The organism is Micromonospora sp. NPDC002389 (assembly GCF_040296095.1).
Classification (GTDB): Bacteria; Actinomycetota; Actinomycetes; order Mycobacteriales; family Micromonosporaceae; genus Micromonospora.
This window is the reverse complement of the sequence record NZ_JBEOWP010000002.1, coordinates 171,033-401,718: the sequence shown is the minus strand read 5'-3', so window position 1 is coordinate 401,718 and position 230,686 is coordinate 171,033. Positions and strand designations below refer to the sequence as shown.

Here is a 230,686-nt window from a genome sequence, read left to right as displayed (position 1 = left end):
CAGCCGTTCGGTGGCCTGCTGCACCCGCGCCTCGGTGACCGGGTCGAGCCGGGCGGTGGCCTCGTCGAGGATCACCACGTGCGGGTCGCGGACCAGGATGCGGGCGAACGCGACGAGCTGCTCCTGCCCGGCGGAGAGCACGTGTCCGCCCTCACCGAGCCGGGTCTCCAGCCCGGCGGGCAGTTCGGCGATCCACCCGGCCAGGCCCAGCTCGTGCAGGGCCCGCGCGGCGGCGTCGAGCAGCTCGGGGTCGAACAAGGCGACGTTCTCGGCGAGCGTGCCGGCGAGGATCTCGGTGCGTTGCGGCACCACGGCGATCCACCGGCGCAGCAGGTCGACGTCGAGGTCGAGCACGTCGCGCCCGCCGAGCAGCACCGTTCCGGGTGGTACGTCCACCGCCCGGGTGAGCAGCTTGGCCAGCGTCGACTTGCCCGAGCCGGTCCGTCCCACCAGCGCGTACGAGCGGCCTCGGGCGAAGGTCAGGTCGACCTCGCGCAACGCCGGGCCCCGGTCGGCGTCGGCGGCCGGATAGTGGAAGGTCAGATCGCGGATGACCAGGTCACCGTCGACCGGGGCGGCGCCGCCGACGGGTTCCTGCGCGGCGGCCTGGAGCAGTCGTACCCGGCCCCACGCGCCGAGGGCGTACTGCACCTCGGGCACCATCCGGCTGACATGCTCGACGGTCATCCCCAGCGAGAGGGCGAGCAGCCAGATCGCGGTCAGTCGGGCGGAGTCGACCCGACCGGTGGTCAGCGCCCACACCCCACCGAGCACGACCAGCGCGACACCGACCCGGGTCACCCCGGCGGCCACGGTGTTGACCTGTGCGGACAACCGCCACACCCGCCAGCCGCGCCGCAGCACCTCGGCCGCTCGGGCGGCGTACAGCCGCAGCACGTACGGGCGGGCCAGGCTGGTGCGTACGTCGTCCTGGCCGTGGATGGACTCCTCCATCACCGCCGCCAGGTCCGACCAGGCCGCCTCCTCGTGCATCCGGGCCGGGGCGATCCGGCTCGCCGGACGGCGCATGGTGACCGCGAGCAGGACGCAGAGCAGCAGCATGCCGATCCCGGCCGGCCACCAGACGGTGATCGCGACCAGCGTGGAGAGCAGTCCCACCGCCAGCGACTGGGCCAGGCGCACCCCGGGACCGCGTACGCCGGAGGCGACGTCGTACACGTCGCCGTCGATGCGGTCGAGCATCTCGCCGACCGGCGTGGTCTCCAGGGCGGGAATCGGCTGGCCCATCGCCACCCGGCACAGCCGGCGTCGCAGGTCGGCGGCCCAGTCGGCGGTCACCCCGGCCATCACCAGGCTGACCACCAGATCGCTGGCGACCATCACGACCAGGGCCACCGCGAGCAGCACGAAGAACCCGAAGGAGCGGTTCACCAGCACCGGACCGGCGAGCGCGGCGGTGCCCGCCTGCCCGATCCCGCCGAGCACGATCAGGACCACCACCAGGGTCATCCGGCGGGACGAGGTGACCCACAGATCACGGAGCAGGCGCATGGGTCGGTTCCTCCGGTTTGGTGGCGGAGGTTCCAGCCTGCGTCGCGCGCCCGCGCAGCTCAACGCATTTTCGCCGGGGGCAGACCCGGGTGGCGGCGACAGGCCGAGGCTCAGAAGAGCACGGTGGCGAGGGTGCCGACGGGCCGGAATCCGCAGCGTTCGTAGACCCGCCGGGCGGGCAGGTTGAAGTCGTTGACGTACAGGCTGACGGTCGGCGCGACCCGGGCCAGCGCGTCGCGGACCACCGCCGCCATCGCCGCCGTGGCGATTCCCCGGCCCCGCCACTCCGGCGCCACCCAGACCCCCTGGACCTGCGCGGTGCGCCGGGTGACGACCGCGAGTTCGGCCTTGAAGACCACCCGGCCGTCGACGAAGCGGGCGTACGCCCGGCCGGAGCGGATCATCTCGGTGACCCGACGGCGGTACCCGCGCCCACCGTCCTCGGCCAGCGGCGAGACGCCCACCTCCTCGGTGTACATCGCCACCGCGGCCGGGAAGAGCAGGTCGATCTCGCTGCCGCGGACCAGGCGTAGCTGCGGATCGGCGCGGACCTCGGGCATCGCCTCGGTGGCCAGCAGCGGCTGGTTGGGACGGACGTCGCGGGCCGGCCCCCAGGTGCCGGCGAGCTGGTCCCACAGTTCGAGGACCGCGTCGGCGCGCCCGACGATCGAGGAGCAGAGCCGCTCCTCGCCCGCGAGCAGCTCGGCGAAGGCGGCCACGGCCTGCGACGAGGCGAGGACCGGGGTGAGGTTGCCGCCGAGCCAGCAGACCGATTCGAGATGGCGGCGGGAGCCGTAGCCGAGTACCCGGCCCTCGGCCCGCCACCACGCCAGTCCGCGCGCGGCGACCCGCTCCGCGACCTGCGCGCTCGCGTACGGGTCGGAGTCGAGCAACCGTTCGACCGCGCGACGTTCCGACTCCCCCAGTTGCCGCACCGGCGCCGTCAACACGCTTACAGCCTGCCAGATGCGTCCGGAGCGCGGTGGCGGACAGTGACCGGTGCTCGACGGCTGGACAACCCGCTACCGGACGGCGTGTCGCAAAACTCCCCACCGCTCCTCGGACGACTTGTCGCCGATGTGTTTCCGATATATCGTCAACGTATCAGCGACAGTTCTACGAAGGAGACAGTCTGATGAGGTTCCACCGACGGGCGCACGCCCTGCACGAGGCCCGGATGCGCGGATTCGGCTTCCCGCCCTTCCCGCCCGGTCCGCCCTTCCCGCACGGCGGGCACGGTCACGGCCGGGGCGGACGCGGACGGGGTCGGGGACGCCGCCCGAACGTCCGTGGCGCGGTGCTCGCGCTGCTCACCGAGCGGCCGATGCACGGCTACGAGATGATCCAGGAGATCGACTCCCGCACCGGGGGCGGCTGGCGACCCAGCCCCGGCTCGATCTACCCGACGCTCCAACTCCTGGAGGACGAGGGAGTCATCGTCGCCACCGAGGAGTCCGGCGGCGGCCGCAAGCGGTTCACCCTCACCGAACAGGGTCGACCCGAGGCCGAGACGGCGGCCCAGACGCCCCCCTGGGCGGAGGTCGCCGAGGACACGATCAACAGTTGGCACGACATCCGGGACGCTGGCGCGCAGGCCATGAACGCGCTGCGCCAGGTCATGGCGACCGGTACGGACGACCAGCGCGAGCGAGCAGCCCAGGTGCTCGACGAGACCCGCCGCAAGCTGTACGCCATCCTCGCCGAATCCGAGTGACCCCCTCGCCCGACGCGGATCCACCGCCCCCTCGCCCGACGCGGATCCACCGCCTCGTCGGCCGCCGCGGTCCCCGACCTCGTCGGCCGCGGCGGTCCCCGACCTCGTCGCTTTCCCGCACTGGGGCCCGGGAGGCTCCCTCCCGGGCGGATCCACCGCCCGTCCGCTGGCGTGAGGCGGCCGGCGACGTGGTCGGTCTCGTGTTGCAGGGCGCGTGCTCCCCGCCCTCATCGCTCGCCCACACCGACGCCCCCGGGAGGCTCCCCTCTCGGCCCCACCGCCCATCGTCCGCCCCGTCGGGCTTTCTCTCAGCCCCACCACCCATCGTCCGCCCCGTCGGGCTTCCTCTCAGCCCCACCACCCATCGTCCGCCCCGTCGGGCTCTCTCTCGGCCCCACCGCCCGCCGGTCGCCCGGGAGGCTCCCCTCTCGGCCCCACCGACGAGCAGCACCGGCACACCCCGGGCCCGCCACCCGCTCCTGGCCTCGGGGCCCCTCCCAAGATCTTGCTCGATCCAGGATCGAGTGGTCTCGTCGTGCCTGTGAAGCCACTCGATCCAGGATCGAGCGCGACCTTGGGTGGCATCACGGCATGGCGACGCGGCATGGCGACGCGGCATGGCGACGCGGCATGGCGACGCGGCATGGCGACGCGGCATGGCGACGCGGCGACACGTGCCGCGTCGCGACGTGCGGCAACGTGTCGGGCGATTCGGCGCACAGTTCGCCGGACGCGCCGAGGGCGGCCACCCTGGTTGTGGGTGACCGCCCTCGTGCCAGCGTTCTCGGATGCCTGTGCGAATGCGCCGGGCAGCCCGACGGCGCCGCGAGTCAGCGCCCTGCTCGCCGAACGCAGCCCCGAGATGGTCGGGGTTTCCACCGTCGCGCACGCCCGAAGGTGCCGCAGGTCAGCGGACGCCCGCCGCTGCCGCGAGTCAGCACACGCCGACGCTGCCGAGAGTCGGTGCCCGCTGACGGTGCCGTGGGTCGGCGCACCAAGCCAAGATCGCGCTCGATCCCGGATCGAGTGGCTTCAGCGGCGCGACGAGACCACTCGATCCCGGACCGAGCGTGATCTTGGCCTGGGGCACGGGGGCGGGTGGCGCGACATGCGGCAATGCAGCCCCTGGGCGGTGGTGGGGCACGTGCCGGACGCACCGAGGGGCGGCCACCCGAAGGTGGCCGCCCCTCGGTGTCGCTATGGGTCAGTGCACGCTGACGGTGGCGCCGGGCAACAGGCCGCGCAGTTCCTCGGGCAGCTCGGCACCCATCTCGTCGGCCAGCCGTAGGGCCTCCTCGATCAGGGTCTCCACGATCTGCCCCTCGGGCACGGTCTTGATGACCTGGCCCTTGACGAAGATCTGCCCCTTGCCGTTGCCGGAGGCGACACCCAGGTCGGCCTCGCGGGCCTCACCGGGGCCGTTCACCACGCACCCCATCACGGCGACCCGCAGCGGCACCGGCAGGCCCTCCAGCCCGGCGGTGACCTCCTCGGCCAGCTTGTAGACGTCCACCTGGGCCCGGCCGCAGGACGGGCAGGAGACGATCTCCAGGCCGCGCTCACGCAACCCCAGCGACTCCAGGATCTGCGCGCCGACCTTGATCTCCTCGACCGGCGGCGCGGAGAGCGACACCCGGATGGTGTCGCCGATCCCCTCGGCCAGCAGCGCCCCGAAGGCGACCGCCGACTTGATGGTGCCCTGGAACGCCGGACCGGCCTCGGTCACGCCCAGGTGCAGCGGGTAGTCGCACTGCTCGGCGAGCTGCCGGTAGGCCCGGATCATCACCACCGGGTCGTTGTGCTTGACCGAGATCTTGATGTCCCGGAAGCCGTGCTCCTCGAACAGCGAGCACTCCCAGAGCGCCGACTCGACGAGCGCCTCCGCGGTGGCCTTGCCGTACTTGGTCAGCAGACGCTTGTCCAACGAGCCGGCGTTGACGCCGATCCGGATGGGCGTACCGGCAGCGGAGGCCGCTGCGGCGATCTCGGCGACCTTGTCGTCGAACTGCCGGATGTTGCCCGGGTTCACCCGCACCGCCGCGCACCCGGCGTCGATCGCGGCGAAGACGTACTTCGGCTGGAAGTGGATGTCGGCGATCACCGGGATCTGCGACTTGCGCGCGATCGCCGGCAACGCCTCCACGTCGTCCTGGCTGGGCACCGCCACCCGGACGATCTGGCAGCCGGAGGCGGTCAGCTCGGCGATCTGCTGGAGGGTCGCGTTGACGTCGGAGGTGAGCGTGGTGGTCATCGACTGCACGGAGACCGGTGCCCCACCACCGACCGGCACCGAGCCGACCATGATCTGACGGCTCGCCCGTCGGGGCGCGAGCGGTGGCGGCGGCACGGCGGGCATACCGAGACTGACAGCGGTCACTTCAAGCACTCACCTTGAGAAGATCGAGATCGGGTTGACGACGTCCGCAGTGATCGTGAGCAGCGTGAACGCGCCACCGATCAGGATCACCGCGTACGTGACGGGCATCAGTTTGAAGTAGTCGACGCGGCCCGGGTCGGGCTTGCGCAGCAGCGCGTACACCCAGGAACGGACGCGTTCGAACCAGGCGATGGCGATGTGCCCACCGTCCAGCGGCAGCAGCGGCAACAGGTTGAACACCCCGATGAAGAAGTTCAACGAGATGAACAGCATGATGAACAGTTCCCAGGCGTCGTTGGCCACCGCCTCGCCACCGAGGATGCTGGCGCCGACCACGCTGATCGGGGTGTCCATGTCCCGCTCGCCGCCGGTGATGGCGGTCCACAGGGCGGGGATCTTCTCTGGGAGCCGCTGCAACGCCTGCGCGGTGGCGACCGCCATGTCACCGATGAAGGTGCTGGTCGCACCGATCGCGTCGATCGGGCCGTGGGAGACCAGGCCGGGAGTCGAGACGACCAGGCCCACACCGAGCGCGGAGACCTCGGTGACCGGCCCGTTCGGGTCGTCGATCGGCGGGCGCTTGGTGGTGGCCAGGGTGGTCTCGGCGGTGCCGGGCTGACCGTCGCGGACGTACCCGAGGGTGGCGGTGCTCCCCGGAGTGGTGGTGCGCAGGGTGGTCAGCAGGTCGCCGTAGCTGTTGATCGGGGTGCCGTTGATCGAGGTGATCCGGTCGCCGTTCTGCAATCCACCCGCACCGGCCGGGCTCGGCGCGTCACCGGGTTCGCAGACCCGGTAGGTGGTGTCCGGCAGGACGCACTCCTGGATCGCGATCACCGCCGGCTCGGCGCGGATCTGCTCCTCGGTGCTCGGGAAGTTGGGGTTGGGCAGGCCGAACGTCATCGCCGCCAGCCAGGCCGCGAAGATCGCCAACCCGAAGTGGGTGATCGAGCCGGCGGACATCACGATCGTGCGCTTCCACACCGGGTAGCGCCACATCACGCGCTTCTCGTCACCGGGCTCGACGTCGTCGTCCTGCGGCGTCATGCCGACGATCTTGCAGAAGCCGCCGAGCGGAATGCCCTTGAGGCCGTACTCGGTCTCGCCCCTCTTGAAGGAGAAGATGGTGGGGCCGAAACCGACGAAGTAGCGGGTGACCTTCATCCCGAAGGCCTTGGCGGTGATCATGTGGCCCGCCTCGTGCAGGCTCACCGAGATGAGGATGCCGAGGGCGAACAGCACCACCCCGAACGCGAACGACATCAAGCTCCTTCCACCGCAGCAGCGATGATCTCCTGCGCGTGCCCGCGCGCCCACGACTCGGCTTCGAGTACGTCCTCGACGGTACCCGGTTCGTCGAAATCGGGAGCGTCCTCCAACACCCGCTGTAGCGTGTCCACGATGCCGAGGAACGGCAGTCGCCCGGCGACGAACGCCGCGACGCACTCCTCGTTGGCCGCGTTGTAGATCGCCGGCCGGCAGCGCCCCGTCTCGCCGGCCGCCTTGGCCAGCGCCACCGCCGGGAACGCCTCGTCGTCCAGCGGCGTGAACTCCCAGGTGTGCGCCGTGGTCCAGTCGACGGCTGCGGCGGCGTCGGCCACCCGATCCGGCCAGCCCAGACCCAGCGCGATCGGCAGCCGCATGTCCGGCGGACTGGCCTGGGCCAACGTCGAGCCGTCCACGAACTCGACCATCGAGTGGATCACCGACTGCGGGTGCACCATCACGGTGATGTCGGCATACGGCACGTCGAACAGCTCGTGCGCCTCGATCACCTCCAGCGCCTTGTTGACCATGGTCGCCGAGTTGATCGTGACCACCGGCCCCATGTTCCAGGTCGGGTGCGCGAGCGCCTGCTCCGGCGTCACCGCCGTCAACTCGTCGCGCCGCTTCCCCCGGAACGGCCCGCCACTGGCCGTGACCACCAGCCGCCGCACCTCACCCCGACTGCCACCGCGCAGACACTGCGCCAGCGCCGAGTGCTCCGAGTCCACCGGCACGATCTGCTCCGGCCGCGTCACCGCCGCCTTGACCAACGAGCCGCCGGCGACCAGGGACTCCTTGTTCGCCAGCGCGAGCGTACGCCCGGCGCGCAGCGCGGCCAGCGTCGGCGCGAGCCCCAGCGACCCCACCACCCCGTTGAGCACGACGTCGCACGGCCACTGCGCCAACTCACTCATCGCGTCCGGCCCGGCCACGATCTTGGGAAGCTTGAAGTCGCCGCTGGCCCAGCCCCGTCGACTCGCCTCGGCATAGAACGCGAGCTGAAGATCCTGCGCGGCGGACGCCTTCGCCACCCCGACCGCCTCGACACCGAGTTCGAGAGCCTGCGCGGCGAGCAGCGCGACGTTGCCGCCACCGGCACCGAGCGCCACCACCCGGAACCGGTCAGGATTTCGCCGCACGATGTCGATGGCCTGGGTACCGATCGACCCGGTACAACCCAACAGCACAAGATCGCGGGGGGAGGTCACGTCGCCATTGTTCACCACGCCGCCTTGGTGCAAGGAAGGGCACCTTATTAACGCCTCCGGTAGAGCAGGGGTCCCTTGTTAACACGTGCGCCGGAGGAACACCTCCCGCCGCTCGACCCGGCCGGACCACCGCAGCCCGCACCGCACGCCAACACACAGGCCCGCCATCGCAGCCCGCACCGCACGCCATCGCACAGGCCCGCCATCGCAGCCCGCACCGCACGCCATCGCACAGGCCCGCCATCGCAGCCCGCACCGCACGCGATCGCACGATCTGTCCGACCGCCGACGATCCGCCGGCGCTCGACCGTCCGACGCCCGAACCGCCCGCCGGGCGTGTTGTGGGCGCGCTGCCTGCCGGCGTGCCGACGACGAGGAAACTCGTCCGCGAAGGGGCGGTGGGTAGATCTGTTGTCGCTGGGACGACAACAGATCTACCCACCTCACCCCCGACCGCCTCGGGCGAGCCCGGCGATCAGAGGTCCAGCGCTCACGAAGCCGTGGTGGCACGCGATCATGGAGTTGTCGGCGACGCTTCGCGCCGAATTACAGCTTCTATGGCGTGCTCAACTCCATGATCGACCCAGGTGGTGGCGGGGTGCCGCAACCGGCGGCACGATCGCGCTCGATGCAGGATCGAGGGCTTCCCGTGCACCCAGATACCACGCGATCCGGGATCGAGCGTGATCATGGGCGGGTCCGTGGCGGGTGCGGTGCGTGGAGCGGGTTCGCGCCGGGACCGGAGCTGGCCGCTTTGGGGGGCTCCGCGGGTGTTCGGCGAAGTGTGGTCGGCGGTCGGCTCAGCGGCCGAGTTCGGTCCGGGGCCGGCTAGGAGCCGGGTGCGGTCGACGACTCGGATCGGGAAGATCAAGGAGCCGTGCGGTTCCGGTGCGGACCCGTCGAGGACGGCACCGGAACCGTTCATGTCGGGCGCGTCCGGGGCGGCACCGGAACCGGCGCACGTCGAGCGCGTCCGGGGCGGCACCGGAACCGGTGCACGTCGAGGTCGGCAACGGAACCGTTCACGTCGACCAGGCAGTAGTCGCGCCGTCCAGGCCCTCGGCGATGGCGCTCAGGCGTGGGTGTCGAAGCGGCCCGCGCGGGTGGCGGCGACGAACCGGGTCCAGCTCGTCGCGTCGAAGGCCAGCTCCGCGCCCTGCCGGTCCTTGCTGTCGCGTACGCAGACGCTGTCGCGTACGCCGACCGCGTCAGCGAACCCCGCCACCTCGACGCATTCGCCGCTGCCACCGGACCGGGACGACGTGCGCCACACTCCGTCACGTTTCATGGTTCATCTCCTTCGCAATCGCCGTGATCAGCTCACGGGAGTCATCGACGCCGAGTGTCCGCTCGCCGAGCGAACGCCAGGCGTCCTCGTAGGTCTGAATCTCGTGCGGCTTGTCGAGGTAGACCGCCCCGCACGGACCGTCCATGTAGACGGTGGTCGGCTCCGGCTCCCGCACGTCGGTCGGAAAGTCGAGCACCGTGAAGGTGCCCGCAAATGCCAAGCGGAAAAGCCCGGCCCGCAGCGGCAACACCCGAATGGTGATGTTGTGCTGCCCACCGGCCACCACCAGAGCGTCAAGCTGCCGGGCCATCGCGGCCGGGTCACGCAGCGGCCGACGGAGCACCGCCTCGTTGAGAATCACGTCGTAGTACGGCGCCCGAGGCACCGCCCGCGCCAGCAGCCGCTGCCGACGCAGCCGGACGTCTACCCTGGCCTGCCGTTCCGCCTCGCTCAGATCAGGGTGGTCGAAGGTGATCAGCTCGCGCGTGTACTCGACGGTCTGCAACAGGCCAGGCACCAGGTTCGCCTCGTACTTCCGGATCCTGGTCGCGGCGGCTTCCAGGCCGACGTACACCTTGAACCAGTCTTCGATCGCCTTGCCGTAGCTGTGCCACCAACCGTGCGCCTTGGTCTCCCTGGCCAGGGCCCGCATGGTCTGGATGGTCTCCGGCGTCGCGCCGTACAACCGGCACATGGCCTCCACGTCGTTCGGGTGCATCGGGACCTGACCGGTCTCGTACCGCCAGACGCGCGGCGCCGACCACTCCAGTTCCTTGGCCGCCGCGACCGCCGTCACGTGCGCGCTTTCCCGAAGCTCTCTCAAATACCTACCGAGTTGCCTACGCGGGACGGTGCTTCCCGGGTCGTCCACGTCATCTCCCTCGCTGTTGTCGCGTAAGGCACCTCATCCCTTGGGCCGCATTCTCCCGCAGATGATTGCGCGTAGCCAATAGCGAAATGACGATCGTAGATAACCGGTCGAACCCCCTTTCGCCGGTCACGACCGGGGCGGACGCCTTCCCCAAAACCTCATCCCGGCGTCCGCCCCGGCACGTCACCAATCAGCAGAGGGAGGACCGGCCCGTGGATTCGATCGACGAAAGCCTCGGCGAGATCCCGCTCCCGCCGTACGTCACCGCCGAGGACGTCACCTTCGCGCTCCGAGCCGTCCGGGTGCACGCCGCCGAGCAACAACCCGACGGACCGCGCTGCCGCAACGACCGGGCACCACATCCGTGCCGGCTACACCGCTGGGGCCGCCGGGTGCTCGCCGAGCGCGGCCTCACCGACCACGACATCCAGACGATGCTCGCCGAGCAGGAGACGTCACGCCCATGATCTACAAAACCGGAGAGCGACCGCTCCCCCAACAGGTCCGCGCGGCCACCTTCGACACCCGTCGACGCGGCCTCGACCCCGCCCAGGTGTACGCCTACCTCGACCGACTCGCCGACGAGATGGAGCGCCTACGCCGCGAACTCACCACCGCCACCACCGAAGCCGAACGCATCCGCCAGGCACTACGCCAATGGCAGTCCCGACAGAGCATCGGCCACCACACGGACACCACTCACCACCGGAAGACACGATGAGCGCACCATTCTGGATCATCCACCTGCCCACCAGGCTGACCACCCTGGACGATGCCACCGCCCTCGCGGTCGCCCTCCGCGACTCCCTCGGTCACCTCACCACCATCGACTTCGGCGAGACGACGCTGAGCGAAGAGGACGTCCAGTTCCTCCGCCACCGAGTCTGGTGCGACACCCCACTCGACAACGGCGTCCGCTGCCACCGCCCTACCGAACACCGGGGTCAGTGTGGAGGCTTCCACGACGCCGCTTAGCCGTAGCGGCCATTGCGGCAAGCAGCGCGCTGAACACGGTCGGGACGCTCAGCGCGCGCCGCTTGCACACGGACTAGCTGCTTTCACCGACGAGGCTGCAACAGCGCTTTCATGGCACTGCGGTACACCAACGACTGCGCCCCGGACTCGTTCCGCAGATCGTGCAGACCACTCTGGGTGAATCCTTCATCGTAAGAAGCCACCATGTCGAAGAGAGAAGCCTGTCCCTTCAACTCATACGCAGCCCAGCTAGAGCTACCTTCGGGTGCCGCCACGGTCGTCCTGTCGAAGTGAAGCGCAACCTGCAGAGCTGCGGCTGACGCGGGAGCTACCCCGCCATCCTGACCTGCCGGTGTATCAATCACCGCACGAACCGCATCGATTGTGGAAACCACCATGGGCGCCCCCACCGAATCGGCATCGACCAACCGCTCCCGCCACTTCAGGGCATGCGACCTTACCTGCCGGATCAGTTTCTCGGATTGTGGAAATCCCGCCAACTCACGCCACCTCGACTCGACACCCTGAGTGATATCGAACTTATCGGTGTTCCCGAGACCATACATGCGTCCAAAGAAGATCGTGATGACCGAAGCCACCCTATTGGCAATCGCTGCCGAAAGAGCACTGCCCGGATGCGCAGATGACCCACCATCCACCAATTCCATCCCCCCGATCAGTGCGCCCCGGCGATCGACGCGACGCCGCGCAAGCGCGACCTGGTACCGAACAACCAACTCACCCAGCTGCCAAGACGACCATTCACCACACTGGGCGCATCCATGCATTCCAATTCGCGTCAGGTCCCTGGCGGCAACGCTGACGGCAACCGGGGCGCACCGCCACGCACGTTCTAAACACGAAGTAGCGAATCCAGTACAGTTGCGAACCTTCAGGCTTTACAACGATTCAGCAGGCGACCAACAGCCAGTGCAATCCTGCGTGAGTCGAGTAAAGGGCGTCGAGAGTTGACCCAGGAGGCCAGATCAAGCGTTCACCATTTGGTCTGGATTCAGTCGGCCGAATTGCCCAATACTTGAAGTGCCCCAAAGATCGCCCACCCCACAGCCTGCACGTTCTCACTGTAGAAGCCATATCTATTATGAAACGCCTCCTCTGATGAGCGATTCAGAAAGGCAAACGCCAAAGCGCCACACAATGCTCGAAGGTCGGGGTAGCTTAGCGTTACATCAATGCTATCTCGCGACCGAAAGTCCACTTCCCGACCCCTCAGCTCGAGGAGCCCCGCCGAGGCATCTCCGGCCACGACGGCAACCACCTTCGAGGAGTGACTGCCGCCATAGAGATCGACAAGAACCCTTCTAACCAGCTCGAATTGAGTAGAGGTGAGCGTGAGAATATAGCCGCCGCCCGAACTCCTGAAGCCAACTCTTCGATACATGCAACCTCAGCCCAATCGATTGAAGATACTGTTGAAATCGTCTAGCGATTGGTGATAGGCGTGGACCATGTAAGAGTTTTGGACAATGGTCACACCTCTGCCATTGGAGTCCAATCTAGTTTCATCGCGCCTGGCTGTTGTTCCTGGCTTTCTCCGGTCGACATGCGTCATACCTAGACCGCGCTGACCGGTAAGGTAATTGGCCAAGCCGTCTACATTATCACCGATTCCATTGATGGTGTGATCCGCCGCATCGCTGGCCGAGTTGCAGCTCGGACACATGCGCTGGAGATTGTAGTCAACGCCATCGGCAATGTCGTTCCCGTAAGTATCCTGAATTCTTGCATGCGCCGCGTCGTCAAGGCCCCCGCAGTTGTGGACGAGGACCGGGGTGTCACCGGCCACCACATAGTACGTGTGGGTGTTGGCGACGGTGAGGTTGTGGACGGCGGCGCGGGCGACGGTCCAGCGGTCGACGGCGGTGATCTGGACGTGGGTGCCTGCGCTGGTCTGCAGCCACTGGCCCGGTTGGAGGCCGGTGGCGTCGATCCACTCGTTCAACTCTGGCACCCAGAACGGGTGCCCGTCGGTGGCGGTTACGTCGGCGCTTTCCGAGCCCTGATCACCGTCGGTGTCGATGGTGACCTTCACCAGTCGCTTGACGCCGTCGCCAGTGATACTGGCGGTAACTGTGTCCACTTCGGTACGACCGGTCTCCGGGTCGGTCACGACAACCTCGTCGCCCGGCTTCACGTCTTCGATCGGCTTGTTCGACCCATCGGCCATGAGGATCTTGGTACCCGGGACAAAGCTGTTGTCCAGGCACGATTCCTTCGCGGCTCCGCCGCCACCGCTGCTGCCGCTGGTGCCGCCGTTGCTGCGGTTCGATCCGCCCGACGAGCCGCCCGGCTTCGAGTCACCCTTGCCGCCGCCGCTGGCACCCTTGCCGCCGGCACCGCCGGAGGCTGCGGACGAGCCCTTCGGGTTCGACTTGGCCTGGGCTTGCTTCTGTGCCGGGTTACCCGTCTTCTTCGCCGACTGGGTTGCCTTGTTGCTTGTCGAGTTGACCTTGTCAGCGGCCTTCTTCTTGGCTGCCTGGGCGGCCTTCTTCGCCCGTTCGATGGCCAGCTTCTTCGCCTGCAACGCGGCGGCTTCCGCCGCCCGCGCCGCGGCCAGCACGATCTCCGCGGCCCGCTTCGCGGCCTGCCATGCCTGGATCGCGGCGATCGTTCGGTCGATCGCCCGGATCACTGCCGGGATCTTGCCCAGTTTCGCCCATGGGATCGCCCCGATGATCAGGCTGCCGCACGCCCACATGTCACCGCCGAAGCAGTTCATGGCGTCGTTGATGCCGATGAACTCCTTGAGGATGTACCAGGCCGAGTCGAGGACCACCGACATCAGCGACCGGCCCATGTTGGCCTGCGCCTGGGAGATCATCGCCGCCGACAGTCCCGCACCGGCCAGGGCCGCCGCCGTCTCCGACGCGGTCAACGCCACCGACAGGCCGGACGGGTCCGAGTGGGTCACCGGGTTGTTGTGGGCGTACGTGTAGCCGTTGTTCTGGACCGGGTCGGTCAGGTCCAGGACCGGGTCGGCGGAGATGAACCGGCCCACCTCAGGGTCGTACAGACGCGCGCCCAGCGGCACGAAGCCGGACGAGTCGTCGCGTACCGCGCCGAGGAAGCCTCTGTTGGTGTGCATGTTCGCGCCCACGGACGCGGTACCCCGTTGGTTGCCGAACGGGTCCTGCTTCCGGATCCGGGTCGTCATGCCGTCGGCGAGCACCACCTCGGCCAACGGGCTGCCCTGGTGGTCACCGGCCAGGGCCGTCAGCACCTGGGTGACGGTGCCGTGCACCTGACGGGCCACCGCACCACCCGGGGTGGAGTAGGTGCGCTGGACGTCGATCGGCATGCCGCCCGGCTGCACGGTCAGCTGCGCCTCGCCCAGGTTGAGCGTGGCCTGCTGGCCCTGCACGGTCAGCAGGCGGGTACCGCCTGGGCCGTAGATGTGGCGGGTCTCGTCCTGCGCGTTCCACTGCTGGGCCGCCGACCCGCCGGCGCAGGTGGCCAGCACGATCGGCGTACCGTTCGCCGTGGCGCCTCCCTGCGCGGCGAGGCACAGGCCGGACGCGACGTGCTTCAGCTGCCCGGTTGACATCCGCTCCAGGCGCTGGTTGGTCGTGCCGTCGCACCGCTGCAACCGCAGGGCCGAGCCCGCGGTGTTGGCGGCCGGCTGGACGCACCAGTCGTCGTAGCCGGACAGGGTGCCCAGGTTGGCGTTGTTCTGACCCGGGGCCGGGAGGAAACTCCACCGCTGGGCCTGGGTGTTGTTGCAGGTGTAGAGCTGGATCGGCCGGTTCGGCTCCGAGGTGCCAGAACTCAGGTCGATGCACTTGGCGGCCAGGCCGACGTACGGGCTGCGGCCCTTGCTGCCCGAGCCGGTGATCCGCTCGATCTGGCCGTCGTAGGTCCAGGTCAGTTCCTGCTGGTCGCCGTTGCTGGTGGAGGTGACCGACTTGGTCTCGCCGGTCAGCTCGTACAGCCGGGCGGCCTCGGAAACGATCGCCGCGCCCTGCGGGGTGGTGTACGTCTTGGTGACGGCGGACAGGGTGCGCGGCTGGGCCCCGCCCTCCCGGCCGTAGCCGTAGGTGGTCTCCAGCGGGGCGGCGGAGGTGCGGCCGGTCAGGTCCCGCTCGACCAGCTCGGTGCGGTTGCCCAGCAGGTCGTATTCGTACTCCTGCCAGTAGCCGGTGCTGTCGACACCGACCGCCGCGTTGGGCGCGGTCGCGGTGCCGGGGCCGGCGGCGCAGGAGGTCTGACTGTTCGACGTCCAGGCGTTACGGAGTTGGCCGAGCGGGTCGTAGGTGAAGCACTGGCGCTCCGCGATCGGGGTCGCGTGCTCGCGGATCGAGGTGACGTTGCCGGCGTCGTCGTAACCGTAGGAGCGGTTGGAGACCAGGTGGTTGCCGGTGACCTCGCGGAAGACCTGCTGCCGGGTGAGGGCGCCGCTGGCGTCGTCGTAGTCGGCCATCGTCCACACCCGGTACGGCTGGGTGCCCAGCGTGGAGCGCAGCACCTGCCCGTACGGTGAGTAGATCGTCTCCGAGCCGTACCAGTCCTTGCCGGAGACGGACAGCGGCAGGCCGTCGGCGGTGTAGCGGACCAGCAGCTTCTCGCTGGGCAGCGGGCCGACCGCCGGCATGGTGCTCGACTCGGGCAGACCGGTGTCGGTGTACGTGTAGTCGTAGCGGTACTGCTGGTTCAGGCCCCAGGTGGTGGCGATGGACTGCGGCAGCGTCAGCGTGGTCGAGGTCGGCTGGTAGTCCTGGGTGTAGCCGCCGATCGACTGGGTGTACGGCAGGCCGTCGGTGTACCGGGTCGACGTCGCGGGCAGGCCCTTGCCGCCGGCCACCGTGTCGTAGGTGAACTGGGAGAGCAGCGTGCCGCCGCTGCCACCGAGGCGTTGCTGGGTGGGGCGGGACAGCTCGTCGTACCCGTTCCACACCGTCACGCCTCGGGCGTTGGTCGTGGTGAGCGGCCGGTCCCGGTGGTCGTAGGTCATGGTGGTGAGGCCGGTGTCCGGGTCGGTGGTCCGGGTGAGCCGGCCGCGCTGGTCGTACGTCCAGGTCCACGGCAGCGGGTTGGCGGAGTGGTTCGCCTTCACCAGTTGGCCGCGCGAGTCGTACTCGTAGCGCATCGAGGTGAAGTCGGTCCGGGCCGTGTCGCGGAAGGTGTCGACCCGGGTGGTACGGCCGAGCCCGTCGGTGAAGAGGCGGTACGACGCGGCCCCGGCGGGGTTGATCACGGTGGAGTGGTCGAGGCCGTAGCTGTACTTGGTGGCGCGGGTCTCGTCTTCGTTCCCGTTGAGCAGCGGGATTTCCTTGACCACCCGGCCGAGGCCGTCGTAGGTGTAGCGGGTGGCGTTGGGCATGACCGTGTCCGACAGCGGCGTGAAGAGCTGGCCGATCGGCGAGCCCTCGGCGAAGTAGGCGTTGTTGGTCTGCCAGACCTCGCCGGCCGAGTTGTAGAGCGTGTCCGTGACCAGCCGTCCGCCGTTGGTCGCCTGCACCTGGGACTGCCGTTCGCGGCCCAGTCCGTCGTAGATGGTGACCGAGGTCTGGATGCGGTCCTCGTGGCCACGGGCGAAGGTGGTGACGTACGGGGGCCGGCGGATGCTCTCGCCCGGGTTCTCCGGGTCGGGGACGATCTGCGGCAGGGCGTACTCGGCGCGGAAGTCCGGCACCGACGAGGTCGACGGGGTACGCCCGGCGCCCCACGCCTTGACCAGACGGCCCAGGCCGTCGTACTCGGCGTGGCTGACGCGGTCGTTCGGGTCGGTGGTCTTGAGCGTGACGCCCCGGCCCGGGTCCAGTTCACGGGTCTGCTTGTGCCCGAGGGAGTTCTCCTCGGTGACCGAGTACGCCTGCCCGCTGTCGGGGGTGTAGGTGATCTGGGAGACCTTGCCGTCCGGGTCGGTGCGGGTCCGCACCCGACCGACGGCGTCGAAGCTGGTGGTGCCGTCGTTCTGGAAACCGGAGCCGTCGGCCCTCAGCGACCAGGTCTGGGTGGCCAGACCGCGACTGCTCGCCGGGAGCGCCGCACCGTAGGCGGTGCCGTCGTAGGCGACCCGGCCGGCGGAGGCCAGCGAGGTCAGGTCGTCGAACGTGGCGGCGGCGCAGGTCGTGGCGCTGCTGCGGATCTGCCGGGTCAGGCCGATGACGTGCTTAGCGGTGTGGTGCGCGTACTCGACGAGGGTGCAGGACTCGTCGCCGGTGCGACCGGTGTCGCCGAGGGACTCGATCCGCTCCGGGAGGCCGTAGGTGCTCTCGTAGGTGGTCCTGGTCTCGACGGTCCGCAGGGTGCGGGTGTCGTCGCCGGTGCCGGACGACCGGGCCACCGCCTTCTGCCGGGTGTCGGTGACCCGCCACGCCTTGAGCGGGCTGAGGCCGTCGTCGCGGGGGCGGGAGGCGAGTTCGGTCGCCGTCGGGTAGGTGACGCTGCGGGTGAGCCAGTTGGCGTCGGCGTCACCGGCGCTGGCGTAGGTCAGCTCCTCGGCGACCCGGCCGGCGAAGGGCTCCCGGTCCTTGGCGATCTCCTCGCCGTTGCCCAGATTGTCCTTGACGGACACGGTGTCACCCATACCCCGGAAGTAGCGGGTGACGGACTTGGTCCGCTCGCTGCCCAGCTCCGCGACGGGCGGGCCGGTAAGCACGGTGACCTGCTCGAAGCCGGCGAACTGGGAGTAGGTGCGGCTGGACTTCTTGGTGAACTCCGCCTCGGCCAGCTTCCAGCCGGCGTTCGCGTACTGGTAGGTGGTGACGGTGGAACCGGCGGCGCCGTCGATGGCGGGCAGCTCCTCGACGGACTCCACCACGTACTTGTGGAACCAGTCGATCTCGTCGTCGTTGGCCGGGTCCGGGTGCCAGAAGTTGGGGTAGCAGAGCCGGGTGTTCGACCTCAGGCCCGCGGTGTCGGTCTTGCCGGGCAGGCCGGTGCCGTCCGCGCAGGCGCCCGTCGGCTTCTTGTACGTCACGACGGTCTCGCCGCCGTACTCGTTGACGACCCGGGCGATGCGCAGCCGGGAGAAGCCGGGCCGGTTGTCCTTGCGGACCCGGTTGGGCATGTCCTCGGAATTGTGCACGAACCGCACCGGGTTGAGCCGGACCGCGTCGCCGCCGACGCCGTACCCGGTGCGCTCGATCGACTCCAGCCACAGCGCGGTGTTCGTCCCGGTCCACTCCACCGGGAAGGACTGCGTGAGCTGGTACTCGTCCACCTTCTGCAGGGCGGTCGAGCCGCTGCGACGCTGCGCGAAAGTGGTGATCTTGTCGAGCCGCTTACGGGTGAAGAAGGAGGGAGAGGCGTTCCAGCACTTCTTGCCCGCGACGCAGTTCAGGTCGGCCGGGGTGTCGTACCAGATGCGGTAGTCGTGCGGGATCTGGCTGTTGAAGTTCGACTCGGAACAGGTCTGGGAACCCTGGTTGTAGCAGCGTTCCGCGACGTCGAACGTGACACGGGCCAACGGCGGGGTCGCGAAGACGTTGTTGTTGGTGTTGCGCTGGCCGTAGTCGATGTTCAGCAGGTAGCCACCGCGGTCGTACTCGACGGGCTTGGTGAAGTTGAAGTTCTGCGCGTAGCGGTTCCTCTCCTTCTTCCACCAGAGGGTCATCACGTTGCCGTGGATGTCCTCGACGTAGTCCAGCGACCACCGCCACCCCTGCTCACAGGCCGAGCCGGCCCAGTTCCCCGCCTTGTAGCAGTCCTCACCGGCGTGGTTGCCGTAGACCGGCACGGCGAGGACCGAGTTGGTGACCGGCGCTCCGGTGGTCCAGCCGGGCAGGCGGTGCAGACCGAAGTGGTACTTGGTGCCGTCCCTGGTGGTGACGACCCAGTACTCGCCGTCCTCGTCGCCGTTGTCGAGGTTCGCGTTCCTGCGCAACTCCACCTTGGAGCCGTCGCCGTTGGCGGTGGTCCACGTCTCGGCCGACTGGTTCCAGACCAGCTCGGTGGTCATGCCGCCGAGGGAGAGCGTCGCGTTCTTGGAGCCCCAGCAGAGGTCGGCGGTCCGGTGGGTGGCGTTGTTGGAGCCGGCCTTCTTGGAGTCCTGACGGCAGTTGACGTAGGTCCGGGTGATCGAGCCGGCGGCGTAGTCCCAGCCGTCGCCGATCCAGGACGCCTGGTTGTTGGTCGCCGAGGTACGCCCGTCCACCGACTGCGACGAGTACGACAAGGCGACCTTCGGCGTCGGACCACCGGCCGTCTCGGGCACCTGGACCTGGTACGAGTAGGTGAACGCGCCGGAGGACGAACCCGCCGCCCACGAGCCGGAGAAGAGCAGCGGGGTGGCGGTGAAGTCACCGGCCGCCGAGGCGCCGGTGTCGAGCACGCCGACGACGCTGCTGCCTGACGCGGCGGTCTGGGCGCCGATCGCCGATCGACCCGCCACCGGCGTGGCGTCACCGAGCAGCGCGCCGACCGGCAGGCTGCTGGTGACCATCCGGCGGGCGGGAGCGCCCTCCTCGACCCCGGCGACCCGTGCGCTGCGGGCGGAGGAGCCGGCAACCGGGACCAGCTCCACCTCGCTGGAGACGGTCTGACCTGCGGTGCTCGCGGGGTCCGCCGTTCCTCGGGCGGCGTCGTCGGGGGCGCAGTCGCCACCGTCGGGGTCGTCGAAGACGCAGTCGGGCAGCAGCATGACGCCGAACCGGTCGGCGGCCTGCGGGCCGTAGAAGTCGGCGAAGGGCGTGTAGTCGACGGTGAGGGCGACCTCGGCCTCCGGGTCGGCGGTGGCCGGCGGGGTGATCTTCATGATCAGGCCGGACACCCCGGCGTCGTGGGACGCCTCGGGTGCGGCCAGGTCGACGGCCCAGGTGCCGGCGAGGGCAGCGGGATCGCCGCCGTCCGGCACACCGAGCGCGACCGGCAGGTCGTCGACCGGCAGCGTCTCACCCGGCGTCACCCCGGTCAGGTCGACGGTGCCGCTGCCCTCTTCCCATGCCTCGACGGCCGTGGGCTCGTAGAGCTCCGACGGTTCCGGCTCGTCGGTGAGCAGGTTCGTCACCGCCTCCTCGTCGGGCGAGACCTGATCGACCTCCGGAATCTCCGGCAGCTCGATGGCGCCACGGCTCATACCCGGTCCGGGCTTCGCGAAGGCGGGCGCGGGCAGTGTCGTCACCGCCATGGTCATGGTGAGCGCCAGGACGAAGGTCGTACGGGCGGGACGACCCCACCGCCGAGCCAGCAAACCGGTACCACGCATGCGCGTCGACTCCCACCCAGGCGTCAAGACGAAAGAGGACGGTGCGGAAACCGCACCGGGCACATGCCAGGTGCGGCCCGTGCGTGAGCACCTTCCGTCAGAGCGCTGAGTAGCTCAAGGTCACCTAAAGTGATCAACATCGAATTGGAGTGATCCCCGTCACGCCGCCATTGCCGCAGTGGATCTCCGATCACCCCGAAGATCATCTAACCGCACAAATCCGCCATGTCCGACAGGCCGGACCCGCAAAACCAGACACAAGATCAAATTCCGGCGTTACGGAACATATTCAAGGAGTGAAGATCACGGATTGATAACGTTGACGGGATAGACGGGACGTACCGGTGGCGTGCGATCGTGTGCCCGCATTTCTGCCCCACGGCCCGCCGACAGGGGCGGTTCTGCGCACCGTCTTCCTGTCCGCCCGGCCCCACGGGAGTAGACCGCCGTGACTGTGCCTCGCCTGCTCAGCCCACTCGTGCGTACGCGCACCCGGCTGTTGTGCACCATGGGCCTTCTGCTGGCCGCCGTCGTCGCGGCGACGCTGCCGTGGTGGCCCGGATTCGACGGACCCGACTCCCGGCCGGCCACCGCCACCCCGGCCGTTCCGGTGTCGACTCCCCCGCGCGACGAGGCCACCGCGATGGCCGAGGCGCTGCGCACCGGCCAGGAGGTGCTGGTGGAGACCGCCACCACGCCCACCTCGCTGACCTGGGCACTGCCGAGCGGTCGCTGGCGCTCCACGTCCCACGCGGTCCCACAGCGCGCCAAGGACGCCACCGGGCAGTGGGCACCGATCGACACCGCGCTCACCCGCACCGGTGCCGCCCCCGACGGCCTCGGTATCCGCCCGGTCAACGCCGCGGTGCCGGTACGGTTCGCCGGCGGCAGCGAGCCGAACAGCCCCGAGCCGAGCCCCTCCCGCCATGCGCTGCGGCTGGTCGCGAACACGCGGACCGAACCGGCCGACACGCCGCTGGCCGAAGTGGAGATCGACGGCCACACGGTCACCTACCTGTGGCCCGGTGCGCTGCCGGAGCCGGTGCTCGACGGTCCGCGTGCCCTCTATCCCGAGGTCCGGCCCGGCGTGGACCTGCTCCTGGTCGCCCGCGACGACGGCGGCTTCGGCCAACTGCTGATCGTCAAGACCCGGGCGAACAGCACGATCGACGCCGTCCGATCCCTCGTCTACGGCCTTGAGTCCCCGACCGCGACCTTCCACCACGACCGGGAGACCGGCGGCGTCCGAATCCTCGACTCCGTCGACGGGGCGGAGATCGGCTCGATCCCCACCCCCTTCGCCTGGGACTCCGCCGGCCAGGAACCCGAAGCGCCCCCGGCCGCACCCCGCACCGCCGTGGACACCGACGCCGACGTGCTGAACCTCTCCGGTCTCAGCGGCGTCGAGCCGGGCGCCCGCCACGCGCCGATGCCCACCCGCCTCGACGGCGACGGCTCGGGGCAGGTACGCCTGCACCTCGACGCCGCCGCCAGCGGACTGCTCGACGACGCCGACGCGATCTTCCCGATCTTCCTCGACCCCACCCTGAACACCACCACGCAGGCCTGGGCCACCGTCTACAAGCAGCACCCGAGCACCAACACCTGGAACGGCACCAACTTCAACTCCGGCAGCACGGACGCACGGGTCGGTCACGAGCGGAACACGCCGCTGACGGCTCGTTCCTTCTGGCGGATGGGCTTCAAGAGCACCCTGAAGGGCCCGGACATCGACACCGCCACATTCCGGGTGCTCAACGTCCACTCCTGGAACTGCACGCCCCGCCAGATGGAGCTGTGGCACACTGCGGCGATCTCGTCCGGCACCACCTGGAAGAAGCAGCCGACCTGGCGCTCGGTCCAGGACCGGAAGTCCTTCGCCTACGGCTACGACGGCAGCTGCGACAACGACTACGCCCGCTTCAACGTCCTCGCCGCCGCCCGGTCGGCCGCCAACAGCAGCGACTCCACCCTCACCCTGGGCATGCAGGCGACCAGCGAGACCGACACGCTGACCTGGCGCCGGTTCCGGGTCAGCACCGCCCAACTGACGGTCGAGTACAACTCGCCGCCCAAGGAGCCGACCGGCGGCAGGAGCACCCCCGGCGGCAACTGCGTGCCCGGCCCCGGCAGCGGCGTCACGGTCGCGAGGACCAACCTGGAGCTGTACGCGAAGGCCACCGACCCCGACAACAACCTCAAGGCGCTGCGGTTCCGCTTCTGGAAGACCGGCTCGACGGTGCCCGCCGGCACCCTGGTCACCGCCACCAGCAGCGGTGAGGCACGGCTGACCATCCCGTCCAGCAGCCTGGAGGACAAGGCCACCTACTCCTGGGACGTCCAGGCCGAGGACCAGGTGGGCGCCACGTCGACGTACTTCCCGCCCGGCAGCGAACCCTGCCGGCTGAACGTCGACGCGTCCGCGCCGCCCGCCCCGACGGTGACCAGTGACGTGTGGCTGGAGGGCAGCCACGACGGCGACACCTGGGCGACGGTGAAGTTCGGCGGGACCGGCCCGATCACCTTCACCGCCACCGGCGCGGTCCGGTTCACCTATGCCTTCGAGTCCATCGGCAGCACGTCCGTGAACGCCACCAACGGCACCGTCACCGTGCCCGACCTCAGACCACGGCACGCCGGTCCCACCACCCTGCAGGTGTACGCCTACGACGCGGTCGGCAACCGCAGCGTCCGCACCGACTACACCTTCTTCGTGCCACCACGGGACGAGGCCGACGGTCCCGCCGACATCACCGGTGACGGACGACCCGACCTGCTCATCATCAACGGCGACGGAAACCTGCGCACCTACGTCGGCGACGAGGGCGGTGAGCTGTACGACCACCTCGCCGCCTCCTACAACGACAAGGGCGAGCAGAACCCACCCGGGCACTGGTACAACCCCGCCACCGGCCAGGCCGCACTGATCACCAAGCACTCCGACGCGTACCCGGGAGACGGGCTCACCGACCTGTTCGCCCGTACCCCCGACGGCGGGTTCTGGCTCTACCCCGGTGACGGATACGGCAGCTTCAACGTGGACAAGCGGCTGCGGATCCTGCTGCCGGCCAACGTGCCGGCCCCGTCGACCTGGACCCAGATCAAGGCGCTCGGCGACATCACCGGTGACGGCAAGCCCGACCTGGCGCTGCGCTCCGGGACCCAGTTCTGGGTGCTCTCCGGCTACACCGGGGCGAGCTTCCAGGAGGCGACGCTGATGGAGGGCACCGCCTGGGCCCGTCGGGAGATCCTGAACATCACCGACTTCGACCGGGACGGCACGCCTGACCTGCTCTGGCGCAACCTGGACGCCGGCACGCTCTATGTCCGCCACGGACGGCCCGGGTCGGGCCCGAACAGCGTCAACCTGGACTCGCTCAAGCAGGCGGCCAACTCCCGCGACGGCGACGTGCGGATCGGCACGGGTTGGACCGAGACGACGTACAACGCGGTCGTCGGCATCCCCGACGTCAGCGGCGACGGGATCCCGGACCTCTGGGTGCGGGCCGGTGTGGACGGGAAGATCCAACTGCATCGACCGTCCCTCACCAACATCGACGCGTCGGTGCAGGTCGTGCTCGCCCCGAACTACAACTCGTTCCGAGCCTTCGGCTGACCTGTCACACCCGCGGAGCCCGGAGCCCGGGCGGGGAAGCAGCCTCGCCTCGGCGAAGGGCTTCGCGGGACAGGAAGTCGGCGCGTCGGATCACGTCCGGCAGGCGGTAGCGCGGGCTCAGCGTCAGCGTCAGCGCGGTCACCCGGTCCAGGTCGGTGCGGTGACCCACGGAGACGAAGACCGGCTTGACGTCGGTCTGCGTGCGCAGGGCGTGGCCGAGCACGTCGTCGCCGTCGGAGAGCACCGACCGGTCGCCCCGACGCGGCCCGGGTGCGGCGTACGTACCGACGAACGGGGTCTTGGCCACGCCGAAGGTGGGCAGGCCGGTCACCACGCCCAGGTGGCAGGCCAGCCCGAACCGCCGTGGATGGGCGATGCCGTACCCGTCGCAGACCACGGTGTCGGGGCGGCGGCTGAGCCTGCCCAGCGTGGTGAGCAGGATCGGGACCTCGCGGAAGGCCAGCAGCCCGGGGACGTACGGGAACGTCACCTCGCCGGGTACGACGACGGTCTCCACCTCGACGCCGGTGGTCAGGTCGACGAGCACGGCGGCGGCGGCGGTGACCCGGGTGGAGGTCTTGTCGTAGGAGACGTCGACGCCGGCCACCAGCGTCGGCGGGGTCGCCGGGCCGCCGGTCAGGTCGAGGTGCTGCCGCAGTTCCTGCTGGACGCGCTCGGCCTCGGCCACGGTACGCGCCTCGACGAAGGTCAGAGCCGGATCGGAGGGCATGTCAGGCGGGCCGGTGCGGGGAGAGGATCGCCATGATCCGCAATCGTAACGGCGGCCGGCGACCGGGCAACGCGATCGCCCCGGCCGGCGCTGGCGGCACCGGCCGGGGCGATCGTCGGTCAGGTCACTGCCACAGGGCGTTGGCGACCTGCGGGTAGAGGCCCTCGGGGTGGGCCCGGAACAGCGGTTCGGTGCCGAACAGGGTCACGTTCGCGCCCTTGGCCACGCCGCTGACCACCACCGCGTGACCGGCGGCGGCCTCCTGTCCACCCCAGTGTCCGGCGAGGAAGAAGCCCTCGGCGGCCAGGCGCTGGTCGACGCGTACGCCGTCGCCGACCCGGGTGAAGTACTGCGGCGCGTCGACGAACGCGGTCGGCAGCGCGTTACCGGTGATCGGCGAGGCCGGATCGTTGCGCACCGCGACGATGCCGTTGGCGTCGCTGCGGCCCGCCGCGATCGTCACGTCGAGCAGCCCGGCGCGGTCGTTGAACAGCTTGCCGCTGCTGCCCCGGCCCACCACGGTCCCGCCGTCGCCCAGCCACCGGGTGAACTCCGCACTGCGGGTGGCGTCCAGGCTGAGCGGGTTGAACGAGGTGGTGGAGACGAACAGCGCGTCGAAGTCGGCGAAGGAGAGCGCCCCGCTGTTGAACGCGGTGTGCGTCACCGAGATCGGCGCGAAGCCCATCTGCCGCAGGGCGTGGATCTCACCGGCGTTGGCCGCGACCCCGAGCCGGACCCGGGACACCGGCGTGGCGGTACGCGCCTGCGGCGGCGTGATCTTCGTGAACTCGACGCCGTACGCCTCGGCGATCGGACCGACCACGGCGGCACCGGCCGACACCACGAACGTCCCGTCGGGGGTCCGTCCCAGCGTCACGCCGTCGTCGAGGAGCCGGTTGACCGCCTGGATGCCGGCGACCGAGTCGACGACCAGCCCGTACTGGCTACGGTTGCCGGGTGCGACGGAACCCGTGGCACGGGCCTCGGTCACCGGACGCAGCACCTTGTCGTCGAGCGTGACGTTCCGGGTCACCCGCTGCACGGTCGCGCCCCAGAGGTGACCGTGGCTCCAGGCCGAGATGTCGTACATCGCGTTGAAGTCCTGGGTCACGTCCCGCCCGACGTCGAGCAGCGCGCTGACCAGGCCACGCTTGGCCTGACGCATGTCGACGACGTACGCGCCGGCCTCGTGGCGCGTGCCGTCGAGGGTGAACGGACGCCAGGCGCGGTGCACGACGACGTCGTTGTCGAGCATGAACTGCACCAGCCGGGCCGCCGCGGTCTCACTGCGCTGACCGGTACCGGCCGGGATGACGTACGCGCGGGGGAAGCTCTGCGGGTGCGTCTTGGCGTTGTCCCCCCGGGCCAGCGAGAGGGCGAGCGGGTCGTCGATGGGCCGGGTCGGCTCCCCGGCGGCACCGCGCCGGAACCATTCGAGCTGGTTGTCCAGCAGCGCCGCCCGGTTCTCGGTGGCGTACCGGAGGTTCCCCTCGATCGACGCCCGGGCCACGGCGGTGTTGATCCGGGTGCGCTCGTGCCGCTCCGCCTCGGTCAGGTTGCCGCGCGGGTTGAGCGGCACCTCGATGGTGTGCCCGATGGTGCCGTGGTACATCGAGTACATCGGCGTGAAGATCGGCGGCCAGTCGTCCCAGCCCTGTGCCCGGTCCCGGAACGGGATGTCGGTACGCCGACCGCCGCTGCCGTCCGCGCACGAGGCGCGGGTCTCGCCGGTGGCGAGGACGGCCTGCTCCATGGCCAGCGCGTTGCGCAGCGCGTGCGTGATGTAGAGGTCGTACTCGTAGTTGTCGCCGTGCGGGCCGGTGGTCGGCTCGATCAGCGTGCACGAGACGTACCCGTGGATGTCCACCATGGTGAGCGGGCTGTAGCGGACGAGTTGCGCGCGCACGGCGCGGACCTCGGGCTGCGACGCCGTGATGAAGTCGCGGTTCATGTCGAAGCCGTTGGCGTTGGCCCGGGTCGCCGCGACCCGGCCGTCCGGGTTGCTGGTGACCACGAAGGCGATCACGTGGCGGTCGAGCATCCCGACGACCTCGGGGTCGGTGGAGAAGGCCAGCTCCTGGAGGACCTGGAGGCTGGCGTCGGTGCCCTCCCACTCGTTGCCGTGGATGTTGTTGTTGACGAACAGCGGGGTCCGCCAGGTGTCGTAGCCGCCGGCCGCCATCGTGGCCCGCGCCGCGACCGGGTCGCTGAACCGCAGGTCGGAGAGCTTCTGCCAGGACGTCCAGGCAGCGTCGGACATCGGCGAGGTGGCCACCACCAGGTGCAGGTCACGGCCGAGCACGGACTGCCCGATGACCTCCACGCTGATCCGGTCGCTGCGCTGCAGGCCGCGCAGCGCGGCCGGGATGTCGTGGTACGGGATGAGGTTGAGCGGGATGGACGCGTCGGTCAGCTCCACCGGCACGTCCTGGATCACGTCGTTCCGTGGTTTGCCGGGCAGCTTCGCCGACGGGGCCGGCTGGGCGGGTTGCCGGCCGGGGGCGTCGGCGGAGCGTCCCCGCTGCTGCGGCGACCCGACGGTGAACGGCAGGTCGGTGTCGGACTGACCGCGGGGCGACTGGACCGACGCGCCCGTGGGGTCAGGGGCGGCCGGAGCCGCCACGGCGGCGGGGGCCGGTCCGAAGAGGAGCACTGCGGCGAGCAGTGCCATGAGTGGTCGTCGAACAGCCACGCAGGTACCTCGTCTCGAGGAAGGTGGGGTGCCGGGAACTCGTGATCGCCGACACCGTGATGATTGGCTGTTCTACCAGCGGCGACAGTCCACGTCGATAGCGTGCGACGGCCGGGAGCGCTCCCCCGCCAATTCTTCCCGGCAACCCGGGCCAAATCGGTTAAGCAGTGGTCACGTCCGGGTTTCTCGGCCGGTCTCGACCCGGGTCAGCGGGACCCGGGAGCGGTCCGCACGAACGTCTCCACCTCGGTGCCGCCATACCAGTCGGTGCGCCGGCCCAGGTGGGTCATGTCCAGCCGGCGGCAGACCGCCGTGGACCGCTCGTTGCCCGGCAGCACCACGGCGTACACCCGCTCGGTACCGGTGGCGAACTCGCGGGCCAGCACCGCCCGCGCCGCCTCGGTGGCGTAGCCGTGCCCCCAGGAGTCGGGGTGCAGGTGCCAGCCCACCTCGATGTCGTCGGTCGGCGTCATGCCGTCGGCCCCGGGCAACGGCTTGAGCAGTACGCTGCCGGCCACCACCCCGGTCCGGCGGACCTCGATCGCCCAGAGGCCGTACCGGCCGGCGTACGGGGCGTACCGCTCCCGCCAGGCGGCCAGCCGGGGGGCCGCCTGGTCGGGCTCGGTCAGTCGTCCCGCTCCCCCACCCAGCCAGCGCATCACGTCCTCCCGGGAGTAGAGGTCGTAGAGCCGGCGCAGGTCGTCCGGCGTGTCCCGCCACTCGCGCAGCAGCAGCCGCTCGGTCACGTCCACAGTCATGGTCGCCGATCGTAACGGCGACGACCACCGCGCGTTGGGTGTGCTGCCGGCGACACCAGGCGTGGGCGGAGCCGCGAGGGGGAAGAGAAGCGGGATGGGCGGTGCGTGGCGACGAACCAGACGGATCACCCGGGCCGCCTTCCGCCCGGTACGCGGACGAGACCTGTCCCTGCACGCCGCCGCGATCACCTTCTACGGGGGCATCGCGGTGGTGCCGGTGGCGCTGCTGGCGATCTGGCTCACCGCGCTGCTCGCCGGAGGCGACCGGGTACGCCGGCTCACCGCGTACGCCGTGGAGACCCTGCCGGACGCCATCGGCGCGCCCCACGCGGTGGCCGCCCTGGTCGACGCCGGGGTGGGTCTGACGCCCTGGCTGGCGCTGGCCGCGCTGCTGCCCGCGTCGCTCTACGGCGAGGGGCTGCGCCGGGCGTTCGTCTCGGTCGCCGCGCCCCGCTCCGACGAGCACCTGGTCGGCTGGCGGGGTCGGGTGCTGCTGCTGCCGCTGCTCGCGCCGGCCCCGGCCCTGCTGCTGTCGATCCTGCTGGCGCTGCCCACCACGACCGAGCTGGTCCGGCGGGGCGGCTGGGCCGGCGTGCTCGGCGTGGTGCTGTCCTTCCTGGCGGTGTGGCTGGTGCTCACTCCGGTGTTGATGTGGGTCTTCCGGGTGGTCGGCCCGGCGTCGCCGGACTGGCTCTCCACGCTGGCGGTCGGATCGTTCACCGCCGCCAACCTCTCCGGCTTCCTGCACGGTTTCGTGCTGTTCGCCTCGCTCCCGCTCGACCTGGGCCTGCCCTTCGGCGGTCTGGTCGAGGTCGGTGCGGCCGTGGCTGTGCTGCTCTGGCTCTATCTCTTCCACGTGATCGTGCTGGCCGGCTACTCCGCCACCCTGGCGCTGGCCGACTGGCGTACCCGCCGTGCCGCCCGCGACGGGTCGCCGGCCTGAGCATGATCAACTCGGTCCCGGAGCAGGTGCGGACGGGTTAGGGTGCGGGGATGAGGGGTGAGGTTCCAGGGCGCGCGGACGTGGTCATCATCGGATCCGGACACAACGGGCTGGTCTCCGCCATCCTGCTGTCCCGAGCCGGCCTGGACGTGCTGGTGCTGGAGGCCGCCGACGTGATCGGCGGTGCCACCCGCACCGAGAACCCCTTCCCCAAGGTGCCCGGGCTGCGCCACTCCACCGGCTCGTACCTGCTCGGGCTGATGCCCCCGGAACTGCTGGCGGCGCTCGACGTCCGCATTCCGGTGCGACGCCGGGACCCGCACTACTTCCTGCCCACCCCCGGCGGCGTCGGATCGCCGTACCTCCTCTTCGGCACCGACGCCGCGGCCACCCGGGCCCAGCTCGCCGAGTTCTTCTCCCCCGCCGACGTGGCCGCCGACGACGCGTTGCAGGCCGAGCTGGCCGCCCTGCGCACGGACCTCGCCCCCGCCTGGCTGGCCGAGCCGCTGCCCGCCGAGGAGACCGCCGACCGCTACGTGCGGCCCGAGCTGCGGCAGGTCTTCGTCGACCTGGTACGCGGCTCGGTCGCCGACTACCTCGCCCGCTTCGACTTCCACTCCGAGCTGCTGGCCAGCATGTACGCGGTCACCGACGGCCTGTCCGGGCTCAACGCCGGCCCGGACGACCCCGGCACCGGGCACAATTTCCTGGTGCACAACATGTGCCGGCTGCCCGGGTCGGACGGCACCTGGATGATCGCCGAAGGCGGGATGGGGACCGTGTCGCGTACCTTCGCCGACGCGGCACGCGCCTCCGGCGCCCGGATCGTCACCGGCACCCCGGTCACCGCGATCACACTCGACGGCGGGGCCGCCTCCGGTGTCGTCCTCGCCGACGGACGGCAGGTCGACGCCGAGGTGGTGCTGGGCGCCTGCGACCCGTACCGGCTGATGGCGCTGCTGCCCGACGGCGCGTTGCCGACCGAACTCGGCGAGCGGATGACGGCGGTCCGGCGTACCGGCACCACGCTCAAGCTCAACCTGGCACTTCGCGACCTGCCCCGCTTCTCCTGCCTGCCGCCGGACGCGCCCAGCCCGTTCGGGTCCACCATCCACCTGCTGCCCGGGTCGGCGTCACTGGCCGGTGGCGGCGGCGAGTCGCCGATGGCGGCGCTGCGCGCCATGTGGGCCGACGTGCAGGCCGGGCGGCTGCCGCAGGAGCCGACGATCGAGTGGTATCTGCACACCACCGTCGACCCGTCGCTGGCCGACCCGGACGGGCACCACTCGTCGGCGTTGTTCGTCCAGTCCGTGCCATACGAGCTGGCGGGCACCACCTGGGACGCGGCGCTGCCCGGATACGTCGCCCGGCTGGTGGAGATCTGCGAACGGTACGCCCCCGGCACCGGTGACCTGATCGCCGACGCGGTGCCGCTGCCACCGCCCGGCATCGAGGCGCACTTCGGCATCACCGGCGGGCACATCCACCACGTCGACAACACCGTCTCGTTCACCGACCGGATGCCGTACGCCACCGGTGTCGACGGGGTGTACGCGGGCAGCGCGGGCTGCCATCCTGCGGGCAGCGTGATCGGCGCCGCCGGACACAACGCCGCCCAACGCATCCTCGCCGACCTGGGCCGCTGAGCGCGATCCGGCGCAAGAATGGGTGCGGTGTAGGTATGCGGCGTAAGGAAGGGTGCGGTGTAAGGAAGGGCCCCCTATTAACGCCTGGTGTATAGGAGGGGTCCCCTCCTAACACCTGCACACATTCACACCCGCGCACCTGCACGGCTCAGTCGGCCGGGCGCAGGGCGCGGTAGGCCGCCCACGGGACGGTGGGACGCGGCCAGCCTCGCCGGTCCAGGTAGCGACGGGTCGCGGCCCGGGTGGTACGCACCGTACGCAGCGAATCCGTCATCCGGGCTTTGTGCCGGGCCGCCGGCTCGACCAGCTTCTGCGGATGCAGCGTCCAGCCGTCGGCGCTGCGGACCAGTTCACCGCGCACGTTGGCGTTGTGCAGGTTCCACAACTGCGCGTCGTGCCGGTGCACCAGCAGGGTCGCCGCACCCTCGACCGGGTCCACCCCGTCCGGCACCACCACCCGGTAGCCGTCCGCGCCGGCAGTCGCGGTGGTACGCACCAGCAGCGGTGCGCCGGCGGCGTCCCGAGCCGCCAGCACCACACTCGGGTACGCCGCCAGCACCTCCGCGCCGATCAGCGACCTGTCCTCGGCCGACGCCTCACCCGCTTCCCTGGTGGCCGGTAGCGGGCGGGTGGTCACCTCGGTCGGGGTGACGGTGATCAGCAGCCGCATGAAGTAGAAGTCGGTGAACATGGTCGCCGGCCAGTCGAGGTACTTGCGGCAGTTCGGCTGACGCTGGAACATCCGGGTCCAGAAGTCGGCCAGGTCACCGGTCGGATCGGTGTGCACCTCGTCGGGGCAGTGCGCCGTGCCGCGTACCAGGATCTGCTCCGGCTGTGTCAGCCCACTGGCCGTCGGGTCGGAGAAGAGCAGCGCCACCCGGCCGTCGCGGCGCACGTTGAACGCCTTCTGCGGGTAACCCAACGAGGTGGTGAGCATGATCGTGCCGTCCTGGCGGAGCAGCCCGGACGTCGGCCAGGCGACCGGTGTGCCGTCCTTGGTGAGCGTCGCCAGCTCACAGGTGCGGTACGCGGAGATCGTTGAGCCGAGCGCTGATTCGGGCACGATGACGCCAGGGGACGATTGCATGCCCGGAATCGTAGTCAGCGTCGCAATTCGACGGTTACGGCACCCATCGCACCTCGGCTGCTCGCCTGGGATGTTAGAAAGGGTCCCCTGCTATACGCGAGGCGTTAGCAGGGGATCCTTCCTTACATCAGTCAGCTCGCGGGCTGCGGGCTCTCCGGAGCCTCCTCGCCGACCCGGTGGGCGCGGACCTTGTGCCCGACGCTGGTCAGGCAGCGGCCGCTGGGCAGGTCGAAACGCCACCCGTGCAGTTGGCAGGTGAGCTGGTCGCCCTCGACGATGCCGAACCGGCTCAGGTCCGCCTTCAGGTGCGGGCAGCGCCGCTGCACCACCCAGTCGCCCAGGGTGATGTCCTCGGCGTCCACCGCCCGCTCGTGCTCGTCGTACCAGCCTTCGGCGTACTGGAGGCGCTCGGTGGAGAGGCACTTGAAGAAGGCGTACACGAACTCGTTGTACTGGCCGATCCGGGCAGCCGAGAAACGGCAGGAGAGGAAGAGCGAGTTGACCCAGTCCACCTCACCGATGTGCAGCAGGTGCTCGACCAGCGCCCGCTCGGTGCGGAACCGGTAGCGCACCTTCTCGTCCGCGTACGGCCGGACCTGCTTGCCGGGGAAGTCGACCACGATCGACTCGATGCTCTCGCCGTCGTAGCCCACCAGGTCGAAGCGGACCGGGCCGCCGACACCCTTGGCGAGATAGATCGACTCGTCCAGCAACGGCTCGATCCGCCGCTTCATCTCCTTGAGCACGTCCACCTCGGGGTGCCGCCAGGACGCCTTCTCCGCCTCGATCACCGGCCGCTTGCGCTCGCGCATCTCCTCCAGGTGAGCGGCCTTGTTGGCGAAGAACTCCTCGATCGGCACGGGGTGGGTGGTGGTCGCCCCCTCGGTGGTCACCTCGGAGACGCTGCCGGGCAGCAGCACGATGCCGTTGGTGCCGCCGACCTTGGCGTACTCGCTCAGGAAGACCGACTGGTCGGGGAAGATGTTGCCCTCGTCACCGAAGATGTCGTTGAACTGCCACAGCTCGTCGTCGAGGAAGCACGGCGGGCCGGCGATCGGGAAGACGTGGTCGGCCTTGAGGTCGTCGATGTAGCGCCAGGTGCGGTCGAACTGCCGGTCCCGCTTCTGCTTGCCGAACGCGGCCTTCGCCGACTGCGGCAGCTCGTACACCATCGGGTACCAGATCGCGCCGGAGAACTGGAGCAGGTGCGCGTGCACGTGACCCAGCTCGGCGAAGGTGGTCAGGTCGGTGGGACGGGCGTCGTTCTGGTTCAGCAGCCGGACACCGTCGTACTCCACCCAGAGCGAGGAGTCACCGATCGGACCGTCGGTCGGGCTGGTCAGCGCCTGGATCATGATCTTCAGGCCACCGTCCAGCTCGTACACCTCCTCGTTGCGGGTCTTCAGGAACTTCGTGAAGCCCAGCGCCCGGAACTCGTCCTCCATCTCGGAGGTGGGGAACTCCGGCAGCAGCACGGTGGCCTTCTTCGACACGTACCGCTTGAGGTGGGCCGCGTCGAAGTGGTCCCGGTGCAGGTGCGAGACGTACAGGTAGTCGACGTCGCCGAGGGTCTCCCAGTCGAGCAACGAGTTGTCCGGGAAGGGGAACCAGGAGGCGAAGTAGGCCGGGTTGACCCACGGGTCGCACAGGATGCTGCCCGCAGCCGTGTCGATCCGCATGCTCGCGTGCCCGGTACCGGTCACTCGCACCGCAGTTCCCCCTCAAAAAGACAATCAAGGTGTACGTCAGAACGCTACCGGAGGCAGTCTGGTCTGCGCCCCGCGACGCCGCCATAGTCGCCCGCCCCACCCGGCCGGGCCGAAGGTCCCGAGGTCGGCACAGCCGGCGTCGGCCCCGCGTATCCGCCCCACCGCAGGTCCCCTCCCGGGTGGCGTGCCAGACTAACCGGAGATCCGAACGCGAGGAAGGACCGACAGTGGCGGGAAGCGAGCCGGTAACGTCGCCAGACCAGCACAAGCCCGGGCACCGCAAGGCCGGGCGGATCGGCGCGGTCCTCACCGCGTTCGCGATGCTGGCCATGCTCTGCGGCAACCACGAGGGCAGGGTCGAGGACCTCTGGCTGGTCGGGGTCGCCGCGCTCCTGCTGCTCATCGTGATCGGCGACGCGGTGCTGCGGCGCAACGGCCTGCGCTCCTGAGCCGAGCGGACGACACGACGTACGACGAGGGCCCGTCCCGGAAGGGGCGGGCCCTCGTCGCGCCGTCGCGCAGGGCGGCTCTCGTCGTGGTGGCTCAGCGGCCGAAGAGGATGTCCTGCACGTTCTTCAGCGCGGCGTCGACCTCGGCCTCGAAGTAGCCGCCCTGCACCAGCCCGAACCGGAGCGTGTCCAGGTCCTTCGGGTTGACCGGCATCGGGTTCCGGCCGGCCATCCCACCGAGCAGGGTGTCGAAGAACCGGTCTACCTGGTCGGGGTCGTACCCGCTGCCGAAGCGACGCACCTGGAAGCTGCGCCGGATCTCGTCCACCCGGTAGAGGTCGCTGCCGGGCGGCCCGGCCATCGGCGGGCCGGCCATGGCCGGCGGGCCACCCAGCGAGGGCACGCCCATCGACGGACCGCCGATCGCCTGTTGCGGCAGTCCAGGCGGGCTCCCCTGCGGGCCGCGCCGCTGCTCACGGTCCGGCATCCGGATCTCCGCGGTCATGTCGGTCCGGCCGTGGCGTCCCGCCTCGAAGCCGTCGAACCGCTGCTCGTCCGGCGGACCGTAGCCACCCCGACCCTCCGGCGGGCCGTACCCGCCCGGACCGTCCGGCGGACCGTAGTCCGGCGAGCCGTACCCACTCGGGCCGTCCTGCGGACCGTAGCCACCCCGGCCCTCCGGCGGGCCGTACCCACCCGGGCCGTCCTGCGAGCCGTACCCGCCCCGACCCTCCGGCGGACCGTACCCGCCCGGACCGTCCTGCGAGCCGTAGCCGCCGGGACCGGCGGGCAGGCCGCGCGGCGGCGGACCGCCGTGACCCATCTGTGCGCCGGGCGGCCCCATCTGGCCACCGGGCCCCATCGGACCGCCACCGCGCGGCCCGTCGTACCCGCCGCGCGGGGAGTCGTACCCGCCGGCGAAGGCTCCCGTCGGTTCGTCGTAGCGGCCGTAGGGGCCTGCCTGTGCCGGCATCGACCGGGGCGGCATCGGCGGCTGCGGCACCGGGGCCATGCCCCGCTCGTCGCGTACCGGCGGACCCATGCGGTCCGGGGGTCCCATCCGGTCCGGCGGACCCATGCGATCGGGCGGGCCCATCCGGTCCGGGGGCGCCATCCGGTCCGACGAGCCCATCCCGGAGTCGCTGGCCCGGACGCCACCCGTACCGCCGCGCTCCTCCAACTCGGCCAGCTGCCGCTCGACCCGGTCGAGGTGCAGGTCGACCTGCCACTCGTCGTAGCCGTTGAAGCGGACCCGGAAGACGACGTCGTGGACCTCCTGCGAGACCACCGGGGCGCCGACGGGCTGACCCGCGAGAGTCGCCTCGACCCGGTCCAGGAAAGCGTCCACCTCGTCAACCTTGTAGCCCCGGCGGAGCGCCTTACGCCGGAAACGCTGACCCTGACTCGCCACTATGTCTCCTGGTCTCGTTCGCCACGCCCGGTCACGCTGACATCTCCCCGGCCGGGTCGGTGCCCCTGTCCTCCGCGGCGGCCAGCTGCCCACACGCCCCGTCGATCTCGCGACCTCGGGTGTCCCGCACCGTGGTGGACACCCCGGCGTCGCGCAACCGCCGGACGAACTCCCGCTCGACCGGCTTCGGGCTGGCGTCCCAGCGGCTGCCCGGAGTCGGGTTGAGCGGAATCAGGTTCACGTGGGCCAGCTTGCCGGCCAGCAGCCGCCCGAGCAGATCCGCTCGCCACGGCTGGTCGTTCACGTCCTTGATCATCGCGTATTCGATCGACACGCGACGCCCTGTCCGGGCCGCGTAGGCCCAGGCCGCGGCCAGCACCTCGGACACCTTCCAGCGCTGGTTGACCGGCACGAGTTCGTCGCGCAGCTCATCATCGGGCGCGTGCAGCGACAACGCAAGAGTCACCGACAGGTCTTCGCTGGCCAGCCGGTTGATGGCGGGCACCAGGCCGACCGTGGAGACGGTGATGTGGCGCTGCGACAGACCCAGACCCTCGGGGGCCGGCGTGACCAGCCGACGGATCGCCGCGACCACCCGGTTGTAGTTCGCCAGCGGCTCCCCCATGCCCATGAAGACCACGTGCGAGAGCCTCGGCGGCGACCCGGCGACCGCGCCGGAGGCGGCCACCCCGGCCAGGTAGACCGCCTGGTCGACGATCTCGGCGGTCGACAGGTTGCGGGTCAGCCCGGCCTGGCCGGTGGCGCAGAACGGGCAGGCCATGCCACATCCGGCCTGGCTGGAGATGCAGACGGTGACCCGGTCCGGGTACCCCATCAGCACGCTCTCCACCATCGAGCCGTCGTGCAACCGCCAGAGCGCCTTCCGGGTCGCCCCGTCGTCGCAGGCCAGCTCGCGTACCGGGTTGAGCAGCCGGGGCAGTAGCCGGTCGGCCAGCCGGTCACGGGACGCCGCCGGCAGGTCGGTCATCAGCGCCGGGTCACGCACCAGGCGACCGAAGTAGTGGGTGGAGATCTGGCGGGCTCGGAAAGCCGGCTCGCCCAGCTCCGTCACCAACTCCTTGCGACCGTTCAGGTCGAGGTCGGCGAGGTGTTGCGGTGGCATCGCCGCCCGACGCGCGCCGGGCGCGTCCGGGTCGACCGGGATCAGGGGCAGACTCGTCATGGCCCGTCCAGTCTGGCACGCCCGCCGAGGAACGCACCCGTCCGGAGGCGGCGCATCCCCTCCGACCCCCTGCGCGACCCGGGCACGCCGGCGTGGTCCATGCCTCAGTTCACCGCCGGCACGAAGACCACCAGCAGCAGGTACGCGGTCGGCACCGCGAACAGGACCGAGTCGAGCCGGTCCATCAGACCGCCGTGCCCGGGCAGCAGGTTGCTCATGTCCTTCACGCCCAGGTCCCGCTTGATCATGGACTCGGCGAGGTCACCGATGACCGCCGCCGCCGAGATCGCCATCCCGAACACGGCACCCCACCAGGGGGCCACGTCGAACAGCAGCCAGAGCAGCACGGCGCTGCCCAGCGCCGCGGCGCCCAGCGAGCCGACCAGACCCTCCCAGGACTTCTTCGGGCTGATCGTCGGCGCCATCGGGTGTTTGCCGAAGTTGGCGCCGGCCGCGTACCCGCCGGTGTCGGAGAGCACCACCGCTACCAGGGTCACCAGCACCCGCAGCGGGCCGTCACCGGGCGAGGAGGCGAGCAGTGCGGCGAAGCCGCCGAGGAAGGGCACGTACACCGCGATGAGGGTGGCTGCGGTCATGTCCCGCCGGAGGCCGGCGACGCCGTCACCGAGCCGCCAGACCAGGGTGCCCGCGAGGGTGACCAGCAGGCCGAGCAGGAGCGCGTCCAGGCCGGCGAACCAGCCCAGGGTGACGGTGAGCACGCCACCGGAGATCAGCGGGACCAGCGGGACCCGGGCACCGCCACGGCGTACCGCCCGGGACATCTCCCAGATGCCCACGCCGTAGGCCGCCGCGATCAGCAACAGGAACGCCGGGGTGTACAGGAACAGCGGCAGCAGGACGGCGGCGCCGAGGCAGGCCCCGACGGCGATGGCGGCCGGCAGGTTCCGGCCGGCGCGGCTCGGCGTCGGCTGGCTCGCCGGACGACCGGCACCGGCCCGCCGTCGTCCACGGTGGCGTCGGGCCTGGGCCGGGTCGGCGTCGGGCTCGGGGGCGTCGTCCGCCGGCACCGGAGCGAGCTGCGTGGTCGGGGCGTCGTCGTGGTCCCGGCCGTCGTCGGGGCGTACCGGTGCGAACTGCGCCGTCGGCGCGTCCTCGTGCTCCAGGTCGCGGCGTCCGCCCTCGGTGCGTCGCGGAGCAGCGTCGGGGGCGTCACGCGGCTGGTCCCGGTCGTCGTACGGACCGGCCGAGTCGTCGTACCGCCCGGGGCCGTCACGGTCGTCGAACGGGTCGGGTCGGGAGCCGAAGCCGGTTCCGGCCGGGTCGCCCCGGTCCTCCACGGGCCGGGCGTACGGGTTGTCGGCCGGCGGACGCGGGCGGGTACGCGGCTCGGCGGAGAGTTCAGCGCCGGGGCGCGGGCCGCGCGACCACGGGCCGGGTTCGAGGTCCGGGTCGGGCCAGGGCAACGAGGTCGGCCGATCCGGGCGGTCCCAGCCGCGGGCCTCGGCGCCACCGTAGGGGTCGAGGTGGGACATCACGCACCGGACGACAGCGGTACGAGATCAACCACTTGACGCACAGCCACTACCATCCCCTACCCGCGCGAGGCGCTCCGTCTGATTCGCCGGCCGGTAAGCCGGTTGATCTCCACCGTTCACCCCCGGGTCGCCGGGAATCGTGCCGAGCCTACTGCACCGGGAGGCTCCGCAGGACGCACCAGTACCCACCGCCCGCCTCGCCGATCATGGGCTTGCCGTACCGGCCGGAGAGCCGGAGGACGACAACGTCATGATCGACGAGCCGGGCGTACGAGGCGAGGGTGGCGGCGGATCAGACCTCCAGCAGCTCGGCTTCCTTGTGCTTGACCAACTCGTCGACGTGCGCCACGTAGCGCTGGGTCACGTCGTCCAGTTCCTTCTCCGCGCGACGGCCCTCGTCCTCGCCGACCTCGCCGTCCTTGACGAGCCGGTCCAGCTCTTCCTTGCCCTTGCGACGGATGTTGCGGATGGCGATCTTCGCCTCCTCGCCCTTGTTCCGGGCGACCTTGATCATGTCGCGGCGGCGCTCCTCGGTCATCTGCGGGAGTAGGATGCGCAGCTGGTTACCCTCGTTGTTCGGGTTCACCCCGAGGTCCGAGTCGCGGATCGCCTTCTCCATGGCGTTGATCTGCGAGTTGTCGTACGGCTTGATGATGGCCATGCGCGGCTCGGGGACGCCCACGGACGCCATCTGGGTCAGCGGCGTGGGGCTGCCGTAGTAGTCGATGATGATCTTGGAGAACATGGCCGGAGTGGCGCGACCGGTGCGGATGGCACCGAACTCCTCCTTGGCGTGCTCGACCGCACGCTCCATCTTCTCCTCGGCCTCGAGGAGGGTGTCGTCGATCACCGCTCTCCTCGCCTCCTTCTTGTGCTCGTCGTGGGCTTGTCGGGTCACCGGGACGGACCGCCGAGGTCACCGTCGACGGTCAGCTCAGGTGGTGATCAGCGTGCCGATCTTGTCGCCGCCCACCGCGCGGACGATGGTGTCGTCGCCCTGCGCGCCGAAGACCAGCATCGGTAGTCCGTTCTCCATGCAGAGGCTGAAGGCGGCCGCGTCGGCGACCCGCAGGTTGCGGCGCAGCACCTCGGAGAAGGTGATCGAGTCGAACTTGCTGGCGGTCGGGTCGATGCGGGGGTCGGCGCTGTAGACGCCGTCCACACCGTTCTTGCTCATCAGCACCACGTCCGCGTGGATCTCCAGCGCACGCTGGGCGGCCGTCGTGTCGGTGGAGAAGTACGGCATACCCGCGCCGGCGCCGAAGATGACCACTCGGCCCTTCTCCAGGTGCCGGATCGCCCGCAACGGGATGTACGGCTCCGCCACCTGGGCCATCGTGATCGCGCTCTGTACGCGGGTCTCGATGCCCTCCTTTTCCAGGAAGTCCTGCAGGGCGAGGCAGTTCATCACGGTGCCGAGCATGCCCATGTAGTCGGCCCGGGCCCGGTCCATGCCACGCTTCTGCAACTCCGCGCCGCGGAAGAAGTTGCCGCCGCCGACCACCACCGAGACCTGCACACCGCGGCGGACCACGGTGGCGATCTGCCGGGCGATGGCCTGGACCACGTCCGGGTCCACGCCGATCTCGCCGCCGCCGAACACCTCGCCGGAGAGCTTCAGCACCACCCGGCGGGCCCGGCCGGGCGGTGGTGCCGTCGGGTCGTCCACCGCCAGCGTCGGGTCACTCACAACCTGCGTCATCCGCCCGTCCTTCCCCCACTGCCGCGCCCGGGTGCGCACATCTGCCGTTGCCGACCTTATGGGACGAGGAGACCGCGGTGTGTGTCGCGTACACCGGCGGCCTCCTCGTCGTGTCGTTGCCCAGCACGGGCGCGTACGCCCGGCCGAAGGTCAGGACTGGCCGACCTCGAACCGCACGAAGCGGGTGATCTCGATGCCGGCCTCGGCCAGCACCTGCTTCACCGACTTCTTGTTGTCGGTGACCGACGACTGCTCCAGCAGCACGAAGTCCTTGAAGAAGGAGTTGACCCGACCCTCGACGATCTTCGGCAGAGCGGCCTCGGGCTTGTTCTCCTCGCGGGCGGTCTGCTCGGCGATCCGCCGCTCGGACTCGACGATCTCAGCCGGCACCTCGTCCCGGGTGAGGTACTTCGGACGCATCGCGGCGATCTGCATGGCCGCGCCACGGGCGTCGGCGTCGCCGGCCTCGTCGGCCTTGCCGGCGTACTGCACCAGCACGCCCACCGCCGGGGGCAGGTCCTGGGCCTTGCGGTGCAGGTAGACCGCGACCGTGCCGTCCAGCTTGGCGAAGCGGTTCAGCACCAGCTTCTCGCCGATCTTGGCGGACTGCTCCTGGACCACGTCGGCGACCGGACGGCCGTCGATCTCGCTGGCCAGCAGTTCCTCGGCGTTGCTCGCGCCCGAACGCTCACCGTGCTCGACCAACTGCTGGGCGAGCGCGATGAAGGCGTCGTTCTTGGCGACGAAGTCGGTCTCGCAGTTGAGCTCCAGCAGCGCCTGACCGGAGTGGGCGACGAGGCCGTTCGCGGCCGTCCGACCGGCCCGCTTGCCGACGTCCTTGGCGCCCTTGACGCGCAGGATCTCGACGGCCTTGTCGAAGTCGCCCTCGGCCTCGGTCAGGGCCTTCTTGCTGTCCATCATGCCGGCGCCGGTCAGGTCGCGGAGCTTCTTGACGTCCGCCGCGGTGATCTGGGACATGGCTCTCTCTTCGGTGTTGGGACTGCGGGTGAAATGGACTGAGGTGACGATTACCCGGTTCCGAGAGGTTCGTGCCCGGTCTGCCCGCCGCCGGCCACCGCCGTCAGGGACGGACGGTGGCCGGCGGCGGTGCGGTCACTGACCGGCGACGGCGGCCGGCTGCTCGGCGGGCTGCTGCGGCTCGTCGGCCTTCTGCGGCTCGGCGGACTGCTGCGGCTCGGCAGCCGCCTGCGGCTCGTCGGCCTTCTTCGGCTCCTCGAGCAGCTCGCGCTCCCACTCGGCCAGCGGCTCGTCGGTGGCCACACCGGCCTCCGGCTTCTCGTCGCCGCCCCGGCGACGGCCGGAGCGGGCGATCAGGCCGTCGGCGACGGCGGCGGCGACGACCTTGGTCAGCAGCTCGGCCGAGCGGATCGCGTCGTCGTTGCCCGGGATCGGGAAGTCGACCTCGTCCGGGTCGCAGTTGGTGTCGAGCACGGCGATCACCGGGATGCCCAGCTTGCGGGCCTCGTCGACGGCGATGTGCTCCTTCTTGGTGTCGACCACCCAGACCGCGGCCGGAAGCTTCTGCATGTCCCGCAGACCACCCAGGGTGCGGGACAGCTTGATCTTCTCGCGGGAGAGCTGCAGGGTCTCCTTCTTGGTGTAACCGGCGGCGGTGCCGCTGAGGTCACCGAGGGCCTCCAGCTCCTTCATCCGCTGCAGCCGCTTGTACACCGTCTGGAAGTTGGTCAGCATGCCACCGAGCCAGCGGTGGTTGACGTACGGCTGACCGACCCGCGTCGCCTGCTCGGAGATCGCCTCCTGGGCCTGCTTCTTGGTGCCGACGAAGAGGATGCTGCCACCCTCCGCCACCGTGTTGCGCACGAACTCGTACGCCTTCTCGATGTAGTCGAGAGTCTGGCGGAGGTCGATGATGTAGATGCCGTTACGCTCGGTGAAGATGAAGCGCTTCATCTTCGGGTTCCAGCGCCGGGTCTGGTGCCCGAAGTGAACACCACTCTCCAGCAGCTGACGCATGGTCACGACGGCCATGGTTGGTTACTCCTTGCGGTCCCTGGTTGTCCCGCCCGACCGGCGGTCGGGCGTCCTGGCGCCCGGTCGCCGGCCATGACGGGCCCGACAGGGTCGGGACCAGGGAGGCCGTCGCCCCACGACGATTCGTGGAGAGGGCACGCGAGGTCGACCGCGCGAGGCGGTCGCCAGTCGCCCAGTGTACGCGCCCTCCCCACCCCGCCACGCCCGGGTGTAAGGAAGGGCCCCCTACTAACGCCTGCGGTATAGAAAGGGTCCCCTCCTAACATCCGGGGGACGCCGACATCCGCCCGCCGCCGCGACGACGCGGGCGGGCGCCGGCGGCGGTTCAGCCGGCGGCCAGCGCGGCGGTGAGGAAGAGCGCCAGGCCGACGGTCAGGTACGCGGTGGGCGGCCGCAGCCAGCCTCGTGCCCCGTCGGTGAGCGAGAAGCCGGTGGTCCGCAGCCCGTACAGGCCGGCCGCGAAGATCGGCAGACCGATCATCAGGAGCATGCCGGTCAGCACGTCGGCGGCGGAGACCGGATCCGCGGTGACGCCGTGCAGCAGCACCAGCAGCGCGGGCACCTCGAAGATCGCGACCAGCACGGCGAACAGCACCGCGAGCACCGGACGACGCGACCGGTATACACCGTCACCGGCCGGCAGCCCCGGCTGCGTCGCCAGCGCCTGGTAGCCGGCGGTCGCGGCGTCGAGCGGGTACGCGGACCCCGCACCGCCGGCCGGCAAGGCAGTGCCCGCACCGCCGGCGGAGAAGCCGGTGCCCGCACCGCCGGCCGGCAAGCCGGTACCGGCGACACCGGACTGGTGTACGGCACCCGTGCCCGCCGCCGACGGCTCGGTGTCGCTGCCGGCCTGGTAATCGGTGCCGCCGCCGGCCGGATAGGAGTGGTCGGTGGTCGGCAGCTCCGTTCGAGGTGCCACCGGCGGCATAGGGCCGGTCGGCATCTCCAACGGGTTCGGCGTCTCCGTCGACCGCTTGGCCTCGACGATCGGGTACCCGCCCAGCGGGGCCGGCCGGGTCGGATCGATCACCGGCAGTGCTCCGCCGGAGGTCGGTGCCGCTTCCCGGGCGGCCCGACGACCGGGACGGTCGGTGGGCAGCTCACCGGAGATCTCCGGATCGATGGCAGCGTCCGGCCGCCGGAAGCGCGACGCCCGGTAGCGCTCGGTCTCGGCCGGGGCGTCGCCGAGCGGATCAGGGGTGCCGAAGCGCCGTGGCGAGCCGTACCGGTCGTCGTCGTCCGCCCGCTGCTCGGGAGCGGTCAGGGGATCATCGTCGCGGTACCGCGCCTCCGAGGTACTGCGCCAATCCGGGTCGCCGTAGCCGCGGTCGCGTTCACCCGGGTACCAGCGCGACTCCTGGTCATCGGCAAAGCTGCGTCTTCCGTCCACGTCGGCACCGTATGCGACGGGCAGGGCGTACGCCATTCCCGTCCCGCGCCTGGCCAGAGGCCCTGTTCCCTTTCGACCAGGTACGCAGAGTAACGGCCGGATTCGTGGATTAGCGCACGCCTAGCACACGAAAGGCATGATCGTCTGTTCGTCCACAGCCCCTGCGGTTGTCCACAGGTCGCGTCGACGGGGTCGCCCCGGCACCACGTACGGGCGCAGGGTGCCGGCATGACCAAGCGGAACCAGGCGGTCGGCGGCTACGGGGAACGGTGCGCCGTCCGACACCTGATCGAGACGGGCCTGCGGCCGGTGGAGCGGAACTGGCGCTGCCCCTCCGGAGAGATCGACATCATCGCCTGGGACGGGCCGGTGCTCGCCTTCTGCGAGGTGAAGACGCGTCGCACCACCCGCTTCGGCAGTCCCGCCGAGGCCGTCGTGGCGCGGAAGGCGCGCCGCCTGCGCCGGCTCGCCGCCGCCTGGCTCGCGAGCACCGGCACCACCGCCGACGAGATCCGCTTCGACGTCCTGTCGGTCCTGCTGCCCGCAGCCGGCCGGGCCCGGGTCGAACACCTCAAGGGTGCCTTCTGATGCCCCGCGACGCCGGACGAAGCGCGCCGCCACCGACCGGCTGCGGGACACACCCGCCGAGCGGCGGTCGAGCACGCCCGTCGAGCGGCATCGAGGTACGCCCGCCGACCGGCGGGGTCGTGTCGCCGTACGAGTGTCCGGTGGGTCCGCGATGAGCTATGCCCGGGTGCTCTGCGTCGGCCTCGTCGGGGTGGAGGGACACCTGGTGGAGGTGGAGGCGGATCTCGCACCGGGCCTGCCCGGAGTGGTCATCTCCGGGTTGCCCGACACGGCGCTGCACGAGGCCCGCGACCGGGTCCGCGCCGCCGTGGTGAACTCCGGCCAGCGCTGGCCCAACCGACGGATCACCCTCAACCTGCTGCCGGCCACCCTGCCCAAGTTCGGGTCGACGTTCGACCTGGCGATCGCGGTGGCGCTGCTCGGCGGCTCGGGCGAACTGCCGCTGCTGCCGCTGGACGGCGTGGCGATCCTCGGCGAGCTGGGTCTCGACGGCGCGGTGCGCCCGGTCCGGGGCGTCCTGCCGATGGTGGCCGCGGCGGCTCGGGCCGGCATCGACCGGGTGATCGTGCCGGTGGGCAACGCCGCCGAGGCCGCCGTCGTGCCCGGCCTCCGGGTACGAGGCGTGGACAGCCTGCACCGGCTGGTCTGCTTCGTCCGCGACGGCCGACCGCTGATCGAACCGCCGGTCGACGACGCGCCGGAGGCGGTCACCGGACCGGATCTCGCCGACGTCGCCGGGCAGGGGCTCGGCCGACGGGCGCTGGAGGTCGCCGCCGCCGGTGGACACCATCTGGCGTTGATCGGGCCGCCCGGCGCCGGCAAGACCATGCTGGCCGAACGCCTGCCGTCGATCCTGCCGACGCTGGACGACGCCGCGGCGCTGGAGGTGACCGCGTTGCACTCGGTCGCGGGCCTGCTGCCGGCCGGCGGTCGACTGATCCGACGGCCACCGTTCCAGGCCCCGCACCACACCGCCACCGTGCCCTCCATCGTCGGCGGCGGCGCGGGACTGGCCCGGCCGGGCGCGATCTCTCTCGCACACCGTGGAGTGCTCTTTCTCGACGAGGCCCCCGAGTTCAGCAAGCCGGCCCTGGAGGCGCTGCGCCAGCCGTTGGAGCACGGTCGGGTGCTGCTGACCCGCAGCCGGGGCGGCGCCGAGTACCCGGCCCGGGCCCAACTGGTGCTGGCCGCCAATCCGTGCCCGTGTGCGAACCCGGCGGGCGACGACCGGTGCGAGTGCGCTCCGGCGGCCCGCCGCCGCTACCTCGCCCGGCTCTCCGGTCCGCTGCTCGACCGGATCGACCTCCAGGTCCGCCTGCAACCGATGCGGGCGGCCGAGCTGATGGAACCGGCGGCGCACGAGTCCTCGGCGGTCGTCGCCGTGCGGGTCGCCGCCGCACGGGAGGCCGCCGCCGAGCGGTGGGCGACGCTGGGACGCCGGCTCAACTCCGAGATACCCGGGCCGGATCTGCGCCGGGCACCGTGGCGGCTACCCAACCCGGTCACCGCCGATCTGCGGGCCCGGCTGGACTCCGGGTCGCTGTCCGCCCGGGGCTTCGACCGTGTCATCCGCCTGGCCTGGACGATCGCCGACCTGGACGGACGGACCCAGCCGGACAAGAAGGACATCGCCGAGGCCATCACACTCAGGACGGGAGAGGGTACGTGAGCACGCACGAGGAGTCGCGGCTGGCGCGGGTGGCGCTGACCTGGCTGGCCGAGCCGGGCACCCGCTCGGTCTACCGGTTGGTCGCCGAGATCGGGCCGGTGGCCGCACTGGACCTGCTGCTCGACGGCGGGGCGCCGCAGGAGGACCTGCGCAATACCGTGGCCGCGCGAACCCGGGCCGGTGATCCCCGGGCGGTCGCCGCCGAGGCGCTACGCCGCACCGACCGGCTCGGTGCCCGTCTCGTCACGCCCGACGACGACGAGTGGCCGACGACGGTCGAGCAGTTGCGCCACCTCCGGCTCGACCTGCCCGGCAAGCAGCGTCGGGTCGACATCGAGACCGATCCCCCGCTCTGCTTCTGGGTACGCGGCGCGTGGCGGCTGGACGAGACGCTGGAGCGGTCGGTGGCGGTGGTGGGGGCGCGGGCGGCCACGCCGTACGGCATGCACGTCGCCACCGACCTGGCCTACGGGCTGGCCGACCGGGAGTGGACGGTCGTCTCCGGCGGCGCGTTCGGCATCGACGCCGCCGCACACCGGGGCGCCCTGAACGCCGGTGGGATGACCGTCGCAGTGCTCGCGTGTGGAGTGGACCGGCCGTACCCGCTGGGCAACACCGCGCTGTTCGACCGGATCGCCGAGACCGGCCTGTTGGTGAGCGAGTGGCCGCCGGGTGCCGAGCCGTTGCGTCCACGCTTCCTCATCCGTAACCGGGTGATCGCGGCGGCCACCAGGGGCACCGTGCTGGTGGAGGCGGCGGCGCGCAGCGGCGCGACCCAGACCACCCGACGCGCGCTCGCCCTGAACAAGCGCGCGATGGTGGTGCCCGGTCCGGTCACCTCGGCGATGTCGGTCGGTGCGCACGAGATCCTGCGGGAGAATCCGGCGGCGCGGCTGGTGACCGGGTTGGCCCAGGTGTTGGAGGAGGTGGGCCCGATCGGTGAGCTGGCGCCGTTGCCGCGTGGTCCGGAGCACCCCGCCGACCTGCTCGACGACGACGCGAGGTCGATCCTGGAGTCGCTGCCCCGACGCGGCACCCTCGGCGTGGACGACATCGCGGCGAGGGCCGGCCTGGTCGTCCGCACGGTGCTGCGCACGCTGCCGATGCTCGAGGAACTGTCCCTCGTGGTGCAACGTGAGGACGGGTACGCCCTGGCCGACCCGGCGGGTCATCCGCCCCGGTCCCCGTGAACCCGACGCGGGCGTCGCCACCCGGCAAGCGCGTCCGCACCATGCAAGCGGGTCCGGCCGGGCCGCGTGGTCGCGGGTGGCGCCGAGCGGCCGTAGGCTGGCAGCCGTGCGGGGTACGGACGGACAGGGCCGGGACGTCCGCGGCACCCGGGCGGTGCACGCGGCGCTGCCGGAGCCGCTGCGCGACGCGGTGGACGACTTCGCCCGCCACCTCGCCTCGGTCCGCAACCGGTCGGCCCACACCGTACGCGCCTACGTCGCGGATCTGGTGTCCCTGATGGAGCATGCGCGACGGATGGGCTGCACCCGGGTCGCCGAGTTGACCCTCGACACGGTCCGTAGCTGGCTGGCCCGGCAACGCACGACGGGCGCGGCCCGCACCTCCATGGCCCGGCGGGCGGCGGCGGCGCGGACCTTCAGCGCCTGGGCCCACCGGGAGGGGCTGCTGCCCACCGACGTGGCCGCCACCCTGGCCAGTCCCCGCGCGCAGCGGACCCTGCCCACGGTGCTCCGTGCCGACCAGGCCGCCCAGCTCGTCGAGGCACCGACCCGCGTCACCGCCCCCGCCCGCGTCACCGACCGCAGCACCGGCACCGGCACCGGCACCGCGCCGGAGACCGCCGACACCGATGCCGCGCCGGAGGCCGCCCGCCCCGGCACCGCGCCGGAGACCGCCGACACCGATGCCGCGCCGGAGGCCGCCGACACCGACGTCGGGCGGACTGATCGGGGACACCGCGCACCCGTCGACGGCCACGGGGAGCCGGATCGGGCCGCCGAGGCGGTGCTACTGCGGGACCGGGTGCTGCTCGAACTGCTCTACGGCACGGGGGTACGGATCAGCGAGGCGTGCGGGCTCGACGTGGCCGACGTCGACCACGCCCGACGCGTGGTGCGGGTCCACGGCAAGGGTGGTCGGGAACGGAGCGTGCCGTACGGGCTGCCTGCTCAGCGTGCCCTCGACGACTGGCTGCGGCGGGGGCGGCCGGTGCTGGCGGTCCCGGATTCCCGCGACGCGCTCCTGCTCGGCGCTCGGGGTGGTCGCCTGAACCCGACGACCGCCCGCCGGATCGTCGCCGGGTACGCCGAGGCGGCCGACCTGCCCCGGACGAGCCCGCACGCGCTGCGCCACTCGGCCGCCACCCACCTGCTCGAAGGTGGCGCGGACCTGCGAGCGGTGCAGGAGTTGCTGGGGCACTCGTCGCTGGCCAGCACTCAGGTCTACACCCACGTCTCGGTGGAGCGGCTGCGCGCCGCGTACCGGCAGGCCCATCCCCGCGCCTGACCGGAGCGGGCCGGGCGACGCCGGTCAGCGGTTACGATCATCGGGTGAGCGTCCCGCCGCCGCCCGAGCCGATCGCGGGTGCCCGTCTGCTCTTCTCCCTCGATCCGGCGACCAGTCACCTCAACCACGGCTCGTTCGGGGCGGTGCCGATCGTCGCGCAACGGGCCCAGCAGCGCCTGCGCGACGAGATGGAGTCGGATCCGCTGCGTTTCTTCGTGCAGGGACTGGCCGACCGGATCGCGCACACCCGCCGGCACCTGGCCGGTTTTCTGGGCGCGGACCCGGACGGCACCGCGCTGACCCCGAACGCCACCACCGGCGTGGCGGTGGTGCTCCAGTCGCTCGGGCTGCGCGAAGGCGACGAGGTGGTCACCACCGACCACGGCTATGGCGCGGTCACCCTGTCGGTGCAGCGGGAATGCCGCCGGAGCGGGGTGACCCACCGCGTGCTGCGGGTGCCGCTGACCGCCACCGACGAGGAGATCCTGCAGGTCGTCCGGTCCGGGCTGCGTCCGGGGCGTACCCGGCTGCTGGTGGTGGACCAGGTCACCTCGGCCACCGCCCGGCTGTTCCCGGTCGCCGCGATCGTCGGGATCGCCCGGGAGCAGGGCGTGCCGGTGCTGGTCGACGCCGCGCACGCACCGGGCATGCTGGCCGCGTCGGTGCAGAGCATCGGCGCCGACTTCTGGGTCGGCAACCTGCACAAGTGGGGGTACGCGCCACGCGGCACCGCCGTGCTCGTGGTGTCACCGGCGTGGCGGGAGCGGATCGAGCCGCTGGTGGTCTCCTGGGAGCAGGAGTCGGGCTTCCCCGGCCGGTTGGAGTGGCAGGGGACGGCGGACTACACCGCCTGGCTCAGCGCACCGGCCGGTCTCTACACGCTGCGCAACCTGGGCGTGGACCGGGTACGCGCGCACAACGCCGCACTGGCCGCGTATGGGCAACGGGTGGTCGGGGACGCGCTGGCGGTGCCGCCCGCCGAGCTGCTCGACCCCGGCGGACCGACCGTCGCCATGCGGATCGTCCCGTTGCCGGCGGGCCTCGCCACGACCCTCGACGCGGCGCGGGCGTTGCAGGCCCGGATCTTCGAGCGACTCGCCACCCAGGTGGCCGTCATGACCTTCGGCGGACGGGGGCTGCTGCGGCTGTGCGGGCAGGTGTACAACTCGCCGGACGAGTACGAGCGGCTCGCCGTCCGGCTGCCCACCCTGCTCGCCCAACGCTGAGCGCAGCCGTCGCCCCGCCGTCCCGGCTCGTCGGGGAGCGGGACCCGACGCCTGACGGGTCCGGGTCGAGCGGCAGCAGGCGGGATCGACCGAGACCGAGCAGCGCAAGCGGGTCGAGGTAGTCGTCGCCCCGGCGTAGCCCCCAGTGCAGGCACGCCGTCTCGGGGCAGCCGGCGTGGCCGGGCAGCAGGGTGCCCAGCGCGGTTCCCGCCGACACCGACGTGCCGACCGTGACATCCGCCCGGACCGGCTCGTAGGTGGTGCGCAGGCCGTCCGGGTGCGCCACGGAGAGCACCGGGCGGCCGGCGACCATGCCGGCGAACAGGACCGTGCCGGTGCCGGCGGCCCGGATCGTCGCACCGGCCGGGGCGAGCAGGTCGACCCCGCGATGACCGGGCAACCACGGTCGGGGCGGCGGATCGAACCGACGCACCGGGTGCGGCCGACCGTCGACCGGCCACCTGAACCGCCCGGCCTCCACCAACCGTTCCGGAGCAGCCCGGAGCGGCACGACCGGAAGCGAAACGGCTGGTGCGGGCGATGCGGCAGCCGCAGACGGCAGGTCCGGAACTGGCGCGCCAACAGGCGGGACGGCCGCGAGCCCGGTCCGCACCGGAGCGGCACGCGGCATGACCGCGACCGCTGGCGATGCCAGGACCGGCAGCAGCGCGACGACACCGGCGAGCAGGACACCCCGCCTGCCGCCGCGCCGGGCCGCCGAGCGCGGGCGTGCCGCACCGGCCGGTCGCACGACGGGACACCGCCACGCAAGGGGACGCGGAGTGACCGTCGGCCGCACAAGCGCGGCAAGAGATGGCACAACCTCGCCACCCCGCGCCGACACCCGCCCGCCCGAACCAGCCACCGAGCCGGACCGCACCGAGCCGGACCGCACCGAGGCGAACCACGCCGAGGCACGCGGCACCAAGGCGGACCACACCAGGGCAGACCGCGCAGGGACAGGCGACGCCGAAGCGGAAGGGACGAGTCTGATCAGTGACCGGATGGGCATGTCGGCGATCCTGACCGGACGGTCGCCGGCCGGCTGCCCCGCGCGCCTCGCCTGTGGACAGCGGGACGTCCTGTGGACAACCCACGCCGGAGGAGCTGATCTGCTATGGCAGCGGGCCTAGGCTCGACGGGATGACGCGCGACTGGTACGCCTGGCACGACCAGTACACCGACCCCGCCTCGCCGCTGTCTCGGCGGCTGGCGGAGGTGCGTACCCGCATCGGCGCCGCGCTGGGCGCGGCACGGCCCGGACCACTGCGGGCGGTCAGTCTCTGTGCCGGTCAGGGACGTGACCTGATTCCGGTGCTGGCGACGCACCCGCGTGGCGGCGACGTGACCGCCCGGCTGGTGGAGCTCGATCCGCGCAACGTCGAGGTGGCGCGTGCGGCGGTGGCACGGGCCGGGTTGCCCGGGGTCGAGGTGGTGCCCGGGGACGCGGCGCGCACCGACGCGTACGCCGGACTGGTCCCGGCCGACCTGGTGCTGGTCTGCGGCGTCTTCGGCAACATCACCGAGGCGGACATCCGGGCCACGGTGGGCCACTGCGCGTCGCTCTGCGCCACCGGCGGCACGGTCTTCTGGACCCGGCACCGGGGGGCGCCGGATCTGGTGCCGGCGATCTGCGACTGGTTCGCCGAGGAGGGCTTCGCCCCGGTGGCGGTCAGCTCTCCGGCGGACGGGGTGGGGGTGGGCGTGCACCGGTTCCTCGGTACGCCCCGACCGCTGCCGAGCGGGGTGACGATGTTCGAGTTCACCGGGCGGCCGACCGACGAGGTCGACCGCTGACCGGACACGGTGGACGGATCGCGGCGGTGGGGGTCACCGGCGATGCCCGTCCGGGCAGGGACGTGCGGGCGGGGACGTGCGGGCGGGGACGTGCGGGCGGGGACGTGCGGGTCAGCCGCCGAAGCCGGAGTCGGCGGGGAGGGAGATGTCCGGCTTCTCCAGCTCCTCGACGTTGACGTCCTTGAACGTCATCACTCGAACGTTCTTCACGAACCGGGCGGGACGATACATGTCCCACACCCACGCGTCGTGCATCTCGACCTCGAAGTAGACCTCGCCGTCGGAGTTACGCACGTGCAGGTCGACCTGGTTCGCCAGGTAGAACCGGCGCTCCGTCTCCACCACGTAGGAGAACTGACGGACGATGTCGCGGTACTCCCGGTAGAGCTGGAGCTCCATCTCGGTCTCGTACTTCTCGAGATCTTCCGCGCTCATCGCACTCCGCCTTCCATGACCACATCTTCCCCCACCGACGCCGGAGGCCGAGGCTGCTCGCCCAACGCCACGCCGACGGTACCCCCTACGGCGGCTGAGCGCTCCATCGGCTCGTCCGGGCTTGCACCCAGCGGCCGCCGGGAGCGTGGCGGCCGACCGTCCCGCCCCGAGACGGCGGCCACGTTGACGTACGAGAACCGGTGCTGCGGGCACGGCCCACGCTCGCGCAACGCCGCGCTGTGCTCCGCGGTGACGTACCCCTTGTGCTCGGCGAAGCCGTAGCCGGGATGCACCCCGTCCAGCTCCACCATGATCCGGTCCCGGGTGACCTTGGCCAGCACGCTCGCCGCCGCCACACAGGCGGCCACCCGGTCGCCCTTCCAGACCGCCAGACCGGGCACGCCCAGACCGTCCACGCCGAACCCGTCGGTCAGCACGTACTCCGGGCGCACCGTGAGCGAGGCGAGCGCCCGACGCATGGCGGCCAGGTTGCACACGTGCAGCCCCCGGGCGTCGACCTCCTCGGCCGGGACGACCACCACCGCGTACGCCAGGGCACGCGCGACGACCTCGTCGTACACCCGCTCCCGGCTGGCCGGGGTGAGCAGCTTGGAGTCGGCCAGCCCGTCGATCTCGCCGCGTCGCCCCTCGGGCAGGATCGCGGCGGCGGCCACCAGCGGCCCGGCGCAGGCGCCTCGGCCGGCCTCGTCGGCACCGGCGACGTGCCGGAAGCCCCGTCGTTGCAGGGCGCGTTCCAGCGCGTAGAGACCGGCGTCTCGGCGCACCACGGTGCGGGGCGGGGTCAGCATGCCGCACCCGAGGCCCCGGCCGGGCCGTCGGCGAGCACCCGGGCCAGCACCTGCGGCAGGTCCTGCGGGTAGTACCGCTCGTCGGTGCCGGCCAACTCCGCCGTCGACCACCACCGGTGGCCGTCCACGCTGCCCCGCTCGATGTCGTTGAAGCCTGCCGTGTCGACCTCGTGCGCCGTCACCCGGACGAGGAAGAACTGCTGCTCCTGCCGATACCACACCCCGTCGAAGGGGAACTCGATCAGGTCGGCGTGCACCGGCTCGCCGATCTCGGCCACGGACAGCCGCAACCCGGTCTCCTCGGCCAACTCACGGGCGGCGCCCTCGGCGTACGTCTCCCCGGGGTCGAGGCCACCACCGGCGGTGAACCACCAGCGGCCGTGCTCCGGTCGGGCCGGGTCGACACCACGGAAGAGCAGCAACCTGCCCGCCGCGTCGACCAGGAGCACGCGGGCCGCGCGCCTCGGGGTGTAGACCGTCACGGCAATAGCCTGCCAGACCCCGCCGACAACTCCCACGCCACCCGTTGCCGGGCGCCCGGGGTCAGGGTTGCGGGATCGACTCGAACTGCTCGGGCACGGTCAGCAGGGTGGCCCGATCGACCGGCCAGAAGATCGTGAAGGCCCGACCCACCACGTCCGGCTCGGGGATGGTGGCCGTGTCGATGTTCTGCCCGGACTGCTGGTAGTGCTCCAGCGAGTCGCCGGAGGCCGACCGGTGGTCGCCCATCACCCAGAGCCGTCCCGGCGGCACCTGCACGTCGAACTCCTGGTCCGCCGGCTTGTCGCGCCGTCCGTCGAAGGAGAAGATGTACGGCTCGTCCAGCGGCGTACCGTTGATCACCAGCCGGTCCTGGTCGTCGCAGCAGACGATCCGGTCGCCGCCGACGCCGATCACGCGCTTGATGAAGTCCTCCCCCGCCGGGTTGCCACTCCACTCCACCGGCGCCTTGAAGACGATGACCTCGCCCCGGTGCGGTGACCGGAAGTTGTACACCAGCTTGTTGACCAGCACCCGATCGTCGATCTTGAGAGTGTTCTCCATCGACGGCGAGGGGATGAAGAAGGTCTGCAGTACGAAGGCTCGCACCAGTACCGCGACCACGATCGCCACCCCCAGAAGGATGGGCAGTTCCTTCCAGAACGAGTGGCGCGACTTGTCGGTCTGCTCGTCAATCACGGAAGGAGCCTACGTTGCCGGGTCGAGGACCACCGTCCGGAACGCGCGAGAACGGTCAGCGTGGCCGCGATCGGGAGGATCAGGACGACGTCCCCCACCGGCGTGGGTCGGACCGGCGGCGCGGCACCGTCGGCACCGTCGGCTGGGGCGACGCTGGCGAACGTCTCCGGGATCGGCAGCGAGTGCCAGCGGTCCGACGGCCAGACCACCGCGAACGCCCGGCCCACCACGTTGTCGATCGGCACCGGGCCCTGGCAGCGGGCGTCCTGCGAGACCAGGCGATGGTCACCCAGCACGAAGATCTGCCCGGGCGGTACGACGATCTCCTCGAACCGGCGGGAACGGCACTCCTCCGGATTCGGCGGCAGGTCCAGCGGAGAGTCCCGCAGCACGTAGGCCGACTCGTCCAGCGGGGTGCCGTTGACCAGCACCCGACCCTGGTCGTCGCAGCAGCTCACCCGGTCGCCGGGCAGCCCGATGACGCGCTTGATGAAGTCCTTCTCGCCGGGCCGGCCGACGCCGACCAGGTCACCGATGGTGCGGCCGAGCTTGTCGGCGAAGCCGGTGGGCGGCTGCGTGTCGACCTGTGGCACCCACTCCTCGGTGCCGCGGAAGACGACCACCTCGCCGCGTTCCGGGTCGCGCATGGTGTAGACGACCTTGTTGACCAGCACCCGGTCATTGACCAGCAGCGTGTCCTCCATCGACCCGGAGGGGATGAAGAACGCCTGGAGCAGGAAGGTGCGGATCAGCACCGCGAGGCAGAACGCGACGACGAGCAGCAGCGGCAGCTCCTGCCAGAGCGGCATCTGCGGTTTGGTGCGACGGGTGCGTCGCCGCCACGGATCGACCGCGCCGCTGTCGTCAAGCGCCTGCACCACGCCCACTCCCCGGTCCGCAGAAACGACTACCGCCCGGAAGTCTCGTCGAGACCTCCCGGGCGGCAGTGGGGTCCATCCGCCTGTCCGGCGGATCACCGCCCCGCTGCGCCCGTACCGACCAGGGTAGTGCGGTCTGGCCGGTACGGCATACGCGCAGCTCGGGCGGCGTGGCGGAGCGCGATGTCAGCTCGGCTGCTTCTCGCGCAGCTCCTTGATCTTGGCCTTCTTGCCCCGCAGCTCCCGCAGGTAGTAGAGCTTGGCGCGGCGGACGTCACCACGGACCACGACCTCGATCCGGTCGATCGCCGGGCTGTTGATCGGGTAGGTCCGCTCGACACCCACACCGAAGCTGAGCTTGCGGACGGTGAACGTCTCGCGCAGCCCGTCGCCCTGGCGGCGGATGACGACGCCCTGGAAGATCTGGACCCGGGACCGGTTGCCCTCGACGACGCGGGCGTGCACCTTGACGGTGTCACCGGCACGGAAGTCGGGGAGGTCGGTGCGCTTCGACTGGGCGTCAAGGGCGTCCAGGATGTTCATCGTGGTGTCCTCGTGAGGCTCACGGCGCACCGTCACTCGGCGCGCGGATGGGTGATACTGATCTCCGGATGGTGGCCGGCCGGAACCGACCCCGGTCGGGGATCCTCGCAGCCGCCCACGGCGTAGGCGTCTGCGGCAACCCCCCTACTTTGCCACATCGGCCCCGGGCACCTGAAATCCGGCCCGGTCCAGCGCCGCCACGTCCCGCTTGTCGAGGCTGTTCGGGTCGATCGCGGCGAGCATGTCCGGACGACGTCGACCGGTCCGCGCCAGCGCCTCGTCCCGACGCCAGCGGGCGATCCTGCCGTGGTCGCCGGAGCGGAGGACCGCCGGCACCTCCAGCTCCCGCCAGGTCGCCGGTTTGGTGTACATCGGCGCCTCGAGCAGCCCGTGCGCGTGCGACTCGTCGTCGAGCGAGCCGGCGTTGCCGAGCACGCCGGGCAGCAGGCGGGTCACCGCCTCCAGGATCACCAGCACCGCGACCTCGCCACCGAAGAGCACGTAGTCGCCGAGGCTGACCTCGGTGACCGGCATCCGGGTCGCGGCATGGTCGAGTACCCGCTGGTCGATGCCCTCGTACCGGCCGCAGGCGAACAGCAGGTGCGGCTCGGTGGCCAGTTCGTGCGCCAACGCCTGGGTGAACGGCACACCGGCCGGGGACGGCACCAGCAGGCGGGGCGGCGTCGACTCCGGCGGGGCCAGCGCGTCCAGCGCCGCACCCCAGGGCTCGGGTCGCATCACCATGCCGGGCCCGCCGCCGTACGGGGTGTCGTCGACGGTGCGGTGCACGTCGTGCGTCCACGTCCGCAGGTCGTGTACGGCCAGCCGCAGCGTGCCGTTGGACCGGGCCCGGCCGACCAGCGACAGGTCCAGCGGGGCGAAGTACTCCGGGAAGATCGACACGATGTCGACGCGCATCAGGGGTGCTCCCGGGTCTACAGGTCGAGCAGGCCGCCGGGCGGGTCGACCACGACACGACCACCGGCGAGATCGACCTCGGGGACGATCTCCTTGACGAACGGGATCAGCGCGGTGCGCCCCTCGGGGCGACGCAGCACCAGCAGGTCGGAGGCGGGCGCGTGGTCGATCCGGGCCACCTCGCCGAGGCGCTCGCCGTCGGGCGTGACCACGGCCAAGCCCACGAGCTGGTGGTCGAGGAACTCCTCCGGGTCCTCCGGCGGGGCGACGTCGGCGCTGTCCACCCCGACCAGGGTGCCGCGCAACGCCTCCGCGACGTCACGGTCCAGCACTCCCTCGAAGGCGACCAGCATCCGCCCCTGGTGCCAGCGGGCCGACTCCACGATCAGCTCGGCGGGCACCTCGAACGGCACTCCGGGATCGGCGGGCGCAGCGCCTCGACCGTTCGCGGCGTTCGCCCCCGGCATGGTGGTCAACACCATCCCGGGGGCGAACCGCGTCTCGGGCTCGTCCGTCCGCACCTCCACGGTGACCTCACCACGGATGCCGTGCGGCTTGCCGATCCTGCCGACGATGAGCAGCATCAGTACGAGTCGACGATGTCGACGCGCACGCCGCGCCCACCGATGGAGCCGATCACCTGGCGCAGCGCCTTGGCGGTCCGGCCGGACCGCCCGATCACGGTGCCCAGGTCCTCGGGGTGCACGCGGACTTCGAGCCGCTTACCCCGACGGGAGTCGACCATCCGGACGCGCACGTCCTCGGGGTGGTCGACGATGCCCTTGACCAGGTGCTCCAACGCCGGCCGCAGTGCCATGTCAGGCCTGCTCGCCGGACTCGGCGGCGGCCGGCTCCTCGGCCTTCGGGGCCTCGGCCTCGGCGGCCTTGGCAGCCTTCTTCGCCGGCTTGGCCGGCGCCTCGGCCAGGCCGGCGGCGGCCTTCGCCTCGGCCTCGTACGCCGCCTTGCGGTCGGCCCGCTCAGGGGCAACCTTCAGCGGCGGCGGGGCCGGCAGGCCCTTGTACTTCTGCCAGTCACCGGTCAGCTCCAGCAGCCGCTGCACCGCCTCGCTCGGCTGGGCGCCGACGGACAGCCAGTACTGGACCCGCTCCGACTTGACCTCGATCACCGAAGGGTCTTCCTTCGGCTGGTAGATCCCGACGAACTCGATCGCCCGGCCGTCGCGCTTGGTGCGCGAGTCGGCGACGACGATGCGGTACTGCGGGTTGCGGATCTTGCCCATCCGCAGGAGCCGGATCTTTACGGCCACGGTTGTTTCGCTCCTGTTGCGATATCACCGGCCCGGTATGGGCGGTGTGCATGGGTGAACGCCGACCGGCACAGTGGGGTTGGGCCGGAGACCGCTCGGGTGGACTGGCGACGCGCCCGGGTTAGAGGGCGCCGGACACGCGCCGGATACCAGCCAGCCATTCTGCCAGATCGGTCCCGGATCCCTCACACCGGACCTGCCCCCGACACCGACCACCACTCGAACGTGATCCGGATCACACCCGGACGGCGGTCAGCGGGCCGGCGGACGGTCCCAGCCGGACGGCAACTCCGGCGGGACGGTCCACTCCGCTGGCGGGACGAAGTCGCACCAGGTGCCGTCGAACGGGAATCCGCCCGCCTCGGCGGTCCGGATGGCCCGCTTGCCCTCGGCCCGGACCGCCGCCTCGTCCGACACCCAGTAGTGCTCCGGGAAGGCGAGCCGCTCGGTGAACTCGTCCTCGTCCTTCCACTCCCAGCTCAGGTCGGGGCGCACCACCACGTCGAGGTCCTGGTCCACGATGTCGACGCCGGCCAGGTCGCCGTCGTCCCAGCGGATCCCGGGCTCCTCCAGGTTCACGTACCAGTGGGCGAAGCACCCCTGCGCGTCCTGGAACCACCAGACCGAGTGGGCGGCGCCCGTCGGCAGGAACTTCAGCAGCGGTGGTCCCATCCACCGGCCGGCCGACAGCCGGTACGTCGACACGATCCACTCGGCGAACGGGACGCCCCGCATGCCCACGCCGGCCTCGGTGACCTCGCCGGCCACCGCCGTGTCCCGCGCCAGCCAGAGGAGCAGCCCGCGCTCGTCGTCACTGACCACGCGCATCGGGCGCACCCACCCGATCCGGCCCCGCCGGACGTTGCGGTGCACGATCAGGCGGCCCGGCTGGAATCTCACCGTCGTGACCGGTGCCTCAGTACGCGCGGGCCAGGATGGCGACCAGGTCGGGCTCGTCCTCGGTGTCCGGCACCGAGCCGTCGGCGCGGACCAGGCAGCGGACGGTCACGCCCTGCGCGTTGGCCTTCGCCTCGCCCGCCACGCCGACCGCCGACCACGGCACCCGGGCCCAGCCGGTGCCCGCCGCCTCCAGCGCCTCGTCCAGGGTCGCCACCTCGACCGTGCGTGACTGGCGGAAGGCCAGCGCCTGGTCGTGCAGGGACTGCTGGTCGGCCTCCAGGGCGGCGAGTACCGCACCGACCACGTCGGCGACGGGCGTCGGCGCCTTCGAACCGTCGGTACGCCGCACCACGACCGCGTTCCCGGCGGCCAGGTCGCGCGGGCCGACCTCGACGCGTACCGGGTAGCCGCGCAGCTCGGCGTCGACGGCCCGGCGGCCGAACGGGGTGTCGGTGCGGTCGTCGAGCGTGACCCGGACACCGGCGTCGCGCAGCGCGTCGCGGAGCTTGGTCGCCGCCGCGCCGACGCCGTCACCGTCCTTGACCACCATCACGTACGCCTGCACCGGCGCCAGCTTCGGCGGCACCCGCAGTCCGTTGTCGTCGCCGTGGCACATGATCAGGCCGCCGAGCATCCGGGTGGAGGTGCCCCAGGAGGTGGTCCAGGCGTGTTCCCGGCCGCCCTCGGCGGAGGAGTAGCTGATGTCGAACGCCTTGGCGAAGTTCTGCCCGAGTTCGTGGCTGGTGCCGAGCTGGAGCGCCTTGCCGTCGCCCATCATGCCTTCGCAGGTGTACGTGGCGGTGGCCCCGGCGAAGCGCTCGCGGGCCGTCTTGAGCCCGACCACCACCGGGATGCCGAGGACGTTCACCATCAGGTCCTCGTACGCCTCGTGCAGGATCTGGCGGGCGTACGCGCGGGCGTCGGCGCGGGTGGCGTGTGCGGTGTGTCCCTCCTGCCAGAGGAACTCGCTGGTGCGCAGGAAGACCCGGGGCCGCAACTCCCACCGGACCACGTTGGCCCACTGGTTGAGCAGCAGCGGCAGGTCCCGGTACGAGTCGATCCACTTGGCCATGAACTCGCCGATCACCGTCTCGCTGGTGGGGCGCACCACGACCGGCTCGGCCAACTGCTTGCCGCCACCGTGGGTGACCACCGCCAGCTCCGGCGAGAAACCCTCGACGTGCTCGGCCTCACGCTTGAGGTAGCTCTCCGGGATGAACAGCGGGAAGTACGCGTTCTCCGCCCCGGCCGCCTTGATCCGGTCGTCCATCTCGGCCTGCATCCGCTCCCAGATGGCATAGCCGGCCGGTCGGATCACCATGGTCCCTCGCACCGGCCCGTTGTCGGCCAGCTTCGCCTTTGCGATGAGGTCCTGGTACCAGCGGGGAAAGTCCTCCGCCCGGGGAGTCAGCACACGCGCCATGACCGCACATCCTATGCGCCCCTCTCGTCCCCTCCCCCGCTCCCACCCCACCATCCCGAGTTGATCAAGAGGTTCGGGTCGCCGTCGGGCGCGGATCCCGACCCGAACTCCTTGATCGACCGCGTCGGGGAAGGGCGGTGACCGTCGGGGAGGGGGTCAGCGGAGGATGTGGCCGCGCAGGATCAGGCGGGTCGAGGTGCGGAGGGCGTTCAGGTCTCGGCGGGGGTCTTCCGGATAGACGGAGAGGTCGGCCAGACCGCCCTCGACCAGGCCGGGGAAGCCCAGCCAGGCGCGGGCGCCCCAGGAGGCGGCGGCGAGCACGTCCGTGCGGGACATGCCGGCCTGCTCGTGCAGCAGCAGCATCTCCTCGACGGCGAGGCCGTGGTCGATGCCGCCGCCCGCGTCGGTGCCCACGTAGATCGGCACTCCGGCCTCGTACGCGGCGCGCACCACCTGCGGGAAGCGGTCACGCAGGGCGATCATGTGGTCGGCGTACCCGGGGAACTTGGGTCGGGCCTGGTCGGCGATGCCGCCGAAGGTCCGAATGTTGATCATGGTGGGGATCAGCGCGGTGCCCTGCCGGGCCATCAGGTCGATCAGGTCGAGGCTCAGCCCGGTGCCGTGCTCCACCGAGTCCACCCCGGCCCGCACCATGATCTCCACGGCGGACTCGCTGAAGGTGTGCACGGCGGCGCGTACCCCGGCGGCGTGCGCGGCGGCCACCGCAGCGGTCATCGTCGCCGCGTCCCAGGCCGGGGCCAGGTCGCCGACGCCCCGGTCGATCCAGTCGCCGACCAGCTTGACCCAGCCGTTGCCGGCGGCGGCCTGCGTCGCCACGGCGGCGGCCACCTCGGCCGCGTCGACCTCCATCCCGATGTCCCGCAGGTACCGCTTGGGCGGCGCGACGTGCCGACCGGCGCGGGCCAGTCGCGGCAGGTCGGGCTCGTCCTCCAGCTCCGGGTACGGGAAGGGCGAACCGGCGTCGCGGATCGCGAGGACACCGGCGTCCCGGTCGGTACGGGCCAACGCGCGGGCGTGGTCGAGCGAGGCGATCGGCGTACCGCCCCGGGCGATGCCGATGTGGCAGTGCGCGTCGACCAGCCCGGGCAGTACGAAACCGCCGTCGACCACCGTCTCGGCGTCGGGCACCGGATCGAAGGTGACCCGGTCGCCGACCAGCCACAGGTCGCGTACCTCGTCGTCGGGCAGGAGCACACCACGCACGTGCAGAGCCATGTGACAGTCCTACCCGATCACCGCGTGCTCGCGGCCGTCAGGGCAGGTGGGAAGCGTGGGGAATTGTTTCTCCCGAACGATGATCGGCACGGAAGAGGCTTTCTTGCGGTCACGTCCATCGGTAATCTTTGCCTCGCCGCATACGGGTGGGCCGTTCTTCGACGGTAGGAGTCGCGAAATGATCGAGGCCATCGTTTCCGCCGCACTACTCAAGATCGCAGAAGGGTCCGGAGCAGCGATCGTCGACGCCATTCGACAACGATTCCTTCGCCGGAACGAGCCGGACGAGGTCATCGGGGCCCTGGAGCGGACCGCGCACCGGGTTCCGTCCGACGAGGACACCGCGCGACTGGTCGAGGTGCTCTCGGCGTACGCGGCCGAGGATCCCCGACTCCTGGAGGCACTCCGGCAGGTGTCGGTGTCGACCGGCGCGGTCAACTCGGTCACCTCCAGCACGGTGGGCAAGCTGATCCAGGCCCAGCACGTCGGCGACGTCACCATGTGATCAGCGGGCCCGAGCCGGAAGCCTCCGATCGACGCCAGGAATCCGTTGCCGGAAAGGGCGCAGGTATGGTCCCCGCTGACGAGAACACGCCGCGCAACGTCGCCAAGGAACTCACCGCCAACCAGGTACTCCAGGTGGGGACGTCCGGGGCGATCTACGTCCAACAATCGCGGTCGACGGTGTGGTCGGCGGAAATTCCACGCATGCTTCCGGGTGGAATCGGAAGAATCGTCGGCCGGCATCATCTCCTCCAGGCGATGGACGAGGCCATGAGCGAACCCGGGTCCCGGTCCTGCATGCTCTGGGGGCTGGCCGGCTCGGGAAAGACCACCCTCGCCCTGGCCTGGGCGAGCTCGCGCATCGACAACTATCCCGACGGTCAGTTCTTCGTCGACATGCGGGCGTACTCCGGCACGCCACGGGTCGAGGCCCGGGACGCGGTCCGCACGTTCCTGGCCACGCTCGGGATCACCCGGGGCGACCTGCCGGACAACGAGGACGAGTGGGGCAGCGTGTTCCGGTCCGCCACCGCCGGCCGGCGGTGCCTCGTCATCGTCGACAACGTGGGCTCCTACGACCAGGTGCGCGACCTGGTGCCCGGGTACGGGTCGGGGCTGGTGGTCACCAGCCGCCGCGCCATCCCGGAGATGAGCGTCCGGCACGAGGCCAAGGTGCTCAAGCTTCCGCTGCTGACCACGGACGAGGGGGTCGAGCTCCTCGCCGAACGAGTCGGGTTCGTCCGGGTCGAGCGGGGCGACCGCAGCGCCCGACGCATCGTCGAACTCCTGGAGGGACACCCGTTGGCGCTCGCCATCGTCTCGGCCAAGCTCGCCATCCACAGCAGTTGGACGGTACGCGACGCGATGCTGGGCATCGAGTCGGACCGCAACCCGCTGCGCTTCCTCGACGGGGCCGGGCTGGGCATCGAGGTGGGACGGGTGATCTCCTGGTCGGTCGAGGACCTGGACGCGCCGGCCAAGCGCGCCCTCTACGTCGCGTCGATGCTGCCGAGCACCGACTGCTCGTTGTCGGTGCTCTCGTTGATCCTCGACCTGCCCCGGCGCGACTGCGACCGTCTGCTCCAGTCCCTCTGCCTGGCCTCCCTGGTCGACGAGATCGGGGTGGGGCGGTACCGCATGCACGACATCATCAAGGCGTACCTGACCGAGACGCGCGCCCTGGTGATGAACGACGAGGAGCAGCAGGCGTACGCGCACCGGGTCCGCGTCGTCCACCTGGCGCTCAGCCACGCCGCCGACCGGGCCATCGACCCCAACCGGCACCCGTCGCCGCTGGACCGGGAGACGGCCGACCTGGCCGACGCCGCCCCCTTCGACGTAGCCGAGGCCCTGGCCTGGTTCGAGTCGCTGACGCCGTCGCTGACCTTCCTCATCGAGGAGGCGATGGCCGCCGGGGACTTCACGTTCGTCACCCGTTTCGCCCGCTCGGTGAACACGTTCCTGTACTGGCGGCAGGACGTGACCAGGACACTGGCCGTCCAGGAGGCGGCGGTCGCCGCGTCGGTCGCCGGGGACCCGGCGATGGAGGCGTTGTCCCGGCGGGCTCTCGGCCGGGCCCTCGCCGACGTCGGGCGGCTGGACGCCGCGAAGGCGGAGTTGCGGGCCTCGATGGCGCTGGACGCCGCGCAGCACGACGACAGCGGGGTGGCCTCCGCCCAACACGCCATGGCCGAACTCGCGCTGCGCTCCGGCGAGTACGTCGAGGCGTTGCGGTGGGGCCTGCGTGCGGCCCGGGAGTCGCGCCGGACGGGCAAGCCGGTACGCGAGGCGCGCGGTCTGTACGACGCCGCCCGCGCGCTCACCGAGACGGGCCACCACTGGTGGGCACACGCCCTCGGGGTGCGCAGCCTGTCGATCTGCGAGGACGCGCAGAACGCCTACGGCCGGGCCCTGGCGCTGCGTCTGCTCGGCGACGTCAGTCTGCGCTCCGGCGACCTGGAGCAGGCGTGCACCTGGTGGGAGCGGGCGTGGCGGGTGGAGGACTCGCTCGGCAACGCACGGTCGGTGCGGACGATCCTCGGACAGTTGGAGAACGCCTACACCGAGCTGGGTGACGAGGGCGCCGGCGACGAGGTCCGCCGTGCCCTGGCACGTCTGGAACGCCATCCCGACCTGATCCGGTCGACGCTCACGGTCGGGACGACCGCGCCGTGAGCGCCAGGTACTCGCCGATCGTGTCGGCCGACGAGCTGGCGAGCCCGCAGGCGTACCGCCAGTTGCGCCGGCCGGAGGCCGCCGAGGAATTCCGCCGCGACGTCGAGGCGCTCGTCGGGCAGGCGTGTCGGAGCGAGGAGGACGGCGTACGGCTCGCCGCGGCGTTCGTCGCCCTGAGTCGCGACCTGCGCGGTGAGGGCGCGCTCAGCTTCGCCGGTCTGCTGCCCACGTCCCGCTTCGAGGCGGCCCGCACCGCGTACGACGCGGAGATGAGCGCCAAGGGCAGCCGGGGCACCCTGCACAACTACCTGAACGCGAGTCACTCGCCGCTGCTGCTCGACGATCCGCACTTCCGGGAGACGTTCGCCCACCCGCTGCTGGTCGCGCTCGTCGCCCACGCCCTCGGCGGGCCGGTGAAGATCGTGGACCTGCGGGCCAAGGACACCCAGCCGGTCGACGTGGTCGCCCGGGACAACACCCTGCACATCGACAACAACCCGTTCATGGACGAGTTCAAGGTGATCGTGACCTGGACGCTGGGCACGGAACGTGGCCCCGCCGGGCAGGGACTCACCTACCTGCCCCGGACGAACCGGCTCTTCCGGCAGTGCTTCGTCGACGCGGACGGCGACGCGTCCAGTGACGAGGACGGTTGCATCTTCCCGACCCAGACCCGGGTCGACGAGGCGCTGGCCGCCCAGGCACGCTTCTTCGACGACCGGCAGCCACGCATCGTCCACCTCGAAGACCTGACCGCCCCCTGTCACACGATCTTCGCCGCGAGTCGGGTGGTCCATCACCGTTACCGGACCTCGACCGGCGCGCCGCGCAGCGCGATCATGGCGTCCTTCCACCGGGTCGACGACGGCACCGACCAGCTCGGCGTACCGGACCTGACCGGCTCGGACCTCGACCGGTTCCTGCTGGCGGGAGCCGCCGGGCCGAGCTTCCTGGACCTGCTTCGGGGCGAGGTCACCCGCATCGTCGACGCGCTACGGCAGTCGCTCGCCCGCCCCGGCCTGGTGGTCGACACCGACCGTCATCTCCTGGCCGGTGAGGCACTGCGTACCTGGTACGACCGCCAGAGCGCGGGAGTCACGCTGAACCGGCTCCGCGAGGCCGACCTGGCCGGCGACGCCGCCGAACCCGCCGCCGAGCGCCTGGTCCGGCGGATGCGGTACGACCTCCAGGGTCCCCTGAACATGCCGTTGTACGCGGACATGAGCGAGGAGGTCCGCAAGCGCGCCCGGATCGTCATCCGGGAGATGGCACCGGAGCAGATCCTCGACTGTCTGACCCGGTTACGGGGCGACTGGATGCGGCAGGGTTCACCCGTACCCGACCCGGGATCGCACGACGAGGCGGTGGCGGAGTTGTGCCGCTGTCTCGGCGTCCTCGAAACGGCGATACCGCGTGCCGCTCCGTCCGGGCGCGTCCATCCGGCCTGGGGGCCGACCGACGGGCGCCGGGTGACCGACTCGCTGCACCGCTTCGTGCTGGACCTCGAACGCACCGCGCGGCGGGTCGACGACCCGGACTCGCTGGTCACCGCCAGCGGATTCGGTGCGCTCAGCGCCGCGCTCGCCGCTGACCTGCTCGTGCTCGACGACGACACGCGTCAGGTAACGGCACGGCTGTTCGCGCGGTACGCCGCGCTGGTGGCACCGGAGTTCCTGAATCAGCGCGCCGAGGCCGGACCGGCCGGCCGGGACGCCGATGCGACCAGACCGACAGCTCGGCGCGCCGACGCGACCGGACCGACCGGTCGGGACGCCGATGCGGCCTGACCGGCGGCGACTCGACGGCTACCTGCGGCACGTCAACGAGGAGATGCAGACCGCCAAACTGGCCTCCGAGGTGTGGCTGCGCAGCGCCCCGGGTCATGTCGTCGCCGAGAACGACCGCTTCGTACGGTCGCTCGTCCGCGGTGCTCTGGCGCGCGGTGACCCGGGTCCGGATCATCTCGGCCCGCTCCTGGACGACCCGGCGGCGCTGCGGGAGCACTACTGGCAGCGGGTCACCCGGGCCAAGCCGATGGCGGTGCACTTCGGGGCGGCGGACCACGACGCGTTGGACGACTACTTCACCGTCTCCACCGAGCGCAGCACCTCCGCTGCCACGGCCCGGGCCCGCGACACGATCGCGGCCGACTCCCCCGCCGGTCACCTGCTCCGGAGCATCGACCGTCTGACCGCATCGGGCACGTCACCGGCCGAGTCGTGCCGGCAGGTGCTGCACCTGCTCTCGACGCACTGGCGGGATCTCGTCACGCAGTGCCGGGGCCCCGAGGGCGGGCACCCCGAGGTCGGCGCCGTCCTGGCGGCGTTCCACGAGGCGCTCGCCTCCGGCCGCCTCGGACGGCGTCCGCCGCAGCCCGTCCCCGGCACTCCGCCACCTGCCGAGCCGACCGACACCCACCACCCCGACGCCCGCGACACCGACGCCTGCCTCACCGACGCCGACGCCCGCCTCACCGAGGCCGAGGTCCGGGATCTGGCCCGCCTCTGCATGCTGGGTCGGCTCTGCTTCTCCGACGAGGAACTGCGCCTGGCACAGCGGCTGGCCCGCCGGCCCCGCCTCCAATACGCGCTGCTCGCCACGCACCTGCGTCTCGTCGCCGAATCGTCGGCGACAGCGGCCCGGCTGGCCGCCGACTGGGGGACGACGCGTGTCCTGCTGCCCTTCACCGAGGCGTACGTCAACCGGACCGGCTACCGGTCCCCGGTGATCGACCTGTCGCCCAACCCGAAGCTGGTCACCGTGCTGTGCCACAACGTCCTGCCCGCCGTGGCGGGCGAACTCCTGCGCCGACCGGCCGACGAGGACGCCCTGGACGCCGGTGTGCTGACCAGCGGCGTCGAGGCGGCGATCCGGCGCGGCGTGTTCAGCACCACGGCGGGCCTGTTCCACGGGACCGCTCCCCCGGACACCGTGGCGCTGTCCGGGTTCAGCAGGCGCGTCTGCCCTGCCGCCACGCCGTTCGCACGGCACTGTCTGCGGTGGCTGCCGTTCTACTTCGACCGGTGGCCGGGCACCTCGCCCCCGCCGGACCGCACTAGGGCTTGTCCCGCTTACCCAGCTTGTTGAAGTCGATCTTCGGCAGCTTGAAGCCCGGCGGCAGACCCTGGCCGGCGGCCAGGTCGTCCGGGTTCATCCCCGGCGGGAGCTGCGGCATGCCGCCCGGGAAGCCACCGGGCATCCCGGCACCGGTGCGCGGCCGGTTGCCACCCTTGGTGCCCTTGCGCTTGTTCTTCGGGCTCTTGGTCGCCTTGCGTCGGCCGCCGCCGGGCAAGCCCATCATGCCGCCCATCTGCTTCATCATCTTCTGCGCGTCGGTGAAGCGGTTGAGCAGCTGGTTGACGTCCATCACGGTGACACCGGAACCGTTGGCGATCCGGGCCCGCCGGGAGCCGTTGATGATCTTCGGGTTGGTGCGCTCCGCCGGGGTCATCGACCGGATGATGGCGGTGATCCGGTCGAAGTGCTTGTCGTCCAGCTCGGCGAGCTGGTCCTTGACCTGCCCCATGCCCGGCATCATGGCCAGCACGTTGGCGATCGGGCCCATCCGGCGTACCGCGATGAGCTGGTCGAGGAAGTCCTCCAGGGTGAACTGCTCGCCGCCCATCAGCTTGGCGGTCATCTTCTCCTTCTGATCGGTGTCGAAGGCCGCCTCGGCCTGCTCGATCAGAGTGAGAACGTCGCCCATGCCGAGGATCCGGCTGGCCATCCGGTCGGGGTGGAAGACGTCGAAGTCCTCCAGCTTCTCGCCCGTGGAGGCGAAGAGGATCGGCTGCCCGGTCACCTCGCGGACCGACAGCGCGGCACCGCCGCGCGCGTCGCCGTCGAGCTTGGACAGCACCACGCCGGTGATGCCGACGCCGTCGCGGAACGCCTCGGCGGTCCGCACCGCGTCCTGACCGACCATCGCGTCGATGACGAAGATGACCTCGTCCGGCTCGACCGCGTCCCGGATGTCCGCGGCCTGCTGCATCATCTCCGCGTCGATACCGAGCCGACCGGCGGTGTCGACGATGACCACGTCCCGGGCCGACCGCCGGGCGTGCTCGATGGATGCCTTCGCCACCTGCACCGGGTCACCGACGCCGTTGCCGGGCTCCGGGGCGTACACCTCGACACCGGCCCGGCCACCGAGCACCTGGAGCTGCCCGACGGCGTTGGGGCGCTGGAGGTCGGCGGCGACCAGCAGCGGCTGGTGCCCCTGGGTCCGCAGCCAGCGGGCCAGCTTGCCGGCGAGGGTGGTCTTGCCGGAACCCTGGAGGCCGGCGAGCATGATCACCGTCGGCGGCTGCTTGGCGAACTGGAGCCGACGCCCCTCGCCGCCGAGGACCGCGACCAGTTCCTCGTTGACGATCTTGATGATCTGCTGCGCCGGGTTGAGCGCCTGGGAGACCTCCGCCCCCCGGGCCCGCTCCTTGATGTTCGCGATGAAGCCCTTGACCACCGGCAGGGCGACGTCGGCCTCCAGCATCGCGAGACGGATCTCGCGCGCGGTCGCGTCGATGTCGGCGTCGGTGAGGCGTCCCTTGCCGCGGAGCTTGGTGAAGATCCCGGAGAGGCGGTCACTCAAGGTGTCAAACACACGAACATCCCGTTTGTCAGTGGTTCCGGCGAGCACGAGTGGGGCCGAATGAGCGCTCCGACCACCGTTAGCGTATCCGGCCGCCGGAACCCCCGCTCCACGCCGCCTTGGATGTTAGGAGGGGACCCCTCCTATACACGAGGCGTTAGTAGGGGGCCCTTCCTTACACCGCCGCGAGCACGGCGCTTCCAAGGCGGTCGCGCTCGGCGTCGGAGGGCCACGAGCCGACGAGATAGAAGACGTCCACCACGTCCCCGCCTAGGGTGGCGATCCGGGCCGCCCGGACCTGCGCACCGGCCGCGTCCAGCGCGGAGGTCACCCGATAGAGCAGGCCCGCCGCGTCGGCGGCACGCAACTCCAGCAGCACGGCGTCGGTGGCCGCGTCCCGGTGCCAGACCACCCGGGGCTCGGCCCCGGTGCCCCGTCCGGCCCGTCCGCGCAGGCGCTGCGTCACCGACACGTCGCCGCCGACCGCCCGGCGCAGGTCCGCGGTGAGCGCGACCGGATCCGGCGCCAACCCGTACCGGGGCTGCACCCGGCACTCCACCAGGGCTCGGCCGTCCACCGTTGACGCGTCGGCGGCGAGCACCTCCAGCCGGTGCAGCGCCAGGCAACCGGCCACCGTCGCGAGCAGGCCCCGCCGGTCCGCCGCGGCCACCGCCACCTGGTCCCCGGTCAGGTGTACGACCGGCAGCGGCCCCGCCACCAGCGCCGGATCGGGTGCAGGTGGCGGCGGCACGGTGCCGGTGTGGAGCGTGGTGCGTACCCGGGCCACCAACTCGGCGACCAGTCGCCCCTTCCAGTCCGACCAGGCACCCGGTCCGGTGGCGGCGGCGTCCGCGCGGACCAGCGCGTACAGCAGGTCGAGGGTGGTCACGTCGCCGACCGCCTCGGCCACCCGGGAGATGGTCACCGGGTCGGCGAGGTCCCGCCGGGTGGCCACCTCGGGCAGCACCAGGTGCAGCCGGACCAGCGTGCCGATCAGTGCCGCCTCCGGCTCGGGCAGGCCGATCCGGGTGGCCATCGCCTCGGCGATCGGCGCGCCCACGGTCGAGTGATCTGCGAAGGTGCCGGCGGGCTCGTGCCTGCCGGGCCGCCCGGCGGCACCTTCGCCCGGCAGGCCCTTGCCGATGTCGTGCAGGAACGCGCCGAGCAGCAGCAGGTCCGGCCGGTCCACGTCCCGGGTGTGCCGGCTGGCCTCGTACGCGGTCTGCACCAGGTGCCGGTCCAGGGTGAAGCGGTGCACCGGGTTGTGCTGGGGCAGGCTGCGCAGCCGGGTCCACTCCGGCAGCCAGCCGTCGATCAGGCCGTACCGGTCGCAGGTCTCCCAGGCCGGCAGCAGGCCCGCGCCCGCACCCAGCAGCGTGGTCAGCGCGGCCCGCGCCTCGACCGGCCAGGGCGTCGGCAACGGCGGGCAGTACGCGGCCAGCCACTCGCAGGTGGCCCGGGCGATCGGCAGCCCGGTGACCGCCGCCGCGGCGGCCACCCGCAGCGAGAGACTGGCGTCGGGGCGGGCGCCGATGGCGGTGCGGGCCAGCACCAGTTCCCCGTCGTGCTCGACCACGTCGCGGGCGACCGGACGGCGTACCGGGCGACCGTCGGCACCCCGACGGCGGCCGGAACGCAGCCGGTCGGCGGCGCGGAACGCGTCGTCGAGAGCGTGGCTGACGGTGCGCGCGTCGCCGGCCACCCGGCGCAGCAGGGCGTCACCGTCGCCCTCCTCGGCCTGCGCCCGCCGGTCCGGCGCGGGATCGGGCGGACCCGGGTGCGCCGCACCTCCGGGCGGAGTCGGGCGCGCCTCGCTCTCGGCCGGCCCCTGCCGGAGTCCGAGTAGCGCGGCCACCCCGGCGCGTTCCTGGGCGAGCAGCCGGTCGACCCGCCGACCGAGCTGGTGGTGCAGGGCGTCGCGGGTGTCCAGCAGACGCAGGTGCGCGGCGTGGACGGCGGGCCGTAGCGCGTCGGTGATGCCGGCGAGCGCGATGGCCTTGAGGATGCCGACGTCCCGCAGGCCGCCGGCCGCCTCCTTGAGGTCGCCTTCGAGCAGGAACGCCAGCTCGCCGTGGGCCTGCCAGCGGGTCGCCGCGCTCTGGCGCAGCGGAGCCAGTTGGCGTACGGCGGTGCGCCGCCAGTGGTCGACCGCGCTGCTGACCAGCGTGTCGGCGAGTTCCGGGTCACCGGCGACCAGGCGGGCGTCGAGCAGGCCCAGGGCCACCTTCACGTCGTCCTGGGCGACCGACAGCGCCTCGGCCACGGTGCGGACCGAGTGGTCCAGCCGCAGCCCGGCGTCCCAGATCGGATACCAGAGCGAGGCGGCCAGTTCGTCGACGCCGGGCACCCCGGCGTGCACCAGCACCAGGTCGAGGTCGCCGTGCGGGGCGCACTGCCGTCGGCCCAGTCCGCCGACCGCGAGCAGCGCGACGCCCGGCCGGTCCGGCAGCAGCCGGGCCAGCCAGGCGTCGTACGCGTCGGCCCGGGCCCGGCGCGCGGCGGCGCCGATCCCGGCCGGTACGCCGACGACCTCGTCGACCGGAGGTGTCGTTCCGCCGTCACTCTCCACGGCCGCCCTCCCGGTCAACGAGGTCATCGACGGTGTCCTACAGGGCGTCCAGGCCGCGCTCACCGGTGCGGACCCGGACGACCTCCTCGACTCCGGTCACCCAGACCTTGCCGTCACCGATCTTGCCCGTCCGGGCGGCACCGACCACCGCGTCGACGATCTTGTCGACGTCGATCTCGTCGGTCAGCACCTCGACCCGGATCTTGGGCAGGAACTCGACCGTGTACTCGGCACCCCGGTAGACCTCGGTGTGGCCCTTCTGCCGTCCGTAGCCCTGGACCTCGCTCACGGTCAACCCGGCCACGCCCAGCGTGTGCAGGGCTTCCTTGACGGCGTCCAACTGGTGCGGCTTGATGACCGCGGTCACCAGCTTCATGTCCAACCCCTCCATTCCGAGAACGTTAGCCGGCGACCTTTTCGCTTACCGCTTCGGTGGGCTCACTCTTCGGCTTCGCCGAGGGGGTGAGGCCCGCGGCGGCGAACGCTCCGCCACCGCCACCGCCGGTGGAGCTGAACTCGTACGCGCTCTCCGCGTGCTCGGCGTTGTCGATACCCTCGACCTCGGCCTCGGGGCTGAGCCGGAAGCCGATGGTCTTCTCGATCGCGAAGCCGATGATGTAGGCGACCACGAACGAGTACGCCAGCACCGCGACCACACCGATCGTCTGCAGGCCGAGCAGCTTGATGCCGCCGCCGTAGAGCAGACCGGCGTTGCCCTCGCCGGCCAGCACCTCGATGGCCAGGAAGCCGATGAGCAGCGAGCCGATGATGCCGCCGACCATGTGCACGGCCACCACGTCGAGCGAGTCGTCGTACTTGAGCTTGTACTTCAGGCCCACGGCGAGCGCGCAGACCGCACCGGCGATGAGGCCGAGGGCGATCGCGCCCAGCGGCTCCAGGAACGCACAGGCCGGGGTGATGCCGACCAGGCCGGCGATCGCACCGGAGGCCGCGCCGAGCGTGGTCGGCTTGCCGTCGCGGAGCCACTCCACCACGATCCAGCCGAGCACCGCCGCAGCGGTGGCGACCTGCGTGTTGATCAGCGAGACGGCGGCGGCGCCGTCGGCGGCACCCGCCGAGCCGGCGTTGAAGCCGAACCAGCCGAACCAGAGCAGCGCCGCACCGAGCAGCACCATCGGCAGGTTGTGCGGCTTGAACTTGTCCTTGGGCCAGCCGACCCGTCGGCCGAGCACCAGCGCCAGGGCCAGGGCCGCAGCACCGGCGTTGATGTGCACCGCGGTGCCACCGGCGAAGTCGAGCACGCCCAGCTCGCCGATCCAGCCGCCGCCCCACACCCAGTGCGCGACCGGGAAGTAGACCAGGGTGGCCCACAGGCCGGCGAAGAGCAGCCACGGGCCGAACTTGGCCCGGTCGGCGATCGCGCCGCTGATCAGCGCGACGGTGATCACCGCGAACATCAACTGGAAACCGGCGAACAGAAGGTCGGGAATACCGCCCTCGGTGCCGCTCTCCAACATGCCGCGAAGGCCGACGAAGGAGAGATCTCCAGTGATCCCGCCAATGTCCTCGCCGAATGCGATGCTGTAGCCGTAGAACACCCACAACAGGCTGACCAGGCCGATCGCCCCGAAGCTCATCATCATCATGTTGAGCACGGACTTGGATCGCGTCATGCCGCCGTAGAACAGCGCCAGGCCGGGCGTCATGAGCAACACCAGGGCGGCAGAAGTCAAAATCCAGGCGGTGGCACCAGAATCTAGCTCCGGCACGCTGCCTCCTCTCGGGTTGTATTCCCTCCCTCCCGGCATCGCGCAGCATCGCCCGTACGCCGGTTGCGCGGAAGCCTGATTGTCGGCTGTTTCACCCAGGGTCCCCGAGTGGTTTCCGAACCGTGACGGCTTGTTTCGTACGTGTGAAGAACGTCGGACGCCTCGGTGACACGGCGGGGGGCGGGTCAGCCGTCCGGCGTACCCCGTTCCCCCGATGGATCAGCGCAGGGCGTACTCGAGGGCGTGCCGTTCGTAGTCGAGCAGCCGCAGGTCCCGCATCGGCCGGCGCAGGTGGCCCTTGTGCACGATCCGCACGAAGGCGGGCTCCCCGGCGGCGGCCATCCGGCGGATGCCCTCCACGTGGTCCACGATCCGCTTGCGGATGGTCCGGATCAGCCGGTGCCGGTCACGCGGGATCAACCCGTACGCGTCGGCGAACAGCCGCAGCCGACGCGGCCGGTCCGGGTGTTTCCAGCCGAGCGTGATCGAGTCCCGGTCGGAGAAGATCGGCACCCAGGTCCAGGCCGCGTACGCCACGTCGTAGATCCGCGCGCCGGGCGAGGCGAGGTCGAAGTCGATCAGCCCGAGGGTGCCGTCCGGCCGCCAGATCACGTTGTGCGGGGCGGCGTCGTGGTGGCAGATGACCTCGGTGTCCGGCGGGGGCGGGCCGAACGAGCGCCACACCGCCTGCGGCGGCGGGGCGAAGCCGTACTGCGCGTCGTGGAACATCCGCAGCATGGTGGCGACGGTGACCAGCGCCTCGTCGGTGACCCAGTGCGGGGCCAGCGGGTACTCCCCGCACTCCCCCTCCAGGTACGACAGGACCTCGCGGTTGCGCTCGTCCATGCCGAGGGCGCGGGGCGCGCCGGTGAACCCGACGTACTCCAGGTGACGCAGCAGGGCGTGCACGGCCGGTGTCCACGGCCCGGCGTTGCGCCGGACGGTGTCGCCCACCCGCACCACGGTGCTCACGTTCCCGCCGTGCAGCGGGATCTCCTGCGAAGTCACGTACGGTCTCCCGAGGCGCTGCGACGGGTGGCTCGGGTCGCGCCAGCCCGCGTACGCGCGATCGTCTCTGGTCACCCGAGGTTACGCGGTCGGACCGGAGGATTCGGCACCCAGCAACGCGTCGACGAACTGCGCCGGGTCGAACGGCGCCAGGTCGTCCGGTCCCTCGCCGAGCCCGACCAGCTTGACCGGGATGCCGAGCTTGCGCTGTACCGCGATCACGATGCCGCCCTTGGCGGTGCCGTCGAGCTTGGTCAGCACGACGCCGGTGACGTTGACCACCTCGGTGAAGACGCGGGCCTGCTCCAGGCCGTTCTGGCCGGTGGTGGCGTCGAGCACCAGCAGTGTCTCGTCGATCGGCCCGTGCTTCTCCACCACCCGCTTGACCTTGCCCAGCTCGTCCATCAGGCCGACCTTGTTCTGGAGGCGACCGGCGGTGTCCACCAGCACGGTGTCCACGCCGGTGTCGATGCCGCGCTTGACGGCGTCGAAGGCGACGCTGGCCGGGTCGGCCCCCTCCGGGCCGCGTACGGTCTCCGCACCGACCCGACCGGCCCAGGTCTCCAACTGGTCGGCGGCGGCGGCCCGGAACGTGTCGGCCGCGCCGAGCAGCACGGTGCGCCCGTCCGCGATCAGCACCCGAGCGATCTTGCCGCAGGTGGTGGTCTTGCCCGCGCCGTTGACGCCGACCACGAGCAGCACCGCCGGCACGCCGTCGGCGGGCGTGGTGTGCAGGGACCGGTCCAGCGCCGGGTCGAGCGCGTTGACCAGCTCGGTGGCGAGCAGGGTCCGCAGCTCGGCGACCGACCGGGTGCCCAGCACCCGGGTCCGCTCCCGCAGCCGGTCGACGATCTCCCGGGTGGCGTCGACGCCCACGTCGGCGGTGATCAGGCTGTCCTCGATCTCCTCCCAGACGTCCTCGTCCAGCCGGTCACGGCTGAGCAGGCCGAGCAGGCCCTTGCCGAAGACGTTCTGCGAGCGCGACAGCCGGGAGCGCAGCCGGACCAGCCGCCCGGCGGTCGGCTCGGGCACCTCGACGGTCGGCGGCGCCTCGATGACCGGCGGCTCCACCAGGACACCGGTGGACAGATCGGACTCCGGGGCCTCGACCGGCGGTCCGGCCAGGTCCTCCTCGGCCCGGGTGTCGACCTCCGTACGCGGCAGCGGCGGCTCCGGCCGTCGGCGCAGCCGCGGCACGACCAGCCCGACTCCGGCGAGGATCAGCACGCCGAGCAGGGCGAGTGCGACGAGGAGGTAATCCATCATGCCGAAATCCTGTCAGATGCTCGCGACGGCGTCTCATCCACCGCTCCCCCCGGTCGTCCACCTCAGGAGCGGTAGGCTCGCCCAGCCAGTCATGCCACGGCTGCCGGCGGGGTAATAAGAAGAGGTTCCCCCCTCACCTCGGAGGTTCCCCATGCCCACTGCCCGACTGCTCATCGGTCCGCTACTCCGGCGGGTCGTCGGCACCCGGGCGACCGTGTGGGTCGAGACCACGGCCCCCGCGACGGTCACCGTCCGCACGGCGGGCGGCGCCGCCGGCACGGCCGACACCTTCTCCGCGTACGAGCACCACTACGCGTTGGTGGTCGTGGAGGGGCTCACCCCGGACAGCGCCACCACCTACGAGGTGCTGATCGACGACGTGGTGGCCTGGCCGGCGCCGGAGAGCCGCTTCCCGCCCAGCGTGATCCGCACCCGCGCGGAGGACGACCGGGACCAGCCGGTGCGGCTGCTCTTCGGGTCCTGCCGGGAGACCACCCAGCACGCCACCACCCGTAAGCTCCCGCCGGACGCGCTGGACGCGTACACCCGGCGGGTGCTGGACGACCCCGATCCGGCGGCCCTGCCCGACCTGGTGGTGCTCCTCGGCGACCAGGTCTACGCCGACGAGACCTCGCCCACCATCAAGCGGCTGCTGCGGCGTCGGCGTCGGCGTCCCAAGGACGCCCCCAGCGACCAGGTGGTCAGCTTCGACGAGTACACCAAGCTCTATCTGGAGTCGTGGAGCGACCCGGAGATCCGCTGGCTCTTCTCCACCGTGCCGAGCGTGATGATCTTCGACGACCACGAGATCATCGACGACTGGAACACCTCGGCGTCCTGGCGGGCGGACATGCGCGAGCAGCCCTGGTGGGCCGAGCGGATCACCAGCGGACTGGCGTCGTACTGGGTCTACCAGCACCTGGGCAACCTGTCCCCGGACGAGATCGACGCCGACCCGGTCTACGCCAAGGTCCGCGCGTCCGAGGACGCCACCGAGGTGCTACGCGAGTTCGGCGCGCGGGTCGACACCGAGGCCGACCTGTCGCACGACACCGAGCGCTGGAGCGCCGTGCAGTACCAGTGGAGCTACGCGCTCGACCTGGGCCGGACCCGGCTGGTGATGCTGGACAGCCGGTGCAGCCGGGTGCTGGTGCCCGGCCGCCGGACGATGCTGCCGGCCGCCGAGTGGGCCTGGTTCGTCGACCAGGCGCACGGCAGCTACGACCACCTGGTCGTCGGCACCTCGCTGCCCTGGCTGCTGCCGCCCGGCATCCACCACGTCGAGGCGTGGAACGAGAAGCTGGCCGACTCGTCCCGCCCGTGGGTCGCCGGGCTGGCCGAGAAGTTGCGCCGCGCGCTCGACCTGGAGCACTGGGGCGCGTTCCGGCGCTCCTTCGAGGGCCTCGCCGAGCTGTTCGCCCGCCTCGGCACCGGCACACCGAGCGGGCCCGACGAGCGCAAGGGCGCCGGGCCGGCGTACCCGCCTCCGGCGTCGATCAGCGTCCTCTCCGGCGACGTGCACCACTCGTACGTGGCCCGGGTCCGGTTCGCCGACCCGGACGTCCGCACGCCCGTCCACCAGCTCACCTGCTCGCCGATCCACAACCAGGTGCCGGCCGGGATGCGACCGGTGATGCGGATGGGCTGGGCACGCGGTCCGGCCGGAGCGGCCCGCGCCCTGGCCCGTACGGCCGGGGTACGCCGCTCCTTCATCAAGTGGCGCAAGCTGGCCGGGCCGTACTTCGGCAACGCGGTGTCGACGCTGACCAACGCCGGCCGTGGGTCGGAAGTGGTGATCGAGGGCACCAGCAGCGACGGCACCCTGCGCGAGGTGGCTCGGCAGCGGCTCACCCCGTGAAAGGAAGGGCCCCCTGTTAACGCCTGCGGTAGAGAAAGGGCCCCCTCTTAACAACGGGTCACGGCGCGGCACAGTGCGGGAAGGCGGACGGCGTCACCGGCGAGTGACCACCGAACCGGCTCAGGCCGCCAACGCCGCTCGCAGGTAGCGCAGGTCCGCCGGGCCGCTCCAGCGGTGCGCCGACAGTCCCGCCACCCGGGCGCCGCTGATCGCCCGGTCCTCGTCGTCGACGAAGAGCACCCGGCCGGGCGCGGTCTCCAGGGCCTCGCAGGCGGCCTGGAAGTACTCGCGGGCGGGCTTGTGCACCCCGACCACCGAGGAGTTGACCACCACGTCCAGCTCGCCGACGAGCCCCAACGTCGCCAGGTCCTCGTCGAGCAGGTCGGTGGCGTTGGTGGCGAGCCCGACGCGGATGCCCCGGCCCCGCATCTCGCGGACGAAGTCGAGCACCGCCGGCTCGACCTCGCCCCGGTAGCGCTGCCACTGCTCGACGGCGGCCCGGGCCCGCTGCGGGCCACCGGCCGAGTCGGCCAGCGCTTCGGACACGCTCGACACCCACTCGGCGTGGCCGACCCGGCCGGTCAGCACCGGTTGCAGCAGCTCCCAGTGCTCGGCGATCTCGCCGAGCACCCCCTCGGTGAGGCCGTACTCACGCTCCACCCCGGCGGCCACCGCCGGATCGAAGCGCCGCAGTACGCCGTCGAAGTCCAGTAGGAGCGCCGTCGCGCGTTCCCGAGCCACTACCCGTTCTCCTCGCCGCGGCCGTGCCGCTCGTCGTCGGTGTCGGCCCGGTTGAGCCGCTGACTGATCACCTGGGTGACCCCGCCACGCATGGTCACGCCGTACAACGCGTCGGCGATCTCCATGGTCCGTTTCTGGTGCGTGATGACGATGAGCTGGCTCTTCTCCCGCAACTGGGCCATCAGCGTGATCAGCCGACCCAGGTTGACGTCGTCCAGCGCCGCCTCGACCTCGTCCATGATGTAGAACGGGCTGGGCCGGGCGCGGAAGATCGCCACCAGCATCGCCACCGCGGTCAGCGACCGCTCGCCGCCGGAGAGCAGCGAGAGCCGCTTGATCTTCTTACCGGGCGGGCGGGCCTCGACCTCCACGCCGGTGGTCAGCATGTCGTCCGGCTCGGTGAGGATCAGCCGGCCCTCACCACCGGGGAACAGCACCTCGAAGACCTGCTCGAACTCGCGCGCGGTGTCGGCGAAGGCGCTGGCGAAGACCTCCAGGATGCGGTCGTCCACGTCCTTGACCACGGTGAGCAGGTCACGCCGGGTCGCCTTGAGGTCCTCCAGTTGCTCGGAGAGGAACTTGAACCGCTCCTCCAGCGCGGCGAACTCCTCCAGCGCGAGCGGGTTGACCTTGCCGAGCAGGGTCAGTTCCCGCTCCGCCTTGGCGGCGCGCTTCTCCTGCACCGGTCGCTCGTACCGCACCGGCTCGGGCACCGGCAGGCCGTCCCGTTCGGCGGCGGCCACCTCGGCCTCGGTCGGCGGCACCGGCTGGCCCGGGCCGTACTCGGCGATCAGCGTCTCCACGGTCAGGCCGAAGTCCTCGGCCGCCTTGGCCTCCAACTGCTCGATGCGCAGCCGCTGCTCGGCCCGCGCCACCTCGTCCCGGTGCACCTGGCTGGTCAGCCGGTCCAGTTCACCGCCGAGCCGTTTCGCGGCGGCCCGCACCTCCTGGAGTTCCGCCTCGCGGGTGGCCCGTTCCCGCGCCACCGCGTCGCGGTGCTCCTCGGCCCGGGCGATGCTGGTGGTCAGCCGGGTCAGTGCCGCCCGGGCGCCGCCGGCCACCGCCCGGGCGATGCCCGCGCCCCGGGTACGCGCGGCCCGCCGCGCCGCCGCCCGCTCCCGCGCGGACCGTTCGGCGGCGGCCTGCCGGCGCAGCGAGTCGGCCCGCCCGGCGATGGAAGCCACCCGCTCCTCGGCGGTACGCACCGCGAGCCGGACCTCCATCTCGTTCTGCCGGGCCTGCGGCACCATCGCGGCGAGCTGGTCACGTTCCTCGGTGGACGGTTCGGCGTCGATCGGGGTCGCCTCGGCCAGCCGCAGCCGCTCCTCCAGCTCGGCCAGGGCGGTCAGGTCCCGTTCCCGGGCCGCCTCGGCACGCGACCGGGACTCGCCGAGCCGGTCGGTCTCCGCCTTCGCCGACCGGGCGGCGGCGCCCAGTTCGGCCAGGCGGCGGGCGGCGGCGTTGCGGTGGCTCTCCGCCTCCCGCTTGGCGGCGGCGGCGTGCTGCACCACCTCCTTGGCGGCGGCCACCTCGGCCCGCGCCTGCACGAGTTGCTCGCGCAGGTCGGCACTGCTCCGTTCGGCGGTGAGCCGGTTGGCCCGGGCCTCCTCGACCGCCGCCTGCACCTCGATGTAGCTGGGGGCCTTCGCCGAGCCACCGGCCGCCGCGTACGCCCCGACGACGTCGCCCTCCCGGGTGACCGCGCGCAGCTCGGGGTTGACGGTGACCACCTCGGCCGCGGCGGACAGATCGTCGACCAGCACCACGTCGCGTAGCGCCCGGTGCACCGCCGGACGGATCTGGGCGTCGCAGTCCACCAGGTCGGGAGCCCAGTGCGCACGGTCGGGCAGCTTGGGACGCAGCGCGTCGGCCGAACCGGACATCCCCGGCCCGGCCGGGCTGCCGACGAGCAGGCCGGCCCGCCCGGCGTCGGAGATCTTCAGCAGGCGCATCGCCTCGACCGCCTCGTCCACCCCGCTGACCGCGACCGCGTCGGCGAGCCCGCCGAGCGCGGCGGCCAGCGCGGCCTCGTGGCCGGGGGCGACCGTGAGCAGGCCGGCGAGACCGCCCAGCAGACCGGGCACCTGGTCGGCGCGGGCCAGCAGCGCGCCGGCGCCGTCCTTGCGACGCAGGCCCAGGGCGAGCGCCTCCTCCCGCGCCTTCCAGGTGGCGGCGTCCTTCTCCGCCGCCCGCTCGGCGTCGGTGAGCGACCGGACGGTGGCCTGTGCCTTCTCCTGGGCGCCGACCGCCTCGGCGTGCCGGGTGTCCAGGTCGGCGTTGTCGCGGTCCGCCTCGGTGGACTGCTCGGCGACCGCGTCCAGGTCGGCCTGCGCCCGCTCGGCACGGGCCAACGCGTCGGTGTGCGCGGCGGCGAGTCGTTCGATCTCCTCACCGGCGCTGGTGGTCCGGGCGCGGGCGGAGTTCACCTGCCCGGTGAGCCGGGCCAGCCCCTCCCGCCGGTCGGCGATCGCCTTCGCCGCGGCGACCAGTTCCCGCTCCGCCGCGGCGAGCTGGCGTTCCAGCTCCTGGCGGTGCTCGACCGCCTCGGCGAGCCGGATCTGGTCGTCGGTGAGCGCCGCGCGCAGCTCCTCCTCCTGCTCGCGGACCCGCTCGGCCTCGGCCTCCAACTGCTCCGGGTCGCGGCCGGGACGCTCGTCGTCGGGGGTCGCGCTGAGGTGCCGCAGCCGTTCCAGCGCGAGTTGCTCGATCGAGCGGAACCGCTCCTGGAGGGCGGAGAGCTTGTACCAGGTGTCCTGCGCGGCGGCCAGCAGCGGCGCGTCGGAGGCCAGCGCCTCCTCCAACTCGCCGAGGCGGAACTGCACCTCGGCGTGCTCGGCCTCCACCTGCTCGCGTCGCTGGCGCAGCGCCGTCTCGTCGGCGATCTCCTTGTTCAACGTGGTGCGCAGGGTGGCCAGGTCGTCGGCGAGCAGCCGCAGCCGCGCGTCCCGCAGGTTGGCCTGGATCACGGCGGCCCGGCGGGCCACCTCGGCCTGCCGGCCGAGCGGCTTGAGCTGGCGGCGCAGTTCGGCGGTGAGGTCGGTGAGCCGATTGAGGTTGGTCTGCATCGCGTCGAGCTTGCGCAGCGCCTTTTCCTTGCGCTTGCGATGCTTGAGGACGCCGGCCGCCTCCTCGATGAACGCCCGCCGGTCCTCCGGCTTGGCGTGCAGCATGCCGTCGAGCCGGCCCTGGCCGACGATGATGTGCATCTCCCGGCCGATGCCGGAGTCGGAGAGCAGCTCCTGGATGTCGAGCAGCCGGCAGGAGTCGCCGTTGATCTCGTACTCGCTCTCGCCGGAGCGGAACATCCGGCGGGTGATGGAGACCTCGGTGTACTCGATCGGCAGGGCGCCGTCGGTGTTGTCGATGGTCAGCGTCACCTCGGCCCGGCCGAGCGGGGCCCGACCGGCGGTGCCGGCGAAGATGACGTCCTCCATCTTGCCGCCCCGCAGGGCCTTCGCGCCCTGTTCACCGAGCACCCAGGCGATGGCGTCGACGACGTTGGACTTGCCGGAGCCGTTGGGGCCCACCACGCAGGTGATCCCCGGCTCCAGCTTCAGCGTCGTCGCGGAGGCGAAGGATTTGAAGCCCTTCACCGTCAGGCTCTTGAGATGCACGTCCCGATCCTCGTCCGGTGGCCGCCGTACCGTCGCCCGGCTGCGCGGACCCTGGTAAACCCGCAGAGTAACCCGGCAGCGGGTGGCCCACCCCACGCGACCCGCCTCTGCCGGCGTCCGGGGCCGGGCAGAGATGCGCGCCGGCACACATCGTGTCGGCGCGCTGCTGTGCGGTGGTGCTATTCGGTTGTGGCGACCAGGTGGGTCAGGTCAGTGCCGGCTCGGCCAGACGGAGCAGATCGTCCGCCTCCGCCGCGGCCGCCGCGAGCCGATCGTTCTCGGCACGCAGACGGGTGACCTCGAACTCCAGTGACTGAACCCTGGAACGCAGTCGGGTGACCTCGTCGAGCAGGCGCCGGTCGGGCGCCGCACCTACGTGGCCATAGAGGGCCTTCGCCATTTTGACTCCTTGATATGCGCTGCCGGAGAGGCCGGCCAACGCGCGCCCTGGTGTACGCGACTACCACTCCCACGAATTCTGGGCATGGCCGGGCGCGACTGGCGACACATACATATTGAGCCGGGAGCCCCTGATTCGTCAAGTTCTCGCAGGCCGTAGATCATCTCGACGTCGGCCCGACCGGTCACCGGCGGCTGCCACGAGGCGCGGACACGCTCTGTCCGGACGCCTCGACTCTACGCGCCGGTTCGGTCGATTACCTCACCCGGATGTACAGGGTCCCCTTAACTCTTCCTTAGCCGGATTGCTGCCCCCAGGGGCGACACGTAGCGTCACCTCGGCCCGTACCCGACCCGTGGAGGCGACAGGCGTGCACGGCTGGAACAACCCGCGCGACCCGGAGGGCGACCCTCGTCGACCGGATTCCCCGACCGAGGACCCGGCCTGGTTGACCGACCGTCCCGCACCGAGGTCGGCCTACCTCTTCGGTGACGAACCGGGGAGTTCGACCGACCGGTGGTACGACGACCAGCCGACCGAGCAGTGGCAACCGGACGCCGCGTACTCCGGCCGGTCGGAGGACACCGACCGGCGGTCCGGTCAGCACCACCACGCCGTCGAGCCGGAGACCGGGTACTACGAGCCGACCGGCCGTGGCTGGACGCCGGACGGACCCGGCGGGCGGGACATCCCCGGATGGCCCGCACCGGCCGATCCCGACCGGCCCGCTCGGCACGCCGCACCCGAGGCCGACCACCACGGCGCCGACTGGGACACCCGGCGGTACGACGCTCCGGCCGGGCCCGCGTCGGGCTTCCCGGCCCCGGACCGCTACGACGGGTACGCCCCGACCGCCGGCCACGGCCGGTACGACGCCACCGGTGACCAGGGCAGGTACGGGGCGACGGCCGACCAGGGCCGCTACGACGTGACCGTCGAAGGCCGGTACGGCCCGGTCGGCGACCGGTACGACTCGGCCGTCGAGGGCGGGTACGGGGCGGCTGCCGGCCCGTACGGTGGCACCGCCGACCACGGCCGGTACGGCCCGCCGGCGGAGCAGGGGGGCACCGCCGACCAGCCGGACGAGCCGGCCGCCCCCGACGATCGCGCAGAGCGACGCACGTGGCGGCGCCCGCTGGTGCTGGGCGGTGCCGCCGCAGCGGCCACCCTCGTGGTGAGCATCGGCGTGGCCGCCCTCGCGCTGCCCGGCGACGACAAGCCGACCGACCGCACCGCCGCCGACATCCCCGCCGCCACCGCGCCGGCCCTGGCGGACGAGACGCCGGACCTGGCGCTCGACCCGACCGACTCCCCGAGTCCCAGCCCGAGCCCGAGCGTCTCGCCGAGCAGCGCGTCACCGTCGCCGTCGCCGAGCCGGGCCAGCAGCAGTCCCACTCCGGCGGCGGCGCGCACCACCGCGCCCTCGCGGCAGAACGCCGACCGGCAGGGCAGCCCCAACCGCGCCAGCACGCCCAGCGCCACCCCCTCCTCGGGTGCCACCTCGCAGGCGGCGGAGGTCGTCCGGCTGGTCAACGTCGAGCGGGCCAAGGAGGGCTGCGGCTCGCTCAGCATCGACGACAAGCTGATGACCGCCGCCCAGCGGCACAGCCAGGACCAGGCCGACACGCAGAACATGTCACACACCGGCAGCGACGGCAGCAGTCCCGGGGACCGGATCGACCGGGTCGGCTACACCTGGCGTACCTACGGCGAGAACGTGGCATGGAACCAGCGCACCCCGGCTGCGGTGATGGACGCCTGGATGAACAGCGAGGGTCACCGGGCGAACATCCTCAACTGCGCGTTCACCGAGATCGGCGTCGGGGTGGCCAGCGGCAACGGGCCGTACTGGACGCAGGTCTTCGCCGCCCCACGCTGAGGCCGCGACGCCGGTCCCGGCCGGACTGCGAGTCCTGATCGGGTCTGTCCTCGTTTGACCGGGTGAGGTACGCGTCGGCGTACCTCACCCGGGCGGTCTGACGCCGCCCCGCGACGTGCGGAGACGGCGATGCGGATCGGGGTGGGCCGGACGCGGTGGGTACGCCGGGTGCTACCGGCCGGACTGGCGCTCACGGTGCTCGCCGCCACGGTCGCCTGCCGACCTCCGCGCCCGCCGCCCGGCGCGCCCACGAGCTGGCCGGCGGCCTCGGCGCGCCACTGGCAGTGGCAGTGGCAACTGCACGGCGAGCTGGACCCGGCGGTCCCGGCGAACGTGTTCGTGCTCGACCCGGTCCGCACCACCGCCGCGCAGACCGCCACGCTCCGTGCCCGCGACACCCGACTGGTCTGCCAGGTGTACGTCGGGTCGGTGCACCCCGACGATCCGGACGCCGGCCGGTACCCGGCCGAGGTACGCGGTGCCACGTCCACCGGCACCGACCGCACCTGGCTGGACGTACGCCGGTGGGACGTGCTGCGTCCGGTGCTGGCCGACCGGTTCCGGCTGTGCCGCGGCAAGGGCTTCGGCGCGGTGCTGCTGGCCGACGCCGACGGGTACGCCCAGCGCTCCGGGTTCCCGCTGGACTTCGACCACCAGCTCCGGTTCAACCGTCAGGTGGCGGCGCTGGCCCGCACCCTCGACCTCTCCCCCGGCCTGCTCGATGCTCTGCCGCAGGTCGCCGCGCTCGCGCCCGACCTCGACTTCGCGGTCGACGAGGAGTGCGTACGGCTGGCGCGATGCGAGAAGCTGCTGCCCTTCGTCGACGCCGGCAAGCCGGTCTTCCACGTCGAGTACACCGGCGACACGGCGGACTTCTGCGTCACCAGCGTCGGCTACGGCTTCGCCTCCATCCGCAAGAACCGCGCCCTGGACGCCTGGCGGCTGCCCTGCCCGGCACCGTGAACCGGACCCGCGCACCGACCGGGCCGCGCCGACTCGTGGTCAGCCGCGCAGCGAGCCCCGGGGGCGCGGCTGGCAGCGGGGGCAACTGTACGAGGAGCGGTTCATGAACGCCTCTCGCCGGATCGGCGCACCGCACCGGTGACAGGGCTCCCCCTCCCGGCCGTACGCGTTCAACGACCGGTCGAAGTAGCCGCTCTCGCCGTTGACGTTGACGTAGAGCGCGTCGAAGCTGGTGCCACCTGCGGTGATCGCCTCGGCGAGCACGTCCCGGACGTGGCCGAGCAGTCGCCGGGCGGCCGGACCGGTCAGCGCGTCGGTCGGCCGAACCCCGTGCAGGCCCGCGCGCCACAGTGCCTCGTCGGCATAGATGTTGCCCACGCCGGAGATCAGCGTCTGGTCCAGCAGCGCGCGCTTGACCTCGGTACGCCGTCGCCGCAGCGCGGCCACGAACTCGTCGTCGGAGAACTCCGGGTCCATCGGGTCCCGGGCGATGTGCGCGATCTCGACCGGCAGCCCGGCACCGCCCTCGCTCACCGAGAGCCCGCCGAACGTCCGCTGGTCGACGAAGCGCAGCTCCGGTCCGTCGTCGGTGAACCGGAACCGCACCCGCAGGTGCGCCTCGTCGGGGGTGCCCGCCGGTTGCAGCAACAACTGCCCGGACATCCCGAGATGCCCGATCACGGCGTCGCCGCTGTCCAGCGGGAGCCACAGGTACTTGCCCCGCCGCCGTACGTCGAGCACGGTCCGACCGGCCAGCACGTCGGCGAAGTGGACGCCGCCCGGCTGGTGCCGCCGTACCGCCCGGGGGTGCCGTACCTCGACCACGTCGATCCGGCGGCCGGTGACCCAGCGGGCCAGGCCCTGCCGGACCGTCTCCACCTCGGGCAGCTCAGGCACGGTGCGCCTGGACCTCGCCGACGGTCTCGGCCCGCCCGTCGACGGTCACCGCGTCCTGCTCGGCGGCCGGGTCGGTGATCTCCTCGGTCGGGCTCGGTTCAGCCTCGTCCGGGCTCGACTCCGCCTCGGCGTCGGCGGTCAACATCCGCCAGGCGGACTCGGCCGCCCGCTGCTCGGCTTCCTTCTTGCTGCGCCCGTCGGCGCCGCCGTACCGGTTCCCGGCCACCACCACCCAGGCGGTGAAGGTCTTGAGATGGTCCGGGCCGGTGCCTTCGATCCGGTATTCCGGGACCCCGAGCCCGAGCGCGGCGGTCAACTCCTGGAGGCTCGTCTTCCAGTCCAGCGCGGCACCGCGTCCGGCCGACTCGGCCATCAGCGGGTCGAACAGCCGGTGGATCACGATCGCGGCGGTGTCCAGCCCGTACTGGAGGTAGATCGCACCGAGCAGCGCCTCCAGGGTGTCGGCGAGGATGCTCGCCTTGTCCCGCCCGCCGGTGGTCTCCTCGCCCTTGCCCAGCAGCAGGTACGGGCCGAGGCCTTCCGGGCCCAGGCCACGGGCCACCTCGGCGAGGGCGCGCATGTTCACCACGCTGGCCCGCAACTTGGCCAACTGCCCCTCGGGCAGGTCCGGATGGTTGTGGAAGAGCGCGGTGGTGATCACCACGCCGAGCACCGAGTCGCCGAGGAACTCCAGCCGCTCGTTGGTGGGCAGACCGCCGTTCTCGTATGCGTACGAGCGGTGGGTGAGTGCGCGCTCCAGCAGGTCCGGGTCCAGCGTCACGCCGAAGGCGGCTTCCAGGTGGCCGACGGAGGGCCTCCGCCGCTTGTCGTTGCTCATGATGTGCGTACCTCGGTGTCGGTGGTGCGGTCGGTGCGGTGGCCGGCGAGCAGCGCGGCGACCCGGTCGGTGGCGTCGCGTCGCCAGAGGTGGGCGGCCAGGGCGATGCCGGAGGAGATGTCGTCGGGGCGGGCGGCACCGTGACAGACGACCACCGTCCCACCCACGCCGAGCAGGGCGGCCGCCCGGGGCGCACCCCCGCCGGGCGGCGGTCCGCCGGCCATCGCGTACGCGCCCTCGATGGCCTTGAGCAGCACGTTACCGGTGAACCCGTCGGTGACCACCACATCGGCACGCGTGCCGACGCAGACGTCGTACCCCTCCACCATGCCCACGTAGCGGGCGTCGGCGGGCAGGGTCACGGTGCTGAGCACGGGATCGGTGAGTCGGCGGGCGCGGTCGCCCTTGCCCGCCTCGGTGCCCACCGAGAGCAGGCCCACCCGGGGTGCGACGACACCATGGGCGGCACCGGCGTACGCGGCGCCGAGCACGGCGTGCCGGGCCAGCGTGGCCGGGCTGGGTTCCAGCGAACCGCCGACGTCGAGCAGCACCACCGGTCCGGAGACGGCGGGCAGCACGGCGGCGAGCGCCGGGCGTCGGACCTCGGGCCAGCGGCCCAGCCCGAGTGCGGCGGCGGCCACGGTCGCGCCGGTGGACCCGGCGGAGACCAGCGCGTCGGCCTGGCCGGCGTGCACGGCCGCGACGGCCGCGCGGACGGTGGAGTCGGTGCGCGCGGTGACCAGTTCGTCGGCCATGTCGACGGCGGTCCGCGCGGGTCGAACGGTGACCCGGGCGCGTTCGGCCGGGTCGAGGGCATGGATCAGCGCGCCGGCCACCTCGGTCGGGCCGACGAGCAGCAGATGCAGGTGGGGGTCGGCGCGCACCGCCCGCAGAGCGCCGTCCACCACGACGGCGGGAGCGTCGTCCCCGCCGAGGAGGTCAACGGCGATCCGTGCGGTGCCCGGCTCCGTCGCGACGCCGGCCGGTGAGAGCCGGCCGGCGTCGGCGGGAGTGCCGGGCGATCGCCGGGGTGTGCGCGTCGCCCGACCCGTGGTCGGAGACGTCACTCGGCGTCCGGGTCAGACCTCGAGGACCTGGCGGCCGTTGTAGGTGCCGCAGACGGAGCAGGCGGCGTGCGGCAGCTTGGCGGACTTGCACTGCGGGCAGGCCACGGTCGCGACCGCCGCGGCCTTCCAGTTCGCCCGGCGGGACCGGGTGTTGCTGCGCGACATCTTGCGCTTGGGGACGGCCACGGTTCTTACTCCTCTGTACGGGTCAGTTGCGACAGGCCCGCCCAACGCGGGTCGATCTGCTGGTGGCTGTGATCGGCCGGCAGATCGTCCAGGTGTACCCCACATTCGGGGCACAGGCCCGGGCAGTCCTGGCGGCAGAGCGGGTTGGTCGGCAGTGCGAGCACCACCGCGTCCCGCACCGCCGGTTCCAGGTCGATCAGGTCTCCCTGCATCCGGCCGACCTCGTCATCCTCGGTGGTGACGTCCGTGGTGCTGTTCTCGTACGCGTACAGCTCCTGGATCGTCACCGACACCGAGTCGTTGATCTCGCGCAGGCAGCGACCGCACTCGCCCCGGACCTGACCGCTGACGGTCCCCGAGACGAGCACGCCCTCGGACACCGACTCCATCCGCAGATCGAGGTCGAGGTCCGCGCCCTCCGGCACGCTGATCAACTCCACGCCGAGGTCCGCCGGTGCCGGGACCACCCGTTTGACGGTACGCAACGCACCAGGCCGGCGCGGTAGCTCCCTCGTGTCGAGGACCAGCGGCGACCTGGGGTCGAGTGAAGTGGGTGAGTTCTTGGGCATAGTCAGACTCCGGCCGGTGAGAGGCCGACAAACGAGGTTACCTGCACCGGCGGCCCACCGTCGAACCGGGGCCGGCCTGGGCTACCCCGGCGTCGGCAGGGATGCCAGCGGCGGCACCTGCCGGGACGGACGGCCACCGGGCCGCGTCGGCGGCAGGCTCGGCGGCGGTACGCCCGCACCGGCGGGTACCGACCGTGGGGTCAGAAGGGCAGCGGGCGCTCCGCCTCGTCACCGCCGAAGGTGCCGATCTCACGCAGCGCGTGCATCTTGTCCCGGCCGCGTTCGATGGAGGCCAGCGCCCGGGTGAGGAACTGCTCGAAGTTGGCCAGCGCGGTGTCGACGTAGTCGTCGACCTCCTCGCGCAGGCGCTGCGCCTCGGCACGCGCCTCGGCGATGATCCGGGCGCCCTCGTGCTCGGCGGAGACCGTGATCTCGTTCACCGAGACCAGGCGGGCGTGTTCCGCCTCACCCTCGCTGATGATCCGGTCCGCCTCCCGCTTGCCCGCCTCCATGATCTTGTCCCGCTCCTCCAGCAGGGCGACGGCGCGGCGCAGGTCGGCGGGCAGCTCGGCGCGCAGTTCGTCCAGGGCCGCGATCATCTCGCCCCGATCGACCATGCAGTTGTTGCGCGACATGGGCACGGAGCGCGCCTGCTCCACCATGGCGATCATTTCGTCGATGCGGTCGAGCGGGTCCACCGGTACCTCACTCCTGTCGTTCGTCGGGCCGACCTACATCATGCGGGCTGCGGCCAAGTTCCCGCTTCATCCAATGATGTCGTCCCGACACCCGCGCGACACCCCACCCCTCCCCCGGCGCGTCGCGCCCGGCCCCCTTCGCGGCACCTGCGGCAGGGGTGCCGCCGGACACCGACGGCGGCCGGGGTCGCGGCGCGTACCGCGTCAGGACGGCGGGGTCAGGCGGGCCTTCAGCGCCTCGCGGACCAGGTCGGGGACGTGCGGGCTGACGTCGCCGCCCCACTTGGCCACGTCCTTGACCAGGCTGGAGGAGAGGAAGGAATAGAGCGGGTTGGTCGGCATGAACAACGTCTCGACCCCGGCGAGGCCGATGTTCATCTGGGCCATCTGCAACTCGTAGTCGAAGTCGCTGACCGCCCGGATGCCCTTGATCAACACCGTCGCCTGCTGGGCCCGGCAGAAGTCCACCAGCAGCCCGCGGAACGACTCCACGCGGACGTTGTCGTAGGAGGCGGTCACCTCGCGGAGCATCTCGATCCGCTCCTCGACAGTGAACACGCCCGTTTTCGACTGGTTGATGAGCACACCGACGATCACCTCGTCGAACAGTCGGCTGGCCCGACCGATGATGTCGAGGTGACCGTTGGTGACCGGGTCGAACGAGCCGGGACACACCGCACGTCTCATGATCGGCGACCGTACCAAAGGGTGGTCTCGCCGTACCGGCGACTGCGCAGGCCAGTGACGCCTTCCACCCACTCGACCGGGTTGCCGCGACTGGAGCGCTCGACCACGAGCAAGGCGTCCGGCGCGAGCCAGCCGCCGTCGACCAACCCGGCGAGCATCGCGGTGACGCCGTCGTCCGGCAGCGCGTACGGCGGGTCGGCGAAGACCACGTCGTACGGGTCGCCCTCCGGCCCGCCGGCCAGCACGGTGGCGACCTTGCCGGTGACCAGTCGCGCCGCGGGCCCGGCGCGCAGCACCGCGATGTTCTCCCGGATCACCCGCGCGGCACGCGCGTCGGATTCGACCAGCAACACGTGTGCGGCCCCCCGGGACAGCGCCTCCAGGCCGACCGCGCCCGATCCGGCGTACAGGTCGGCGAAGCGCGCCCCCTCCAGGTCGACCTCCGCCTGCACCGCGCTGAACAACGCCTCGCGGACCCGGTCCGAGGTGGGTCGGGTGCCGGCACCCGGCGGCGCGGCGATCCGCCGGCCACCGAGGCTCCCGGCCACGATCCGGGTCACCCTTCGCTCCTGCTCATGCCCCTGACGCTACGCGAGGACACGATGACCATCGCGACGAGTACGCGGCCCCGGGCGCCCGCCGACTGTCCGATCCGGACGCGAACAGCCCTCGATCCATCACCCGCCGTATATCAATGATCTCGCATTCATAACATCATCCTTAGCCCCCGCTGAGGACTGTCCCGTTCCACACGATCTCGCTAGGGTCTGCCCCGATGCCGGCCACATATCATCGCCGGCCATCGACACGGGTGGCATCTTCCTCCGGCGCGGCAGCCTCCGCCGGCGCCGTCCGTCCACCTGTGCCGACCCCGACGCTTCTTCACCCCGGGAGTACGCGTGATCCGACCCAAGCTGTCGCTCCGGCGACCGCTGGCTGTCCTGGCAGCCGCCCTCATCGGCATGACCGGAGCAGCGGCTGTGGCCACCCCGGCCGCCGCCCACCACACCACCATCACCGCCACCGCCGTCTGCGACCAGCTCAGTGGCGAGCGGGTGATCACGTGGAAGGTGGTCAACAGCGAGCGCAGGACCGCCGCCACCATCAAGAAGGTGACGGCCGAGCCGTCGACGAAGGTCCAGGTGCTCGTGCCGGGCGCCGAGGCCGTCGACCTCCAGGGCGTCGCGATCCCGCGCGGCGGCTTCGTCGAGGCCGTGCAGCGGGTGCCGGGCGACACCGCGACCGCCAAGCTCATCGTCGAGGGCCGCTGGGACAACCGGCGCGAGAAGACCAACGAGGGCAGCATCAACCTGGCCGCCGACGCTGCGTGCGCCCCCGCGCCGAAGTGTGTCGACGCCAGCGACGCCAAGTACAGCCACACGTTCGACGGCCCGAAGGGCACCGCGACCGTGAAGCTGGAGGGCGACCTGCCGCTCTGCGGTGACGCGAAGCAGTACTTCACGCTGGTGTCGTACTTCGCGCCGCGCCCGCAGTTCGCCACCCCGCAGTACGTCTACGGCACGCCGGCCAGCGACTTCCTCGGCGGCACGCAGACCGAGATCGCGTTGAACGTCGGTGTCCCGGACTGCCACACCCAGGTCGACCTGATCTGGGGCGGCGTGGACGAGGTCATCGACCCGCTGGTCGAGAACGGCAAGCGCTACGGCGACAAGAAGCTCGGCGAGAAGGGTGCGCCCGGCAACCGCTCGTCCGGCCCGCAGGGCTGGTACAACGGCGGCAGCAAGAACTGCACCACCCCGGCCTCCACCTTCGCCTCGTCCTGCGACGGCACGGTGGCCGTCTCGCTGAGCAACGACGGCTCGCTCTCCCGGTACGCCGTGGAGTTCGAGGTGCGCGGCGAGAACGGCTGGTCCAAGAAGGTCACCGTCGAGCCGGGCAAGGCCGACAACGAGACCGTGGTGCCCGCCGAGAACGCCGGCAAGATCGAGGTGCTCGTCGACGGCAAGGTGATCGAGGGCGGCACCTACACGTGGCAGCGCCCCGAGGACTGCCCGCTGCCGACCGTCACCACCGACGCCGACTGCGAGACCTTCGCGCTGACCGCCTCGAACCCGGAGGGTGGCGTACCGGTCAAGGTGGAGTTCACCTACGGCGACAAGACCGAGACCCGGACCGTCGCGCCGGGAACCTCGGAGAAGGTCACCTTCAAGGCCGGTGACGAGGAGACCGCGCTGGTCGTCCTGCCCGAGCTCGACCTGGAGCTCGAGGTCGTCTACGCCCCCGAGGACTGCGGCGGTGGCGGTGGCGGCGAGGAGCCCCCGGGCCTGCCGGTGACCGGCGCGGCGGCCGGCGGCATCGCCGCGGGCGCGATCGCCCTGCTGGCGGTCGGCGCGGTGCTGTTCGTGATGGCCCGGCGGCGTCGGATCCACTTCACCGCCTGAGCCGAGCTGAGGGGTCCCTCCCGCGACTGAGGCGGGACCCCGGCAAAGCCTGAGTCCGAGGGCGCGTCGACCACCCGGTCGGCGCGCCCTCGGCGTCGGCGCCCCCTCGGCGTCGGCACCCCCTCGGCGTCGGCACCCCCTCGGCGTCGGCGCCCCCGTCCGGTTTCGGCACACCTCGCGGCCCATGGTCGTGCTCGATCCGGGATCGAGTGCCTTCGCAGACGCACCGAGGCCACTCGATCCCGGATCGAGCGTGATCAACGCGGGCACTCAGCGCAGACACTCAGCGCAGGTGCTCAACGCGGGCACTCGACGCAGGCACTCAGCGCGGGCACTCAGCGCGGGCACTCAGCGCGGGCACTCAGCGCGGGCACTCAGCGCGGGCACTCAGCCCTTTTCGAGGTACTCGGCGCGGTCCGCGTCGACCAGGGCGGCGACCGACGCGGCCAGGGCAGGGTGCCGAGCCAGGTCGGGGTCCTCCTCGACCATCTCGATCGCCTCCGCCCGCGCGTCACGGATCAGGTCCGCGTCGCGCAGCAGAGACAGCAGCCGCAGGTGCGAGCGGCGGCCGGACTGCGTCGCGCCCAGCACGTCGCCCTCCCGCCGCTGCTCCAGGTCGAGCTCGGCGAGCTTGAAACCGTCGGTGGTGGAGGCGACCGCGTCCAACCGCTCCCGAGCGCTGCTGCCCTCGGTCGCCTCGCTGACCAGAAGGCAGAGCCCGGGTGCGCTGCCCCGGCCCACCCGCCCCCGAAGCTGGTGCAACTGGGAGACGCCGAACCGGTCGGCGTCCAGCACCACCATCATCGTCGCGTTGGGCACGTTCACCCCGACCTCGACCACGGTCGTGGCCACCAGGACGTCCAGCTCCCCGTCGGCGAAGGACCGCATCACCGCGTCCTTCTCGTCGGCGGGCAACCGGCCGTGCAGGATGCCGATGCGTACCCCGTGCAGTGGTCCCTCGGCCAGCAGCGGGGCGACCTCGGTCACCGCCAGCGGCGGACGGCGACCGTTGTCGTCCAGCTCCGGCGGCTCCTCGTCGCCGGACTTGGCGTCGGCCTCCCCGATCCGGGGACACACCACGTACGCCTGATGCCCCTTGCCGACCTCCTCGCGCAGCCGACGCCAGGCCCGGTCGAGGAAGGCGGGCTTCTCGGCGGCCGGCACCACGTGCGAGGCGATCGGCGACCGGCCCTGCGGTAGCTGGGACAGCGTGGAGATCTCCAGGTCGCCGTAGACCGTCATGGCCACCGTCCGGGGGATCGGCGTGGCGGTCATCACCAGCACGTGCGGCGGCTGGTCGGCCTTGGCCCGCAGCGCGTCCCGCTGTTCGACGCCGAACCGGTGCTGCTCGTCGACCACCACCAGGCCCAGGTCGGCGAAGTCGACGCCCTCGTAAAGCAGGGCGTGGGTGCCGAGCACGATGCCCGCCGCACCACTGGCCACCTCGGCGAGCGCCCGCCGCCGGGCCGCCGCGCCCAGCGAGCCGGTGACCAGCTCCACCCGGGTGGCCTGCTCGGCGGCACCGAGCTGACCCGCCTGCCCCAGCGGGCCGAGCAGGTCGAGCATGCCCCGGTGGTGCTGGGCGGCGAGCACCTCCGTCGGGGCCAGCAGCGCGGCCTGCCCACCGGCGTCCACCACCTGGAGCATGGCCCGCAGCGCCACCACCGTCTTGCCGGAGCCGACCTCGCCCTGCAACAGGCGGTGCATCGGATGGGCGGTGGCCAGGTCCGCCGCGATCTCCACGCCGACGTCGCGCTGGCCGCCGGTGAGCTCGTACGGCAACCGGGCGTCGAACGCGTCGAGCAGCCCGCCCTGCCGTGCCGGGCGGGCCCGGGCCGGCCAGGCGGCGGCCTGCTGCTTGCGACGGACCAGGGTCAACTGCACGGCGAACGCCTCGTCCCACTTCAACCGGCGCCGGGCGCGGTACAGGTCCTCGCGGCTGGACGGCCGGTGGATCTCGCGCAGGGCGATGTCGAGGCCGATCAGGTTGCGGGTGGCCCGCACGGTGGCGGGCAACGGGTCCTCCGGCGGCTCCACCGTGTCCAGCACCACCCGTACGCAGCGGGCGATCACCCAGGTCGGTACGGCGGCAGCCGCCGGGTAGACCGGGATCAGCGCACCGGCGAACTCCTCCACCTGCTCGTTGGCGGCGGCCTCCCCGTCGGTCTGGTCGCCGAGCAGCACGTACTCGGGTCCGTTGAGCTGCCGCTTGCCACGGAACTCGGTGACCTTGCCGGCGAACATGCCCCACCGGCCGGGGCGCAGCTCCCGCTCCCGCCATGCCTGGTTGCCGAAGAAGGTGAGGGTGAGCGTGCCGCCGGAACCGTCGCCGACGGTCACCTCCAGCAGGTTGCCCCGGCGCTGACGCATCGGGCGTACCGCGGTGCGCTGCACCTGGGCCAGCACGGTGACCTGCTCCCCGACGTCGAGCGCGCGGATGTCGGTGTGCTCGCCGCGCTCGTCGTACCGGCGCGGGAAGTGGTAGAGCAGGTCACCGGCGGTGTGCAGGTCGAGGTGACCGGCGAGCGCCTTGGCGGTCCGGTCACCGACGAGCTTCTTGAGCGGCGTGTCCACGGTGGACGCATCCGAGGTCATTCGACACCTACCAGCAGGGGATAATGCGGCTGTCCGCCCGGATACGTGTGCACCTCCACGAAGGGCCACCGGCCGACGATGTGCGTACGCACCGCCTCGGCCAGCCCGTCCGGCGCGTCCGCGCCGACGAGCAGGGTGACCAGTTCGCCGCCGCCGCCCAGCATCCGGTCGACCAGGGCGACGCTGGTCTGCACCAGATCGGTGCCGATCAGGTGCACCTCCCCCTCGACCAGGGCGAGTACGTCACCGGCACGGCAGGGACCGGCGACGGTGAGCGCGTCCCGGCCGGCCTGGCACACCTCCGCGTGCCGGCAGGCCCCGGCGGCCTCGGCCATCGCGATCACGTCGTCCTCGAAGCGCCGGCCCGGGTCACGGACGGCGAGCGCGGCGAGCGCCTGCACCGGTGACCGGGTGGGCACCACACTGACCTTCACGCCCGACCGGTGTGCCTCCACCGCGACCTGGTTCGCCACCGCCTGCGCCTTCGGGTCGTTGGGCAGCACCACGACCCGAGCCGCCCCGGTCGCGCGGACCGCGTCGAGCAGTTCGCCGGTGGACGGGTTGCCGGGCACCACCACCGCGCCCTCACCGGCCAGCAGCTCGGCGATGCCGGGCCCGGTGACCACCACCACGGCCCCCCGACCGTCGGGCACCGGACCCGGCGCGGCTACCCGGACCGCGTCGGGCGCCGGGACCGGTTCGGAGGCCAGGGTCGCGTCGGGCGCCACGCCGGGGGCCGGGGGCACGCCGGGGGCCGAGGCTGCGCCGGGGGCCGGAGTCGTGCCGGGCGTCGGAGTCGTGCCAGAGGCCGGGGTCGAGGCCGGGGTCGCGCCGGAGGCCGGAGTCGCGCCGGGCGTCGGGGCCGGGGCGAAGGTGTTGTCGAGGGCTGAGGCGGTGTCGGAGGCCGGGGTCGCCTCGGGGGCACGCTGGTCGGCGAAGCGGGTCACCGAGATCTGGTACGGGCGGCCGGCCACCACACCCGCCTCGATCGCCGCCCCGATGTCGTCGACGTGCACGTGCACCTGCCAGGTCCCGCCGGTCGGGCTGCCGTCACCGACCACCACCAGGGAGTCGCCGAGCGCGTCCAACTCGTCGCGCATCTTCCGCACCGCCTCGGGCTCGGCGTCGAGGAGGAACTGCACCTCGTAGGCGTACCCGGCGGACGTGGTCTCCCGCGCGGCGGCCAGTGGCACCGGCCGGGGAGTCGGCGTGCAGGTCACCGGGTTCTCCCCGGTGACCACCTCGACCAGCGCGTCCAGCAGCAGGCAGAACCCCCGCCCACCGGCGTCGACCACACCGGCCCGGGCCAGCGCCGGCAGTTGCTCGGGCGTACGCGCCAGGGCCGTCGCCGCGCCGGACGCGGCGGCCCGCGTCACCGTGGGCAGCGCGCCGTCGGCGACCCGTGCGGCCGCGTCGGCGGCGGCCGACGCCACCGTCAGCAGGGTGCCCTCCTCCGGCCGGGCCACCGCCGCGTACGCCGCGTCGCTCGCCACGCGCAGGGCGGCGGCCAGATCCCGTCCGCGCACCTCGGGGACGGGGCCCAGCGCGTCGGCGAGGCCGCGCAGGATCTGCGACAGGATCACGCCGGAGTTGCCCCGGGCCCCGAGCAGCGCGCCCCGGGCCAGCAGCCGCAGGGCGTGCCCGTGCGCGGTCGAGGTGCCGTCCGCCCCGGTGTCGAGATCCATCGCCAGGGCCTGCTGGGCCGAGGTGAGGGTGAGGACCAGGTTGGTGCCGGTGTCGCCGTCGGGCACCGGATAGACGTTGAGGTCGTCGATCTCCCGCTGGTGCCGCTTGAGCGTGGCCAGCCCGCTGGCACACCAGCGGCGCACGGCGGCGGCATCGAGGGTGTCCAGCACGGTGGAAGCCTACTGGCGTAGGGTGACAGTCGCCGGGCGTGTCACGTCGCGGCCGGATCCACGTGCCACTCGGCCCATGCCACTTGGCCGGACCCGTGTGTCGCTCGGCCGGATCCGCCGGGCGGCTGGGCTCCCGGTGGGGCCGGTCCTGGTGCCGGAGGGTGGCCGCCGAGGCCGGGCCGGGGCCGATTGGGCAGCCGGTTCAACCATCGGGTACCCTGGCCAGGTTGCCCGGGCAGCACCTGCCGGCGACCTCATGAACGTTTCAAACCCAGGAGTATCCCGTGGCTAGCGTGTGCGACGTCTGTGGCAAGGGACCGGGCTTCGGCCACAACGTGTCCCACTCGCACCGGCGGACCAACCGCCGCTGGAACCCGAACATCCAGTCGGTGCGTACCCCCGCCGGTGGCGGCACGACCAAGAAGCTGAAGGTCTGCACGTCCTGCATCAAGGCGGGCAAGGTCGCCCGCGCCTGACGCGGGATCACACTGTCGTTCGATGCCGGTGGGCCGATGGCCCACCGGCATCGTCGTGTCCGCGCCCGGGAGGTCCGCACCGCCGGCACGGCCGGCACCGACTCGCGCCGGCACCGCAGCGGCGGCATCGACGTCGCGCCGGCACTGATGTTAGGAAGGGTCCCCTGCTATACACCAGGCGTTAGCAGGGGACCCCTCCTTACATCTCAGAACATCTCAGAGCGTGCGGCCGAACGACAGGCAGCCGGGCTCGGCGGCGTAGAAGCCGAAGTTGGGGATCCGCTCGTAGCCGGCACCGGTGTACATCGCGATCGCCTCGGGCTGCCGGTCGCCGCACTCCAGGATGAGCCGCTTGCGGCCGTGCTCGCGGGCCGAGCGCTCGATGGCCGCGAGCACCGTCCGGGCCACCCCTCGGCCACGGGCCTGCGGCGCGGTGTACATCCGCTTCAGCTCGGCGGTGTCGCCCTGGTCGCCGTGACTGCGCCAGCCGCCGCAGCCGACCGGCTGCCCGTCCAGGTGAGCGACCAGGAACGCCCCGGCCGGGGGTGCGAACTCGTCGGCGTCGACCGGGGTCTCGTCGCCGCTGCCGCCGTAGCGGGCGCCCAGATCGGCCAGCGCGGCGATGATCAACCGCTGCGCGACCGGGGAGTCGAAGGGCACCACGTGGATCTCGATCTGCTGCACAGGTAAAGGGTACGACCCAACCTGCCCCTTACCGGGCGGGGTCACCGGAAGTGATCCCAGCCGCCCGGACCGTCGAACGGTCGCCCGTCCACGGTCACCCCGGAGCCCTCCCCGACCCGGCCGACCACCCGCCAGTCGGCGGGCAGAGCCGCCGTCGGCGGGAAGGTCGCCACCAGGGCGTGATCGTCGCCACCGGCCAGCAACCAGGAGTACGGGTCGACGCCGAGCGCCTGCGCGGCGTCCCGCATCTGCGGCGGCACCTCGAAGGCGTCCCGGGTGAGGTCGACGGTCACCCCGCTGGCTTTCGCCACGTGCCCGAGGTCGGCGAGCAGCCCGTCGGAGACGTCGATCATCGCGGTGGCACCGAGCCGGGCGGCCTGCGGCCCGGCCGGATAGGGCACCTCCGGCCGCCGGTACGCCTCGACGAGCAGCCGGGGCGTCCGGAATCCTCGGGAGAGCACGGTGAACCCGGCCGCCGCGTACCCGGTGCGACCGGCCAGGGCGACGAGGTCCCCGGGTCGCGCACCGCTCCGGGTCACCGGGGCACGACCGCCCAGGTCACCCAGGGCGGTGACCGCGATGGTCAGGGTGGGGCTGGCCGACATGTCCCCGCCCACCACGCTGGCGCCCACCTCGGCCGCCTCGGCACCGAGCCCGTCGGCGAGCTGTTCCACCCAGTCGGTGGCCGCGTCGGCGGGCACGCAGAGCGCCACCAGCAGCGCGGTCGGGTCGGCGCCCATCGCCACCACGTCCGCGAGGTTCGCCGCCGCCGCCCGGCGCCCGATGTCGTACGCGCCGGACCAGTCCCGGCGGAAGTGTCGCCCCTCCACCAGTACGTCCGTCGAGGCGACCACCCGGGCGTCGGGCGCGGCGACGACGGCCGCGTCGTCACCGGGGCCGAGCAGCACCGTGGAGCCGTACGACAGGCGGGAGGTCACCCGGTCGATCAGCCCGAACTCGCCGACACCCGCCACGCTCACGCCGCCGCTCCGTCACGCCCCGTGCCGACGGGGGACGTCGTCGCGTTGAGCCGCTCAGCTCGCTCGCTCACTGCTTCTCCTTGGCCACCGATAGGGATCACCCCTGGTCCGTAAGGTACTTTCTCCCTTCGGGCCGCTTGACGGCGGCGACGGAGGGAGGTCGAGCGTGGTACAGGCGTACATCCTCATCCAGACAGAGGTCGGTCGGGCACGTGACGTGGCCGGTCTCATCGCGGATCTCGCCGGTGTGGTCCGGGTCGACGCCGTCACCGGGCCGTACGACGTGGTCGTGCTCACCGAGGCCAACACCGTCGATGAGCTGGGCAAGCTCATCGTCAGCAACGTGCAGATGGTGCCCGGTATCACCCGCACCCTGACCTGTTCGGTGGTGCGACTGTAAGTGGACGAGACCACCGAGAAGCCGGCCGACGGGGACCGCTCCGAGGGCGCGAAGGCGCCCGACCGCACGAACCGCTCCGCCGCGCTGATCGCCACCGCCGTGGCGCTGCCGGTGGCGCTGCTGGTGGGCGCGGTCGCCTGGGCCAATCTCCCGTCGAGCGAGCCGGCCGCCGCACCCACGGCGTCACCGAGCACGGCCGCTCCCCGGTCCACCACCCCGGTCGAGATGGCGGCTCCGGAGCTGGCCGAACGACCGACCGTGGTCTGTCGTGCCCTGTTGTCACAGTTGCCGGAGACGGTCCGCGAACTGCCGCAACGGCCGGTCTCGGCCGGTCCCGAGCAGAACGCCGCGTACGGCGATCCGGCGTTGACGGTGGCCTGCGGTGCCGACCGGCCCGCCCTGGCCCGCGACGCGCACCTCTACCTGGTCAACTCGGTCTGCTGGTTTGCGGTGGAGGGGCCGGACGCGACGGAGCTGACCACGGTCGACCGGGAGACGGAGGTGACCCTACGGGTGCCGCACTTCTACGGCGAGGCGTTGCAGTGGGCCGCCCCGATCTCCGCGACCATCGTCGAGTCGATCCCGTCGGGCGACTCGAAGCCCACCGGCTGCACCGCCTGACCCACCTGCCGACGGCGGGCCGCCCCGAGGGCGGCCCGCCTCGTCGGTGGGGACTCAGTACTGCCCAGGTCCGCGGGTGAGCGCGGTGCGGATCAGCCGGTCGACGAGCTTCGGGTACTCCAGGCCGGCCGCCGCCCACATCCGGGGGAACATCGACGTCGGCGTGAAGCCGGGCATCGTGTTGATCTCGTTGAGATAGACGTCCAGCTCCGGGGTGACGAAGAAGTCGGCCCGGGCCAGGCCGGCGCAGTCCAGGGCGGTGAAGGCCCGGACGGCGTAGTCGCGTACCTGCCGGGTGACCCGGTCGGGCAGGTCGGCGGGAAGGTCGTACTCGCAGGCGGACGCCGCGTCGATGTACTTGGCCTCGAAGTCGTAGAACTCGTAGTCGCCGACCACCCGCACCTCGGCGAGCACGGACGCCTCGGGCGTCCCGCCGGCCTCGCCCTCCAGCACGCCGCACTCGATCTCGCGACCGACGATGGCGCCCTCGACCAGCACCTTGCTGTCGATCTCCCGAGCGAAGGCGATCGCCGCCTCCAGGTCCGCCCAGTCGCTGACCTTGCTGACGCCGAACGAGGACCCGGCCCGGGAGGGCTTGACGAAGACCGGCAGGCCGAGCCGCTCCTTGTCCGCCTCGCTGAGCGTCATCCCGCTGCGCAGCACTGCGGACGGGACGACCGGGATGCCCTCGGCGGCGCAGAGCTTCTTGGTGAACTCCTTGTCCATCGCGGCGGCCGAGGCGAACACCTTCGCCCCGACGTACGGGATGCCGGCCATCTCCAGCATGCCCTGGATGGTGCCGTCCTCGCCGTAGGAGCCGTGCAGGACCGGGAAGACCACGTCCACATCGGCCAGTGCGCGGGGGCCGTCGGCCGGGTCGAGCACCAGCAGACCACTGCCGGTCGGGTCGGCGCGCAGCACGACGTCCACACCGGACGCTGCGGTGATCTCCGGCAGTTGACGCGCGCTGATCGCCAGTTGGGCGGGGTCGCCGTTGGTCAGCACCCACTGCCCGGCCCGGGTGATGCCCACCGGCACCACCTCGAACTCGTCGGGGTCCAGCGCGGCGAGCACGCTCCCGGCACTGACGCAGGAGATGCCGTGCTCCGGACTGCGGCCGCCGAAGACGATCGCCACGCGGGTCTTGCCTGGGGTGGTCACTGCGGTCACCTTTCCGGGACGCACTGCTGGCGCTCTCCCGGATGACCTTACTGTGCGTGGCGGGGCCGGGTGGCCGATACCCTGCGGGAACACGGGATGACAGCATTCGGTCAACGCGTTACATACGGTGCGTTACCGCGCGAGATCAGCCGACCAGTTCCCGCTCGCCGAACGCGTGCCGCCGACCGATGGCGATCACCTTGACCCGCTGTCGGCCCGCGCGCACCATGCCCAGGGCCATGAACGCGCCGGCGATCCGGTCCGCCGCCTCCCGGCTGCTCGCGCCGACGACCTGACGTCGGCGCTCCGGGGCGACCCGCTCGTTGCGACCGTCCATCTCGTACGGACGGACGTCGGTCAGGACTACCAGGAAACGTGTCATCGCCGGCCGCCGAGGCGCTCGGCGCACACCCGCTGACCAGTTAGCACGTCGATTCCCTTCCGGTGGCCGACAACTGGCGCGGCACGCGGCGGTCGGGTACGGGGGAATAACCCGACCGCCGCGCGCCCCATCCCCTCCGGTCGCTCACCACCACCGTCGCCACGACAACCGGCGGTGAGGACGCGCTAACAGACTGACAGGTCCATGGGCATGAATGCAACTCTCACCGACGTTCTCTCATGTACAGAGTCCCAAATACGTGCGACCATCGATGCATGGCACCGAAGACCGCTCGCGCTCGCCGGTTGGGCCTCGCGCTGCGCCACCACCGGGAAGCCGCCGGCCTCACCTTGGAGGCCGCGGCCGACGAGATCAACAGCACCCGTAGCACGCTCTCCCGCTACGAGAACGCGCAGACACTGGTCAACCCCGCCACCGTGCGGGCGCTGCTCACGCTCTACGGCGTCAAGGCCGAGGACGTAGCCGCGGCCGTCGCGCTGGCCAAGGACGCGCGTAAGCCCGGCTGGTGGGTCTCGTACTCGTACCTGCTGGACCGGCGCACCATCGACTTCATCGCGTTGGAGGCCGAGGCCACCGGCATCGCCAACTTCGAGCCGTCGGTGATGCCGGGTCTGTTGCAGACCGCCGACTACATCCGCGCGGTGATGCGGGGCGGACCGCACACGCTCAGCGACAACGACGTCGAGGAGCGGGTCCATTTGCGGCTCGACCGGCAACAGCAGGTCTTCGAGCAGGACCCGCCGATCTTCGACGCGATCCTCGACGAGGCGGCGCTGCTGCGTCCCGTCGGCGACGAGTCGGCCATGCAGGGGCAGCTCAACCATCTGCTCAAGATGAGCGATCTGCCGAACATCACCGTGCAGGTGATCCCGCTGGTCGCCGGTTACCACCGGGGGACCCGAGGTTCGCTGCACATCCTCGAGTTCGCCGACCCGGAGGACCCGATCATCGCCTCGGTGGAGACCGTCGCCGGCCAGATGATCCTGGATCGGCCCGGTGACCTGCGCACCTGCACCAAGATCATGGAACACCTGCGGACTGTCGCACTCAGCCCGACGGACAGCCGTGACCTCCTGCTGAAAACCCTGAAGGGACGGTAAGAGAATGACACCGACGACCAACACCGTGGTGGCCGTGGCCGGGTGGCGCAAGAGCAGCCACAGCGGCGACGAGGGAGCCTGCGTGGAGGTGGCGGTCGTTCCCGGGACGGTGGCCGTACGCGACTCCAAGGACCCGGACGGCCCGCTGCTGCACTTCCCGCCGACCGCCTGGACCGCCTTCGCCCAGTCGCCCCCGACCCACTGAACCGGGTCCGCACCCTCTGAGCCGTACCACCACACCCAGGACCGCTGACCGGGCCGGTAAGGGCACCGCCGGCCCGGTCAGCCCCGGCTCGGGTGCCGACGCGCTTCCCCACCGGTGCTACCTTCACGGCCGACGTTGCCGCCCAGCAGCCGGGGGTCCGTGTGGAGAGAAGGTACGGCGTCCTGACCGCCGTCGTCGTGGCGACGGCCAGTCTCGCCATCATCGGTTCCCTCGCCGGCTACTACCTGGCCGATCCACGGTCGCCCTCCGTCGAGGCCGGGTCGGACCAGAGCCCGGAGAACGCGACGGACCGCAGCGGCACCCCCGCCCGGGACGCGGACGACGCCTCGCCGCCCCCGGCGGGCACCGACCGGCAGACGTACCGGCTCGACCGCCAGATCTACCAGCAGTCGTCGTTCAGCCTCACGCTGACCGGTGCCGAGACCTCCGCCGGCACGCTGCGGCTCACCTTCCGCTACCGCAACGACTCGCTGCTGCCGTGGCCGTTGAGCTGCCCGAGCCGCGAGGACGACCTGAACTCCTCCGCGTTGACCCTCGCCGACGGCCGCACCGTACGCCCCACCGACACCTGGTGTGCCGCCGAACGGGCCGGCGAGACGGTCACCGTCGCCCCAGGACAGTCGACCGACACGTGGGGCGTCTTCCCGGTGTCCCCGTCCCCCACCGAGCCCTTCTCTCTGAGCTGGTACGACTTCCCGGCCATCGAGGACGTCCGACTGGGCTGACCGGCGGCCGGAATCAGTCGCCCACCTGCGGCCGAGGTCAGTCGCCGACCAGCGGCAGTGGTGCCGGCAGGTCCCGGGCCGCCTCCAGCGCGGCGAGCGCGACGCCCCGCGCACCGGCCATGTCGCGCTCCGGCACCAACGCGAACGTGGCCAGAGCGGCCTGCTCCGTGCGGAGCGCGGTGTGCTCGCGTACCGCCGTGAGGAACCAGTCGCGGAACTCCGGGACCGTCTCCACCACGCCACCACCGACGAAGTACGCGTGCGGATCGGTGAAGTTCGCCGCGATGGTGAACAGCGCGCCGAGCGCCCGCGCCTGCTGCGCGAAGATCTCCCGGGCCATCTCGTCGCCGCGCTCGCCGTACCCGCGTACCAGCTTGGCCGCCCGAGCCGGTGACTCGTCGGCCAGCGGGTGCCCCGGAAAGCGCGTCAGCCAGTACGGCAACAGGTTGCGACCGATCGCGGTCAGCGAGGCCACGCTCTCCACGTCACCGGCGAAACCGCAGGCGCAGGTCGGCACCGGCTGCTCCGGGGCCAGCACGGTGGTCAGCGGGATCTGCACGTGCCCCAGCTCACCGGCCATGCCGGCCGCGCCGGACACCACCCGGCCGTTCTCCACCACGCCGCCGCCCAGCCCGGTGCCGACGATCGCCGACACCGACGACCGCCGCATCGCGTCGGCACCGAAGTGCACGTGGTGGGCGTAGAGCGCGGCGGCGTTGCCGTCGTTGTGATAGACCACCGGCAGCCCGAGTCGGCGCTCCAACGCGCCCCGCACGTCGTACCCGCGCCAGGCCGGCTGGGAGAAGTTCGTCGAGCCCTTCGACGAGATCACCCCGGTGGCGCTGGCCGGGCCCGGTGTGTCCAGCCCGACCGCCCGGACCGACTCGCGAGGCACCCCGGTCCGGGTCAGCACGCCGTCGAAGGCCCGTGCCATCGCCGCCACCGCCGCCTCCGGCCCGGCCTGCACCTCGCTGGGCGTCTCCACCAGCTCGTCCACCAGGAACCGCCCGTCGAGGGTCAGGACCGTGGTGTTGTTGCTCGTTCCTCCGTTGTCGATCCCGACGACCACCGGCACCGCTGCGCCACTCACCCGAAACCCGCCTCCCGCCGTCCGAACCTGACGCGAGGTTAGTTCTCGGTCCGCCGGCCCGCCATGCTTGCCGGGCCGTTCCCGTCCCGGTGTCCGGCACGGACCGGCTGGCAGGCGGTCATCGCGGTTGCCCCCAGATCGGCGTCGCGGAGCACCTCCGGCACCAGACCGACCCCGGTCAGCACCGCCCACAGCTCGTCCACCTGGTCCTCGCCCACCTCCACCACCAGGTGCCCGCCGGGGGCGAGCCAGCGCGACGCGGTGGTGGCGACCCGGCGCAGCACCGCCAAGCCGTCCGGGCCGCCGTCCAGCGCCACCGGCGCCTCGTACCGACGGGACTCGGGCGGCAGCAACGGCAGCGCCGCCGTCGGCACGTACGGGGCGTTCGCCACCACCAGGTCCAGGGCACCCCGACAGGCGGCCGGCAGCGGCGTGAACAGGTCACCGCAGAGCACCGGCACCGCCAGGTCGGCCAGGTTCCGTCGGGCGCAGGCCACCGCCGCCGGATCCAGGTCGACCGCGGCCACCAGCCGGGGCGCGGTGAGCCGACCGGCCAGCGCCCGGGTCACCGCACCGGAACCGCAGCACAGCTCCACCACGGCCGCACCCGGTCCGGTCACCGCCACGGCGGCCGAGACCAGCAGCGCGGTACGCGACCGGGGCACGAAGACCCCCGGCCGTACGCCGATCCGCTCGCCGCAGAACTCCGCCCAGCCGAGCACGTACTCCAACGGTTCGCCGGCGACCCGCCGGTCGACCAGCCCGACCAACGTCTCCGGGCTGTCGGCCCCCTCGACCAGCAGCCGACTCTCGTCCTCGGCCCAGACACAACCGGCCTCCCGCAGCCGGCGCGCCAGGGCGTCGATCTCGGCCGGGGAGACGGGCTCCATCAGGCTGCCGCGTCCAACGCGGCCGTGACGTCGGCGACCAGGTCGACGGTGTCCTCCACCCCGCAGGAGAGCCGGACGAAGCCGGGTGCGGTGTCGTCGCCCCACTGCGCGCGCCGGTCGGCGGTGGTGTGCAGGCCGCCGAACGAGGTCGCCGCCCCGACCAGCCGGGCCGCGTCGAGGAACCGGGCGACCCGGTCGGCGTCGGCCAGGTCGAAGGAGAGCACCCCCGGCATCCGCCGCAGTTGCCGCGACGCCACCGGGTACGCCGGGTCGTCCGGCAGTCCCGGCCAGCGCACCCCCGACACGTCGGGGCGGGCCGCGAGCAGTCGGGCCAGCGCCTGGGCGTTCGCCGTCTGCCGGGCCAGCCGCAGGTCGAGCGTGGCCAGCGAGCGATGGGCCAGCCAGGCGTCGAACGCCCCGGGCACCGAACCGGTGACCGTCCGCCAGGCGGTGGCCTGCTCCAGCAACGGCGTCGACCGGGTCGCGAGGTAGCCGAGCAGCAGGTCGGAGTGCCCGGTCAACGCCTTGGTGCCGGAGGCCACCACCAGGTCCGCGCCGAGGTCGAGCGGACGCTGACCGAGCGGCGTGGCGGTGGTGTTGTCCACCGCCAGCAGGGCACCGGCCGCGTGCACCCGCTCGGCCAGGACGGGCAGGTCCACCACGTCGAGTCCCGGGTTGGCCGGCGTCTCCACCAGCACCAGGCGTACCCCGGTGAAGTCCGGGTAGGGCCCGGCGGTCGGCGCGAACAGCACCCGGACCCCGTTGCCGGCCAGCGTGTCGGTGGCGAACGCGCGCACCGGGAAGTAGCCGTCGGCGGGCAGCACCACGGTGTCACCGGCCCGCAGCACCGCCAGCAGCAGGCCGGTGATCGCCGCCTGGCCACTGGCGAAGACCCGGCAGTCGCCGCCCTCCAACTCGCCGATCGCCGCCTCCAGCAGGCGACGGGTCGGGTTGTCCGGCCGCCCGTAGCCGTTCGGCGCCGCCGCCGGTCCCTGCCGAGGATCCAGGTGGTACGGCGCGGCGAAGACCGGACCGGGCAGGAAGGGCGCGCCGGGCGTCGGCTCGGGCAGACCCGCGTGTACGCACCGGGTGCCGTCACCGGCCGACCCGAACGTCCGGTCGTCCTGCTCGGGGGAAGGGGAAGGCATCTCGTCCACGCGGCTCACTCCGGCTTGGTGGTGCGGCTCATAAGTGCCCGGACGGCGCGCCGCGGGTCGACGCCCTCGTGGCAGACCAGCTCGACCTGCTCGGTGATCGGCATCTCCACACCGTGCGCGCGGGCCAGGTCCCGGATCGCCAGGGCGCTCTTCACACCCTCGGCGGTCTGCCGGGTGGCCACCCGCGCCTCCTCCAGCGTCGCGCCCCGACCCAGGTGCTCGCCGAAGGTGCGGTTGCGGGCCGACGGCGACGAGCAGGAGGCGACCAGGTCACCCATGCCGGCCAGGCCGGCGAAGGTGAGCGGGTCGGCACCGAGGGCCACCCCGAGCCGGGCCGTCTCGGCCAGTCCCCGGGTGACCAGCATCGCCCGTGTGTTGTGACCGAACCCCATGGCGGTGGCGATGCCGTACGCCAGGGCGATCACGTTCTTCACCGCCCCGCCCAGCTCGCAGCCGATCACGTCGTCGTTGGTGTACGGCCGGAAGTACGGCGTGGTGATCGAGTGCTGCACCTGCGCGGCACGGTCGGCGTCGGTGCCGGCGACCACGGTGGCGGCCGGCTGTTCGGCCGCGATCTCCGGGGCCAGGTTGGGCCCGGAGACCACCACCACGCGGTCCGCCGCCACCCCGGCGGTCTCCACGATGACCTCGCTCATCCGCTTGGTGGTGCCGAGTTCGATGCCCTTCATCAGCGAGACCAGGGTGGCGTCGGGGTGCAGGTGACCGACCCACTCGGCGAGGTTGCCGCGCAGCGTCTGCGACGGCACCGCCAGCACCACCATCTCGGCGCCCTCGATCGCCTCGGCGGCGTCACCGGTGCCGGTGACCCGCTGCGGCAGCACCACTCCCGGCAGGTACTCCGGATTGCACCGCTCGTCCCGGAGGACGTCGGCGATGGACTGCCGCCGCGCCCAGATCGTGACGTCCCGTCCGGAGTCACCGAGGATCTTGGCGAACGCGGTCCCCCACGACCCGGCCCCCAGCACCGCCACATGTCCGCTCATGCCGACACTCCGCTTCGCTGCGTGCCGCCACGAGACACCACCGCACTGCGCTGACGATTCACTCGCTGACGCTCGCTCATGCCGACACTCCGCTTCGCTGCGTGCCGCCACGAGACTCACGTTCGCTCATGACGTCGCCTCGGGGCGGTCGGCGTTGGCGTTGGTGCGGGAGGTGCGCTGCCACAGCGGCGGAGGTGTGCCGCCCCGGATCTCGGCGAGCAGGTCCCGCACCCGCAGCATGATCACGTCGGTCATCTCCTCCAGCACCGCCCGGCTCGGCGCGGCTCCGGCCCAGCGGCTCAGGTCGACCGGCGGACCGGCCACCACGCTGACCGGGATTCGGGGGCGCGGGTTGAGCCGGGCACGGCGCGGGTCGAAGATCTGCTCCGGGCCCCACATCGCCACCGGCACGACCGGGGCACCGGTGGTCAGCGCCAGCCGGGCCGCGCCGGTCTTGCCCTTCATCGGCCACAGGTCCGGCTCCCGGCTGGTGGTGCCCTCCGGATAGATGATCACCGCCGCGCCCTCGTTCAGCGCCTTGACCAGGGCTTCCAGCGACTTGGCCGCGTCGACCGAGCCGCGCTCCACCGGGATCTGGCGGCACCGTTGCAGGATCCAGCCGACCACCGGGACCTTGAACACGCTCGCCTTGCCGAGGAACTGCGGCCACCGGCCGGCGTCGTAGACGAAGTGCGCCGACACCAGCGGATCGGCGTGCGAGATGTGGTTCGCCACGATGATCACCGGACCGTCCTGCGGCAGGTGCTCCATGCCCCGCCAGGTACGCCGGGTCCAGACGGTCACCACCGGCTTGACCAGCACCACGGCGAACCTCCGCCAGAACCCCAGCCTGCGCCGACCCACCGTGCCTCCTCGTGCCCACCCCGACCCGCCCACCGGAGAGATCCGGTGACGCCCGCAGCCGAAATCATGCCTGTTCGCCCCTGGTACGGCCAGTGAGGGTACCGCCGCCGGGCTGGCAGGATGACAGGTGTGAGTCAGCCCTGGAGCGTGGTGGTGCCGGTCAAACGCCTGGTCGCCGCCAAGTCGCGGCTGCGTGGCGGGCTGCCCGGCGTACCCCACGAGGAGCTGGCACTGGCGCTCGTGGCCGACACCCTCGACGCGGTGCGGGCCTGTCCCGAGGTGGTCGAGGTGCTCGTGGTCACCGACGACGCCCGGGTCCGGGCCGAGGCCCTCGCGGCCGGGGCGCGGGTGCTGGCCGACGTCGCGGACGCCGGACTCAACGGCGCGTTCCGGCACGGTGCGGCACAGGTGTCCGGTCCGGTGGCCGGGATCACCGCCGACCTTCCGGCGCTGCGTCCGGTCGAGTTGGCGGCGGCGCTGCGCGCGGCGCGGGACGCCCCGCCCGGCGTCCGCTGCTTCGTGGCCGACGCGCCGGGTACCGGCACCGTGCTGCTGACCGCGCCGGCCGGCGTGCCCCTCGGGCCGTGTTTCGGGCCCGGTTCGGCTGCGGCGCACGCGGCGAGCGGCGCCCGGCCGCTGGCCGGCGACTGGCCCAGCCTGCGCCGAGACGTGGACATTCCGGACGACCTGGCCGCCGCCGCCCGGCTCGGGCTCGGGCCGCGCACCGCACGACTGGCCGCCGGCTGCCTCACCGGCTGAGCCACCCCTGCGGTGTACGGTGCTGGACATGCAGGGCACGGTGGCGACCTTCGACGCGGCGACCCGCAGCGGGCTGCTGCTGCTCGATGACGGCACCGAGCTGTCCTTCCCGGCCCGCGCCTTCGACGCCTCCGGGCTGCGGCTGCTCCGGCTCGGCCAGCGGGTCCGCGTCGAGACCGACGCCGCCGGGGACGTGATCCGCGTGACCCTGCCGACGATGTCCTGACCTACCCAGCGGAAGTTCATTTTGCGTTAACCCGAGTCGGGTGATTATGAGCAGGTGAGCACCCCTCGCGAACGCAACGCCAGTCCCGCCGGCACCGACGACGACACCAGCCGCGACGCAGGTCGCTCCCGGGGATCAGACGGGCGCTTCCGCCGTACCCGGCCGACGAACGACCTGAACGGCACCGACCCGGCCGCCGCCTCCACCGGGCTGGAGGAGGTTATCGACCCGGTGTCCGGGCCGGCTGCCACGGCACCGTCCGGCGACGAGCCGCCGCCGGTCCGGCCGCTGCCGGAGGACCGGTTCCTCAACCGGGAGCTGTCCTGGCTCGACTTCAACGCCCGGGTCCTGGCGCTGGCCGAGGACCCGCACACCCCGCTGCTGGAGCGGGCGAAGTTCCTGGCCATCTTCGCCAGCAACCTCGACGAGTTCTACATGGTGCGGGTGGCCGGGCTCAAGCGCCGGCTCTCCGCCGGCCTGCCGGTGCGCGGCGGCGACGGCATGCCGCTGCGTACCCAGTTGGCGCTCGTCGCCGAGAAGGCCGCCACCCTGGTCACCCGGCACGCCACCTGCTTCGTCGACGACGTGCTGCCCAAGCTCGCCGACGAGGACATCCGGATCCTGCGCTGGTCCGACCTGGGTGACGCCGAGCGGGACCGGCTGCGCGCCTACTTCCGGGAGCAGATCTTCCCGGTGCTCACCCCGCTCGCGGTCGACCCGGCCCACCCGTTCCCGTACATCTCCGGTCGGTCGTTGAACCTGGCCGTGTCGGTGCGCGACCCGGACGGCGGGCCCGAGTTGTTCGCCCGGGTGAAGGTGCCCAACAACGTGCCCCGGTTCGTCCGCGTCGACCGGGACCAGCCCGGGGTGCGGATGGTGCCGGTCGAGGACGTCATCTCGGTGCACCTCGGCCAGCTCTTCTCCGGCATGCAGGTGGTGGAGTGCCACCTGTTCCGGGTCACCCGCAACGCCGAGGTGGAGGTGGACGAGGACCGCGACGAGGACCTGCTCCAGGCGCTGGAACGGGAACTGGCCCGACGCCGCTTCGGCCCGCCGGTGCGGCTGGAGGTGGCCGCCTCCATCTCCGACCACATGCTGGAACTGCTCGTCCGCGAACTGGACATGGACGCTCAGGACGTACTGCGGGTCCGGGGCCTGCTCGACCTCTCGGCGCTCTGGCAGTTGTACGGCGAGGCCGACCGGCCCGACCTCAAGGACCCGCCGTTCGTGCCGGCCACCCATCCCCGGCTCGCCGAGGGCGAGGTGCCGCGCAGCGTCTTCGCCACCCTGCGCGACGGGGACGTGCTGGTGCACCACCCGTACCACTCGTTCGCCACCAGCGTGCAGCGCTTCGTGGAGCAGGCCGCCGCCGATCCGCACGTGCTGGCCATCAAGCAGACGCTCTACCGCACCAGCGGCGACTCGCCGATCGTGGACGCGCTGGTCGACGCCGCCGAAGCGGGCAAGCAGGTGGTGGTGCTGGTGGAGTTGAAGGCGCGGTTCGACGAGGTGGCCAACATCGGATGGGCGCGGACCCTGGAACGGGCCGGCTGTCACGTGGTCTACGGCCTGGTCGGGCTCAAGACACACTGCAAGACGGCGTTGGTGGTACGTCAGGAGGGCAACCAGATCCGGCGCTACTGCCACATCGGCACCGGCAACTACCACCCGAAGACGGCCCGGCTCTACGAGGACTTCGGCATGCTCACCGCCGACCCGGAGATCGGGGCCGACCTGACCGACCTGTTCAACGTGCTGACCGGTTACAGCCGGCAGACCGCGTACCGGCGGCTGCTGGTGGCGCCGCAGGGCATCCGCAGCGGCCTGATCGAACGCATCGAACGGGAGATCGCCCACGTCCGGCTGGGCATGCCGGGACTCGTGCAGTTCAAGGTGAACGCGCTGGTCGACGAGGAGATCACCGACGCGTTGTACCGGGCCTCCCAGGCCGGTGTCCACGTCGACCTCATCATCCGGGGCATGTGCACGTTGCGTCCCGGCGTACCGGGGCTGTCGGAGAACATCCGGGTCCGCTCGATCCTCGGCCGGTTCCTGGAACACTCCCGCGTCTTCCGGTTCGGCAACAACGGCGACGCCGAGTTCTGGATCGGCTCCGCCGACCTGATGCATCGCAACCTGGACCGGCGGGTCGAGGCGCTGGTCCAGGTCAGCGACCCGGTGGCCCGGGCCGAACTGGACCAGGTGCTCGGTGCCGCGATGAGCCCCGACATCGACGCGTTCGAGTTGGCCGCCGACGGGAGCTGGACCCGGCGTAACGGCACGACCGACGCGCCCCCGGCCCACCTGCAGGGGATGCTGCTGCGTCGGGTCGGCAGCACCGCCGGGTGAGCGACGGCGGCATAGGCTGAGCGGATGATCGAGGAGGAACGGCGACGGACCGGATGACCGACGTGATCGAGATCCGGGCGGCCGGCGGCGTGGTGTGGCGGCCCGGACCGTACGACGACGTCCAGGTCTGTCTGGTGCACCGCCCCCGGTACGGCGACTGGACCCTGCCCAAGGGCAAGCTGGAGCCGGGCGAGCATCCGTTGGCGGCAGCCGTCCGGGAGGTCGCCGAGGAGGCCGACGCGCGGGCCGCGCCCGAGGTGCGCCTGCCCTCGGTGCGGTACCGCAGCGAGGGCAGTCTCAAGGAGGTCGACTACTGGTCGATGCGGGCGATGGGCACCGGCGGCTTCCAGCCGGGCACCGAGGTCGACGCGGTGCGCTGGCTCGACGTGGACGACGCGGTGGCGCTGGTCAGCTACCCGCACGACGCGGAGATCCTGGCCGCGTTCGCCGCCCTGCCCCGGGTCACCGCCACCATGGTGCTGGTCCGGCACGGCCACGCCGGCAAGCGGTTGACCTGGTCCGGCCCGGACACGGCCCGGCCGTTGGACGACCGGGGCTGGTCGCAGGCGCGGGCGTTGGCGCCGCTGATCGCGCTGACCCGGCCGAGCCGGCTGTTGTCGGCGTCACCGCGCCGCTGCGTACAGACCCTGGACCCGGCCGCCGAGACGCTGGACCTGCCGATCGAGATCAGCGGCGACCTGGACGAGCCCCTCGCCGGCCAGCAGCCCGACGAACGGGTCCTCGCCGCGGCGGCGCGGATGGCCGCGCTGGCCGCCTCCGGCGCGCGTACGGCGGTGTGCAGCCAGGGCAAGGTGATCCCGGGCGCGCTGGAACGCCTCGCCGGGCAGGACGGCGACTACGACACCGACAAGGGCACGGGCTGGCTGCTCGCCTTCACCAACGACCGCCTCGTCGCCGCCGACCGACTCTGATCCGACGTCAGCCGGCACCGCCGGGCAGGGTGAGGGTGACCGCGACCGGCAGGTGGTCGCTGGCGGTGCCGGGGGTCGCGACGGCGTCGGAGGCGACCAGGTCGGGTGAGACGAAGACGTGGTCGATCTGCTCACGCGGGTCGTCGGCCGGGCTGGTCGGCACCGGGCGGGCGGCGGCGAACGCGTCGACCAGACCGGCACCGGTGAGCGCGGTGAAGGCCGGGTCGCCCGGCTCGGTGTTGAAGTCACCGGCGACCACCAGCGGCAGGCCGTCGGCGTACTCGGTGGCGAACTCGGCGACGGCACGGGCCTGCACCACCGGATCCGCGCCGGGCGGTGGTTGCAGGTGCGTGCTCACCACGGCCAGGCGTACGCCGTCGCTGAAGTCCACGGTGACGCCGAGCGCCTGCGCGCCGGTGGGTGCGCCCACGGCGGGCAGCACCCGGGTCCGGGCCCGGTCCACCGGCCACCGGCTGAGCACCGCGTCGCCCCACAGCGCGTCGGCGGCCGGCGCGAAGACGTAGGGCAGGCCCAGCCGGTCGGAGAGCAGGTGCAGGGTGTCGTGGCCGCCGTTGAGCAGCCAGCCCCGGTCCACCTCGCTGAGCACCACCACGTCGGCGTCCCGGACCGCCCGTTCCAGGGCGGGCAGGTCGAACCGGCCGTCCATGCCGAAGCCCATCCGGATGTTGTAGGCCACCACCCGTACCTGCTCCGGCGGACCCGGCCGGTTGGTCGCCACCGGCCACGGCTCGTGCACCACTGCGGCGACGACGGCGGTCAGCGCGGCGAGCACGGCGATCGGCACCCTGGGCAGCCGGGCGAACGTAGTGGCCCCCGGGACGGCCGGAGCAGCCGCTGGAGCGCCGAACTCCTCGGTGGCCAGTGCGGTGGCCGGACGAGGCCGAAGACGGCCCTCCAGCGCGATCAGGCCGGTCAGCGCAGCCACCAGGGCCGGCAGCCACCCGTTGGGATAGCCGAGGTCGTAGGCGGCGTAGTAGAGCACCGAGACGACCGCGAAGACGAGCATGCCGCCCACCGCCGCGTACCCCCGACGGGTCGCGGCCCGTGCCGACGGCACGGCGGCCCCGTCGGCCGACGCCAGGCAGCCGCCCAGACCGGCCGCGCTGAGCAGCACCGCGACGGTCAGCATCGCCGGCGGGCCGTACCCGAACAGCAGGGCACCGGCCAGCAGCAGCCCCGGCCACACCAGTCGGGTACGCGGCCGGGGCGGAGTCAGTGCGGCGAGCAGGAACACCGCCAGCACCACGCCGAGCGGCGCGAACGCGAACAGCGGGGTCGAGGCGGTGCCCGCCGCGCCGAACCAGTAGGACGTCGCGGTGCTCACCACCGCCGGCGACAACGCCACCATGCCGCCCAGCAACAACGCCGGCCCGACGAGCAACCACGCCCGACCGTGCGGCACCGGCGTGGACGCACCGGGACGGCGGGCGAGCAGGACCTCACCGGCGAGCAGCGCCACCACCATCACACCGCCGGCCACCCACGCCGCCCAACTCCCCCGCCAGACCAGGTCGTACGTGCCGACCAGCACGTGCCCGAGCGCCGCGGCGGCCAGTCCGAGCGCCAGTCCGGGTACGGTGCGCTCGCCCCGGGCCGCGGTCGCGGCGAGCCACACCAGACCGGCGAGCAGGCCGGCGCTGGCGAGCCAGAGCTGCGCGTCGCCGCCGGGGCCGGCGGTGAGGGCGAGCCGGGCGACGCCCAGCAGCGCCACGGCCACCACGCCGACCACGCGGCCGCCGACCAGCCGGACGAGCGGCGGCGCGGCGAGCGCCAGCACGAACCAGCCGAGGGCGAACGCCCCGAGCAGTTCGGCCGGGGTCGACGCGGCCTGCCCGAAGATGGTGATGACCGACGGCAGGAACACCCGCAGCACGTCGGTCAGGACGACGAGACCGAGGGCCAGGGTGGCGGTACCGAGATGACGGTGACGCGGCACGGTTCCTCTTTCGCCGAGGGGTGGTCCGGCGATTCTGGGCGTCGTGCCCCGCCCCGTCAACGCCTCGCGGGTGCGGACCTTCGGCGGCGGACCCGACGGACATGGCGAGGGCGCCCGCCGTGCGGCGGACGCCCTCGTCGTACGACCGGCTCAGCGCCGGGTCGCGCTCTTCCTGGCCGGCGCCTTCTTCGCCGGTGCCTTCTTGGCCGTCGCGGTCTTCTTGGCCGCGGTGGCCTTGGACGCCGTGGCGGTCTTCTTCGCCGGGGCGGCCTTCTTCGTGGCGGTCGTCTTCTTGGCGGTCGTCTTCTTGGCCGCGGCGGTGGTCTTGGTCGCCTTGGCCGCGGTCGTCTTCTTCGCCGCCGCCGTGGTCTTCGTGGCGGTCGTCTTCTTTGCCGCGGTGGCCTTCGCCGTGGTCGTCTTCTTGGCAGCGGTCGCCTTCGCACCCGTCGCCTTCGCACCGGTCGCCTTCGCACCGGTGGTCTTGGCGGTGGCCGCGGCGGTCTTCTTCGCCGCCGCCGTGGCCTTCGGCACCTTGCCGTTGGCCACCATCTCCTTGAACCCAGCGCCCGGACGGAAGGTCGGCACCGAGGTCTTCTTGACCTTCACCGCCTCCCCGGTACGCGGGTTGCGGGCTGTTCGCGCGCCCCGTACGCGCTTCTCGAACGCTCCGAATCCGGTGATCGCCACCTTCTCGCCCTTGGTGACCGCCGCCTGGACCTCAGCGAGGACCGCGTCGAGCGCGGCCGTCGCCGTTTTCCGGTCCCCCAGGCGAACGGCGAGCGCCTCGATGAGCTCGGCCTTGTTCACTACTTCCTCCTGATTGTGCAACTGACTCGACGCGAGCCATTCTGCGCGCACGGTATGCCCTGTGCTGCCCGGACACAAACATTCGGTGGAAAAAAGCCCTTGTGTCGTAACGGATTCGCCCCCACCGGTGGCACCGGTGGGGGCGAAATCGGCGACGAAGCCGGGTGAACGGGCTAGGCGACGCGGGGCAGGAAGGGCGACCGAGTGCCCTCGAAGGCACTGATCTGCGCCTCGTGACGAAGGGTGAGTCCAATGTCGTCCAAGCCCTCCATCAGCCGCCAACGGCTGAAGTCGTCGAGGGGGAACGACCACGTGGAACCGCCCGCCTGGACCTGCCGGGCGGTGAGGTCGACGGTGATCGCGGCCTTCGGGTCGGACTCGACCAGGGCCCAGATCTCCTCGACGGCTTTCAATTCCAGCTCGACCGGGAGCAGACCCTCCTTGAGGGCGTTGCCGCGGAAGATGTCACCGAAGCGCGGCGAGATCACCGCCTGGAAGCCGAAGTCGCGCAACGCCCACACGGCGTGCTCCCGCGACGACCCGGTACCGAACTCCGGACCGGCCACCAGAATCGAGGCACCCGAATATGATTCATCGTTGAGTACGAATCCCGGGTCCTCCCGCCACGCGCTGAACAGCCCGTCGGCGAATCCGGTACGGGTCACCCGCTTGAGGTACACGGCCGGGATGATCTGATCCGTGTCCACGTCGGACCGACGCAGCGGCACGGCGGTGCCGGTGTGCACGGTGAACTTGTCCATCTGTCGCAGCCCTTCTCTACAGGTCGGCGGGGGCGGCCAGCCGACCGGCCACGGCGGTGGCGGCGGCGACCGGCGGGCTCACCAGGTGGGTACGCCCACCCCGGCCCTGCCGGCCCTCGAAGTTCCGGTTCGAGGTGGAGGCGGAACGCTGCCCCGGGGAGAGCGTGTCCGGGTTCATGCCCAGGCACATCGAGCAGCCGGCGAAGCGCCACTCGGCACCCGCGTCGGTGAAGACCTTGTCCAGCCCCTCGGACTCGGCGGCCTCGCGTACCGCGGCGGAGCCCGGCACGACCAGCATGCGTACGCCGTCGGCGACCTGGTGGCCGCGCAGCACGTCGGCGGCGGCCCGCAGGTCCTCCAGCCGGCCGTTGGTGCAGGATCCGACGAAGACCACGTCGACCGAGAGGTCCCGCAGCGGGGTGCCGGGTCGCAGGTCCATGTACTCCAGGGCCCGACGGGCGGCGGCCCGCTCCGGCTCGGTGCCGAAGTCGTCCGGGTTCGGCACCGCCGCGCCCAGCGGTGCGCCCTGGCCCGGGTTGGTGCCCCAGGTGACGAACGGGGTGATCTCGGCGGCGTCCAGCGTCACCTCGGCGTCGAACGTCGCGCCCTCGTCGGTGGGCAGCGTCCGCCAGTACGCGACCGCGGCGTCCCAGTCCGCGCCGGCCGGTGCGTTCGGCCGCCCCTTGAGGTACGCGAAGGTGGTCTCGTCCGGCGCGATCATGCCGGCCTTGGCGCCCCACTCGATGGACATGTTGGCGATGGTCATCCGGCCTTCCATGGAGAGCGCCCGGATCGCCTCGCCCCGGTACTCCACGATGTGTCCGCGCCCGCCGCCGGTGCCCACCTTCGTGATGAGCGCGAGGACCAGGTCCTTGGCGGTGACGCCGGGACCGAGCCGGCCGTTGACGGTCACCGCCATCGTCTTGGGCCGCGCCTGCGGCAGCGTCTGGGTGGCCAGTACGTGCTCGACCTCACTGGTGCCGATGCCGAACGCCAGCGCACCGAACGCGCCGTGGGTGGCGGTGTGCGAGTCGCCACAGACGATCGTCATGCCGGGCTGGGTGAGCCCGAGCTGCGGCCCGATGACGTGCACGATGCCCTGGTTCTCGTCGCCCAGCGGGTGCAGCTTCACGCCGAACTCGGCGCAGTTGCGGCGCAGCGTCTCGATCTGCGTACGGGAGGTGGGGTCGGCGATGGTGAGCAGGTCACCACGGCGCTGCTGGAACGAGGGATCGGCGTACCCGGTCGGGGTGTTGTGATCCTCGGTCGCGAGCGTGAGGTCGGTACGGCGCACCTGGCGACCGGCGAGCCGCAGCCCGTCGAAGGCCTGCGGGCTGGTCACCTCGTGCAGCAGGTGCAGGTCGATGAAGAGCAGATCGGGCTCACCATCGGCGGACCGGACGACGTGCGCGTCCCAGACCTTCTCGGCCAGGGTCCTCGGCTCAGGAGTGACTCCCACCATCTGGACATCCTAAATTCTGGGAGGTAAATTTCGGCTTGTGGGACACAGTATGAGCGGTGTCGGCGTTCTCGACAAGGCGGTGGTCATCCTGGCCGCCTGTGTCGACGGCGCCAGCCTGGCCGAACTCGTTGAACGCACCAAGCTGCCCCGGGCCACCGCGCACCGGCTGGCACAGGCGCTGGAGATCCACCGGATGCTGGTCCGGGACACCCAGGGCCGTTGGCGTCCCGGTCCACGTCTGGGCGAACTGGCGAACGCCGCACCGGACGTGCTGCTGACCGCCGCCGAGCCGCTGCTGGCCGCCCTGCGCGACGCCACCGGCGAGAGCGCGCAGCTCTACCTGCGCCGGGCGGACGAACGGATCTGCGTGGCCGCCGCCGAACGCGCCAGCGGCCTGCGGGACACCGTCCCGGTGGGTTCGGTGCTGCCGATGGTGGCCGGTTCGGCGGCGCAGATCCTGCTCGCCTGGGAGCCGCCCGAGGCGGTGATGCCGCTGCTGCCCCGGTCCAAGTTCACCGGCCGCACCCTCGCCGAGGTACGCCGCCGAGGCTGGGCGCAGAGCGTCGCCGAACGCGAGGCCGGTGTGGCGAGCGTCTCCGCACCGATCCGGGACCGCACCGGCCGGGTCATCGCCGCGATCAGCATCTCCGGCCCCATCGAACGGCTCGGCCGCCGCCCCGGCGAACGTCACGCCATGGCCGTCGTCCGCGCCGGCCAACGCCTCTCCGGCCTCTGACCCCACCCTCCCCCACGCCTTCCCCTTCCACCCCTCCCGCCCTGCTGTTCGCGGATGATCAAGAAGTTTTGGCCACCGGCAGAGCCCGAGCCCGACGCAAACTCCTTGGTCAACTCGCCCGAGAGTGGGCTGACGCGGGAGTGGGGGCGGGTTACGGGGGGTGGGATGGGAGAAGCCCGCCTCGCGGGGCGAGACGGGCTTCGGTGTGGTAGCCCCGACCGGATTCGAACCGGCGCTACCGCCTTGAGAGGGCGGCGTCCTGGGCCGCTAGACGACGGGGCCAAGACTTTCCTGGTTCACCACCCCTGCGGGCGGTGCGGCAGTAGTCTAGCGGCGTCCTTCGCAGCGGCGGAATCTGGGGTGGGACGGTGCCGTCCGGCGAGGTCGGGGGCCGTTTCACCCGATCGGGTGAGGCGCGACGCCCGGCCGGCGGCAAGCCGGGGCCGGAGGTCGGGCGGCAAGAGGTGAGCGCCGGGCGGCAGGAGGCGCGACACCCGGCCGGCGGCAGCCGGGCCGGAGGGTCGGGCGGCAGGAGGCCGGGCGGTCGAGCGCGCATCGACTGCCGCAACTCGGCTCCCGCACCACAGCGAAACGGCCCGACCCACTGAGCGGGACGAGCCGTCACCTGAATCTGTAGCCCCGACCGGATTCGAACCGGCGCTACCGCCTTGAGAGGGCGGCGTCCTGGGCCGCTAGACGACGGGGCCAGAACACATTGCGACACCACCGCGCGGTGGTGTCGCCAAACTCTACCAGAACTCGCGACCGAAGCCCCTTGCAGAGCATCGGTGCTGAACTCCACCAGAATCCAGCGGCCTCGATTCTTGCGAATCTCGGCTGCGCTGGGGTACCAGGACTCGAACCTAGACTAACTGAACCAGAATCAGTTGGGCTGCCAATTACCCCATACCCCATCGGCCCCTTGCGGTGCCGGGGGCAAACTCTACCCTCCCGGCACCGACGGGCCAAATCGACTTCCCCAAACCGCCCTTGAGCTGCGTAAACGGCGGTCAGGTCGCGGACACGACAGGGTTGGCCAACTCGCCGATCCCCTCGATCCGGACGGCCACCGTATCCCCGTCCGTGAGCGGGCTAACCCCCGCCGGAGTGCCGGTCAGGACGATGTCGCCGGGAAGCAGCGTCATCACGTGCGAGACGTACGACACCAGGGCCGGCACGTCGAAGACCATGTCCCGGGTACGGCCGAGTTGGCGGACCTCCATCTCCTCCGGGTCGCGTCCCACCTCGCAGCGGATCTCCAGGTCGGTGACGTCCAGACCGGTGGTGATCCACGGACCGATCGGGCAGAACGAGTCGAACCCCTTGGCCCGGGTCCACTGGCTGTCGGAGCGCTGGAGGTCCCGGGCGGTGACGTCGTTGGCGCAGGTGTAGCCGAAGATCGCCCGTTCGGCAGCGGCCCGGTCGGCGCGGCGGGCGCCCGGGGCACCGATGACCACGGCCAACTCCGCCTCGTGCTCCACCTGCTTGCTGAACTCGGGCAGGCGGATCGCGTCCCGGGGGCCGATGACGGAGGTGGAGGGCTTGAGGAAGAGCAGCGGCTCCTTCGGTACCTCGTTGCCGTGCTCGGCGGCGTGCTCGGCGTAGTTGCGGCCGACACAGACCACCTTGCTGGGCAGGATCGGCGAGAGCAGGCGGACGTCGGACAGCGCCCACCGGACACCGCTGAACGTGATCTGGCCGAACGGGTGTCCGGTGATCTCGGCGACGGTCAGCCCCTGCGGGCCCGCCTCCGGCTCCCCCTCGACGACACCGAACGACATTCCCTTGGCATGAGCGAAACGAGCGATACGCACCAGGCCAATCTAGTCCGGTCGGCGACCGGACCGACCAGCGCAATCTCGTCCGATCGCAGACCGGACCGCCCAGGCCGATCCCGTCCGGTCGCAGACCGGACCGGCCAGCGCAATCTAGTCCGGCCGCGCGACCGGACCGCCCAGGCCAATGCAGTCCGGCCGGATCGACGGTGGCGCAGCTTACCCGCGACGATCAGCGGACGCGCCGGATTCGTCGCTTCGTACCCGCACGACGTGCGCGCGCGCCTAGCGTCGGCTGCGGAGGTTCGTTCGTATGCCTGCATCGACACGACACCACAGGAAGCTCGCGGCGATCGTGCACTGCGTCGGTCTGCTCACGGCGCTGCCGGTCCTGCCGGCGGCCACCGCCCCGGACGCACCGGCACCCGGTCGGCCGCACGCGGCAGCCGCCACGCCCGAGCCCACCATGCCGTCGGCCCCGCCGGCGGTGCCCACGCCGACCCGGGTCGCCTCGCCGGCGGCCAGGCCGGAGGTCAGCGTGGCGGTGAGACCGCAGAACACCGCCGCGCCCGGCTACCGCATCGAGGTCCGCAACCGGGGCGACGCGCCGGTCTCCACCACGGTGCGCCAGGAGCTGCCGCAGGGTGCCACGGCGACGACGATCAGCGGTGGTGGCCGGGAGGTACGCCCCGACGGGTCGGCGGCGACCGAGGTGACCTGGCGTCTGAGCCTGCCGCCGCGCAGCACCAGGACGTTGGACACCACGTTGACCGCCGCCTCCGCGCAGCAACCGCTGACCACGCCCGCCTGCGCCTACGGCACCGACGACCAGCAGCCGTACGACTGCGCGTCGGCCACCTGGACGTCCCCGGCGGCACCGGCGGCCGGTGCGGCGGAGTCGGGCTGGCGGCACCAGGCGCCCGCGCTGCTGGCCGGTGCGATCGCGGTGCTGGTGCTCGGCGTGATCGGCTTCGTCACCTGGCGTCGACGCAGGCGGCCGGTCGCCGCCGCGCTGGCCTCGGAGGGACGGGGGACGGTGTACCCGCGCCCGGCCACGCCCCGACCCCCGGTCCGTCGCCGTACGCCGCCGGTCTGGCTGGTGGTGCCGGTGGCCGCGACGGTGCTCATCGTCACGATCGGCGTGGCGGCGTGGACCGCCACCCGGCGGGTCGCCGCGATCGACACCGACAGCCAGCCGACCAGCGGCGCCTGGAAGGGCACCGGGATCAGCGGTGGGATAGGCGTGCCGCTGACCGAGGACGCGTTCGAGTTCACCGTCTATCGGATGGCCTGTGAGCCGGGCCGGGGCGCCCGCCAGTGCCAGGCGACCGTGGGGGTGCGCAACGTCACCCCGGAGCACCAGAGCTGGCACGGCAAGTTGCAGCGGGCGTACCTGGCGGACGGCAACTGGGTCACCACCGACGAGCAGGCCACCCGGCGGGCCAACCGGGGGCGGGACGTCTTCGCCGAGCCGATGGCGGCGGGCAGTCGTACGGTGCTGCCGCTGGTCTTCACGGTCAACGGCGCGGAGCCGCCCCGGCACCTGGAGTTGCGCAGCGGAGTCTTCTCCGCCGGCGTGCGGGTGGACGTGCCCTGACCGGCGGGCGGGCGGCGGTCGTACCCTGGGACGATGACCGCCGCCCTCGCCCCTGCCGTGCTCGACGCGGCCGACTGGCAGGCGCGCCGCCGCGCCCACGAGGAGCGGGTGGACGGCTGGCTCAGCGGGCACCTGGAGCGCCGCAGACGGGGCGAGAAGCATCCGGTGGAGGACTTCCTCTTCACCTACTACTCGTGCCGGCCGGCGCAGTTGCGCCGATGGCATCCGGGTGCGGGGGTGCTGTTGCGCGAGGCGGACGCGGTCGACTTCGGTCCGGACTACCGGCTGGTCGACGGTGGGGTCGTCCTCGACACCGGGGCGGTCCTGGCCCGTCGTGGCGAGTCGGTGCGCTGGATCGGATCCCTGCTGGCGGCGACCTCGGGACGCCCCGCCCACCTGGGCTGTTTCGGGATGCACGAGTGGGCGATGGTCTACCGGCAGAACCAGGACGAGGTCCGGCACCGCGCCTGGCCGCTGCGGCTGAGCCCGGAGCGCACCGCCGAGGTCGTCGAGGAGCGCGGCGTACGGTGCAGCCACTTCGACGCGTACCGGTTCTTCACCGAGCCGGCCCGCCCGCTCAACGTGCTCCGGCCGACCCGGGACACGCAGCACGAGCACGAGCAGCCGGGCTGCCTGCACGCCAACATGGACCTGTACAAGTGGGCGTACAAACTCTCCCCGCTGGTGCCGTCGGAGCTGGTCGCCGACGCCTTCGCGCTGGCCCGGGAGATCCGCACGCTGGACATGCGGGCCTCGCCGTACGACCTGGCGGCGCTCGGCTACCCGCCGGTGCGGGTGGAGACCCCGGAGGGGCGGGCCGCGTACGCAGGGGCGCAGCGGGAGTTCGCCGAGCGGGCCGGGGTGCTGCGCGATCGGCTGCTGGCGGCGATCCCCGCCTGACACCGGCCGGGGCCACCTCCGACGGACGCGGCCCCGCACGGATGCTCAGGAGGCCGTGCAGCTCACCGTCGGGACGGTGGGGGTGCCGCCGGTGCTGGCCAGGAAGCCGAACGTGGTCTGGGCACCGGAGGCCAGCGCGCCGTTCCAGGCGGCATTACGGGCAGTGACCGTCGTTCCGCTCTGGACCACCTCGGCACCCCACGCCTGGGTGATCCGTTGACCGACGGCGGTGTCGAATCGCACCGTCCAACCGGCGATCGCGGCCGACCCTCCATTACGGACGGTCACCTCTCCTTGGAATCCGCCCTGCCACTGTCCGGCCACCCGGTAGCTCGCCACGCAGCCGCCCGACGGCGGCGTGGGCGTCGCGGTGGGCGTGGGCGTCGCGGTGGGCGTGGGCGTCGCGGTGGGCGTGGGCGTCGCGGTGGGCGTGGGCGTGGGCGTGGGTACGCCGGTCAGCGCCGCCACCAGCGCGGGGTACCAGCGATCGGCGATCTTCTGGTCGCCCGCGGCGTTCGGGTGCACCCCGTCGTACGTGTCGGTGGTGGTGCTGAAGCCGGTCCACTGGTCCACCACCACGATCGGCGACTGGGCGGTGGTCTTGCCCGCCGCCCACCCGTCGACGGCGTTGTTGAGGGCGACGACCCGCTGGCCGCACTCGGGGCAACTGCTCGGCGCCATCGGAATGATCTTCGCGACCAGGACGCGCATAGCGGGGTTGGCGGCCCGCATCTGGTCCACCAACCGGCCGTACGCGGCCAGGATCGTGGTCGGAGCGAGGTTGCTCCACACGTCGTTGGTGCCGAAGTGCATGAGGACGACGTCCGGGCGGGTGGCCGACAGCCAGCCCGGCAGCAGGTTCTGGTTGGCCACGTTGGTCACCAGGTACCCGCCGTGCCCCTCGTTGTCGCCGTCGTACGGCTGGCCGCAGCCCTGCGGCCCGAGGGTGCCGACGAAGTCGACGGCGGTGTGCCCGGCGGACTGGAGGCGGTTCCAGAGCACCGCCCGCCAGCAGCCCGGCGAGCCGGTGATGGAGTCACCGAGCGGCATCACGCGTACTGGGTCGGCAGCGGCGACGGCAGGTGCCGGTCGATTGTCGGCGGAGGGGGCGGCCGGTGCGGCGGCGGAGGGACGGGCCGCGACCGAGCCGGCGGCGAGGGCGAGGACGACCGCCGCGACGGCGGCGGTGGAGGCGGTCAGCAGGGACCTTCGGAGCATAGTGGAGGGACTCCCGTCACGTGTGGTGGCTACGGTGTGACCGGCCCTGGCGCTCCCGCCGACAGTCAACCAGACGCAACGACGTTCATCAATCGATAGCCGCAACCACCGCCCCGCGCCGCGCTACTCGCCGTCCGCCCGGCGGTCGCGTTTGCGCTGCGAGCGGCGCTTCTTCTCGGCGAGCCGACGCTCCTTGGCGGCCCGCGACGGGCGGGTCGGCCGACGCGGCGGGGGTGGCGGCGCGACCGCCTCGCGCAGCAGTGCGGCGAGCCGCTCCCGGGCCGCCTCGCGGTTGGCGAGTTGCGCCCGGTGCTCACTGGCGGCGATGGTCAGCACGCCGTCGACCAGCCGGCCGGCGAGCCGCTCCAGCGCCCGCGCCCGCAGCGAATCCGGCAGGCTGGGCGACCCGGCCAGATCGAAACTCAGCTCGACCCGGGAGTCGGTGGTGTTGACCCCCTGACCGCCGGGCCCGGACGACCGGGAGAATCGCTCCCGCAGCTCGGCGGCGGGGACACTCCACCGGTCGGTCACCCGCAGTCCGTCGTCCACGCACCGAGGCTAACGTGCCGGCGGCTACTTCGGAGCACTGCTCGGATTCGACTCCGGCACGGTCGACTCGTCGCCACCGACCGCCGCGTACGCGACTGCCCCGACCAGCAACAGGGCGATCACCCCGACCTTCGTGGTGACCACCTTGATCAGTAGCCAGGCAGCGCGACGCGCGCCGGGCACGGTCTTCTTCGCCGCCTGATAGTCGTTCCAGCCGCGCCGGGCCCGCGCGTACGACGACCCGACACCACTTCCGATGATGAGGCCCACCAGCAGGAGGACCGCGATGAGAGGACGCTCCACCCACGCCAGTATCCATACTCAGCGTAATATTTCCATTCTCCGATCACTGACCGCCAGAAACCCGACAGACCGCGCATCTGTCCGTAATTGGACAGTGACCGTACGTGACATCAGCCGCCCTTGCCGATGATCGTGTCGGCGGTCTGCTGCACCTGCTCGATCGGGATGGCGAACCCGATGCCGATCGAGCCGTTGCCGTCGATGGTGGCGATCGCGGTGTTCACCCCGACCACCTCGCCCCGGGCGTTGACCAGCGGCCCCCCGGAGTTGCCCGGGTTGATCGAGGCGTCGGTCTGCACCGCCCGGTGCCGGTTGTCGCCGAGGCGGACCTGGCGGTCCAGCGCACTGACGATCCCCGCGGTGACCGTGCCCGGCAACCCCAGCGGCGAACCGACCGCCAGCACCGGCTCGCCCACCCGGGTCGATCCCGGCTTGGCCAACGGCAACGCCGTCAGCCCGGCGGACGACGGCACCCGGAGTACGGCGAGATCGCTGCCCGGTTCCCGGCCCACCACCTCCGCCGCGAGCCGCCGGCCGTCCGGCAGTTCGACGGTCACCGCACCGCGTCCCTTGGCCAGGATGTGGTCGTTGGTGATGATGTGCTGCTCGGTGTCGACGGCGAACCCGGAGCCCGTCGCCGAGGCGCCGCCCCCGTCGCCCACCAGCACCGACACCACTCCGGGCACGGTCTTCTCGGCCGCGGTGACCAGCTCGGCCGGCACCGGGGCGGCGGACGCCGCAGCCGGACCCGGCGCACCGTCACGACCGGCCACCCAGCCCCCGGCCAACGCCCCCGATCCGGTGGACAGCGTCACCACCGCCAGCCCCGCCAGCAGCCGGCGGCGCCAACTCCACGCCGCCCGGTCACCGCTCGTTTCGTCCGGTCCGCCCCGCCCGTCCGGGCCGAGGTCCGGCGAGACGAACCAGGGCCCGCGTGGCTCACCCAGTCCGGTCTGCACTGCCATTCGTACGCTCCTCACGTGTGGCGGGCCCGGGTCGGTCCGGTCGGGTCGCCGGGGCGGATCAGGGCAGGCGGGAGAACCACCGCATCGAGCCGTACGCCGCACCCATCGCGAACACCAGTCCGAGCCCGATGAACCGGGACGAGACGTCCTGCCGTACCTTGCGCCAGCCCACCGAGCTGCCGATGTCGTCGTAGACGGCCCGTAGCTCGTCGCTCGTCGCGGCCTCGTGGAAGACGCCGCCGGTCTGCTCGGCGACGGCCTGCAACGTCTCCCCGTCCACCGGCACCTGGATCGGCCGACCGCCCCGGTCCACGAAGCCACTCAGCGTGCCGAACGAGATCGTGTGCACCGGCACCTCGACCGCGACGGCGTCGGCGGCGGCCTCCATCGGGTCCATGCCCGAGGTGTTCGCCCCATCGGAGAGCAGGATGATCCGGGCCGGTGGCGGCTGGGTCGCGGCGGCCTCGTCCAACGCCTTCACCGCCCCCAGCGAGGTGCTGATCGCCTCGCCGATCGCGGTGCCCTGCACGCCGGTCACCCCCTCGGCGAGACGCTCGATGCCGTCGTGCAGGGCCTCCCGGTCGGTGCTCGGCGGCACCAGCACCGCCGCGCTGCCGGCGAAGGCGACCAGCCCGACGTTGAACTCGTCCGGCAGACCGTCGACGAACCGCCGGGCGGCGCTCTTGGCGGCGGTGAGCCGGTCCGGGTCCACGTCGCTGGCGAGCATCGAGGTGGACACGTCCACCGCCACCATCACGGTGGCCCGTTCCCGGGGCACCCGCACCTCGGCGGTGGGTCGGGCGAAACCCACCACCAGCAGCGCCAACATGGCCAGGAAGAGGCCGGCCGGTAGGTGCCGACGCCAGGTCGGTCGCCGGGGCGCGACCCGGTCGAGCAGCCGCAGGTTGGTGAAGCGGACCGCGTACCGGCTGCGCCGCCGGTGCGCCACCAGATAGGCGAGCGCCAGGGCCAGCACGCCGAGCAGGAGCCAGAGCCGCACCGGTGACTGCCAGATCATGCCGCACCTCCCCGGTTCGGTCCGGCTCCGGCGGCGGCCAGCCGCCGTTGCGCGTGGACGTGCCGCACGACGTCGGCCGCCCAGTCCCGGTCGGTGCGCAGGCTCAGGTGGGTCGCGCCGGACCGGCGCACCGCGTCGCGGACCTGGTCGCGCTGGGCGGCGGCGGCGGCCGCGTACCGCTCGCGCAGCCGCCGGTCGCCGGTCCACACCTCGCGCCGCTCGCCGGTCTCCGGGTCGGCCAGGGTGATCAGGCCGACGTCCGGCAGTTCCAGCTCACGAGGGTCGGTGATCTCCACTGCCAGCACCTGGTGCCGCACGGCCAGCCGTCGCAGCGGGCGTTCCCAGGTGGCCGGCAGCCGGGGATCGTCGGGCAGACCGTCGAGGAAGTCGGAGACCACCACCACCAGGCCGCGTCGGTGGGCCACCCGGTGCACCGCCGCCACCGCGTCGGAGAGGTCGGCCGTGCCGGGCGACGGCCCGCCGGGCCCGTCGTGGCCGCTCACCCTGGGTTCGGCCAGCAGCCCGCGCAGCAGTCCGAGCAGATGGGTACGCCCACCGCGCGGCGGCAGCCGACGCAGCCCGGAGGTGGTGAGCACCTGGGCGCCGAGCCGGTTGCCCGGACCGGTGGTGAGGAAGCCGACCGTGGCGACCGCGGCCACCGCCAGCTCCCGCTTGTCCAGCTCGGCGGTGCCGTACTCCATGCTGGGGCTGGCGTCCACCAGCAGCCAGGTGGTCAGTTCCCGGTCGGCGTCCACCTGCCGGACGTGCGGCACGGTGGTCCGGGCGGTCACCGCCCAGTCCATCCGGCGTACCTCGTCCTCGCCGGGCCGATACTCCCGGCTGCCGGCGGGTTCGCTGCCCGGACCGGGTAGCAGGCCCCGGTGCTCGCCGTGCAGCATGCCGTCGAGGCGGCGGGTGACGGTCAGTTCCAGCCGACGCAGCCGCTGGTCCGGAGTGAGGTCGGCGAGCACCGGATCGGCCGGTACGGGCACCGGGGCGGATCGGCGGGCCATCAGGCGGCGGCCAGGTCAGGGGCGTACTCGGGCTGGCCGGTGGCCGCCACCCGGGGCGGCGGGACCACCTCCACCAGGCGGCGCACGACGGCCTCGGCGGTCACCCCGTCGGCGACCGCGTCGAAGGAGAGCACCAGCCGGTGCGACAGCACGTCGCCCGCGAGTTCCCGGACGTCCTCGGGCAGCACGTACTCCCGGCCGCGCAGCAGCGCCTGCGCCCGCGCGGCGGCGACCAGGCCGAGGGTGGCGCGCGGGCTGGCGCCGTACGCCAGCAGCGGGGCGATCTCCGGCAGCCCGAACCGGACCGGATCCCGGGTGGCGAGGATGAGCCGGACCACGTACTCGGCGATCGCGTGGTGCACGAAGACCTGCGTGGCCTGCCGCTGGAAGGCGCGCAGGCGATCCGCGTCGAGCACCGGACGGGCCCGTGGTCGGTCGGCGCTCATCCGGTAGAGGATGGCCAGTTCGTCGGCGCCGTCCGGGTAGTCGACCAGGATCTTCATCAGGAAGCGGTCGCGCTGCGCCTCGGGGAGCTGGTAGACCCCCTCCGACTCGATCGGGTTCTGGGTGGCCAGCACGAGGAACGGGTCCGGCACCCGGTAGCTTCGCCCGCCGATCGAGACCTGACGTTCGGCCATCGCCTCCAGCAGCGCGGACTGCACCTTTGCCGGAGCCCGGTTGATCTCGTCGGCGAGCACCAGGTTGGCCATGATGGGCCCGAGTTCGACGTCGAAGCTCTCCTTCGACGCCCGATAGATGCGGGTGCCGACGATGTCCGAGGGAACGAGGTCGGGGGTGAACTGGATCCGGGAGAAGGTGCCGCCGACGACCGTGGCGAGGGTCTGCGCGGCGAGCGTCTTGGCCACCCCCGGCACGCCCTCCAGGAGGCAGTGACCGTCGGCGACCAGGGCGATGAGCAGGCGCTCGACGAGCCGATCCTGCCCGACGATCACGCGTTTGACCTCGAAGAGCGTCTGGTCCAGCTCAGCGGTGGTCGCGTCCGGATCGACCGGGCTGGGCAGGCTGGCCATGGTGTCCGAGATGTCCGTCACGGTGCTTGCTTCCCGAGGCGCACCTCGGGCAAACGTCGGAATTACCGGCCGTGCACGGCCCAGACGGGTCGGCCGTCGTCGTTACGACGTGGACCGTCGCGGACGCCGCGAAAGGTGCCGGTCGGCTCGTCCGGGGCCGAACCAGGACGAGCGGTCCGGCGGCACGACAGCGGCCCCCGCCCATCCGGCGGGGGCCGCTGTCAGGGCACCGTTCAGCGTTGCACGAAGAGGTGGAACGGCAGGTCGGCGGCGACACCGGCGGAGTCGCGCGTCTGGATGAACACCCCGTTCGGGGTGAGCAGCCGGGGTGCCACCGAGACCTCCCCGCCGGGCGGGACACAGCACGAGTCGGGCCGGCCGATCGTCGCCACGTAGATGCCCGTGGTGGCGTTGCCGCCGAACTGCACCTCGTACTGGCCGACGCCGTACTTGATGACGACCCCGTCGCCGCGGGCCTTGGTGCCGTTGGCGTTGACCGCCGTCGCCCACCCGGAGGTGCTGGCGACGCCGACCTCGCCCTTGGCGAGCAGGGCCCGCGCGCTGTTCAGCGAGGCGGTGGTGACCGCCGGCTGCTGCGCGGTGGCGCGGGCGGTGGGCTGGTTGCCCACGACGGTGGGCTTCGCCGCGGCGATGCCACCGCCAGCGAGGGCGAGGGCGAGGGCCGCGATCGACACCGCAGCCGCCTTACGTCGGAAAAATCTGGTCATGACAGGTCTCCCTTGGTGACCGTGGGGATACGCCGACCCGCGACACGCGGGGCGGATACTGGCTTTTGCCTGGTCGGGCCGCAATGACCTCCGAACGCTGGATGCGTCATTTTTCTTCGCTCCCACAAACGGCTGCACTCGATGGCCCACATACGCTCTGAGCTGGGAATATCTCCCCGATCGCAACCACCCGACCAGCAGGAACGTAGCACCGGAAAATACCGTCGGTCAATAACCCTTCACACCCCTGAAGCAATGTCGGAACATCGCCCCTAATTGTGAGAGACACATTCGCGAATGAGGCGTGAAAACCGTTCATCCAATCGTGGCCGCCGATTGTGCAGCGGTGGATCTCCGTCGGTCGCCGGTCGCCGGTCGCCGGCTACCCTGCCTGCTGTGGCGATCACCCTCGGCCGGCCGTCGACGCTGTCCGGACGCACCGTGCTCTGCTGGCTCGCCGTCGCCCCCGGGGCGGCATGGGCGGTCGTCCGGCTGGCCGGCCTGGACCGGGGGCCGTTGGTGCAGGCGCTGGCCTTCACGCCGTACGCGCTGCTCGGCAGCCTGATCCCGGTGGTGCTCGCGGTCGCCCTGCGACGCCGCTGGCCGGCGGTGGTCGCGGCGGTGACCACGGCAGCGCTGCTCGCGGCGGTCGTACCCCGCGCGCTGCCCTCGCCGCAGCCGACCGTCGACGGGCCGGAACTGCGCGTGCTCACCGCCAACCTGCTGGCCGGTGCCGCCGACCCACGGACGGTGATCGCGCTGGTCCGCGAGGCGCGGGTGGACGTGCTGGTGGTGCAGGAGTTCACCCCGGCGGCCCAGGTTGAACTGGACCGGCTGGGCCTGGCCGACCTGCTCCCCCATCGGCAGCTCAACCCGATGGACGGCACGCCGGGCTCCGGGCTCTACGCCCGCCACCCGATCGGCGACGGTGGCGTCCGCCAGCTTCGTGGCGGCTGGAGCTTCACCCAGGCGTACGCGACGGTGACGGTGCCCGGGGCTCCGGCCGTCCGCGTCGAGTCGGTCCACCCGGCGGCCCCGTACGCGGTGGACCAGGTGCCCGGCTGGCGCGCGGACCTGGCGGCCCAACCGGCGGCCACCCCGGACGGGCCGCTGAGCATCCTCGCCGGTGACTTCAACGCCACCCTCGACCACGGCCCACTGCGCGCCCTGCTACGCACCGGGTACGCCGACGCCGCCGCCTCGGTCGGCGCCGGGCTGACCGGCACCTGGGGGCCGTACGACGGTGACCCCATCCCGCCGGTCGTGATCGACCACGTGCTGGTCGACCGCCGGATCGCGGTACGCGCCGTGACGGTGCACCCGCTACCCGGCAGCGACCACCGGATGGTCCTCGCCGACCTCCACCTACCCTCCGCCGCCGGCTAGGGCGCTGCGGTGTAAGGAGCTGCGGCGAAGGGAGGGGACCCTTTCTATACACCAGGCGATAGCAGGGGACCCTTCCTAACACCCAACGGCACCCGGCCGTGCCCGGCGTGTGCCGGGGTGCGGCCGGCGCGCGTGCCGGGGTGCGGCCAGCGCGTGTGCCGGGGTGCGGCCAGCGCGTGTGCCGGGGTGCAGCCGGGTGCGGTGCTACACGCGGGCGCGGTCGAGGCCGTACGTCAGCGCGTCGACCAGGGCGTGCCAGCTCGCCTCGACCACATTGGGGTGCACGCCGACGGTGGTCCAGCCGCCGCCTCGACCGTCAGCGGTCTCGACCAGCACCCGGGTGACCGCGCCGGTGCCGTGGCTGCCCTCCAGGATGCGGACCTTATAGTCGGCCAGCTCGAAGTTGCGCAGCTCGGGGTAGTGCCGGCCGAGGCCGACGCGCAGCGCCTCGTCGAGCGCGTTGACCGGGCCGTTGCCCTCGGCCGTGGCGATCACCCGCTCACCGCGTACCCGGATCTTGACGGTCGCCTCGGAGACCACCGCGCCATCTTCGCGGTGCTCGACCAGCACCCGGTACGACTCCAGCGCGAACGGCCGCGCCGGTGCCGCGTCCGGCAGTTCGGAGCGGACCAGCAGCTCGAACGAGGCGTCGGCGGCCTCGAACGACCAGCCACCGGCCTCCAGTTCCTTGACCCGGTTGGTGACCCGGGACAGCGTCTCCGGATGGCCGGCCAGATCCAGCCCCAGCTCACGACTCTTGAGCTCGATGCTGGCCCGGCCGGCCATCTCGGTGACCAGGATCCGCATGTCGTTGCCCACCACCTCGGGTTCGACGTGGTTGTAGAGCAGCGGATCCACCTTGATCGCACTCGCGTGCAGCCCCGCCTTGTGGGCGAAGGCGGCGGCCCCGGCGTACGCCTGGTGGGTGTCGGGGGCGATGTTGGCGATCTCGGCGATGGCGTGGGAGACCCGCACCATCTGCTCCAGGCAGCCCTTCGGTAGGACCGGCAGCCCGAGCTTGAGCTGGAGGTTCGCCGCGACGGCGAAGATGTCGGCGTTGCCCGGCCGCTCGCCGTACCCGTTGGCGGTGCCCTGCACGTGCCGGACGCCCGCCTCCACGGCGGCGAGGGTGTTGGCGACCGCGCATCCGGTGTCGTTCTGCGCGTGCATGCCGAGCACCTCGGGCGCGACCCCGATCCGGTCGGTGAGGTCGGAGATGGCCGCGGTGACCCAGGAGGGCAGCATCCCGCCGTTGGTGTCGCAGAGCACGAACCGCTCCGCCCCGGCCGCCAGCGCCGTCTCCACCACCGACGCGGTGTACGCCGGGTCGTGGCGGTAGCCGTCGTAGAAGTGCTCGCCGTCGACGAAGACCCGCCGCCCCTCGGCGACCAGGTGGGTCACCGTGTCGTGGATCATCGCCAGGTTCTCCTTGGCGGTGGTGCGCAGCGCCCGCTCGACGTGCCGCAGGTCGGCCTTGGCCACCAGGGCGATCGCCGGGGTCTGCGCGTCGAGCAGGCCGCGCACCTGCGGGTCGGCGGCGGCGACCGCGCCGGCCCGGCGGGTGGCGCCGAAGGCGACCAGTACCGCGTGTTTCAGGTCGAGCTCGGTACGCGCCCGGCGGAAGAACTCGGTGTCCTTGGGCACCGCACCCGGCCACCCGCCCTCGATGAAGCCGACGCCGAACTCGTCGAGCAGGCGGGCCACCGCGAGCTTGTCGACCACCGAGTAGCTGACCCCCTCGCGCTGGGCACCGTCGCGCAGGGTCGTGTCGTAGACCTGGAACGTCATGGGGAGGATCCCTTCCTACAGGCACCGGCCGACGCAACAAAAAGACCCCCCGCGGATGCGGGAGGTCTGCGCGCTCGGCAGAGGGAAAGCCGGCGCGCTAGTTGCCAATAATGAGGGCGGTGCTGGTCACGGTGGGTACTCTGCCACTCTCGGACAGCCCGTGGGAGAAACAATCCACATGTCGGGACGGGACATCGAGGCGGATTCCCCGCAGTGGGTGTAGAAGACGTCACGCCGGGTACGTGTCTTCGGGACAGCGAACCCCTTCCTCCGAGACGACTGATCGCAGTCGGGGCAGGAGAGATCCCCATGGACAGGCTCAACCCGGACAGCACGCACGCCACGCCCGGCCCGACGCTGCACGGCGGCCAGCCCGACCCGACGCTGCGCGCGGTGTCGAGCGAGGACGTCACCATCCAGGGCGACCAGGGCACGGTGCCCGGTGGCGCCCCCGCCGGAGCCTTCGACCCGTGGAGTTACCGGGACGAGGCCGGAGTGGCCGGCGCCAACCTGGTCGGCTACAAGGTCGAGGCCACCGACGGGTCGATCGGCAAGATCGACAGCAACAGCCAGGAGGTCAACGCGAGCTACCTGGTCGTCGACACCGGGCCGTGGATCTTCGGCAAGAAGGTCATGCTGCCCGCCGGCACCGTCAACCACGTCGACCACGAGGAGCAGAAGATCTACGTCGACCGCGAGAAGGACCAGATCAAGGCCGCTCCGGAGTACGACGAGACCGCCACCGACCCGGCGTACCGGGACAAGCTCGGCGGCTACTACAACGACACGTACGCGGCCACTCCGCCCGGCTCGCTGCGCTGACGACTCCCCTGTGTGGGCGTACGGCCTGACGGCCGGTGGGCATCCGCCCGCCGGCCGTCTACCGTGACAGGGGTGGACGCCATCGAGGTCAACCGCAGGATCCCGTTCACCACGACGTTCAACTTCCGGGACGTCGGCGGCTACCGGGGGCACGACGGCCGGACCGTACGCACCGGCCGGCTCTACCGCTCCGACTCACTGCACCGGATCGGCGACGGCGACCGGGACGCCTTTGCGGCGCTCGGTGTCCGCACCGTCATCGACCTGCGTCGGCCACACGAGGTCGAGCGGGACGGCCGGGTCCCCGAGTTCGACGGGCTGACCTACCGCAACATCCATCCCGAGCACGCGGAGTGGGCCGGGCTGTACGACTCGCACACCGACCTGGCCCGCTACCTCGCCGACCGGTACGCCGACCTGGCCCGCACCGGCACGGCCGGGCTGGCCGAGGCGATCGGCCTGATCGCCGACGCTGCCAACAGCCCGGTGGTGGTGCACTGCGTGGCCGGCAAGGACCGCACCGGGATCGTCTGCGGGCTGACCCTCGCCGTGCTCGGCGTCGACGACGAGGAGATCGCGTCGGACTACGCGTTGAGCACCGAGGCCTCGCAACGGTTCAGCGAGTGGATCGCCGCCACCCTGCCCGACGCCGCGCCGCTGCCGGCGCCGTTCCTGTCCTCGCCGGCCGAGACGATGCTGCTGTTCCTCACCGAGATCCGGGCGGGCCACGGCTCGGTCGAGGACTACCTGCGACACGCCGGAGTCACCGACGAACAGCTCACCGCGCTGCGCACCCACCTGCTCGCCTGAGCGAACGCACCCCGACGCCGCTGCCGCGCGCACGCCGCTGCCGCGCGCACGCCGCTGCCGCGCGCATGGCGCTGCACCGTCCGGATGTTAGGAAGGGTCCCCTGCTATGCCGTAGGCGTTAGCAGGGGACCCCTCCTTGCATCTCAGAGCACCTCAGAACGGCTCAGAGCACGCGGTGGACCCAGCCGGCCGGGTCGGTGCCCTTGCCCCGCTGGATGTCGACGAGCTGCTGACGCAGGCCCATGGTCACCGTGCCCGGCTCGCCGCCGCCGACGGCGAACTCCCCCTCGGGGAAGCGCACCACGCCAATCGGCGTGATCACCGCCGCCGTGCCGCAGGCGAAGACCTCACGCAGCCGGCCGCTGGCGGCGTCGGTCCGCCACTCGTCGAAGGTCACCGGACGCTCCTCGACCCGGTGTCCGGCCGCCTCGGCCAGCATGATCACCGACTCCCGGGTGATGCCGGGCAGGATGGTGCCGGTCAGCGGCGGGGTGGCCACCGAGCCGTCGTCGTAGACGAAGAAGACGTTCATGCCGCCCAACTCGTCGACGTACTTGCGCTCCACCGCGTCCAGGAAGACCACCTGGTCGCAGCCGTGCTCGATGGCCTGCGCCTGGGCGGCCAGCGAAGCAGCGTAGTTGCCGCCGCACTTGGCCGCGCCGGTGCCACCGGGCCCGGCCCGGGTGTAGTCGGGCGAGACCCAGACCGTCACCGGCTTGACGCCGCCGGAGAAGTACGCCCCCACCGGCGAGGCGATCACCGAGTAGAGGTACTCGTTGGCCGGCCGGACACCGAGGAAGACCTCGCTGGCGAACATGAACGGCCGCAGATAGAGGCTGCCGTCCTCGCCCTCCGGGATCCACTCGCGGTCGATCTCGATCAGCCGGTGCAGCGAGTCGACGAAGGTCTCCTCGGGCAGCGTCGGCATCGCCATCCGGGTCGCCGAGATGTTGAACCGGGCCGCGTTGGCGTACGGGCGGAACATGGTCACCCCGCCGTCCGCGGCGCGGTACGCCTTCATCCCCTCGAAGATCTCCTGCGCGTAGTGCAGCACCGCGCTGGCGGGATCCATCGGGATCGGCGCGCGCGCCTCGACCCGGGCGTCGTACCAGCCCTTGCCCTCGGCGTAACGGACGGTGATCATGTGGTCGGTGAAGACCCGACCGAATCCGGGGTTGGCCAGCAGCGCGGCCCGATCGGCGGCGGATACCGGCGCGGGATTCGGACGGATCTCGAAGTCGAGCTTGTCACCACCGCTCATTGCGCTGACCTCCCTGGGGGTACGACGACATGCGCCGACCGCATGCCGGAAACTTTTGTGCCAGAAACTTACCCCGAACGGTCGTTCAGCGGGTAGGTCGACCGGCGGGTAGAAGCCGACAACCGGTATGGAGCCCACGGAACGTGCTGATCGACGCGGGGTCGTGCCGAGGCCCGGGAGTTCACCCGGCGCGCACCTCGAACCCTCGTCACCGGGATCACCGGCGACGCAGCGGCAACCTCAGGCGGATACCTGCGCGGCGATCCGGTCGCCTACCTCGGCCGTACGCAGGGTTACGTCCGGGCCACGGGCGGCCAGCTCCGCGCTGACCGCGGCGGTGATCCGGGCGGCGGCGTCGGCGTGCCCGAGCTGGTCGAGCAGCAGGGCGCCGGAGAGCACGGCGGCGACCGGGTCGGCCACGCCACGTCCGGCGATGTCCGGCGCGGAGCCGTGCACCGGCTCGAACATCGACGGGTACGTCCCGTCCGGGTTGATGCTGCCGCTGGCGGCCAGGCCGATCCCGCCGGTGACCGCGGCGGCGATGTCGGTGAGGATGTCACCGAAGAGATTGTCGGTGACCACCACGTCGTACCGCTGCGGCTGGGTGACCAGGAACATCGCGGCGGCGTCGACGTGCTGGTACTCGGTGGTGACGTCCGGGTGCTCGGCGGCCACCGCCTCGAAGGTGCGGGCCCACAACGAGCCTGCGTGGGTGAGCACGTTGGTCTTGTGTACCAGCGTCACCTTGCGCCGCTCGCGCCGACGGGCGCGGGCGAAGGCGTCCCGGACCACCCGCTCCACCCCGTGCCGGGTGTTCAGGCTCTCCTCGGTGGCGATCTCCGCCGGGGTGCCCCGGTGCAACGCGCCGCCGGCACCGGCGTAGAGACCCTCGGTGCCCTCGCGGACGACGACCAGGTCCACCTCACCGGACTTGACGGTGGCCAGCGGGCTGGCCACGCCGGGCCAGAGGCGCGACGGGCGGAGGTTGACGTACTGGTCGAAGGCGAACCGCAGCTTGAGCAGCAGGCCCCGCTCCAGCACGCCGGGCGGGACGGTCGGGTCGCCGACCGCGCCGAGCAGGATCGCGTCGTGCTCGGCCAGCTCGGCCAACACCGAGTCGGGCAGCACCTCGCCGGTGCGGTGGTAACGTGCCGCGCCGAGGTCGTACTCGGTCGCCTCGACGCCCGGCAGCACCGCGTCGATGACCTTGCGGGCCTCCGCGACCACCTCGGGTCCGATCCCGTCCCCGGCCACCACCGCGATCCGTGCCACCGTCAGCTCCTTCGCTCGTATCGGGTCGACCGTACGCTGCCGTCCCGCCTCCCGGTACGAGTGTTCCACTTTTCGGGAAATCACCGGCCCTCGGGAATCACCGACGCACAGCACCTTCCCAGGAGGCATTCATGGGGCGGTCATGTCCGCTGCCTACGGTGATCTCCAACGGGCCACCCGGCCCGGACGGTCGGCGTAACGGCGCGGCGGACGTCGAGGAGGGGGCGGACACGATGTGGACCGACGAGCAGCCACGGACCCGCTGGATCGACCCGGCGGTCTTTCGCTACCGCCGGCCCGACCTGCGGCTGGGCACCCGCGACCCCAAGCCGGACCGCACCGGCACGGTGGCCGGTGACCGGATCGCCGTCACGCACACCGTCCGCACCTCGACCGCGGAGTACCGCCTGCTGCTGAACGCCCCCGAGTGGCTCGGCCGCCGGGGCGTCGGCGAGGCACTGCGGGACGCCGTCGCCGAACTGCGGGCCATCGACCTGACCTACAGCCCGCACCGACCGGAGAGCCTGGTGTCCCGGCTGCGTCGGGGCGAGATCAGCGCCGAGTCGTACCCGCCGCTGGCGGAGCTGGTCGACCGGTGCGCCGCCATGCGGGCGGCCACGGACGGCTGGTTCGACGCCTGGGCGGTGCCCGGCGGGTTCGACCCGGGCGGCCTGCTCGGTGGATGGGCGGTCGAGCGGGCCGCGGCCCGGCTGCGCGCCGCCGGCATCCACGACTACGCCGTGCTCGCCGGCGCCGACCTGGTGGTACGCGGAAACGCCGCACACGGTGGGCCATGGCGGATCGCGGTGCACCACCCGACCGACCGTCGCCGGGCACCGCTGGTGCTGGAGATGACGGCGGGCGCGATCGGCACGTCCGGGGTGACCGGACGGCAGGGCCATGTGGTGGATCCGCACACCGGTGAGCCCGCCGACGAACTCATCGCTGCCACGGTGGTCGGCCCCGACCTGACGGTGGCCGACGCGTACGCCACCGCCCTGTACGCCGCCGGGCCGGCCGGACTCGCCTGGTTCCGGTCCGATTCGGACTACCGCGCGCTGTTCGCCACCCGGCGCTGACTCGGGAGGCGTGCACATCGGCACGAGGTGGGAGTGTCGAGTGTGGGCGACGGCAACGATCGGCCTCCACGGCCGCGGCAACGACCGTGGAGGCCGGTCGGCGACGAATGCGCATGGCTCGCGCAATCGAGGGGTGCGGGCCGGTCGGCCGGACGTCGACCTCGCCACCCGAAGACGGGCCGCTGCCACGAACTCGGCCGGTAACCGCACCCGTACGCTATCGAATTGACGTGATTCGCGGCAAGGGCTCCACAGGGGAGCTTCTGGAACGATTCCATCGGCGCGCTAACGCTCTCGCAACCGGGCCGTTTTCGACAAGGTGCACACCGGATGGCACGCTGTCCGCCGTGAGTTTCGATCTGAGCGTGTGGGCCCTGCCGGACGGGGCGACGCCCGAGGACGTACGAGCCGCGGTGCAGCAGTGCCGGAACGGCCGGCACGGCGAACGCCAACCGGACCCACGGGTGGTGGCCTTCTACCGGGCGATCACCGCCAGCTACCCCGACCGGCCGAACGGCTCCCGGACGCCCTGGGCGGTGATGCCGCTGCACGCGGCGGCCGACCACGTGGAGATGAACCTGGATCCGGGCTGTCCCGACCAGGTACTGCTGGACATCGAGCGATTCGCCGGCGAGTACCGGCTGATGCTGTTCGACGCGCAGGACGGCTCGGTCTATCCGCCGCCGGCCGTCCGACTGCCCGGCTGACCACTCCGCCCGGCCGCGCACCGACACCCCGGTCGGTTCCGCGCGACGGACGGCGACACGACGAGGGGCCCGGCCGTCGGCCGGGCCCCTGTCGGTCGTGTGTGGACTACTCGTCGCGCAGGTCCGCCGCGCTGGCCGCGGTCGCGCCGATCGAGTCGGCGGCCGAGGTGAGCAGCTCGGCACCGAGCGCCTGGTCGACGGTGAGGGTCATCAGCGTCTCACCACCGGCCTCCCGGCGGGCCACCTGCATCGCGGCGATGTTGATGCCGGCCTCGCCGAGCAGGGTGCCGACGGTGCCGACCACGCCCGGGCGGTCGGCGTACCGGAGGAACAGCAGGATGCCCTCCGCACCGATCTCCACGTCGAAGCCGTCCACCTCGGTCAGCTTGATGATGTCCCGGGTGCCCGCGTGGGTCACCGTGCCGGAGACGCTGACCGTACGGCCGTCGGGCAGCGCGCCGCGAACGGTGACCAGGACCGGGTACTCGACGGTGTCGGTCTGGGTGGTCAGCGACACCTCCACACCGCGCTGGGCGGCCAGGTGCGGCGCGTTGACGTAGGTGACCTGCTCCTCCACCACGGAGCTGAACAGCCCCTTGGTGGCGGCGAGCTTGAGCACCGTGACGTCGTGGTCGACGATCTCGCCGCGTACCTCGACGGTGACGCTGGCGGCGATCCCACCGGCGACGGCGGTGAACGCCCGGCCGAGCTTCTCGGCCAGCGGCAGCAGCGGGCGTACGTCCTCGGCGACCACGCCGCCGGCCTGCACGTTGACCGCGTCCGGCACGAACTCGCCCTGCAGGGCCAGCTTGACGCTCTTGGCCACGGCCAGACCGGCCTTGTCCTGCGCCTCGGCGGTGGAGGCACCCAGGTGCGGGGTGGCCACCACGTTGTCGAGGGCGAACAGCGGCGAGGAGGTGCACGGCTCCTTGGCGTACACGTCCACACCGGCGCCCGCGACGCGGCCTTCGGCCAGCGCGTCGGCCAGCGCCTGCTCGTCGACCAGGCCACCCCGGGCGGCGTTGACGATCCGCACGCCCGGCTTGACGATGGACAGCTCCTTCTCACCGATCAGGCCCACGGTCTCCGGGGTCTTCGGCAGGTGGATGGAGATGAAGTCGCTCTCCCGCAGCAACTCCTCCAGCCCGACCAGGCGTACGCCGAGCTGCGCGGCGCGAGCCGGCTGGATGTACGGGTCGTACGCGATCAGCCGGGTGCCGAAGGCCGCGATGCGCTGCGCGAACAGCACGCCGATGCGGCCCAGGCCCACCACGCCGACGGTCTTGCCCTGCATCTCGACGCCGGTGTACTTGGACCGCTTCCACTCCCCCGCCTTGAGCGCGGCACTGGCGCTGGCGGTGTTCCGCGCGACGGCGAGCAGCAGCGCGACGGCCTGCTCGGCGGCGGAGACGATGTTGGAGGTGGGGGCGTTGACGACCATGACGCCCCGCGCGGTGGCGGCGGGCACCTCGACGTTGTCCAGACCCACTCCGGCCCGGGCCACGACCTTGAGCCGCGGAGCGGCGGCGATCGCCTCGGCGTCGATCTGGGTGGCACTGCGGACGATGACGGCGTGGGCCTCGGAGAGCGCCGAGAGCAGGGCCGGGCGGTCGGTGCCGTCGACGTGCCGGACGTCGAAGTCGTGGGCGAGCACCTCGATGGCGGCGGGGGCGAGTTCTTCGGCGATCAGTACGACAGGAGTCATTGGTCCTCGTAGATGTCGTCAGAGCGGTCGGCCGGTGCGGGGACGCTGCGCTGCGCCCGGCGCGGGCGGGGCCATGGCCGTCAGGTGCCGCCTGGAGCACCTACCGCGATCGTAGGGGGCGGCCAGCCCGGCGCGCCCCGGACCACGGGGTGAGTGCCCTCACAAACCGGACGTGACGTGCGTGTTAACGATCGTTAGCCACCCCGGTGAACAGCACGGCACCCGGTCCCGACGTCGGGGAGAACGTCGGGACCGGGTGCCGTCGGTGAGAGTGCTCTCAGGTGGCCGAGATCTCAGGCCGTCTCGGTGATCGGCCGGTCGACCCAGCTCATCATGCCGCGCAGCTTGGCGCCGGTCTCCTCGATCGGGTGCGCCGCGCCCTCCGCCTGCCACTTGCTGAAGTTGGGGCGGCCGGCCTCGTCCTCGGCGACCCACTCGCGGGCGAACTCGCCGTTCTGGATCTCACTGAGGATCTTGCGCATCTCCTCCTTGACCCGGCCGTCGATGACCCGCGGGCCCCGGGACAGGTCGCCGTACTCGGCGGTGTCGGAGACGCTGTACCGCATCCGGGCGATACCGCCCTCGTACATCAGGTCGACGATGAGCTTCAGCTCGTGCAGGCACTCGAAGTAGGCCACCTCGGGGGCGTACCCGGCCTCGGTGAGCACCTCGAAACCGGTCTGCACCAGCGCCGCGGCACCGCCGCAGAGCACCGCCTGCTCGCCGAAGAGGTCGGTCTCGGTCTCCTCCTTGAAGGAGGTCTTGATCGCGCCCGCCCGGGTGCCACCGATGCCCTTGGCGTACGACAGGGCCAGCGCGAGCGCGCTGCCGCTGGCGTCCTGCTCGACGGCGACCAGGCAGGGCACGCCCTTGCCGTCGGCGTACTGCCGGCGGACCAGGTGACCGGGGCCCTTCGGGGCGACCATCGCCACGTCCACCTCGGCCGGCGGCGTGATCAGGCCGTACCGGATGTTGAAGCCGTGCCCGAAGAACAGCGCCTTGCCGGCCCTGAGGTTCGGCGCGATCGACTCGGCGTAGACGTGCCGCTGCGCGGTGTCCGGCGCCAGCACCATGATCACGTCGGCCTCGGCCGCCGCCTCGGCCGGGGTGAGCACCCGCAGGCCCTGCTCCTCCGCCTTGGCCCGGCTCTTCGAACCCTCCGGCAGACCGATCACCACGTCGACACCCGAGTCGCGCAGCGACAACGCGTGGGCGTGGCCCTGGCTGCCGTACCCGATGACGGCGACCTTCTTCGACTGGATCAGGCCCAGGTCGGCGTCGTCGTCGTAGTACACCTCAACGCTCATGACTTCCCTTTCGTACGGCGGCCGCAGTGGCCCGTCGTGGCTTCGTGGTTGCCGCGGCTCAAGGAGCCGGGCCGGCGGTTCGGTTCGGACGGCCCGCGCGACGGGCCGGCGGTCTCGGGTCAGGCGGCCCGTAGGGCGGGGCCGGCGGTGATGGCGCGCGAGCCGCGGCCGATCGCCACCAGGCCGGACTGCACCATCTCCTTGATCCCGAAGGGTTCGAGATCGCGCAGCAGCGCGTCGAGCTTGTCAGGGGTGCCGGTGGCCTCGACGGTGAGCGTGTCCGAGGCCACGTCGACCACCCGCGCCCGGAACAGGTTGACCGTCTCCAGGACCTGGGCGCGGGCGTTGCGGTCGGCACGCACCTTCACCAGCAGCAGCTCGCGCGCCACCGAGGTCGACGGGTCCAGCTCGACGATCTTGAGCACGTTGACCAGCTTGTTGAGCTGCTTGGTGACCTGCTCCAGCGGCGACGACTCGGCGTTGACCACGATGGTGATCCGGGAGACGTCCGGGTTCTCGGTCTCACCGACGGCGAGGCTGTCGATGTTGAACCCGCGACGGGAGAACAGCCCGGAGACCCGGGCCAGCACGCCCGGCTTGTTCTCCACCAACACGGAGAGAGTGTGCATGGTCATGCCACGACCTCGCTGCGCTCGGTCGCGCCATGACGCGACAGTGGGCTGAGCCCGATGATTCGTTCGCTACGCTCACTCATTTAAATATCGTCCTCGTCGAAGGTCGGGCGGACGCCACGGGCGAACATGATCTCGTCGTTGCTGGTGCCGGCAGGGACCATCGGCCACACCATGGCGTCCTTGCCGACCACGAAGTCGATCACCACGGGCGCGTCGTTGATGGCCATCGCGGCCTCGATGGTCTTGTCGACGTCCTCGGCGTTCTCGCAGCGCAGCCCGATGCAGCCCAGCGCCTCGGCGAGCTTGACGAAGTCGGGGATGCGGTGCTTGTGGGTGCCGAGGTCGGTGTTGGAGTACCGCTCGCCGTAGAACAGCGTCTGCCACTGGCGGACCATGCCGAGGTTGCCGTTGTTGATCACGGCGATCTTGACCGGGATGCCCTCCAGGGCGCAGGTGGCCAGTTCCTGGTTGGTCATCTGGAAGCAGCCGTCGCCGTCGATCGCCCAGACCACCGTGTCCGGCATGCCGACCTTGGCGCCCATCGCCGCCGGCACCGCGTACCCCATGGTGCCGAGGCCGCCGGAGTTCAGCCAGGTCTGCGGCTTCTCGTACGAGATGAACTGGGAGGCCCACATCTGGTGCTGGCCCACCCCGGCGACGTAGATCGCGTCCGGCCCGACGATCTCCCCCAGCCGCTTGATCACGTACTGCGGGGAGAGGGTGCCGTCGCTGGGCTCCTCGTAGCCCAGCGGGTACCGCTCACGCAGGTCGTCGAGCTGCGCCCACCAGTCGGTGATGTCGGTGCCACGGCCCGCCGCACGCTCGGCGTTGACCGCCGCCAGCAGCTCGTCGATCACGTGTCGGGCGTCACCGACGATCGGCACGTCCGCGTGCCGGTTCTTGCCGATCTCGGCCGGGTCGATGTCGGCGTGCACCACGGCGGCGTCCGGTGCGAACGAGTCCAGCTTGCCGGTGACCCGGTCGTCGAACCGGGCGCCCAGCGCCACGATCAGGTCTGCCTTCTGCAGGCCGTAGACGGCGGCGACGGTGCCGTGCATGCCGGGCATGCCCAGGTGCTGCCGGTGCGAGTCGGGGAAGGCGCCCAGCGCCATCAGCGTGGTGATCACCGGGATGCCGGTCAGCTCGGCCAGCTTGCGCAGGCCCTCGGTGGCACCGGCCTTGAGCACACCGCCGCCGACGTAGAGCACCGGGCGACGGGCGTTGCTCATCAGCCGGGCCGCCTCCCGGATCTGCTTGCCGTGCGGGTGCAGGGTGGGGCGGTAGCCGGGCAGGTCCAGGGTGGGTGGCCAGGCGAAGGTCGTCGGCGCCTGGAGCACGTCCTTGGGGATGTCCACCAGCACCGGGCCCGGTCGGCCGGTCGAGGCCAGGTGGAACGCCTCGGCCAGCACCCGCGGGATCTCGGTGGCGTTCTGCACCAGGAAGTTGTGCTTGGTCACCGGCAGCGTGATGCCCTGGATGTCCGCCTCCTGGAAGGCGTCCGTGCCGATCGAGGGCCGCGCCACCTGGCCGGTGATCGCCACCAGCGGCACCGAGTCCATGTACGCGTCGGCGATCGGGGTGACCAGGTTCGTCGCGCCCGGCCCGGAGGTCGCGATGCACACGCCGACCCGGCCGGTGGCCTGCGCGTAACCGGTGGCCGCGTGTCCGGCGCCCTGCTCGTGCCGGACCAGGATGTGCCGGACGGTCGAGTCGTAGAGCGGGTCGTACGCCGGAAGGATCGCGCCACCCGGGATACCGAAGACGACGTCGACGCCGAGCGCCTCGAGGGAACGCACCAGCGAACCGGCGCCCGAGACCTGGGACTGGGCCTGGGTGGGGCGTACCGCCGGGGTGGGGGTGGCGGCGCGGGCGGCGTCGGTGGTCTCGGCGGCGCTACGGGCCCGCCGGGCGGAGTGGGCGAGGGTCTCTGGCGTGGGTCTCGTCATGGCGGTTTGCCTTCGGCTGGAGTGGGTGGGGCTGCTCACGGGTGGACGCGGTGATCCGGCGGCGTCCGATGGGTTCGACGGCAAGAAAAAAGCCCACGTGCCAGATGCACGGGGCCAGCGCACTCTCAGTCAGGGAGAGTGCGCTCAGGTAAGTACTCGCAGCGACCGGTTCGACGACATGGGCCAAGCCTGACGCATCTCACGCGATGAGTCAACTGATCCCACATATTGGTTCACGGATCTCGGCGCGTTCCGTCCGGCACGCCGCTCACACCGGGCCCGACGTGCTCGGACGCACCCTCGACCGCACGCGGAAGGGGCGGCTGGAAGGGGCGCGCGGGCGTCCCGTCCACCGGTACCGGGCGGGCCGGGCGGGCACCCGGCGACGTCGCCGCCTCCAGCATCGCCTCCAGGTGCTCGGCCGGTACGCCCCAACCGAACAGCGCGCCCTGACCGAACCGGCAGCCGGCCGCGACCACCGCGGCCAGTTCCGTGGGGTTGGTCACGCCCTCGGCGACGACCTCGAGCCCGAGCTGATGGCCCAGCCGCATCACGATGTCGACCATCGGCGCGAAGGCCGGGCCGTCCTGCCCCACCGGCCGGACCGGCTCGTGCTCGGCGACCAGACTGTGGTCGATCTTGAGAATGTCGATCGGGAGCCGACGCAACTGCCCCAGCGACGAGTAGCCGGCCCCGAAGTCGTCCAGCGCGATCCGCACACCGGTCAGGCGCAGCGCGGTCAGCCGCCGGATCAGCTCGTCCAGGTCGGTGGCGACCGCGTGTTCGGTGACCTCCAGCACCAACCGCTGCGGCGGGACGTGGTGCGCGCGCAGCGCCTCGGCGACCTGCACCACGTACTCGGCGGCGTGCAGCTCGCGTGGCGAGACGTTGACCGACACCCAAACGTCGTGCCCCTCGGCCAGCCAGCGGGACAACTGGTAGCACGCCTGGTGCAGCACCCAGGCGCCGAGCTTGGCGATCATCCCGCACTCCTCGGCGAGCGGGATGAACTCGTCCGGCCGGACGTTGCCCAGCTCCGGATGGCGCCAGCGCAGCAGCGCCTCGGCACCGACCGGACGCACCGACGGCAACGAGGCCACCGGTTGGAAGACCAACCGCAGCTCGTCGCGCTCGATCGCGCCGCGCAGTTCGTGCTCCAGCGTCGTGCGGCGACGCAACAACCGGTCGTACGCGCCGTCGTAGCGCTCGATGCGGTTCTTGCCGCGCTGCTTGGCGTAGCGCAGGGCGGCGTCCGCGTGCCGCAGCAGCAGTTCGACGTCGGGTTCCTCGGCCCAACCCGCCATACCGATGCTGACCGAGAGGAACACCGGCCCCTCGGACTGCTCGTAGGCACCGCCGAGCACCCTGAGCAGCCGCTCGGCCACCACTCCGGCCTCGGCCGGGCCACCGTGCATGAGCACCGCGAACTCGTCGCCGCCGAGCCGGGCGGCGAGGTCACCGGGGCGCAGGTTGCCGCGCAGCCGCCGGCCCACCTCGGCCAGCACCGCGTCACCCACGTCGTGCCCGCGCATGTCGTTGACGTTCTTGAAGCCGTCCAGGTCCAGACCGAGCAGGACGCAGGGCACCCGGGCCTCGGCGGACCGGTGCAGCGACTGCAACAGTCCCCGCCGGTTGGCCAGCCCGGTGAGCGCGTCGGTGTGCGCGAGCTGCCGGAAGTGCGCCTCCCGCTCGGCGAGCCGCCGGGCGTAGGCCCGTACGTCGTGCAGGGTGAGGTACTGCCGGGCGACCAGGGCGAAGCCCTCGATGCTGCCGGCGACGATGGCCGGACCGTCGAACCGGCCGTCCTGGAAGAGGTGGTACATCGCCGAGGCGGCCATCGCGATCATCGGCACCACCGCGTACTCGCTGTCGCGGCGGATCACGTCGACGGCGACCTGGTCCGGCGGGTCGATCCGGCGGACCGCCAGCGCGGCGGCGAGCAGGCCCACGGCGAGCATCGCCGCACCGGTGAAGGTCACACCCGGCCCGCCCTGGCAGAGCCCGGCCGCGATGGCCAACCCGCCACCGGTGGCCACGGTGATCCCGCCGCCCAACACCGCGAGGTGCTGCCGGGGCGGTGGTGCGCGGAAGACCATGATCGCGGCCAGCCCGGTGCTCAGCGCCGCGCTGGCCGAGGCGACCAGGATCGCCGGGCAGGCCGTCGGAGTGGCCGCGCCGAGCAGTCGGGTCGGCTCGGAGAGCAGCACCCACCCCACGAACCAGAGCGCGGCACCGACGATCACCCCGTCCAGGGCCAGCCGGGCCGCGGAACTCGCCGAGCCGGCGACCCCGGGCATCCGGAGCAGGCCGGCGCCGAAAAGCAGGCTGCTCGCCGCCGTGCCGATCGCGACCAGCGTGGCCCAACCGGTGCGCTGCGCCTGCTCGTGTGCCCAGTGCCCGCCGACGGTGAGCGCCTCCGTCACCCCGACCAGCAGGGTCAGCAGGGCGATCACGCCACCCGCGGCCAGCAGCGCGTACGCCGAGCGGTGCGGGGCGGACCGACGGCGTACCGACAGGGCGAACAGCACACCGGCCGTGAGGGCGACCAGTGCGCTCGACACCGCGACACCGATCAACGCCGGGGGTGTGTGCACCCCGCCAACTCTGCCGGATCGGCTTCCGCCGTGGGGATCGGGTGTGCATCTGTTGGGACACGGTCCGTGTGCCTGTCCGACACGGGGTTCACGGTGCAAGACTGGTACGCATGCCTGAGCTGCGGTCGAAGACCTCCACGCACGGTCGGACGATGGCCGGCGCCCGGGCCCTGTGGCGGGCCACCGGGATGACCGACGACGATTTCGGCAAGCCGATCGTCGCCATCGCGAACAGTTTCACCCAGTTCGTGCCGGGCCACGTACATCTCAAGGACCTCGGCGGGCTGGTCGCCGAGGCGGTGGCCGAGGCCGGCGGGGTGGGCCGCGAGTTCAACACGATCGCGGTCGACGACGGCATCGCCATGGGCCACGGCGGCATGCTCTACTCCCTGCCCAGCCGGGAGTTGATCGCCGACGCGGTGGAGTACATGGTCAACGCGCACTGCGCGGACGTCCTGGTCTGCATCTCGAACTGCGACAAGATCACCCCGGGCATGCTGCTGGCCGCGCTGCGGCTGAACATCCCGACGGTCTTCGTCTCCGGCGGCCCGATGGAGGCCGGTAAGACGGTGGCGATCGAGGGCGTCGTCCACTCCAAGATCGACCTGATCGACGCGATGATCGCCTCCTCGAACGAGTCGGTCACCGACGACCAGCTCGACGCCATCGAGCGCTCCGCCTGCCCGACCTGCGGCTCCTGCTCCGGCATGTTCACCGCGAACTCGATGAACTGCCTGACCGAGGCGATCGGGCTGGCCCTGCCGGGCAACGGCTCCACGCTGGCCACCCACGCCGCCCGCCGGTCGCTCTTCGTCGAGGCCGGCCGCACCGCCGTGGAGATCGCCAAGCGGTGGTACGACCACGACGACGCCTCGGTGCTGCCGAGGGTGGTCGCCTCCCGGGCCGCGTTCGAGAACGCCGTCGCGCTGGACGTGGCGATGGGCGGTTCGACGAACACGATCCTGCACCTGCTGGCCGCCGCCCGCGAGGCCGAGATGGACTTCACCGTGGCCGACATCGACGAGATCTCCCGCCGGGTGCCCTGCCTGGCCAAGGTCGCCCCGAACTCGCCGCAGTACCACATGGAGGACGTGCACCGGGCCGGTGGCATCCCGGCCATCCTGGGCGAACTCGACCGCGCCGGCCTGCTGCACCGAGACGTGCACGCGGTGCACTCGCCGTCGCTGTCGCAGTGGCTGGCCGACTGGGACGTGCGCGGCGGCTCGGCCACCCCGGAGGCGATCGAGCTGTTCCACGCCGCGCCCGGTGGCGTGCGGACCACCGAGCCGTTCTCCACCACCAACCGCTGGTCGAGCCTGGACACCGACGCCGCCAACGGCTGCATCCACGACCGGGAGCACGCATACTCCGCCGACGGCGGGCTGGCCATCCTGCACGGCAACCTCGCGCCGGACGGCTGCGTGGTCAAGACCGCCGGCGTGCCCGAGGAGTGCCTGACCTTCCGTGGGCCGGCGAAGGTCTACGAGTCGCAGGACGACGCGGTCACCGCCATCCTGGCCAAGGAGATCGTCGCCGGGGACGTCGTGGTGATCCGCTACGAGGGCCCCAAGGGCGGCCCGGGCATGCAGGAGATGCTCTACCCCACCTCGTTCCTCAAGGGCCGGGGGCTGGGCCGGGCCTGCGCGCTGCTCACCGACGGCCGGTTCTCCGGCGGCACCTCCGGCCTCTCCATCGGGCACGTCTCCCCCGAGGCGGCCTCCGGCGGGCTGATCGCGCTGGTGGAGCCGGGCGACGAGATCGTCATCGACATCCCGAACCGGTCGATCGACCTGAACGTGCCGGCCGACGTGCTGGAGGCCCGCCGGATCGCCCAGGAGAAGCGGGACCGCCCGTACACTCCGGTCGACCGGCAGCGCCCGGTCTCCGCAGCGCTGCGCGCGTACGCCTCGATGGCCACCTCGGCCAGCGACGGCGCCTACCGCCGCGTCCCCGAATGAGGTGAAAGGAAGGGTCCCCTGCTAACGCCTCGCGTATAGCAGGGGACCCTTCCTAACACTCCAGGCGGCGCCAGCGCTCGACGTGCGCGGCCGGTGCGCTCAGGACTGCGCGAACATCTGCCCGATGCGGATCTTGTTGCCGAACGGGTCGCGGATGCCGAAGTCGATCCCGTACGGCCGTTCCATCGGCTCGTCGGTGATGTCGACGCCCTTGGCGACGAGTTCCTCGTACGTCTTGTGGGCGTCGTCGGTGGTCATGAACAGGAAGCCGCCGGCCGCCCCCTTGGTGAGCAGTTCGCGGACCTGCTCGGCGGTGGCCGGGTCGAGGCTCGGCGGGCCGGGCTTCTCCAGCAGGATCTCGCGCTGGCGGTCACCGGGGATGTTCACCGTGAGCCACCGCATGAAGCCCAGATCCTGGTCGGTGTTCACCTCCAGGCCGAGCTTGCCCACGTAGAAGTCGAGAGCCTCGTCCTGGTCGAGGACGTAGACCTGAGAGCGGCTGATCGCGTTCATCGTCATACCCGGAACGCTAGTGCAACGCTCTGACCTGCTGCTTATCCAAAACTGCTCGGCCTCGTCCAGGCTTTGGTGAAGCAGCCCGGCACCGGCGCGGTCGGCGCGATGCGCCGCTTGCGGTAGTCGGTGGGCGACTCGCCGACGATCTGTCGGAAGGTACGGCTGAACGTGCCGAGGCTGCCGAACCCGACCGAAAGACACACCTCGGTCACATCCTGCTCGGTGTGCAGGAGCAGGTACATGGCACGCTCCACCCGACGCCGTTGCAGGTACCGGTGCGGCGTCTCCCCGAAGGTCGCCCGGAAGGTGCGGATGAAGTGAGCCTCGGAGACGTACGCGATCTTCGCCAGCGTCGGGATGTCCAGAGGTTGCGCGTACGCGCGGTCCATCGCGTCCCGGGCGCGCAACATCGCCCGGTTCGTCTGCTCGACCGCCCTACTCACCCGCGCTCCTCCCACAACGCCCAACAGATCAAGCCCGGCCAGCATGAATCCGGCGGGCACTCCACTGGCCGGAGCCTACGCTCCCGGTCGGTCGGCCGATGACGTCGACGAGCGCCACCACCGGGTCCGCCGCAGCCGACGGCCGCGCGACTCTCATCCTTCAATGGCATGCAGGTCGGGGGCTTCGGCGAGGAGGTGTATGCCCTCGTCGTCGTGGAGATGGAGAGAGCAGCCGGCCCGGGTGAATCGCACGGTCATCACCTGCCCGACGTGTCGGGCGGCCAGCCGCAGCAGCACCGGCACCGGGTCGGCGGGCAGGGTGCTCGGCGCGGCCTCGGGCACCGGGATCGGCACCACCGCGTCAGTCGGCGCGGCGTTGGCGATGGTGTCGGTCAGGCACTCGACGCACCAGGCCAGCGCCGCTTCCAGGGTCGGGCGGTAGGGCCACTCGTCGGGGCGGACCAAGGCGTCGCGCGGTCGCAGCTCGACCGACCAGCGCAGCCCGCTCAGGTAGCGCGGATCATCGGCATTGTGCCGCAGGTCGCAGACCCCGGCCTCAAGCGCCAGGTCCAGGCCGAGTGCGAGCCGGATCAGCTCGGTCTATCGGATCGACCAGCCCGACATGACCGACGACGACCGCGAACGCGCCGTCGACCTGCGCCTGCAACGCCAGTCACTGCTGACTCGCCGCCTGCCCAAGGCACCACAGGTGCAGGTCGTCCTCTGCGAGTCCGTCCTACTCCGACCGGTCGACGCACCGACCGTCACCGCTCAACAGTTGAGGCACTTGCAGGAGTTGAGCAACCTACCGGATGTCTCGATTCGGATCCTGCCGCTCGCCGCTGGTCCGCACCTTGGCGCGGTCGGTGGCGAATTCGTGCTGCTTGACTTCCCCTTGGGCAACCGTGCCACTCCTGAGCCTCCTGTCGTCTACTGCGAGTCGTGGACCGGGGCGCTTTACCTGGATCGGCCGACCGAGTTCGCGGCCTACGAAAAGGCATGGTCGAGCCTGCTCAGGCTCGCGCTTGATGAGGAACAATCGAGGCGACTCATCGACAAGATCATCGAGGAGGTTCACCGTGGTTGACCTGACCGGCGCCCGCTGGCGCAAGAGCAGCCGCAGCGGCGGCAACGGCGGCGAGTGCGTCGAGGTCGCCGACAACCTGCCCGGCGTCATCGCGGTCCGTGACAGCAAAGACCCACATGGCCCCGCCCTCACCTTCACCCCCACCGCCTGGGCCAACTTCCTAACCACCACCCGCACCATTAACTGACCCCGAAAACCCGGCGAGACCTCAAGATCTTGGACACTTTCCATTCGAGCCGAACGGGAAGTGTCCAAGATTGACAGTCGTCGCCCACGGTTACGCGGAAGGCTCGGTGTTTTGGGCGGCTTCATCCTCGGCACTGGGCTAATCACCTTCTGCAGGGTGCTCGCGTTACCACCTCGTGGAGGTACGGACGGAATTCAGCGATCTGATCCGGGCGATGGCGCGTCGCGACTGGGGCACGATCGACCGGCTCTTGACCGAGGTGGAACGCAGTGGCTGGCGTGGCGGCAGCCAGGTGATCGCTGCGGCCTTCGCCATCGCGGTCAACGAACGCTTCGCCCCCGCGCCCTTCCCCACCGCCGTAGCCCGCTTCGTCGCCGAGACGCAGGCGCAGTTCCCGGCCGCGCAGTCGCTACCCAGACTGGAGATGGAAGCACTCGTCCGGGCTGCGCTCGGCGAGGTCGACCTGATCGACCGTCTCAGCCCTGAGACCGCCCTCCAGATGCAGATCGTTCTCCTCGGCAGACTGCTTCAGGACAGCTACCGATCCGAGCCTGAGCTTGAGGCATTCGTTGCCGACGTCGAGAGCACCGCCGCCGACTACCTGTAGCCCACCGGGCAGCGAGCCGCATTCATCTCCGCTAGTGTCCGTCCGACTACTCACGCATGATGCACGTTCGCGGACGGTCGACGGAGGACAGCATGGCCAGCATCGAAGAGGTCAAGGCGGCACTGATGCAGGCGGCCGAGCAGGGCAACGCCACGATCAACCAGATCCGAGCCGCCGCCGACAACACCGAGCAGATGCTGAGCCGGTTACGTGCCGTCGCCGCCGGCACCGGCCACCCGACCATCGCCGAAGCCATCGCCCGGGGCGAGCAGAGCAAGCAACGGCTGGCCGAGGCCATGACCCTCGTGCAGGGCAGCTCGGAGGCCGCACGCCGCTACGTCGGCATCCTCGGCTGAGCGACCACCAGCATCATGAGTGTCGGCGAGGTCAAGGTGACCCTTCGCGCCGCCGTCGAAGCCGCCCACCAGGGACGACTTGGGTTCGACCAGGCGGTCTCCGAGGCCGAGGCGGCGACCCGAACGGCGACCGCCCTCCTACATGGCAGCCAACACAAGCACGTGACCGCCACCCACGAGGCGCTTGCCGCTGCCGGGGCAGAGGTCGCACCGACTCGCCGCCGCTTCACAGACACCGCCGAACAGGCAAGCGACTACCTCACGCGACTCGGATGAGCGGCAGCATCGCCGAACTGGTCGCGCAGCTTCTCGCCGTACAACAGAAGCTCGACGCCGCAGCGGTCACCGCGCTGCGCGCCCGGACGGACGCCGAGGTGGCCTTGGCCCGGCTGGTCGAGGTCCAGCGGGGCACCAGTGACCAGCGGCTACGCGCGGCCGTCGCCAACGCCGAGGTGGCCAGGGACAAAGCCGGCCGCTACGCCCGTCTGTTGTCTGAGGCTGCCCGTCACATCACCGCGTACGTCAACACGATCGCCCCCGGTGCCGCGCCCACCGGGTCTGCCGCCGACAGTGCCTCACCCACCGGCGAGCGGGTGGTGACCGAGGCCGAGCGACGCGGGCGGCGTGCAGACATCGCCTGGCGCAAGCAGGTCAAGAAGGCCGACGACATCGAGGACGGCCTGAAGAACGCCGAGACCAGCGCCCGTGAGACGTTCAAGTTCTTCAAGCAACACAGCGACGGCCAGGGCGGCACCACGAGTGGAACGGCGAGCCCCGAACCCACGCCGGCACAGGATCGACCACATGTCGACAACCCGGTGACCGCCGCGCTGATGGCCGCTGGCGCGTTGGCGGTGACTGTGAAGGCGATGTGGAACCATGGCAAAGCGCGACGAGCAAGGAAGCGGGACGACAATGATCAGACCTGAGCTGGCCGAGTATGTCCGCACGATGGTTCGTGGCGATTACGCTGCCAACGATGCGGTTGAGGCCAAGCTTGACGCCGAAGGCTGGGACGGCCTTCCGCGCTACCTCGCGGCAGTCTTCTTCCTTGCCGTCGATCGCCGCTTCGGCGAGACCGCCGGCCGCGCCGAGGTCATCGCCTTCGTTGGCGAGCTGCGCGCCGGGCTCGCCAACGGCGGGCCCGAGATCAACGCCGAGGCTGCCGAGCAGCTCATCATGTCCATCATCGACCCGTCGCTTGACTACTCGATGAGCCAGGAAATGATCGGCCGCATCCAGGCAGCCACGGTTCAGAAGATCCTCACCGAGGAAGACCTGCCGGACAACGAACTGGACGCCCTACTCGCGGAAGCCGTCAAGCTGTCGTCCCGTCCCTGAGCACTCGGGGGCAAACGGTGCCGCCCGACCGTCTTCGTCATGACCGGGATGCGTGATCCCGGTACGGATTGAGCCTTGGCCCCGCCCACCGTCTTCGCCCCCCCCCCCCCCCAGCGCCTGCCACATTGCCCACTCTGAATGTGCGAAAGAGAAGGATCGCGCTGCTGGCCAGGAGGATTACGCACCGGCCGACTTCGTCCCCGAAAAGCTCGACGAGATCCCGCCGACGCCTCAGGCGAGACGAGCACCGCCCCAAGCCCAGGTGATCGCACGAGCAGAGGAGCGGAGGCGGGCGTGCGACAGACGATCAGTCGTTCACACAGCGGAGCACCGGGCGGTTGGTGAGGGCGGTCGGGTCCAGGGGTGCCGACGATCGCACCACGAACGTCGTCGACTCCCCGGGCAGCAGCGTCACCAGGGCCTCGTCGACCTCGGCGGACGGGTCGAGCCGGTCCGGATGGAGCGTCAGGTCGCGCAGGACGGTGCGGGCGGTGACGCGTACCCGCTGGGTGCCGTCGACCGCCTCCACCACCGCGTCGAAGGACGCCGCCGGCCAGTGGATGTCGCGGTCCTCGGCGAAGAACCAGAACGCCCGGTCGGGGCCGGCGTCCGCGACGAGCAGTTCGTCCCGGGCCTCGTCGGGCCGGGTCAACTCCGCCGACAACGGCACGGTCACCGTCGCGTACGCGGGCACCTCCAGCTCCAGCGTGGTCTTGGCGCGCGGGTCGCCGGCCAGGGTGAGCCGGGTGACGGTGGTCGACGCGCGCCACGGTCGGCCGCCGTCGTTGACTGCGACCAGGGCCAGGCCGCCGTCGCGGGGCTGGACGGTGAGCAGGCGGTCGGCGTAGGCCCGGCGCAACGCGTACCAGAGGGGTTTGCGGCGACCGTCGCCGTCGACGGCGGCCCACGAGGTGACCGGCCAGCAGTCGTTGAGCTGCCAGACGATGGTGCCCATGCAGTAGCCCCGGTGGGAGCGGAAGTGCTCGACCCCGAGTTGGATGGCGCGGGCCTGGTTGAGCTGGGTCAGGTAGTGCCAGTCGTCGAAGTCGCGCGGCGCGGGCAGGTGGGCGTCCAGGCCGCGACGCAACTTGAGGTCGCCGTCGGTGGCCTTCTGGTGGTGCGCCATGCCGGGTGAGTCGTGCGCCAACGGCTCGTCGGACAGGGCCCGCCGCAGCGTGGCGTACGCGGGTGGGGCCTGGTAGCCGAACTCGGCGACGAACCGGGGAAGGTGCTCGCGGTACTTGGTGTAGTCGTCGGTGTTCCAGACGTCCCAGATGTGCGTGGTGCCGTACGCCGGGTCGTTGGGGTGGACGTCCTCGCGGCCGGAGTACGGGCTGCCGGGCCAGTACGGGCGGGTCGGGTCCAGCTCGGCGACGATCCGGGGCAGCAGGTCCAGGTAGTAGCCGTGCCCCCAGGTGCGTCCGGCGAGCGGCTGCTGCCAGTCCCAGTCGTGCCAGCCCCAGATGTTCTCGTTGTTGCCGGTCCACAGCACCAGCGAGGGGTGCCCGGCCAGCCGGGTCACCTGTTCGGCGGCCTCGGTGACCACCTCGGTGCGTAGCGGCTCCTCCTCCGGGTACGCCGCGCAGGCGAAGAGGAAGTCCTGCTGCACCAGCAGGCCCCGCTCGTCGGCCAGGTCATAGAAGTCGTCCGACTCGTACCGGCCGCCGCCCCAGACCCGCAGCAGGTTGACGTTGGCCGCCTCGGCCTGGTCGAAGCGGTGTGCCAGACGGTCCCGGGTGACCCGGTGGGGGAAGACGTCGTCGGGGATCCAGTTCACCCCGCGCACGAAGAGCGGCACGTCGTTGACGTGCAGCGTGAAGGGGGCGCCGTGCGCGTCGGGGGTGGTGTCCAGGCGTACCGTGCGGAAGCCGACGCGCCGGTGCCAGTCGTCGAGGCGTACGCCGTCCGGCCCGCGCAGCGTCACCGTCAGGTCGTAGCGGGGTTGATCGCCGTGGCCGCGCGGCCACCACAGCTCCGGTTCGTCGACGGTGACGGTCAGCACCGTCGACCGCTCCCCCGCCGGGACCGTCACCTCGGCGGTCGCGCCGGCCACCTCGGCGTGCACGGTGACCGGCACGTCGGTGGCGCGGTCGACCTCGACGTGCAGCTTCACCCGGCCGGTGCCGTCCTCGACGGTGACCAGCGGACGCACCCGCGCCAGCCGGGCGGTCGACCAGCCGTGCAGGCCGATCTCCTGCCAGATGCCGGCGGTAACCAGGGTCGGTCCCCAGTCCCAGCCGAAGTTGCAGGCCATCTTGCGGATGAACTGGAACGGCTCCGGGTACGCGTTGGGCCGGTCGCCGAGACGGTCGCGCTGCGCCTCGGCGTACCGGTAGGCGGAGTCGAAGTGGACCACGAGGTTGTTGTCCTCGGCGCGCAGCAGCGAGGTCAGGTCGAAGCGGTACGCCCGGTGCATGTTCTCGGTGCGGCCGACCTCGACCCCGTTGAGCGTGATCGTGGCGACCGTGTCCAGCCCGGCGCAGACCAGGTCGAGGCGCTGGTGGTCGCCGTCGGGCCGGTCGAAGGTGGTCTCGTACACCCAGTCGGTGCGGCCGATCCAGGCCAGCGCGGTCTCGTTGTCGTCCAGGTACGGGTCGGGGATCAGCTCCGCCGCGAGCAGGTCGGTGTGCACGCAGCCGGGGACGGTGGCCGCCACCACCCGACCGTCGACCTCCGGTGGCACCTGCGGACCGGGCACCGGCCGTAGGGTCCAGCCGTCGTGCAACGGCAACCGGTCCGGCCGGCTCCCCCGTGCGTCGCTCAAGACTTCACCGCGCCTTCCATGATTCCTCGGACGATCCGGCGACCGCCGATGACGAGCACGACCAACAGTGGCACCGTGGCCACGAAGGCTCCCGCCAGCACCCGTCGGTAGATCACGTAGTTGCCGCTGGCCAGGTCGGAGATGGCCACCATCGAGGTGGGATAGTCGGTGCCGTTCAACGTGATCAGCGGCCACTGGAAGTCGTTCCAGGTGGCCACGAACGTCAGCAGGCCGAGCACCGCCAGCGCCGGGCCGATCGCCGGCAGCACCACGCTCCAGTAGATCCGCATGGTGGTGGCACCGTCCACCCGGGCCGCCTCGACCAGTTCGTCCGGCACCGAGTTGACGATGAACTGTCGCATGTAGAACACGCCGAAGGCGGTCACCAGGCCGGGCACGATCACTGCCAGCAGCGTACCGTTCCAGCCGAGTTTGCCCATCACGATATAGAGCGCGACGACGCCGAGCTGGTTGGGCACGGTCAGGGTGAGGATCACGAAGAGCATCAGCGGCCGGCTGCCCCGGAACTGCAGCTTGGCGAAGGCGAACCCGGCGAGCGAGCAGAAGAACAGCACCGCCGCAGTCACCGTGGTGGCGACGATGACGCTGTTCACCAGCGAGGCGGCGAAGTAGACGTCCTGGAGGGTGAAGACCTCGTTGAGGTTCACCAGGAACTGGTCGCTCGGGACGACCGCCGGCGGCAACTGGGCGGTCGCCTCGTCGGTGCTGGTGGCGATGACGAACATCCAGTACAGCGGGAACGCCGCGAACAGCGTGGTCACCGCCAGGAAGAGGTACGTCCCGATGCCCGCCGGGGTGTCCTGCGGGGCCCGGCCGTACGACCCGGTCCGCCTGCGTCCACCGGGCGGCGTGCCCGGTCGGCGGGGCCCGGCCCCCGTGGTGCTCGGTGCGCTCATCTGCGGCCCCCCGAGATGCGATTGGTCAGCAGGGTGTTCAGGGCCGCGACCGCGAGGATGATGAGGAACAGCGCCCAGGACATCGCGGCGGCGTACCCGAGGTTGAGGTCCTTCCAGCCGACCTTGTAGATGAGCTGAGCGACGGTCTGCCACTCGCCGCCGGCGCCACCTCGGGCGTTCTGCGCGTTCAGGTCGAACAGCATCGGCTCGGTGAACAGTTGCAGCCCGCCGATGGTGGAGAGCACCACGGTGAAGATGACCACCGGACGGATCATCGGCACGGTGATCCGCCAGAGCTGGCGCCACGGCCCGGCTCCGTCCAGGGCCGACGCCTCGTAGACATCGCGCGGGATGGACTGCATCGCGGCCAGGTAGAGCAGGGCGTTGTAGCCGATCCACTTCCAGTTGACCATCGTGGCGATGGCGATCCAGGAGTGGAGTTTGTCCGCCCGCCAGTCGATCGGCGTCTCGGTGCCGATGCCGAGCAGGCCGAGCGCCCAGTTGGCCATGCCGAAGTCGCGGGAGAAGAAGACGTTGAACACCAGCGTGGACGCGGTGATCGGGGTGATGTACGGCAGCAGCGCGCCCACCCGCCACCAGGTCTGCGCCCGCAGTCGCCGGTTGAGCATCGACGCGATGACCAGCGCGAGCAGCAGTTGCGGGACGGTGGAGAGCAGGAAGATGCCGAAGGTGTTGTAGAGCGCGTTGCCGAAGTCGCCGTCGGCGAGGAGTCGGCGGAAGTTCTCCGTTCCGGCCCAGCCGGTCAGTTCCGGGTCGTCCAGCCGCCAGTGGCGCAGCGCCACCACCCCGTTGAAGATCATCGGGAACAGGCCGAAGACGAAGAAGAGCAGGAAGAACGGCGCGATCAGCAGGTAGGGCACGTACCGCATGTCGAAGCGGTGCAGCCGGTCCCGCCAGGTCAGGGATCGGGCGGTGCGGGGGCGACGGGTGGCCGGGTCGGGGGCCGCGCGCGTGGTGGGCATGGGCACACTCCGGGTACGCGATGACGGGACGGAGACCGGGGTCGGGTGGCGCGGGTGCGCCGCGCCACCCGTACCGTCACCTGCCGGCCTTCTCGGCTTCCTTGATCGCTTCGGCCCAGGCCGCGTTCGATGCCAGCGTGCCGTTCTGCACCCGGTTGATCACGTTCTCCACCGCGACCCGGGTCGGTCCGTTCTTGCGGCCCAGGTACTGCGGGGTGAGACCCTCGGCCATCTTGGGGAAGATCTGCCCGACCGGCGCGGAGCTGAAGAACTCGTTCTTGAACTCGGCGATCGCGGGGTCGGCGTAGAGGGCGGGCTGCGAGGGCAGGTTGCCCACCTTCTTGAAGACCTCGATCTGCTGCTCCGGCTGGATCAGCCACTCCACGAACTTGTACGCCTCGTCGACGTTGCGCCCCTGCTTCGGCACGGTGAGGAAGGAGCCGCCCCAACTGCCACCGCCACCGGGGACCGTGGCGATGTCCCACTGCCCCTTGGTGCCGGGCGCGGTGTTCTGGATGTGCCCGAGCATCCACGCCGGGCAGGGCAGCACCGCGAACGCGCCGCTGGTGAAGCCCTTGTCCCAGTCGGCCTGGAAGCTGGTCAGGTTCGCGGAGATCCCGGCGTCGGCCGCCTTGACCGCGTAGTCGAAGGCGACCTTGGGGCCGCCTGCCATCTGCAACTGCTCGTCGGCGTCGAAGAAGCCGACCTGCTGCTGCCCGAGGATCGGGTTGAACAGGTTGGTGGCGTTGTCGATGAACTTCTTCCCCGTCTCGGCGGTGTATCCCTCGCCGACCTCCAGGAACTTGTCCCAGGTGGGCCAGAGTGCGGAGACCTGGTCGCGCGCGGTGGGCAGACCGGCGGCGGAGAAGAGGTCGGTGCGGTAGCACATGGCCAGGCCGCCGACGTCGGTGCCGAGGCCGATCTGGGTGGCACCGTCGGCGGAGAGCGACTGCTTCCACTTCCACGGCAGGTAGTTGGTCTCGTACGTGCCGGCGCCCTTGTCGAGCAGGTTCACGAACTTGTCGGCCTGGCTGCGGAACTGGACGATGAATCCCTCGTCGATGGCGGCGATGTCGGGGGCGCCGGAGCCGGCGATGAGCTTCTTCTGCAGGTCCTCGTGCTGGGCGTTGTACTCGCCCGAGTTGAGGGCGATCTTGACGTTGGTGTTCTCCGCCTCGTACTTCGTCTTGAGGTCCTGCAGGCCGAAGTCGCCCCAGAAGTTGATCGTCAGGGTGACCTCACCGCCGGAGCCGCCGGTGGTGCTGCGTCCGCTGCACGCGACGACGAGCGAACCGACCGTCAGACCCACGGCTGCGACCCGCAGCCACCGGGGCGTGGACCGTCTCATGACCCCTCCTCCAAGCAGGCTGGGAATGCTCAATAAATCGAAGAACATTGACTGAACCGGATAAGTTAGGACCGTAAGGGCATGCTCTCGCGGTGTCAACGGCGCGTTACGAACAGCGCCTAACGGTGACCTGCCGGTCGGCTGAACCGAACAAGCGACGGCGTCCGACCGCCCCGACGCGGGGTGTCGGACCGGCACCGGGACAGCGGCGGGCGACCGGTAGCGTTGGTGCCCGACGCCCGCGCCACCGCGCGCGGCGGGCAGGCAGAGCGATCAGGAGGACGTACGCCGGTGAAGCGGCCCACCATCGCGGACGTCGCCCGGCGGGCGGGGGTCTCCAAGGGCGCGGTGTCGTACGCGCTCAACGGGCAGCCGGGCGTCTCTGAGGCGACCCGACAACGCATCCTCGCCATCGCCGCCGAGATCGGGTTCAGTCCGAGCAGCGCCGCCCGGGCCCTGTCCGGCGCGACCGCCCGGGCGATCGGGCTGATCCTGGCCCGACCGGCGCAGACGCTCGGCATCGAACCGTTCTTCATGGAGCTGATCAGTGGAGTCGAGGCGGAACTCTCCGCCCGTTCGTACGCGCTGACCCTCCAGGTGGTGGCCGACCAGGACGCCGAGATCGCGGTCTACCGGCGCTGGTGGGGCGAACGGCGGGTGGACGGCGTACTCGTCTGCGACCTGCGCACCGACGACCGCCGGGTGCCGGTGCTGGAGGAGTTGCGCCTGCCCGCCGTGGTGATCGGCGGGCCCTCCGGCACCGGCCGGCTGACCAGCGTCTGGTCCGACGACGCGGCTGCCCTGGTGGAGACCGTGGAGTACCTGTACGCGCTGGGACACCGGCGGATCGCCCGGGTCGGCGGCCTGCCCGACCTGTTGCACACGGCGACCCGCACCCGGGCGTTCGGCGAGGTGTGCCAGCGGCTGGGGCTGGCCGAGGCGACGACCGTCTCCTCCGACTACACCGGCGAGGAGGGCGCGCGGGCCACCCGCCGCCTGCTCAGCTCCCGGGTCCGGCCGACCGCAGTGATCTACGACAACGACGTGATGGCCATCGCCGGACTCTCGGTGGCCCAGGAGATGGGGCTCGCCGTCCCGACCGAGCTGTCCATCGTGGCCTGGGACGACTCCCCGCTGTGCCGGCTGGTGCACCCGCCGCTGACCGCGCTCGGCCGGGACATCCCCGCGTACGGCGCCCACGCCGCCCGACACCTGCTCCAGGCGATCGAGGGCGCTGCGGCGGTGGTCGTCGAGGACGAGACCGCGCACCTGACCCCGCGCGGTAGCACCGGCCCGCCCCCGTTCCGCCCATGAACCGGTTAAGCTGCATTCATCGTCATCGCGACGTGGACGGGAACTCCTCGAAGTACGCCTCCACCCGTTCCGCCGTCGCCGGCCGGGCGAGTTCGAAGCCCTGGCCGTAACGGCACCCGGCGCGCTGCGCCCCGTCGACCTGGTGGGCCGACTCCAGTCCCTCGGCGACCACCTCCAGCCCCAACCGGTCGGCGACGGTGACCACCACGTCCAGCAGCGGACCGGTCGGATCGCCGCTCGGCACCACCGACTCCGGGCCGACCTTGAGCAGGTCGATCGGTAGCCGCCGCAGTTGGGCCAGGGAGGCGTGCGCGGCCCGGAAGTCGTCCAGGGCGGTCCGGATGCCCATCGACCGCAGACCGGCCAGCCGGGCCACCACGGTGGACAACTCGGCACCCACCCGGGGCTCGGCCACCTCCACCACCAGTTGGTCCGGCCCCACCCCGTACGCGTCCAGCACCGCCGCCGTGCGGGGCACGAAGTCCGGCGAGGTCAGCTCCCGGGTGGTGACGTTGACCGACATCCAGAGCCGCCGGCCGCCGCCGGACCAGTGCGCCAACTGCCGGCAGGCCCGGTCCAGCACCCAGACGCCCAACTCGCCCACGATGTCGAGGTCCTCGGCCACCGGCAGCAACTCCGCCGGGAAGACGGTGCCGAGCACCGGGCTACGCCACCGCAGCAGCGCCTCGGTGCCGACCGGCGAGCGGTCGGCCAGGTCGACCACCGGCTGGAACACCAGGTCCAGCTCGCCCCGGGCGACCGCGCCGGGCAGCTCCCGTTCCAGGTCCAACCGCCGGACCAGTTGCTCCTCCAGGTAGGCGTCGTACCACTCGACCCGCTCCCGGCCGAGTTGGGCGGCCCGCCGCCGGGCCAGATCCGCCTGCCGCAGCACGTCCTCCGGGCGACCGGGAGTCAGTTCGGCCAGCCCGACGCTGGGTCGCGAGCGCAGCACCGCGCCGGCCACCTCGTACGGGCGGCGCAGCTCGGTGATCAGGCGGGTGCCCAGCGCGTAGGCCAGCATCGGCCCGGCGTCGGTGACCACCGCCAGCCCGCTGCCGGAAAGGTCGAACACCTCGTCGTCGGCGGTCACCACGGCGCGTGCCCGGCGCACCGCCTCGGCGGCCACGTCGTCGCGGAGCGCCACGCCGGGCAGCTCGGTCAGGTGCAGGTCCACCACCAGCAGCGCACCCTGGTCCGGCCAGGCCGCCAGCGCCCGCAGCAGACCGGGGCGGCCGTCCGGCCCACGACTCTCGGCGGTGACCGGCTCCGGTCCGGGCGGTGCCGGCTCCGGCGACGCCGTGGACTCCGCGGCGCTCCGGACCAGCTCCCGGGCCACCAACGGAGGCACCGCGGCGAGCGCGAGCAGCACCGCCGTGTTGTCCAGCAGGAGACCGGCCTGCAACTGGTGCACGACGGCGAGCACCACCGCCGACGCCGGGACCACCACCACCGGCCAGACCCGGGCCGCCCGGGCCTCCGGTTCGGGCCCCGACCGCGCCACCTGCCGCATCCCGGCGGCGACCAGCAGAACCCCGGCCACCAGCGGGCCGACCGCCAGCAGCGTCACCCGGCCGGCGCTCGCAGGCAGCACCACCAGCAGCACCAGCGCGAAAAGGATGGCCGACGCACCGGCCCGGCACCGGCTGACGCCGCCGGCACGATGGGCACCGGTCAGCACGAGCAGCGCGTCGACCGCCAACACGCCCAACGCCACCGCCGCGACCAGCCGCACCGAGGGTGCCGTGCCGGCGTACGGCAGCAGCAGCCAGGCGACGAGCACCAGCCAGACACCGGGCGCGGCGGCGTCCAGCACCCGCAGCAGCCGTACCCGCCACGGTGGTCGCGGCGGTCGGGGCAGACTCGACAGGCCGCCGACGAGCAGTGCGGCGGTGCCGAGGAGGCCGACCGTCGCCGCGGTCGGCCGGAGTCCCGTTGACGCCAGTGGCAGGACGGCGGCGGTCAGACCGGCGGCCATCACGGCACCGTGCAGCAGGGCGGCGGCGCGGCGGGGCCGGGCCGCGCGACGACGGGCCAGCCGACCGCCGTCGGTGGACCCGGACGGCACGTCGGTGCCGGTGGCGAGCCGGGACAGGCGGACGCCCGCCAGCGTGGAGCCGGCCGCACCGGCGAGCGCCACCACCGCCAGGGCCGGGACCGCACCGGCCGCGCCGGCCACGAGCAGCAGCACGACCAGCGCGAGTACGCAGGACTCCGGCAGGAACGGTGAGCGGACGCCGACACGGAACACGGCGGCTCGGAACACAGACGCGACGGGCACGACGGTCGCCTTCGTGAGGGGGCACTGGGGCGGTGCGGCGGTGCGTGGGCGGCGACAGGTGAAGTCCACCGCCCAACATCGATGAACGAGCCAGCTCGCCGGGAGTGACGGCCAGTCGACAGTGAGTCCGGTCACGTGTCCCGGCTTCGGGGACGGCCCGCTGCGGGCGGCGTCCGGCCTGGTGCAATCATCGGGACATGGCTCGCTCCGACACCACCCGATTCCGGCACAACCAGGCCATCCTGGTGGCGGCGATCGTCGCCACCATCGGCGCCCTGCCACTGGCCGGCGCCCGCGCCTACCTGCTGCCGGTGTTGCTGGTGCCGCTGGCGGTGGCGGTCTGGGCGTGGCGGGCCGGCACCGACGCCGACCTGGGTGGGCTGCGCCTGCGCGCGCTGGCCGGTCAGCGACGGATCCCCTGGGACCAGGTGGCGGAGCTGGGCGCCGATCCCCGGGGCCGGGCGGTCGCCCGGCTCGACGACGGTGAGCAGCTTCTGCTGCCCGCGGTGCGCCGCGAGGACCTGCCCCGCCTGGTGGCGGCGGCCGGCCGGGGCGAACCCGAGACGGCTCAGTAGCCGTCGACCACCACGTTCTCCGGCGGCTCACCGGCGGCGAACCGGCGGATCTGCTCGCCGACCAGCCGGTACGCCCGGGGCAGCAGCCCGCGCACCGAGCCGGCCACGTGCGGGGTGATCAGCACGTTGGGCAACTCCCAGAGCGGGTGGTCGGCGGGCAGCGGCTCCGGGTCGGTGACGTCCAGCGCGGCGGAGATCCGGCCGGTGGACAGCTCGGCCAGCAGGGCGTCGGTGCGGGCCACCGGCCCTCGGGCGGCGTTCACCAGCAGCGCGCCGTCCGACATCGCGGCCAGGAACTTCTCGTCGACCAGGCCCCGGGTCCGATCGGTCAGCGGCACCAGCAGCACCACCACGTCGGCGTGCGGCAGCAGCTCGGGCAGCTCGTCGACGCCGTGCACCCCCTGCTCGGCGCGGGCCGTCCGGGCGACCAGGGTGAACTCCACCTCGAACGGCGCGAGCCGGTCCCGCACGGCGGTGCCGATCGACCCGGCACCGACGATCAGGACCCGCTTGCCGGCCACCTCGTCGGTGGGCGCCACCTCGTCGTACGCCCACCGCCGCTCGGCCTGGGCGCGGATCATCTCCGGGAAGGCCCGCAGTCGGGACAGGATCGCGGTGACCACCCACTCGGCGGTGGACGGGTCGTGCACACCCCGGGCGTCGCAGAGCATCACCCCGTCCGGCACCCGGCCGACCCAGGCGTCCGCACCGGCGGAGAGCAACTGCACCACCGCCAGGTCCGGCAGCTCGTGCGCGAACGGAACGATCTTCCGGGTGGCGAGGAAGGGCGGCACCCAGAACCGGACCCCGGCCACCGACGAGGGCGGTCTCGCCGGGTCCTCCATCGTCTCGACGGTGATCTGCGGCGGCAGCTCGCCGAGCAGGGCGTGACCGGACTCGTGCGGGATCCATACCTTCACGCCAGCCGACGATAGACCCGTTGTCCGTACCGCCACCGGGGCGGGGGTCCGCCGACCTCCACGCCGACCGACACGGCGGGCTAGGCTCGGGCGGGTGAGCGCTCCCCCGTACTCTCCGGCCCGTCGGGTCCGCGGGTTCCTCGCGGCCTCCTGCACGACGCTGTTGCTCGCAGCCACCGGGTGCAGTCTCGGCGAGCCCGAACCGGACCCGGCCGGCGAGCCGCCGAACCTGCCGACCCCGTCGGCCAGCGCCGCCGGCGGCGGCCAGGAGGTGGTGGCCACCGTGCTGGCCCAGGGCCTGCGGGTGCCGTGGGGCATCGCCTTCCTGCCCGACGGCGGGGCGCTGGTCACCGAACGCGACAGCGGCCGGATCGTCCAGGTCGGCCCGGAGTCGAGCCCGGACGGCCTACGGATCACCGAGCGGCAGACCGTCGACGACGTGGTCGCCTCCGGCGAGGGCGGCCTGCTGGGCATCGCCGTGTCGCCGGAGTTCGCGCAGGACAACACGGTCTTCGTCTACTACACCGCCGATCGGGACAACCGGATCGCCCGGATGCGGCTGGGCGAGAAACCCACCCCGATCCTCACCGGCATCCCCAAGGCAGGCATCCACAACGGCGGCGGCCTGGCGTTCGGCCCGGACGGGCAGCTCTACGCCAGCACCGGCGACGCCGGGGACACCGAGCAGTCGCAGGACGCCAAGAAGCTCGGCGGCAAGATCCTGCGGATCACCACCGAGGGCGAGCCCGCGCCCGGCAACCCCTTCCCGAACTCCCCGGTCTGGTCCCTCGGCCACCGCAACGTGCAGGGCATCTCCTGGGCCGGCGACCGGATGTACGCGGTGGAGTTCGGCCAGAACACCTGGGACGAGATCAACCAGGTGACCAAGGGCAAGAACTACGGCTGGCCCGAGGTGGAGGGACGCGGCGGCGACAAGAAGTACGTGGACCCGATCGTGCAGTGGTCGACCGACGAGGCGTCCTGCTCCGGCCTGGCCGCCGGTGAGCGGCTGCTGGCCACCGCCTGCCTGCGCGGGCAGCGCCTCTGGCTGGTCGAGCTGACCGACACCGGCACCGTGCTCGGGCAGCCGCAGGCGCTGCTGACCGAGGAGTACGGGCGTCTGCGGGCGATCGCCGCCGCGCCGGACGGCTCCTTCTGGGTGGGCACTTCCAACCACGACGGACGCGGCCGACCCGCACCAGAGGATGATCGCTTGTTGCGGCTTGTTTTCGCAGGTGGCGGCGCTGGGCGAAGCTGAGGCATTCTCGACACGCAGCACCTCGGGTTTGCCAAGATCCTCAGGCGGGCAGGTCAGAATCTCAGCATGGACGATCACGAGAACGAGAAGCCGCACCGCGATCGGGACGGGGACGACCCGACCGGTCGTCCGCGTCGCTTCGTCTCGCTACGGCGCGCCGCCGCCGGTTCGCCCCGCGCCGGGCGGCGCAGCGGGCTGCGCCGGTTGGGTGCCGGCCTGGCGCTGCTGGTCGTCACACTGACCGGGGTGCTGCTCGGGGTGCTCGCCGGCGGGCACGTCAGCACCGACATCGGGCCCTTCCAGGCCCGACTGTCCGTTTCGCCGGCGGTCAACGGCAGCACCACCGTCGACATCCCGCCGCTGGGCGCGCTGCTGCTGGACAGCCACGACGGGCCGACCCGGCTGACCGTGGAGCTGGGCGCGCTGGACCAGGGCCGCACCGAGGCCCTGATCGACGACCCGGCGAGCATCAACCGGGCCACCCAGTCGGCCGTCGACGACGTCCAGGAGGGTGTGCTGCGACTCGGGCTGCGGACCGTCGGCGCGACCGTACTGGCCACGCTGGTGCTGGCGCTGCTGGCGTTCCGGGACACCCGACGGGCGGCCTGGGCCGGCGCGCTGGCGCTGGTGATCAGCGCGGGCAGCCTGGGCACCGCCGCCGCCACCGTCCGACCGCAGGCGATCGAGGAGCCCACGTACGAGGGGTTGCTGGTCAACGCTCCGGCGATCGTCGGTGACGTACGCAAGATCGCCAACGACTACGGCCGGTACGCCGAACAGCTCCAGCGGCTCATCGGCAACGTCACCCAGCTATACACCACCGTGTCGGCTCTGCCGGTGTACGAGCCGGAGCCCGGCACCACCCGGGTGCTGCACATCTCCGACATGCACCTCAACCCGGCCGCCTGGCAGCTCATCCGCACGGTGACCGAGCAGTTCGGCATCGACGTGGTGATCGACACCGGCGACATCACCGACTGGGGCAGCGAGCCGGAGGCCTCCTACGTCGGCTCGATCAGCCTGCTGGAGAAGCCGTACGTCTACATCCGGGGCAACCACGACTCGCCGCGTACCGCCGCGGCGGTGGCCCGGCAGCCGAACGCGATCGTGCTGGACAACACCACCGCGACCGTCGCCGGGCTGACCATCGCCGGCATCGGCGACCCGCGCTTCACCCCGGACAAGAGCACCTCACCGGCGAGCGGCGGGCTCAACCAGCCCACCGCCGACGAGCTGATCGCCACCGGGGACAAGCTCGCCGCCACGATCCGCAGCTCCCCCCGGCCGGTGAACATCGCGCTGGTGCACGACCCGGCCTCCGCCGGCCCGCTCTCCGGCACCTGCCCGCTGGTGCTCGCCGGACACACCCACGACCGGCGGGTGAACACGCTGCCGGAGGTGCCGGGCGAGCAGCCGACCACGCTGATGGTGCAGGGCTCCACCGGCGGCGCCGGGCTGCGGGGCCTGGAGGGCGAGGAGCCGACCCCGCTGGCGATGACCGTCCTCTACTTCGACCAGGACAAGCAGCTCCAGGCGTACGACGACATCACCGTGGGCGGCACCGGGCAGGCGCAGGTGAACCTGGAGCGCACCGTGGTGCAGCCGCCGACGCCGCTGCTGACCCCGCCGATCACCCCCACCCCGACACCGACCCGCTGAGGGGCCGCTCAAGATCACGCTCGATCCTGGATCGAGTGGCCTCCTCCGCCCCCGATGCCACTCGATCCGCGATCGAGCGTGATCTTGACGCCTGTGGTCGCAGCGCGCCTGGCGGCGTCGGGCAGGGGCGGCCCCGACGTCGAACGAACGTCCGTGGGGCCGGCTGGGTCAGCGCAGGGCGAGAGCGGCCAGGGCGGCGTTGACGATGCTGCCCGGCAGCAGGTCGTGCAGCTCGTACAGCTCGGCGACGCTGCCGGACTGGCCGAACTCGTCCACGCCGAGCGGCACCGCCGACGCACCGACCGCCGACCCGAGCCACGCCATCGCGTGCGAGGCGGCGTCGTGCACGCTGACCACCGGAACCCGGTCGGCGAAGGCGGACCGCAGCGCGCCCGGCACGCTGGGCACGGTGGCGGTGCGTACGCCCTGCCGCAGGGTGCGCTGCCACGCGCGGTAGAGGCGGTCCAGGCTGGTCACGTCGACCACGTGCGCGGCGACGCCCTCGTCGGCCAGTTCCGCCGCGGCGGCGAGCACCTCGGGCAGGACCGCGCCCGAGGCGGCCAGTTGCACCGTCGGCGCGTCGGCCAGGTGCGGGTACACCTGGTGCGCGTCGACCAGCCGGTACGCTCCGGCCAGCACCTGCCGGCGCAGCACCGCGTCCCCGAGACGGGCCCGGGCCGCCTCGAACGGCGCCTGGTCCAGCGGGCGGGTGCTCAGCCGGAAGTAGTACGCCCCGTCCTCGGCCGGCGCGGCGGTCGGCACCGGCTGCGGGGCCCCCGCGATGTGCCCGAGCGCGTCGCAGAGCAGCCAGTCCAGGCTGCCCGCGTACGCGGGCTCGACGAAGGTCACGCCGGGCAGTTCCAGCCCGACGCTGGCGGTGATGGTCGACTGGTGCGCGCCACCCTCCGGAGCGAGGGTGATGCCGGACGGGGTGCCGGCCACCACGAACCGGGAACCGGAGTACGTGCCGTAGAGGAACGCGTCCAGCCCCCTCAGCACGAACGGGTCGTAGACGGTGCCCACCGGCAGCAACGGCTGGCCGGACAGGTCCCACGACAGCCCGAGCTGGCCGAGGAGCAGGAACAGGTTCATCTCGGAGATGCCCAGCTCGATGTGCTGCCCCTCGGGGCTCTCCGTCCAGCGCAGCATCGCCTCCGACGACCAGGAGCGCTGGGCGGTCGGGGCGAACACCCCGGTCCGGTTGATGAACCCGGCCAGGTTGGTCGAGGTGGCCACGTCCGGCGCGGTGGTGACCAGGTACTTCCCCACCTGCTGATCGCGGGCCAGGTCGACCAGCACCCGACCGAAGACCTCCTGGGTGGAGATCGGCTTGTTGGCGCGTACGTTCGTGGCCTGCGGGACGGCGACCCCGAGCGCACGCTCGCGGGGCGCGCGGGACAGCGACTCCCGACGCTGCCCGGCACGGATGCCGGCCGGGGACGCCGGGTCGAGGCGGTCAAACTCGGTGTCCCGGGTCAGGCCGTGCCCGGCCCGCAACGCGTCGACCTGCTCACCGGAGAGCAACGCCGAGTGGTTGCGCGGGTTGCCGGCGATCGGCAGACCCCACCCCTTGACCGTGTACGCGAACACCACGCTCGGCCGGTCGGTCACCGCGTCGCACTGGGCGTACGCGTCGAGCAGCGCCGCCAGGTCGTGCCCGCCCAGGTCGGTGACGAGCGGGCCCAGGTCCTCGTCGGTGATGTCGGCGATGAACGCGGCGATGCCCTCGGGCGCACCGTCCAGGAACTGCTCGCGCAGCGCCGGCCCGGTCAGCCCGAACAGCGACTGGTACTGCTCGTTCGGCATCGCGTCGATCCAGTCGCGCAGCGCCGCGCCGCCCGGCCGCTGGTACGCCTCGGCGAGCCGGCGACCGTACTTGACCTCGACCACGTGCCACCCGGCCGCCTCGAACTGGCCCCGCCACTGGTCGATGCGGACGCCGGGGACCACCCGGTCCAGCGACTGCCGGTTGAAGTCGACCACCCACATCACGTTGCCGAGTCCGGTGGTGGCCGGGTCGGCGACCGCCTCCCAGATGTTGCCCTCGTCCAGTTCCGCGTCACCGATCAGCGCCACGAACCGGGAGTGCGGACGCGTGCCGAAGTGCGCGTCGACGTACCGCCGGGTCACCGCGGCGAACAGCGGCGCGGCGGCACCCAGGCCCACCGAGCCGGTGGAGAAGTCGACGCCGTCCGGGTCCTTCGTCCGCGACGGGTACGACTGGAGTCCGCCCCGGGCGCGCAACGTGGTCAGGTACGACCGGTCCAGGTTGCCGAGCAGGTACTGGATGGCGTGGAACACCGGCGAGGCGTGCGGCTTGACCGCGACCCGGTCCTCGGCGTCGAGGTGCGCGAACCACAACGCGGTCATCACGCTGACCAGCGAGGCGCTGGACGCCTGGTGCCCGCCGACCTTCACCCCGTCCCCGGTGCTGCGGTCGTGGTTGGCCGCGTCCACGATCCGGGTGGCGAGCCAGAGCACCCGGCGCTGGATGTCGTCGAGGACGTCGATGTCGTGCTGGTTCACGGTGCGCTCCAGGGGTCCGGCGCGTCGTCGTTGACGCCCGGTCGGGGGACGGGGGGTGGTGGTGCGGATGCAAGGAAGGGACCCTTCCTATACACCAGACAGTAAGAAGGGTCCCTTCCTTACACCTCAGGCGCCGAGGCGCTCCAGGATCAGCTCGCGGACGGTCTTGGCGTCGGCCTGCCCGCGCGTGGTCTTCATGACCGCGCCGACCAGCGCGCCGGCTGCGGCGACCTTGCCGCTGCGCACCTTGTCGGCGATGTCGGGGTTGGCGGCGATCGCCTCGTCCACCGCGGCGGTCAACGCACCGGTGTCGGAGACGACCTCCAGGTTCCGGTTGGCCATGATCTCGGTGGGCGAACCCTCGCCCGTGACCACGCCCTCCAGCACCGTACGGGCCAGCTTGTCGTTGAGCTTGCCGGCGTCGACCAGCCCCTGGAGCTCGGCGACCTGTGCCGGGGTGGCACCCACGTCGGCCAGTTCCACGCCGGTCTCGTTGGCCCGCCGGGACAGCTCGCCCAGCCACCACTTGCGGGCGGCGGCCGGGGTGGCACCGGCGGCGACGGTGGCCTCGATCAGCTCCACCGCACCGGCGTTGAGCACCGACTGCATGTCCGCCTCGGAGAGCCCCCACGCCTCCTGGAGCCGACGCCGGTGCAGCCGGGGCAGCTCCGGCAGGGCCGCCTTCAGCTCGGCCACCCACGCGGTGTCCGGCGCGAGCGGCACCAGGTCCGGCTCGGGGAAGTAGCGGTAGTCGGTGGCGGTCTCCTTGGACCGGCCGGGCGTGGTGTCGCCGGTGTCCTCGTGGAAGTGCCGGGTCTCCTGGGTGATCCGCCCGCCCGCGTCCAGCACCGACGCCTGCCGCAGCATCTCCGAACGCACCGCCCGCTCGACCGAGCGCAGCGAGTTGACGTTCTTGGTCTCGGTGCGGGTGCCCCACTCCTCGCCGGGCAGGTTCAGCGACGTGTTCACGTCACACCGCAGCGAACCCTCCTCCATCCGCACGTCGGAGACGCCGAGCGAGCGGAGCACGTCGCGCAGCTCGGTGACGTACGCCCGGGCCACCTCGGGGGCGAGCGCCCCGGTGCCGGGGATCGGCTTGGTCACGATCTCCACCAGCGGGATGCCGGCCCGGTTGTAGTCGACGAGCGACTCGGTCGCGCCGTGGATCCGGCCGGTGGCGCCGCCGACGTGCAGCGTCTTGCCGGTGTCCTCCTCCAGGTGCACCCGCTCGATGCCGATCCGCACCGTCTCGCCGTTCACCTCGACGTCCAGGTAGCCGTCCACGCAGAGCGGTTCGTCGTACTGGCTGATCTGGAAGTTCTTCGGCATGTCGGGGTAGAAGTAGTTCTTCCGGGCGAACCTGCACCACTGCGCGATGGAGCAGTTCAGCGCCAGGCCGATCCGGATGGTCGCCTCGATGGCCGCCTTGTTGGCCACCGGCAGCGAGCCGGGCAGGCCCAGGCAGACCGGGCAGACCCGGGTGTTCGGCTCGCCGCCGAAGTCGGTCGGGCAGCCGCAGAACATCTTCGTGTTCGTGCCCAGCTCGACGTGGGTCTCCAGGCCGATCACCGGCTCGAATCGCGCGACGACCTCGTCGTACGCGGGCAGCGTCGTGGTCATGAGAACTCCAGCTTTCGGGCGGTGGCCGGCCCGCGCCGGCATCCGGACACAACGCCGCCCAGCCTAGCCGCTCCGCCCGCCTGGTCTCGGTCGGGCGTCACACTGCGGTGAACCCCTGCCGACGGCGGTACGCCACCACCAGCAGGATGCCGCCGATGCTGAACGCCACGACACCGAGGAGCATCAGCACCAGGGTCGAGTTCGAGCCGGTGACCGGCAGCCACGCACCGGTCGTCCGGGACGGCGACGGCGCGGCGGCGGTCGGCGTCGGGCTCTGCGACGGCGTCGGGTACGCGGTCGGCTGCTCGGTCGGGGTCGGCGAGGCCGACGGGGTGGCCGTCGGGTCCGGGTAGACGACCAGCGACACCTCCTCGGTGTCGCTGGTGGCGGTGCCGGTGGCGCGGACGGTGAAGTCGAAGGTGCCGGCGACGGTCGGGACGCCGCTGAGCACGCCGTCCGGGTCGAGCACGAGCCCGTCCGGCAGCGCCCCGGCGGCCAGCCCGAACCGGATGTCGGAGTCGCCGTCGGCGGTGAACCGGAACGAGTACGCCTGCCCGGCCGTACCGCGCGGCGGCGCGGCCGAGGTGACGACGGCGGCCGGCGTGGCGATCACCAGAGTGACGTCCTGCTGCCCCTGGAAGCCGTTCGCGTCGGTCACCAGCAGGCCGAACCGGTAACGCCCGGCCTGGCTCGGCGAACCCGCGAGGACACCGGCCGAGGTGAGCGACAGACCCGGCGGCAGCGCACCCGACCCCAGCGAGACGGTGTGCGGGGCGGTGCCGCCCGAGACGGTGAACCGGTGCGTCGGATAGACCTGCCCGACGTACCAGGGCGAGTCCGGCTCGGGCGACGTCACGGTGACGACCGGCTGCACCACCACCACGGTGACCTGGTGGTCGGCGGTCTCCCCGCTCGGCGCGCCGGTGGCCCGGAGGGTGAAGGCGAAGCGGCCGGCCACGGTGGGCGTACCGGTCAGGGTGCCGGACGAGGAGAGCGCCAGGCCGGGCGGGATCGCACCGGCGACCAGCGCGAACCGGATCTCGTCGTCACCGGTGGCGGTGAAGGTGTGACCCGGGTACGGCTCGTAGGCGGTCACTCCGGACGGCGGCGGGGCGGAGGTGACGGTGATGGTGACGACCGCTGGATCCACGATGACCGGATCGACGGCGGCCGGTTCTGCGGCAGCGGGCGCGGCGACGCCGATCAGCAGCGTCGTGAGCACCGAGACAATCGTGATCGGCCGCAGCGTCTTCATCGCAGTTCCAGTCGGCTAGAAGCCCATGCTTGCGTTTCGCCAGCGGCTCGGACTCTATCCAACCCGCGCACGTCACCACGCGTTATGAGTCCGAACGGTGACCTCGTGTCACCGGATGGGCCGGGCGACGCACGGCGGGGCGGCCGGAACCGCCCCGCACGGCGTCACAGCGTCGGCGGCGTGAGGGTGCCGACCGCGCTCTCCAGCGCGGCGGCCACCCGGTACATCCGGTCGTCGGCCATCGTCGGGGCCATCACCTGCAACCCGACCGGCAGCCCGTCGGAGAGACCGCACGGCACCGAGATGCCCGGACCGCCGTACAGGTTGGTCGGGATGGTGAAGAGGTCGGCCAGGTACATCTGGTACGGGTCGGAGGTGCGCGCGCCCAGCGGGAACGCCACGAACGGCGTGGTCGGCGAGATCAGCGCGTCGACCCGCTCGAACGCGGCGGTGAAGTCGCGGGTGATCAGCGTACGGACCTTCTGCGCCTGCCCGTAGTACGCGTCGTAGTAGCCCGACGACAACGCGTACGTGCCGAGCATGATCCGCCGCTTGACCTCGGGGCCGAAACCGGCCTCCCGGGTCAGCGACATGACCTCCTCCAGCGACCGGTTGCCGTCGTCGCCGATGCGCAGACCGAAGCGCACGCCGTCGAAGCGGGCCAGGTTGGAGGAGCACTCACTCGGGGCGATCAGGTAATAGGCCGGCAGCGCGTACGCGAAGTTCGGGCAGGACACCTCGACGATCTCCGCGCCCAGCTTGGTCAGCGTGTCGACGGCCTCGTTGAAGGCGGTCATCACGCCCGGCTCGGCGCCCTCGCCGACGAACTCGGAGACGATGCCGAGGCGGACCCCGGTCAGGTCGCCGGTCGCGCCGAGCTTCGCGGCGGCCACCACGTCCGGCACCGGGGCCGGGATGGAGGTGGAGTCACGCGGGTCGTGGCCGCCGATCGCCTCGTGCAGCAGCGCGGCGTCCAGCACCGTACGCGCGCACGGGCCGGGCGTGTCCAGCGAGGAGGAGAACGCCACCAGGCCGTACCGGGAGGTGCCGCCGTAGGTTGGCTTCGCGCCGACGGTGCCGGTGACCGCGCCCGGCTGGCGGATCGAGCCGCCGGTGTCCGAGCCGATCGCCAGCGGCGCCTCGTACGCGGCCAGCGCCGCCGCGCTGCCCCCGCCGGAGCCGCCCGGGATGCGCTCGGTGTCCCACGGGTTGCGGGTCGGCCCGTACGCCGAGTACTCCGTGGAGGAGCCCATGGCGAACTCGTCCATGTTGGTCTTGCCGAGCATCACCGTGCCGGCGGCGCGCAGCCGCTCGACGATCGTCGAGTCGTACGGCGGACGCCAGCCCTCCAGGATCTTCGAGCCGACCGTGGTCGGCACGCCCCGGGTGGTCAGCACGTCCTTGACCGCGACCGGCACTCCGGCCAGCGGGCCCAGCTCCGCTCCGGCGGCCCGCCGGGCGTCCACCTCGCGGGCGGCGGCGAGCGCGCCCTCGGTGTCGACGTGCAGGAAGGCGTGCACCCGGTCGTCGACTGCGGCGATCCGGTCCAGGTGCGCCTGGGTCACCTCGACCGCCGAGGTCTCACCGGAGGCGACCAACCCGGCGATCTCGGTGGCGGTGAGTCTGGTCAGGTCGCTCATGACGCCACTCCGCTCCGCTGCGTGGCGTCATGAGGCACCACACTGAGTTGATTGTTCGCTCGCTGAAGCTCGCTCACGATGCCACATCCTCGTCCAGGATCCGCGGAACGCGGAACCGCTGCTCCTCGGCGTCGGGCGCACCGGACAGCGCCTCCTCGGGGGTCAGGCCCGGCGTCACGACGTCCTCGCGGAGCACGTTGGTCAACGGCACCGAGTGCGAGGTCGGCGGGATGTCGGCGGCGGCGACCTCGCCCACCTGGGCGACCGCCTGGAGGATCACGTCGAGCTGGCCGGCGAAGGTGTCCAGCTCCTCCTCCGTCACGGCGAGCCGCGACAGTCGCGCCAGGTGCGCGACCTCCTCGCGGGAGATGGCGGCCATCGGTGCCCCCTTCGTGGCTGTCCTGCGTCTGCGTACGCCCACCGCGCGGCGTGCGACGCGACGCGCGGTGACCGGAGCGAGTCTATTGTTCCGCGCCCGGCCCGCCGCCCCCGGCTCCCCGGGGGCGTCCGGCCCACCGCCCCCGGCTCCCCGGGGCGTCCGGCCCGTCGACCGGAGACACGGCCGGGCGGGCGGCGTCGCGGCGGCCGGGCCGTGGGTCACCGAGGGCTGCGGCGGGGTACGTCCGGCTCGTCGTGGCCGCCGAGCGGGCGCACCGGCCGGTACCGGCCCAGCCAGGCGACCAGTTCCTCGGCCGGCATCGGCCGGGCGTAGAACCAGCCCTGCGCGGCGTCGCATCCGGCCGCGTGCAGCATCCGCCAGGTCTTCTCGTCCTCCACACCCTCGGCGACCACCCGCAGCCCGAGCGCCTTGCCCAGCTCGATCGTCGACCGGACGATCGCCGCGTCGTCGGAGTCCTCGGTCATCCCGAGTACGAAGGACCGGTCGACCTTCACCTCCGACAGCGGCAGCCGGCGCAGGTGTTGCAGCGACGAGTAGCCGGTGCCGAAGTCGTCGAGCGCGATGCCGACCCCGATCCGGTGCAACCGGGTGATGGTGGTCAGCACCCGGCGCGGGTCGGCCATCAACGCGCCCTCGGTGATCTCCAGTTGCAGCCGGTCCGGCGCCACGCCGTAGCGGGTCAACCGGTCCGCGATCTGGTCGGCGATCTCGCCGGTGTGCAGGTCCCGCACGCTGACGTTGAGCGCCGCCCGCAGGCCCAGACCGGCCGCCGACCACTTGGCCAACTGCTCGACCACGTCGTCCACCACCCGACGGGTGAGCAGGCGCATCACGGCGCTCTGCTCGGCGACCCGGATCAGTTCCTCCGGGTCGACCATGCCCCGGCGCGGGTGCCGCCACCGCAGCAGCGCCTCGACCCCGACCACCTCGCCGGTGGCGATGGCGATCTGCGGCTGGTAATACATCGTGATCTCGCCCGGGTCGCCGGCCGGATCGCCGCCGAACGCGGCACCGGCGGAGAGCGTGCCCACGTCCCCCGGCCGGTGGACGCCGACCGGTCCGGACCACGGCTCGCCGGGGACCGCCGTCGGGTCGGCGGGCCGGGCGGTACGGCGCAGGATCGGGTCCGCGCCGGTGACGATCCGGGCGATCAACTCGTCGTCGGACGCGACCACCGGCGGCCGGTGACGACGACGGAACCACCGGCCACCGCCGCGCTGCCGCACCACCGAGGTGGTCAACGCCGCCCCGTCCCCGCCCCGCACCACCGGCGCGGTGTCGCCGTCCCGCACCACCGGCGCGGTGTCGCCGTCCCGCGCCACGGGCGCGTCACCCGGGGCGTCGGGCAGGGCGGAGCGGCCCGCCGCGCCCGCGTCCAGCACCCGGCGCAGGTCGGCCAGCAGGCCCAGGCGCTCGGCGGAGTTGTGGTCGGACTCCGCGGTGTAGACGGCGACCGTGTCGTTGCGGTGCTTGGCGTCGTACATGGCCACGTCGGCGTGGCGCATCAGGGTGGCGAAGTCCTCGCCGTGCTCCGGGTACAGCGCGATGCCGATCGAGCCGCCGACGTCCAACGGCAGCCCGTCCAGCGGCACCGGCTCGGCGAGGACCCGCACCACCTGGTCGGCCAGGGCGCGGACCTGGGTGACGTCGTCCATCCCGGTCATCACGATGGCGAACTCGTCGCCGCCGAGGCGGACCACCAGGTCCGACGCCGGCACCACGTCGGTCAGTCGGGCGCTCACCTCGACCAGCAGCCGGTCGCCGACGGCGTGCCCGAGAGCGTCGTTGACGTTCTTGAAACGGTCCAGGTCGATCAGGAGCAGGGCCAGGCGGGCGCCGGGTTCACCCCGTGCGGCGCGCTCGGCGTGCCGGTGCACCTGCTCGTTGACCTCGCTGAGCAGCGCCTTGCGATTGGGCAGCCCGGTCAGCGGGTCGAGGGCGGCGAGCTGGTGCTGCTCCACGGTGAGCCGGGCCATCCGGTAGACCGCGAACAGCGGCACCAGCACCAGTGGCACCAGCGCGGCACTGGCCCGGGCGGCAGTGACCAGCACCGGGGCGAGCAGCAGCAGGGACCCGGTGGAGAGCAGCTCGAACGGCAGTCCGTGGCGGGCGTTGGGCCACCACCGTTCGCCGAAGCGCAGCCGGACGGCCGTGGTGACCAGACCGTAGTTCACCACGAACCAGGCAACCCCGGCACCGCCGATCGCGGCGATGTCGGTCCACCCCAGACCACCGCCGTCGAAGATGCCGCCGGGCCCGAGCCGGGTGACGGCGTACGCGGCGGCCAGCGAGCAGGCGTACTGCCCGGCGTTGAACGCGACCCGCCAGGGGGCGTGCCGCATCCGGGCCCCGGAGACCAGCACGGCGACCGCCTGCACCGCGACCGCCGGGCCGAGACCCCAGCCGAGCAGGATCGCGAAGATGAAGCAGGTCGACGGGAAGACCGCGGACGAGGAGGGCCGCCGGCCGGGCGGCAGGAACGGGCGCGCGTCGCAGGCGACGGCGAGCACGGCCATCGTCCAGAACGCCGCCGGCAGGTCCGGCAGCGTTCCGGCGAACGAGACCAGCGGCCCGACGGAGAGCAGCACGGCCACGACCAGCACGAGGCCGACGAAGACCGAGAACGGCGCGGTACGCCCGGGCGGGACGAGGTTGCGCGGATCGGGCGGCTCCATCACACCTCCCGCTACAGGACGCGACGCGTGGGTTCACGCGCCGTGTCCTAATGAAACGCCCCCGACGGCCGGAAACCAGGTACGACAGCCACGAATCGGTCGTAGTCGTAATTAAGTTGGTATCCGGGCGAGTCCCCGCAAGATCGGCAAGTGCCTCACTCCTCGACGCGGGCCACCGCGCGGGCCGCCTCCGCGCCGGAGTCGAGCAGCACCCGGAAGCCCTCCTCGTCGAGGATCGGCACCTTCAGCCCGGCCGCCTTGTCCGCCTTGGACCCGGGATTGTCGCCGACCACCACGAAACCGGTCTTCTTCGACACCGAGCCGCTGACCTTGCCGCCCCGGGACTGGATCGCCTCGGCGGCCTGGTCCCGCGAGTAGCTGGCCAGGGTGCCGGTGACCACCACGGTCACCCCCTCCAGCGGTCGCGGCCCCTCCCCCTGCGCCTCCTCGGCCATCCGGACGCCCGCGTCGGCCCACTTGCGGATCACCTCGCGGTGCCAGTCGACGGCGAGCCACTCCCGGATGCTGGCGGCGATGGTCGGCCCGACACCGTCGACGGAGGACAGCTCCTCCTCGGACGCGGCGTCGACCGCCTCGATCGACCGGAAGTGCCGGGCGAGCGCCTGCGCGGCGGTCGGCCCGACGTGCCGGATGGAGAGGGCCACCAGCACCCGCCACAGCTCGCGTTCCTTGGCGACGGCGAGATTGTCGAGCAGCTTGACGGCGTTGCTGCCGAGACTGCCGTCCTTGTTGACGAAGAACGGCGAGGTGGCCAACTGGTCGGCCTCGAGCGAGAACAGGTCGCCCTCATCGGTGATGACCTGCGCGTCGAGCAACGCGGCGGCGCTCTTGTAGCCGAGCGCCTCGATGTCGAACACCTTGCGCCCGGCCAGGTGATAGACCCGCTCGCGCAACTGCGCCGGGCAACTGCGCGAGTTGGGGCAGCGGATGTCGACGTCGCCCTCCTTCGCCGGGGCGAGCGGGGTGCCGCAGGCCGGGCAGACGGTGGGCATGACGAACGCCCGGGCGTCGGGCGGACGCAGCTCGACCACCGGGCCGAGCACCTCGGGAATCACGTCGCCGGCCTTGCGGATGACCACCGTGTCGCCGATCAGCACCCCCTTGCGCTCCACCTCGCGCGCGTTGTGCAGGGTCGCGTACGCGACGGTGGAGCCGGCCACCTTCACCGGCTGGAGCAGCGCCCGGGGCGTGACCCGACCGGTCCGTCCCACCTCGACCTCGATGTCGAGCAGGGTGGTGTTGACCTCCTCGGGTGGATATTTGAAGGCGATCGCCCAGCGGGGTGCGCGGCTGGTCGAGCCGAGCCGGCCCTGGATCGGCACCGGGTCGACCTTGACCACCACGCCGTCGATCTCGTGCTCCACGTCGTGCCGGTGCGCGGCGTAGTGCGCGATGTAGTCCCGGACGCCGGCCAGATCGGGCACCACCCGCCACCGGTCGCTGGTGGGCAGCCCCCAGGCCCGCAACGCCGAGTACGACTCGGACTGGGTGGCCGGCTGGAAGCCGCGCCGGGCACCGATGCCGTGCACCACCAGACGCAGCGGTCGGGACGCGGTGATCCGTGGGTCCTTCTGCCGCAGGCTGCCGGCGGCGGCGTTGCGCGGGTTGGCGAACGGCGCCTTGCCCTGCTCGACCAGGCCCGCGTTCAGGTCGGCGAAGGCGGCGACCGGGAAGTAGATCTCGCCGCGCACCTCGATCAGCTCGGGGACCGGGCCGAACTCCGCCGAGTCGGTCAGCCGGCCGGGCACGTCCCGGATGCTGCGCACGTTGGCGGTGACGTCCTCACCGGTGCGGCCGTCGCCCCGGGTCGCCGCCCGGACCAGTCGACCCGACTCGTAGGTGAGGTTGATCGCCAGCCCGTCGACCTTCAGCTCGCACAGGTAGGGCACCGGGCCGCCCGCGTCCCGCTCGACCCGCTCGGCCCACGCCGCCAGCTCCTCGTCGGCGAACGCGTTGTCCAGCGACATCATCCGTTCGGCGTGCGCGACCGGGGCGAAGTCGGTGGAGAAGGTGCCGCCGACCCGCTGGGTCGGCGAGTCCGGGGTGCGTAGCGCCGGGAACTCCTCCTCCAGCGCCTCCAACTCCCGCAGCATCCGGTCGAACTCGGCGTCCGAGACGGTCGGCGCGTCGAGCACGTAGTAGCGGTACTGGTGCTCGGTCAACTCCTGGCTCAGCGTGGCGTGCCGTTCCCGGGCCTGCGGGGTGGGCTCGGCGCCGGCCGCCGCCTCCTGCGCCGCGCTGACCTGCTCGCCGATGGCTTCCTCGGACACCCCGCGACCTCCTGTGATGGGTACCCCGGCACGGTATCCGGCGGGTCGGACAGTTCGCCGACAACCCCACCGCTTCCCGCCGGTCAGCGCCGCTCCCCGCCGGAGGTCGGCGCGTGTTCCGCCAGCGGTGAACGCTGCCGGGCGGCGGTCAGCGCTGCCAGGCGGTGGCGAGGGCGGCGAGCTGGTCGGCGTACTCGATGCGACCGGCCCAGTCGGCGGGCCAGGCGGCGACCCCCACGGCGGCACCGACGAAGGCCCCGGCGAGCGCGGCGATCGAGTCGGAGTCACCGGCGGTCCGGGCACCCCGGGCCAGTGCCCCGACCGGGTCGTCGGCGTGCCGGACCGCGCAGTACAGCGCGGTCGCCAGGGCCTCCTCGGCGATCCAGCCCTCACCGGTCCACCGGCACGGGTCACCGCCGTCGTCGGGGTCGGCGAGCGCCGCGTCGAGCCGGGCCAGCACGTGCAGGCACTCGTCCCAGCCCAGGGCGATGAACTCGGCGGGTGACCGCGCGCCCGCCCGCTGCCACAGGTCACCGAGCCAGTCGGCGCGGTAGGTACCGTGCTGATCGCGGGCCCGCGCGGCGAGCAGGCCGGGCAGGTCGGCCAGGGCGGCGCCCTCGACCAGCAGCCGCACCGCGTACGCGGTCAGTTCGCTGGCCGCCAGGCCGGTCGGGTGCCCGTGGGTCAGTCCGGCCTGAAGCTGAGCCAGTCCGGCGAGGGTGTCGAGGTCGACGTCGAGCAGACCGACCGGGGTGACCCGCATGTTCGCCCCGCAGCCCTTCGACTCGATCTGGGTGGCCTGCTGCCAGGGCAGCCCACGGGACAGCTCGCCGCAGGCCCGCAGGCAGGTCATCCCGGGCGCGCGGTTGTTGTCCGGGCTGGCCGCCCAGGCCAGGAAGCGCTGCCGCAGCAGCGGCTCGACGATCTCGGGGGTGTACGCGGGCGCGTCGTGCAGCGCCCAGCCGACCGCGAGCGCCATCTGGGTGTCGTCGGTGACCAACGCCGGATCACCGGCCAGGTCCCGGGGGCCGGTCGGGCCGTATCGCCGCTCGATCTCGGCCACGGTGAGGAACTCGGTGGGCTTGCCCAGGGCGTCACCGTAGGCGAGTCCGAGGAGCGAGCCGGCGGCCCACCCGTACACAGGACTGATCATGATGGCGATCATGCCCGCTCGGACGGGCCCGCGCGACGGTCAGGTCTTCCGGCTTGCTGCCCCCGAGCGGAGGGCCGAAACCTCACTCCTCGACGATCCGGCGCCCCGCGTCGCGGCAGGCGGACAGGACCGCGCGGACGTACGCCGGGGTGGCGCCGGCCAGGCCGCAGGCGGGGGTGATCACCACCTGCTCGGCGAGCCGGCGACGCGGGAAGCCGAGCCGGTCCCAGAGGGTGCGGACCCGGTCGGCGACCTGGGCCGAGGTCGGTGCGCGACCGGCCGGGACGGTGCCCGGCGCGGCACCGGCGAACAGGCCCAGCCCGGCGTCGATCGCCTCGCCCAGTGGGTCCAGGTCGGTGACCAGGTCCAGGTCGAGGGCGACACCGACCGCGCCGGTGGCTCGGATCAGGTCCAGCGGGACGTCCGGGGCGCAGCAGTGCACCACGGTCGGTACGCCGACCGCCTCGACCACCGCGGTCAGCAGCGCCCGCGCGTCCTCCGGCTGCACCGCACGGTAGGTGCCGAAGCCGCTCTCGGTGGGCACCCGACCGGCCAGCACCGCCGGCAGCGACGGCTCGTCCACCTGGAGCAGGACGGCGGCCCGGGGCACCCGGCGGGCCACCGCGGCCACGTGGGCGCGCAGCCCCTCGGCGAGCGATTCGGTCAGGTCGCGGACCGCGCCGGGGTCGCGCACCATCCGGCCGCCGACCGGCAGCTCGACCGAGGCGGCGAGGGTGAACGGACCGGGTGCCTGCACCTTGATCGGACCGGCGTACTCCTCGGCCTGCTCGGCGAGCTGGTCGAGGTCGCGTTCCATCAGGTCCCGCGCGCGGCGCAGGTCCCGGCCGGGGCGCAGGGCGACCCGCCAGCGCGCCGCGTACAGCTCCACCGGCAGCTCGACCAGCAGGCCGGCTCCGCGCCCGATCATGTCCGCGCCCGGGCCACGGGCCGGTAGCTCCGGCAGATGGGGCAGGGCGGGCAACTCACCGAGGACGATCCGCTGCGCCTCGGCGATGTCGGTGCCGGGCAGCGATCCGATGCCGGTCGCCGCGCCCGCAGGCCAGGGCCAAACCTGATCACTCACGGCCGAAGGGTACCGGTCAGTCGGTGATCGTGGCGGAGCCGAGCACGATGTCACCGGCCGGGTCAGGGCGGTACGCGACGATCGCCTGGCCGGCGGCGACGCCCCGGACCGGCTGCCGCAGGTCGGCACGGAGCGTGTCACCGTCCACGGTGACCTCGGCCGGCACCACGACGCCGTGTGCCCGCAGCTGCACCTCGCACTCGATCGGGCCGTCGGGGCGTGGGCCACCGGTCCAGACCGGGCGGGTGGCGCGCACCTCGGCGACCTCCAGCGCCTCGGCCGGGCCGACGGTCACCGTGTTGGTCGTCGGCGTGATGGAGAGCACGTACCGGGGTCGGCCGTCCGGGGCCGGGCGGTCCAGGTGCAGGCCGCGTCGCTGGCCCACGGTGTACGCGTACGCACCGGCGTGCGTGCCCACCACCGCGCCGGTGCTGGCGTCGACCACGTCGCCGGGCGTCTCGCCGAGCCGCTGGGCCAGGAAGCCCCGGGTGTCGCCGTCGGCGATGAAGCAGATGTCGTGCGAGTCGGGCTTGTCGGCCACCGCCAGGCCCCGGTCGGCGGCCTCCTGCCGGACCTGCGCCTTCGTCGAGTCACCGAGCGGGAAGATCGAACGGTCCAACTGCGCGCGGGTGAGCACGGCCAGCACGTACGACTGGTCCTTGGCCAGGTCGACGCTGCGCCGCAGCAGCCCGTCCGCGCCTAGTCGGGCGTGGTGGCCGGTGACCACGGCGTCGAAACCCAGAGCCACCGCGCGGTCCAGCACCGCCGCGAACTTGATCTTTTCGTTGCAGCGCAGGCACGGGTTGGGGGTACGTCCGGCGGCGTACTCGGCCACGAAGTCGTCGACCACGTCGGCGTGGAAGCGGTCGGCCATGTCCCACACGTAGAACGGGATGCCCAGCACGTCGGCGGCGCGGCGGGCGTCCCGGGAGTCCTCCAGGGTGCAGCAGCCCCGCGCTCCGGTGCGGTAGGTCTGCGGGTTGCGGGCCAACGCCAGGTGCACGCCGGTGACGTCGTGACCGGCCTGCACCGCCCGCGCCGCCGCCACGGCGGAATCCACGCCGCCGGACATCGCCGCCAACACTCTCACCCGGACCACGCTCCCTTCCCACCGAGCCTATCTCCGCGCCGCCGGTCGGCGGTCGCCCCGGTCCACGCTGGGCCCGTGTCGAAGCCGGGCGTCGCCTGGGCTCACCGCGCCGTGTCGGCCCTGCGTCAGCGCGGCGTCCGCAGCGCCGCCGCCCGCCGGGCCCGGTCGACGGCCCCCGGCAGGGCGGCGATGAGCGCGTCGACCTCACCGGCGGTGCTGGTGTGGCCGAGCGAGAAGCGCAGCGAGGAGCGGGCCCGGTCGTCGTCGGCGCCCATCGCCAGCAGGACGTGCGAGGGCTGCGCCACCCCGGCGGAGCACGCCGAACCGGTCGAGCAGGCGATGCCCTGCGCGTCCAGCAGGAGCAGCAGCGCGTCGCCCTCGCAGCCGGGGAAGGAGAAGTGCGCGTTGCCGGGCAACCGGTCCGTCGGGTCGCCGTTGAAGACCACCTCGGGCACCGCCTGCCGTACCCGGTGGACCAGGTCGTCGCGGAGTGCGGCGACCCGGGTGGCGTACTCCTGCTGGCCCTTGACCGCCGCCTCGACGGCGACCGCGAAGGCAACGATGCCGGCGGTGTCCAGGGTGCCCGACCGCACGTCGCGTTCCTGGCCGCCGCCGTGCAGCAGCGGCACCGCCGCGACGTCCCGGCCCAGCAGCAGCGCGCCGATGCCGACCGGGCCGCCGAGCTTGTGGCCGGTCACGGTGAGCGCGGCGGCGCCGCTGGCGGCGAAGTCGACCGGCACCTGGCCGACCGCCTGGATCGCGTCGGTGTGGAACGGGACGCCGTACTCCGCGGCGACCGCAGCCAGCTCGCCGACCCGTTGGACGGTGCCGACCTCGTTGTTCGCCCACATCGCGGTGACCAGGGCCACCCGGTCGCCGTGCGCGGCCAACTCGGCGCGCAGCGCGTCGGGGTGCAGCCGACCGGTGCCGTCGACCGGCAACGAGCCCACCTCGGCGCCCTCGTGCGCGCCCAGCCAGTCCACCGCGTCGAGCACCGCGTGGTGCTCGACGGCGCTGGAGACCACCCGGATCCGCCCGGCGTCGGCGTCCCGGCGCGCCCAGAAGATGCCCTTGACCGCGAGGTTGTCGCTCTCCGTACCGCCGCCGGTGAAGATCACCTCGGACGGCCGGGCGCCCAGCGCGGCGGCCACCCGTTCCCGCGACTCCTCGACCCGCCGCCGGGCGCGCCGGCCGGACGCGTGCAGGGAAGACGCGTTGCCGACCTCGCGGGCGGTCGCGACGTACGCCTCCAGTGCCTCGCCGAGCATCGGAGTGGTCGCGGCATGATCCAGGTAAGCCATCACGGTTCAGCCTAACGACCGCGCCCGCCTGGATCGCAGTCCGGAGTACCGGCCGCCGGACTCACGCCGGAACCGCCGTCACCACGATGTTGTCGCGATACCTGCGGGCCTGGGCGTCGAACGGTCCCCCGCACGTGATCAGCGTCAGCCGGGGCCGGCCGTCGCGGGCGAAGTACCGCTCCAGCGGGATCTTCGTCTTGTCGTACTCCTCCCGGGCGACGACCCGGTAGCCGCGCGGGGTGCCGTCCGCGCCGGTGACCGTGAGGGTGTCGCCCGGCGCCAGCTCCCGCAGTCGCCAGAAGGCGCCCCGGCCCTGCTCCGCGCTGTCGACGTGCCCGGCGATCACCACCGAACCGGCGTCGGCCTCCAGCCCGGGACCGAAGCGGTACCAGCCGATCCGGTCCACGCTGGGCGGTACGTCGAACTCGCCGCTGCGCGCGTCCACGCCGACCGGGTCGACCCGCGCGACGACCTCGATCGCGGGGATGCGCAGGCGTACCGGGGGCACCGGGGTCGCCGCGTCGGGCAGTCCGCCGGGGCGTACCGCCACGCTCGGGCCCACGGTCGACGGGGTCGGGCTGGCCAGTGCGACGGCCTGCTCGGCGCCGACACTGCCGGACGGGCGGGAGGCGACCGCCACCACCCCGACAATGGTGAGCGCGGCGGCGCCGGCGGCGAGTGCCGCCAGCGCCGCACGGTTGACGACGCTCACCGGCGACCCGGGACGGTGCGGGCCACCCGGACCCCGCCCAGCAGGAGCAGCAGCACCCCGGCACCCGCCAGGACGTACCAGCCGGTGGTCAGCCCGGTGCCCGCCTCGCCGCCGGTGCCGCTGGGCACGCCGGAGGGCGCCGAGTGCAGCCCGGTGATGGTCTGCGCCACGATGTCCAGGTTCTCGGCCTCGGCGGAACCGATGGCGTAGACGATCGTCGCGGTCCCCTCCCGCAGGTTCAGGTCGGCGGGTCCGATCACCACCGTGTCGGTACCGGCGAGCACCACGTCCGCCGAGACGCTGCCCGCGTCCACGTCGCCCTTGGCCTCGTTCGGGTTGGTCAGGTCCTCGAAGACCGGCGTCCCACCGGCGCGGACGTCCACCGCCGGGGCGGCGGCGGTGTGCCGGACGATCAGCCGGGCCTTGCCGGCGTCCACCTTGGCGGTGTCGTTGACGAACGGCGTGATCTTCGGCTTGCCCTCGGCGTCGAGGTGGGCGGCGAGGCTGAGGTTCGCCCCGCCCGGCACCTCGGCGTCGTCCACGGTGAGGATGGCCTGCCCGATCGGCTCGCCCGGCTTGGTCAGCGCAATGTCGTACCGCCCCTCGGCCAGGTCCAGCGGACCCGCCACGTCACCGGGCTTGAATCCTTCCAGCGTCTTCTCGCCGTTGACGTACACGTCGACCGGGGTGTCCGGGATGCCGTGCACGACGGAGACCTTCGAGGTGGCGGCGTAGGCCGGGGTGGCGGTGGCGACGCCGGCGGCGACGAAGGTCAGCGCGGCGGCCGCGCCGCCCGCGGCGATCCGACGAAGGTACGCGAGCTGCATGTCTGCCTCCTGATGGTTCGTACTGGTTCGTTGGTGTTGCTGACATCCCGAGTTACGCCGGTACGTCGCCGCCTGGATGCGCCGGGAATCGACTTTCTTTTCTTCCTCGCAAGCGCATCCGGCGGGGTGGTCCCGGACGAAGAGACATCGAGGAGCCGCTGGGCTGACAGAGGGGACGGCGCCGGTGAGAGCTACAGTCGGGCATGCCCCCAACCAGGCGACCTGTCCCGTGACCGGGGCCCGGCACGAGCCGGGGACACCCGAGGACGACCTCGCCGACCGGTTCCGCCACGGCGACGAACTGGCATTACGCGAGGCGTACGACCGCTACGGCCGTGCCGTGTTCCATCTGGCCACCAGCACCCTGGTCAACCGCAGCGACGCGGAGGACGTCACCCAGGCCACCTTCGTCGCCGCCTGGCTCGGCCGGGACACCTTCGATCCCGCCCGGGGCTCGTTGGTCGGCTGGTTGCTCGGGATCGCCCGGCGCAAGGTGGTGGACCGGCTGCGGTCGGTCAGCCGGGAGAACCGGGTGACCGAGGCGGTACGCCGACTCCCCGAGCCGGCCACCGGCGGTGCCGACCCGGACGTCGTGGTGGACCGGCTGGTGGTCGCCGACGAACTCGCGCGGCTCCCCGCCGACCAGCGACGCATGTTGGAGCTGGCCTTCTTCGACGATCTGACCCACCAGCAGATCGCGGCGGTGACCGGTGTGCCGCTGGGTACCGTCAAGAGTCACATCCGACGCGGCATGGCGAGTCTGAAGCGCAGATGGGAGGTGGACGGTGCCGCACCTGGAGCACGACCGGCTGGTCTTTCTGGCACTCGGTGAGAGCGAGGCGGAGGAGGTCGACCGCACCCACCTCGACGGCTGCCCGCACTGTCGTGGCGAGTTGGAGGACCTGCGGCACGTCGCGGGTCTCGGCGCCGCCACCCAGGGTCTGGGCGGCCTGCCCGATCCGCCGGAGCACGTCTGGCAGGGCATCACGGCCGAGATCCGGGCCGCGCAGGACCTGCCCGGGCTGACTGCGGACGGCCGGCGGCGACCACCCGTGCCGCGTACCGGGGACACCCCGGCGGGCGACGACCTGCCGGCGGGCACCGACGCGGGTCCGGTGGCACCGGGCCGGCGTACCCGGGTCCCGCGCTGGCTGGCGACCGTGACCACCGCGGTGGCCGCTGCCGCCGTCGGCGTGGCCGGCACCGTGGCCGTGTTGGGCGGGGGCTCGACCGACCCGGCCCCGCCGGCCCAGACGGTGGTGGCCAGCGCCCGGCTCGACGCGTACGGCAGCACGCCGGCTCAGGCCCGGGGGGACGCGCGGGTGCTCGACAGTGGCGAGCTTCATCTGCATGTCGCGAATCTCCCGGCCGTGCCGGGGTACTACGAGGTCTGGCTCATCAACCCGAACACCATGGAGATGTTCTCGATCGGCGTACTCGGCACCGGCAGCGAGGTGCTGCTGCCGCTCCCGCCCAACGTCGACCTCGGGCAGTACTCTGTTGTCGACGTCTCCGCCGAGCAGTACGACAACGACACCGCCCACTCCGGGGACAGCCTGTTGAGGGGCTCCTTGACGGGCTGATCGGCGGGCCGGTTCAGCTCCCCGGCCCGCCGATCAGCTCCCTCGGCGCAGACGACGAAGCCGCCGCCCGGTGTTCCGGGCGGCGGCTTCGCGATCACGCCTCACTTGCGCTTGCGGATCTCCTCGGCGGCCTGCGGGACGATCTTGAACAGGTCGCCGACCACGCCGAAGTCAGCCAGCTCGAAGATGGGCGCCTCGCCGTCCTTGTTGACCGCGACGATCGTCTTCGAGGTCTGCATGCCGGCCCGGTGCTGGATCGCACCGGAGATGCCGAGCGCCACATAGAGCTGCGGCGCGACGGTCTTGCCGGTCTGACCGATCTGGAACTGGTGCGGGTAGTACCCGGAGTCGACGGCGGCCCGGGAGGCGCCGACCGCGCCGCCGAGCAGGTCGGCCAGCTCCTCGACCAGCGTGAAGTTGTCGGCGTTGCCGACCCCACGACCGCCGGAGACCACCACACCGGCCTCGGTGAGCTCGGGGCGCGAGCCCTTCTGCTCGGCCACCCGGTCCACGACCCTGGCCAGCTTGTCGGTGTCGCCGACGGTCACCGTGAGCTGCTCCACCGCCGGGGTGGCGGCGGCCGGGGCCGGGGTGACCGAGTTCGGCCGGACGGTGACCAGCGGCAGGCCACGGGTCACCTTGGAGGTGACCACGGTCGAGCCGGCGAAGGCCACCTGGGTGGCGGTGCCGTCGGCGGCCAGGGCCACCACGTCGGTCAGGATGCCGTTGTCCAGCTTGACCGCCAGCCGGGCGGCGATCTCCTTGCCCTCCTGCGAGGAGGCGAGCAGGACGGCGGCCGGCTGCACCCGCTTGACCAGGTCGGCGACCACGGTGGCCTTGGGCGCCACCAGGTAGCCGTCGATCTCCTCACCCTCGGCGGCGTAGATCTTCTCCGCGCCGTACTCGCCCAGCTTGCCGGCGAGCGCGTCGGCGGCACCGGCGCCGCCGAGCACCACCGCCGCCGGAGTGCCCAGCTCGCGCGCGAGGGTGAGCATCTCCAGGGTGACCTTCTTGACGCCGAACTCCCGAGTGGCTTCGACGACGACGAGAACCTCAGACATGTCCCACACCCCTCACACGAACTTCTCGGTGGCGAGGAACTCGACCAACTGGGCGCCACCGGAGCCGTCGTCGGTGACCTTGACCCCACCGGAACGCGGCGGGCGCTTGCTGTGCTCCAGCACCGTGCTGGTCGCCCCGGCGAGGCCCACCTCGTCGGCGGCCACACCCAGGTCGGCCAGGCCCAGGGTCTGCACCGGCTTCTTCTTGGCCGCCATGATCCCCTTGAACGACGGGTACCGCGGCTCGTTGATGGTGTCCCAGACGGAGACCACGGCCGGCGTCGAGGCGGTGACCACCTCGTAGCCCTCCTCGGTCTGCCGCTCCACGGTCAACGTGCTCCCGTCGACGGTGAGCTTGCGGGCGCCGGTCAGCGCCGCCACGCCCAGCCGCTCGGCCAGCATGTGCGGCAGCACCTGCACCCGGCCGTCGGTCGACTCGGCACCGCAGAGCACCAGGTCCGCGCCGAGCTGCCCGAGCGCCGCGGCCAGCACCTTCGAGGTGGCCACCGCGCAGGAACCGTGCAGGGCGTCGTCCACCACGTGCACCGCCTTGTCCGGGCCCATCGACAGCGCCTTGCGGATCGACTCGGTCGCCCGATCCGGACCCATGGTCAGGATCGTCACCTCGCCGCCGTGCGCCTCCTTGATCTTCAACGCCTCTTCGATGGCGTATTCGTCCATCTCGTTGATGACGTTGTTCGCCGAACCGCGGTCGACAGTGTTGTCGTCAGTACGCAGGTTGCGGTCCGCGCCCGAATCGGGCACCTGCTTGACGAGTACGACGATGTTCATCGCGCTTCGACGACCCTCCTGCTGTGGTGGTGTGCTCAATCGCCCCTGGTCTGGGGCGCAGCCTTGCGTGTCTGTTGCCGTCAGGTCAACCGTGGGCTGCTGTGCAGTTGCCCACGACGCGATGTTACCTGTCGGTAGCATAGGCTTCTGTGCGCGACCGACGTGACGCAGCTCACCGATGTGGCCGTCGGTCAGGACGAGTCGCCCAGGACGTCCTTGATCCGACCGATCGCCTCGGCCTCGGCCGGGCTGACCCCTTGGTGGGCGCGCGCGGTCCGGTCGGCGGCGGCCAGCACCACCTCGCGGTAGACGCCGACGTCCTGCGGCGCCTTCTCGGTGAGGATGCCGACCGCCCGACGCAGCGCCGGCAGCACCACCGACTCGATCTCCAGCGCCGAGTCACGCGGCAGCTTCGGCAGCGGGCCGCTGGTCAGCGCCTCCTTCACCACTCCGCTGGCGTCGGAGATCGCCCCGGAGGCGGCGAAGCTCTCCCGGAAGACCGCCAGCAGGCCGGGCTCGGCGTTCGAGACCATGAGGACCGCGCCGAAGGCACCCGTCTTGAGGGTCAGCTTCTCCTCGTCGGTCAGCCGCTGCGTCATGATCACGGAGTGTAGACGTAGGGCGTGGTGGTGGTGACCGCGACGAGGCCGAGCCGCTCCAACAGCGGACGACTCTCCGCACCGGCGTCGACCTGCAACAGCGTCCGGTCCCGCTGCCCGGCCGACCGGGCCCGGTAGGTGACCAGCGCCCGGTAGATCCCCTGCCGCCGCCACTGGGGCCGGGTCGAACCGCCCCAGAGCGTGGCGAAGGTGGTCTCCGCCGGATACCGCACCCAGCCCGCGCTGACCACCGTCGAGTCCGCCTCGGCCACCACGACGGTGATCGACTGCGGGTCGGCGTCGATCTCACGGGCCAGCCCGTCGGCCAGGCCGGAGAGGTCCTCGCCCCAGAGCTGCGTCTCCAGCTCCGCGATCCGCTCCAGGTCCGCACGGCCGGTCACCTCACGCAGGTGTACGCCCTCCGGCACCACCGGCAGCGCGGAGGCCAGCGGCGCGACCGGCCCGACCATGACGGACTCCTCCGCCTCCGGCGTGAACCCGGCCGCGCGCAGCCGCTGCGGCAGGTCGGCCGGGTCGTCGTGACCGTGCAGCTTCCACTCCACCGGCTCGCGCCGCCCGACGGCGACCGCCACCTGCCGGGCGATCAGTTCGTCCAGTTCGGTGCCGCTCAGGCCGCCGAGATCGCGATAGGTCACCAGGCCCCGGCCGTCCAGCCCGAGCACCCGGAACAACGGACCGTCCCGCTCCACCAGGACCCCGTCCGGCACCGGATCGGGCAGTCCCGGCCGCAGATGGGTGTCGTACGTCGTGCGCAACGTGATCGCGTCAAGATCCGTCATGTTTCCAGTTATGCCCGACCGGAACCGGATAATCACCTGCGTGTGGCAGTTGATCAAGAATTGGTTCGACCCGCAGGAGATGCGGTCGGTGGGGCGTACCCCCGACTACCGCTTCTCGCTGGCCAACGAGCGGACCTTCCTGGCCTGGCTGCGGACCGGGCTGGCACTGATCGCCGGTGGGCTCGCCGCCGCGCAGTTCCTGCCGGAGATGCCGGCGTCCTACCTGCGCGAGGTGATCTCGGTGGCGCTGCTGCTGCTCGGCGGGGTGGTCGCGCTGCGAGCGGTGGACCACTGGGCGCGCAGCGAACGCGCCATCCGGCTCGGCAGGGAGCTGCCCGCGTCCCGGTTCCCGGCCGTGCTCGCCCTGGTCGTCGCGCTCGGCGCGCTGCTGCTCACGGTGGCGGTACTGGTGGGCGCGGTGGGTCGATGAGCGCGACCCGCGACCCCGGGCTGCAACCCGAGCGGACCCGGCTGGCCTGGCGGCGCACCGCGCTGGCGATGACCGTGGTGGTGCTGCTGGCCGTCCGGCTCGCCCTCAGCGGCGGCCCCGTCGGGGCGCTGCCGGCCGCGCTGGCCGTGCTGGGGTGGGTGGCGGTGGTCACGCTCTGTTGGCGGCGGAGCATCACCGTCGGCGCGGTCGCCGGCGGGGGCCGTACGCTCGCCCTGGTGGGGCTGGGTACGGCCGGATTCGCCCTGCTCGGCGTGCTGCTGGTGCTGCGCGGGGTGTGACCATCTCGTCGGGTAGGACATGATGGGTACATGGCCCGGCTGTACATCCTCCTCTTCGTGGTGCAGGTCGTCCTCGCCGTCTGCGCCCTGATCAGTTGCCTGTCCGCCGAGGAAGACGACATCCGTCACCTACCCCGGATCGCCTGGGTGCTGATGATCCTCTTCGCCCCGCTGATCGGCTCGATCGCCTGGTTCGTCGCCGGGCGCAAGCGGGGGGCCGACGGTGGCGGCATGTGGTCGACGGGCGCGCGACCGGCCGAGCGGGGGCCCCAGCGGCCGCTCGCCCCGGACGACGACCCCGAGTTCCTGCGCTCGATCCAGGAGCGGTCCCGCAAGGAGGACCAGGAACTCTTCCAGCGCTGGGAGGAGGACCTGCGTCGGCGCGAGGACGACCTGCGCCGACGTGAGGGCGACCCGCCGCGCGAGGAACCCCGCCCCGAGGTGTGACCGCCGGGGCGGGGTCCGTGCTCAGGCCAGGTTCGAGGAGCGGGGGTACGCGTCGGCCGGGTCGGTGAGCACGTTGACCAGGTACGGCACTCCCGCGTCGAACGCCCGCGCCAGGGCGGGTCCCAGGTCGGCCGCCTTGGCGACCGTCTCCCCCGCACCGCCGAGCGCGCTCACCACATGGTCGTACCGCAGCTCGGGCTGGAGGTCGGCGGCGACGTCGTAGCCGTACATGGCCCGCATCGGGTGCTTCTCCAGGCCCCAGATGCCGTTGTTGCCGACCACCATCACCACCGGCAGCTTCTGCCGGACCAGGGACTCGACGTCCATCAGCGAGAACCCGGCCGCGCCGTCGCCCATCAGCACGCAGACCTGCCGGTCCGGGTGGGTGATCCGGGCCCCCATCGCGTAGCCCATGCCGGTGCCCAGGCAGCCGTACGGGCCCGGGTCGAGCCAGGTGCCGGGCTGGGCCGGCTCCAGGTAGCGCCCGGCGTACGAGACGAAGTCGCCGCCGTCGCCGATGGTGACCGCGTCGCGGGCCAGGACCTTGCGCAGCTCCCCGTAGACGCGGGCGGGCCGGATCGGGTCCGTCTCGGCGGCCATCTCCTCGGCGTCGCGGGCCTTGGCGGCGTCCTCGGCGGTGCGCAACTGCGCCACCCAGTCGCCGTGGTCGGTCCGCTCGCCGGTGTACTCGGCGAACGCGGTGAGCACCGCCCGCAGGTCACCGGCGGGGGCGGCGGCCGGCTCGACGTGCGAGGCGCGCTGACTCGGCGCGTCCACCACGTGCACCACCGTGGCGTCGCCGAAGTCACCGAAGGAGAGCCGGAAGTCCAGCGGGGTGCCGACCACGACGACCACGTCGGCGCCGGAGAGGGCGACCCGGCGGGCCTTGGCGAAGGCCAGCGGGTGCTCCGGCGGCAGCGCGCCCCGGCCCATGCCGTTGGTGAAGACCGGCACGGTGAGCGCCTCGGCGGCGGCGCGCAGGGCGTCCACCGCGTCACCGGCGTACACGTCGGAACCGGCGACGATCACCGGGCGAGCCGCACCGGCGATCAGCCGCGCGGCGGCGGCCACCTCGTCGGGGTCGGCCTCGACCGGCTCGACGCCCGTCGCCGTCGGCAGCTCGGCGTCGCCCACCGAGAAGATCGCCTCCAGCGGGAAGTCGAGGAAGACCGGCCCCCGGTGTGGGGTGAGCGCGGTGCGCAGCGCGGCGGCGACGGCCCGGGGGATGTCGTCGGCGGTGAAGACCGTCTCGGCGTGCTTGGTGACCGGGGCGACCAGCGGCAGGTGGTCCATCTCCTGGAGGCTGCCCGAGCCCCAGCGGAACTGCGGGGCCCGGCCGCCCAGCACCAGCACCGGCGAGGCGTTGAAGTACGCGCTGGTCAGCCCGGACACGCCGTTGGTCACGCCCGGCCCGGCGGTGAGCACGGCCAGGCCGGGGCGACGCTGGAGCTTCGCCACCGCCTCGGCGGCGAAGACCGCGGACTGCTCGTGCCGCACGTCGTAGATCGGGAAGTCGGCCTTGTACGCGGCGTCGTAGAGCGGGAACACGTGCCCGCCGGAGAGGGTGAACATCTCCCGCACCCCGTACGCGCGCAGCGCCGCGAGTGCGAGTTCCCCGCCGTGCCCCTCGATCCGCTCCGTCATTCCCGCTCCTTATCGTCGGCCGACCGAAGTCACACGCTACTGGCCGGTAGCTGGAATGTGAACCATCTTCATCGACCGGTGAAGTCCGGCTTCCGCTTCGCCACGAACGCCGCCATCCCCTCCCGCCGGTCGTCGGTGGCGAACAGCCCCGCGAAGAGCTGACTCTCCCAGGCCAGGGCGGAGTTCAGGTCCATGTCCAGGCCGCCGTCCACGGCGAGCTTCGCCGCCCGCAGCGCCTGCACCGGGCCGCGCAGGTACGGCTGCACCAGCGCCACCGCCGCGTCGTAGACCTCGCCGGCCGGCGCGACCCGGTCGGCCAGACCGATCCGCAGCGCCTCCTGTGCGTCCACCATCCGGCCGGACATGATCAGATCCTTGGCCCGCGCCGGCCCGATCAGCCGGGCCAGCCGCTGGGTGCCGCCGGCACCGGGGATGATGCCGAGCTTGATCTCGGGCTGGCCGAGCTTGGCGTCCTCGGCCACCACCCGCCAGTCACAGGCCAGCGCCAGCTCGCAGCCGCCGCCGAGGGCGTACCCGGTGATCGCGGCCACCACCGGCTTGGGGATCCGGGCGATCGCGCCGAGCGCGCTGGACAGGTCGGCCGCCCGGTCGGACATGTCCACGTAGGACATGTCGGCCATCTCCTTGATGTCCGCGCCGGCCGCGAAGACCTTCTCGCCGCCGTACACGATGACCGCGCGGACCTCGGGATCGGTGGTGGCGGCCGATGCGGCGGCCCGCAACTCCTCCTGCACCTGGGTGTTGAGCGCGTTCATCGGTGGCCGATCCAACCGGATGGTGCCGATGCCGTCCCTGGTCTCCAGCCGCACGAACTCACCCACGCTGAGCCTCACTTCCTCGTCGAAGTCGCCCGCCAACCTTACGGCGCACCTGGTCGGGCACGTAGTCTGGCCGCCAGTCCCACCACCCGGAGTTCCCGCGATGGTCACGTACTACGACGACAGGTCCGTTCAGGTCACCTCCCGCGCCGTCACCGTCGACGGCGACTCATACCCGCTGACCGAGATCAGCGAGGTCTGGCACCACCGGGGCAGCCTGTCCTGGCGGGTGCTGGCCGGACGCGGCGCCCTCGGCGCGGCGATGGTCGTCCCGCTGGTCTTCGCCGTCATCGGCATCGTCATCGGCATCTGGCTCGACAAGTCCCCGACCGTCACCGTCGCCGTCATCGGCACCTCCGTGCTGATCGGCCTGGCCGCCGGGCCCATCGCCGACCAGCTCTTCGAGTACTTCGACCGCTCGTACGCCCGGGGCAGCCGCCAACGGGAGGTCTGGATCCGCTGGCGCGGACACCCGGTCCGGCTGCTCCAGACCCCGGACGCGCTGCGGTTCGGGCAGATCTACCGCGCCGTGCAACGGGCCATGGAAGCGAACGAACCGGCCCGGCCGCCCCGCCGTCGCTGACCGCGCTGAACTCCGTGTGAGGCGATGCTGACCTCCGCGTGACAGACACGGAACGCCCGGAGGTGGTTAGGCTTAGTGATGGCGCTCTATTACCGGGACGACACGGTGCAGGTGACGTCGGAGTCGATCCGGGCCGCAGGACACGTCATCCCGATGGCCGAAGTGACCTACGTCTGGCACGCCAAGGGACAGACCACCCTCGCCGTACGGGGGCGGGTGCTCGGCCGGGGCGTCCTGGTCCTGCTGCTCTCCCTGCCCCCACTGGTCGGGCTGGTCTGCGTGATCTCGCTGGCCTGGTCCGCCTCGGACCGGGGCGAGTGGATGCCCGCCCTGATCGTCTTCGCCGCCTGCGTGGTCATCGCGCTGGCGCTGGTGCCGTTCCTGGAGATCCCGCTCGGCTGGCTGGACCGCTCGTACGAGCGCGGCAACCGGGTCAACGAGCTGTGGGTGCAGTACCGGGGCCAGGAGGTGATGGTGCTGCGTACTCCCGACGCGCTGCGGTTCGGGCAGATCTACCGGGCGGTGCAGCGCGCCGTCGAGCAGCAGGGCGACCACTGGTGACCGGCCGCGCGGTGCTGGCCGGGGCGGCGCACACTTGACGCCATGGCGATCCCTCTTCCCCGGCCGACCTCGGTCGTCGGTCTCACCCGTTCCGCCCTCGACCAGGCCGCGTCGTTCGCGGCGGTCCCGACCCGCGCGTTCGCGGTGCTGGACGGCGTGGAGGAGCTGCTGAACCGGATCAACGGCGTGGTGGACCGGATCGAGGGCGTGGTGGACCGGGTCGAGCAGACCCTGGAGCGCACCGACCAGATGCTCACCGACGCCGACGTCGCCGTCCGCGAGGTGGCGGTGATCAGCGCGGCGGCCACCACCGCCGTGCAGCAGGCCACCGAGCTGACCGGCACGGCGGCCCGGGTGATCGGCGAGGCCGAGCGGGTGTCGGCCGCTGCCGCGACGGTGGTGGCCAACGCCGAGCAGGTGTCGACGGCCGCCGCCACGGTGGTGGCCAACGCCGACCGGGTGGCCCGCGCGGCCGAGGGCGCTGTCGACACCGCGACGTCGGTGGCCGGGCGGGCCGCCGGCACGGTGGGCGCGGCGGCCGAGGCGGCGGCCACCGCGGCCGAGCTGCTGGCCGCGTACGAGCCGGCGCTGCGCCGGGCCGCCCCGATGGCCAACCACTTCGTCGAGCAGCTCAGCGAGGAGGAGGTCACCGCCGCCGTCCGCCTGGTCGACGAGCTGCCGAGGCTGCGGGAGCACCTCACCTCGGACGTCCTGCCGATCCTGGCCACCCTGGACCGGGTCGGCCCGGACCTGCACGACCTGCTCGACGTCACCCGGGACCTCAAGCTCGCCGTGGCCGGCATCCCCGGCCTGGGCATGCTGCGTCGACGGGGCGAGAAGCTGAGCGACGACGTGGGCTGATCCCACCCCGGCGGAACGCCCCGGACGGTGGCCGGGAGACGGTCAGCAGTCGCAGGCGACGGCCGGGCGGCGGCCGATCGGCGCGGCGGGCGCGGTCAGCTCGTCCACCGGCCGTCGGGTCACCCCGGTCCCGGTGACCACCGGCAGGCCCTCGCGGACCCAGTACTCGTAGCCGCCGCGCATCTCCTTGACCGCATAGCCGAGCCGGGCGAACTCCAGCGCCGCCCGGGTGGCGCCGTCGCAGCCGGGACCCCAGCAGTACGTCACCACCCGCGCTCCGGGCGGCACCGTCGCCGCCGCCTGGTCGGCGATCCGGGCGGTGGGCAGGTGCAGGGCCTCGGGCAGGTGGCCCTGTTCCCAGGCATCGTCGCCCCGGGAGTCGACCACCACCAGATCGGGCACCCCGGCGGTCAGGTCGGCGTGCACGTCGGAGACGTCGGTCTCGTACCGGAGCCGGGCGAGGAAGTGGGTGACGGCGGCGTCCGGCACGGCGGCCGGTACGGCGAAGGCACGGGTCATGGCTCCGATCCTCGACCGGTACGGCGTCGACGACGAGTGGCGGTGACGCCGTACTGCGCTAACATCCCGCCATGACTCCGGCGGACCGCACCGTCGCCGTGCTCGCGTACCCGGGGATGTCGGTCTTCGAGACCGGGATCGTCACCGAGGTCTTCGGGCTGCCCCGGCCCGAGCTCGGCGTGCCCTGGTACGACCTGCGGCTCTGCGCCGAGCGGCCCGGCCCGGTGCCGCTGATCGGCGGTGCCGCCCTGCACAGCCCGTACGGCCTGGACGACCTGGCCGCCGCCGGGACGGTGATCGTGCCCGGGGTGCCCGACGTGCACGGCACCCCGTCGCCCGAGCTGGTCGCCGCCCTGCGCCGGGCGCACCGGGGCGGCGCCCGGGTGGTCTCCCTCTGCTCCGGCGCGTTCGCACTGGCCGGCGCCGGCCTGCTGGACGGGCGTCGGGCCACCACCCACTGGCGGTACGCCGACCTGCTGGCCCGCCGCCACCCGCAGGTGACGGTGGACCCCGACGTGCTGTACCTGGACGACGGGGACGTGGCCACCAGCGCGGGCAGCGCCGCCGGCCTGGACCTCTGCGTGCACCTGGTCCGACGGGACCACGGGGTGGCGGTGGCCAACGCGGTGGCCCGGCGGCTGGTGATCCCGCCGCACCGCGACGGCGGTCAGGCGCAGTTCATCGAGTCCCCGGTGACCCCCGGCCCGGACGACGACCGGATCGCCGGCAGCCTCGCCTGGGCGTTGGCGCACCTGAGCGAACCGCTGACGGTGGCGACGCTGGCCCGGCAGGCGCACATGTCACCGCGCACCTACCTGCGGCACTTCGCCCGGGCCACCGGCACCAGCCCGATCCGGTGGCTCATCGACCAGCGGATCCGGTCCAGCCTGGCGCTGCTGGAGACGAGCGACGCACCGGTCACCGAGATCGCCGCCGCGGTCGGCTTCGACACGTCGGTCACCTATCGCCACCACTTCGCCCGGGCGATGCGGACCTCGCCGTCGGCGTACCGCCGGGCGTTCCGCGCCGACGGCGACACCGCACCGGCGCGCGCGACCGACCCCGGCGGCGGACGCCGCAACGGCCGTGCCGGTCAGGGTGCCGGGACGTAGAGCTGGTCGATCTCGGCCCGGTGCGGCAGCGACACGCTCGCGCCGAGCCGGCGGACGCAGGCCGCGCCGGCCGCCGCCGCCCAGCGGACCGCGTCGACCAGGTCCCGGCCCTCGCCCCAGGCCACCGCGAGTGCGGCGGTGAACGCGTCACCGGCGGCGGTCGAGTCCACCGTGTCCACCGGCACGGCCGGCACGTGCACGGCGGTGCCCTCCCGGTCCCCGTACCAGGCGCCCTGCCCGCCCAGGGTGAGCACCGCCCGGGGCACCAGGTCGAGCAGTGCCTGCGGCTCGTCCCGGCCCCGCCCGGTGTACGTCTGTGCCTCGTTCTCGTTGACCACCAGCAGGTCCACGGCGGCCAGGAGTTCCGGTGGCAACGCAATGGCCGGCGCGGCGTTCAGCACCACCCGGGTGCCGGCGTCCTTGGCGGCCACCGCCGCCTCGGTCACCGTCTCGACCGGGATCTCCAACTGGGCCACCAGCACGTCCGCGTCGCGTACGGCGGCCAGTTCGGCTTCGGTGAGCGCGGTCATCGAGCCGTTCGCGCCCGGCGTCACCAGGATGGCGTTCTCACCCTCGGCGTTGACCATGACCAGTGCCACCCCGGAGGCGCCGTAGCTGGTGCGGAGGTGACTGGCGTCGACCCCGGCGGCGGTGATCCGGGCCCGCAGGGTCACCCCGAACGAGTCGGACCCGATCGCGCCGAGGAAGGTGCAGGCGGCACCGGCGCGGGCGGCGGCGATGGCCTGGTTGGCCCCCTTGCCGCCGGGGACCATGACGAAGTCGGTGCCGAGCGTGGTCTCCCCCGGCCGGGGTAGGGCCGGCGCGGTGGCGACCAGGTCCATGTTCGCGCTGCCCACCACGACGACCCGGGTCTGGCGCACGGAAGCCTCCTGCGGCTGGCTCGTGTGTGTAAGGAGGGGTCCCCTGCTATACCGCAGGCGTTAGCAGGGGACCCCTCCTTTCACGCGGCGCGAGCGGTGTAGCGCTCGCCGTGGCGTTCGACCAGCAGCGGCAGGCCGAAGGTCTTGGTCAGGTTGTCGGCGGTGAGGGTGTTCTCCAGCAGCCCCTGGGCCATCACGGCACCGTCGCGCAGCAGCAGCGCGTGGGTGAAGCCGGGCGGGATCTCCTCCACGTGGTGCGTGACGAGCACCAACGCCGGGGCGTCCGGGTCCTGGGCCAGCTCGGCGAGGCGGCCCACCAGGTCCTCCCGGCCACCGAGGTCGAGCCCGGCCGCCGGTTCGTCCAGCAGCAGCAGCTCCGGGTCGGTCATCAGCGCCCGGGCAATCTGCACCCGCTTGCGCTCGCCATCGGACAGCGTGCCGTACGTCCGGTCGGTCAGCGCGCCGACACCGAGCTGGTCGAGCAGCGCCCGGGCGCGGGACTCGTCGGCCGGGTCGTAGCTCTCCCGCCAGCGGCCCACCACCGACCAGGCGGCGGTCATCACCACGTCGACGGCCCGCTCGTCGGCGGGCAGACGCTCGGCGAGCGCGGCGGTGGTGAGCCCGATGCGGGTACGCAGCTCGGTCACGTCGGTGCGGCCGATCCGCTCGCCCAGCACGTGCGCCGTGCCGGTGGTCGGGTGCAGCCGCCCGGCGGCGAGGTTGAGCAACGTGGTCTTGCCGGCGCCGTTGGGGCCCAGCACCACCCAGCGTTCGTCCAGCTCGACCCGCCAGTCCACATCGTGCAGCAGGGCGGTGCCGGACCGGCGTACGGAGACGCCGTCGAGGCTGACCACCAGATCCGCGTCCACGGGTGAGGGGGCGGGGGTGGCGCCACCGGCGCCAGGGATCAGGTCACCAGTCACCCGCCCATCCAACCACGCAGCAGCGGGCTGCCCCCACGGGCGTACGCGCCGGCCGTAGGGTGAGGCGCCGTGTCATTCCTCACCCGAAGGGCGGCTCATGACGAGTGCGGTCATCGAGATCGAGGGTCTGCGGAAGACCTTCCGTAGCCTGCGCCGGGGCAGCCGCGTCGCGGTCGACGGCTTCGACCTGCTGGTCGAGGCCGGTCAGGTGCACGGGTTCCTCGGTCCGAACGGGTCGGGCAAGACGACCACGTTGCGGGCGCTGCTCGGGCTGGTCCGCGCCGACCAGGGCCGGATGCGGGTGCTGGGTGCCGCCGCGCCGGAGCAGTTGCCACAGGTGGCGGGCCGGGTGGGCGCGATCGTGGAGAGTCCGCAGTTCTTCGGCAACTTCACCGCGTACCGCACGCTGCGGTTGCTCGCGCTGGCCGGTGACGTACCGGTCACCCGGGTCGACGACGTGCTGTCGCAGGTCGGCCTGCTCGACCGGGCGCACGAGCGGGTCAAGGGCTACTCGCTGGGCATGAAGCAGCGACTGGCGGTGGCCTCGGCGCTGCTCAAGCGACCGGAGCTGCTGATCCTCGACGAGCCGGCGAACGGGCTGGACCCGGCGGGCATCCGGGAGATGCGCGATCTGATGCGAGCGCTGGCCGAACGCGGGGTGACCGTGCTGGTGTCCAGCCACATCCTGGCCGAGATCCAGGTGATCTGTGACCACGTCACGATCATCTCGCGAGGTCGGCGGGCCGCCAGCGGGCCGGTGGCGGAGGTGCTCGCCGGCCACGACCGGCACGAGTGCCTGGTCCGCGCCGACGACCTGGCCCGGGCCGAGGAGTTGCTGGCGGCCGCCGGACTGGCGGTCACCGGGCACGCCGACCACCTGGTGGTGGGCGGGGTACCGGATCCGGCGGTGGTCAACCGGACGCTGGGCGAGCAGGGCGTCTGGGTACGCGAGCTGACTCCGCTGCGCCCGGATCTGGAGAGCGTCTTCCTGGATCTGACCGGCGCACCGGGGCCTGCGGGGGTGCCCCGACAGGTGGACGGCACGGCGGACGACCCCACCGTCGGTCGGGAGATCGACCTCGGGATCCGGGAGGTGGGCGCGTGAACCTGATCCGTGCCGAGGCGGAGCGGTTGGCCGCCCGCCGTTTCGTCCAGCTCATGGTGGCGTTGCTGGCGCTGGCCTTCGTGGTCACCGCCGGCACCACGATCGTCGGTTCGCACAGTCCCAGCCCGGCCGAGTTGGCCGCGGCCCAGCAGCAGGCCGCCGACGACCGACGCAGCCTGGAGTTGGAGTACGACCGGTGTCTGGCCCGGCAGCGGGGCGAGCACCCCCGGGACAACGACGACTACCTGCCGTCCGACTGCAGCGAGGTCGATCCGGCACGGATGGACCGGTTGCCGGTGGCCGCCGACTACCTCAGCGGCGTGTTCACCTTCACCCGGCAGGCCGAGCCGCTGCTGTTCTTCCTCGTGGCGTTCCTGGTGCTGTTCGGTTTCCTGGTGGGGGCCTCGGCGATCGGCGCCGACCTGAACTCCGGCGGGGTGGTGAACCTGCTGCTGTGGCGACCGCGCCGGATGACGGTGCTGGGCACCAAGCTCGGCACGCTGCTCGGTGCGGTGCTGGCGTTGTCCCTGCTCGCCTCGGCGGCCTACCTGGTCACCTTCTGGTTGATCGCCCAACTGGCCGGTCATCCCGGCCCGACGAACCCGGCTTTCTGGAGCGGATTGGGCGCGATCTGGGGTCGGGGCCTGGTGCTGGTGCTGCTGGCCACGGCGATCGGCTTCGCCGTCGCCACGATGGGCCGGCACACCTCGGCGGCGCTCGGGGCGGTGGCCGGGTACCTGGTGGTGTGGGAGCTGGGCGGCCGGATCGTGCTGGAGATCGTCGGGGCGGCCCGGCCCGACCAGCTCATGCTGACCAGCTACGTCTGGGCGTGGCTCACCGGGCAGGTCGAGCTCTGGGACGACAGCGCCTGCACCAGCCTGCTCTCCGGCTACTGCGACGGTCTCTACACGCTGACCTGGCGGCCGGCCCTGGCCGTGCTGCTGTCGCTCACCGGCGGGCTCACCCTGGCGGCGTTCGCGCTGTTCCGGCGTCGCGACCTGACCTGAGCACCGGGAACCGGAGGCGGCGACTCCTTGCCACCTCCGGTCCAGTGCTGAAGAATTTCTTCACATGGACGGCTTCTCAGCCGACCGTGGAGCCGAAGACCTCGTCCCGGACGGCGTCCAGCGCGGTACGCAACGCGCCGTGCAGGATCGGCTCCTCGGCCAGCCCGGTGGCGACCACCCGGGGGCGGACCAGCGTGATGGCGGCCACCTCGTGCTGCACCCGCTCGGCCAACGCCGCCCCACCGGCGCGACCCACCTCACCGGCGAGCACCACCAGCGGCGGGTCCAGCACCACGCAGGTGCTCGCCACGCCCAGGGCCAGCCGACGGGCCACCTCGTCGAGCATCGGCCCCCCGGCGGTGCCGTCGGCGATCGCGGCGCGGACCGCGTCGGCCGCCTCGGTGTCCGGGTAGCCGTGCTCGCGGGCCAGCGCACGGACCGCGTCGGCACCGGCCACCTGCTGGAACGCCGGCTTGGCCCGCCGGGAGACGTCGCGCGGGATGGGCGCGCCGGGCACCGGCAGGTAGCCGATCTCACCGGCCGCGCCGCTGCTGCCGTGGTGCAGCCGGCCGCCCAGCATGATCGCCAGACCGACGCCGGCACCGACCCAGACCAGCACGAAGTCCGATACGCCCTGGGCCGCGCCGGACTGCGCCTCGGCCACCGCGGCCAGGTTCACGTCGTTCTCGAAGACCACCGGGGTGTCCAGGTCGTCGCGGAGCGCGGCGAGCAGGCCCCGGTGCCAGCGCGGCAGGTTGAACGCGAAGGTGATGTCGCCGGTGCCCGGGTCGACCAGGCCGGGGGTGCCGAGCACGATCCGCCGTACGCTCGACAGGTGCGCACCGGCGCTGCCCGCCACCTGCACCACCGCGTTGTGCACCACGCCGACCGGGTCGTCGGTGTCCCGGGTGGACTGCTCGACCCGACCGATCACCGCGCCGGTGATGTCGGCGCAGGCGGCCACCACCCGCTCCGGGCCGACGTCCACGCCGACCACGTGCGCGCTGCCCGGTCGCACCGCATAGAGCTGGGCGTTCGGCCCCCGCCCGCCGGCCTGCTCACCCACCCGGGCGACCAGGCCACGCTCCTCCAGCCGCTCCACGAGCTGGGAGGCGGTGACCTTGGACAGGCCGGTCAGCTCGCCTATCCGAGCCCGGGTCAGCGGCCCCTGTTCCAGCAGCAGTTCCAGCGCCGCACGGTCGTTGAGGGCGCGCAACAGACGTGGGGTGCCGGGCAGCCGGGTCGCACTCATGCCATGTCCTCATGTATTAGTAAACTTTGCTAACTATCTAGCATTGGTAACAGTAAACCGACCTTGGAACGGGTAGCCGTAGCGTATCGGCCGGGTGGAAGCAGGGCTCTCGGCCGACCCGGTACGAGATCCGCACCGGCCGGCACCGAGAGGAGACACCCCGTGGGGATCGATCCAGGACTCCGCCGGTTGGCGCTGGGCACCCTGCTGGCCGCGTACCCGGGGCCGGTCCCGCCCGACTGGGCGGTCGAGCTGGTCGCCGAAGGGCTGGCCGGACACACCCTGTTCGGCACCAACATCCACCGACCCGAACAGGTGGCGACCGCCACGGCCGCGCTGCGGGACGGACGGTCCGACGTGCTGATCGCCGTCGACGAGGAGGGCGGCGACGTCACCCGGCTGGCGCACGCCACCGGCAGCCCGTACCCGGGCAACGCGGCGCTCGGCGCGATCGGCGACGTGGCCCTCACCCGCCGGGTCTATCACGCCATCGGCGCGGAGCTGGCCGACCTGGGCATCACCGTCAACCTGGCGCCCACCGTCGACGTCAACAGCGCCGACGACAACCCGGTCATCGGCACCCGCTCGTTCGGGGCCGACCCGGTCCGGGTCGCCGCCCACTCGGCGGCGGCGACCACCGGGCTCCAGGCCGCCGGGGTGGCCGCCTGCGCCAAGCACTTCCCCGGCCACGGCGCGACGATCGCCGACTCCCACCACGAGTTGCCCACCGTGGACGCGTCGCCCGATCTCCTGCGCCAACGCGACCTGCCACCGTTCGCCGCGGTGATCGCCGCCGGGGCGAAGGCGGTGATGTCCGCACACATCCGGGTCCCCGCGCTCACCGGCGACCTGCCGGCCACCTTCAGCCGCGCCGTCCTGACCGACCTGCTGCGCGACCGGTACGGCTTCGACGGCGTCGTGGTCACCGATGCGCTGGAGATGCGGGGCGCCACCCTGGCCGCCGGCGGCATCGCACCGGGTGCGGTGCGGGCGCTGGCCGCCGGAGCCGACCTGCTCTGCATCGGCGCCGCGGTCGACGCGGACCTGGTCGAGACCGTCGCCGCCGAGATCGTCGCCGCGCTCGGGGACGGCCGGCTCGACCGCGCCCGGGTGGAGCAGGCCGCCGACCGCGTCACCGCCCTCGCCGCCTGGACCCGGACCACGCGCCCGGAGATCACTGTCCCGGACGGTCTGGGGTACGCCGCCGCGCGCCGGGCGGTCCGGGTGGAGGGCATCCTGGCCGGGCTGGACCAGCCACTGGTGGTGCAGTTGCACGCCCGCTCGACCATCGCCGAGGGGCGGGTGCCGTGGGGGCTCGGCCCGCACCTCGACGGCACCGAGGAGATCCGGGTGGTGGCGGCCGAGGCCGACCCGGAGGCGTTGCGTCGCCGGGCCGGCACCCGACCGATCGTGTTGGTCGGCCGCCACCTGCACCGCCTGCCCGGCGGCCCGGAACTGGCCGCCGCGCTGGCCGCCACGCATCCGGTGGCGGTGGTCGAGATGGGGTGGCCGGCTGCCTGGCGACCGGCCGGCGTCCAGGCCTTCGTCACCACCTTCGGCGCCAGCCACGCCAACGGGCGGGCCGCGGCCGAGGCGCTGGGTCTGACCGGACACACCGGAGCCATACGCTGAGTCACCCCGCAGCCGATCCGCGTCGACCTGTCCGGCCAGGTCAAGTCCACTTTTCGACACCACGGACCACGCGGTGGCTACTTGCCGACCACCAGCCGGATACGTAGCGTGATCGCATCGAGCCGCACGTGGGCCTGGGGGGAGGCTGCGGACCGTGGATCCGGCCCGGGATTCACGGTCCGCGCCCTGCCGTCAGGTCGACGATCAGCCGGGATAGACGCCGTACGATCGCCAGCCCCGGTCGGGAAAGCCCGCCGCCTCCGCCACCCGGGCCGAGGCGGCGTTGTCCCGGGCGTGCAGATAGGTCGGCACCGCGCCGTCCGCGAGCACCCGACGCGCGGCCTGGGCCACCAGCCGTCGGGCCAGCCCGCGCCCCCGGGCGGCCGGCACCGTGCCCACCGCCAACTCGTGCCCGTGCCGGTCGTGCCGCTTGACGCCGACGCCGGCCAGGTAGCGGCCCCGGCCGTCCCGCACCACCAGGACCGGACGGTCGAACAGGCGTAACCAGGACGGCAGGCCGGCGGCGCCGGACGGCACCCACTCACCGACGTCGGGCAGGGGCGCGGGGGCGACGCTCCAGCGGAACACGTCGTCGTGCACCACCCAGCTCGGATGGCCGACCGCCGCCGGCAACGCGTCCGGCAGCGACTCCGGCCGCCGGGCCAGCTCGCGTACCGCCGCGACCCGGTCCGGGGCCACCGAGAGCACGGTGCTCGCACCGGCGGTGATCGCGACGGCCGGCCGCAACCGGCCGTCCCAGGCCGGGCGGGCGCGCCGGGTGGAGCACACCACGTGCAGCCCGGGACCCGCCGGCCACTGCCCGAGCCAGGTCGCCAGGTGCAGGTGGAGCCGCCGGTCGAGCATGGTCCACCTCCGCAGCGTCGCTCCGGCCTCCACCGATCACGGTACGACGGGCGCTCCGCGCGGCGGTACCGATCGGGTGACCAACGCCTCGTCCGGGAACCCGATCCATCGACCAACCGTCATATCCATTTCCATACATGGACAACTTTCTTTGGAACGGTGGGGGACATGCCGATTCAGCCGAATGACCGCTCCGCGCAGGACACCCGACGGGCACTGGGGTGCGCCGAACGCTTCCCGGGCCAGCCCTCGTACCGCGGTCACCGCGCCGACCTCGGCACACTCTCCTGGCACGATCTGAACGAGCTGCCGGCGGGCTACTCCTCCCGCAGCCCCCTCAACACCCTCTGAGGCCATCCGCACCCGGGGCGGCCCGGCGAGCCAGCGCGTCCTTTCGCACACCTGTCGGGTAACGTCTGCTGGTCCTCCGACAGGTCACGACGGGAGCAACTGCGCACATGGGCAAGAAGACGATCCGCGTCTCCGACTTCAGCGGCACGGTGCTGGGCCCCGACGACGAGGCGGTCCGCGTCGTCGTCGTCGAGCATCCTGACCTGGTGGCCGGGCCCGTGCAGTTGGACGCGACGCCGGTGGAGGTGGAGAGCCTCGACGACGCCGCGCTGGACGTGGCGGTGGTCGAGATCCACGACCGGCACGGCAACGGTGAGCCGCGTCGGGTGGTGCTGACCGCGAGCGAGTTCGACGCGATGGCCACCGACATGCCGATGGCCCAACTGCTCAAGACCGCCGAGCGGGTACGCCCACCGAAGGCGCGGCGCGCCACCGAGAAGATCGACTACGGCACCATCGAGCACGCCGGAAAGCCGCACCGGGGGCGGGTCACCGAGGAGGAGGCCCGGCTGGTGCGCGAGCATCTGGACGAGGTCAACAAGCGCCTCGCCGACGCAGGCCTGCGCCAGATCGAGCCGGAGGACCCGGAGCACGCCGACCGGTACGGCTTCCCCACCGCATCCTGATCCGCTACTCGAACACCCGGAGCTTGGCCAGGGCCGCCGCGGTGCCCGCCTCCACGGCGGCCTTGTCCACGCCGAGGCCGGTCAGCACACCCTCGCCGTCCTCCTGCTCCAGCAGCGCCAGCAGGATGTGCTCGGTGCCGATGTAGTTGTGCCCGAGGCGCAACGCCTCGCGGAAGGTCAGCTCCAGCGCCTTCTTGCCGGCCGCGTCGTACGGGATCAGATCCGGCACCTCGCCCACGGACGGCGGCAGCGCGGCGGTGGCCGCCTCGCGTACCGCCTCGACCGTCACGCCCCCGGCGGCCAGCACCTTCACGGCCAGCCCCTCCGGCTCGGCGAGTAGCCCGAGCACCAGGTGCGCCGGGCCGATCTCGGCGTTACCGGCGGCGCGGGCCTCGTTCTGCGAGGCCATCACCACGTTGCGGGCGCGCGGGGTGAAGCGGTTGAACCCCTGCTGCGGGTCGATCGGCCCGGCGTCACTCTTGGCCACGAAGCGCTTCTGCGCGGCCTGCTTGCTCACCCCCATGCTGCGGCCGATGTCGGTCCAGGAGGCGCCGGAGCGGCGGGCCTGGTCCACGAAGTGACCGATGAGGTGGTCGGCGACGTCACCGATGTGGTCGGCGACCATGACCGCGCCGGTGAGTTGGTCGAGAGCGTCGGGGTGGGCCTGCTTGATGGCCTGGATCAGGTCGTCGAGCCGGACGGGATTGTTCATCTGGGCGGGATTCGTCATGCGTCAACCGTAGGTTGACGGCTCGCCACCGTCAACCACAAGTTGACGATCACCGAGAGTCGCCCCTCGCCATGATCGCTGTTAACAACCTTGACTAAATCTGTTGAAATCGACAGACTGCGATGTGGAGAGCGCTCTCCCCTCCTCGCCGGGGCGCCAGCCTCATCCGCCCACCCCAAGGAGACCCATCGTGTCCACCATCTCCCGCAGGCTCCGAAGGAGCGCCGCCGTCCTCGCCGCGGCGGTCGTCGCCAGCCTGCTCGTCGTCCCCGTGACCGCCGCACCGGCCGCCGCCGCCATCGGCGGACTCACCTGGCAGGACGAGTTCAACGCCCCGGCCGGCACGCCGGTCGACCAGTCCAAGTGGCGCTTCGACATCGGCGGCCACGGCTGGGGTAACAACGAGCGGCAGTACTACACCAACAGCACCAGCAACGCGGTGCACGACGGGCAGGGCAACCTGGTCATCACCGCGCGCCGGGAGAACCCGGCCAACTACCAGTGCCACTACGGTCGGTGCGAGTACACCTCGGCCCGCCTGCTCACCGCCGCCACCTTCAGCCAGGCGTACGGCCGGTTCGAGGCCCGCATCAAGATCCCTCGCGGCCAGGGCATCTGGCCGGCCTTCTGGATGCTCGGCAACGACTTCGGCAACGTCGGCTGGCCGGCCTCCGGCGAGATCGACATCATGGAGAACATCGGTCGCGAGCCGAACACCGTGCACGGGACCATCCACGGGCCGGGTTACTCCGGTGGTGGCGGGATCACCGGCAGCCGCGTCATCGGGCAGCCGCTTGCCGACGCCTTCCACACCTACCGGGTCGACTGGGAACCGAACAGCATCCGCTGGTACCTCGACGGCCAGGAGTTCTTCCGCGTCGACCCGAGCCGGCTCGGCGGCAACCGCTGGGTCTTCGACCACCCGTTCTTCATGATCCTCAACGTCGCGGTGGGCGGCAACTGGCCCGGCTACCCGGACGGCAGCACCCAGTTCCCGCAGCAGATGCTCGTCGACTACGTGCGGGTCTACGGCTACGTCCCGGACGGCAACACCGGCACCACCCGGATCCGGGGCCAGCAGAGTGGACGGTGCATCGACATCCCCAGCGCCAACCCGTACGACGGGGCGCCGTTGCAGATCTGGGACTGCAACACCACCGCCGCCCAGGCGTGGACCTTCGCCGCCGACGGCACCGTGCGCGCCATGGGCAAGTGCATGGACCCAGCCTGGGCCGGCACCGCCAACGGCACCGAGGTCAACCTGGTCGCCTGCAACGGCAACCCAGCCCAACGGTTCACCCTCAGCCCCGCCGGTGACCTGGTGAACCTCAGCGCGAACCGGTGCGTCGACGTCCGGGAGAACAACCCGAACAACGGCGGCCGCCTACAACTCTGGGACTGCGCCGGCACCGCCAACCAGAAGTGGTCCCGCGCCTGACCGCAAGCGGTACCTGTGGGCTCACCGCCGTCGGCGGTGAGCCCACGCGCCGTCCCAGCCGTAAGAGTCGGTGACAGGCCCGGCGGGTAGTAGCCCACTGCGGTCACCGAGGTACGGGAGGCGACGTGGAGAACGCTCAAGCGACCGACGGGCGACGGTTCTGGTGGTGGCTCGGCGGAGCACTGCTGGTCCTGGTGGTGGTGCTGGTCTCCGCCTGGACCTGGGTCACGGTGCGCGGCGACGGCCGGGCCGGGCACGTCGTCACCGGCAGCGCCGACGACCTGCGGGAGGCCACCTTCGTCCTACTCGACGGCGCCGACGTGGTCCGGCTGCGCACCGACGACCTCGGCGAGGACGCGTACCGGGTGTCGACGCCCCGCGACGCGGGCGTGCGACCCGCGGTCTCCCTCACCGACGGCAACGTGCTCACCAGCCTGCGCGGCACCGGTCAGGACGGACCGGCCATCGTCGAGGTGGTGCTGCACCACTCCGTACGCTGGCATCTCCGGCTCGGCGGCGGCGCCAAGGAACAGCACCTCGACCTCCGTGGCACCCAGCTCGGCGACGTCGAGTTCACCGCCGGGGCGAGCCGGATCGATTTGACCCTCCCGCCGGCCGAGGGCACCCAGCGGACCATCCTCAGCGGCGGGGCGAACCAGGTCGTCGTCCGCCTGGCCGGTGACGCCCCGGTGCGGGTACGCGCGGGCGGCGGCGCCGGATCGGTCACCGTCGACGGGTCCACCCAGTCCGGTGTGGCCGGCGGCACGGTGCTGACGCCACCGGAGTGGGAGTCGGCCACCGACCGCTACGACATCGACGCCACCTCCGGCGTCTCCAGCCTCACCGTCGACCGCACCGACGGCGACGGCTAGCCGACCGAGACGCCCGCCTGCGCGGCCACCGTGCGCATGCTCGCGGCGTGCAGCCCACGCTCGCCGGCGATCCGCAGCAGCGCGGCCAGGATCTGGCCTCGACGCGCGTCGTGGTCGGACGGTCTCGGCAGCGGGCCCCCCCTTCATCGGCTGTTTGGCAGTACGGTCGCATTACCAAACGGGGAGGTCGATGTGGGCGCGACGTCGGGCATCGGACGATTCACCAGCGACCAGGCACGGAGCAGGTTCCTCGCCGCGTACGAAATGGCGATGGACGCGTGGCCGCACCCTCGACAGGAGTTGGACGTCGAGACGCGGTTCGGCACCGTCCACGTGCACGACCATGGCATCGCCACGGGTCAGCCAATCGTGCTGTTGCACGGTGCTCAGGGCAACTCCAGCAACTGGTATCCGCAGGTCGCCCCGCTCGGTATCCACCACCCGGTCTACGCGGTGGACACCGTCGACGACCCGGGGCGCAGCGTGCAGCGCCGACCGGTGCCGAGTACGACCGACAACGCCGCCTGGCTCGACGAGACGCTCACCGCACTCGGGCTGGACGGCGTTCACCTGGTCGGCCTGTCGTACGGCGGATTCCTGGCGATGGCCCAGGCCCTGCACCGGCCCGACCGGCTGGCCTCGGTCACCCTGCTCGAGCCCGGGGGCCTGGAGAAGGTGCCACTCAGGTTCTACGCCAACATGCTGGCCGGGGCACTGTCGACGCTGGCCCCCCGGCGCACCCGACCCTGGTTCGCCCAGCGGCTGGCCAACCATGCCCTGGTCGAGTCCGCCGAGCAACTGGCCCCGATCATGATCGCCGCCCGGCATTGGCGGTCGGGCCGCCCGGTCGCGGCCCGCCGGTTCGACGACGACGAGTTGCGCGCGATCCGCGTGCCGGTGCAGCTGCTGGTGGCCGGGCGCAGTTCGTTGCTGGATCCCCGTCGGGCGGCGGCCCGGGCGGCGGAGCTGATCCCCTCGGTCCGCACCGAGATCGTGGCCGGTGCCGGTCACGGGCTGCCGCTGGAACGCCCCGAGCTGGTCAACCAGCGCATTCTCGACTTCATCGCGTCCCTCGCCCCGGGCGACTCCACCGGCCCGGCCCGCTGACCCGGCCGGCCGCAGCCGGCCAGCGGAGGCCCGGCTACGGTACGTCGAGCCGGGATCGCGCCACACCGGGCCGCGAGCCGATCCCGGCCGGGTACCCGCACTGTCGCGGGACCGGTGACGGAAGGAGTCGGCGGTATGCGCCTGCACGTCGGGTGTGCGATGTGGACGCACAAGTCCTGGCAGGGCCGGTGGCTGGCCCACCCGCTACCGACGTCCGAACGGCTGCGGCACTACGCCGGGTGGTGCGACGCGGTCGAGGGCAACACGACGTTCTATGCCACCCCGACCCGGGACACGGTGACCACCTGGGCGCAGCAGACCGGTCCGGACTTCCGGTTCGTGGTCAAACTGCCCAAGGTGGTGACGCACGAACGTCGGCTCACCGACGTCACCGAGCCGATGCGGGTCTTCCTGGACGCGATGGCACCGCTCGGCCCGCGTGCCCACGCTCTCTGGGTGCAGCTTCCCGGCTCGTTCGGCCCGGACGACGTACCCACGCTGGCCCGCTTCCTACGCCGGCTGCCCGCCACCCACCGGGCCTCGGTGGAGGTCCGCCATCCCGCCTTCTTCACCGAGCCGCGCGCCACGCGCCTGCTGGAGACCGCGCTCGACGAGGCGGACGCCGAATGGGTCCCGTTCGACACCACCGCCTTCTTCGCCGACCCGCCGACCAGTGACGCCGAACGCGACGCCTGGACCAAGAAGCCCCGGATGCCGCTGCGCACCCACGCGCTGACGGACCGGCCCATCGTGCGGTACCTCGGCCGCGACGACACCGACCGGACGGTCGAGGGCTGGCAGCACTGGATCGACGTGACCGTGGACTGGCTGCGCGAGGGCCGCTCCCCCACCATGTTCGTGCACACGCCCGACAACGCCGAGGCACCTGTGCTCGCCCGTCGCTTCCACGACGAGGTCCGTGCCCGCGTGCCCGACCTGGCGCCGTTGCCCGAGCCGATCCCGGTCGAACCCACCACCCTGTTCTGAGTGGACCCGCTACGAGCCGACCTTGCTGACCTGCACGAACGGGCGGTCGTCCCACCAGATCGCGTGGATGATGAAGCTGCGGCCCGGCGCGTTGAAGTAGACCGCCATGTTGTCCGGCGAGTTCTGCACCTTCTGCACCGCGTACCCGTCCGCCGGGGTCGCCGTGACCAGCTCGACCACGCCCGCCGAGGTCATCCGGACGACCGCCTGGCCGCCCTCCACCCGGAACGAGCGGACGTAGCTGCGGACGCCGTCGTCGCCCACCGTCACCGTCCAACCGTCCTCGGTGGTCACGGTCGGGGCGGTGGTCCGGCTCGGTCTGGTCGTCGGGCGGCGGCTCTCCACCGGCTCCGGCGTGGCGCTCGGGGTGGGGGTCGGGCTCACGCTGGGTCGCGGTGACGCCGAAGTCGTCGGCGGCGGTGCCGACGAGGGCAGTGGCGTCGGCGGTCCGGGCGTCTCCACCGCAGGCGGTGGGCTCAGCGCCTGGTCCTGGGCGACCGGCTCCCGCAACACGGGCAGGATCGCCATCGACGCGAGCACGATGCTCGACGCGGTGGCGACGCACCACCCCGCGATCGGTGCCCACCAGGAAGATCGCACGAAGACATCGTCTCATCTACCCATATGGTGTACGCCATGGCGATGATCCTGCTGGTCGAGGACGACCGCAACATCGCGGCCGCCCTCACCCGCGCACTGACCGACGCCGGTCACGTGGTACGGCCCGCCGGGCACGCCGCCGAGGCGTTGAGAATCGTCACCACCGAGCGACCGAACCTGGTCATCCTCGATCTCGGACTGCCCGACATCGACGGTGCCGACGCGCTGCGGATGATCCGTTCGGTGTCCGACGTGCCGGTGATCGTGGCGACCGCGCGCCGCTCCGAGACCGACATCATCAGCCTGCTCGGCGCCGGTGCCGACGACTACGTGACCAAACCGTTCTCCGGTGGACACATCCTGGCCCGCATCGACGCGGTGCTGCGCCGGGCCCGGCCCACCGCGAACGAGACCCCACAGTCGATCAGCGTGGGCGAGCTGACCATCCGACCCCGGCAACGCCTGGCCGAACTGGGTGGGCAACCGCTGCAACTGACCCGGCGCGAGTTCGACGTCCTGGCGTACCTGGCCGAGCGGGTCGGTCAGGTGGTCAGCCGTCGGGAGCTGATGAACGAGGTCTGGCACCAGGCGCAGATCGGTGAGGAACAGACCATCGACGTGCACATCTCCTGGCTGCGGCGCAAGCTCGGGGAGACGGCCGCCCGGCCGCGCTTCCTGCGCACCGTGCGCGGCGTGGGCGTGATGATGGTCGACCCGCGATGAGGTGGGCGCTGAACCGGCTGGCCATCGCCATCACCTCGATGGTGGCGCTGGCCTTCCTGGTGCCGCTGGCCATCGCCACCGGGCAGATCGCCCGGGACCGGGCGGTCAGCGAGGCCCGACAGCAGGCCACCGCGCTGGTCACCGTACTGGGCATGGACGCCGACCCGACGCTGCTCACCAACGCGGTGGCCAGCACCACGGCGGGCAGCGCCGGACGGCTCGCCGTGCACCTGCCGGACAGCGCGCCGATCGGCGTCACCCACGTCACCGACGCGCAGGTACGCGACGCCGCCGGGGACCGCCGCTCGGTGCTGGCCCCGGCCGCCGACGGTGTCGCGTACCTGCAACCCACCGTGCTCGCCGACGGCCGGACCGTGATCGTCGAGGTGTTCGTGCCGGAGACCGAACTGCGCCGGGGCGTACGGACCGCCTGGTTCGTCCTTGGTGGCCTGGCGATCGTCCTGGTGGCCGGTTCGACGCTGCTCGCCGACCGGCTCGGCGGCCGGCTGGTGCGCGCCACCCGGGACCTGTCCGCGTCGGCGCGGCGGCTCGGCGGCGGTGACCTGACCGCCCGGGCCGAGCCGAACGGCCCTCGGGAACTCCAGGACGCGGCCCGCTCGTTCAACACGATGGCCGACGACCTGCGGCTGCTGATGAACCGCGAACGCGAGCTGGCCGCCGACCTGTCCCACCGGCTGCGTACGCCGTTGACCGCCCTGCGTCTCGACGCCGAGGCGATGCCGCCGGGCCCGATCGGCGAGCGGATGCGGCAGGCCTGCGACCTGCTCGACGAGGAACTCGACTCGATCATCCGCGGGGTGCGGCGCGGCACCGACGGGCGGGACGGGCAGAGCGCCGACCTGGTGGAGGTGCTCGCCGACCGGTTGGCGTTCTGGTCGGTGCTGGCCGAGGACCAGGAGCGCCCGTGGGAGGTGACCGGCGGCGACGTGCCGGTGGTCCTGCCGATGCCGCGCAGTGAGGTGATCCTGGTGGTGGACGCGATGCTCGGCAACGTCTTCGCGCACACCCCGGACGGCACCGCCTTCCGGGTCAGCGTGTCCCCCGACGGGGTGGTGGTGGACGACGCCGGGCCGGGCATCGCCGACCCGACCCGGGCGGTGCAGCGGGGCGTGAGCGCCGCCGGGTCGACCGGCCTCGGTCTCGACATCGTGCGGCGGGCCGCCGAGACGTCGGGTGGTCACCTGGTGGTCACCCGCAGTCCGCTCGGCGGCGCCCGGGTCGGCATCCTGCTCAGGCCGGTCGACCACGCTCCGGAGCGACTCGGGAGCAGTCACCGGCTTTCATGATCCTTTCCGGAGCCGTTAAGGCTCCTTTATGGAACCGCGCATTAGCGTCCTCGCCGTCACAGCCGCAGCGAGCCGTACGGAGTTCAGATGCGCAGGAAGATCAGCTACCCATTGGTGGCCCTCGGCATGGTCGCCTCGTCCCTGGCGGTCTCCTCGCCCGCCCAGGCCCACGGATACGTGTCCAACCCGCCGAGCCGACAGGCACTCTGCGCGGCCGGGACGGTCACCGACTGCGGCCCGATCCAGTTCGAGCCGCAGAGCGTCGAGGCGCCCAAGGGGTCCCAGCGGTGCGACGGCGGAGTGGCCCAGTGGTCCGTCCTCTCCGACGAGTCCCGCGACTGGCCGGCCCGGAACGTGGGTAGTTCGGTGACGCTCACCTGGGTGCTGACCGCCCGGCACCGGACCGCCGACTGGCAGTACTTCATCGACGGCAACCTGGTCGCCGAGATCGACGAGGGGAACGCCCAGCCGGACGCGACCGTGTCGCACACGATCGACCTGAGCAACTTCCCGGGCCGGCAGCGACTGCTCGCGGTCTGGAACATCGGCGACACCCCGATGGCCTTCTACAACTGCGTCGACCTGGTCGTCGGCGGCGGCGGTGCCGCGCCCGCCCCCCGTCCGACCACGGCCGCCCCCACCACCGCACCGACCACCGCCGCGCCCACCACCGCACCGACCACCACCGCACCGACCCGGCCGGGCACCGCGCCGACCACCGCCGCACCGACCAGCGCGGCCCCGCCGCCGGCCGGTGACGCCTGGGCAGCCGGCGTCAGCTACCGCACCGGCGACGTGGTGACGTTCGAGGGCAAGCGGTACGAGTGCCGGCAGGGCCACACCGCGATCAACAGCTGGGAGCCCTCGATCTACACCCTCGCGCTGTGGCTGCCGCTGTGAGGCGCCGACTGGTCGCCGCCGCCCTGGTCGTCCCGTTCCTGCTCGGCGCGTGCAGCTCGCCCGCCGCACAGCCGCCGCCCGTGTCGACGAGTGACACGACGGTCGCCGAGATCAAGGCCGGCGACGAGTACAACGACACCGACGTGATGTTCCTGCAGATGTTCGTCCACCATCAGCGGCAGGCCCTGCAGATGACCGCCACCGCGGTGAAGCGGGCCCAGGACCCGGAGCTGAAGACCCTGGCCCAGGCGGTGCAGGTCACCGAATCCGACGAGTTGGCGATGATCGAGGGCTGGCTCAAGAGCTGGGGCAAGTCCACCGAGGTCGACACCGCGCCGAACCTGCACGCCCACCACGGTGGACTGCCCGGCACCGGACCGGCCGAGATCGAGGCGTTGACGACGGTCAAGGAGGCCGAGTTCGACACCGCGTTCCTGAGCCTCTTCCTGGCCCACCAGCACAACGCGATGGAGCTGGCCAACCTGGTCCGCAGCGGTGGCAAGAACGCCGAGACCAAGGCCTTCGGCGAGCGGGTACGCGCCTCCCGGCAGGGCGGGATCCAGCAGATGCTGAAGCTGATGACCGGGTAGTCACCGCGCCCGTCAGGGGCAGTTCGGGGGACGGCCGAGGCACCGGCCGTCCCCCGTACTAACCGGCGGCCACCGGGCACGCCGCTAACCGAGCCGGTCCTGCTCCTGCCGACCGCCCTCGTCCGCATGCTCCGCGCGATCGGGCAGCACCGGTCGACCTCCCGTCGGCCGGTCGCCGTGCCCGCTCATCCGCGTCACCCGGTACCGCCGGTTCAGTCGGTTCGGCCAGCCCAGGAACCTGTCGAACATGTCGGCGGCGCTGCCGGTCTGACAGGGATCGAGGCGATGCAGGTCGTCGATCGCCTCGTGCAGGCATCCGGCCAGATAGACGAAGAGGTTGACCGGGGCACCCTCGTAGTCGGCCAACAGGGCGAGCTTGCCGCGCGTACACGGCCACGGGTGACCACAGTGGCGGCACAACCACAGCGGACGCATCGGCGGATGCTCGGCCGGCTCGGCCACGACCTGGTGTGGGGTCGGCGGCGGGAGTTCGTCGGTCATGACCGTGGCCTCACCCGCATACCCACTCCCGCCGACTCGGACGAACGGCGTGCGGCGGACGACCGGTGGTGAGCCGCCGACGCCTCACGCAGTAGGAGGCGCGCACGCGGGACCGGCATTACGAAAAGTCCGTCGCCTACCGGATAGTCTTTCCCGGCGGTCAGGCCCAGGGGGTACGGACCCGGAACGAACTCGCCCGCGCGAACGCCTGCGTCCCGTCGGGAAAGTCGATCCAGAACCCGACGTCGCGCCCGTGCACGACGAGGTGCGGATAGTTGTGCGAACGCATCGTCACCGAGGCGGCCGTCGCGCCGCGTTCGGGACAGAAGGTCGCGTCCTCGCGAAACAACCGGGTGCCCTCGTCCGGGCTCAGGCGCAGGCGCAGGCTCGCATGCCGCAGGTAGCGCCCGTCGGCGCTGCGCAGGGTGACACAGCCCGGGTCGGCGAGACCTCGACCGACCGTGAAGGTGGCGCGTCGACGGGCCTGCGCACTGCTGGCCCCGGTCACCTCGGCGAGCCCGGCCACGTCGCCGTCGACGGTCAGGTACCGGCCCGGTGCCCGTACGGACTCCAACGACCAGGTGCCCGGTGGAATGGTCCCGGTCGGCACGGGCGGGCGTACCGCCGTAGGCGACGCGGACGGCGACGCGGCCGGGGTGGTGGCCGCCGGAGTCGGGCTGGGACGCGGCGGGGCGGCCGACGACGTCACCGGCGCGGCGACGGCTGGCGGCGGCGCGGGCGCGGGATCCGGCCGGAGCGCGACGCCGGCGGTGGTGCCGGCGATCAGCACCGCCGCGGCGGCGGCACTCGCCACCGGATGCGCCACCACCGCCTGGGTCAACATGCCCAGCAACGAGCCGCCCTGCCCGGCCGTGCCACCAACGGCAGCCCCACCGCTGACCGCCGTCGCACCGCCGATCGCGGCACCACCGGCGACCGTCGTCCCACCGACCGCCGCAGCCCCGGCGTGCGCCGCCAGGACCGGGGTGCCGCCGGCCGCCCCGGCCAGCAGGCCCTTGGCGACCAACGCGGCGGTCAGGCCAGCCGGCACCGCAAGCGACGCGATGCCCAGCAGCAGCCGTTCGGCGGGCACCCGGTCGACCGCGCCCGCCGCGCAGTACGGGCAGTCGCGGACGTGCCGGGCGATCCGCTTGCGCCACACCGGTGTGGGATGTCCGTCCCAGCCACCCACCGTCGCCGCGAGGTCCGGGCAGCGCGGACGGGCCGACAGCGCCGCGACGATGGTCCGGCCCAGGTCCAGTTGCTCCCGCATCCGGTGCAGGCGCACGCCGACGTGCGCGACCGTCGTGCCGGTGGCGGCGGCGACCTCACCCCGGGTCAGCCGGCCGGCGCACTCCTGCCACCAGAGCGCCAGCATCGGCCGGTACGCCGGGTCGAGCCACCGGGTCGCCTCGACCACCTGGCGACGCTGGTCCGACACGTGCAGGCGCAGAATCGCCTCGCTCTCCACATCACCGCCGCCCGGCATCCGGTCCACCCCGTCGACCACGGTGACCCGGTCGACAGCGGCCCGGACCCGGTGCCGGTGACTGGCGATCTGACGTAGCGCGATCGCCACCAGCCAGGAGCGGAAGCTCTCCGGTGCCCGCAGGGTCGGCAGGTCACGGACCACCCGGAGCAGCGTCTCCTGCACCACGTCGTCCACGTCCGGGTGCCCGCTCAACGCCCGGCCGACGAGGTTGTAGAGCAGCGGAAGGTGCGCCGAGACGAGCCGGTCGCGCGCCGACCGGTCCCCCGCCTGCGCGGCGACGACCAACGCGGCGTGGTCCGCAGTGATCGTCATACCGCACCGCCTAGGCCGTTTCGTACGGGCGGGTCCCGCCGAGCACGACGTCACACGATATCGACTGTCGCCGGTCCATGGCCGGTTTCACGAGGGCGGTCGCGCCGAGTCGGAGTCCGGTTCGGGGCGGGGAGGTTCGCGGTTCTCCTGGAGGGTCCGGGTGACCTGGTCCAGCAACTGTCGCGGATCGGTCCGCCCGGTCACCTGCACCTCCACCTCCGACTCGCCGATCCGCATCCGGACCGTGGCACCGCTGGGCTGCTGGCTGAGCCACGTCTGCAGCAGGGCGAACAACCCGGGCAACAGGCTCTGCGCCACCACCGCGATGATGACGGCCTCGCTGAAGCCGGCCCGCCCGCCGGTACGCCCACTCAAGTCCCGTACCCCGGCCCGGAACTCCGGCCGCCGGTGGATCCAGTCGACGAGCGGAACCTGGGCCGGCTGCCGGAGCGTGGTGATCATCTGAAGCCGGACGGGTTGCCGTCCCGCTGCGGACCCACCGGTGTTCACTCGTCCACCTCCGGTTGGAAGGTCAGCTCCTCGCCGGTGGCGGTGACCATGCCGGTGACCCCGAGCGTGTAGGTGTCGCTGAACTCCTCCTCACCGAAGTAGGACTCGTAGGTCCCGGTCACCCGCACCTCGCCCCGTTCCTCGTACGGCGTGCTGACCTGCGCCGCCGCCGGGCCGAGCAGGTCGATCTGCGGCGTGGGGTAGCTGCTGATCGTCCACTTGATCCCCTTGGCACCCTGGTAGCCGCTCAACCGGAACGGGCAGTCCTGCGGGGCGGCGACGGTCTGCCGCGCACAGCCGTCGAGGTACTCCTTCACCTGCGCGTCGACCGTCGACCGGGCGGCGGGCTTCAACTCGGGTACGACCTGGATCGGCGTCGCGGAGCCGGCACCGGGCAGCACGGTGATCCGCTGTGCCGGTGTCTCGCTCAGCGGGCTGGCGGCAGCGGTGACGACGTACACGCCCGGCACGGAGAGCACCGACTGCCCCTCCGGACTCTCGGGGATCGCCACCCCGTTGACCAGGAGGCCCGGCTGACTGACGACCGCGTCCAGGCTGGACACACCGCCGACGACGTGCCAGCCCCGGAAGATGCCCGCCGTCGACGCATCGTCCCGACGCAGCGCCAACTCGGCCTCCACCCGCTCCTCGCCGAGCCGCAACGAGACCGTTGCGGTCGCGTGGTCCTCCTCCCGCTCGATCGCCGTGACGTCGACGTCGGAGGGCGGCTGGTAGTCGGCCGACTCGATCATCCTGCCGAGCAGGTCGTCACTGCGCACCGCCGCCTCGACCTCCGGGTTCAACCATCCGGCCAGGTCGTCCACGTCCCGGTCCGCCAACGCCGAGAAGTACCCGTCGACGGCGGTCGCCGGCCGGAAGAAGCCCCACTGCACGACCCCGAGCAGGCTGGAGACCAGGCAGATCGACAGCAGGACGGCGGCACCGATGACGGCCGGTCGCCGGACGCTGACCGGGTCGTCGCCGCCGAAGAGTTCTGCCGGCGCGACCACCCGCCTCGGTGGCGTCCCGGTGTCCGGGACGTCGTCTGCGGCCTGGACCTGCTCCAGCCGATCCAGGCGCAGTTCGTTCGGCGGGTGCTCGGCGCAGACGGCCTCGTCCCAGCCGCTGCGTCCGCTCTCGAACGACCGGCGACGCTCCAGGACGGCCCGCAGGCCGTCGGCGTGCCCCGCTGCCACGGCGCCGAGGTCCGCCCGGTACTCCGCCGCGCGCACGTCGGCGCGGTGCAGCGGCTGCACCAGGTACTTCATGGTCAGCAGGACCGGCCAGAAGAAGAGGAAGACGAACAGATTCGTGGCCGGGTGCGGGAACCTGCGCATCAACCAGGCGGGCACCGCGTGCACCAGGACCAGGGGTAGCCCGACACCCCGGACGAAGGCCGAGGTGACCTCGTCACCGGTGCGCCAGTGCACCAGCTCGTGGCTGAGCAGCGCGGCGATCTCCTCCCGCGAGTCGGTGAGCAGACCGGTGGTGACCACGACGTGCCGAGCGTACGCGCGCGCGTTCGTGGTGACGAGATCGTCTTCGACCAGCAGACGCGGCACGTTCGGCAGACCGAGCCGCTGCGCGCATTCGTGCAGGATCGGGAGAATCAAATCGCGTTCCCGTCGACTGAGCTCACGGGCGCCCGACACCCGCAACAATCGGTGCTCCAGCAACACCCGGTAGAGCGTGTAGAGAAGGCCCAGCACAATGGCCGCGCCGACCATTCCGACCAGTTGTGCCAGCAGCGAGACAAGACCGTCCACCTCGTTGAACCGGAGGACCGGAACGATCAGCAGACCGATCAGGAATGCGATGGCCGCGCCGACGAAAGCGCCGATCGGGCCACCGGACTGTTGGAGGAAGGAATCGATCAGGCCACCGATGATCGGGGCGTCGCGTACCGCGTGCGGCACCTGGTCGGCGACCATCCCGCCGCCGGTGAACGCGAGCGTGAGTGCGGCGACCGTTGCGCTCACCACCGCGGTGAACAACGCCACCGGCACGTAGAGCCAGGCCGCGAGGAAGGCACCCAGGACGCCGCGCCAGTCCCGCAGGATGCCGACCCGCAGCCAGACGACGGCGTTCGGATAGCCGGGCGGACGGTTGGCCAGCCGGCCCCCGCCAGGGTCGGACCGAGTCCCCTCGTCGACGGACGCGCGCAGTGGAGATGGCGGTGGCAGTGGCGGTGACGCCGCAGGGGAAGAAGTGTCGGCAATCTGATTCTGCTGATCGCCATAAGGCTGCGCCGCATCGGGATCGTGCTGCTGCACGGAAACTCCTCCACGAGGCCGAACAGGGCAAAGGGCGACCCGGCACCCATCGGAGAATTGTTTCCTCGGGAGGCCGCCGGGCCATGATTCAGTCAGGAGACGTAGCGGGGTAGGCGCAGACCTTACTCCGGTCTATCCCTGCCGCGCCACCCCGTTTACGCCGACCGATATCCACCGGATGCGGCAATTCGACATCTGCCGTCGATGATTACCGCGCGAGCCCCGGCAAAGATGAAACTTCCACGGATCACCACCCGGGTCGCGGCGCGATTCCCCGGCCCGGCCGCACGCCCCTCAGGGCCCGGTACGACCGATCGGGTCGACGGTGATCGGCACGCCGGTCAGCCGTTCGCTCTCCGTCCACAACCGCGCCGCCACCGCGACGTCGAGCGCTCGCGCGCTGCGGCGGGCCTGCACCGGCGGACCGGAGTTCTCCATCCGGTGCGCAGGTCCCCAGTAGCTGCCGCTCTCCGCCCCCGGATCGGTCGCGGCCCGCAACGTCGGCAGCACCCCGTCGTCGAGCTTCATCGCCACGTACCGCCCGACGGCGTTGACGACATCGACGAACCGGTCCCGGCCCTGGCCGTGGCCGGTGTACGTCCACCCCGGATGGGCCGCGGTCACCCGCACCGCCGCACCCGCTGCGGTCAGCCGGCGGTCCAACTCCAGCGCGAACAGCAACACGGCGAGTTTGCTCTGCGCGTACGCGGCGAACCGCCCGTAGCGCCGCCGCTCCCAGTTCAGATCGTCGAAGTCGATCCGCCCGGTGCGGTACGCGTTGCTGGCGACCGCGACCACCCGGGACCCCTCGGTCGCGAGCAGCACCGGGAGCAACCGACCGGTCAGCGCGAAGTGCGCGAGGTGGTTCACCCCGAACTGGGACTCGAAGCCCTGCCGGGTACGCCGCAGCGGCGGATACATCACGCCCGCGTTGTTGACCAGCAGGTCCAGCCGGTCGTGCTCGGCCCGGTACGCGGCGGCGAACTCGGCGACCGAGTCGAGATCCGCCAGGTCCAGCCGGATACACCGCACCTCGGCCGCCGGTAACTGCGCACGGATCCGCGTCACGGCCGCCTCGCCCTTACCCTGGTCACGGCAGGCCAGCACCACCCGCGCACCCCGGCCCACCAGCAGCCGGGCGGTCTCCAGCCCGAGACCGGTGTTGGCGCCGGTGACGATCGCGGTACGACCCCGCTGGTCGGGAACATCGTCGTACGTCCAGCGCCTCATCCGTCACCCCTCCGGCCCACCGCCGACGACCGGCATCGCAGGCGTGACAAGGCTTACCGCCTCCCACCGCTGCGTCAAGCGCGGTCGTGTCGGTGGGCTGTGGCAAAGTCCCGTCCGTGCACGACCACCACGCCCTGCTGGCCCGGATCACCGCTCGGATCCGTGCGGACGACATCGCCGACGACCTGCCGGCACCCCTGTCTCCGGACGCCATCGCCCGCGCCGAGCAGCGGCTCGGCTTCCGCCTGCACCCGCTGCTCGCACAGCTCTACGGCGAGCTGGCCAACGGCGGCTTCGGCCCCGACTACCAACTGCTCGGCTTGGTCGACGGAGCCGACGGCGACCAGGCCGTCGACGTCTACCTCACCGCCCGCACCGACGACGCCGGTACGGAATGGGCCTGGCCCGAAGGCGTCCTGCCCATCCTCGACTGGGGCTGCGGCATGTACGCCTGCGTGGACTGTCGATCCGTCGACGGCACCGTGCTGCTCTTCGAACCCAACCCGGGCGACCCCGACGCCGCCTGGTACGTCGACTCGCCGAGCCTGCACGCCTGGCTCACCCACTACGTCGAGGACACCGGCTGGTGGAACGCGGCGGAGGCGGGCGAGGACCCCGGCGACATGTCCCTCTGGGACGAGGCCCGCGCCCGCGCCACCGGTTGAGCCGGGCAGGGGACGGTCCATACGCAATCCCGCGTCCTCTGCCCGGATCGATCCTCGCCCTCCCCTCAGGCGGCCTGGTCCAGGCGTTTCCTGCTCAGGCGGCCTCGCTCAGGCGCTTCCTGCTCAGGCGGCCTCGTCCAGGCGCTGACGCAGCTCGGTCGGCAGCTCCAGGTCGGCCGCCGCGAGACACTCGTCGAGCTGCGCCACCGAGCTGACCCCGACGATCGGCACGATCGCCGGTTCTCCGCCCATCAGCCAGCTCAACACCACCTGGTTCGGAGTGGCGTCCACCTCGGCCGCCACCTCGCCCAGCACCCGCAGCCGGCGTTCGGTGCCCGGGTGCGCGTAGTGCTCCGGCAACGGCTTGTCCGCCCGGGTGTAGGTGCCCCACAACAGCGTGCTGTACGCGAACATGGTCAGGCCGCGGCTGCGTACCAGGTCCAACAGTTCGTCGCTCGCGTGCACGTGCCCGCCCTCCGGCAGCACGGTCGCCGGACGCGGCAGCAGGTATGAGTAGCGCTGCTGGACCACCGTGTACGGCGTCCAGCCCCGGGCCGAGGCCAACGCGCGCGTCTCGGCCAGCCGCCAGGCGGCGTGGTTGCTGGCGCCCAGCGTCCGTACCCTGCCCTCGGTCACCGCCTCGTGGAACGTGGCCAGGGTCTCCTCGTCGGAGGTCTCGCGGTCCTCCCGGTGGGCGTAGTAGACGTCGAGATGGTCGACGCCGAGCCGCTTCAGCGAGCCGGCGAGCTGCTCCCGGATCACCGACGCGCCGAGTCCCTCGGCCCCTCCGCCGGCCGCCAACCCGGAGCCGACCTTCGACGCCAGGACCAGGTCGTCCCGGTTGCCCCGACTGGCCAGCCAGCGACCCAGCACCGTCTCGCTCTCGCCACCGGAACCACCGGGCACCCAGAACGAGTAGCAGTTCGCGGTGTCGATGGTGGTGCCACCGGCCTCGACGAACCGGTCCAGGATCGCGAACGAGGTCGGCTCGTCGATCTCGGTCCCGAAGGGCATGGCACCGAGACACATTTGGCTGACCTGCATTCCCGAGCCACCGGACAGTTCACGTCGTCTCATCAGTCCTCCAAGGATGGCGGATAGTCGGCCACAGCATAGGAACAGCTCCGCACGTTCACTGACGACCATGCGGTGGCAGGCCCGTAGGGTCGGTCGTATGGCCGAGACACCGGGCGAGCCTGATCATTCCTATCTCGCCAACCTGACGCGCGTCCGTGCCGCTGCCGGGATCCTCCTGCGGGACAAGGCCGGTCGGGTGTTGGTGGTCTGCCCGACGTACCAGGGCGCGCGGGAGATCCCCGGCGGGGCGGTGGAACCGGACGAGTCCCCGGCGGAGGCGTGCGCCCGCGAGGTCAGGGAGGAACTGGGTCTCTCGATCGCCACCGGAGAGCTGCTCTGCGTCGACTGGGTGCCGCCGAACCCGCCGTGGGACGGCGGCCTCATGTTCGTCTTCGACGGCGGGACACTCACCACGGACCAGATCGCGGCGATCCGCTTGTGCCCCGACGAGGTCAGCCGCATCGAGTTCGTCGAGCCGGAGCGGATCGGCGAGGTGCTCATCCCCCGGCTGGCACGACGGGTCGCCGCAGCGATCGCCGCCATCGGACACGGCGGCGTCTACCTGGAGGACGGCGTCGAGCTCCCACCCCCAGCAACGCCGATCATGGACTTTTGGTCGTCACAAAAGACTCCTAAACGGCGTAACGGCAGCCACAGCTCCATGATCGACGCTGAGGTCCCCGGCCGGGGGGGTGAGGCGGCAGGCAACATGACAGCGGCCCCGACCGGCAGAGATCTGCCATGTCAGGGCCTTGCTGCTGGTGCGCCGCCAGGGACTCGAACCCCAGACCCGCGGATTGAGAGGCGGCGTTGATCAGTGCTCTCCCGTTCCCTCAGGTCTCACCGGTCCACGCGCTGCCTGGCTTTGCCCGTTTGTGCCAAACCGGTGTATCCCCCAGCCCACTCCGAGCGATCCGGTCCATGGCGGCCGAGCACCCAGGGAGCACCACCGTGACGCGCCTCGGGTGAGCTGTCGGCGTACCGTCGTCCGTCGATGCGGCGCGACGTGCCGGGAGAATGCGCCCGGCCTACCCCGGCCAGTTGGCCAGGTAATCGTCAAATGGAACGTTCGTCAGGCCGCTGGCCGCCGATCTCGACGTACCCGTCGATGTCCCGGTCGTACGGTGGACCGACGACGATCGGCATCTCATGCGTGGAGTGGCGGGCCAGAAACCGCCACGCCGCCCGGTTGAGCACCGGCTGCCGGGAGTTGGCCGGAGCCTCCGGGCCACCACTATGGAAGGACAACACCCGACCGTCGACGTCACGCACCGCCTGCCCCAGGCAGAGCCGTTCCCGACAACGAAAACACGCCAGATAGCCGGCCTTCGACACATCCCACCCATTACTCGGGTAGTCGGCGAAGTCCTCCTCTGGCCAATCGGCAAGGTAGTCATCGAACTCGATGTCACCAGGCTCGTCGCCGCCGATCTTGGCTGGCGGCCCGGGCGGCTCCCACATCTCGTCGTACTCCAGCTGAGAGTCGTAGATCACCTGCAACTGGTGGCCGGCATGCTCAGCGAAGATCCTCCACAACGCCCCCGACATCTCCCGCGACTGACTGTGGTTAGGCGCATTCGGGTGCGCGTAGGCGAAATAGATGATGTCGTCCCACGAGTTGCGGACCGGCTTGCCGAGAAAGAGGCGGACTCGTCGGCAGAGGCAGAACAGGCTGGCGTCTATCCCCACAGTTCGTCCCCCGTTCAGCCCGGCACGCCCAAGCCGCGCACGCCCGGCATCCACAAGCCCAGCGGCCTTCCGTCCGGAGAACGAAACGCCACCCACACGTTCTGGTAGACGGCCAGCCGTGCATCGGAGCGGTTGCCCCAGAAGCGTTTCATCATGCCCTCCACAGCCGCCGCGTCGACACCGGGCGCTACCTGGACCAGCAGCTCTCCTTCATATTTCATGGTCGGCGCTGCGGCACGGAGTCGGTTCGGAAACTGGTTGGGCTTGCCGGCGAACGTCTTGACCTGGCGTCCCAGCATCAGCTTGCCCGACGCTCATGTCTCCTGCGGTGCCTGCGGTTCGGTCGTAGGCGGGCGGCGCCTCCGATGCTGGGTGGGCCAGCCGAGGAATCGGTCGAAGACATCGGCGGTGTTACCGGTGTTGTGGGGGTGCAACTGATGCAGATCGTCGATCGCGTCGTGCAGGCAGCTGGCCAGGTAGAGAAAGAGGCTGACCGGGCTGTCCCGGTACTCCGCCATGAGGACGACCTTTGCCGCGCCGCACGGCCACGGATGGCCGCATCGGCGACACAGCCACAGCGGCCGCATGGGCAGATGCGGTCGGGATGGTTCGGCACGGACTGCCTCGACCGGCCGTCCTGGTGAAGCCATCGGCCGTAACGGCGGTTCCTCCGATGGCGCGGGCGGTTCAGCGTCCACGGGGCGGCCTTCGTCGCTGTTCATCGCGAACCGCGCTCCCGTGCCTGCCGCTCGAACACGATCCGCCAAACGTGCGTCAGCAACGGCGGATCGGCCGGCCCCGGCTGTAGCGGCGGAGCCGATGGCGACCGGTCTCGCGGCAGATCGCCCATCTTCGCGTTGCGCGAGATGTAAACACTCACCGCCGGCCCCCACTCTGACCCGCCGCTTGTACGCGGTGGGCTTGCCGACCTACCGGCAAGCCCACCGCCATCGGCCAACGGCGGGGAACAGACCGCCGGTCACCCGCCCACGCAGCCCCGATGGCGGTACGCGAACGAGGAGTCACCCGTACGGTCGACGGAGTGCCCGGCGCGAGCACTTGCCGGTGCCTCGGGTCGCATTCCGACCTGCCGCCGTAAGGCACGCCCATCTGGCTCTCCCTGAGGTGAGTTTGCCGCTGACCTGCCGGAGCGCTGGGGGAAGCGGCGCGCCGGCACGTCCAGCCTGGTCCGGGGAGGCGGGTAGACGGAATGTCCGATCGGTGCACTGGCGGTGCACCTGCCGTCACCCCGCGTGCCGGTACGATCACCGGGCCAAGGACTGTCCGTTGCGGAAGGACGTGCGATGGCTCCGGTGACGACCTGGACCGGCCGAGAAGCGAACGCACTGCGCAACGCGCTGCGGATGAGCGTGACCGCCTTCGCCGAGCACTTGGGCGCGGCCCGACGAACGGTGGCCAAGTGGAGTAGCCAGGGCGACAACGTCCTCCCACGCGCCGACATGCAAGCTGCGCTGGACACCGTGCTGGCCCGAGCCACACCCGACGCACGGGAACGCTTCGAGGCCCTGCTGGCGACGCGCAACAGCGGTGCAACCGTGAGCACCACGCTGCCGATCGCCGGTACGGATACGGATACTGGCGATGACGGACACGGTGACTCGGGCTCGGATGGTGACGTGCGACGAAGAGATCTGCTACGCGGGGCGACGATCGGCGTCGCCGCTGCGCCCGGCGTGATGCCGCTACTCGACGCGCTCGTCTCGCCACGCCATTCGAACGGGGCGATGCTGTCCTCCCAACAGTTCTCCCGCGCCGTGGCCGCAGCGAAGATCGACTACCAAGCCTGCCGGTACGAATGCGCCCTTGACCAGCTCGTAACGCTGCTGCCCGCACTCGAACCCGCCAGGGCCAGCGCGCAGGGCGAACAGAGAAGGCACGTCGAAGTCCTGGCAGCGGACCTCTACCACGTCGTCGGCAGCGTCCTACTCAAGGTCGGCGACCGAGGCATGGCCCTGGTTGCGGCCGAGCGCAGCACCCGAGCCGCTGCGACGAGTGGGGAGCCGGTCGCGCTCGCCACGAGTGCTCGGATCATGACTCACGCCCTGATGAGCAACGGTCACGACAAGCAGGCAGTGACCCTCGCCGGCAACGCAGCCGGCGTGCTCGACCGGGACACGCGCCTCGCGTCGACTGACGCGGTAGCCGTCTACGGCGCCCTCGTCCTCCGAGGTGCCGTCGCCGCCGCCCGCAGCGACGACCGTGATACCGCGCAAGCGATGCTCGATGAAGCGAGCCGCGCCGCCGCCCGACTCGGCTACGACGGCAACGACCGGTGGACCGGGTTCGGTGCCGCCAACGTCCTGCTTCACCGGGTCAATGTCGCCCTGACCCTCGGCGATGCCGGCACAGCCATCGGCATCGCGCGCACGGTACCCCTTGACAAGGTGACGCTCGCCGAACGCAAAGCGTCGCTGTACGTCGATGTCGCCCGCGCCTACACCCAGTGGGGGCGTCACGAGCACAGCCTGAGCGCGCTGCGCACCGCGTACGAGGTGGCACCCGAGGAGATCCGCTGCCGCCCGGCCGTTCAGCGCATCGCCTCCGACCTGGCGCTCCTTGCCAAGGGCTCGGCCCGCACCGCCGTCGTCGACTTTGCACGAGGGGCCGGGATCCCGCTATGACCGGCGGCCACCTCCAGATCGTCGTCTGCGCTGCTGGCCCCGCCGCCGACGTGACCCAACTGATCAGCGCCGCGCAGAAGCACTCCTGGACGACCGCCGTCACCGCCACGCCCAACGGCATCGACTTCATCGACGTACCTGCGATCGAGAAGCTGACCGGCGCTGCGGTGCGATCCAGCTACCAGGCGTCCTCCAGCGGCCGCCGCTCGCTACCCGCCGCCGACAGCCTGGTCATCGCGCCCGCGACGTACAACTCGATCAACAAGATCGCCCTGGGTATTGCTGACAACTACGCGATGACTTCGGTCGCCGAACTGATCGGACGGCAGGTACCGACCGTCATCGTCCCCTTCGTCAACGCCGCACTCGCCGCCCGCGCTCCCTTCTACCGCGCCGTGGACAGCCTCCGCGACGAAGGAGTACGAGTCCTGCTCGGTCCTCAGGACTGCTGGGAACCGCACCCGCCAGGCACCGGCAATGACCTGCAGCGAGCCTTCCCATGGACTACGGCGCTCAACACAGCAATCCGGGGCGCGAACGGTGGGAACCTCGAACGTTGACCTGCTTCAACAACCGATGCGCCCCATAGGAGGCGACTGCCAACCCGCATCGCCCAGCTTGGCGGCGCGCTACGCATCAAGCAAGCGGCGACGAGTACAGCTTCGTGCGCTTCGGGTCGGAAGCGCATCCTACTCGTGACCGAGACACAGAAATCTGCCCTTTCCGGCGAACCGGTCCATCGAAAGGATGATCGGTCGGGTCTATTTTCGGGGCATCGCACTTCACGAATGATCGGTAGCATCCGATCGTCGCCCTGCATCTCCCACTCATCAACGGGGTATCACAGGCAACGCGTGGACCCCTTCGCCCGACCACAAGAAGGAGAGTGCTTAGTGGAGTTCAATGAGCGGGTCGCCGCCCTCGCCACGAAGGTCCAGAATCAGCGGGAGGCAATCCAGACGGAAGAAGCTGCCAAGAACGCCTTCGTCATGCCGTTTATCTCGATGATCCTCGGCTACGACGTCTTCGATCCGCTGGAAGTCATCCCGGAGTTCACTGCAGACGTCGGGACCAAAAAAGGCGAGAAGGTCGACTACGCGATCATGCATGCCGGCGAGGTGCAGATCCTCATCGAATGCAAACAGCCACGCGATTCCCTAAAGATCGAACACGCATCTCAACTCTATCGATACTTTTCCGTAACGAACGCGCGGATCGCTGTCCTAACCAATGGCCAGGCTTACCACTTCTATACCGATCTCGACGCTCCAAACAAGATGGACACCAAGCCCTTCCTCGTACTCGACTTAGGAGACATCGACGATGCACTCCTGCCGGAATTGCGTAAGCTCACAAAGGAAGTGTTTGATCTCGACTCCATCATCAGTGCAGCCGAAGAGCTGAAGTATCTCGGCCAGATCAAGCGTTCGATGGCGGCACAATTCAAGGAACCTGAGGATGACTGGGTCAGGTTTTTCGCAACGCGAGTACACGAGGGCTCCTTTACACAAAAGCGGCGCGAACAGTTCAGGTCACTCGTCACTAAAGCATCCTCGCAATTCATCAGAGATCAAGTGAACGAACGCCTGAAGGGCGCACTCTACGCAAGCCTCCCCAAGCAAGCTGCTGACACGCCCTCCGATGCGCTTGAGAGCGAAGAGGTTGCCCTCAAGGATGTCGCCCGCGAAACGGAGGTGGAAACGACGCTCGAAGAACTGGCGGGTTACCAGATCGTCAAGGCGATCGCGTGCAGCGAGGTCAAGCCTCCACGCATTGTTGGACGTGACGCGAAATCGTACTTCGCAGTCATCCTCGACGACAACAACCGCAAGCCGATCGCGCGTCTACATTTCAATGGAAAGGCACGGAAGTACGTGGGGACATTCGACGCCAACAAGACGGAAACTCGCCATCTAATCGAATCTGTCGACGATATTTACCTTCACGCTGACGCAATACGAACCGCAGTACGGGCTTTCATGGGCGAGGAGAGCCACAAGAACCAGTGAAAAAACGAAATTCACTGATTCGTGGTTGTCCCCGAGCTGGCTCGAACGGATGCGCTGGCCCGGCCAGCCGAGGAACCGGTCGTAGGTAGATACCGACAAGCCGCCACGTCGGCGCTGAAGGGCTGGATCGGGGCATTGATCGCGTCATGCGGACACCCGGCCATGTAGCGGAACGGGCCTACTCCGTTGCCCTCATGCCCCCGCTGCAGCAACCTCCTTCGCCGCGTCGCGGGGCCACCGCTGACCGCCACCGCACACCCAGGACGGACGCGTCGGCATTTGTCTACTGATAGACCAGCCCAGTCTCCAGCGGGACAGATTCCCTGCCGAAAAATCTTGGCTGGCCTGTCCAGCTAACTCACCATTTGAGACAGCTCTCCCGCTGACCGAGCGAGCCCGCGTAGGGATCGCCGAGTTCCCGTCGGCGAGTCGGAGCCGCATGGCTTCCAGCACCGGGTTGTACTCGGTGTGGCGACGGCTCAGCACTGGCCCGCCGGGCGGCTCGGCTCGCGGTACACGTTGATCCCGATGGGAGCACCGGGCACAATCGCCGAGTGATCGCGAGCGTGTTCTTCGATGTGGGAGAGACCATCGTCGACGAGTCCCGGGAGTACGGGACCTGGGCGGACAGGCTCGGGGTGCCGCGCCACACCTTCTCGGCCGTCTTCGGGGCGACAATCGCTCGCGGCTTGGATTACCGGGAGACGTTCCAGGTCTTCCGGCCAGGCTTCGACCTGGCCGAGGAGCGGGAGCGCCGGACGGCGGCGGGACAGCCCGAGTCCTTCACCGAGGAGAACCTCTATCCGGATGCCCGTTCGTGCCTGGCTGCGCTACGCGAGTCCGGGCTACAGGTCGGCCTGGCCGGCAACCAGACGGCACGGGCGGAGACGATCCTGCGCGCCCTGGACCTACCGGTCGACGTGATCGGCACCTCGGACGGCTGGGGCGTGGAGAAGCCCTCCGCCGCGTTCTTCGACCGAGTGATCGCCGAGGCGGGATGCCCAGGCGACCAGGTGCTCTACGTCGGGGACAGGCTGGACAACGACATCCGGCCGGCGCAAGAGGCAGGTATCGCGACCGCCCTGATCCGTCGCGGACCGTGGGGCTACATCCTCGGCGACAAGACGGTCAGTGACCGGTGTCTGTTCCAGCTCGACTCGCTGGCCGAGCTGCCTGACCTCGTACGCAAGCACAACGAGTCGGCGCACTAGTTACCCGACAACGCGTCCAGGTGTTTCTCGGCTTCGATCAGCGGTCGACGCGGACGACGATGTTCAGGGCCTCGACGGCCAGGCGAGTGAGGTCGGGAAGCTGATCTTCACCGAGAACGGCGCCTTTCAGGTTGTCCAACGGTGTTCTGAAGT

Annotated in this window: 208 protein-coding genes, 3 tRNA genes and 5 pseudogenes (2 of these 216 only partly in view); 80 read left to right on the top strand and 136 right to left on the bottom strand. The window is 71.8% G+C overall.

Translation table 11 applies throughout. The features are described from left to right. Both ABT008_RS05055 and ABT008_RS05050 read right to left on the bottom strand, forming a co-directional pair. Positions 1-1,512, bottom strand: the 5' portion of a protein-coding gene (locus ABT008_RS05055; RefSeq protein WP_350693731.1) for an ATP-binding cassette domain-containing protein. 2,169 nt of this gene lie to the left of the window's left edge; 1,512 of the gene's 3,681 nt are visible here — the first part of the coding sequence; it begins with the start codon at positions 1,510-1,512; its stop codon lies off the left edge, out of view. Between the two features lie 110 nt (positions 1,513-1,622). Next, positions 1,623-2,462, bottom strand: a complete 840-nt coding sequence (locus tag ABT008_RS05050; protein ID WP_350693729.1) for a GNAT family N-acetyltransferase — start codon at positions 2,460-2,462, stop codon at positions 1,623-1,625. Between the two features lie 185 nt (positions 2,463-2,647). Here ABT008_RS05050 and ABT008_RS05045 point away from each other — a divergent pair, with 185 nt between their 5' ends. Next, entirely contained in the window at positions 2,648-3,226 is a 579-nt protein-coding gene (locus ABT008_RS05045) for a PadR family transcriptional regulator (protein ID WP_350693727.1), read from the top strand. A 1,204-nt stretch (positions 3,227-4,430) separates the two neighbouring features. Here the strand turns inward: ABT008_RS05045 and ispG are convergent. The 5 genes from ispG to ABT008_RS05020 form a co-directional block, all read right to left on the bottom strand. Beyond that, a complete protein-coding gene (gene ispG / locus ABT008_RS05040; protein ID WP_350693726.1) occupies positions 4,431-5,603 on the bottom strand; it encodes a flavodoxin-dependent (E)-4-hydroxy-3-methylbut-2-enyl-diphosphate synthase in 1,173 nt (390 codons plus the stop codon). A gap of 9 nt (positions 5,604-5,612) precedes the next feature. Beyond that, on the bottom strand, positions 5,613-6,863 hold the full coding sequence (locus tag ABT008_RS05035; RefSeq protein ID WP_350693724.1) for a M50 family metallopeptidase: 1,251 nt from the start codon (positions 6,861-6,863) through the stop codon (positions 5,613-5,615). Next, on the bottom strand, positions 6,863-8,074 hold the full coding sequence (gene dxr / locus ABT008_RS05030; RefSeq protein WP_350693722.1) for a 1-deoxy-D-xylulose-5-phosphate reductoisomerase: 1,212 nt from the start codon (positions 8,072-8,074) through the stop codon (positions 6,863-6,865). Before dxr ends, ABT008_RS05035 begins: the two co-directional genes overlap by 1 nt. A 1,072-nt stretch (positions 8,075-9,146) precedes the next feature. Then, positions 9,147-9,362 carry a DUF397 domain-containing protein gene (locus ABT008_RS05025; protein WP_502890340.1) on the bottom strand — a complete coding sequence of 72 codons (216 nt, stop codon included), beginning with the start codon at positions 9,360-9,362 and terminating at the stop codon, positions 9,147-9,149. Beyond that, the gene (locus ABT008_RS05020; protein ID WP_350693720.1) at positions 9,352-10,233 is read right to left on the bottom strand and encodes a helix-turn-helix domain-containing protein; all 882 of its coding nucleotides are present in this window, start codon (positions 10,231-10,233) and stop codon (positions 9,352-9,354) included. The genes ABT008_RS05025 and ABT008_RS05020 overlap by 11 nt, the downstream gene beginning before the upstream one ends. Before the next feature lie 212 nt (positions 10,234-10,445). Here ABT008_RS05020 and ABT008_RS05015 point away from each other — a divergent pair, with 212 nt between their 5' ends. From ABT008_RS05015 to ABT008_RS05005, 3 genes are read left to right on the top strand one after another with little or no spacing between them, the layout of a single operon-like run. After that, positions 10,446-10,700 carry a hypothetical protein gene (locus ABT008_RS05015; protein WP_350693718.1) on the top strand — a complete coding sequence of 85 codons (255 nt, stop codon included), beginning with the start codon at positions 10,446-10,448 and terminating at the stop codon, positions 10,698-10,700. Then, the gene (locus ABT008_RS05010; protein ID WP_350693717.1) at positions 10,697-10,954 is read left to right on the top strand and encodes a DivIVA domain-containing protein; all 258 of its coding nucleotides are present in this window, start codon (positions 10,697-10,699) and stop codon (positions 10,952-10,954) included. Before ABT008_RS05015 ends, ABT008_RS05010 begins: the two co-directional genes overlap by 4 nt. Then, positions 10,951-11,208 carry a hypothetical protein gene (locus ABT008_RS05005; RefSeq protein ID WP_350693715.1) on the top strand — a complete coding sequence of 86 codons (258 nt, stop codon included), beginning with the start codon at positions 10,951-10,953 and terminating at the stop codon, positions 11,206-11,208. Before ABT008_RS05010 ends, ABT008_RS05005 begins: the two co-directional genes overlap by 4 nt. 83 nt (positions 11,209-11,291) lie before the next feature. Here the strand turns inward: ABT008_RS05005 and ABT008_RS05000 are convergent, their stop codons facing one another. Beyond that, entirely contained in the window at positions 11,292-11,876 is a 585-nt protein-coding gene (locus tag ABT008_RS05000; protein ID WP_350693714.1) for a hypothetical protein, read from the bottom strand. 740 nt (positions 11,877-12,616) lie between these two features. Continuing rightward, positions 12,617-20,374: a ricin-type beta-trefoil lectin domain protein gene (locus ABT008_RS04995; RefSeq protein ID WP_350693712.1), complete on the bottom strand. Its 7,758-nt coding sequence runs from the start codon at positions 20,372-20,374 to the stop codon at positions 12,617-12,619. Positions 20,375-20,822: 448 nt separating this feature from the next. Here ABT008_RS04995 and ABT008_RS04990 point away from each other — a divergent pair, with 448 nt between their 5' ends. Further along, positions 20,823-23,990: an FG-GAP repeat domain-containing protein gene (locus tag ABT008_RS04990; protein ID WP_350693710.1), complete on the top strand. Its 3,168-nt coding sequence runs from the start codon at positions 20,823-20,825 to the stop codon at positions 23,988-23,990. Between the two features lie 4 nt (positions 23,991-23,994). Here the strand turns inward: ABT008_RS04990 and ABT008_RS04985 are convergent, their stop codons facing one another. The 3 genes from ABT008_RS04985 to ABT008_RS04975 all read right to left on the bottom strand — a co-directional run bounded on the left by ABT008_RS04985 (position 23,995) and on the right by ABT008_RS04975 (position 28,170). After that, positions 23,995-24,720, bottom strand: coding sequence for an endonuclease V (locus ABT008_RS04985; RefSeq protein WP_350693709.1), 726 nt, complete (start codon positions 24,718-24,720; stop codon positions 23,995-23,997). 124 nt (positions 24,721-24,844) lie between these two features. Then, positions 24,845-27,412: a M14 family metallopeptidase gene (locus tag ABT008_RS04980; protein ID WP_350693708.1), complete on the bottom strand. Its 2,568-nt coding sequence runs from the start codon at positions 27,410-27,412 to the stop codon at positions 24,845-24,847. 206 nt (positions 27,413-27,618) lie between these two features. Next, positions 27,619-28,170 carry a GNAT family N-acetyltransferase gene (locus tag ABT008_RS04975; protein WP_350693706.1) on the bottom strand — a complete coding sequence of 184 codons (552 nt, stop codon included), beginning with the start codon at positions 28,168-28,170 and terminating at the stop codon, positions 27,619-27,621. 94 nt (positions 28,171-28,264) lie between these two features. Between ABT008_RS04975 and ABT008_RS04970 the strand changes: the two genes are divergently transcribed. Next, positions 28,265-29,113, top strand: coding sequence for a YhjD/YihY/BrkB family envelope integrity protein (locus ABT008_RS04970; protein WP_350693704.1), 849 nt, complete (start codon positions 28,265-28,267; stop codon positions 29,111-29,113). A gap of 50 nt (positions 29,114-29,163) precedes the next feature. After that, complete coding sequence (locus tag ABT008_RS04965) at positions 29,164-30,759, top strand: phytoene desaturase family protein (RefSeq protein WP_350693702.1); 1,596 nt, start codon at positions 29,164-29,166, stop codon at positions 30,757-30,759. Between the two features lie 148 nt (positions 30,760-30,907). Here ABT008_RS04965 and ABT008_RS04960 read toward each other — a convergent pair whose 3' ends face one another. Next, positions 30,908-31,846, bottom strand: coding sequence for a pyridoxamine 5'-phosphate oxidase family protein (locus ABT008_RS04960; RefSeq protein ID WP_350693701.1), 939 nt, complete (start codon positions 31,844-31,846; stop codon positions 30,908-30,910). A gap of 131 nt (positions 31,847-31,977) precedes the next feature. Further along, complete coding sequence (locus tag ABT008_RS04955; RefSeq protein ID WP_350693700.1) at positions 31,978-33,555, bottom strand: Rieske 2Fe-2S domain-containing protein; 1,578 nt, start codon at positions 33,553-33,555, stop codon at positions 31,978-31,980. Between the two features lie 227 nt (positions 33,556-33,782). Between ABT008_RS04955 and ABT008_RS04950 the strand changes: the two genes are divergently transcribed. Next, entirely contained in the window at positions 33,783-34,004 is a 222-nt protein-coding gene (locus ABT008_RS04950; protein WP_350693698.1) for a DUF2631 domain-containing protein, read from the top strand. A 94-nt stretch (positions 34,005-34,098) separates the two neighbouring features. On the opposite strand, the gene ABT008_RS04945 is transcribed toward ABT008_RS04950, so the two are convergent. The 8 genes from ABT008_RS04945 to ABT008_RS04910 form a co-directional block, all read right to left on the bottom strand. Further along, a complete protein-coding gene (locus ABT008_RS04945) occupies positions 34,099-35,415 on the bottom strand; it encodes a DivIVA domain-containing protein (RefSeq protein WP_350693697.1) in 1,317 nt (438 codons plus the stop codon). A gap of 31 nt (positions 35,416-35,446) precedes the next feature. Continuing rightward, positions 35,447-36,598, bottom strand: a complete 1,152-nt coding sequence (gene rlmN / locus ABT008_RS04940; RefSeq protein WP_350693695.1) for a dual-specificity RNA methyltransferase RlmN — start codon at positions 36,596-36,598, stop codon at positions 35,447-35,449. A gap of 104 nt (positions 36,599-36,702) precedes the next feature. Then, positions 36,703-38,091, bottom strand: coding sequence for a phosphatidate cytidylyltransferase (locus tag ABT008_RS04935; protein WP_350693694.1), 1,389 nt, complete (start codon positions 38,089-38,091; stop codon positions 36,703-36,705). Between the two features lie 295 nt (positions 38,092-38,386). After that, on the bottom strand, positions 38,387-38,944 hold the full coding sequence (gene frr, locus ABT008_RS04930; protein ID WP_350694071.1) for a ribosome recycling factor: 558 nt from the start codon (positions 38,942-38,944) through the stop codon (positions 38,387-38,389). 84 nt (positions 38,945-39,028) lie between these two features. Then, positions 39,029-39,796 (bottom strand): UMP kinase, encoded by a 768-nt coding sequence (pyrH, locus tag ABT008_RS04925; protein WP_350693692.1) that lies wholly within the window; start codon positions 39,794-39,796, stop codon positions 39,029-39,031. Positions 39,797-39,946: 150 nt separating this feature from the next. Next, entirely contained in the window at positions 39,947-40,774 is an 828-nt protein-coding gene (gene tsf, locus ABT008_RS04920) for a translation elongation factor Ts (RefSeq protein WP_350693691.1), read from the bottom strand. Positions 40,775-40,909: 135 nt separating this feature from the next. Continuing rightward, positions 40,910-41,806, bottom strand: a complete 897-nt coding sequence (gene rpsB / locus ABT008_RS04915; protein ID WP_350693690.1) for a 30S ribosomal protein S2 — start codon at positions 41,804-41,806, stop codon at positions 40,910-40,912. 328 nt (positions 41,807-42,134) lie between these two features. Continuing rightward, positions 42,135-43,199 (bottom strand): hypothetical protein, encoded by a 1,065-nt coding sequence (locus tag ABT008_RS04910; protein WP_350693689.1) that lies wholly within the window; start codon positions 43,197-43,199, stop codon positions 42,135-42,137. A gap of 228 nt (positions 43,200-43,427) precedes the next feature. Between ABT008_RS04910 and ABT008_RS04905 the strand changes: the two genes are divergently transcribed. From ABT008_RS04905 to ABT008_RS04885, 5 genes are all read left to right on the top strand, one after another. After that, on the top strand, positions 43,428-43,787 hold the full coding sequence (locus ABT008_RS04905; RefSeq protein ID WP_350693687.1) for a YraN family protein: 360 nt from the start codon (positions 43,428-43,430) through the stop codon (positions 43,785-43,787). 151 nt (positions 43,788-43,938) lie between these two features. Next, positions 43,939-45,456, top strand: coding sequence for a YifB family Mg chelatase-like AAA ATPase (locus ABT008_RS04900; protein ID WP_350693685.1), 1,518 nt, complete (start codon positions 43,939-43,941; stop codon positions 45,454-45,456). Further along, a complete protein-coding gene (gene dprA / locus ABT008_RS04895; protein ID WP_350693683.1) occupies positions 45,453-46,646 on the top strand; it encodes a DNA-processing protein DprA in 1,194 nt (397 codons plus the stop codon). Before ABT008_RS04900 ends, dprA begins: the two co-directional genes overlap by 4 nt. A 106-nt stretch (positions 46,647-46,752) precedes the next feature. Then, positions 46,753-47,931 (top strand): tyrosine recombinase XerC, encoded by a 1,179-nt coding sequence (locus tag ABT008_RS04890; protein ID WP_350693682.1) that lies wholly within the window; start codon positions 46,753-46,755, stop codon positions 47,929-47,931. A gap of 44 nt (positions 47,932-47,975) precedes the next feature. Beyond that, complete coding sequence (locus ABT008_RS04885; protein WP_350693681.1) at positions 47,976-49,157, top strand: aminotransferase class V-fold PLP-dependent enzyme; 1,182 nt, start codon at positions 47,976-47,978, stop codon at positions 49,155-49,157. A gap of 64 nt (positions 49,158-49,221) precedes the next feature. Here the strand turns inward: ABT008_RS04885 and ABT008_RS04880 are convergent. Next, positions 49,222-49,788, bottom strand: a pseudogene (locus ABT008_RS04880) (murein hydrolase activator EnvC family protein); the annotation flags it as partial. Positions 49,789-50,300: 512 nt separating this feature from the next. On the opposite strand from ABT008_RS04880, the gene ABT008_RS04875 reads away from it, so the two are divergent. Then, positions 50,301-50,954 carry a methyltransferase domain-containing protein gene (locus tag ABT008_RS04875; protein WP_350693680.1) on the top strand — a complete coding sequence of 218 codons (654 nt, stop codon included), beginning with the start codon at positions 50,301-50,303 and terminating at the stop codon, positions 50,952-50,954. A 111-nt stretch (positions 50,955-51,065) separates the two neighbouring features. On the opposite strand, the gene ABT008_RS04870 is transcribed toward ABT008_RS04875, so the two are convergent. The 13 genes and pseudogenes from ABT008_RS04870 to ABT008_RS04810 all read right to left on the bottom strand — a co-directional run bounded on the left by ABT008_RS04870 (position 51,066) and on the right by ABT008_RS04810 (position 60,543). Beyond that, on the bottom strand, positions 51,066-51,389 hold the full coding sequence (locus ABT008_RS04870; protein WP_007075222.1) for a DUF2469 domain-containing protein: 324 nt from the start codon (positions 51,387-51,389) through the stop codon (positions 51,066-51,068). Continuing rightward, complete coding sequence (locus tag ABT008_RS04865; RefSeq protein ID WP_350693678.1) at positions 51,386-52,198, bottom strand: ribonuclease HII; 813 nt, start codon at positions 52,196-52,198, stop codon at positions 51,386-51,388. The genes ABT008_RS04870 and ABT008_RS04865 overlap by 4 nt, the downstream gene beginning before the upstream one ends. Continuing rightward, complete coding sequence (locus ABT008_RS04860) at positions 52,192-52,680, bottom strand: NUDIX hydrolase (protein WP_350693676.1); 489 nt, start codon at positions 52,678-52,680, stop codon at positions 52,192-52,194. The genes ABT008_RS04865 and ABT008_RS04860 overlap by 7 nt, the downstream gene beginning before the upstream one ends. Before the next feature lie 61 nt (positions 52,681-52,741). Continuing rightward, the gene (gene lepB, locus ABT008_RS04855) at positions 52,742-53,377 is read right to left on the bottom strand and encodes a signal peptidase I (protein ID WP_350693674.1); all 636 of its coding nucleotides are present in this window, start codon (positions 53,375-53,377) and stop codon (positions 52,742-52,744) included. Between the two features lie 9 nt (positions 53,378-53,386). After that, a pseudogene (lepB, locus tag ABT008_RS04850) lies at positions 53,387-54,258 on the bottom strand (signal peptidase I). 183 nt (positions 54,259-54,441) lie between these two features. Further along, positions 54,442-54,798: a 50S ribosomal protein L19 gene (rplS, locus tag ABT008_RS04845; RefSeq protein ID WP_117226724.1), complete on the bottom strand. Its 357-nt coding sequence runs from the start codon at positions 54,796-54,798 to the stop codon at positions 54,442-54,444. A 144-nt stretch (positions 54,799-54,942) separates the two neighbouring features. Further along, positions 54,943-55,716: a tRNA (guanosine(37)-N1)-methyltransferase TrmD gene (trmD, locus tag ABT008_RS04840; protein WP_350693671.1), complete on the bottom strand. Its 774-nt coding sequence runs from the start codon at positions 55,714-55,716 to the stop codon at positions 54,943-54,945. 17 nt (positions 55,717-55,733) lie between these two features. Further along, positions 55,734-56,297 (bottom strand): ribosome maturation factor RimM, encoded by a 564-nt coding sequence (gene rimM / locus ABT008_RS04835; RefSeq protein ID WP_350694068.1) that lies wholly within the window; start codon positions 56,295-56,297, stop codon positions 55,734-55,736. A 2-nt stretch (positions 56,298-56,299) separates the two neighbouring features. Continuing rightward, entirely contained in the window at positions 56,300-56,533 is a 234-nt protein-coding gene (locus ABT008_RS04830; protein WP_117226727.1) for an RNA-binding protein, read from the bottom strand. Between the two features lies 1 nt (position 56,534). Continuing rightward, positions 56,535-56,984, bottom strand: a complete 450-nt coding sequence (gene rpsP / locus ABT008_RS04825; protein WP_350693669.1) for a 30S ribosomal protein S16 — start codon at positions 56,982-56,984, stop codon at positions 56,535-56,537. Positions 56,985-57,236: 252 nt separating this feature from the next. Next, the gene (locus ABT008_RS04820) at positions 57,237-57,884 is read right to left on the bottom strand and encodes a ribonuclease FAU-1 family protein (RefSeq protein ID WP_350693668.1); all 648 of its coding nucleotides are present in this window, start codon (positions 57,882-57,884) and stop codon (positions 57,237-57,239) included. A 16-nt stretch (positions 57,885-57,900) separates the two neighbouring features. Then, the gene (proS, locus tag ABT008_RS04815; RefSeq protein ID WP_350693666.1) at positions 57,901-59,307 is read right to left on the bottom strand and encodes a proline--tRNA ligase; all 1,407 of its coding nucleotides are present in this window, start codon (positions 59,305-59,307) and stop codon (positions 57,901-57,903) included. A gap of 156 nt (positions 59,308-59,463) precedes the next feature. Then, a complete protein-coding gene (locus ABT008_RS04810) occupies positions 59,464-60,543 on the bottom strand; it encodes an amidohydrolase family protein (protein ID WP_350693665.1) in 1,080 nt (359 codons plus the stop codon). A gap of 178 nt (positions 60,544-60,721) precedes the next feature. On the opposite strand from ABT008_RS04810, the gene ABT008_RS04805 reads away from it, so the two are divergent. The 4 genes from ABT008_RS04805 (at position 60,722) to ABT008_RS04790 (ending at position 66,309) form a co-directional block, all read left to right on the top strand. Then, positions 60,722-61,048: a hypothetical protein gene (locus ABT008_RS04805; protein ID WP_350693663.1), complete on the top strand. Its 327-nt coding sequence runs from the start codon at positions 60,722-60,724 to the stop codon at positions 61,046-61,048. A gap of 269 nt (positions 61,049-61,317) precedes the next feature. Next, entirely contained in the window at positions 61,318-63,222 is a 1,905-nt protein-coding gene (locus ABT008_RS04800; protein ID WP_350693661.1) for an NB-ARC domain-containing protein, read from the top strand. Further along, the gene (locus ABT008_RS04795) at positions 63,219-65,009 is read left to right on the top strand and encodes a hypothetical protein (protein WP_350693659.1); all 1,791 of its coding nucleotides are present in this window, start codon (positions 63,219-63,221) and stop codon (positions 65,007-65,009) included. Before ABT008_RS04800 ends, ABT008_RS04795 begins: the two co-directional genes overlap by 4 nt. After that, positions 64,999-66,309, top strand: a complete 1,311-nt coding sequence (locus tag ABT008_RS04790) for a hypothetical protein (protein ID WP_350693657.1) — start codon at positions 64,999-65,001, stop codon at positions 66,307-66,309. Before ABT008_RS04795 ends, ABT008_RS04790 begins: the two co-directional genes overlap by 11 nt. Here the strand turns inward: ABT008_RS04790 and ffh are convergent. From ffh to ftsY, 6 genes are all read right to left on the bottom strand, one after another. Further along, positions 66,278-67,822, bottom strand: a complete 1,545-nt coding sequence (gene ffh, locus ABT008_RS04785) for a signal recognition particle protein (protein WP_350693655.1) — start codon at positions 67,820-67,822, stop codon at positions 66,278-66,280. The genes ABT008_RS04790 and ffh overlap by 32 nt on opposite strands. Positions 67,823-67,985: 163 nt before the next feature. Beyond that, entirely contained in the window at positions 67,986-70,406 is a 2,421-nt protein-coding gene (locus ABT008_RS04780; RefSeq protein ID WP_350693653.1) for a [protein-PII] uridylyltransferase, read from the bottom strand. 10 nt (positions 70,407-70,416) lie between these two features. Continuing rightward, positions 70,417-70,755, bottom strand: coding sequence for a P-II family nitrogen regulator (locus ABT008_RS04775; RefSeq protein WP_176092961.1), 339 nt, complete (start codon positions 70,753-70,755; stop codon positions 70,417-70,419). Positions 70,756-70,780: 25 nt separating this feature from the next. Beyond that, positions 70,781-72,148: an ammonium transporter gene (locus ABT008_RS04770; RefSeq protein ID WP_350693652.1), complete on the bottom strand. Its 1,368-nt coding sequence runs from the start codon at positions 72,146-72,148 to the stop codon at positions 70,781-70,783. A 180-nt stretch (positions 72,149-72,328) separates the two neighbouring features. After that, positions 72,329-73,192 carry an aminoglycoside phosphotransferase family protein gene (locus ABT008_RS04765; protein ID WP_176092960.1) on the bottom strand — a complete coding sequence of 288 codons (864 nt, stop codon included), beginning with the start codon at positions 73,190-73,192 and terminating at the stop codon, positions 72,329-72,331. Positions 73,193-73,198: 6 nt separating this feature from the next. Next, a complete protein-coding gene (ftsY, locus tag ABT008_RS04760) occupies positions 73,199-74,383 on the bottom strand; it encodes a signal recognition particle-docking protein FtsY (protein WP_350693650.1) in 1,185 nt (394 codons plus the stop codon). 151 nt (positions 74,384-74,534) lie between these two features. Between ftsY and ABT008_RS04755 the strand changes: the two genes are divergently transcribed. Next, on the top strand, positions 74,535-76,241 hold the full coding sequence (locus ABT008_RS04755; protein WP_350693648.1) for an alkaline phosphatase D family protein: 1,707 nt from the start codon (positions 74,535-74,537) through the stop codon (positions 76,239-76,241). A gap of 120 nt (positions 76,242-76,361) precedes the next feature. Here the strand turns inward: ABT008_RS04755 and ABT008_RS04750 are convergent, their stop codons facing one another. From ABT008_RS04750 to ABT008_RS04740, 3 genes are all read right to left on the bottom strand, one after another. After that, positions 76,362-76,982, bottom strand: coding sequence for an HAD family hydrolase (locus tag ABT008_RS04750; protein ID WP_350693646.1), 621 nt, complete (start codon positions 76,980-76,982; stop codon positions 76,362-76,364). Continuing rightward, the gene (smc, locus tag ABT008_RS04745) at positions 76,982-80,596 is read right to left on the bottom strand and encodes a chromosome segregation protein SMC (RefSeq protein WP_350693645.1); all 3,615 of its coding nucleotides are present in this window, start codon (positions 80,594-80,596) and stop codon (positions 76,982-76,984) included. The genes ABT008_RS04750 and smc overlap by 1 nt, the downstream gene beginning before the upstream one ends. A 205-nt stretch (positions 80,597-80,801) precedes the next feature. After that, positions 80,802-80,996 (bottom strand): hypothetical protein, encoded by a 195-nt coding sequence (locus ABT008_RS04740; protein WP_092373577.1) that lies wholly within the window; start codon positions 80,994-80,996, stop codon positions 80,802-80,804. A 688-nt stretch (positions 80,997-81,684) separates the two neighbouring features. Here ABT008_RS04740 and ABT008_RS04735 point away from each other — a divergent pair. Further along, positions 81,685-82,875 (top strand): CAP domain-containing protein, encoded by a 1,191-nt coding sequence (locus tag ABT008_RS04735; RefSeq protein ID WP_502890354.1) that lies wholly within the window; start codon positions 81,685-81,687, stop codon positions 82,873-82,875. A 129-nt stretch (positions 82,876-83,004) separates the two neighbouring features. After that, the gene (locus ABT008_RS04730; RefSeq protein ID WP_350693642.1) at positions 83,005-83,838 is read left to right on the top strand and encodes an endo alpha-1,4 polygalactosaminidase; all 834 of its coding nucleotides are present in this window, start codon (positions 83,005-83,007) and stop codon (positions 83,836-83,838) included. 39 nt (positions 83,839-83,877) lie between these two features. Here ABT008_RS04730 and mutM read toward each other — a convergent pair whose 3' ends face one another. The 8 genes from mutM to rsmD form a co-directional block, all read right to left on the bottom strand. Next, positions 83,878-84,735: a bifunctional DNA-formamidopyrimidine glycosylase/DNA-(apurinic or apyrimidinic site) lyase gene (mutM, locus tag ABT008_RS04725; protein WP_350693640.1), complete on the bottom strand. Its 858-nt coding sequence runs from the start codon at positions 84,733-84,735 to the stop codon at positions 83,878-83,880. Next, the gene (rnc, locus tag ABT008_RS04720) at positions 84,728-85,573 is read right to left on the bottom strand and encodes a ribonuclease III (protein ID WP_350693639.1); all 846 of its coding nucleotides are present in this window, start codon (positions 85,571-85,573) and stop codon (positions 84,728-84,730) included. The genes mutM and rnc overlap by 8 nt, the downstream gene beginning before the upstream one ends. After that, positions 85,570-86,523, bottom strand: a complete 954-nt coding sequence (locus tag ABT008_RS04715) for a phosphate acyltransferase PlsX (RefSeq protein ID WP_350694066.1) — start codon at positions 86,521-86,523, stop codon at positions 85,570-85,572. The genes rnc and ABT008_RS04715 overlap by 4 nt, the downstream gene beginning before the upstream one ends. Before the next feature lie 129 nt (positions 86,524-86,652). After that, the gene (rpmF, locus tag ABT008_RS04710; RefSeq protein WP_091435485.1) at positions 86,653-86,826 is read right to left on the bottom strand and encodes a 50S ribosomal protein L32; all 174 of its coding nucleotides are present in this window, start codon (positions 86,824-86,826) and stop codon (positions 86,653-86,655) included. Positions 86,827-86,831: 5 nt separating this feature from the next. Further along, a complete protein-coding gene (locus ABT008_RS04705; protein ID WP_350693637.1) occupies positions 86,832-87,395 on the bottom strand; it encodes a YceD family protein in 564 nt (187 codons plus the stop codon). A 200-nt stretch (positions 87,396-87,595) separates the two neighbouring features. Continuing rightward, positions 87,596-88,093, bottom strand: a complete 498-nt coding sequence (locus ABT008_RS04700; RefSeq protein ID WP_350693635.1) for an SPFH domain-containing protein — start codon at positions 88,091-88,093, stop codon at positions 87,596-87,598. A gap of 204 nt (positions 88,094-88,297) precedes the next feature. After that, on the bottom strand, positions 88,298-88,780 hold the full coding sequence (gene coaD / locus ABT008_RS04695; RefSeq protein ID WP_350693633.1) for a pantetheine-phosphate adenylyltransferase: 483 nt from the start codon (positions 88,778-88,780) through the stop codon (positions 88,298-88,300). Next, entirely contained in the window at positions 88,777-89,340 is a 564-nt protein-coding gene (rsmD, locus tag ABT008_RS04690; protein WP_350693631.1) for a 16S rRNA (guanine(966)-N(2))-methyltransferase RsmD, read from the bottom strand. Before rsmD ends, coaD begins: the two co-directional genes overlap by 4 nt. Positions 89,341-89,679: 339 nt before the next feature. Between rsmD and ABT008_RS04685 the strand changes: the two genes are divergently transcribed. Then, positions 89,680-91,182, top strand: a complete 1,503-nt coding sequence (locus tag ABT008_RS04685; RefSeq protein WP_350693630.1) for a cell wall anchor protein — start codon at positions 89,680-89,682, stop codon at positions 91,180-91,182. Positions 91,183-91,569: 387 nt separating this feature from the next. Here ABT008_RS04685 and recG read toward each other — a convergent pair whose 3' ends face one another. From recG to ABT008_RS30445, 3 genes and pseudogenes are all read right to left on the bottom strand, one after another. After that, on the bottom strand, positions 91,570-93,777 hold the full coding sequence (recG, locus tag ABT008_RS04680) for an ATP-dependent DNA helicase RecG (protein WP_350693628.1): 2,208 nt from the start codon (positions 93,775-93,777) through the stop codon (positions 91,570-91,572). Next, positions 93,774-94,931, bottom strand: a pseudogene (locus ABT008_RS30450) (fatty acid kinase subunit FakA-related protein); the annotation flags it as partial. The gene recG and the pseudogene ABT008_RS30450, both read right to left, overlap by 4 nt. A gap of 65 nt (positions 94,932-94,996) precedes the next feature. Next, positions 94,997-95,633 (bottom strand): annotated as a pseudogene (locus tag ABT008_RS30445) (DAK2 domain-containing protein); the annotation flags it as partial. Between the two features lie 284 nt (positions 95,634-95,917). On the opposite strand from ABT008_RS30445, the gene rpmB reads away from it, so the two are divergent. Then, the gene (gene rpmB, locus ABT008_RS04670; protein WP_093401721.1) at positions 95,918-96,109 is read left to right on the top strand and encodes a 50S ribosomal protein L28; all 192 of its coding nucleotides are present in this window, start codon (positions 95,918-95,920) and stop codon (positions 96,107-96,109) included. A gap of 216 nt (positions 96,110-96,325) precedes the next feature. On the opposite strand, the gene ABT008_RS04665 is transcribed toward rpmB, so the two are convergent. Both ABT008_RS04665 and ABT008_RS04660 read right to left on the bottom strand, forming a co-directional pair. Next, complete coding sequence (locus ABT008_RS04665; RefSeq protein ID WP_350693625.1) at positions 96,326-96,793, bottom strand: GNAT family N-acetyltransferase; 468 nt, start codon at positions 96,791-96,793, stop codon at positions 96,326-96,328. Positions 96,794-96,834: 41 nt separating this feature from the next. After that, positions 96,835-97,773 (bottom strand): thiamine-phosphate kinase, encoded by a 939-nt coding sequence (locus tag ABT008_RS04660; RefSeq protein ID WP_350693623.1) that lies wholly within the window; start codon positions 97,771-97,773, stop codon positions 96,835-96,837. A gap of 166 nt (positions 97,774-97,939) precedes the next feature. Here ABT008_RS04660 and ABT008_RS04655 point away from each other — a divergent pair, with 166 nt between their 5' ends. Both ABT008_RS04655 and ABT008_RS04650 read left to right on the top strand, forming a co-directional pair. Next, complete coding sequence (locus ABT008_RS04655) at positions 97,940-98,173, top strand: Lrp/AsnC ligand binding domain-containing protein (protein WP_088646044.1); 234 nt, start codon at positions 97,940-97,942, stop codon at positions 98,171-98,173. Next, on the top strand, positions 98,174-98,794 hold the full coding sequence (locus tag ABT008_RS04650) for a DUF3515 domain-containing protein (protein ID WP_350693621.1): 621 nt from the start codon (positions 98,174-98,176) through the stop codon (positions 98,792-98,794). It begins immediately after the preceding gene. Positions 98,795-98,848: 54 nt separating this feature from the next. On the opposite strand, the gene ABT008_RS04645 is transcribed toward ABT008_RS04650, so the two are convergent. Then, a complete protein-coding gene (locus ABT008_RS04645; protein WP_350693619.1) occupies positions 98,849-99,955 on the bottom strand; it encodes a D-alanine--D-alanine ligase family protein in 1,107 nt (368 codons plus the stop codon). A gap of 145 nt (positions 99,956-100,100) precedes the next feature. After that, a complete protein-coding gene (locus tag ABT008_RS04640; protein ID WP_350693618.1) occupies positions 100,101-100,337 on the bottom strand; it encodes a hypothetical protein in 237 nt (78 codons plus the stop codon). 275 nt (positions 100,338-100,612) lie between these two features. Between ABT008_RS04640 and ABT008_RS04635 the strand changes: the two genes are divergently transcribed. The 3 genes from ABT008_RS04635 to ABT008_RS04625 all read left to right on the top strand — a co-directional run bounded on the left by ABT008_RS04635 (position 100,613) and on the right by ABT008_RS04625 (position 102,409). Then, positions 100,613-101,458, top strand: a complete 846-nt coding sequence (locus tag ABT008_RS04635; RefSeq protein WP_350693617.1) for a helix-turn-helix domain-containing protein — start codon at positions 100,613-100,615, stop codon at positions 101,456-101,458. Positions 101,459-101,462: 4 nt separating this feature from the next. Then, the gene (locus ABT008_RS04630) at positions 101,463-101,663 is read left to right on the top strand and encodes a DUF397 domain-containing protein (protein WP_350693616.1); all 201 of its coding nucleotides are present in this window, start codon (positions 101,463-101,465) and stop codon (positions 101,661-101,663) included. A 161-nt stretch (positions 101,664-101,824) separates the two neighbouring features. Further along, on the top strand, positions 101,825-102,409 hold the full coding sequence (locus ABT008_RS04625) for a hypothetical protein (protein ID WP_350693614.1): 585 nt from the start codon (positions 101,825-101,827) through the stop codon (positions 102,407-102,409). A gap of 37 nt (positions 102,410-102,446) precedes the next feature. Here ABT008_RS04625 and ABT008_RS04620 read toward each other — a convergent pair whose 3' ends face one another. The 5 genes from ABT008_RS04620 to ABT008_RS04600 form a co-directional block, all read right to left on the bottom strand. Beyond that, complete coding sequence (locus ABT008_RS04620; protein WP_350693612.1) at positions 102,447-103,499, bottom strand: ROK family protein; 1,053 nt, start codon at positions 103,497-103,499, stop codon at positions 102,447-102,449. Between the two features lie 38 nt (positions 103,500-103,537). Further along, positions 103,538-104,389: a putative protein N(5)-glutamine methyltransferase gene (locus ABT008_RS04615; RefSeq protein ID WP_350693611.1), complete on the bottom strand. Its 852-nt coding sequence runs from the start codon at positions 104,387-104,389 to the stop codon at positions 103,538-103,540. Beyond that, the gene (locus ABT008_RS04610; protein ID WP_350694064.1) at positions 104,389-105,537 is read right to left on the bottom strand and encodes a cystathionine gamma-lyase; all 1,149 of its coding nucleotides are present in this window, start codon (positions 105,535-105,537) and stop codon (positions 104,389-104,391) included. Before ABT008_RS04610 ends, ABT008_RS04615 begins: the two co-directional genes overlap by 1 nt. 14 nt (positions 105,538-105,551) lie before the next feature. Further along, positions 105,552-106,550, bottom strand: a complete 999-nt coding sequence (locus ABT008_RS04605) for an NAD(P)H-dependent glycerol-3-phosphate dehydrogenase (protein WP_350693610.1) — start codon at positions 106,548-106,550, stop codon at positions 105,552-105,554. 126 nt (positions 106,551-106,676) lie between these two features. Beyond that, a complete protein-coding gene (locus tag ABT008_RS04600) occupies positions 106,677-107,414 on the bottom strand; it encodes a lysophospholipid acyltransferase family protein (protein WP_350693608.1) in 738 nt (245 codons plus the stop codon). A 129-nt stretch (positions 107,415-107,543) separates the two neighbouring features. Between ABT008_RS04600 and cofC the strand changes: the two genes are divergently transcribed. From cofC to ABT008_RS04580, 4 genes are read left to right on the top strand one after another with little or no spacing between them, the layout of a single operon-like run. Beyond that, positions 107,544-108,173, top strand: coding sequence for a 2-phospho-L-lactate guanylyltransferase (gene cofC, locus ABT008_RS04595; protein WP_350693607.1), 630 nt, complete (start codon positions 107,544-107,546; stop codon positions 108,171-108,173). Between the two features lie 28 nt (positions 108,174-108,201). Continuing rightward, a complete protein-coding gene (locus tag ABT008_RS04590; protein WP_350693606.1) occupies positions 108,202-108,399 on the top strand; it encodes a cold-shock protein in 198 nt (65 codons plus the stop codon). A gap of 54 nt (positions 108,400-108,453) precedes the next feature. Further along, complete coding sequence (locus tag ABT008_RS04585; RefSeq protein ID WP_350693605.1) at positions 108,454-110,748, top strand: RNA degradosome polyphosphate kinase; 2,295 nt, start codon at positions 108,454-108,456, stop codon at positions 110,746-110,748. A 53-nt stretch (positions 110,749-110,801) separates the two neighbouring features. Continuing rightward, positions 110,802-111,680 (top strand): NUDIX hydrolase, encoded by an 879-nt coding sequence (locus ABT008_RS04580; RefSeq protein ID WP_350693603.1) that lies wholly within the window; start codon positions 110,802-110,804, stop codon positions 111,678-111,680. A 7-nt stretch (positions 111,681-111,687) separates the two neighbouring features. Here ABT008_RS04580 and ABT008_RS04575 read toward each other — a convergent pair whose 3' ends face one another. From ABT008_RS04575 to leuC, 4 genes are all read right to left on the bottom strand, one after another. Further along, positions 111,688-113,637: an endonuclease/exonuclease/phosphatase family protein gene (locus ABT008_RS04575; protein WP_350693601.1), complete on the bottom strand. Its 1,950-nt coding sequence runs from the start codon at positions 113,635-113,637 to the stop codon at positions 111,688-111,690. Positions 113,638-113,787: 150 nt separating this feature from the next. After that, positions 113,788-114,444, bottom strand: coding sequence for an HU family DNA-binding protein (locus tag ABT008_RS04570; protein ID WP_350693600.1), 657 nt, complete (start codon positions 114,442-114,444; stop codon positions 113,788-113,790). 173 nt (positions 114,445-114,617) lie between these two features. Next, positions 114,618-115,205 (bottom strand): 3-isopropylmalate dehydratase small subunit, encoded by a 588-nt coding sequence (leuD, locus tag ABT008_RS04565; protein ID WP_350693599.1) that lies wholly within the window; start codon positions 115,203-115,205, stop codon positions 114,618-114,620. Positions 115,206-115,221: 16 nt separating this feature from the next. Then, positions 115,222-116,667 carry a 3-isopropylmalate dehydratase large subunit gene (gene leuC / locus ABT008_RS04560; RefSeq protein ID WP_350693597.1) on the bottom strand — a complete coding sequence of 482 codons (1,446 nt, stop codon included), beginning with the start codon at positions 116,665-116,667 and terminating at the stop codon, positions 115,222-115,224. Positions 116,668-116,716: 49 nt separating this feature from the next. Here leuC and ABT008_RS04555 point away from each other — a divergent pair, with 49 nt between their 5' ends. Continuing rightward, entirely contained in the window at positions 116,717-117,403 is a 687-nt protein-coding gene (locus tag ABT008_RS04555; RefSeq protein ID WP_091084913.1) for an IclR family transcriptional regulator, read from the top strand. Positions 117,404-117,609: 206 nt separating this feature from the next. On the opposite strand, the gene ABT008_RS04550 is transcribed toward ABT008_RS04555, so the two are convergent. The 4 genes from ABT008_RS04550 to ABT008_RS04535 all read right to left on the bottom strand — a co-directional run bounded on the left by ABT008_RS04550 (position 117,610) and on the right by ABT008_RS04535 (position 119,217). Beyond that, a tRNA-Glu gene (locus ABT008_RS04550) sits at positions 117,610-117,685 on the bottom strand. A gap of 352 nt (positions 117,686-118,037) precedes the next feature. Further along, positions 118,038-118,110, bottom strand: a tRNA-Glu gene (locus ABT008_RS04545). A gap of 135 nt (positions 118,111-118,245) precedes the next feature. Beyond that, positions 118,246-118,317 (bottom strand) — tRNA-Gln (locus ABT008_RS04540). 96 nt (positions 118,318-118,413) lie between these two features. Beyond that, the gene (locus tag ABT008_RS04535) at positions 118,414-119,217 is read right to left on the bottom strand and encodes a fumarylacetoacetate hydrolase family protein (RefSeq protein ID WP_350693595.1); all 804 of its coding nucleotides are present in this window, start codon (positions 119,215-119,217) and stop codon (positions 118,414-118,416) included. A 274-nt stretch (positions 119,218-119,491) separates the two neighbouring features. On the opposite strand from ABT008_RS04535, the gene ABT008_RS04530 reads away from it, so the two are divergent. After that, complete coding sequence (locus ABT008_RS04530; protein WP_350693593.1) at positions 119,492-120,775, top strand: hypothetical protein; 1,284 nt, start codon at positions 119,492-119,494, stop codon at positions 120,773-120,775. A gap of 33 nt (positions 120,776-120,808) precedes the next feature. Further along, positions 120,809-121,675, top strand: coding sequence for a 3-methyladenine DNA glycosylase (locus ABT008_RS04525; protein ID WP_350693591.1), 867 nt, complete (start codon positions 120,809-120,811; stop codon positions 121,673-121,675). A 45-nt stretch (positions 121,676-121,720) separates the two neighbouring features. Here ABT008_RS04525 and ABT008_RS04520 read toward each other — a convergent pair whose 3' ends face one another. The 8 genes from ABT008_RS04520 to ABT008_RS04485 all read right to left on the bottom strand — a co-directional run bounded on the left by ABT008_RS04520 (position 121,721) and on the right by ABT008_RS04485 (position 128,500). Then, on the bottom strand, positions 121,721-122,893 hold the full coding sequence (locus ABT008_RS04520) for a cellulose binding domain-containing protein (protein ID WP_350693590.1): 1,173 nt from the start codon (positions 122,891-122,893) through the stop codon (positions 121,721-121,723). A gap of 123 nt (positions 122,894-123,016) precedes the next feature. Next, positions 123,017-123,442 (bottom strand): alternative ribosome rescue aminoacyl-tRNA hydrolase ArfB, encoded by a 426-nt coding sequence (gene arfB, locus ABT008_RS04515; RefSeq protein ID WP_350693588.1) that lies wholly within the window; start codon positions 123,440-123,442, stop codon positions 123,017-123,019. Between the two features lie 24 nt (positions 123,443-123,466). After that, complete coding sequence (locus tag ABT008_RS04510; RefSeq protein ID WP_350693586.1) at positions 123,467-123,745, bottom strand: hypothetical protein; 279 nt, start codon at positions 123,743-123,745, stop codon at positions 123,467-123,469. Between the two features lie 110 nt (positions 123,746-123,855). After that, positions 123,856-124,710 carry a S1C family serine protease gene (locus ABT008_RS04505; protein ID WP_350693584.1) on the bottom strand — a complete coding sequence of 285 codons (855 nt, stop codon included), beginning with the start codon at positions 124,708-124,710 and terminating at the stop codon, positions 123,856-123,858. 58 nt (positions 124,711-124,768) lie between these two features. Beyond that, complete coding sequence (locus ABT008_RS04500) at positions 124,769-125,728, bottom strand: VWA domain-containing protein (protein ID WP_350693583.1); 960 nt, start codon at positions 125,726-125,728, stop codon at positions 124,769-124,771. Continuing rightward, on the bottom strand, positions 125,725-126,741 hold the full coding sequence (locus ABT008_RS04495) for a DUF58 domain-containing protein (protein WP_350693581.1): 1,017 nt from the start codon (positions 126,739-126,741) through the stop codon (positions 125,725-125,727). Before ABT008_RS04495 ends, ABT008_RS04500 begins: the two co-directional genes overlap by 4 nt. Continuing rightward, the gene (locus tag ABT008_RS04490; RefSeq protein WP_350693580.1) at positions 126,741-127,793 is read right to left on the bottom strand and encodes an AAA family ATPase; all 1,053 of its coding nucleotides are present in this window, start codon (positions 127,791-127,793) and stop codon (positions 126,741-126,743) included. The genes ABT008_RS04495 and ABT008_RS04490 overlap by 1 nt, the downstream gene beginning before the upstream one ends. Positions 127,794-128,005: 212 nt before the next feature. After that, positions 128,006-128,500: a hypothetical protein gene (locus ABT008_RS04485; RefSeq protein ID WP_350693578.1), complete on the bottom strand. Its 495-nt coding sequence runs from the start codon at positions 128,498-128,500 to the stop codon at positions 128,006-128,008. Between the two features lie 396 nt (positions 128,501-128,896). On the opposite strand from ABT008_RS04485, the gene ABT008_RS04480 reads away from it, so the two are divergent. Next, positions 128,897-129,886, top strand: coding sequence for an endonuclease/exonuclease/phosphatase family protein (locus tag ABT008_RS04480; protein ID WP_502890339.1), 990 nt, complete (start codon positions 128,897-128,899; stop codon positions 129,884-129,886). 204 nt (positions 129,887-130,090) lie between these two features. On the opposite strand, the gene cimA is transcribed toward ABT008_RS04480, so the two are convergent. Then, positions 130,091-131,674 carry a citramalate synthase gene (cimA, locus tag ABT008_RS04475; RefSeq protein WP_350693577.1) on the bottom strand — a complete coding sequence of 528 codons (1,584 nt, stop codon included), beginning with the start codon at positions 131,672-131,674 and terminating at the stop codon, positions 130,091-130,093. Positions 131,675-131,983: 309 nt separating this feature from the next. Here cimA and ABT008_RS04470 point away from each other — a divergent pair, with 309 nt between their 5' ends. After that, positions 131,984-132,496, top strand: a complete 513-nt coding sequence (locus tag ABT008_RS04470; protein ID WP_350693575.1) for a PRC-barrel domain-containing protein — start codon at positions 131,984-131,986, stop codon at positions 132,494-132,496. A gap of 63 nt (positions 132,497-132,559) precedes the next feature. Further along, entirely contained in the window at positions 132,560-133,306 is a 747-nt protein-coding gene (locus ABT008_RS04465) for a tyrosine-protein phosphatase (protein ID WP_502890338.1), read from the top strand. A gap of 163 nt (positions 133,307-133,469) precedes the next feature. On the opposite strand, the gene ABT008_RS04460 is transcribed toward ABT008_RS04465, so the two are convergent. Both ABT008_RS04460 and ABT008_RS04455 read right to left on the bottom strand, forming a co-directional pair. Beyond that, on the bottom strand, positions 133,470-134,567 hold the full coding sequence (locus ABT008_RS04460; protein ID WP_350693571.1) for a branched-chain amino acid aminotransferase: 1,098 nt from the start codon (positions 134,565-134,567) through the stop codon (positions 133,470-133,472). Positions 134,568-134,807: 240 nt separating this feature from the next. Then, the gene (locus tag ABT008_RS04455) at positions 134,808-135,839 is read right to left on the bottom strand and encodes a 3-isopropylmalate dehydrogenase (protein WP_350693569.1); all 1,032 of its coding nucleotides are present in this window, start codon (positions 135,837-135,839) and stop codon (positions 134,808-134,810) included. A gap of 233 nt (positions 135,840-136,072) precedes the next feature. Between ABT008_RS04455 and ABT008_RS04450 the strand changes: the two genes are divergently transcribed. Further along, positions 136,073-136,918: an FAD:protein FMN transferase gene (locus ABT008_RS04450; RefSeq protein WP_350694061.1), complete on the top strand. Its 846-nt coding sequence runs from the start codon at positions 136,073-136,075 to the stop codon at positions 136,916-136,918. Positions 136,919-137,265: 347 nt separating this feature from the next. Then, complete coding sequence (locus ABT008_RS04445; RefSeq protein WP_350693568.1) at positions 137,266-137,625, top strand: hypothetical protein; 360 nt, start codon at positions 137,266-137,268, stop codon at positions 137,623-137,625. Positions 137,626-137,731: 106 nt separating this feature from the next. Here ABT008_RS04445 and serA read toward each other — a convergent pair whose 3' ends face one another. From serA to ABT008_RS04420, 5 genes are all read right to left on the bottom strand, one after another. Then, the gene (serA, locus tag ABT008_RS04440; protein WP_350693566.1) at positions 137,732-139,330 is read right to left on the bottom strand and encodes a phosphoglycerate dehydrogenase; all 1,599 of its coding nucleotides are present in this window, start codon (positions 139,328-139,330) and stop codon (positions 137,732-137,734) included. A gap of 293 nt (positions 139,331-139,623) precedes the next feature. Then, on the bottom strand, positions 139,624-140,637 hold the full coding sequence (gene ilvC, locus ABT008_RS04435; RefSeq protein WP_350693564.1) for a ketol-acid reductoisomerase: 1,014 nt from the start codon (positions 140,635-140,637) through the stop codon (positions 139,624-139,626). A gap of 119 nt (positions 140,638-140,756) precedes the next feature. Next, positions 140,757-141,272 (bottom strand): acetolactate synthase small subunit, encoded by a 516-nt coding sequence (gene ilvN / locus ABT008_RS04430; RefSeq protein ID WP_350693563.1) that lies wholly within the window; start codon positions 141,270-141,272, stop codon positions 140,757-140,759. A gap of 80 nt (positions 141,273-141,352) precedes the next feature. Then, positions 141,353-143,218, bottom strand: coding sequence for an acetolactate synthase large subunit (locus ABT008_RS04425; RefSeq protein ID WP_350693561.1), 1,866 nt, complete (start codon positions 143,216-143,218; stop codon positions 141,353-141,355). Between the two features lie 233 nt (positions 143,219-143,451). Further along, complete coding sequence (locus ABT008_RS04420) at positions 143,452-145,812, bottom strand: putative bifunctional diguanylate cyclase/phosphodiesterase (RefSeq protein WP_350693560.1); 2,361 nt, start codon at positions 145,810-145,812, stop codon at positions 143,452-143,454. A 110-nt stretch (positions 145,813-145,922) separates the two neighbouring features. Between ABT008_RS04420 and ilvD the strand changes: the two genes are divergently transcribed. Continuing rightward, positions 145,923-147,770: a dihydroxy-acid dehydratase gene (gene ilvD / locus ABT008_RS04415; RefSeq protein ID WP_350693559.1), complete on the top strand. Its 1,848-nt coding sequence runs from the start codon at positions 145,923-145,925 to the stop codon at positions 147,768-147,770. Between the two features lie 99 nt (positions 147,771-147,869). Here ilvD and ABT008_RS04410 read toward each other — a convergent pair whose 3' ends face one another. The 3 genes from ABT008_RS04410 to ABT008_RS04400 form a co-directional block, all read right to left on the bottom strand. After that, positions 147,870-148,289 (bottom strand): VOC family protein, encoded by a 420-nt coding sequence (locus tag ABT008_RS04410; RefSeq protein ID WP_350693558.1) that lies wholly within the window; start codon positions 148,287-148,289, stop codon positions 147,870-147,872. A 35-nt stretch (positions 148,290-148,324) separates the two neighbouring features. After that, the gene (locus tag ABT008_RS04405; protein ID WP_350693557.1) at positions 148,325-148,729 is read right to left on the bottom strand and encodes a helix-turn-helix domain-containing protein; all 405 of its coding nucleotides are present in this window, start codon (positions 148,727-148,729) and stop codon (positions 148,325-148,327) included. Between the two features lie 153 nt (positions 148,730-148,882). Further along, positions 148,883-149,194 (bottom strand): hypothetical protein, encoded by a 312-nt coding sequence (locus ABT008_RS04400; protein WP_350693556.1) that lies wholly within the window; start codon positions 149,192-149,194, stop codon positions 148,883-148,885. 64 nt (positions 149,195-149,258) lie between these two features. On the opposite strand from ABT008_RS04400, the gene ABT008_RS04395 reads away from it, so the two are divergent. The 7 genes from ABT008_RS04395 to ABT008_RS04365 all read left to right on the top strand — a co-directional run bounded on the left by ABT008_RS04395 (position 149,259) and on the right by ABT008_RS04365 (position 152,307). Next, positions 149,259-149,816: a DUF5753 domain-containing protein gene (locus ABT008_RS04395; protein WP_350693554.1), complete on the top strand. Its 558-nt coding sequence runs from the start codon at positions 149,259-149,261 to the stop codon at positions 149,814-149,816. Then, complete coding sequence (locus ABT008_RS04390) at positions 149,809-150,003, top strand: DUF397 domain-containing protein (protein ID WP_350693553.1); 195 nt, start codon at positions 149,809-149,811, stop codon at positions 150,001-150,003. Before ABT008_RS04395 ends, ABT008_RS04390 begins: the two co-directional genes overlap by 8 nt. Before the next feature lie 175 nt (positions 150,004-150,178). Next, entirely contained in the window at positions 150,179-150,610 is a 432-nt protein-coding gene (locus ABT008_RS04385) for a hypothetical protein (protein WP_350693551.1), read from the top strand. A 92-nt stretch (positions 150,611-150,702) separates the two neighbouring features. Further along, entirely contained in the window at positions 150,703-150,966 is a 264-nt protein-coding gene (locus ABT008_RS04380) for a hypothetical protein (protein WP_131052028.1), read from the top strand. 15 nt (positions 150,967-150,981) lie between these two features. Continuing rightward, on the top strand, positions 150,982-151,242 hold the full coding sequence (locus tag ABT008_RS04375) for a hypothetical protein (protein WP_350693548.1): 261 nt from the start codon (positions 150,982-150,984) through the stop codon (positions 151,240-151,242). Further along, positions 151,239-151,895, top strand: coding sequence for a hypothetical protein (locus tag ABT008_RS04370; RefSeq protein WP_350693546.1), 657 nt, complete (start codon positions 151,239-151,241; stop codon positions 151,893-151,895). Before ABT008_RS04375 ends, ABT008_RS04370 begins: the two co-directional genes overlap by 4 nt. Next, entirely contained in the window at positions 151,882-152,307 is a 426-nt protein-coding gene (locus tag ABT008_RS04365; protein WP_350693545.1) for a hypothetical protein, read from the top strand. Before ABT008_RS04370 ends, ABT008_RS04365 begins: the two co-directional genes overlap by 14 nt. A 307-nt stretch (positions 152,308-152,614) precedes the next feature. Here the strand turns inward: ABT008_RS04365 and ABT008_RS04360 are convergent, their stop codons facing one another. From ABT008_RS04360 to ABT008_RS04345, 4 genes are all read right to left on the bottom strand, one after another. Continuing rightward, positions 152,615-155,071 (bottom strand): glycoside hydrolase family 2 protein, encoded by a 2,457-nt coding sequence (locus ABT008_RS04360; RefSeq protein WP_350693543.1) that lies wholly within the window; start codon positions 155,069-155,071, stop codon positions 152,615-152,617. Continuing rightward, positions 155,068-155,988 (bottom strand): carbohydrate ABC transporter permease, encoded by a 921-nt coding sequence (locus tag ABT008_RS04355; protein ID WP_350693542.1) that lies wholly within the window; start codon positions 155,986-155,988, stop codon positions 155,068-155,070. Before ABT008_RS04355 ends, ABT008_RS04360 begins: the two co-directional genes overlap by 4 nt. Next, positions 155,985-156,971 (bottom strand): carbohydrate ABC transporter permease, encoded by a 987-nt coding sequence (locus ABT008_RS04350; protein WP_350693540.1) that lies wholly within the window; start codon positions 156,969-156,971, stop codon positions 155,985-155,987. Before ABT008_RS04350 ends, ABT008_RS04355 begins: the two co-directional genes overlap by 4 nt. Before the next feature lie 76 nt (positions 156,972-157,047). Then, positions 157,048-158,319, bottom strand: coding sequence for an ABC transporter substrate-binding protein (locus tag ABT008_RS04345; RefSeq protein WP_350693538.1), 1,272 nt, complete (start codon positions 158,317-158,319; stop codon positions 157,048-157,050). Between the two features lie 291 nt (positions 158,320-158,610). Here ABT008_RS04345 and ABT008_RS04340 point away from each other — a divergent pair, with 291 nt between their 5' ends. Next, positions 158,611-159,633 carry a LacI family DNA-binding transcriptional regulator gene (locus tag ABT008_RS04340; protein WP_350693537.1) on the top strand — a complete coding sequence of 341 codons (1,023 nt, stop codon included), beginning with the start codon at positions 158,611-158,613 and terminating at the stop codon, positions 159,631-159,633. A 22-nt stretch (positions 159,634-159,655) separates the two neighbouring features. Here the strand turns inward: ABT008_RS04340 and ABT008_RS04335 are convergent, their stop codons facing one another. After that, positions 159,656-161,911 carry an EAL domain-containing protein gene (locus tag ABT008_RS04335; RefSeq protein WP_350693535.1) on the bottom strand — a complete coding sequence of 752 codons (2,256 nt, stop codon included), beginning with the start codon at positions 161,909-161,911 and terminating at the stop codon, positions 159,656-159,658. A 197-nt stretch (positions 161,912-162,108) separates the two neighbouring features. Here ABT008_RS04335 and ABT008_RS04330 point away from each other — a divergent pair, with 197 nt between their 5' ends. Then, positions 162,109-162,486: a PH domain-containing protein gene (locus ABT008_RS04330; protein ID WP_350693533.1), complete on the top strand. Its 378-nt coding sequence runs from the start codon at positions 162,109-162,111 to the stop codon at positions 162,484-162,486. On the opposite strand, the gene ABT008_RS04325 is transcribed toward ABT008_RS04330, so the two are convergent. After that, positions 162,480-163,406, bottom strand: coding sequence for a 2-hydroxyacid dehydrogenase (locus ABT008_RS04325; protein WP_350693532.1), 927 nt, complete (start codon positions 163,404-163,406; stop codon positions 162,480-162,482). The genes ABT008_RS04330 and ABT008_RS04325 overlap by 7 nt on opposite strands. A 94-nt stretch (positions 163,407-163,500) precedes the next feature. Here ABT008_RS04325 and ABT008_RS04320 point away from each other — a divergent pair, with 94 nt between their 5' ends. Together ABT008_RS04320 and ABT008_RS04315 are read left to right on the top strand one after the other, a co-directional pair. Further along, the gene (locus ABT008_RS04320; protein WP_350693530.1) at positions 163,501-164,664 is read left to right on the top strand and encodes a PQQ-dependent sugar dehydrogenase; all 1,164 of its coding nucleotides are present in this window, start codon (positions 163,501-163,503) and stop codon (positions 164,662-164,664) included. Between the two features lie 66 nt (positions 164,665-164,730). Beyond that, complete coding sequence (locus tag ABT008_RS04315; RefSeq protein ID WP_350693528.1) at positions 164,731-166,323, top strand: metallophosphoesterase family protein; 1,593 nt, start codon at positions 164,731-164,733, stop codon at positions 166,321-166,323. Between the two features lie 168 nt (positions 166,324-166,491). Here ABT008_RS04315 and ABT008_RS04310 read toward each other — a convergent pair whose 3' ends face one another. The 13 genes from ABT008_RS04310 to ABT008_RS04250 all read right to left on the bottom strand — a co-directional run bounded on the left by ABT008_RS04310 (position 166,492) and on the right by ABT008_RS04250 (position 184,897). Further along, a complete protein-coding gene (locus tag ABT008_RS04310; RefSeq protein WP_350693526.1) occupies positions 166,492-168,849 on the bottom strand; it encodes a thiamine pyrophosphate-binding protein in 2,358 nt (785 codons plus the stop codon). A gap of 126 nt (positions 168,850-168,975) precedes the next feature. Next, complete coding sequence (gatB, locus tag ABT008_RS04305; protein WP_350693525.1) at positions 168,976-170,469, bottom strand: Asp-tRNA(Asn)/Glu-tRNA(Gln) amidotransferase subunit GatB; 1,494 nt, start codon at positions 170,467-170,469, stop codon at positions 168,976-168,978. A gap of 97 nt (positions 170,470-170,566) precedes the next feature. Continuing rightward, a complete protein-coding gene (locus ABT008_RS04300; protein ID WP_350693523.1) occupies positions 170,567-171,691 on the bottom strand; it encodes a putative Ig domain-containing protein in 1,125 nt (374 codons plus the stop codon). A 197-nt stretch (positions 171,692-171,888) separates the two neighbouring features. Further along, positions 171,889-173,364, bottom strand: a complete 1,476-nt coding sequence (gene gatA, locus ABT008_RS04295; RefSeq protein WP_350693521.1) for an Asp-tRNA(Asn)/Glu-tRNA(Gln) amidotransferase subunit GatA — start codon at positions 173,362-173,364, stop codon at positions 171,889-171,891. A gap of 73 nt (positions 173,365-173,437) precedes the next feature. Then, on the bottom strand, positions 173,438-173,743 hold the full coding sequence (gatC, locus tag ABT008_RS04290; RefSeq protein WP_350693519.1) for an Asp-tRNA(Asn)/Glu-tRNA(Gln) amidotransferase subunit GatC: 306 nt from the start codon (positions 173,741-173,743) through the stop codon (positions 173,438-173,440). 218 nt (positions 173,744-173,961) lie between these two features. Beyond that, on the bottom strand, positions 173,962-176,439 hold the full coding sequence (locus tag ABT008_RS04285; protein WP_350693517.1) for a putative bifunctional diguanylate cyclase/phosphodiesterase: 2,478 nt from the start codon (positions 176,437-176,439) through the stop codon (positions 173,962-173,964). A gap of 155 nt (positions 176,440-176,594) precedes the next feature. Further along, complete coding sequence (ligA, locus tag ABT008_RS04280) at positions 176,595-178,730, bottom strand: NAD-dependent DNA ligase LigA (RefSeq protein ID WP_350693516.1); 2,136 nt, start codon at positions 178,728-178,730, stop codon at positions 176,595-176,597. 148 nt (positions 178,731-178,878) lie between these two features. Next, entirely contained in the window at positions 178,879-179,883 is a 1,005-nt protein-coding gene (locus ABT008_RS04275) for an ADP-ribosylglycohydrolase family protein (protein ID WP_350693515.1), read from the bottom strand. Between the two features lie 82 nt (positions 179,884-179,965). Next, positions 179,966-180,967: a methionine synthase gene (locus ABT008_RS04270; protein WP_350693513.1), complete on the bottom strand. Its 1,002-nt coding sequence runs from the start codon at positions 180,965-180,967 to the stop codon at positions 179,966-179,968. Positions 180,968-180,983: 16 nt separating this feature from the next. After that, on the bottom strand, positions 180,984-182,057 hold the full coding sequence (mnmA, locus tag ABT008_RS04265; protein ID WP_350693511.1) for a tRNA 2-thiouridine(34) synthase MnmA: 1,074 nt from the start codon (positions 182,055-182,057) through the stop codon (positions 180,984-180,986). Between the two features lie 125 nt (positions 182,058-182,182). Further along, a complete protein-coding gene (locus tag ABT008_RS04260; protein WP_350693510.1) occupies positions 182,183-183,358 on the bottom strand; it encodes a cysteine desulfurase family protein in 1,176 nt (391 codons plus the stop codon). Between the two features lie 61 nt (positions 183,359-183,419). Then, positions 183,420-184,070, bottom strand: coding sequence for a class F sortase (locus tag ABT008_RS04255; RefSeq protein WP_350693509.1), 651 nt, complete (start codon positions 184,068-184,070; stop codon positions 183,420-183,422). Beyond that, on the bottom strand, positions 184,067-184,897 hold the full coding sequence (locus tag ABT008_RS04250) for a DUF4397 domain-containing protein (protein ID WP_350693508.1): 831 nt from the start codon (positions 184,895-184,897) through the stop codon (positions 184,067-184,069). The genes ABT008_RS04255 and ABT008_RS04250 overlap by 4 nt, the downstream gene beginning before the upstream one ends. 229 nt (positions 184,898-185,126) lie before the next feature. Here ABT008_RS04250 and ABT008_RS04245 point away from each other — a divergent pair, with 229 nt between their 5' ends. Both ABT008_RS04245 and ABT008_RS04240 read left to right on the top strand, forming a co-directional pair. Further along, entirely contained in the window at positions 185,127-185,729 is a 603-nt protein-coding gene (locus tag ABT008_RS04245; RefSeq protein ID WP_350694060.1) for an RNA polymerase sigma factor, read from the top strand. Then, positions 185,683-186,480, top strand: coding sequence for an anti-sigma factor (locus ABT008_RS04240; protein WP_350693506.1), 798 nt, complete (start codon positions 185,683-185,685; stop codon positions 186,478-186,480). The genes ABT008_RS04245 and ABT008_RS04240 overlap by 47 nt, the downstream gene beginning before the upstream one ends. A gap of 101 nt (positions 186,481-186,581) precedes the next feature. Here ABT008_RS04240 and ABT008_RS04235 read toward each other — a convergent pair whose 3' ends face one another. The 4 genes from ABT008_RS04235 to ABT008_RS04220 form a co-directional block, all read right to left on the bottom strand. Continuing rightward, complete coding sequence (locus ABT008_RS04235) at positions 186,582-187,541, bottom strand: electron transfer flavoprotein subunit alpha/FixB family protein (RefSeq protein WP_176092906.1); 960 nt, start codon at positions 187,539-187,541, stop codon at positions 186,582-186,584. 12 nt (positions 187,542-187,553) lie between these two features. Beyond that, entirely contained in the window at positions 187,554-188,333 is a 780-nt protein-coding gene (locus ABT008_RS04230) for an electron transfer flavoprotein subunit beta/FixA family protein (protein ID WP_350693504.1), read from the bottom strand. Between the two features lie 191 nt (positions 188,334-188,524). Further along, complete coding sequence (locus tag ABT008_RS04225) at positions 188,525-188,938, bottom strand: hypothetical protein (RefSeq protein ID WP_350693502.1); 414 nt, start codon at positions 188,936-188,938, stop codon at positions 188,525-188,527. Next, positions 188,935-189,732: a GNAT family N-acetyltransferase gene (locus tag ABT008_RS04220; RefSeq protein ID WP_350693501.1), complete on the bottom strand. Its 798-nt coding sequence runs from the start codon at positions 189,730-189,732 to the stop codon at positions 188,935-188,937. The genes ABT008_RS04225 and ABT008_RS04220 overlap by 4 nt, the downstream gene beginning before the upstream one ends. Before the next feature lie 40 nt (positions 189,733-189,772). Here ABT008_RS04220 and ABT008_RS04215 point away from each other — a divergent pair, with 40 nt between their 5' ends. Genes ABT008_RS04215 through ABT008_RS04205 form a run of 3 tightly spaced genes read left to right on the top strand, consistent with a single transcriptional unit; the run spans position 189,773 to position 190,908 of the window. Further along, the gene (locus ABT008_RS04215) at positions 189,773-190,162 is read left to right on the top strand and encodes a DUF202 domain-containing protein (protein WP_350693499.1); all 390 of its coding nucleotides are present in this window, start codon (positions 189,773-189,775) and stop codon (positions 190,160-190,162) included. Continuing rightward, entirely contained in the window at positions 190,159-190,461 is a 303-nt protein-coding gene (locus ABT008_RS04210; protein ID WP_350693497.1) for a DUF202 domain-containing protein, read from the top strand. The genes ABT008_RS04215 and ABT008_RS04210 overlap by 4 nt, the downstream gene beginning before the upstream one ends. Before the next feature lie 30 nt (positions 190,462-190,491). Continuing rightward, a complete protein-coding gene (locus tag ABT008_RS04205) occupies positions 190,492-190,908 on the top strand; it encodes a PLD nuclease N-terminal domain-containing protein (RefSeq protein ID WP_350693495.1) in 417 nt (138 codons plus the stop codon). A 21-nt stretch (positions 190,909-190,929) separates the two neighbouring features. Here the strand turns inward: ABT008_RS04205 and ABT008_RS04200 are convergent, their stop codons facing one another. Both ABT008_RS04200 and ABT008_RS04195 read right to left on the bottom strand, forming a co-directional pair. Continuing rightward, positions 190,930-192,552, bottom strand: coding sequence for an acetolactate synthase (locus ABT008_RS04200; protein WP_350693494.1), 1,623 nt, complete (start codon positions 192,550-192,552; stop codon positions 190,930-190,932). A 68-nt stretch (positions 192,553-192,620) separates the two neighbouring features. Beyond that, positions 192,621-193,394, bottom strand: coding sequence for an enoyl-CoA hydratase/isomerase family protein (locus tag ABT008_RS04195; protein ID WP_350693492.1), 774 nt, complete (start codon positions 193,392-193,394; stop codon positions 192,621-192,623). Between the two features lie 100 nt (positions 193,395-193,494). On the opposite strand from ABT008_RS04195, the gene ABT008_RS04190 reads away from it, so the two are divergent. From ABT008_RS04190 to ABT008_RS04180, 3 genes are all read left to right on the top strand, one after another. After that, positions 193,495-193,974, top strand: a complete 480-nt coding sequence (locus tag ABT008_RS04190) for a DUF6232 family protein (protein WP_350693491.1) — start codon at positions 193,495-193,497, stop codon at positions 193,972-193,974. A 78-nt stretch (positions 193,975-194,052) separates the two neighbouring features. Further along, on the top strand, positions 194,053-194,535 hold the full coding sequence (locus ABT008_RS04185; protein ID WP_350693489.1) for a DUF6232 family protein: 483 nt from the start codon (positions 194,053-194,055) through the stop codon (positions 194,533-194,535). Positions 194,536-194,577: 42 nt separating this feature from the next. Beyond that, positions 194,578-195,396, top strand: coding sequence for a hypothetical protein (locus ABT008_RS04180; protein WP_350693488.1), 819 nt, complete (start codon positions 194,578-194,580; stop codon positions 195,394-195,396). 42 nt (positions 195,397-195,438) lie between these two features. Here the strand turns inward: ABT008_RS04180 and ABT008_RS04175 are convergent, their stop codons facing one another. Further along, positions 195,439-195,915, bottom strand: a complete 477-nt coding sequence (locus tag ABT008_RS04175; protein ID WP_350693486.1) for a rhodanese-like domain-containing protein — start codon at positions 195,913-195,915, stop codon at positions 195,439-195,441. Between the two features lie 71 nt (positions 195,916-195,986). Between ABT008_RS04175 and ABT008_RS04170 the strand changes: the two genes are divergently transcribed. Beyond that, positions 195,987-197,027: a helix-turn-helix domain-containing protein gene (locus ABT008_RS04170; protein ID WP_350693484.1), complete on the top strand. Its 1,041-nt coding sequence runs from the start codon at positions 195,987-195,989 to the stop codon at positions 197,025-197,027. Here the strand turns inward: ABT008_RS04170 and ABT008_RS04165 are convergent. Both ABT008_RS04165 and ABT008_RS04160 read right to left on the bottom strand, forming a co-directional pair. Next, positions 197,009-197,908, bottom strand: coding sequence for a ribokinase (locus ABT008_RS04165; RefSeq protein WP_350693482.1), 900 nt, complete (start codon positions 197,906-197,908; stop codon positions 197,009-197,011). The two genes, ABT008_RS04170 and ABT008_RS04165, sit on opposite strands and share 19 nt — an antisense overlap. An 80-nt stretch (positions 197,909-197,988) precedes the next feature. Beyond that, entirely contained in the window at positions 197,989-198,831 is an 843-nt protein-coding gene (locus ABT008_RS04160; protein WP_350693480.1) for an ABC transporter ATP-binding protein, read from the bottom strand. Positions 198,832-198,928: 97 nt separating this feature from the next. Between ABT008_RS04160 and ABT008_RS04155 the strand changes: the two genes are divergently transcribed. Next, the gene (locus ABT008_RS04155) at positions 198,929-199,936 is read left to right on the top strand and encodes an ABC transporter ATP-binding protein (RefSeq protein ID WP_350693479.1); all 1,008 of its coding nucleotides are present in this window, start codon (positions 198,929-198,931) and stop codon (positions 199,934-199,936) included. Beyond that, entirely contained in the window at positions 199,933-200,943 is a 1,011-nt protein-coding gene (locus tag ABT008_RS04150; protein WP_350693478.1) for an ABC transporter permease subunit, read from the top strand. The genes ABT008_RS04155 and ABT008_RS04150 overlap by 4 nt, the downstream gene beginning before the upstream one ends. A 76-nt stretch (positions 200,944-201,019) precedes the next feature. On the opposite strand, the gene ABT008_RS04145 is transcribed toward ABT008_RS04150, so the two are convergent. Beyond that, positions 201,020-202,195 carry an ROK family transcriptional regulator gene (locus tag ABT008_RS04145; protein WP_350693476.1) on the bottom strand — a complete coding sequence of 392 codons (1,176 nt, stop codon included), beginning with the start codon at positions 202,193-202,195 and terminating at the stop codon, positions 201,020-201,022. 162 nt (positions 202,196-202,357) lie between these two features. Between ABT008_RS04145 and ABT008_RS04140 the strand changes: the two genes are divergently transcribed. After that, a complete protein-coding gene (locus ABT008_RS04140; RefSeq protein ID WP_350693475.1) occupies positions 202,358-203,827 on the top strand; it encodes a glycoside hydrolase family 3 protein in 1,470 nt (489 codons plus the stop codon). A 204-nt stretch (positions 203,828-204,031) separates the two neighbouring features. On the opposite strand, the gene ABT008_RS04135 is transcribed toward ABT008_RS04140, so the two are convergent. Then, complete coding sequence (locus tag ABT008_RS04135; RefSeq protein WP_350693473.1) at positions 204,032-204,691, bottom strand: GNAT family N-acetyltransferase; 660 nt, start codon at positions 204,689-204,691, stop codon at positions 204,032-204,034. A gap of 168 nt (positions 204,692-204,859) precedes the next feature. On the opposite strand from ABT008_RS04135, the gene ABT008_RS04130 reads away from it, so the two are divergent. Both ABT008_RS04130 and ABT008_RS04125 read left to right on the top strand, forming a co-directional pair. Further along, positions 204,860-205,042, top strand: coding sequence for a DNA repair protein (locus ABT008_RS04130; protein ID WP_350693472.1), 183 nt, complete (start codon positions 204,860-204,862; stop codon positions 205,040-205,042). Between the two features lie 107 nt (positions 205,043-205,149). Beyond that, complete coding sequence (locus ABT008_RS04125) at positions 205,150-205,668, top strand: hypothetical protein (protein ID WP_350693470.1); 519 nt, start codon at positions 205,150-205,152, stop codon at positions 205,666-205,668. 4 nt (positions 205,669-205,672) lie between these two features. Here the strand turns inward: ABT008_RS04125 and ABT008_RS04120 are convergent, their stop codons facing one another. Then, positions 205,673-206,398 carry a Clp protease N-terminal domain-containing protein gene (locus tag ABT008_RS04120; protein WP_350693469.1) on the bottom strand — a complete coding sequence of 242 codons (726 nt, stop codon included), beginning with the start codon at positions 206,396-206,398 and terminating at the stop codon, positions 205,673-205,675. Positions 206,399-206,588: 190 nt separating this feature from the next. Here ABT008_RS04120 and ABT008_RS04115 point away from each other — a divergent pair, with 190 nt between their 5' ends. Together ABT008_RS04115 and ABT008_RS04110 are read left to right on the top strand one after the other, a co-directional pair. After that, positions 206,589-207,836 carry a family 16 glycosylhydrolase gene (locus ABT008_RS04115; protein WP_350693467.1) on the top strand — a complete coding sequence of 416 codons (1,248 nt, stop codon included), beginning with the start codon at positions 206,589-206,591 and terminating at the stop codon, positions 207,834-207,836. 125 nt (positions 207,837-207,961) lie between these two features. Further along, on the top strand, positions 207,962-208,708 hold the full coding sequence (locus ABT008_RS04110) for a toast rack family protein (RefSeq protein WP_350693466.1): 747 nt from the start codon (positions 207,962-207,964) through the stop codon (positions 208,706-208,708). On the opposite strand, the gene ABT008_RS04105 is transcribed toward ABT008_RS04110, so the two are convergent. Beyond that, the gene (locus tag ABT008_RS04105; RefSeq protein WP_350694059.1) at positions 208,705-208,788 is read right to left on the bottom strand and encodes a TetR family transcriptional regulator; all 84 of its coding nucleotides are present in this window, start codon (positions 208,786-208,788) and stop codon (positions 208,705-208,707) included. The genes ABT008_RS04110 and ABT008_RS04105 overlap by 4 nt on opposite strands. Before the next feature lie 112 nt (positions 208,789-208,900). On the opposite strand from ABT008_RS04105, the gene ABT008_RS04100 reads away from it, so the two are divergent. Both ABT008_RS04100 and ABT008_RS04095 read left to right on the top strand, forming a co-directional pair. Continuing rightward, a complete protein-coding gene (locus ABT008_RS04100) occupies positions 208,901-209,815 on the top strand; it encodes an alpha/beta fold hydrolase (protein WP_350693464.1) in 915 nt (304 codons plus the stop codon). Between the two features lie 135 nt (positions 209,816-209,950). After that, positions 209,951-210,802, top strand: a complete 852-nt coding sequence (locus ABT008_RS04095) for a DUF72 domain-containing protein (protein WP_502890337.1) — start codon at positions 209,951-209,953, stop codon at positions 210,800-210,802. Between the two features lie 9 nt (positions 210,803-210,811). Here the strand turns inward: ABT008_RS04095 and ABT008_RS04090 are convergent, their stop codons facing one another. Continuing rightward, the gene (locus tag ABT008_RS04090) at positions 210,812-211,330 is read right to left on the bottom strand and encodes a DNA mismatch repair protein MutL (protein ID WP_502890353.1); all 519 of its coding nucleotides are present in this window, start codon (positions 211,328-211,330) and stop codon (positions 210,812-210,814) included. Positions 211,331-211,438: 108 nt separating this feature from the next. Between ABT008_RS04090 and ABT008_RS04085 the strand changes: the two genes are divergently transcribed. From ABT008_RS04085 to ABT008_RS04070, 4 genes are all read left to right on the top strand, one after another. Next, positions 211,439-212,125 carry a response regulator transcription factor gene (locus ABT008_RS04085; RefSeq protein ID WP_350693461.1) on the top strand — a complete coding sequence of 229 codons (687 nt, stop codon included), beginning with the start codon at positions 211,439-211,441 and terminating at the stop codon, positions 212,123-212,125. Next, positions 212,122-213,432: a sensor histidine kinase gene (locus ABT008_RS04080; RefSeq protein ID WP_350693460.1), complete on the top strand. Its 1,311-nt coding sequence runs from the start codon at positions 212,122-212,124 to the stop codon at positions 213,430-213,432. Before ABT008_RS04085 ends, ABT008_RS04080 begins: the two co-directional genes overlap by 4 nt. Positions 213,433-213,519: 87 nt before the next feature. Beyond that, positions 213,520-214,332, top strand: a complete 813-nt coding sequence (locus ABT008_RS04075) for a lytic polysaccharide monooxygenase (RefSeq protein WP_350693459.1) — start codon at positions 213,520-213,522, stop codon at positions 214,330-214,332. Next, complete coding sequence (locus ABT008_RS04070) at positions 214,317-214,922, top strand: DUF305 domain-containing protein (protein ID WP_350693458.1); 606 nt, start codon at positions 214,317-214,319, stop codon at positions 214,920-214,922. Before ABT008_RS04075 ends, ABT008_RS04070 begins: the two co-directional genes overlap by 16 nt. 192 nt (positions 214,923-215,114) lie before the next feature. Here ABT008_RS04070 and ABT008_RS04065 read toward each other — a convergent pair. The 5 genes and pseudogenes from ABT008_RS04065 to ABT008_RS04045 form a co-directional block, all read right to left on the bottom strand. Beyond that, positions 215,115-215,423: pseudogene (locus ABT008_RS04065) on the bottom strand (hypothetical protein); the annotation flags it as partial. A 160-nt stretch (positions 215,424-215,583) separates the two neighbouring features. Next, positions 215,584-217,227, bottom strand: coding sequence for a sigma-70 family RNA polymerase sigma factor (locus tag ABT008_RS04060; RefSeq protein WP_350693456.1), 1,644 nt, complete (start codon positions 217,225-217,227; stop codon positions 215,584-215,586). Between the two features lie 87 nt (positions 217,228-217,314). Beyond that, positions 217,315-217,737: an effector-associated constant component EACC1 gene (locus ABT008_RS04055; protein ID WP_350693455.1), complete on the bottom strand. Its 423-nt coding sequence runs from the start codon at positions 217,735-217,737 to the stop codon at positions 217,315-217,317. Continuing rightward, entirely contained in the window at positions 217,734-220,010 is a 2,277-nt protein-coding gene (locus ABT008_RS04050; protein ID WP_350693453.1) for a M48 family metalloprotease, read from the bottom strand. The genes ABT008_RS04055 and ABT008_RS04050 overlap by 4 nt, the downstream gene beginning before the upstream one ends. Positions 220,011-220,304: 294 nt before the next feature. Continuing rightward, entirely contained in the window at positions 220,305-221,240 is a 936-nt protein-coding gene (locus tag ABT008_RS04045; RefSeq protein WP_350693452.1) for an oxidoreductase, read from the bottom strand. A 116-nt stretch (positions 221,241-221,356) separates the two neighbouring features. Here ABT008_RS04045 and ABT008_RS04040 point away from each other — a divergent pair, with 116 nt between their 5' ends. Further along, complete coding sequence (locus tag ABT008_RS04040; RefSeq protein ID WP_350693450.1) at positions 221,357-221,905, top strand: SMI1/KNR4 family protein; 549 nt, start codon at positions 221,357-221,359, stop codon at positions 221,903-221,905. A 123-nt stretch (positions 221,906-222,028) separates the two neighbouring features. Here the strand turns inward: ABT008_RS04040 and ABT008_RS04035 are convergent, their stop codons facing one another. Next, positions 222,029-222,982: an aldo/keto reductase gene (locus ABT008_RS04035; RefSeq protein ID WP_350693448.1), complete on the bottom strand. Its 954-nt coding sequence runs from the start codon at positions 222,980-222,982 to the stop codon at positions 222,029-222,031. 97 nt (positions 222,983-223,079) lie between these two features. Here ABT008_RS04035 and ABT008_RS04030 point away from each other — a divergent pair, with 97 nt between their 5' ends. Then, positions 223,080-223,796 carry an NUDIX domain-containing protein gene (locus ABT008_RS04030; RefSeq protein WP_350693446.1) on the top strand — a complete coding sequence of 239 codons (717 nt, stop codon included), beginning with the start codon at positions 223,080-223,082 and terminating at the stop codon, positions 223,794-223,796. 242 nt (positions 223,797-224,038) lie between these two features. On the opposite strand, the gene ABT008_RS04025 is transcribed toward ABT008_RS04030, so the two are convergent. The 4 genes from ABT008_RS04025 to amcA all read right to left on the bottom strand — a co-directional run bounded on the left by ABT008_RS04025 (position 224,039) and on the right by amcA (position 225,551). After that, on the bottom strand, positions 224,039-224,671 hold the full coding sequence (locus ABT008_RS04025; RefSeq protein ID WP_350693444.1) for a hypothetical protein: 633 nt from the start codon (positions 224,669-224,671) through the stop codon (positions 224,039-224,041). A gap of 14 nt (positions 224,672-224,685) precedes the next feature. Beyond that, entirely contained in the window at positions 224,686-224,970 is a 285-nt protein-coding gene (locus ABT008_RS04020) for a hypothetical protein (RefSeq protein WP_350693442.1), read from the bottom strand. Positions 224,971-224,985: 15 nt separating this feature from the next. Continuing rightward, positions 224,986-225,321, bottom strand: coding sequence for a hypothetical protein (locus ABT008_RS04015; protein ID WP_502890352.1), 336 nt, complete (start codon positions 225,319-225,321; stop codon positions 224,986-224,988). A 68-nt stretch (positions 225,322-225,389) separates the two neighbouring features. Next, on the bottom strand, positions 225,390-225,551 hold the full coding sequence (gene amcA / locus ABT008_RS04010) for a multiple cyclophane-containing RiPP AmcA (RefSeq protein WP_350693441.1): 162 nt from the start codon (positions 225,549-225,551) through the stop codon (positions 225,390-225,392). A 424-nt stretch (positions 225,552-225,975) separates the two neighbouring features. Between amcA and ABT008_RS04005 the strand changes: the two genes are divergently transcribed. From ABT008_RS04005 to ABT008_RS03990, 4 genes are all read left to right on the top strand, one after another. Further along, positions 225,976-227,313 carry a hypothetical protein gene (locus tag ABT008_RS04005; RefSeq protein WP_350693440.1) on the top strand — a complete coding sequence of 446 codons (1,338 nt, stop codon included), beginning with the start codon at positions 225,976-225,978 and terminating at the stop codon, positions 227,311-227,313. Further along, entirely contained in the window at positions 227,310-227,873 is a 564-nt protein-coding gene (locus ABT008_RS04000) for a flavoprotein (RefSeq protein ID WP_350693439.1), read from the top strand. Before ABT008_RS04005 ends, ABT008_RS04000 begins: the two co-directional genes overlap by 4 nt. A 333-nt stretch (positions 227,874-228,206) precedes the next feature. Further along, positions 228,207-229,322 carry a type I restriction endonuclease gene (locus ABT008_RS03995; protein ID WP_350693437.1) on the top strand — a complete coding sequence of 372 codons (1,116 nt, stop codon included), beginning with the start codon at positions 228,207-228,209 and terminating at the stop codon, positions 229,320-229,322. A gap of 554 nt (positions 229,323-229,876) precedes the next feature. Then, on the top strand, positions 229,877-230,533 hold the full coding sequence (locus ABT008_RS03990; RefSeq protein ID WP_350693436.1) for an HAD family hydrolase: 657 nt from the start codon (positions 229,877-229,879) through the stop codon (positions 230,531-230,533). A 37-nt stretch (positions 230,534-230,570) separates the two neighbouring features. Here the strand turns inward: ABT008_RS03990 and ABT008_RS03985 are convergent, their stop codons facing one another. Further along, positions 230,571-230,686, bottom strand: partial view of a pentapeptide repeat-containing protein gene (locus ABT008_RS03985; RefSeq protein WP_350693435.1) — the final stretch only. It continues 553 nt past the right edge of the window; 116 of the gene's 669 nt are visible here — the last part of the coding sequence; the start codon falls outside the window, past its right edge; its stop codon occupies positions 230,571-230,573.

Excerpts from the sequence above, each read along its gene's own strand:
- ABT008_RS05045 (WP_350693727.1), top strand. The coding sequence starts at position 2,648 with ATGAGGTTCCACCGACGGGCGCACGCCCTGCACGAGGCCCGGATGCGC.
- ABT008_RS05035 (WP_350693724.1), bottom strand. The coding sequence starts at position 6,863 with ATGTCGTTCGCGTTCGGGGTGGTGCTGTTCGCCCTCGGCATCCTCATC.
- ABT008_RS05025 (WP_502890340.1), bottom strand. The coding sequence starts at position 9,362 with ATGAAACGTGACGGAGTGTGGCGCACGTCGTCCCGGTCCGGTGGCAGC.
- ABT008_RS05010 (WP_350693717.1), top strand. The coding sequence starts at position 10,697 with ATGATCTACAAAACCGGAGAGCGACCGCTCCCCCAACAGGTCCGCGCG.
- ABT008_RS05005 (WP_350693715.1), top strand. The coding sequence starts at position 10,951 with ATGAGCGCACCATTCTGGATCATCCACCTGCCCACCAGGCTGACCACC.
- ABT008_RS05000 (WP_350693714.1), bottom strand. The coding sequence starts at position 11,876 with ATGGAATTGGTGGATGGTGGGTCATCTGCGCATCCGGGCAGTGCTCTT.
- ABT008_RS04995 (WP_350693712.1), bottom strand. The coding sequence starts at position 20,374 with ATGCGTGGTACCGGTTTGCTGGCTCGGCGGTGGGGTCGTCCCGCCCGT.
- ABT008_RS04985 (WP_350693709.1), bottom strand. The coding sequence starts at position 24,720 with ATGCCCTCCGATCCGGCTCTGACCTTCGTCGAGGCGCGTACCGTGGCC.
- ABT008_RS04975 (WP_350693706.1), bottom strand. The coding sequence starts at position 28,170 with ATGACTGTGGACGTGACCGAGCGGCTGCTGCTGCGCGAGTGGCGGGAC.
- ABT008_RS04970 (WP_350693704.1), top strand. The coding sequence starts at position 28,265 with ATGGGCGGTGCGTGGCGACGAACCAGACGGATCACCCGGGCCGCCTTC.
- ABT008_RS04965 (WP_350693702.1), top strand. The coding sequence starts at position 29,164 with ATGAGGGGTGAGGTTCCAGGGCGCGCGGACGTGGTCATCATCGGATCC.
- ABT008_RS04960 (WP_350693701.1), bottom strand. The coding sequence starts at position 31,846 with ATGCAATCGTCCCCTGGCGTCATCGTGCCCGAATCAGCGCTCGGCTCA.
- rlmN (WP_350693695.1), bottom strand. The coding sequence starts at position 36,598 with ATGACGAGTCTGCCCCTGATCCCGGTCGACCCGGACGCGCCCGGCGCG.
- ABT008_RS04935 (WP_350693694.1), bottom strand. The coding sequence starts at position 38,091 with ATGTCCCACCTCGACCCCTACGGTGGCGCCGAGGCCCGCGGCTGGGAC.
- pyrH (WP_350693692.1), bottom strand. The coding sequence starts at position 39,796 with ATGACGCAGGTTGTGAGTGACCCGACGCTGGCGGTGGACGACCCGACG.
- tsf (WP_350693691.1), bottom strand. The coding sequence starts at position 40,774 with ATGTCCCAGATCACCGCGGCGGACGTCAAGAAGCTCCGCGACCTGACC.
- rpsB (WP_350693690.1), bottom strand. The coding sequence starts at position 41,806 with ATGGCCGTCGTGACCATGCGTCAGCTGCTGGAGAGTGGTGTTCACTTC.
- ABT008_RS04905 (WP_350693687.1), top strand. The coding sequence starts at position 43,428 with ATGACCAAGCGGAACCAGGCGGTCGGCGGCTACGGGGAACGGTGCGCC.
- ABT008_RS04900 (WP_350693685.1), top strand. The coding sequence starts at position 43,939 with ATGAGCTATGCCCGGGTGCTCTGCGTCGGCCTCGTCGGGGTGGAGGGA.
- ABT008_RS04875 (WP_350693680.1), top strand. The coding sequence starts at position 50,301 with ATGACGCGCGACTGGTACGCCTGGCACGACCAGTACACCGACCCCGCC.
- ABT008_RS04870 (WP_007075222.1), bottom strand. The coding sequence starts at position 51,389 with ATGAGCGCGGAAGATCTCGAGAAGTACGAGACCGAGATGGAGCTCCAG.
- ABT008_RS04865 (WP_350693678.1), bottom strand. The coding sequence starts at position 52,198 with ATGCTGACCCCGCCCCGCACCGTGGTGCGCCGAGACGCCGGTCTCTAC.
- rplS (WP_117226724.1), bottom strand. The coding sequence starts at position 54,798 with ATGAACATCCTGGACGCCCTTGACGCCCAGTCGAAGCGCACCGACCTC.
- trmD (WP_350693671.1), bottom strand. The coding sequence starts at position 55,716 with ATGCGCGTCGACATCGTGTCGATCTTCCCGGAGTACTTCGCCCCGCTG.
- ABT008_RS04830 (WP_117226727.1), bottom strand. The coding sequence starts at position 56,533 with ATGGCACTGCGGCCGGCGTTGGAGCACCTGGTCAAGGGCATCGTCGAC.
- proS (WP_350693666.1), bottom strand. The coding sequence starts at position 59,307 with ATGGCGCGTGTGCTGACTCCCCGGGCGGAGGACTTTCCCCGCTGGTAC.
- ABT008_RS04810 (WP_350693665.1), bottom strand. The coding sequence starts at position 60,543 with ATGGCTCTGCACGTGCGTGGTGTGCTCCTGCCCGACGACGAGGTACGC.
- ABT008_RS04805 (WP_350693663.1), top strand. The coding sequence starts at position 60,722 with ATGATCGAGGCCATCGTTTCCGCCGCACTACTCAAGATCGCAGAAGGG.
- ABT008_RS04800 (WP_350693661.1), top strand. The coding sequence starts at position 61,318 with ATGAGCGAACCCGGGTCCCGGTCCTGCATGCTCTGGGGGCTGGCCGGC.
- ABT008_RS04790 (WP_350693657.1), top strand. The coding sequence starts at position 64,999 with ATGCGGCCTGACCGGCGGCGACTCGACGGCTACCTGCGGCACGTCAAC.
- ABT008_RS04780 (WP_350693653.1), bottom strand. The coding sequence starts at position 70,406 with ATGACCTCGTTGACCGGGAGGGCGGCCGTGGAGAGTGACGGCGGAACG.
- ABT008_RS04775 (WP_176092961.1), bottom strand. The coding sequence starts at position 70,755 with ATGAAGCTGGTGACCGCGGTCATCAAGCCGCACCAGTTGGACGCCGTC.
- ABT008_RS04770 (WP_350693652.1), bottom strand. The coding sequence starts at position 72,148 with ATGCCGGGAGGGAGGGAATACAACCCGAGAGGAGGCAGCGTGCCGGAG.
- ftsY (WP_350693650.1), bottom strand. The coding sequence starts at position 74,383 with ATGATGGATTACCTCCTCGTCGCACTCGCCCTGCTCGGCGTGCTGATC.
- ABT008_RS04755 (WP_350693648.1), top strand. The coding sequence starts at position 74,535 with ATGCCCACTGCCCGACTGCTCATCGGTCCGCTACTCCGGCGGGTCGTC.
- ABT008_RS04740 (WP_092373577.1), bottom strand. The coding sequence starts at position 80,996 with ATGGCGAAGGCCCTCTATGGCCACGTAGGTGCGGCGCCCGACCGGCGC.
- ABT008_RS04730 (WP_350693642.1), top strand. The coding sequence starts at position 83,005 with ATGCGGATCGGGGTGGGCCGGACGCGGTGGGTACGCCGGGTGCTACCG.
- rnc (WP_350693639.1), bottom strand. The coding sequence starts at position 85,573 with ATGAGCAACGACAAGCGGCGGAGGCCCTCCGTCGGCCACCTGGAAGCC.
- ABT008_RS04705 (WP_350693637.1), bottom strand. The coding sequence starts at position 87,395 with ATGCCCAAGAACTCACCCACTTCACTCGACCCCAGGTCGCCGCTGGTC.
- coaD (WP_350693633.1), bottom strand. The coding sequence starts at position 88,780 with ATGAGACGTGCGGTGTGTCCCGGCTCGTTCGACCCGGTCACCAACGGT.
- recG (WP_350693628.1), bottom strand. The coding sequence starts at position 93,777 with ATGACCTCGGATGCGTCCACCGTGGACACGCCGCTCAAGAAGCTCGTC.
- ABT008_RS04640 (WP_350693618.1), bottom strand. The coding sequence starts at position 100,337 with ATGACACGTTTCCTGGTAGTCCTGACCGACGTCCGTCCGTACGAGATG.
- ABT008_RS04635 (WP_350693617.1), top strand. The coding sequence starts at position 100,613 with ATGGCACCGAAGACCGCTCGCGCTCGCCGGTTGGGCCTCGCGCTGCGC.
- ABT008_RS04630 (WP_350693616.1), top strand. The coding sequence starts at position 101,463 with ATGACACCGACGACCAACACCGTGGTGGCCGTGGCCGGGTGGCGCAAG.
- ABT008_RS04615 (WP_350693611.1), bottom strand. The coding sequence starts at position 104,389 with ATGGAGCCCGTCTCCCCGGCCGAGATCGACGCCCTGGCGCGCCGGCTG.
- ABT008_RS04610 (WP_350694064.1), bottom strand. The coding sequence starts at position 105,537 with ATGCCTTCCCCTTCCCCCGAGCAGGACGACCGGACGTTCGGGTCGGCC.
- ABT008_RS04605 (WP_350693610.1), bottom strand. The coding sequence starts at position 106,550 with ATGAGCGGACATGTGGCGGTGCTGGGGGCCGGGTCGTGGGGGACCGCG.
- ABT008_RS04590 (WP_350693606.1), top strand. The coding sequence starts at position 108,202 with ATGCAGGGCACGGTGGCGACCTTCGACGCGGCGACCCGCAGCGGGCTG.
- ABT008_RS04580 (WP_350693603.1), top strand. The coding sequence starts at position 110,802 with ATGACCGACGTGATCGAGATCCGGGCGGCCGGCGGCGTGGTGTGGCGG.
- leuD (WP_350693599.1), bottom strand. The coding sequence starts at position 115,205 with ATGGACAAGTTCACCGTGCACACCGGCACCGCCGTGCCGCTGCGTCGG.
- leuC (WP_350693597.1), bottom strand. The coding sequence starts at position 116,667 with ATGGTGGGAGTCACTCCTGAGCCGAGGACCCTGGCCGAGAAGGTCTGG.
- ABT008_RS04555 (WP_091084913.1), top strand. The coding sequence starts at position 116,717 with ATGAGCGGTGTCGGCGTTCTCGACAAGGCGGTGGTCATCCTGGCCGCC.
- ABT008_RS04530 (WP_350693593.1), top strand. The coding sequence starts at position 119,492 with ATGCCTGCATCGACACGACACCACAGGAAGCTCGCGGCGATCGTGCAC.
- ABT008_RS04525 (WP_350693591.1), top strand. The coding sequence starts at position 120,809 with ATGACCGCCGCCCTCGCCCCTGCCGTGCTCGACGCGGCCGACTGGCAG.
- ABT008_RS04520 (WP_350693590.1), bottom strand. The coding sequence starts at position 122,893 with ATGCTCCGAAGGTCCCTGCTGACCGCCTCCACCGCCGCCGTCGCGGCG.
- ABT008_RS04505 (WP_350693584.1), bottom strand. The coding sequence starts at position 124,710 with ATGGCAGTGCAGACCGGACTGGGTGAGCCACGCGGGCCCTGGTTCGTC.
- ABT008_RS04500 (WP_350693583.1), bottom strand. The coding sequence starts at position 125,728 with ATGATCTGGCAGTCACCGGTGCGGCTCTGGCTCCTGCTCGGCGTGCTG.
- ABT008_RS04495 (WP_350693581.1), bottom strand. The coding sequence starts at position 126,741 with ATGGCCCGCCGATCCGCCCCGGTGCCCGTACCGGCCGATCCGGTGCTC.
- ABT008_RS04485 (WP_350693578.1), bottom strand. The coding sequence starts at position 128,500 with ATGACCAGATTTTTCCGACGTAAGGCGGCTGCGGTGTCGATCGCGGCC.
- cimA (WP_350693577.1), bottom strand. The coding sequence starts at position 131,674 with ATGACGTTCCAGGTCTACGACACGACCCTGCGCGACGGTGCCCAGCGC.
- ABT008_RS04470 (WP_350693575.1), top strand. The coding sequence starts at position 131,984 with ATGGACAGGCTCAACCCGGACAGCACGCACGCCACGCCCGGCCCGACG.
- ABT008_RS04460 (WP_350693571.1), bottom strand. The coding sequence starts at position 134,567 with ATGAGCGGTGGTGACAAGCTCGACTTCGAGATCCGTCCGAATCCCGCG.
- ABT008_RS04450 (WP_350694061.1), top strand. The coding sequence starts at position 136,073 with ATGTGGACCGACGAGCAGCCACGGACCCGCTGGATCGACCCGGCGGTC.
- serA (WP_350693566.1), bottom strand. The coding sequence starts at position 139,330 with ATGACTCCTGTCGTACTGATCGCCGAAGAACTCGCCCCCGCCGCCATC.
- ilvC (WP_350693564.1), bottom strand. The coding sequence starts at position 140,637 with ATGAGCGTTGAGGTGTACTACGACGACGACGCCGACCTGGGCCTGATC.
- ilvN (WP_350693563.1), bottom strand. The coding sequence starts at position 141,272 with ATGACCATGCACACTCTCTCCGTGTTGGTGGAGAACAAGCCGGGCGTG.
- ABT008_RS04425 (WP_350693561.1), bottom strand. The coding sequence starts at position 143,218 with ATGACGAGACCCACGCCAGAGACCCTCGCCCACTCCGCCCGGCGGGCC.
- ilvD (WP_350693559.1), top strand. The coding sequence starts at position 145,923 with ATGCCTGAGCTGCGGTCGAAGACCTCCACGCACGGTCGGACGATGGCC.
- ABT008_RS04410 (WP_350693558.1), bottom strand. The coding sequence starts at position 148,289 with ATGACGATGAACGCGATCAGCCGCTCTCAGGTCTACGTCCTCGACCAG.
- ABT008_RS04380 (WP_131052028.1), top strand. The coding sequence starts at position 150,703 with ATGGCCAGCATCGAAGAGGTCAAGGCGGCACTGATGCAGGCGGCCGAG.
- ABT008_RS04375 (WP_350693548.1), top strand. The coding sequence starts at position 150,982 with ATGAGTGTCGGCGAGGTCAAGGTGACCCTTCGCGCCGCCGTCGAAGCC.
- ABT008_RS04370 (WP_350693546.1), top strand. The coding sequence starts at position 151,239 with ATGAGCGGCAGCATCGCCGAACTGGTCGCGCAGCTTCTCGCCGTACAA.
- ABT008_RS04365 (WP_350693545.1), top strand. The coding sequence starts at position 151,882 with ATGATCAGACCTGAGCTGGCCGAGTATGTCCGCACGATGGTTCGTGGC.
- ABT008_RS04355 (WP_350693542.1), bottom strand. The coding sequence starts at position 155,988 with ATGAGCGCACCGAGCACCACGGGGGCCGGGCCCCGCCGACCGGGCACG.
- ABT008_RS04350 (WP_350693540.1), bottom strand. The coding sequence starts at position 156,971 with ATGCCCACCACGCGCGCGGCCCCCGACCCGGCCACCCGTCGCCCCCGC.
- ABT008_RS04345 (WP_350693538.1), bottom strand. The coding sequence starts at position 158,319 with ATGAGACGGTCCACGCCCCGGTGGCTGCGGGTCGCAGCCGTGGGTCTG.
- ABT008_RS04330 (WP_350693533.1), top strand. The coding sequence starts at position 162,109 with ATGGCTCGCTCCGACACCACCCGATTCCGGCACAACCAGGCCATCCTG.
- ABT008_RS04315 (WP_350693528.1), top strand. The coding sequence starts at position 164,731 with ATGGACGATCACGAGAACGAGAAGCCGCACCGCGATCGGGACGGGGAC.
- gatB (WP_350693525.1), bottom strand. The coding sequence starts at position 170,469 with ATGACCACGACGCTGCCCGCGTACGACGAGGTCGTCGCGCGATTCGAG.
- gatA (WP_350693521.1), bottom strand. The coding sequence starts at position 173,364 with ATGAGCGACCTGACCAGACTCACCGCCACCGAGATCGCCGGGTTGGTC.
- gatC (WP_350693519.1), bottom strand. The coding sequence starts at position 173,743 with ATGGCCGCCATCTCCCGCGAGGAGGTCGCGCACCTGGCGCGACTGTCG.
- ABT008_RS04285 (WP_350693517.1), bottom strand. The coding sequence starts at position 176,439 with ATGGAGCCGCCCGATCCGCGCAACCTCGTCCCGCCCGGGCGTACCGCG.
- ABT008_RS04275 (WP_350693515.1), bottom strand. The coding sequence starts at position 179,883 with ATGATCAGTCCTGTGTACGGGTGGGCCGCCGGCTCGCTCCTCGGACTC.
- ABT008_RS04260 (WP_350693510.1), bottom strand. The coding sequence starts at position 183,358 with ATGGCTTACCTGGATCATGCCGCGACCACTCCGATGCTCGGCGAGGCA.
- ABT008_RS04250 (WP_350693508.1), bottom strand. The coding sequence starts at position 184,897 with ATGCAGCTCGCGTACCTTCGTCGGATCGCCGCGGGCGGCGCGGCCGCC.
- ABT008_RS04235 (WP_176092906.1), bottom strand. The coding sequence starts at position 187,541 with ATGTCTGAGGTTCTCGTCGTCGTCGAAGCCACTCGGGAGTTCGGCGTC.
- ABT008_RS04230 (WP_350693504.1), bottom strand. The coding sequence starts at position 188,333 with ATGAACATCGTCGTACTCGTCAAGCAGGTGCCCGATTCGGGCGCGGAC.
- ABT008_RS04220 (WP_350693501.1), bottom strand. The coding sequence starts at position 189,732 with ATGACGGATCTTGACGCGATCACGTTGCGCACGACGTACGACACCCAT.
- ABT008_RS04210 (WP_350693497.1), top strand. The coding sequence starts at position 190,159 with ATGAGCGCGACCCGCGACCCCGGGCTGCAACCCGAGCGGACCCGGCTG.
- ABT008_RS04205 (WP_350693495.1), top strand. The coding sequence starts at position 190,492 with ATGGCCCGGCTGTACATCCTCCTCTTCGTGGTGCAGGTCGTCCTCGCC.
- ABT008_RS04200 (WP_350693494.1), bottom strand. The coding sequence starts at position 192,552 with ATGACGGAGCGGATCGAGGGGCACGGCGGGGAACTCGCACTCGCGGCG.
- ABT008_RS04190 (WP_350693491.1), top strand. The coding sequence starts at position 193,495 with ATGGTCACGTACTACGACGACAGGTCCGTTCAGGTCACCTCCCGCGCC.
- ABT008_RS04185 (WP_350693489.1), top strand. The coding sequence starts at position 194,053 with ATGGCGCTCTATTACCGGGACGACACGGTGCAGGTGACGTCGGAGTCG.
- ABT008_RS04180 (WP_350693488.1), top strand. The coding sequence starts at position 194,578 with ATGGCGATCCCTCTTCCCCGGCCGACCTCGGTCGTCGGTCTCACCCGT.
- ABT008_RS04175 (WP_350693486.1), bottom strand. The coding sequence starts at position 195,915 with ATGACCCGTGCCTTCGCCGTACCGGCCGCCGTGCCGGACGCCGCCGTC.
- ABT008_RS04170 (WP_350693484.1), top strand. The coding sequence starts at position 195,987 with ATGACTCCGGCGGACCGCACCGTCGCCGTGCTCGCGTACCCGGGGATG.
- ABT008_RS04155 (WP_350693479.1), top strand. The coding sequence starts at position 198,929 with ATGACGAGTGCGGTCATCGAGATCGAGGGTCTGCGGAAGACCTTCCGT.
- ABT008_RS04145 (WP_350693476.1), bottom strand. The coding sequence starts at position 202,195 with ATGAGTGCGACCCGGCTGCCCGGCACCCCACGTCTGTTGCGCGCCCTC.
- ABT008_RS04135 (WP_350693473.1), bottom strand. The coding sequence starts at position 204,691 with ATGCTCGACCGGCGGCTCCACCTGCACCTGGCGACCTGGCTCGGGCAG.
- ABT008_RS04130 (WP_350693472.1), top strand. The coding sequence starts at position 204,860 with ATGCCGATTCAGCCGAATGACCGCTCCGCGCAGGACACCCGACGGGCA.
- ABT008_RS04125 (WP_350693470.1), top strand. The coding sequence starts at position 205,150 with ATGGGCAAGAAGACGATCCGCGTCTCCGACTTCAGCGGCACGGTGCTG.
- ABT008_RS04120 (WP_350693469.1), bottom strand. The coding sequence starts at position 206,398 with ATGACGAATCCCGCCCAGATGAACAATCCCGTCCGGCTCGACGACCTG.
- ABT008_RS04095 (WP_502890337.1), top strand. The coding sequence starts at position 209,951 with ATGCGCCTGCACGTCGGGTGTGCGATGTGGACGCACAAGTCCTGGCAG.
- ABT008_RS04090 (WP_502890353.1), bottom strand. The coding sequence starts at position 211,330 with ATGGCGATCCTGCCCGTGTTGCGGGAGCCGGTCGCCCAGGACCAGGCG.
- ABT008_RS04085 (WP_350693461.1), top strand. The coding sequence starts at position 211,439 with ATGGCGATGATCCTGCTGGTCGAGGACGACCGCAACATCGCGGCCGCC.
- ABT008_RS04080 (WP_350693460.1), top strand. The coding sequence starts at position 212,122 with ATGAGGTGGGCGCTGAACCGGCTGGCCATCGCCATCACCTCGATGGTG.
- ABT008_RS04075 (WP_350693459.1), top strand. The coding sequence starts at position 213,520 with ATGCGCAGGAAGATCAGCTACCCATTGGTGGCCCTCGGCATGGTCGCC.
- ABT008_RS04060 (WP_350693456.1), bottom strand. The coding sequence starts at position 217,227 with ATGACGATCACTGCGGACCACGCCGCGTTGGTCGTCGCCGCGCAGGCG.
- ABT008_RS04045 (WP_350693452.1), bottom strand. The coding sequence starts at position 221,240 with ATGAGGCGCTGGACGTACGACGATGTTCCCGACCAGCGGGGTCGTACC.
- ABT008_RS04035 (WP_350693448.1), bottom strand. The coding sequence starts at position 222,982 with ATGAGACGACGTGAACTGTCCGGTGGCTCGGGAATGCAGGTCAGCCAA.
- ABT008_RS04030 (WP_350693446.1), top strand. The coding sequence starts at position 223,080 with ATGGCCGAGACACCGGGCGAGCCTGATCATTCCTATCTCGCCAACCTG.
- ABT008_RS04020 (WP_350693442.1), bottom strand. The coding sequence starts at position 224,970 with ATGCTGGGACGCCAGGTCAAGACGTTCGCCGGCAAGCCCAACCAGTTT.
- ABT008_RS04015 (WP_502890352.1), bottom strand. The coding sequence starts at position 225,321 with ATGGCTTCACCAGGACGGCCGGTCGAGGCAGTCCGTGCCGAACCATCC.
- ABT008_RS04005 (WP_350693440.1), top strand. The coding sequence starts at position 225,976 with ATGGCTCCGGTGACGACCTGGACCGGCCGAGAAGCGAACGCACTGCGC.
- ABT008_RS04000 (WP_350693439.1), top strand. The coding sequence starts at position 227,310 with ATGACCGGCGGCCACCTCCAGATCGTCGTCTGCGCTGCTGGCCCCGCC.